The organism is Micromonospora sp. DT46 (assembly GCF_049841735.1).
GTDB classification, from domain to species: Bacteria; Actinomycetota; Actinomycetes; order Mycobacteriales; family Micromonosporaceae; genus Micromonospora; species Micromonospora reichwaldensis.
In genome coordinates this window covers 606,264-787,496 of the sequence record NZ_JBNCKW010000003.1, presented here as the reverse complement: position 1 = coordinate 787,496, position 181,233 = coordinate 606,264, and the positions used below count along the sequence as shown (strand labels likewise).

Sequence of the window (181,233 nt, the reverse complement as noted above, 5' to 3'; positions counted from 1 at the left end):
CGAAGTTGGAGAACCTGGGTCATCTGGGTGACCGCAACGACCACGACTCGCAGGGCCTGTTCCAGCAGCGCCCGTCCAGTGGGTGGGGCACGATCGAGCAGATCACCGACCCGGAGTACTCGACGACGGCGTTCCTGAAGGGTCTGAAGCAGGTCGACGGGTGGCAGGACAAGCCCCTGACCAAGGCCGCGCAGACGGTGCAGGTGTCGGCGTACCCGGACCACTACGCCCAGTGGGAGCAGCAGGCCGCCGACCTCGTCACCGAGCACTGGAACAGCTGACACGCAGACTTTCCACCACAAGGGGGATCGCTGGCCGGCACCCGAACACGGGGTGCCGGCCAGCGGCACATCCACCGCCGGTGGAACATCGCAGCCCGTCGGCTGGTTGAATGAGGTGTCGGTGTGTCCAGTGTCCCCGGGCCTCACCTAAATTGCCTTCGCGGAATACCGTCCGGCTGGAGCCGCGTCGCGCCACTCGCCGAGAGGCGACCTGCACACCGACACCGGCGCCGCCCCCGAGCCTCCGGGCCCGGGGGCGGCGCTGTCTTCGCCGGCCCCGCAGCCGACATCGAGCGGACCGCCGCCGGGACACCGGTCGCGTACGGCCATGGGCGACGCCGTGGGAAGCGGGCGGTGACCGTCGGGGGGTGATCCCGCGGCACGGGTCGCGGTCCCGGACGGCCTGGCCTATGTTCATGGTGGCTGTGTCGGACGGGCCGGGAGGGGGTGTCGCGCGTGGGCCTGCGGACTTTCATCCAGGGCTGGCCGGTGTACCGGCAGCTCACCGGGACCGACCCGTTGGGCCGGGGCGCCGCGGCGCAGTCGGGCCGCTCGGCGGAGCTGACCGCCCGCACCGAGACCGCCGACAGCGTGGCGCGGTCGGTCTGCCCCTACTGCGCGGTCGGCTGCGGCCAGCGCGTCTTCGTCACCGACGGAGCGGTCACCCAGATCGAGGGCGACCCGGACAGCCCGATCTCCCGGGGGCGGCTGTGCCCGAAGGGGTCGGCCAGCAAGAGCCTCGTCACCAGCCCCCTGCGGCAGACGAAGGTTCGCTACCGGCGGCCATACGCCACCGAGTGGGAGGATCTGGAGCTCGACGTCGCGCTCGACATGATCGCCGACCGGATCCTCGCCGCGCGGGCGGAGACCTGGGAGGACGTCGACGCGCAGGGCCGGCCGCTCAACCGCACGCTGGGCATCTCCAGTCTGGGTGGGGCGACGCTGGACAACGAGGAAAATTACCTCATCAAGAAGCTTTTCACGGCGATGGGGGCGCTCCAGATCGAGAACCAGGCGCGCATTTGACACTCCGCCACCGTCCCCGGTCTGGGGGCCAGCTTCGGTCGCGGCGGCGCGACGGACTTCCAGCAGGACGTCGCCAACGCTGACGTCATCGTCATCCAGGGCTCGAACATGGCCGAGGCCCATCCGGTGGGCTTCCAGTGGGTGATGGAGGCCAAGCGGCGCGGCGCCAAGGTGTTCCACGTCGATCCGCGGTTCACCCGCACCAGCGCGGTGGCTGACACGTACCTGCCGATCCGCGCGGGCTCCGACATCGCGCTGCTCGGTGGCGTGGTGCGCCACATCCTGGAGAACGGGCTGGACTTCCGGGAGTACGTGCTGGCCTACACCAACGCCGCGACGATCGTCAGCGAGCGCTTCGTCGACACCGAGGACGGCGACGGCTTCTTCTCGGGGTTCGATCCGGAGACGGGCAGCTACGTGCAGGACTCCTGGCAGTACGCGGGCCACGAGTCCGACTCCGGCAGCGGGCACACCGCGAAGGAGCGGGACACCGCCGCCGGGCTGCGCCACGAGTCGCACGGCGCCGACGTGGGCGGGCAGGTGGAGCGGGACGAGACGTTGCAGCACCCGCGCTGCGTCTACCAGATCCTCAGGCGGCACTTCGCCCGCTACACCCCGGAGATGGTGGAGCGGGTCTGCGGCATCCCGCGCGAGAAGTTCCTGGAGTTGGCCGAGGCGTGGACGGCCAACTCGGGCCGGGAGCGCACCGGCGTGCTGATCTACTCGGTGGGGTGGACGCAGCACAGCGTCGGCGTGCAGTACATCCGTACCGGCGCGATCATCCAGCTGTTGCTGGGCAACATGGGCCGCCCCGGCGGGGGCATCCTGGCCCTGCGCGGGCACGCCAGCATCCAGGGCTCCACCGACATCCCGACGCTGTTCAACCTGCTCCCCGGCTATCTGCCGATGCCGCACCACGCCGACCACCCCACCTTCGACGAGTGGGTGGACAGCATCCGCCATCCGGGCCAGAAGGGCTTCTGGGGCAACGCCCGCGCCTACGCGGCGAGCCTGCTCAAGGCGTACTGGGGCGACGCGGCGACGCCCGAGAACGACTTCTGCTACGGGTACATGCCCCGGATGACCGGCGACCACGGGACGTACCAGCAGGTGCTGAACATGATCGACGGGAAGGTGCGGGGCTACTTCCTGCTCGGTCAGAACCCGGCGGTCGGCTCGGCGCACGGCCGGGCGCAGCGCCTCGGCATGGCGAACCTGGACTGGCTGGTGGTCCGCGACCTGTTCATGATCGAGAGCGCCACGTTCTGGCGCAACAGTCCCGAGGTCGCCACTGGCGAGATCGTGCCGGAGCAGTGCAAGACGGAGGTGTTCTTCCTGCCGGCCGCCTCGCACGTGGAGAAGGAGGGCACCTTCACCCAGACCCAGCGGCTGCTGCAGTGGCGGGAGAAGGCCGTCGACCCGCCGGGCGACGCCCGCTCCGAGCTGTGGTTCTTCTACCACCTCGGGCGTCGGCTGCGGGAGAAGCTGGCCGGCTCCGACCTGCCGCGCGACCGGGCGCTGCTCGACCTGGCCTGGGACTATCCCACGCACGGTCCGCACGCCGAGCCGAACGCCGAGACGGTGCTGCGCGAGATCAACGGGTACGAGGTGGCGACCGGCCGCCCGCTGTCCGCGTTCGCCGAGGCCCGCGACGACGGTTCCACCGCCGTGGGCTGCTGGATCTACTCCGGGGTGTACGCCGACGGCGTCAACCAGGCGGCGCGGCGCCGGTCCCGTCACGAGCAGGACTGGGTGGCCGCCGAGTGGGGCTGGGCGTGGCCGGCGAACCGGCGCACCCTCTACAACCGGGCCTCGGCGGACCCGCAGGGCCGGCCGTGGAGCGAGCGCAAGCGCTACGTGTGGTGGGACCCGGACGCCGGGGAGTGGACCGGCTACGACGTGCCGGACTTCGAGCGGACCAAGCCGCCGACGTACCGGCCGCCGGAGGGCGCGTCCGGCCCGGAGGGGATCGCCGGCGACGACCCGTTCGTCATGCAGGGCGACGGCAAGGGCTGGCTGTACGCGCCCAGCGGCGTGCTGGACGGCCCGCTGCCGACGCACTACGAGCCGGCCGAGTCGCCGGTGCGCAACCCGTTCTACCGGCAGCAGGCCAACCCCACCCGCAAGGTGTACGCGCACCCGGTGAACTCGGTGAACCCGAGCCCGCCGCAGGAGTACAGCCAGGTCTTCCCGTACGTGTTCACGGTCAGCCGGCTCACCGAGCACCACACGGCAGGCGGGATGAGCCGTACGGTGCGGCCCCTGGCGGAGCTGCAACCGGAGATGTTCGTCGAGGTGTCCCCGGAGTTGGCCGCGGAGGTGGGCCTGGCGCACCTGGGCTGGGCGCACCTGGTCAGCGGGCGGGCGGTCATCGAGGCGAAGGTGCTGGTCACCGACCGGCTTAGCCCACTGCGCGTGGACGGCCGGGTGATCCACCAGGTGTGGCTGCCGTACCACTTCGGGTTCGAGGGCCTGGTGACGGGCGACTCGGCCAACGACCTGTTCGGGATCACCCTGGACCCGAACGTGCTGATCCAGGAGAGCAAGATCGGTACCTGTGACGTACGGCCCGGTCGGCGGCCCACCGGCCCGGCCCTGCTGGACCTGGTGGCCGACTACCAGCGGCGGGCGGGCATCGTCCCCGGCCAGCCGGCCCCGACGCTCACCCCGGGGGCGCTCGCCCCGCCGGACGCCGACGGCGCCGGGGAGGGCCGCGATGCTTCCTGACCCGCACAGCCTGTCCGGGCCGCTGGACCCGGCTCCGGAGGCCGGCTGGACCGACGCCCCGCCCCGGATGGGCTTCTTCACCGACACGAGCGTCTGCATCGGCTGCAAGGCGTGCGAGGTGGCGTGCAAGGAGTGGAACGACGTCCCCGGCTCGGGGCTGGACCTGCTCGGCATGTCGTACGACAACACCGGCGCGCTGACCGCGAACTCGTGGCGGCACGTCGCGTTCGTCGAGCAGCCCCGCCCGGCGGGGCACCGCAGCCCGCCGTTCGCCGGCACGCCGACGGGCGGCTCGGTCAGCGCCTCGTCGGCGGCCGTGGCCGCCGGCGTCGGCAACCCGACCGGCACCGAGCCGGGGGTGCCGCCGGGCGCGGCGGACGCGGCCGCGCGGATGGCCGCCGGCACCGGTGCCGGCCCGGGGACCGACGCCGGCGCGACCAGCACCGGCACGAGCACGGGCCCCGCCGGCGGGCCGGAGTTCCTGGGGATGCCCGGGGCGCAGCCGCCGGGGCGCGCGGGGGGCGCGGAGGGGCGCACCGACTTCCGCTGGCTGATGATGTCCGACGTCTGCAAGCACTGCACCCACGCGGCCTGCCTCGACGTCTGCCCCACCGGCTCGCTGTTCCGCACCGAGTTCGGCACGGTGGTGGTGCAGGAGGACATCTGCAACGGCTGCGGCTACTGCATCTCCGCCTGCCCCTACGGCGTCATCGACCAGCGCAAGGGCGACGGCCGGGCGTGGAAGTGCACGCTGTGCTATGACCGGATCGGCGCGGGCAACACTCCGGCCTGCGCCCAGGCGTGCCCGACCGAGTCCATCCAGTACGGCCCCCTCGACGAGCTGCGGGAGCGGGCCGCGGCCCGGGTGGCGACGCTGCACGAGCGGGGCGTGCCCGAGGCGCGGCTCTACGGGCACGACCCGGGCGACGGGGTCGGCGGTGACGGCGCGTTCTTCCTGTTGCTCGACGAGCCCGAGGTGTACGGGCTGCCGCCGGACCCGGTGGTCACCACCCGGGACCTGCCGAAGATGTGGAAGCGCGCCGGCCTGGCCGCGCTGGCGATGGCGGCGGCGGCTGTGGCCGCGTTCGTGGGAGGTTCCTCATGAGTCCGGAGCGCGGTGGGCGCAGGCGGCGCGGCGGCGAGGAGCTGAGGGTCCCGGAGGCCGAGTTCACCTCCTACTACGGCCGGCCGATCCTCAAGGCGCCGGTCTGGAAGTGGGACATCGCCGCGTACCTGTTCACCGGCGGGCTGGCAGCCGGTTCGTCGCTGCTCGCGGCGGGCGGGCAGCTCACCGGCCGGCCCGCGTTGCGCCGCGCCGGCCGGGTCGCCTCGCTGGCGGCGGTCACGGCCAGCACCGTCTTCCTGATCAAGGACCTGGGGCGGCCCGCCCGGTTCCACCACATGCTCCGGGTGGCCAAGCCCACCTCGCCCATGTCCGTGGGCACCTGGATCCTCGGCGCCTTCGGCCCGGCCGCCGGGCTCGCGGCGGTCGCCGAGGGCGCGGCATGGCTGCCCGGGCGCGGCCTGCCGGGGCTCGTCCGCCGGGCGCTGCCGCCGGTCGGGCACGCCGCCGGGCTGGCCGCCGCGGCGACCGCGCCGGCGCTGGCGACGTACACGGGGGTGCTGCTGGCCGACACGGCCGTGCCGTCCTGGCACGAGGCGTACCCGGAACTGCCGGTCATCTTCGCGGGCAGCGCCCTGGCCAGCGGCGCCGGCGTCGGGCTGATCGCCGCGCCCTGCGCGCAGGCCGGGCCCGCCCGGCGGATGGCGGTGGCGGGCGCGGCCCTGGAGCTGTACGGCGCGCACCGGGTGGAGACCCGGCTCGGGCTGCTCAGCGAGCCCTACCGCACCGGCCGGCCCGGTCGCCTGCTGCGCGCGGGGAGGGCCCTGACCGCCGTGGGGGTGGCCGGCGCGTTGCTGGGTCGGCGCAGCCGCACGCTCTCCGCGCTGTCCGGGGTCGCGCTGCTGGGCGCCTCGGTGGCGACCCGGTTCGGCATCTTCGAGGGCGGCGTGGCCTCGGCGAAGGATCCGAAGTACACGGTGGTGCCGCAGCGGGAGCGCCTCGAGCGGCGGCGCGCCGCCGAGGGCTGACGCCCTCCCGCACACGCCCGCCGGGCCTGTGGTTCACTGCTGCGTGGAGGCGTTCAGGCGGCTGGTGCCCCTCCCGGTCTTCAAAACCGGTGTGGTCCGGGATCCGGGCCAGGCGGGTTCGATTCCCGTCCGTCTCCGCCATGCTGCGGAAGTGGGGATCATGGGGGACGTCGCGGCCGATCCGCGCCGGCGGGTGCCGCGCACCGACGCGCTGCTCGCCGACCCCCGGCTGGCCGCCGCGGCGGGCACCCTGGGCCGGGAGCGGGTCAAGGCCGCCGTCCACCGCGCCCAGGAGCGCGCCCGCCGGGGCGAGATCACCCCCGAGGCGGTACGCGACGCCGCGCTGGCCGCCCTGCCCGCGCCGGCCCCCCGGGCGGTGCTCAACGCCACCGGCGTGGTGCTGCACACCAACCTGGGTCGCGCCGCGCTGTCGCCCGCCGCCGTCGCGGCGGTCGCCGCCGCCGGCGGGCACACCGACGTCGAGTTGGACCTGCGCACCGGGCGGCGGGCCCGGCGCGGACGCGACGCCCTCGACGCCCTCGCGGCGGCGGTGCCCGACGCGGGCGCGGTGCACGTGGTCAACAACGGCGCCGCCGCGCTGGTGCTCGCCGCGACCGCGCTGGCCGCCGACGCCGAGATCGTCGTCAGCCGGGGCGAGCTGGTGGAGATCGGCGACGGGTTCCGCCTGCCCGACCTGCTGGAGAGCACCGGCGCCCGGCTGCGCGAGGTCGGCACCACCAACCGCAGCACGCTGGACGACTACGCCGCCGCCATCGGTCCCCGGACCGGCTTCGTGCTCAAGGTGCACCCGTCGAACTTCCAGGTCACCGGCTTCACCTCCGCGGTGCCCGTACGGGCGCTGGCCACCCTCGGCGTCCCCGTGGTCGCCGACATCGGCTCCGGGCTGCTGGCGCCCGATCCGCTGCTGCCCGCCGAGCCGGACGCCGCCAGCACCCTGCGGGCCGGGGCGGCGCTGGTCACCGCCAGCGGCGACAAGCTGCTCGGCGGGCCGCAGGCCGGGCTGCTGCTCGGTGCCGCCGACCTCGTCGAACGGCTGCGCCGGCACCCCCTCGCCCGGGCGTTGCGGGTCGACAAGCTGACCCTCGCCGCGCTCGCCGCCACCCTTGCCGATCCGGCGACCCCCACCCGGGCCGCGCTGCACGCCGACCCGGGCGCGTTGCGGGCGCGCACCGAGCGGCTGTGCGCCGCGCTCGCCGCCGACGGGTGCGAAGCACGGGTGGTGCCCGCCGGGGCGGTCGTCGGCGGCGGTGGCGCCCCCGGCGTCGAGCTGCCCTCCTGGGCGCTCGCCCTGCCCGAGCGGTACGCGTCTCCGCTGCGCCTCGGCGACCCGCCGGTGCTGGGCCGGGTGGTACGCGGGCGGCTGCTGCTGGACCTGCGCTGCGTGCCCGCCGACGCCGACGCGGCGCTGCGCGCCGCCGTGCTGCGCGTGCCCGGGGAGGGCTGAGGGCGTGTTCGTGGTGGCCACCGCCGGGCACGTCGACCACGGCAAGTCGACACTGGTCCGGGCGCTGACCGGGATGGAACCCGACCGGTGGGCCGAGGAACGCCGCCGGGGCATGACCATCGACCTCGGCTTCGCCTGGAGCACCCTGCCCTCGGGCGCGACGGTGGCGTTCGTCGACGTGCCGGGGCACGAGCGGTTCGTGCCGAACATGCTCGCCGGCGTCGGCCCGGTGCCCGCCGCGCTGGTCGTCGTCGCCGCCGACGAGGGCTGGATGCCGCAGTCGGCCGAGCACCTGGCGGCACTGGACGCGCTCGGGGTGGCGTACGGCCTGCTGGTGGTGACCCGCGCGGACCTGGCGGATCCGGGGCCGGCGACGACCCGGGCCCGGGCGGAGCTGGCCGCCACCTCCCTCGGCGCGGTGGACGCGGTGGCGGTGAGCGCGGTGACCGGCGCCGGGCTGCCGCAGCTGCGCGCGGCGCTGGACCGGCTCGCCGCCCGGCTGCCCGCCCCGCGGGCCGACGCCCCGGTGCGGCTGTGGGTGGACCGCGCCTTCACCGTCCGCGGCGCCGGCACGGTGGTGACCGGCACGCTCGGCGCCGGTCGGCTCCGGGTGGGCGACGAGTTGGAGCTGGCCGGCAGCGCGGAGACGGTGCGGGTACGCGGCCTGCACTCCCTCGGCGTGGCCCGGCCCGAGGTCGCCCCGGTCGCCCGGGTGGCGGTGAACCTGCGCGGCACGCCCCGGGACCGCCTGGGGCGCGGCGACGCGCTGCTCACCCCCGGCCGGTTCCACCGCACGGACCTGCTGGACGTGCGGCTGGCCGGCGACCCGGCCGGGGAGCTGCCGGCCACCCTGACCCTGCACATCGGCGCGGCGGCGGTGCCGGCCCGGGTCCGGCCGCTCGGCCCGGACACGGCCCGGCTGCGGCTGGCCCGGCCGCTGCCGCTGCTGGTCGGGGACCGGGCGCTGCTGCGCGACCCGGGCCGGCACCACGTCGCGGGCGGGGTGACCGTGCTGGACGTGGCTCCGCCGCCGCTGACCCGTCGGGGCGCGGCCGTCGCCCGCGCGGCGGTGCTGGCGACGGTGGACGGCCGCCCCGAGCTGGCCGGCGAGCTGCGCCGGCGGCGGCTGGCCCGGGCCGCCGACCTGATCCGCATGGGCGTCGAGGCCACCGGCCGGCCGGTCGCCGGCGACTGGCTGGCCGACCCGGAGCACTGGCGGGGCCTCGGCACCCGGCTGGTCGAGGAGGTCGCCCGGCACGCCCGGGAGCACCCGCTGGAGGCGGGCGCGCCGGTCGAGCTGCTGCGCCAGCGCCTGGACCTGCCCGAGCGGGCGCTGGTCGAGGCGCTGGTCCGGCCGCCGCTGCGGCTGCGCGCCGGCCGGGTCACCGCGTCGGCGGTCGACGCGCTGCCGGAACCGGTGGCCCGGGCCGTGGCCCGGGTCCGCGCCGAGTACGCCGACCGCCCGTTCCGCGCCCCCGAGGTCGAGCACCTCGCCGACCTGGGGCTGGGTCCCCGGGAGATCGGCGCGGCCGTACGCGCGGGGGCGCTGCTGCGCCTCGCCGAGAACGTGGTGCTGCTGCCCGGCGCGGCCGACGACGCCGTGCGGGTGCTGGCCGGGCTGCCCCAGCCGTTCACGCTCAGCGCCGCGCGGCGGGCGCTGGACACCACCCGCCGGGTCGCGGTGCCGCTGCTGGAGCTGCTGGACCGTCGCGGCGCCACCCGCCGGCTGCCCGACGACGCGCGGGTCGTGGTGACGGCCCGGTCCTGAAGCCGCCCCGGCGAGGTCGGCGGTCGCCTAGCGTGGCGCCATGGACCCTTCCGCGGTCTGGCGGGACAGGCAGCACAAGTGGCGGATCGAGGCGTACCGGGCGCCGGACCTGCGTTTCGCGATCTTCGCCACCAACGGCACCACCGAGTCCGCGCCGCTGTGGCTGTTCGGGATGTCGGCGCTGGCCCGGTGGCTGATGACGCACAAGATCTCCCTCGACGACCTGGAGGTCGACTGACATGGGGGCGCAGCTCGGTCAGCTCGCGCTGGTGGCGGTGCTGGTGCTGGTCAACGCGGCCCTGTCGGGCAGCGAGATGGCGCTGGTGACGCTGCGCGAGGGGCAGGTGCGGCAGTTGGGCCGGCGCAGCCGGTCGGGGGAGCGGCTGGCCCGGCTGGTCCGCGACCCCAACCGGTACCTGGCGACCATCCAGCTCGGCATCACCCTGGCCGGGTTCCTCGCCTCCGCCGCCGCCGCGGTGTCCCTGTCCGAGCCACTGGTCGGGCCGCTGGGCTTCCTGGGCGGGGCCGCGCGCGGGGCGGCGGTCGTCCTGGTCACCGTGCTGCTGACGTTCGTCACCCTGGTCGTCGGCGAACTGGCCCCCAAGCGGCTGGCGATGCAGCGCGCGGAACGCTGGGGGCTGGTCAGCGCCGGGCCGCTGGACCTGCTGGCCCGGCTGTCGCGGCCGGCGGTCTGGCTGCTCAGCAAGGCCACCGACGTGGTGGTGCGGCTCGCCGGCGGGGACCCCCGCGCCAGCCGTACGGAGATGACCGAGGACGAGCTGCGGGAGATCCTGGTCAGCCAGCGGGGCCTGTCGGCACAGCAGCGGGAGATCCTCACCGGCGCGTTCGACATCGCCGGCCGGACGCTGCGGGACATCCTGGTGCCCCGGCTGGACGTGACGGTGCTCCCCGAGACGATGCCCGCGGCCGACGGGCTGCGCCGGCTCGCCGCAGCCGGCCGCTCCCGCGCCCCGGTCGTGGGGCCGGGTGGGCTCGACGCGGTGCGGGGCGTGGTGCACATCCGCGAACTCGTCGGGGCGGACGCGGCGACGGTCGCCGACCGGGCCCGTCCGCCGCTGCTGCTGCCCGGCACCCTGCCGGTCTCCGACGCGCTGCGTGAACTGCGGCTGTGCCACCAGCAGCTCGCCCTCGTCGTCGACGAGCACGGCGGGGTCGACGGCATCATCACCATGGAGGACCTGCTGGCGGAGGTCGTCGGGGAGCTGTACGACGAGACCGACCGGGACGTGACCGGGGTGACCCGGGAACCGGACGGCTCGCTGCTGATGCCCGGCGACTTCCCGCTGCACGACCTGGCCGACGTCGGGGTGCGCCTGCATTTCCGGCCGTCGCGGGAGTACACGACGGTGGCCGGGCTGGTGCTGGCCGGGCTGGGGCACCTGCCGAGCGGGCCGGGGGAGACCGTGCACCTGCCGGGGCTGACCGTCGAGGTGGTGGAGGTGGCCGGCCGCACGATCCGCCGGGTCCGGCTGCGCGGCTTCTCCGCGGGCCCCGACCCGGTCGGGTGACGGCGGCGGGAACCGCCACGAATGGCGTGGATCAGGACGTACCGTCCGGTACGTGAAGGACCGAGGGATGCGGACGTTCGTCACCGTGCTGGCCGGGCTCGCGGTGATCTACTTCGGCACCACCGGCCGCAGCGAGGAGGACGGCCGAGGCGTCTCCGGCGGCCTCGTCGTGCTCGCGCTGCTGGCGGCGCTGCTGGTGTGGCACCTGACGAAGCCGGGCGACAAGACGGCCAAGTAGCCCGGTCAGGTGGCGGCGGCGCGGGTGACCTCACCGGCGGACTCCTCGCCGAGGGCCACCCGGACCAGCGCCGAGGCGAGCCGGCCGAAGTCGCCCGGGTCGACCAGCCCGGCCAGCCGGTCCGCCGAGCCGGGCAGGCCGAGGCGTTTCGCGCCGGCCAGGGCCCGCCGGTCGGCGTACGGGCGCAGGTCGGCCCAGGCCACCTGCGCCTCGCGCAAAAAGATGTCGGCGCCGGTGGGGCCGATGCCGGGGAACTCGGTCAGCAGCCGGCGCAGCCCGGCCGGTTCACCGCCGCCGTCGCGGTGCAGCCGGCGCAGGTCGCCCCGCCAGCGGTCCAGGCACAGCCGGGCGCCGGTGCCGAGCATCGTCGAGGTCCGCTCGTCGTAGCGGCGGTAGTGGCCCCGGCCCAGCGCGTCGACCCGGTCCTGCCAGCTCGCCGCCTCCATCGCCTGCGGGGTCCGGTAGCCGGCGGCGAAGAGTTCCCGGGCGGCCGCCACGGCCACCCGGGCCCGGATCCGGGTGCTCAGCAGCGTGGCGAGCACCAGCAGCTGGTAGAGCGGGGCGGGCCGGTCGGCGAGCGTGATGCCCGCCTCCTCGGCGTACGTGCGGCCCCGCCGCTCCAGCAGGACCCGCGCCACCTTCCGGTCGTCGCCCATCCTCGGGGTGTACCCGCCCTGCGCCCGGCCACCCCTGCGACCGTCCGCCCCGGCGGGTATGCCGCCGGGGCGGACGGGTAACCGACGTCGGACACGGCCGGACCCCGGAAGGAGAAACCCGTGGTGAATCCGCAGCAGGAGGAATTCCGCCGCAACAACAAGGGCGCCACCAGCCAGGACAGCAAGGGCCCCAACCCCGCGGGGCACCCGCGCAACCGCGGCTCGTCGCACGGCGACGAGGGCCGCCCGGTGCCCCGGGGGCAGGTGTCGCCGTACGGCCCGGCCACCGAGCCGGTCGCCGACGACGAGAGCTAACAGCCCCGACCCGAGACGGGCGGCCGCAGCCGGTTCCAGGTGGCTGCGGCCGCCACGCCGTACGCGAGGTGCGGCACGATGTCGGCCAGCCAGTCCGACCGACGCCACGTGCGCGGATCGGTCACGCCCAGCACGGTCATCGACCCGTCGGACATCGTCATCACGGCACCGCCGAGGACCCCGGCGGCCAGCGGCAGCGGCATCCGGCGGCCCCGGGTGAGCAGGGCGTACCCGACGCCCGCCGCCACGCCGATCCCGTAGCCGAGCAGGGGCCCGAGGCCCGAGCGGCGGTTCGCCGCCCGGTCCTCGGGCCCCAGGTCCACGTGCGCCACCTGGGCGACCCGCCCGGCACTCTCCTCCGGGGTGCTGCTCGCCGGCCGCGCCCTCAGCACCATGTCGAGGTAGCTGACCATGTTCAGGGCGGCGCTGCCGACCGCGCCGGCGATCGCCCCGTCGGCCAGGTTCGCGGCCCTCACCTCGGGTCGCCTGGTTCGCGCTCGCCCTTGGGGCCGTAGACCCGCTCGCCGCGGACGACCCCCCGCTGCCCCCGGTCGGACTGCAGGATCCGGTTGGCCACGTCGTTGGCCTTGTCGTCCGGCACCCGTCGTCCCGAATCGTCGATCGCGTTTCGGATGCGCGCCCGCTGCTTGTCGTACGCGTTGCTGCCCGGCCGTGGTCCTGGCATCACTGCCTCCTCCGGTCGTCGTCGCCGTTGGCGTACCGCGCTCGTCTACCCGCCTGCGCGGGGACCAACCCCGCGACCGGTCCGGCGCGGTGCCCGGCTCAGCGCGGCGCGCGGATCACCGCGACCGGGCATTCGGCGTGGTGCAGCAGCGACTGGCTCACCGAGCCCAGCAGCAGCCCGGTCAGCTCGCCGCGTCCCTGCCGGCCGACCACTAGCAGCTGGGCCCGCCGGGACGCCTCGGCGAGCACGGTGGTGGGGCGGCCGCGCGTGGTCTCCCGGCTGACCGGCACGTCCGGCCACCGCTCCGTGAGCCCTGCCAGCGACTCGGCGACCACCCGCTCCTCCTCGGAACGCAGTTCGGTGTCGTCGTACACCAGTGGTCGCATGTCCCCGGGCCCGGTGGAGGTCGGATGCCGGTAGGCGTGCAACGCGACCAGCGCCGCGCCGCGCACCGACGCCTCCTCCATGGCGAACTCCGCGGCGAGCCGGGCCGTCTCGGAGCCGTCCACGCCGACGACGACGGCCCCGTCGGGGTGGTCGGTGCCCCGGGCGACCAGCACGGGACAGTCGGCGTACGCGGCGACCTGCACCGCGACGGACCCCACCACCAGGGCGGAGAAGCCGCCGAGCCCCCGGTCGCCGAGCACGATCATCGCGGCGGCCGGCGACTCGCCGAGCAGCACCGCGGCGGCCTCGCCGTCGATGATCTCGCCGGAGATCCGCAACCCGGGCACCGCCGCCTCGGCCTCGTCCGTGGCGGCGGCGACGACCTGCTCCGCCTGGTGCCGCAGGCCGGCGCCGGGTGGGCCGGCGGCGGGGGCGTCGACCGGCACGCGCAGCAGGGGCCAGATGAAGGCGTGCACGATCCGCAGTGGCCGGTGCCGGCGGGCCGCCTCGACGGCGGCGAGCCGCACGGCGCGCAGCGACGAGTCCGAGCCGTCCGCGCCGACGACCACCGCCGCGCCGTTCGCCGAGTTCACCGCCCACCTCCCGCCGCTTCCCGGCCAGTATCGCGGCCGGGAACCCGTCGGCGGGCCGATACCGCGCAGGCCGGCCGGTGGGTACGCTGTCCACGCCCACCGGGGAGGGAGCGTCGTCGATGGTTGAGCCGGACCAGCCGAGCACCGCGCGGATGATCGATTTCTGGCTCGGCGGGGAGCACCACTTCCCGGTCGACGTGGCGGCCGCCCGAGACTTCGAGCAGGCGTACGGGCCGTGCGAGCCGGTCTTCCGCGAGCTGCGCGCGTTTCTCGGCCGGGCGGTCCGGGCGATGGCCGCGCGGGGGGTCGACAGCTTCCTCGTCTTCGGCGCCGGGGTGCCCACCATGGGCAACGTGCATGAGGTCGCCCCGGACGCCACCGTCCTCTACACCGACGTCGACCCGGTCACCATCCGCCTCGGCCAGCGCCTGCTGGCCGGCAGCGACCGGGCCGGCTACGGCTACGGCGACGCCACCGACATCGGCACCGTCGACCGCGCCCAGCTGCACCGGTTCGTGCCGGGGTGGGGGAGGAGACCGGTCGGCGTGGTCTTCCTCGGTCTGGCCGCGTTCCTCGACGACGAGACGCTGGCCCGCACCCTCGACGAGCTCTACGGTGCCACCGCGCCGGGCAGCCTGCTCGCCGTCGACTTCGACACGGAGGAGCTGGCCGGCTTCCCGGCGGCCCTCGCGATGATGGGCCCGGCGTTCCGGATGCGCCCGCCGGCCGCGTTCGTGCCGCTGCTGGGCCGCTGGACGCCCACCGAGGACGGCATCGTCCCGATCGCCCGGTGGCGGCCGGACGGCCCGCCCGCGCAGGTGCCCGACGCCTTCCACGGCGGGGTCGCCGTCCACCCGCCGGCGTGCTGACGCCTCCGGACGGCGAGGTACGCGTGTGCGGCCTGCCGTCCTGACCGGCCGTCACCGCGGCACCCGGGTCGCCACCTGACCACCGGTCGTCTCAACACCAGTCGCCGCCTGAGCGCCCGCTGCTGCCGCAGCAACCTGGCCTGACCTGTGCACCCCGCTGCCCCGCAGCACCCCCAACTGCCGCCGGCGCCGGCCGAGGCGACGTGGGCGCCGCGCGCCGGGCCCCGAGCCGGGTGCGAGGCCACGGCGGCTGGCACCCGCCGTGTGCCCGCCCGCCCGGAGGGTGGGGGAGGGGGCTCCGTATGATGCTTGCCCTACGGCAAGCTTCCGGAGGATGATCATGTTGGAGGCACCGGGCCAGGTCTCGCGTGCGCTTCGTGCGGCCCCGCCCGACCAGGTGGTGGAGGCGGCGGACCAGGCTATCCGGTCCGCCCTGGGCGCCTCGCGAACGGACGTGTTCATCGCCGACTACCGGATCACCGGGCTCTGGCCGGTGCTCGACGCGGACCTCTCCGGCGGCGGCTTCCTCGCCTGCCACGACGCGGCGCAGCGCTGCTTCAGCAGCCAGCAGCCGATGACCGACACCGACGACGAGGGCCGGTGCCGGCTCTACCTGCCGCTGTCGGTGTGGGGGGAGCGGCTGGGCGTGCTCCTGGTCGAGCTGCCCGACCAGCCCGAACCGGACGTCGTCGAGCGGGCCGCGGACATCGCCGGCGAGCTGGCCGTCGTGCTGCGCGCGGCGGACCGGGAGACCGACCGGTACCGCCGGGTCCGCCGACGGGAGCGACTCAGCATGGCCGCCGAGATGCAGTGGGAACTGCTGCCGGGACGCGGCGTGAGCCACGCGGCGTTCGACCTCGCCGGCCAGCTGGAACCGGCGTACACGGTCGGCGGAGACCACTTCGACTGGTCCGTGGACGACGACCGGCTCACCGTGACGGTGCTCAACGGCGCCGGCATCGGGCTGTCTGCGGCGCTGCTGACCGCCGTCACCGTGAACGCGCTGCGCAACGCCCGGCGCTCCGGAGGCAGCCTCGTCGAGCAGGCCGAGTTGGCCTCCGACACGGTCTTCTACCAGCACCGCGGTCGCCGGTACGTGGCCACGCTGCTCCTCGAACTGGACACCGTCACCGGCCGGGTGCGGGCGGTGGACGCCGGCTCCCCGCACCTGCTGCGGGTGCGCGGCGGCACGGTGACGCCCATCGACCTGGAGCAGCAGCTGCCGCTGGGCATGTTCGCCGAGGCCCGCTACGACGTCCAGGAGTTCGCGCTGGAACCGGGGGACCGGCTGTTCGTGGTCAGCGACGGGGTGTGGGCCGCCGATCCCGGTGACCGCGGCGCGTACGGCGAACGGACGATGGCGCGGGCGATGCGGTCCACGCGGCTGCAACCGCCGGCGGAAGCAGTTGGTACGGTGATGCGCGAACTGCACGCCTGGCACGCGGACGCCGATTTGCGCGACGACGCGGTCGTCGTCTGCCTGGACTGGCGTGGTTCCGCCGGGCGGGGCGACGGGTGAGAGCCGTCGTCGCACCGGCAGGGCACGAGCGGGACGATCGCAGGGGACACCGGGTGGAGCGACCTCCGAATCTCGCCGCGGCGATCGACGCCGCCGCCGAGGCACTCGTCGGTGTGCTCGACTCGGCGGTGCCCCGGCACCAGATGGCCGTCTCCCCGACGCAGCTGCGGGTGCTGTCGCTGATCAGCGGCCGGCCGGAGACCAACGTCAACGGCCTGGCCGAGTTGCTGGACGTCGTGCCGTCCTCGGCGAGCCGGCTCTGCGACCGGTTGGAGGCCACCGGGCTGCTGCGCCGGGTGCCCGATCCCCGCGACCGGCGGGAGGTGCGGCTGATGCCGACGGCCGCCGCCGAGGCGCTGCTGCGCGAGCTGCAGGAGCACCGGCACCGGGCGGTGCAGGCCGTGCTGGACCGGATGCCCGGTCGGGCGCAGCACGAGCTGCTGCTGGCGTTGATGGCCTTCGAACGCGCGGCCACCGCCGCCCCGACCGAGTCGCCGGCGGACTCCCAGGCCCGCACCGCCTGACGGGTCGTCTCCCGCCGTACGCGCCTTCCCCCCTGCTCCACTAGTGTCCTAGGATGCCTTACGGGGGATGACGCACCCCACCCGACGACACCGTCGTCGACGGGCCCGGACGCCTGAGGCCGGAGGAGGCGCCGAGGGCCCGATATAGTGGCAGCGCAACCGGCCCGTGATCGTCACGATCGCGGGCCGATGTCAGGCGAAGGTCCCGTATACGGGGGACCGCAGGGGACGCCGGCGGCAGCCGGCCCGACAGCGCCCACGTTCTCCGCGCCGCCGGTCCTCGGCCGGGCGGCGGAGCGTGTCGCGGAGGAGGTTCGGTGTCGCGTCCGCCGGCTCGGGAAGAGCACCCGGGGGCCACCGACGGCACGAGCGGATCGGCCGTCGGCGACCGGATCCTCACGCTGCCGAACGTCATCAGCTTCGTCCGGTTGCTCGGCGTCCCGCTCTTCCTCTACCTGCTGCTCGTCGCGCACGCCGACGTGGCCGCGCTCGTGGTCCTGGCCATCGGCGGCACCACGGACTGGGTGGACGGCTGGGTCGCACGCCGGATGCGCCAGGTCAGCCGGCTGGGGGAGCTGCTCGACCCGCTCGCCGACCGGCTCTACATCCTCGCCACCCTGCTCGGGTTCACCGCCCGCGACGTGGTTCCCTGGCAGTTCACCGCGGCGCTGCTGGCCCGGGAGTTGCTCCTGCTCGGTTCGCTGGCGGTGCTGCGCCGGCACGGGTACGGCCCGCCGCCGGTGCACTACGTGGGCAAGACCGCGACCTTCCTGTTGCTGGCCGCCTTCCCGGTCCTGCTGCTCGCCGCGGCGGTGCCGGGTGCGGCGACCGTCGCCGGGGCGATCGGCTGGGGCCTGGCCTGGTGGGGCCTGGTGCTCTACTGGGTGGCCGGCGCGCTCTACGTCGTGCAGGCCGGCCGGCTGGTCAGGGCGGTTCGGGCCGGGGGAGCGCCGGCATGACGGGCACGCCGGGCGACGGCCGGGGCCGCGGCGACCGGGTGTACGCCCCGGACTTCCTCACCGAGCTGTTCCGCAATCCGCTGGATCCCGGCTACGCCGACGCGGCGGCCCGGCGTCGGGAGCGGCAGACGCCCTCGCCGAGGTGGCGGCGGTGGTCGGCGCGTTCCGTCACCGTGGTGGTGGCGCTGCTGCTGGGTTTCCTGTTCGCAGTGGCGTACCGGCAGACGCTGGAGGCCGAGCCGGGGCGCAGCCAGGCCCGGTCCGGCCTGGTCGAGCAGATCAAGCAGCGGGAGACCGAGACGGACCGGTTGTCGGTGCGGGCCGACGAGCTGCGGGCGGAGGTAGCGCGGCAGCGGGCGGCGGCGCTGGGTGGCTCGGAGGCGGCGCGGCTGCACAACCTGGAGGCGGGCACCGGCCTGGGGCGGGTGCGCGGTGACGGCGTGGTGGTGCGCCTGGCGGACGCGCCGCAGAACCAGGACGCGGTGACGGGCGCGGACGTGGGGCCGTCCCGGGTGATCTACAGCGATCTGCAGGGTGTGGCCAACGACCTGTGGGCGGCGGGGGCTGAGGCGATCGCGATCAACGGTCAGCGGTTGACGGCGATGTCGACGATCCGTTCGGCGGGGCAGGCGATCCTGGTGGACTTCCGGCCGGTGACGGGGCCGTACGAGGTGTCGGCGATCGGTCCGGGGTCGATGCGGGACCGGTACGAGGACAGCCGCAGCGCGTTGACGATGCGGAAGGTGGCCGAGGACACCGGGTTGTCGTTCGGGGTGCGTGAGGCGGAGGACCTCACCCTGCCGGCCGCTCCGGACCCGCGGCTACGCTACGCGCAGCCCTCGGTGAGCCCGACGCCGTCGCCGTCGGGGGCCGACCGTTCCGTCAGTCCTGGGCCGACCGGTTCGAGGACGTCTCCCAGCCCCTCCGGAGGTGGTCGATGATCGCGGTGCTGGCGTTGTTCGCCGGTGTGGTCCTCGGCGTGTGGCTCGACCCCACGGTTCCCACGGCGTTGCAGCCGTACCTGCCGATCGCGGTGGTGGCCGCGTTGGACGCGGTGTTCGGCGGGGTGCGGGCGAAGCTCGACCGGATCTTCGACGACAAGCAGTTCGTGGTGTCGTTCATTTCGAACGTGCTGGTGGCGGGTCTGATCGTGTATCTGGGTGACCAGTTGGGGGTGGGCGGTCAGCTCTCCACCGGCGTGGTGGTCGTGCTCGGGGTGCGGATCTTCGGGAACGTGGCGGCGATCCGTCGGCACCTGTTCCGGGCGTAGGTTGGTGGCGATGAGCAGCGACGAGCACACCGAGACGGGCACGGGTTGGCCGCAGCCGGCGGGTCCGGGGCGGCCGTCGGGTCCGGCGGGGGAGCCCGATCCGCGGCCGGACGCGCCGGATCCGGACGAGTTGAGCCCGTTGGCGCCGGAGCGGTCCGCGCCGCCGGTGGAGCCGCCCGTGCAGGAGCCGGCGGTGGTGGAGCCCGACGACGGCGTGACGGTGGAGCTGAGCCGGGCCGCCGCCGGTGCCACCTCACCCGCGCCGGCAGCGGCCGGGGGTGGCGGGACGCCGCGGCGGCGGGTGAGTTCGGCCGGGGTGATGATCGCGGCGCTGTTGGCGTTGCTGGGGTTCACCCTGGTGGTGCAGTTCAAGTCGACGTCGACGGATCCGACGGTGGCGGCGACGCGGCAGGAGGATCTGGTGCGGATCCTGTACGACCTGAACTCGCGGGAGGTCCGGCTGCGGCAGGACATCGCGACGCTGGAGGAGAGTCAGCGGCAGTTGCGTTCGGGTCAGCAGGGGCGGCAGGCGGCGTTGGAGGAGGCGACGCGGCGGGCCGACGAGTTGGGGATCCTGGCGGGGACGTTGCCGGCGACGGGGCCGGGGTTGTCGGTGCGGTTCGAGGCGGGTGAGAAGCCGATCTCGGCGTCGCGGGTGTTGGACGCGGTGCAGGAGTTGCGGGGCGCGGGCGCGGAGGCGATGCAGATCTCCGGTGGTGACCGGGCGACGGTGCGGATCATCGCGTCGACGTTCTTCCTGGACGGGGAGGGCGGGTCGTTGGTGGTGGACGGGCGTCGGTTGACGGGTCCGTTCACGATCACGGTGATCGGTGATCCGGCGACGATGCGCACGGCCTTGAACATTCCCGGCGGGGTGGTGGCGTCGGTGACGGGTGACGGCGGTAAGTTGATCGTCGAGGATCGTGAGGCTGCCGAGGTTTCGGCGCTGCACGCGCCGATCAAGCTGGAACACGCCCGTCCGGTCTCCTGACCGGCGCGGCCCGCACCGGGGTTCCGGTGCGCCAATGGATGAAGGACGCGTCTGGTGATTCCTGAGGATCTGCGGTATACCGCCGAGCACGAGTGGGTGGCGGGTGACGGCGGCGGCACTGTCCGGGTCGGCATCACGCACTTCGCGCAGGACGCCCTGGGTGACATCGTGTATGTCCAGCTGCCCGATGCGGGTGTGGTGGTGGCGGCCGGTGAGTCGTTGGGTGAGATCGAGTCGACGAAGAGCGTGTCGGAGATCTACGCCCCGCTCAGCGGTACGGTGGCGGCGCGCAACGAGGCGCTCGGCGACACCCCTGAGGTGATCAACACTGATCCGTACGGTGCGGGTTGGTTGCTGGAGATCACCCCGGACGATCCGGCGGCGGTCGATGGTCTGCTGTCCGCGGACGCGTATCGTGAGCTCACCGAGAGCTGAGTGCGTCCCCTTCGGGCGTGGCGGGTGTTCCGCGCGTCCGGTTGCCCTGCATTTCGGCGCTGGCTAGGCTCGCCCAGTCGACCGAGAACCAAATAGTTCAGCGTTGCGGAATTGCCTTTCCGGGCACGGGGAGCCAGCCGCCGGGTGTTGCACTGCCCGGCGGCCAGACCCGCCATTACCCGACGCCGACCGAACAGATCCGTGAGGTGGTCCCATGACGCGCCCAGACGACGAGTTCCCCCCACTCGACGTCACTTCGACGCTCAATCTCGGTTCGCTCGACGAAGTGCTGGAGGGGCCGGACACCGATGTGGTGCCGAGCCGGATGTCCGGTTCGTTGCCGCCGGGTATGGCGCTGCTGGTGGTTCGCCGGGGTCCGAATGCGGGTGCCCGGTTCCTGTTGGATCACGATGTGACGACCAGTGGCCGTCACCCGGACAGTGACATCTTCCTCGACGACGTGACGGTGTCGCGGCGGCACGCCGAGTTCCACCGTGACGGTGGGACGTTCACGGTGCGGGACGTGGGGAGCCTGAACGGCACGTACGTGAACCGGGAGCGGGTCGAGGCGGCCACGTTGAGCAATGGTGACGAGGTGCAGATCGGCAAGTTCCGGGTGGTGTTCATCGCCGGTCCGCGTCCCGAGGAGGGGGCCGGCCGGGGGTGAACGAGCCTGCGGCCTCCACGCCGCCCGAGGCGGCCCGTGCGCGCCCGCTGATGAGTATCGGTGAGGTGCTGGGTCAGCTGCGGGTCGATTTCCCGGACGTGACCATCTCGAAGTTGCGGTTCCTCGAGGCCGAGGGCCTGGTGGAGCCGCAGCGGACGGCGGCGGGTTACCGGAAGTACAGCTGGGACGATGTGGCGCGGTTGCGGTTCGTGCTGACCGCGCAGCGGGACCAGTATCTGCCGTTGCGGGTGATCCGTGATCAGTTGGCGCAGTGGGACGCGTCCGGGGAGTCGCCGGGTCGGCAGCGGCCGACGTTGGTGGCGGTGGGTCCGGACGGTGAGGTTCCGGGGCGGGTGCCGGAGGAGCCGGTCGGGTCGCCGCAGGTGCGGCTCGGCCGGTTGGACCTGGTGGCGCGCAGCGGGATCGACGAGTCGACGCTGGGCGAGTTGGAGCGCCTCGGTGTGGTGGTGTCGGATCCGCCGGGTTGGTACGACGACGACGCGTTGATCATCGCGCGGGCGGTGGCGGGTCTGGCGGCGTACGGGTTGGAGCCGCGGCATCTGCGGGCGTTCCGTACGGCGGCGGATCGGGAGGCCGGTCTGTTCGCGCAGTTGTTGACGCCGTTGGCGCGGCAGAGTGATCCGGCGGCGCGGGCGCGGGCGGCGGAGACGGCGCGGGAGTTGGTGGCGCTGTCGCAGCAGTTGCATGCGGCGTTGGTGCGGGTGGGGTTGCGGTCGACGTTGGGTCGGTGATCCGGCGGGGGCCGTGCGGAAAGATCTTCCCCGGGAAGCGTGTCGTAGGCTTGCCGGGGTAACCCCTTTCTGGCGCGGGCGTGTGCGGGTAGCGCATGGGACGGCCGTGTCGCGGTCCGTGTACCGTGCAGGGAAGGGCGCGGTGCGGCGTAGGTGACAACGACACGGAGGCGGCGGTGCGCGAGCTGAGCGTGGTCGGAGTTCGGGTGGAGCTGCCCAGCAACCAGCCGATCGTCCTGCTCAGGGAGGTCGAGGGGGACCGCTATCTGCCGATCTGGATCGGTGCGGTCGAGGCGACGGCGATCGCCTACGAGCAGCAGGGGGTCAAGCCGGCCCGGCCGCTGACCCACGATCTTCTGCGGGACGTGTTGACGGCGTTGAAGGCGCCCTTGCAGGCGGTGGAGATCACCGAGTTGAAGGAGAACGTCTTCTACGCCGATCTGTTGCTCGGGGACGGGGTGCGGGTGTCGGCCCGGCCGAGCGATTCCATCGCCCTGGCGTTGCGGGTCGGTGCGCCGATTCGTTGTGCGGAGGAGGTCCTCAGCGAGGCGGGGATCGTGATCCCGGACGAGCAGGAGGACGAGGTGGAGAAGTTCCGCGAGTTCCTGGACCAGGTGCGTCCGGAGGACTTCGCCGGCTGAGTCCGGTCTTCCTCGGGATGTCACGTTCGGTGATGTCCCGGTGCTGTGGGTGATCTTCGTTGTCGTGTCGCGGCGTGTCGCGGCGGCTTCTGCGGGGCAATTCCTGAAGGCGGCTATAGGGTTGCCGTGTCGAGGGGTGCACGTCCCGGAAACGACGTGTCACCGCACTGGCGGGGAGGTTGTCCGGATGCACGAGCCGCGAGATCCCGATCCGGGTACGGAGCTGGACGAGCCGGGTGTGGCGCCGCCGGGGTGGGCGACCGAGGGTGACGGTGCTGTGGGCTACCGGGGCGTGACGGCCTGCCATGCGGTGGGGATCAGCTACCGGCAGTTGGACTACTGGGCCCGCACCGGGTTGGTGGTGCCGAGTGTGCGTGACGCTTCGGGTTCGGGCACGCAGCGGTTGTATTCGTTCCGGGACCTGGTGGTCCTGAAGGTGGTGAAGCGGCTGCTGGACGCCGGGGTGTCGTTGCAGAACATCCGGAAGGCGATCGAGGCGCTGCGTTCCCGTGGGGTGGCGGACCTGGCGGGCATCACGTTGATCTCCGATGGCACGACCGTGTATGAGTGCCGGTCGCCGGAGGAGGTGGTCGACCTGTTGCAGGGTGGCCAGGGCGTGTTCGGTATCGCGATCGGTGGGGCGTTCAAGGAGATCCAGGGTTCCCTGTCGCACCTGCCGTCTGAGCCGGCGACGTCGGTGGAGCCGCAGGTGGCGGCGGAGCCGGTGGGTGACGAGTTGGCGGCGCGTCGGGCGCGGCGCCGGGCCGGCTGAGGGGTCGGCGGCTCGGCTGATCCGCCCCGCGCGCTCCGGGTTCGCCGGGGTCGCTCCGCCCGGTCCGGGCCGGGTTCGCTGCACGTCGTTGGTTCGCGTCACCAGCGCTGCCCGGCAATCGTCGTCCACGACCGAACCGTCCGATCGGCTGGTGGCGTGGGGGCCTGCGGCGGTGTGGCGTGCGCCACGTCCTGACCTGTCGGCTTGTTGACACTTCTGACGATCATGGCAATCCTGTCTGCGTCGTTGCGCCTGTTTCGCACGTGGGTCGCTGTTCCGTCGGGGTACGGGCAGTTGCGGGCCGGTGTCACGCGACGACGCAGGCAGCGGGCGGCGACGCTTGCCCGACGATCGGATTGAGTGCGAAGTGCAGACCGACGTGGATGCCGGCGCGATGTCGGCGCGCGCCGGCGTGCGGGCCGGGGACGCGGGCGGCTGTCCCGTGTCGCACGCGTCCGACTCGCCGGTGGACGTGACGGCGGAAGCGGTGGAGTTCCTGCACCTGTACCACGAGGAGCGACGGCTGCCGGGGGTGGCGGACCGGGTCGCGCGGGTACGGGAGGAGATCGCGGTGACCGGCACGTACCGGCACACCGGCGACGAGTTGGTGCACGGCGCGAAGGTGGCGTGGCGGCAGTCGGCGCGCTGCGTGGGGCGGGTCCGGTGGGCGGGGTTGAGGGTCCGCGACCGCCGTGGGGTGACGACGGTCGCGGGCATCGCGGAGGAGTTGGCGCGGCATCTGGCGGTGGCGGACAACGGCGGGCGGATCCAGTCGGTGATGACGGTGTTCGCGCCGGACCGGCCGGGGGTGGGTCCGCGGGCGCGGCTCTGGAACGACCAGCTGATCCGCTACTGCGGACACCGGATGGATGACGGGTCGATCCTGGGTGATCCGGCGCAGGTGGCGATGACGGACGCGGTGCGGGCGTTGGGCTGGCATCCGCCGCCGGTGCCGGGCCGGTTCGATCTGCTGCCGTGGGTGCTCGAGACGGCGTACGAGGATCCGACGTTGGTGGAGGCGCCGCGGGAGCTCGTGCGTGAGGTCGCCCTGACGCATCCGTCGTACCCGTGGTTCGAGGAGTTGAGGTTGCGCTGGCACGCGCTGCCGGTGATCAGCAACATGCGGTTGCGGGTGGGTGGGGTGGACTACAGCTGCGCCCCGTTCAACGGTCACTACCTGGGCGACGAGGTCGGCACCCGGAACATGGGTGACGGGGACCGGTACGACCAGTTGCTGCCGGTGGCGCGGGGGTTGGGGTTGGACACCTCGCGGGAGGACACCCTGTGGCGGGAGCACGCGGCTCTGGTCATCAACCAGGCGGTGCTGCACTCGTTCCGTGCGGCGGGGGTGCGAGTGTCGGATCCGCACACGGAGTCGGAGCTGTTCATGCGGTTCTGCGCGCAGGAGGAGCGGGCGGGCCGGCCGGTGCACGGCGACTGGTCGTGGCTCAACGGCAGTGTGGGGTGGGCGGCGTTGCACGCGGTGCACCACCGGTACTACGACACCCGGGTGCCGAACCCGAACCTGTGGCAGACCGATCGTGCGTACGGTCCGGCGGGCGTCGAGGCGCTGTCCCTGCGGCAGCGGCACGACGTGGCCCGTCGGCGGGAGGGCTGAGGCATGGACGTGGTGGCGCTGCGTCAGAGTTGGGCCCAGCTTTCGGTGGCCGGGCCGGAGGCGGCGAAGTACTTCTACGCGACGTTGTTCCTGATCGCGCCGGAGACGCGTGCGATGTTCCCGACGAACATGCAGTACCAGCAGGACAAGTTGCTGGCGGCGTTGGGGCACATCGTCACCCATGTGGACGACGAGCGGGAGGTGACGGCGTTCGCGCAGCGGTTGGGCGCCGATCACCGGCGGTTCCAGGGCGAGGACCGGCAGGGCCGGCCGGTGCCGTTGGCGGAGTGGCACTACATCCGGGTCGGGCAGGCGTTGCTGGCGACGTTGGAGCGGTTCCTGGGTCCACGATGGACGCCGCAGCTGCACGCCGAGTGGGCCGCGGCGTACGAGTTGGTGGCGCGGTTGATGCTGGCCGGGGCGGTGGAGGCGGAGCGGACGTCGCCGCCGTACTGGGAGGCGGAGGTCCTGGCGGTGCAGCGGCGGCGGGCCGACGTGTGTGTGTTCACGGTCCGTCCGAACTACCTGTGTGAGTACCTGCCGGGGCAGTCGCTGCCGGTGCAGGTGCCGCAGCTGCGGACGTGGCGGTATCTGTCGCCGGCGAACGCGCCGCGTCCGGACGGGACGATCGAGTTCCACGTGCGGGCGGCGGGCCGGTTCTCCACGCATCTGGTGCGCAGGCTGCGGGAGGGTGACCGGGTGCTGCTGGGCTCGCCGGTGGGGACGGCGTTGTCGTCGTACGACCGGTCGCCGGGCCTGCCGTTGCTGCTGGTGGCGGGGGGCACCGGGGTGGCGCCGCTGCGGGCGGTGGTGGAGGCGTTGCGGCTGGGTCCGGGGCGCTCGACGACGTTGGTGGTGGGGGGACGGACCCCGGACGACCTGTACGACGACGTGGCGTTGCGGGAGTTGGCGGCGGCCGCGTCGGCGCAGTCGTGGCAGTCCGGGTGGCTGCGGTACGTGCCGACGGTGGAGTCCGGCTGGCAGTGGCAGGGGGCGGTGGGCACGGCCGGTGAGACCGCGGTGCGGTTGGGTCCGTGGCACGACACCGAGGTGCTGGTGTGCGGCAGCCCGGAGATGACCGGGGCGACGGTTGCCGCGTTGACGGCGTCGGGGGTGCCGCGGGAGCGGATCCTGATGGAGAGTTACGACCATTGCCTGTATCCGCCGCTGGCGGGCGCTGCCGCCGCCGCGCCGGACGACTTCAGTTGGACGGGTGTGCGATGAGCGTCGACCACGGCGACCGGGTGGTCGCCGATCCGCACGGTGAGCTGACCCGGGCCGTGGGCGCGTTGGAGGCGCGCCGGTTCCGGGGTGGCCGGTGGCTGTCCGCCGACGAGGTGTCGGGCCTGGCCCGGTCGGCCGACGAGCGGTTGGCGCTGCTGGGTGGTGAGGTGGACCGGTTGCGGCGGGAGAACGAGGGCCTGGCGCGGCAGGTGGAGATGTTGCGCCACGGCGCGTTGCCCAGCACCGGCGCGCAGGGCCCGGATCCGATGGTGATCGAGTTGGCGGTGCGGGCGCAGGACGAGGCGAACCGGACGATCGGTGAGGCCAGCGCGGAGGGCGCGGAGATCATCGCGGAGGCGCGGCGGCAGGCCGACGAGATCATCGCCGAGGCGCACGTGCTGGCCGGGGGTGTCGCCGGCCCGGCGGGGGCGGGGGGCGAGGAGTTGCGGCGGCAGGTGCGGGAGCTGGAGGGCCGGCAGGCGGCGTTGGTGGCGGCGGTGGCGACGGCGCAGCAGCACCTGAGCCGGTGGCAGGCGTACCTGTCGGAGCAGTCGGAGCAGTTGCGCTCCGACGCGGAGGCGGCCGGGGCGGTCGGCGCGCAACTGCGTGCCGTGCTCGGCGAGTAGCGGCGTCGCCTGCCCGCCGGACGGCGGGTCAGTGCTGGTCGACGGCGGCGACGGCGTCGGCGATGGGGGTGTTGCCGCCGACGAGTTCCAGGATCGCGCCGGCGCTGTGCGGGTGGTGGAGCAGGGCGACGAGGACCCGGGCGACGTCGGTGCGGGTCACGGCGCCCGCGGGGGCGTGTCGGGTGAGGGTGATCCGCCCGGTGGGCGCGTCGTCGGTGAGCCGGCCGGGTCGCAGGATCGTCCAGTCGAGGTCGCGGCCGGTCAGGTCGTCCTCGGCGGCCTTCTTGGCGCGCAGGTACGCCGCGAACACCTCGTCGGTGCCGGCGGGTGGTTCGCCTTCCACTCCCATCGAGGACAGCAGCAGGTAGCGGCGGACGTCGGCGCGTTGCGCGGCGTCGGCGAGCAGGACGGCACCGGCCCGGTCGACGGTGTCCTTGCGGGCGGCGCCGCTGCCGGGGCCGGCGCCGGCGGCGAAGAGGACGGCGTCGGCGCCCTCGAGGTGGGCGGCGAGCTCGTCGGCGCCGACGTGTTCGAGGTCGGCCACGACGGGCTGGGCGCCGGCGGCACGCAGGGCGGCGGAGTGGTCGGGGTTGCGGATCAGCCCGATGGCGGTGTCGCCGCGTCCGGCGAGTTCGCGGTGGGTCAGCTGGGCGATCTTGCCGTGTCCTCCGGCGATGACGACGCGCATACCGCCAACCTAGCCGCCGTCCCGTCACGGCGGGGCCGGTCGGCGGGGCCCGGGTCGGGCGCGGCGGTAGAGATCACCGGCCGGTGGTGATCTTCACGAGCTCCTCCGCGGGGCGGCGGCGGTGCCCGGGTGTTCGCCGCAGGGTGGTTGCCTGAGGCAGCATGGACGGGTGACGGAGACGGTCGACGCGCTGGCCGGCCTGGTGGCCGGCGGTGGTGTCGTGGTGTTGAGCGGGGCGGGCCTGTCCACCGAGTCGGGCATCCCGGACTACCGGGGGCCCAGCGGCGCGGCGCGGCGGCACACCCCGATGACGTACCAGGCGTTCACGCGCGACGCGCAGGCGCGGCGGCGCTACTGGGCGCGCAGCCACCTGGGGTGGCGGGTGATCGCGCGGGCGGCCCCGAACGAGGGGCACCGGGCGGTGGCGCGGCTGCAGGCCGGCGGGTTGGTCGAGGGGATCATCACGCAGAACGTGGACGGGCTGCACACGGCCGCGGGCAGCCCGCGGGTGGTGGAGTTGCACGGCCGCCTCGACGAGGTGGTGTGCCTGGGCTGCGGTAACCGGACGTCGCGGGAGGAGTTGGACCGGCGGCTGCGGGAGGCGAACCCGGGCTTCGACGCGCGGGCCGCGGCGGTCAACCCGGACGGTGACGTGGATCTCGCCGACGACGAGGTGGCCCGGTTCCGTACGGTCGACTGCACGTTCTGCCGGGTCGGCATGCTGAAGCCGGACGTGGTGTTCTTCGGGGAGACGGTGCCGGCGGCCCGGGTGTCGCGCTGTTTCGAGCTGGTGGCGCGGGCGCGGCTGCTGCTGGTGCTGGGTTCGTCGTTGACGGTGATGTCGGGTCGCCGGTTCGTGGTGCGCGCGGCGAAGCTGGGCATTCCGGTGGTGATCGTCAACCAGGGCCCGACCCGGGGCGACGGGTATGCGGCGTTGACCGTCGACGCGCCGCTGGGGCGGCTGCTGCCGGCGTTGGCCGACCGGACGGCCGGCGACGCCGCGGCGGGGCTGGCGGGCGTCGGCCGGTAGCGGTCCGCCGGGGGTGCGGGGCCGGCCGGTCATCGACTGTCGTCGCCGGCGGGGGTACGACCTCCGGTGGGCGGTGCGGCGCTGGTAGCGTTGACCATGCCGGCAGCACCCACGTGGGAGAGACCGCCCAGCAGCATCCCGGGCGGCGCCGAAGGGGCAAATCCTCCCCGGAACCTCTCAGGCAAAAGGACCTCGTGGGCAGGCACTGTGGAGCGCCTCGCGGGCGCGACAGAGGGGGAGGCCGACCTGTCGACCTCGCCCCCGGGAGCGCCGCCCATGACCGCAGAGCAGTTCGCCGCCCGCCACATCGGCCCGGATCCGGACGACGAGCGCCGGATGTTGGAGGCCGTCGGCTACGGCTCGGTCGAAGAGCTGATGGACGCGGCGATTCCCGAGGTGATCCGCTGGCACGGCACCCTGGACCTGCCGGAGCCGGCCAGCGAGCACGACGCCCTCGCGGAGCTGCGGGCCCTGGCGGCCCGCAACACGGTGGCCGTGTCGATGATCGGTCTGGGCTACCACGGCACGCACACCCCGGCGGTGATCCGCCGCAACGTGCTGGAGGACCCGGCCTGGTACACGGCGTACACGCCGTACCAGCCGGAGATCAGCCAGGGGCGGCTGGAGGCGCTGCTGAACTTCCAGACCATGGTCACGGACCTGACGGGGCTGGCCACCGCGAACGCGTCGATGCTCGACGAGGGCACCGCCGCGGCGGAGGCGATGACGCTCGCGCGCCGCGCGTCGAAGAGCAGGAGCGCGGTGTACGTGGTCGACGCCGACACCCTGCCGCAGACCATCGCGGTGATCACCAGCCGGGCCGAGCCTCTCGGCATCGACGTGCGGATCGTCGACACCGGGCGCGACGAGTTGCCGGCGGAGTTCTTCGGCCTGCACCTGCAGTACCCGGGGGCGTCGGGGGCGGTGCGTGACCAGGCGGCTCTGGTCGAGGCGGCGCACGCGGTCGGGGCGTTGGTGACCGTGGCGGCGGACCTGCTGGCCCTGACGCTGCTGCGCGCGCCGGGGGAGATCGGCGCCGACATCGCGGCCGGCACCACCCAGCGTTTCGGCGTGCCGATGGGCTTCGGCGGGCCGCACGCCGGCTACCTGGCGGTACGGGCGGGGCTGGAGCGGATGCTGCCGGGCCGGCTGGTGGGGGTGTCGCGTGACGCGGACGGCAACCCGGCGTACCGGCTGGCGTTGCAGACCCGGGAGCAGCACATCCGGCGGGAGAAGGCGACCAGCAACATCTGCACCGCGCAGGTGCTGCTGGCGGTGATGGCCGGCATGTACGCCGTCTACCACGGCCCGGACGGGCTGCGGCGCATCGCCCGCCGTACCCATGGCATGGCGGTGCGGTTGGCGGCGTCGCTGCGGGGTGTCGACGGCGTCGAGGTGGTGCACGAGGCGTTCTTCGACACCGTCCTGGTGCGGGTGCCCGGCGGCGCCGAGGCGGTGGTCGCCGACGCCGCGGCCCGGGGGGTCAACCTGCGGCTGGTCGACGCCGACCACGTGGGGGTGTCCTGCGACGAGACGACCACCCCCGCGCACCTGCGGAAGGTGTGCGACGCGTTCGGGGCCACCGTGGCCGGGCGGTCGGTGGCCGTGGCGGACGCTCCGGTCGAGGGCGCGTTGCCGGCGGCGCTGGCCCGTACGTCGGACTTCCTCACCCACGCGGTGTTCCGCAGTCACCACTCGGAGACGGCGATGCTGCGCTACCTGCGGCGGCTGTCGGACTTCGACTACGCCCTGGACCGGGGGATGATCCCACTCGGGTCGTGCACGATGAAGCTCAACGCCACCACCGAGATGGAGCCGGTGAGCTGGCCGGAGTTCGCGCACGTGCACCCGTTGGCGCCGGACGCGCAGACCACCGGCTACCGGGAGATGATCTCCCAGTTGGAGGGGTGGCTGGCGGAGGTGACCGGCTACGACGCGGTCAGCGTGCAGCCCAACGCCGGTTCGCAGGGTGAGCTGGCGGGTCTGCTGGCGATCCGGTCGTACCACCGCCAGCGGGGCGAGGCCCACCGGGACGTGTGTCTGATCCCGTCGTCGGCGCACGGCACCAACGCCGCCAGCGCGGTGATGGCGGGCATGCGGGTCGTCGTGGTGGGCTGCGACGACGGCGGCAACATCGACCTGGTGGACCTCGACGCGAAGATCGACAAGCATCGGGACGCCCTCGCGGCGATCATGGTGACGTATCCGTCGACGCACGGGGTGTACGAGACGGGCATCGCGTCGCTGTGCGCGAAGGTCCACGACGCCGGCGGTCAGGTGTACGTCGACGGGGCGAACCTCAACGCGCTGGTCGGGTTCGCCAAGCCGGGGAAGTTCGGGGCGGACGTGTCGCACCTGAACCTGCACAAGACGTTCTGCATCCCGCACGGCGGCGGCGGTCCCGGGGTGGGACCGGTGGCGGTGCGGGCGCACCTGGCGCCGTTCCTGCCGGGCGATCCGTTGGGCGTGCACGTCGACGGCCGGCCGGCGATCTCGGCGGCGCGGTACGGGTCGGCGGGGATCCTGCCGATCCCGTGGGCGTACCTGCGGATGATGGGCGCGGCGGGGCTGGTGCGGGCCACCGGCGTGGCGGTGCTGGCGGCGAACTACGTGGCGGCGCGGCTGCGCGGGCACTTCCCGGTGCTGTACGCGGGCAACAAGGGCCTGGTGGCGCACGAGTGCATCCTGGACCTGCGGCCGCTGACGAAGGCGACCGGGGTGAGCGTGGACGACGTGGCGAAGCGGCTGATCGACTACGGGTTCCACGCGCCGACGATGTCGTTCCCGGTGGCGGGGACGCTGATGGTGGAGCCCACCGAGAGCGAGGACCTGGCCGAGCTGGACCGGTTCTGCGACGCGATGATCGCCATCCGGGCGGAGATCGACCGGGTGGCCTCGGGGGAGTGGCCGGCCGGCGACAATCCTCTCGCCAATGCCCCGCACACCGCGGCGATGGTGTCGGGCGACGAGTGGTCGCACCCGTACCCGCGGTCGGTGGGCGCGTACCCGGCCGGGGTGGAGCGGGCCGGGAAGTACTGGCCGCCGGTGCGGCGCATCGACGGCGCGTACGGCGACCGGAACCTGGTGTGTTCCTGCCCGGCGCCGGAGGCGTTCGAGGGCTGACCTCGCGTGACGCCGGGGCGGTCGTGGTGCCGCCCCGGCGGGTGCGTCGACCTGGGCGGGGGGTGTCCCGACCGGGGGACCAGCCCGGATCGACGAGTGTAAAAGGCGTGACTCAGCGTGACAGGGGTCAGGCGACGAGGGCGTGTCGGGCGGGGCCGCGGTGGGGGGCGATGCTGCTGCCGTCGGGGAGGAGTTCGCCGGTGTCCTCGAAGACGATGACACCGTTGCAGAGCAGGCTCCAGCCCTGCTCAGGGAAGCAGGCGAGGACTCGGGCGGCGTCCCGGTCGGTCGCTTCGGCGGAGGGGCAGGTGGGTTGGTGCTGGCACATCGGGTTCTCCGGACTGTGGGGGCACTGTGTCATGGTTCACATGACCAGTGACGCACAGTACCAAGCGAAAGTGGCCGGCATCGAGCAGGTATGCGCGTCGTTTTTCCGAAATCCACTGAACGGATGAGGCAAGATGGGCCGGACGGCGTGGACACGCTCCCAGGGCTGACGGTCGGTGCGCCGGGAGCGCCGGCCGGCTGCCGCCGTACCCTCGTCGAGCGGGCCCGCTGGCAGTGGCGGCCCGCCGACGGCGGCGACCCGGCGGCGCGGGCCGAGGAGTTCCTCGCCGCGCACGGCCTGCCGCTGCACGACCTGGCCCGCCCCGCCGGCCGCCACGACGCGGCCGGGGTGTGCGGGGCCGCTCTCTACGTCTCCGCGGCCGCCGGCGCCGCCCTGGTCGGCGCGCCGGCCGGCGCCGCCAACCCCGTGACCGGGCTGCCCGAGGTCGCCGTGGTCGTCTACGGCCACGGCCCGGGCACGCCGCCCGGCGCAGGCGCCGCCAGCCCCGCCACCCCCTGGTGGCGTGGCACCTTCGCGGAGAGCTGGACGCCCCGCCAGCACGCCGACGCCGTGACCGCGGTCCGCGCGGCGATCGGCCGCGGCGACGTCTACCAGGTCAACGTCGTCGGCCACGCCGCCGCCCGCTACACCGGCGACCCCCTGCCGGCCCTGAGCCGGCTGGCCGCGCTGCCCGGCGCACGCTACGGCGGCACCCTCGCCGGGGCGGGCTGGGCGATCGGCTGCGCCAGCCCCGAGACCCTGGTGGAGCTGACCGGCGGGCGGTTGATCACCAGGCCGATCAAGGGCACCCGGCCGGCCACCGCCGCCGGCCGCGCCGAGCTGCTCGCCTCGGCCAAGGAACGCGCCGAGCACGTGATGATCGTCGACCTGGAACGCAACGACCTGGCCCGCGTCGCCCGCACCGGCAGCGTGCGCGTCGACGAGCTGTTCGCCGTACGCCGGTGGTGCGACCTGTGGCAGGCGGAATCGACGGTCTCCGCGGCGGTCGCCGACGGGCTCGGCCTGGCGGACCTGCTGCGCGCGGTCTGCCCCGGCGGCTCGGTCACCGGCGCTCCGAAGCTCGCCGCCCTCGACCGCATCGCCGCGCTGGAGCCGGTCGGCCGGGGCGCCAGCATGGGCGCGCTCGGCTGGGTCGCCCCGGGCCGCATCGACCTGGGCCTGACCATCCGCACCGCCGCCGTGGACGTCGAGCGCGTGCACGTGTGGGCGGGTGGGGGCATCACGTGGGGCAGCGATCCCGACGCCGAGGTCGCCGAGGCCGCCGCGAAGGCCGCCCCGGTGCGCGCCGCGCTCGCCGGCGGCTGACCGGCGCGGCCCCACCGGCCGGTCGGCGCATCCGCCGGGCTGCGCACGTTGGAAGAGGCGCGCGCCGGCCGCGTCCGGTGAGATGGGCCGTACTCCACGCCACCCGGGCCAGGGGGGTGCGCAGCCAAGGCGGTCCCGATGTACCAGCAACCCCTGCAACCCGTCGGTGGGTCGCTCGCGCTGAGCGCCGCCTGCGCCGCGCTGCCCCTGCTCACCCTGTTCGTGCTGCTCGGAGTCGTGCGTACGCGGGCCTGGGTGGCGGCGTTCGGCGCGCTAGGCGTGGCGGTCGTGCTGGCCTGGTGGCTGTGGGGGATGCCGCTGCCGCAGACGCTGCTGGCCGCCGGTCAGGGCGCCACCTTCGCCCTCTTCCCGCTCGTCTGGACGTTCGGCACGGCGATCTGGATCCACCGACTGACCGTGCACACGGGGCACTTCGACACGCTGCGGCAGGGCTTCGCCCGGATCAGCGACGACCGCCGCGTGCAGGCCCTGGTGATCGCGTTCTGCTTCGGGTCGCTGCTCGAGGCCCTGGCCGGGCAGGGCACGCCGGTCGCCGTGACCACGGTCATGCTGCTGGCCCTCGGCTTCACCCCGCTGCGGGCGGCCGCCGTGGCGCTGGTCGGCAACACGGTGCCGGCCGCCTTCGGACCCCTCGGCCTGCCGATCACCACCCTCGCCGGCGTGACCGGGCTGCCCGCCACGGAACTGGGCATGATGGCCGGCCGGCAGGTCCCGGTGGTCGCGGTCGTCGTCCCGCTGGTCCTGCTCGTCGTCGCCGACGGCCGCCGGGGCGTACGCGAGCTGTGGCGTCCGGCGCTGGCGTGCGGCGGCGCGTTCGCGGTGGCCCAGTTCGTCACGGCGAACTGGCTGACGGCCGCCCTCGCCGACATCACCGCCGCGTTCGCGGGGGCGGGCGTCCTGCTGCTCGTCGTCCGCCGTGGCGCGGCGCGGCGGACGGTTGCCGTGCCGGTCGGCGGCGGGCCGCCGGAGCGCGCCGCCGGCGGGCTGTCGGAGCCTGACGCCGCAGGACTGTCGGAGCCCGACGCGCTGGCGCCGGCGGGATCGCGCTGGCGGGCGTACGCGCCGTACGCGACGATCGTGGCGGTCTTCGCCGTCTCCCAGGTGCCGGCCGTCAAGCGGCTGCTCGACGCCGGCACGCTCGCGTTCTCCTGGCCCGGACTGCACGTCGTCACCGCCTCCGGTGACCCGTCACCGCTGACGACGTTCCGGTTCGCCTGGCTCGCGGCCCCCGGGTCGCTGCTGCTGGTGGCCGGCCTGATCACGGTGGCGCTGCTGCGGGTGCCGCCGCGCGAGGCCGTCGGGCTCTACGGGCGCACCCTGTTCGAGCTGCGGTGGGCCGTGCTGACGGTGGTCGGGCTGCTGGCGCTGTCGTTCACCATGAACGCCTCCGGGCAGGTCGCCACGCTGGGCGTCTGGATGGCCGGCGCGGGCGGACTCTTCGCCGTGCTGGCGCCGGTGCTCGGCTGGCTCGGCGTCGCCCTGACCGGCTCGGACACGTCGTCCAACTCGCTGTTCGGCGCGCTCCAGGTGGCCGCGGCGCAGCGGGCCGGCCTCGATCCGGTCCTGCTGGCCGCGGCCAACGCCTCCGGCGGCACCCTCGGCAAGATGATCAGCCTGCAGAACCTCACGATCGCCGCCGCGGCGGTCGGACTCACCGGCCGCGAGGGCGACCTGTTCCGGCGGATGTTCGGCCCGAGCGTGCTGCTGCTCGCCCTGATGTGTGTGCTCATCGGGCTGCAGGCGACGCCTCTGCTGTCCTGGATGGTGCCGTAGCCGGCGCCGTACCCCCGGGTGGCTAGCGGCGCTCGGCGAAGTCGTCCAGCGCCGCCACGACCCGCTCCGCCATGCCGTTGGCGGATCCGTGCCCGGCGGTCTCCAGCAGTTCCAGCCGGGCGTCGGGCCAGGCCTGGGCCAGCTGCCACGCCACCTCCGGCGGGCTGCTGATGTCGAGCCTGCCGTGCAGCAGCACGCCGGGGATGCCGGCCAGCCGCCCCGCCTCGCGCAGCAGTTGCCCCTCCGGCAGGAAGCATCCGTTACGCCAGTAGTGGGTGACCAGCCGGGCCTGCAGCATCCGGAACACCGGGTCGTCGTAGCGGGGGTCGGGCCGGTGACCGGGGGCGGTGGCGACGTGGGTGTCCTCCCAGTCGCACCACTGCCGCGCCGCCCGTTCGCGCACCGCCGGGTCCGGGTCGGCCAGCAGTCGGGCGTACGCGTCGGCCAGGTCGCCGTCGCGCTCGGCCGGCGGCACGCCGTCACGGAAACGCGCCCACTCGGCCGGGAAGATCCGCCCCATCTCCCGGGTGAGCCACTCGATCTCCCGTCGGGTGCCGGCGGTCACGCTGAACAGCACCAGCTCGCTGACCTGCCGCGGGTGCCGCTGCGCGTACGCCAGGGCGAGGGAGGCGCCCCAGGAGGCGCCGAGCACCAGCCAGCGGTCCACGCCGAGGTGTTCACGCAGCAGTTCGATGTCGGCGACCAGGTGGTCGGTGGTGTTGGTGGACAGGCCCACGTCCGGGTCGGCGGCGTGCGGGGTGCTGCGGCCGCAGCCCCGCTGGTCGAACAGGACCACCCGGTAGCGGGCCGGGTCGAACAGGGTCCGCCAGCCGGGCGTGCAGCCGGAGCCGGGCCCGCCGTGCAGCACCACGGCGGGTTTGCCGTCCGGGTTGCCGCAGGTTTCCCAGTGCACGAGCTGCCCGTCGCCGACGTCGAGCATCCCGTGCGCGTACGGCTCGATCGGGGGGTACCGCTGCGCCATCGTCGTCCCCTTCGTGATCATCGATACAACAGCGCTGTTACATTAGCGGAGTGACAGCCGTACCTGAACGTGAGGCCCTGGGCACGCTGCTTCGGCACGTGCTCGACGTGCTCGACGGCGACGTCGCCACGGTCTACGCCGAACGGGGCCTGCCCGACTACCGGCCCCGGTTCTCGCCACCGCTGCGGGTGCTGGTCGCCGACGGCCCACTGCCCATCCGCGACCTGGCCCGCCGGGTCGGGGTCACCCACTCGGCGGCCAGCCAGACCGTCGCGCAGATGGCCCGCGCCGGCCTGGTCGAGCTGACCGCGGGGGCGGACGCCCGGCAGCGCATCGTGCACCTCAGCGACCGGACCCGCGAACTGCTGCCACTGATCGAGGCGGAGTGGGCGGCGACGACCGCCGCGATACGCGAACTGGACACGGAACTGACGGTGCCGCTGGCCGACGTGCTGCACGAGGTCCTCGCCGCGATGCGCCGACGGCCGCTGCGCCAACGCATCGCCGACGCGGGCCTGCCACCCGCCCCGGACCCCGGCCCGCCGCCGGCCGCGCCACAGCGACGGCGGCAGACCCACCCGCAGGCCCCGCGTGCCGGCTCCGCACCCGATGTCGGCAATCTGTCCTGACGTGCACCGGCCAACGGTTGCAGACTGTGCCGGTGGCCATCACCCTCACCGTCCGCGTGGTCGACGCCAACCTCGGCGCGGTGCCCGGCGCGCTCGTCGTGCTCGACGGGGGACAGGGGACCACGGACGCAGCCGGGCGCTGGAGCACCGTCGTGTCCCACCAGCCGACGGTGCCGCAGATCCGGGTCAGCCATCCGGCGTACGTCGCCGAGCGGGTGACCTTCACCGGAGACCTGCGCTCCGCCACATGGGACAACTCCCTCGCCCGCCGCGTCGTCTCCGGCGACGACGTGACGATGACCGTGACGCTCGGGCGGATGGATCCGTCGCCCGTCGTCACGCTCTCCGACGCCGACGTCACGCGGATCATGGCCAGCAGGGGGCGCGACCCGAGGGCCGCACGGGTCGTGGGCTGGCCCAACAACCCGAGGATCCACACCTACGCGGGGCACTACAACAACACGCTGACGTTCCGTCAGGCCAACCGGGAGCTGTTGAAGCCCGCAGCCGCCGCCGAGAGCGACGCGGGCTGGGACCGGTTCGGCGAGAAACGCGAGGTCACGGTCAACATCGCGGCGTTGAGCCGGTTCCACTTCCTGGAGTACGCCGCGACGCAGTCCGATCCGAAGTTCGTCGTCGCAGTGGTGTCGCCGAACCTGCCGGACCCCAAGCCCGTGACGAGTCTGGACTTCGTCGTCTACTGCAGCCCCAGCACCGGCGACTACACCGCCCGGTACCCGTACGGGCTGGTCAACGCGGCGGCGCCACTGCAGGAGTACCTGAACCTGGCCCGGAAGTACCTTCTCGACGAGGCCTTCTTCGCCTTCCAGTCGCTGGGCTGGGGCAACCGCTCGGTGCTGGTGATGCCGCTGTTCCCGCAGGGGCAGTGGGGCCCGTTCGCGACCGGCGAGGGGCTGCTGCGGATGTTGCGTGAGGTCGCGGTGTTCCTGCACCGGCAGTGCCGCACCAGCAGCCTCGGGCTGCGCAAGCCCGACGCCACCGCGCACGAGCTGGCCGGGCCGAACCTGCGGACAATCTTCCCGCCGCTCTACTCCGGTGACTTCGGCACGGTGCCCGGCGTCGGGCAGGTGGCGGTCGCCGGCTTCAGCCAGGGCATCGGTGCGGTCAAGGCCCTCATGTCCGACCTCACCTTCCCGGTGGGGCTCAACTCCACGCTCTGGGGCGTGCCGATGGGTGGCGGCACCGACGGCCGGCGGGAGTGGGCCCGCGCGTTTCGCGAGGTGTGGGACCTCGACGGCCACCACAGCGGCACCGGCGGTTGGCGCGCCTACCTCGACCTGCTGCGGGTGTGGTTCAACCACGACCCGGGCCGGGTCGTACGCAGTTACCACTCGGGGGACACCGGCCCGCCCGACCCGCTGACGGACCCCCATCCGGTATGGACGGACCTGCGCGGCGGCGGCCTCGACCTCGACCGTCCGACGCCACCGGCACGGGGCGCGTTCTGGGCGCGGCTGCTGCAGAACGCGCGCTGGACGGACCTGCGGGTGTCGAACCCGTACGTGGACGGCAGTTCGGGACCGCAGTTGCCGGTGTTCCTCGACCCGCACCACACCATGCCCCGGATCGGGTTCTCGCACGCCCTGTCGATGACCACACTCGGCCGGGCGGCCGCGACGCGTCCCTAGGCCGCCTGCGGCGGGACCAGGACAGACGGACATCCGATTACGGCAGGATGCGAGCCCGTCACCGATCGTACGATCCTGGCGTCACCCCCCGCGCATCGGCCGAAGGGGCATCATGGCGATCACCGTCACGTTCAGCGGCAAGGCTTCCCTCGCCGGGGCCGACCCCGGCTACCGGATCTGGTCCTACACGATCGAGCCCAACCCGCCCGGGGAGATCCCGGCCAACCAACGGATCGCCCTCGGTCTGCCACGCGACATGGACGTCCGGGACCCCAGCGAATTCCCGAACACCCCCGCGCTGGCCAACATGTTCCTGGTCCGCGAGGCCGGCTCGTCGCGTCAGTACGCCGGCCGGGTCACCAGCTCGGCGGGCACGCAGACCATCTCGTTCGTCGCTCCGGCCGCCGACGGCACCGCCGAGACGCTGCTGGTCAAGCTGGTGACCGGCCAGTCGCCGACTCCGCTGCCCTTCGCCACCGTCCCCGGCGGCACACCGGCTCCGGCGCAGGTGCTGACCGCGCCCGTCAACGGCCCGCCGGTGCACACCGGCCGGCCCCTGACCGCCTTCGCCGGCACCCTGCCGTACGCCAGCGAACTGTTCGGCATCTACCAGCCGCTGGCGGGCTGGTTCGGCATGCAGAGCGCCCTGCGCGTCGCCCACGGCGCCACCGACCGCGCCCTGGTGGACCTGAGCCACGAGTCGTTCTCCAGGGCCGCGGCCGCGAGCACGCTCGACGACGCGGCGCTCACCGCCCTGGCGGAGCACTTCGACGCCCCGATCCGTGGGGTGCTCTCGCCGGTCGGGCTGGTGAACCTCTTCCGGCAGTACTTCTTCGAGTTCGACACTTTCCTGGGTCCGCCCGCCGGGCACCTGTGGCTCAGCCCCGGCGGCACCGTGGAACTCGTCGAGACCAGCACGCGGCGCACCCTGGTCGAGAAGACCGCCGAGCAGTTCGAGGAGACCACCCGCAAGGTCGAGGAGAGCCTGACGGATCAGGAGGACATCGCCAACGCGGTCAAGGAGGACAACGCCAACGACACGAAGCTGGGCATCAGCGCCTCCGGTGGCGCCAACGTCGGCGTCTACCACGCGGACGCCAGCGCCAGCTTCAGCCTGAACGCCACCGTGAAGCGGTCCTCGGAGGAGACCCACAAGCACTCCCGTACGCAGAGCGCGAAGGTCACCAGCGAGATCAAGAGGAACTACAAGACGACGTTCAAGACGGTGACCGAGAGCACCGACCTGTCGAGCCGCCGCTACCTCGTGCAGAACACCACGGGCAAGCTGGTGAACTACGAGCTGCGGCGCAAGATGCGCAAGGTCGGTGTGCAGGTGCAGCACATCGGCGGGCGGCTGTGCTGGCAGGTGTACCTCCCCGGGCCGGGCCGCAACCTGGGCCTGGGGGATCTGGTGCACATCGTCGCGGCGCCGGACCTCACCGCCCTGCGGAAGCCGGAGCCGCCACCGCCGCTCGTGGCCAGGACGACCGCGTTCACCGGGACGTTCCCCATCCGGAAGGTGCGGGCCACCCAGGACCCGCCGGAAGCGAACATGGAATTCGTGCACCACACCGCCCCGGACGCCGAGGGGATCACCGACCACGACAACGCCATCCACGCGGTGGCCCGCATCGACTTCACTCCGTCGCCGCCCGAGCGGGGCTACAAGCTGAAGGACGCGCGACTCGTCTCTGTCGCACCGGGTCGCGCGTTCGTGCCCGACCTGATCCGCACCAACCAGGAGCAGACCGGCTTCGCGGTCTTCGCGAAGTTCTTCCACTCGGGCGACCTCAGCCCGATCAGCCTGACCTTCGACGTCACGTGGGACCCACCGCAGACCAACGACGCCCACGACCGGTACAACGAGGAGTTGAAGGCCTACCAGGCGCAGGTGGCGGAGCTGCAACGCACCGCGTACGCCTCGGCCGTGCGGGACCGGCTCGGTCTGCTCAGCGCCATGCGCCCACGGCCGTCGCAGGACCTGCGCACCGAGGAACGCCAGGCGATCTACGGGAGCCTGATCCAGAAGCTGAAGCCGTTCGACCTGTTCGCGGACCTGTATCTGGGCTCGGAGCTGCTCCGGCAGATCTTCGACGTCGACGAGATGCTGTACTTCGTGGCACCGGACTACTGGCGGCCCCGCGAGGTCACCCCGCCGCCCACCACTGCGCCGGCGCCTGCCCCGCCCACCCACACCAGCCTCGGCAAGTACCCGGTGCGGGACCCGAGCGTCCTCGCGGACCGGACCGTGGTCACCTGGTACTCCCACACCGACAAGACGAACGCGATGAATCCGGACGGCACGGTCTCCGACGAGTGGCGGGTGAACTACCTCATCACCGAGCAGACCCAGCCGGCACCCTCGGGGAGCTCGCTGGGCTGGTTGATCCAGGCCGACGGCGACGCGCGCCGCAACGAGTTCCTCAACGCCGCGTGGGCCAAGGCGGTCCTGCCCGTACGACCCGGGCGCGAACAGGCGGCGCTGGAGTGGCTCAAGCAGGCCAACGTGGAGGGGCAGGCGGCGCTGGGGCTTCCCTACCCGTTCCAGGACGGCGATCCCGAGGAGTACCGGAACAAGACGGTCGGGCAGGTCCTGAACATCCTCGCGCTCAAGTTGCAGAAGGACAACACGCAGATCGCCAACACCCTCGTCGCCGAGAAGGTCTTCGAGACCGGGTTCGACCCGCTCGACGGCGGCTTCCGCCCGGCGGCCCCGTACGAGGTCTTCGACCAGTGGATCGAGGTGCTGCCCACCGACCAGGTGGTGGCGGTGGAGGTGAGCTACGACCCCAGGACCGGCCAGCAGCTCTGACGCCACCGGCTCGGGCCTCCGTCACCGGCCGAGCCCGCGGTACCGACGTACCGCCAGGGGCCCGAACACGGCGGTCAGCAGCAGCGGCCAGGCCACGGCGAGCCCGACGGCGTGCTGCGCGGCGAACGACTCGCCGCCCCAGCCGGGGTTGCCGAACAGTTCCCGGCAGGCCGCGACGGTCGCCGACAGCGGGTTGTACCCGGCGACGGCGGCGAGCCAGCCGGGCATGGTGTCGGGGGAGACGAACGCGTTGGAGGTGAACCCGACCGGCCAGACCAGGATCTGCAGCACCACCACCGACCCGGGTGCGCGCAGCACCAGCGCCAGATGGATGCCGACCCAGATCAGGGCGAAACGCAGCAGCAGGAGCAGCCCGACGGCGGCCAGCGCCGCCGGTGCCCCGGCCCGCCACTGCCAGCCGACGGCGACCCCGCAGGCGAGCATGACGACCAGAGCGGCGGCGCAGTGCAGCAGGTCCGCGGCGGCCCGGCCGGTGAGCACCGCCGAGGGCGTCATCGGCAGGGACCGCAACCGGTCGGTGACGCCGCGCGCGGTGTCGGTGGCCACGGCCGCGTACGTCGGCTCGACGCCGAAGAGCACCGTCATGGCGAACATGCCGGGCAGCAGGAACTCCCGGTAGTCGCCGCCGCCGGGCACGCTCATCGCGCCGCCGAACAGGTAGCCGAACATCAGCACCATCAGCACCGGGAAGAGCAGCCCGACGACGAACTGCCCGGGTTGGCGCCGCCAGTGCGCCAGCGCCCGACCGGTGAGGGTGACGGTGTCGGCGACGGCCCAGCGCAGGCGCTGCGGCACGGGGTGCACGCCGGTCGTGCTCATGCGCCCACCCTGTCCTCGTCGGGGCGGGTGGTGGGGGAGTGGCCGTCGGTGAGCCGCAGGAACACCTCGTCGAGGGTGGGGCGGCGCACCGCGACGTCGGCGGCGGTGAGGCCGGCGTCGTCGAGGACCCGCAGCACGGCGGCCAGCGCGGCCACCCGCCCGGTGACGGCGACGCTGAGGCGCAGGCCCGCCGCGTCGACGAGCGGGGTCGCGGCGACGGCGGCGCCGACGACGCGTACCGCCCGGTCCAGGTCGTCGGCGCGGGTCAGCACGACGTCGACGCGGTCGCCGCCGAGCGCGGTCTTCAGCTGCTCGGGGGTGCCGTCGGCGACGACCCGTCCGGCGTCGACGACCCGGACGGTGTGGGCGAGCTGGTCGGCCTCCTCCAGGTACTGGGTGGTCAGCAGCACGGTGGTGCCGCCGGCGACGAGCCGGCGCACCGCGTCCCACACCTGGGCCCGGGCGCGCGGGTCGAGGCCGGTGGTGGGCTCGTCGAGGAAGAGCACCGGCGGGTTGAGGATCAGGCTCGCCGCGAGGTCGAGGCGGCGGCGCATCCCACCGGAGTATGTGCCGACCGGCCGGTCGGCGGCGTCGGTCAGGTCGAAGCGGGCGAGCAGGTCGGTGGCCCGGGCGCGGGCCCGCGCGCCGCCGAGGTGGTGCAGCCGGCCGAACAGGACCAGGTTCTGCCGGCCGCTGAGCACCTCGTCGAGCGCGGCGTGCTGGCCGACCAGGCCGATGCGGGCCCGGACCCGCTCGGGGTGGCGCAGCACGTCGGCGCCGGCCACCCGCGCCGCGCCGGCGTCGGGCCGCAGCAGGGTGCTCAGCACCCGTACCGCCGTGGTCTTGCCCGCCCCGTTCGGGCCGAGCAGGCCGCACACGGTGCCGGCGGGCACCGTCAGGTCGAGGCCGGCGAGGGCCTGCGTGCCGCCGTAGCGCTTGCGCAGTCCCTCCGCCTCGACAGCCGGTCCGTCGTGGTGCATCAGCGCCCCTCCACCCACTCGACTCGTACGCCGTACCGTACGGCATACGGTACGGCGGACGATACAGTGCCGGGATGACGACCGAGTACAGCGGCACCGGCGACCCCGCGCGCAGCCTCGCCCTGCTCTGGCGTACCCGCGAACGCACCAGCCGCAAGGGCCGGCCCGACCTGTCGGTGGACCGCATCGTGCGCGCCGCCATCGAGGTGGCCGACGCCGAGGGCCTCGCCGCCCTGTCCATGCGCCGCGTCGCCGAACGCCTCGGCGTCGGCACCATGTCCCTCTACACCTACGTCCCCGGCAAGGGCGAACTGCTCGACGTCATGCTCGACACCGTCTACGGCGAGACCGCCCGCCCCGACGACGTGCCCGGCGGCTGGCGGGAGCGGCTCACCCACGTCGCCCGCGAGACCTGGGCGCTCTACCTGCGCCACCCCTGGCTGCTGCAGGTCGCCACCACCCGCCCCCCGCTGGGCCCCAACGTCATCGCCCGCTACGAGTACGAACTGCGCGCCGTCGACGGCATCGGCCTGACCGACCTGGAGATGGACGCCGTCGTCACCCTCGTCTCCGGCTACGTCCACGGCGCCGTGCGCAGCGCCGTGGAGGCCGCCCAGGCCGCTGTGCGCACCGGCATGACCGAGCAGCAGTGGTGGCAGGCCCACGCCCCCTACCTGGAGAAGGCCCTCGACCCGCGCCGCTACCCCCTCGCCGCCCGCGTCGGCACCGCCGCCGGCCAGGAGTACCAGGCCGCCGCCAACCCCCACGGCGCCTTCGAGTTCGGCCTGGCTCGCATCCTCGACGGCATCGAGGTCCTCGTCGCCACCCGCCCGGACGCCGCCGCCACGACCGGCGAGCGATAACCTGGCCGACATGACGATGCGCCCCATCAGGATCATCGGTGACCCCGTGCTGCGCACCCCCAGCGAGCCCGTCACCAGCTTCGACGCCGAACTGCGCGCCCTGGTCACCGACCTGATGGACACCCTGCTCGGCGCCCCCGGCCGCGCCGGCGTCGCCGCTCCCCAGATCGGCGTCAACGCCCAGGTGTTCGTCTACGACGCCGACGGCCACCGCGGCCACCTGGTCAACCCGACGCTCGAGCTGTCGGAGGAACTGCAGGACGACGACGAGGGCTGCCTGTCCATCCCGGGGCTCTACTTCCCGACCACGCGCGCCCTGCACGCCACCGCCCACGGCTTCGACCAGCACGGCGAGCCGCTGACCATCTCCGGCAGCGGTTTCCTCGCCCGGGCCCTGCAACACGAGACCGACCACCTCGCCGGCCGCCTCTACGTCGACACCCTGCGCGGCGACACCCGCCGCAAGGCACTGCGGGAGATCCGCGCCGGCCGCTTCGACTCACCCAGCCGCCGCGGCTGACCCGCCCGCACCCTGCACGCCCCCGACGCCCTGGTCGTCGGGGGCGTGACTCACCTGTCGTGGGCGCGCAGCGCGTACTCGCCGTAGTCGGCCACCCGGGTGAAGCCCAGCCGCCCGTAGAGCCGCAACGCCGCCGCGTTGTCCGCCTTCACGTTGAGCGTGACGTGCGTGACGTGCTCGCGCAGCCGCCGGCACAGCGCGGCCACCACCGCACCGGCCAGCCCCCGCCCGCGCAGCCGGGGATGGGTGGTCACGTTGCCCAGCGCCGCCACCCGGTACGCGGGGGAGAACACGTGCACCCCGGCGACCGCCACCAGCTCACCGCCGTCGCGCACGCCCACGTACTGGCCGGTGTCGAGCATCCGCGGGTCGAACCAGTTGCCCGGGTAGGCCACGTCGTACAGCCGGCGCAGCGCCGGCAGGTCGTCGGCGTCCAGCACCGATCCCGCCGGGGTCACCGTGTCCAGCCGCGCCGCGTCGGTCAGGGCCATCCGGTGGTGCGGGCCGGCCGCGTCCATCCGGAACATCCCGGCCAGGGCCGGCTCCAGGCCGGGGGACAGGTGCGCCCACAGGCGGACCGGCAGCACCGGCGCCAACTGGCGCAGCAGCGCCGCCAGCCGGTGCACCCGTGGCGGGGCCGCGAACGCCAGCAACGTGGGCGGGTCCGCGCCGTGGTAGAGCAACGCCACCTCCTCGTCGTGGCGGAACCAGGAGGTGTACGGCCAGAAGAAGTCGTCCAGGTCACCGAGCTGGTACGCGTGCAGCACCGGGTCCCGCCCGAGCAGCGCGGCCAGGACGGTCCGGTCGTGTTCGGCGCGTACCGGCATCCGCCGATGATCACACATCCGGCGCGGGGCGCTCCGCCCGACGCCGGCGTGCTCAGCAGCCCGACGGGGTGGCCGCCTCCGGCTCGGCGGGAAGGTTCTCGTGCGCCCACCGGCCCAACGCGTCGAGCACCGGCAGCAGTGCCGCGCCCGGCCCGGTGAGCTCGTAGCTCACCCCCACCGGGGGACCCTGCCGGACGCTGCGGCTGACCAGCCCGATCCGCACAAGCTCGCCCAGCCGGTCGGAGAGCACGGACTCGCTGATCCCGGGCAGGGCGCGGGTCAGCTCGGCGAAGCCGGCCGGCCCGTCGGCGAGGGTGCTCAGGAGCATGCCGTTCCACCGCTTGCCGAGAAACGCGAAGGCCCGGGCGACGCCCCCGTCACACGTGCGGGGCGTGTCGCCCACCTGTGGCCTGACCGTCATGACCCCAGGATACGGCGGACATCCCCCGAACAAGGGACTAGTAAAAAGCTAGCTGCTACCGTAGCCGAAGCAAGTCCGCCGATTCGATGGAGACACCCCGATGACCGACGTCCACTCGCCCCTGATCAACCTGGACCCCGAGGCCCAGGCGCTGCTGTTCACCGACGCCCGCACCGCCAACACCTTCACCGACGAGCCGGTCACCGACGAACAACTCCAGGCGATCTTCGAACTCGCCAAGTTCCCACCCACCGCCGCCAACACCCAGCCCCTGCGCATCCTCTACGTGCGCCCCGGCGACGCCCGCACCCGCCTGGTCGCCCACATGAGCGAAGGCAACAAGGCCAAGACCGCCAGCGCCCCCATGGTCGCCGTACTCGCCGCCGACACCGACTTCCACGAGTTCATCCCGCAGGTCTTCCCCATCCGGCCCCAGATGCGCGACGACCTCGCCGACAAGCCCGAGGCGCGCGAGCGCATGGCCCGCTTCAACGCCACCCTCCAGATCGGCTACTTCCTGCTCGCCGTCCGCGCCGCCGGCCTCGCCGCCGGCCCCATGGCCGGCTTCGACGCCGCCGCCATCGACCGCGAGTTCTTCGCCGACAACACCTGGAAGACCCTGCTCGTGGTCAACATCGGCCGCCCCGGCGAGAACGCCTGGTTCCCCCGCCTGCCCCGCCTCGACTACACCGACGTCGTCCGACACGCCTGACCCGGCGACCACCGGGGGACCGACGAGCAGTGGGTGGCGACCGTCAGGCCGCCACCCACTGGTCGAAGCCCAACTTGCCGACCAACGCCAGCACCACCACCAACAGCACCACCCGCACGAAACCCGAGCCACGCCGCAACGCCATCCGCGCCCCCAACGCCGCCCCGGCGATGTTGCACACCGCCATCGCCGCCCCCAGCAGCCACCACACGTGCCCCGTCGCCGCGAACACCGCCAACGCCCCCAGGTTCGTGCCCACGTTCACGACCTTCGCCATCGCCGAGCCGTGCACGAAGTCCGCCCCCACCAGCGCCGTGAACGCCACCACCAGGAACGTCCCCGTACCCGGACCCACCAGCCCGTCGTACAGGGCGATACCCACCCCCGCCACCGCGACCGCCACACCCACCCGCACCCGGGTACGCCGATGCGGCTGCGCCACCACCCCCAACCGCGGACGCAACACCACGAACGCCGCCACCGACACCAGCACCACCAGCACCACCGGCCGGTACGCCGACGCCGGCACCGCCCCCGCCAACGCCGCACCCACCCCGGCGCAACACATCGCCAGCACCGCCGACGGCCCCGCCACCGCCCAGTCGATCTTCGTACGGCGCGCGTACGTCACCGCCGCCGTCGTCGTACCCGCGATCGCCGTCAACTTGTTCGTGGCCAACGCCGACGCCACCGGCATCCCCGGCGCCGCCACCATCAACACCGGCAACAACAGCAGACCACCACCACCCACCACGGCGTCGATCCAACCGGCCATCGCGGCCGCGGCGAGCAGGGTCGTCAACGACAGGGGATCCACATCCACGGGCCGCCATTCTGCCCACCACCACCCACCCCACGACGCCGCCTGTGGCCAGCCTCACCGGAACCGCAGGTCACCGACCCCGCGCCCGACGCAGCCACACACCCACCGCCGACAACGCCACGAACAACAGCACCGAGCACAACAACACCTTCAACACCCGGCAACCCTCCCACGGCCACGTAGGGTGCAAGCGTGCGCCTGGCCACCTTCAACCTGCTGCACGGCCGATCCCTCGCCGACGGACTCGTCGACCCCGACCGGCTCACCGCCGCCGTCACCGCCCTCGACGCCGACGTCCTCGCCCTACAGGAAGTCGACCGCGACCAGAGCCGCAGCGGCAAACTCGACCTCACCGCCATCGCCGCCCGCGCCCTCGACGCCAGCGAACACCGCTTCGCCGCCGCCGTCGTCGGCACCCCCGGCGAACAGTTCCGCCCCCTCACCCACGACGACGACGGACACGGCGAACCCTGCTACGGCGTCGGCCTCGTCACCCGCCACCGCGTCCACACCTGGCAGGTCACCCGACTGCGCCCCGCCCCCGTACGCTCACCCGTCTACGTCCCCGGCCCCCGCGGCGGACTCATCCTCCTGCGCGACGAACCCCGCGTCGTCCTCGCCGCCGTCCTCGACACCCCACACGGACGGCTCACCGTCGCCGCCACCCACCTGTCCTTCGTCCCCGGCTGGAACGCCCACCAACTCCGCCAGACCGTCCGCGCACTGCGCACCCTGCCCGCCCCACGGATCCTCCTCGGCGACCTCAACCTGCCCGCCGGCGCCGCCCGACTCCTCACCGGCTGGCACCCCCTCGGCCGCCGCCCCACCTACCCCGCCGGGCAACCCCGCGTCCAACTCGACCACATCCTCGCCGACCGCCACAGCCTCGACCAGCTGCCACCCGTCACCGCCGTACACACCCCCCTGTCCACCATCTCCGACCACCGCCCCCTCCTGGTCGACCTCGGCTGACCGCGCACACCGCAGGGGAGGCGACACCACTCACCAGCGGTCGCGTCACCGTCACCCCACCCAGCGTTGACACCAACCCGCCACATCGGCGAAGGTCTCTGGCGTGACGGCACCCACCCCAGGCCCGACGAGCCACCACGACCCCACCACCGAACACCACCGGTACGTCATCATCGGAGCCGGACCAGCCGGCATCCAACTCAGCTACTACCTCCAACAGGCCGGCTGCGACTACGTCACCCTCGAACGCGCCCCCGCACCCGCCGAATTCTTCCGCCACTTCCCCCGCCACCGCCGGCTCATCTCCCTCAACAAGGTCCACACCACCAGCACCGACCCCGAGATCCGCCTGCGCTGGGACTGGAACTCACTGCTGCACGAACCCGCCGACCTGCCCTTCGCCAAGTACAGCAGCGAATACTTCCCCCACGCCGACGACATGGTGCGCTACCTCACCGACTTCCAGCGCTACCACCAACTCGCCGTACGCTTCGACACCCCCGCCAACCGGATCGAACGCCTCGACGACGGCTTCCTCGTCCACACCCCCGACCGCGTCCTGCACTGCCACTGCCTCATCGTCGCCACCGGCTGGGGCCGACCCAACATCCCCGACATCCGCGGCATCGAACACGCCACCGGCTACGAGGACATGCACACCGACCCCGCCGCCTACGCCGGCCAACGCGTCCTCATCCTCGGCAAGGGCAACTCCGCGTTCGAAACCGCCTCCGCGATCCTCGGCCACGCCGCCATGATCCACCTCGCCAGCCCCCGCCCACTACGCCTGGCCTGGAACACCAAACACCCCGGAGACGTCCGCGGCCACCACGGCGCCGTCCTCGACAGCTACCAGTTCAAGACCCTGCACTCCGTACTCGACTGCGTCATCGACGAGATCCGCCCCCTCGACAACCGCTACCAGGTGCACCTCACCTACACCCACGCCGACGGCGAAACCGCCGTCATGGACTACGAAACCGTCCTGCGCTGCACCGGCTTCACCATGGACACCAGCCCCTTCGACCCCACCTGCCGACCCGACATGGTCCCCAGCGGCCGCATGCCCACCACCACCGGCGACTGGCAGTCCACCAACATCGACGGCCTCTACTTCGCCGGCACCCTCGCCCAGGACCGCGACCTCAAGAAGGCCTCCTCCGCCTTCATCGACGGATTCCGCTACAACCTGCGCACCCTCACCGCCCTGCTACGCGAACGCTACGACGGCGTACCCCTGCCACACACCCTCGTCGACCCCGACCCCGACACCCTCACCACCCTCGTCCTCGACCGGGTCAACTGGAGCTCCGCCCTCTGGACCCAGTTCGAATTCCTCTGCGACGCCCTCGTCGTCGACCCCCACGGCCAGCTACGCCACTACACCGACCTGCCCGAAGACCACGTCCGCGCCCGCTTCCACGACCACCCGCACTACTACACCGTCAGCCTCCGCTGGGGCCGCGACGACTACGGCGACGTCTTCGCCATCGAACGCCACCCCCAACCCGACCGCGCCGCCGAAAGCGCCTTCATCCACCCCGTCATCCGCCGCTACCACGGCGACACCCTCGTCGACGAACTCCACCTGCTCGAAGACCTGCTCGCCGAATGGCGCCGCCCCGACCGCCACGTGGCACCGCTGCGCGCCTGGTTCGCCCGGGAACTACACCGCGAGCGCTGACCCCACCATGGCCCCAGGATCCCCGCCACCACGACGGTGAACTCGTCGGTGGTGGCCGGGTCGCGCACGGCGATTCGCAGGGGCATCCGCCACCACGACGCGGCTACGCCGGCTGCCGCGCGTCCACCGCCGTCTCCGCGACCAGGAAATCCACCACGTCCGTGAGCCGACCCCGACGAGCTGCCGCCTCCCGCTGCCGCACCGCACCACTGCCCACCGCCAGCAACCGCCCCAACCACCCCCGCACCAGCTCCTCGTCCCCACCCGCCCGCAACACCGGCGCCAACCAGGCGACCATCTCACCCAACACCTCCCGCGCCGGGCGCAACCGGCCCGTACCGACCTCCAGCAGCGCACCTTCCAGACCGTCCCGCGCCGCCCGCCAGTACGCCGCCCGCAACCACTCACCGGCAACCTCCGGACCGTGATCACCCCGATCCACCGCCTCCAACCCCCGCACCACCAACGCCCGCACCAACGCCGCCACCAACGCCGACTCCTGCGCCGACACCGGCACGTCCGATACCCGCACCTCCAACGTCGGATGCGTCACCGACGGCCGGATGTCCCAGAACAACGTCCCCGGATCCACCACCGCCCCCGCCGCCGACAACATCTCCACCACCCGCTCGTAGTGAGCCACCGACGTGAACCGCGGCGGCGGCCCCGCCACCGGCCACCGCGACCAGATCATCGACCGCCAACCCGCATAACCCGAATCCCGCCCCTCCCAGAACGGCGAATTCGCCGTCAACGCGATCAACAACGGCAGATACGCCCGCAGATGATTGCTCACCAGCAACGCCCGCTCCCGATCCGGCAACTCCACGTGCACGTGCAACGCACAGATCGCCAACTCGTCGTGCAACCCCCGGAACGTCGCCGTACCCCGATCCTGCCGCGGCCCCCGCGTCACCGGCGGCGCCGTCGCACCCGGCAACACCGGCGTACCGGTCGCCACGATCCGCAACCCGTCGACCGCCGCGCACTCCGCCACCACCCGACGAGCCTCCACCAACTGCTCCAACAACCCCCGCACCGACGCCGTCGGATCCGTCCTTGTCTCCACGTGCAACGTCGTGATCTCACCCGACACCCGCGAACCCAACCGCGCCACGGCCCGATCCACCACCGCCCCCGCACCCGGCACCACACCCCGACTCACCGGATCGACCAGCAGGAACTCCTCCTCCACCCCCAACCGCGGACCCGACACCACACCATCCCCGCCGACCTGCACCGGCACCACGGCCTCCACTCACGACACCCGGGCGAGCGCCCGACACGGACAGGCCGACAGGGTAGCCCGAACCAGTGACCAACGGGACACCCACAGTCAGTACGCCGACGCGGCAGCCACCACCGGGACACGCCACACCCGACCCCCTGTGGCAAGCTGACCCCAGACGCAACTGGCGGCCAGAGGATGGGCACCAAACCATCGGGGAGCTCCACGCGCGGAGGTCGACCGCCTGGGCCCCGCCGGCAGAGGAGCACCATGCCCACCGCCCGACTCCTGCCCGGCACCCCCGTCGCCGACCACATCCTCACCGACGTCGCCGCCGGCGTCACCGCACTGCGCGCCGCAGGCACCACCCCCGGCCTCGCCACCATCCTCGTCGGCGACGACGACGCCAGCGCCGGCTACATCCGCATCAAGCAACGCCAGGCCAGCGAACTCGGCTTCGCCTCACCCCACGTACACCTGCCCGCCACCGCCACCCAGGCCGACCTGCACCACGCAATCGCCGACTTCAACACCGCACCCGACGTGCACGGACTGCTCATCCAGCACCCCATCCCCGCACACCTCGACTACGACCGCGCCCTGCAGACCATGGACCCCGACCTCGACGTCGACGGCATGCACCCCCTCAACATGGGACGCCTCGCCCTCGGCCTGCCCGGACCCCTGCCCTGCACACCCGCCGGCATCGAAGCCCTGCTCGCCTTCCACGACATCCCCGTCGCCGGCCGCAACGTCGTCATCCTCGGCCGCGGCGCCACCCTCGGCCGCCCCCTCGCCCTGCTGCTCACCCAGAAACGACCCACCGCCAACGCCGCCGTCACCGTCGTGCACACCGGCGTCCCCGACTGGGCCACCCACACCCGACGCGCCGACATCCTCATCGCCGCCGCCGGCGTCCCCGGAATCATCCAACCCGAACACGTCCGCCCCGGCGCCGTCGTCATCGGCGGCGGCGTCCGCTACGAAGGCCGACGCCTCCTACCCGACGTCGCCGAAACCTGCGCCGACGTCGCCGGCGCCATCACCCCCCGCGTCGGCGGCGTCGGCCCCACCACCGTCGCCATGCTCTTCCGCAACGCCCTCGACGCCGCCCGCCGCGCCACCGGCCACGCCTGACCGTCCCCGGCCCGGCGTCGGGGTCCCCGACGCCGGGCCGACCGCCCCTCGGCGGCCACGCCCGACACCCGCACGGGCCATGGGCGCGCGCTCCGACGAGCCCGCCGGCCGGGCACCGCGCTCCGCGACGCCCGCCGCGTACCGCCTCACGACCGCGCGTCGCCCTCCGCCGCCACCAACCCCGCCAACGCCCGATTGGTACGGTTGGACCGCACCGCGGCGCGCTGCTGCCCGGCCGTCACCTCGATGTACGTCTGCGACGACGCCAACGACGCGTGACCCAGCAACCGCATGATCTCCGCCGCGCTCGCTCCGTCCTCCGCCAACCGCGTCGCGAAGGTGTGCCGCAACGCGTGCAATCGCGCCCCCCGCGGCACCCGGTCGGTGATGCCCGCCCGCCGGTAGCAGGACTCCACCAGATACTGCAGCCCGCCCCGGCGCAGCGGCTCACCCTGCCGGTCCACCAGCAGCGGCGCGTCCGGCCGCACCGTACGCGACCCGAACCGCCGCACCCGGCTGTCCAGGTAGCCCGCCAGGACCCCGTCCAGCTCCGGCTCGATCGGCACCACCCTCGGCCGCCCGCCCTTGCCGGCCACGTCGACCCGCCGCTCGCCCGCACGGCCCGTCAACGATCCCACCCGCAGCGCCAGCAGCTCCGACAGCCGCAACCCCGCGCAGAGCGCCAACGCCAGCACCGCCAGGTCGCGCTCCGGCCACGGGTCGCGCTGCCGGCCCTCCTGCCGGGCCACCGAGGCGAGCAGCTGCTCGGGGGTGTCCGCGCCGCGCAGCGGCTTGGGCTGGGGGAGAGGTGCCCGGGGACGACCGACCGCCGGCATCGGGTTGCCGGCGACCACCCCGTCGGCGACCAGGAAGGAGAAGAAACTGTTCCAGGTGGACCACGCCCGGTGCACCGACGCGGCCGCGCGGGGAGTGGCGAACCGGGCGAATGCCGCGCGCATGACGCGGGCGGTGAGGGCGGCGACGGGCAGCGAGTCGAGGGGGAGGGGAGGGGTGCTCTCCTCGGCCGCCAGTTCGGCGACGGCGCGCAGGTCCCGCCGGTACGCCTCCAGTGTGTGGGGGGAGGGCTTGCGGGTCGCGCGGGCTGTCAGGAACTCCTCGACGAGCTGCCGTACCGATTCGTCCTGTTTGTCATGCATAAGGGATATTATGCAGCATTTTCGGGTTCGCCGGCAACGGCGGGAGAGGGGGAGAGCATGCGGCGGTACGTACTGACGGGTGCGCCGGGGGCGGGCAAGACGACACTCGCCGACGCGCTGCGTCGGCGCGGGTGGGACGTCGTCGCCGAGGCGGCCACCGACGTCATCGCGGCCCAGCAGGGGCGGGGCGTCGCCGAACCGTGGCGGGAGGCCGGGTTCGTCGACGCCGTCGCGCGGCTCCAGCGGGAGCGCCGCGAGGCGCCCGGGGCGTACGGGTCGGTGCAGGTCCACGACCGGTCGCCGCTGTGCACGTTGGCCCTCGCGCAATATCTGGGACGCCCGCCGGGGCGCTTGCTCACCGAGGAGGTGCGGCGGGTGCTGCGCGACGGCGCCTACCAGCGGCAGGTGTTCCTGGTCGAGCCGCTGGGCTTCGTGACACCGAGTGCCACCCGCCGGATCGGCTACGCCGAGTCGCTGGCGTTCGCCCGCGTGCACGAGAAGGTCTACCGGGCGCACGGGCACCACCTGATCGCGGTGCCGCCCGCGCCGGTGCAGGTGCGTGTGGCGCTGGTGGAGGCGCACCTGTGGCGCCTCGCCGACCTGCCGTCGGACCGAGCCGAGGGAGGGCCCGATCCGGCTTACTTGACATAATGTACATTATCGAATCGGTGAGAACAGGCGCTCGGACGCCTGCGCAACCGCGCGCACGTTGGCAGCGCGGGCTGCACGCCAACGGCCGTGACCGGTTGGCGCGGCTTCGACCGGCGATGTCGTCCTCAACCGGTGCGGTCACCCTGACGTTCAGCCAGACCTAAGCCGCTGTCGCGGGTCGGCCGCACCGTCACCGGCCTGTGCGGGCCGCCACCCCGGGCGCCAGGCGACACGTCGGTGACCGGCCCTGGGGTTCCCTCTCGGTCCGCGATGATCACGGCGGGGCGCGCCACCGGAGGTGCTTCGTCGTCGTGGCTGTTCGGCCCTGCCCGGGCACGCTCCCCCGCGATGACGAAGGCGAGAGGCCTTCACGGCCGGCGCGGATGGTGGGCCGGCCGCGGCGCACTTGGGGTGCCGGCAAGAAACGTGTCACCAGCCGCAAACGGCGGCGATCTAGCGTGGCGTCGAGCGGACACGGTATTTCGGCTCGGGCCGGTCGGTGTCGCGGCCGGATTGCTTCTCCGCCCTGGGCGTTTCGCCGAACGCTCGTCAGCGGGTGTCCGTGGCTGCTTCCTGCGGGCTCCAACCGGCAAGGAAGGTGAGGGCCTGCTCGGTGGGGCTGGCGGGCTCGAAGGTGTACGTGATGATCGTCAAGCCCGAGTCCCCCGGCAGGTGCAGGGCCTCGCCGGTGAGTTCCAGGTCCCCTGCGACCGGGTGGTGCATCATCTTGGTCGCCGTGTGATGCAGTTTCACGTTGTGAGTGGCCCACCACGTGCGGAATTGCTCGCTGCGGGTGCTGAGTTCGCCGACCAGGTCGGTGAGGCCTCGGTCGTAGGGGTTGCGGCCAGCTTCGGTGCGTAAGGCGGCGGCGCAGTCTCGGGCGACCGTGGGCCAGTCGCGGTAGAAGCCCTGCGAGCGTGTATCGAGGAACAGGTAGCGGGCCAGGTTGAAGCCGGCGCCGTAGGCGCCGGCAAACAGAGCTCGACCGAGCCGGTTGACGGCCAGGATGTCCATCCGCCCATTGCGGGCATAGGCCGGGGCGTTGATGGTGTCTAGAATGCGCTGCACCCCAACACGGACACCGGTACGGTTCAGCGCGCGCCTCGGCCGGCCGGCGGCGCGGTCGGAGGTGTTCGCCGCGTCGGCCAGGTCGAGCAGGTGCGCGCGTTCGGCCTCGTCGAGGTGCAGAGCGCGGGCGAGAGACTCAAGCACCGACGCGCTGACGCCGGTCAGGTTGCCGCGTTCCAGGCGGGTGTAGTAGTCGGTGCTCATCCCGGCGAGCATCGCAACCTCCTCGCGGCGCAGCCCTTTCACCCGTCGCTTGCCACCGAACAATGGCACGCCGGCCTGCTCGGGAGTGAGTCGCTCACGGCGGGTGGTGAGGAAGTCGCGTACCTCGTTGCGGTTGTCCACGCCTCGACCGTAGGGCCGTGGTCGCGGGCTGAGGGAGGGTCTGGCGTTACCGGTCATGACAGTCACTGCCTCGCGCGCAGAAAAGCGGGTTTCGTGGGCTCAGCGAACGGAATTCACTGAGACTGGCACCGGCCGTTCAGGCGGTCGGCCCCTCCCACAGCGAAGGATCGTGATCGTGTCCGTACAGAATCGCGTCGTCATGCTCAACAACGGCGTCGAGATGCCGATCCTCGGCTTCGGCGTCTACCAGGTGCCCGACGAGCAGACCGAACAGGTCGTCACCGACGCCCTCGTCGCCGGCTACCGGTTGATCGACACCGCCGCCTCCTACGGCAACGAGGAAGCCGTCGGCCGGGCCATTGCCAGGAGCGGTATCCCCCGCGACGAGCTGTTCATCACCACGAAGATGTGGATCCAGCACACCGGCAAGGACACCGCCAAGCGCGAGTTCGACAAGTCTCTGCGGAATCTCGGGCTGGATTACCTGGACCTGTACCTGATCCACCAGCCGCTCGGTGACTACTACAGCTCCTGGCACGCCATGCAGGATCTGTACGGCGAGGGGCTGATCAAGGCGATCGGCGTCTCGAACTTCCACCCCGACCGGCTTGTCGACCTGATCGTCCACAACGATGTCGTACCGGCGGTCGATCAGATCGAGACGCACCCGTTCCACCAGCGCGTCGCCGACCAACAGCTCATGCGCGAGCACGGGGTGCAGATCGAGTCCTGGGGTCCGTTCGCCGAGGGCAAGAACGACCTGTTCACCAACCCGGTCCTCACCGAGATCGGGGTCGCGCATGGCAAGTCCGTCGCCCAGGTCGTCCTGCGTTGGCTGATCCAGCGCGACGTCGTCGTCATCCCGAAGTCCGTGCGCCCGGAGCGGATGGCGCAGAACCTCGACGTCTTCGACTTCGACCTGACCGACGACGAGATGACCCGGATCGCCGCCCTGGACACCGGCGCCTCGATGTTCTTCGACCACCGGGACCCGGCGATGGTCAGCTGGCTCGGCAGCCGCCGTGTCGACTGATGGCATGCGTGACCGGCCCGGCCGAATCTCCCGCCGTACCGTCATCGCGGGTGCTGCTGGCGCCGCGATCGCCACAATGAGTGGCTGCGTCCCTTCCGGCCCGGCCGGCAACGAGCCGGCCGCCGCCCCCAGCCGGCCCGTATCCGACGGCAGGGCCGTTCTGCTGGCGTACTTCTCCCGCGCCGGAGAGAACTACTTCAACGGCGGCCGGCGACGCCTCACGGTCGGCAACACCCAGGTCGTCGCCGAGACGATCGGCCGGCTGATCGGTTGCGACGTGCACCGCATCGAGGCTGCCGACCCCTACCCCGACGACTACGACCCGACGGTCGCTCGCAACGTGCGGGAACAGCGGTCTAACGCCCGCCCGGCCATCACCAACCCGCTGGCCTCGATCAGCCGGTACGACACGGTGCTGCTGGGCAGCCCGATCTGGAACGTCCGTGCACCCATGATCATGACGACGTTCGCCGAAAGCGTCGACTTCACCGGTAAGACGATCCACCCGCTGACCACGCACGCGATGAGCGGCCTCGGCACCACCGAACGCGACTACGCCGTCTCCTGTCCAGGAGCGACCCTCGGCGAAGGACTCGCCGTGCGCGGAGAGGACGTTGCCGACGCGAGCCCGGCCGTCGAGGCATGGCTACGCCGCATCGGCCTGCTGTGACGCCCAGCCACCACAATTTCCAGGGAGAACCCATGGATCAGCGCACCCTTGGCAGCAGCGGACTCACGGTCTCTGCGATCGGTCTCGGCTGCATGGGCCTGAGCCACGGCTACGGCCCGGCTGTCGGCCGCGAGGATGGCATCGCTCTCATCCGTGCCGCCGTCGACCAAGGTGTCACCTTCTTCGACACCGCCCAGATCTACGGCCCGTTCACCAACGAGGTACTTGCAGGCGAGGCTCTGGCACCCGTGCGCGAGCAGGTCGTCATCGCCACCAAGTTCGGCTTCGCCTTCGACGGCGACCGGTCCACCGGCCTGAACAGCCGCCCCGACCACATCCGAGCGACCGTCGAGGACTCGTTGCGCCGGCTCGGCACCGACTGCATCGACCTGCTGTATCAGCACCGCGTCGACCCCGACGTGCCGATCGAGGACGTCGCCGGCACGGTGAAGGATCTCATCGCTGCCGGCAAGGTGAAGCACTTCGGCTTGTCCGAGGCCGGTGTGGAGGTGATCCGCCGCGCCCACGTCGTGCAGCCGGTCGCGGCACTGCAGAGCGAGTACTCCCTGTGGTGGCGCGAGCCCGAGGAGCAGATCCTGCCCACCCTGATCGAGTTGGGCGTCGGCTTCGTGCCGTTCAGTCCTCTGGGGAAGGGCTTCCTCACCGGCGCGATCACCACCAGCACGTCGTTCAGCGACTCCGACCTGCGCAACACCCTGCCCCGGTTCACCGAGCAGGCCCGCGCCGCTAACCAGGCCCTCGTGGACCTGCTGACGGCGATCGCCGCACGCAAGGGCGCCACCAACGCGCAGGTCGCCGTTGCGTGGCTGCTCGCCCAGCACCCCACGATCGTCCCCATCCCCGGCACCACGAAGATCCACCGCCTGCGCGAGAACACCGCCGCCGCAGACGTGGAACTCACCTCCGCAGACCTCAGCGAGATCTCCGCCGCCGCCGACCAGGTGGTCGTTCAAGGTGAGCGCTACCCTCAGCACATGCAGCGGTGGATCAACCGCTGACGCGTCGGCGAGGACGTCCTGGGCCATGGGGGTGTCGACGTGGACGAGGGCGGCCTGCAGCGCCCGCAGGCATAGCACGGACAGTTCCTGCTCGTCGTGGCGATGTCGCCGCCCTTGCCGAAGAGATCGCGCAGCTCAAGCAGCTCGTCGCCCGTGTCGAGGTCACCCATCCCCCGGAGGTCCGCTGACCCGGGCGCCGGCCCGTCGGCGTTTGGGCGACGGTCCGGCGCCGGCCTTTTCCGGATGTGCGGTTCGCCTTCTCGGGGTGACTACGGGTACTCCCCCGGCGCGCGCCACGCGTCCGGCGGACACCGTGGCGGGCGCCGACGCCGCCACGGTGTCCGCATCGGCGCTGGTCAGGTGCCGACGTAGGTGGCGAGGTGTTCGCCGGTGAGGGTGGACCGCTTGGCGACGAGGTCGGCGGGGGTGCCCTCGAAGACGATCCGGCCGCCGTCGTGGCCGGCGCCGGGGCCGAGGTCGATGATCCAGTCGGCGTGTGCCATGACCGCCTGGTGGTGCTCGATGACGATGACCGACTTGCCGGATTCGACGAGCCGGTCGAGCAGGGCGAGCAGTTGTTCGACGTCGGCGAGGTGCAGGCCGGTGGTCGGCTCGTCGAGGACGTAGACGCCGCCCTTCTCGGCCATGTGGGTGGCGAGCTTGAGGCGTTGCCGCTCGCCGCCGGAGAGGGTGGTGAGGGGTTGGCCGAGGCTGAGGTAGCCCAGTCCGACGTCGGCGAGCCGGTTCAGGATGGCGTGGGCGGCGGGGATACGCGCCTCGCCGGTGCCGAAGAACTCCTCGGCCTCGGCGACGGGCATGGCGAGCACCTCGGCGATGTTCCGGCCGCCCAGCGTGTACTCCAGGACGGCCGCCTGGAACCGCTTGCCGCCGCATTCCTCGCAGGTGGTCTCGACGGTCGCCATGACGCCCAGGTCGGTGTAGATGACGCCGGCGCCGTTGCAGGTGGGGCAGGCGCCTTCGGAGTTGGCGCTGAACAGTGCCGGTTTGACGCCGTTGGCCTTGGCGAACGCCTTGCGGATGGGGTCGAGCAGGCCGGTGTACGTCGCCGGGTTGCTGCGTCGGGAGCCGCGGATCGCGCCCTGGTCGATGACGACAACGCCGTCGCGGCCGGCGACGGAACCGTGGATCAGCGAGCTCTTGCCGGAGCCGGCGACGCCGGTGACGGCGCACAGGACGCCGAGTGGGATGTCGACGTCGACGTCACGCAGGTTGTGCGCGGTCGCGCCGCGGATCTCGAGGGTGGCGGTGGGCGTGCGTACGGTCTTCTTGACGGCGGCCCGGTCGTCGAGGTGGCGGCCGGTGACGGTGTCGCTGCCCCGCAGTCCTTCGACGGTGCCTTCGAAGCAGACCGTGCCGCCGTGGGTGCCGGCGCCGGGGCCGAGGTCGACGACGTGGTCGGCGATCATGATGGTCTCGGGTTTGTGTTCGACGACGAGCACGGTGTTGCCCTTGTTGCGCAGTTGCCGCAGCAGGTTGTTCATCCGCTCGATGTCGTGCGGGTGCAGGCCGATGGTGGGTTCGTCGAAGACGTAGGTGACGTCGGTGAGGGACGAGCCGAGGTGGCGGATCATCTTGGTGCGTTGTGCCTCTCCCCCGGACAGGGTGCCGGAGGGTCGGTCGAGCGAGAGGTAGCCCAGGCCGATCTGCGTGAACGAGTCGAGGAGGTGTTGCAGCCCCTTGAGCAGGGGGGCCACCGAGGGTTCGTCGAGGTCGCGGATCCACTCGGCCAGGTCGCTGATCTGCATGGCGCAGACGTCGGCGATGCTCCTGCCGTTGATCTTCGATGCGCGGGCTTCGGGGCTGAGTCGGGTTCCGTCGCAGCTCGGGCAGGTCTGGAAGGTGACGGCGCGCTCGACGAAGGCCCGGATGTGGGGCTGGAGGGCGTCGACGTCCTTGGCGAGGAAGGACTTCTGGATCTGCGGGATGATGCCGACGTACGTCAGGTTGATGCCGTCGACCTTGATCTTGGTGGGTTCCCGGTGGAGCAGGTCGTGCAGTTCCTTCTTGGTGAACTTGCTGATCGGCTTGTCGGGGTCGAAGTAGCCGCAGCCGCAGAAGATGCGCCCGTACCAGCCGTCCATGCTGTAGCCGGGGATGGTGAGGGCGCCCTCGTTGAGTGACTTGCCGGCGTCGTAGAGGGCGGTCAGGTCGATGTCGTTGACGGTGCCCATGCCCTCGCAGCGGGGGCACATGCCGCCGAGGCGGTGGAACGTCGCCTTCTCGGCCTTGGTCTTGTTGCCGCGTTCGACGGTGATCGCGCCGCTGGCGCGGACGGTGGGGATGTTGAAGGAGTACGCGTTGGGCGAGCCGATGTGGGGTTGGCCGAGGCGGCTGAACAGGATGCGCAGCATGGCGTTGGCGTCGGTGGCGGTGCCGACGGTGGAGCGGGGGTTGGCGCCCATCCGTTCCTGGTCGACGATGATCGCCGTGGTCAGGCCGTCGAGCAGGTCGACGTCCGGTCGGGTGAGCGACGGCATGAAGCCCTGCAGGAATGCGCTGTAGGTTTCGTTGATCATCCGCTGTGACTCGGCGGCGATGGTGCCGAACACGAGTGAGCTCTTGCCCGAGCCGGAGACGCCGGTGAAGACCGTGAGGCGGCGTTTCGGGATGTCGACGCTGACGTCCTTGAGGTTGTTCACGCGCGCGCCCTGCACGCGGATCAGGTCGTGGCTGTCGGCGATGTGGGCGGATGCCTGGGTGTCCGTCCCCGTGGCGGTGCTCATCGTGTCTCCATCTGCTGCGCGGGGCCGCCGTCGCGGTCCCCGCGTCGAGGGTTTCCTAGGTGTCTGGGTGCGCCCGAGGGTTCAGTGCAGCTCGTTGATGCGGATCAGGTTGCCCGTGGGGTCGCGGAAGGCGCAGTCGCGGACGCCGTAGGGCTGGGCGGTGGGTTCCTGCACGACGTCGGCGCCGCTGGCCTGTAGCCGCTCGAAGAGGCCGTCGAGGTCGTCGGTGGCCAGGGTGATCGCGCCGTAGCTGCCCTTGGCGATGAGTTCGAGGATGGTGCGGCGTTCGTCGTCGGTGATGCCGGGTTCGGCGGCCGGCGGGTGCAGGACGATGGACGTGCCGGGCTGGTTGGCGGGGCCGACGGTGAGCCAGCGCATGCCGTCGTATCCGACGTCGTTGCGGACCTCGAAGCCGAGGGTGTCGCGGTAGAAGGTCAGGGCGGCGTCGGCGTCGGTGTGCGGGAGGAAGGCGTAGTGAATGGTGATGTCCATGCCGGTCAGGCTAGTTGCGGCTGCCTGGCGCGTGCTTCTCGATTCCTGATCGGTCTGGTCACCTGTTTCGCGATGCACGCTGGCATCTCCGCCGCCGCGTGAGCCGTCCGGGCGCGGTAGGTGCTCGGCGGCACACCGACCAGTTCGGTGAAGCGGGTGCTGAAGGTGCCCAGCGAAGAGCAGCCGACGGCGAAACAGACTTCGGTGACGCTGAGGTCGCCACGGCGCAGCAGCGCCATGGCGCGTTCGATGCGCCGGGTCATGAGGTAGGCGTACGGCGACTCGCCGTACGCCTGGCGGAACTGGCGGCTGAGGTGTCCGGCTGACATGTTCGCGCCGCGGGCGAGCGCCTCGACGTCCAGGGGCTGTGCGTACTCGCGGTCGATGCGGTCGCGGACGCGGCGCAGCCGGGCGAGGTCGCGTAGGTGCTGGTCGGCGGCGTCTCTGCTGGTCACCTGCGAGATCGTGCCACGTGTCGTCGGGGTTGCCCAGCAGGGTCGGCGGCCTGTCGCCGCCAGTGTGCCGGGTCATACCGTGTCGAGTGCGCGGTGCAGGCGTCGGGCCTCGGTGACGAGGCGGCCGGATCCGCCCCGGCCGGCGACGTCGGCCAGGCCGGGCACGTCGATGCGGGTGCCGGTCGTGCTGGCCGTCTCGGCCGCGAGGCTCAGCAGGTCCGGCAGGCCGCGCGGGGGCTGGGGCGCGGCGAGTGCCGACGGCAGTGCGGCGGCGATCAGTCGCCACACGGTCAGCGGTGCTCCGGCCTGGGCGGCGTCGCGTAGTGGTTCGAGTGCCCTGGACAGCTTCACCAGTTGCCCGGCGACGAGTCGGCCGAGGTGTCCGCCCGTCGCGGTGGCGTCGAACTGCCCGGCCGCGGCGAGGGCGAGCAGGGCGTCCAGGGCGGCGATCCGGTCGGTGCCGTGGCGGGCCGCGAGGCCGTAGGACAGGGCGAGGTCGAGGGCCGGTCCGCCGGGGCCGGTGGTTTCGGCGAGCAGCGGCAGCATGGTCGTGCCGCCGCGTTGGTCCATGTCCGCGGTGGCGGCCACGATCGGCAGGGCGTACGCGGCGACGACTGCCCGGTGTCCCGGCAGGGTCGACGGCAGCAGGTTCGCCCAGGCGGAGTGCTCGACACCGATCGGTGCGGGGTCGACGGTCAGCAGCCCGTACGGGTCGTCGTATCCGTCGGGTGGGCGCAGCTCGACGAGGATGCGCTTGGGCGGTAGCTGGTCGTACTCCCAGTCGTAGCCGTTGCGGCGGGGGCGGCGGGTGCGGGTGACGGCGCGCGTGACGGGTTGTGGCAGTCCGCCGGCGCGCAGCCAGGTGGCGAGCCGCTCCCCCGCCGGGGTGCCCAGTGCCGCGGCCTTGCCGGCGACCGTCTCGTCGGTGTCGGCGGGTAGGCGCAGCAGGGCCTGGGTGAGGTCCCAGTGCCAGGCTGGGCGGTCGCCGAGGGCCGCGAGGCGCTCGATCAGGGCGAGCGGGTCGAGGGTGCCGTTGGCGTGGGTGGGGGTGGCGAGCAGGCCGGGGTGTCCCGGCTCGGCGAGGTGCGCGCCGATCTCGGCGAGGCGGGCTCGGAGCAGCCGGTGGGGTGGGGGCACCCGGGGGTCGGTGGTGACCAGTTCCGGCTGCGGTGTCTGCCGGTCGGTGCGGCGCAGCGCGGTGAGCAGTGTCTCCCACCGGCTGCGTCGGCGGGCCTGCTGGTCGGTGGTCGGGGCGGTGGTGAGGACGTCGACGACCACCTCGGACAGGGAGAGGGGGTCGTGGCGGTGTTCGTTGCCCCAGGACCAGTGGCAGCGTTCGACGACGGGGGCGAGGGCGGCGTGCACCCGGGCGCCGTCGGTGGCGGAGAGCCGGACCAGCGCGTCGAGGATGCGGTCCAGCGGTGTGCCCTGTGACGGGGTGCCGAGCAGGGCGGCGACCTCCTCGGCGAGTTCGTCGACGTCGGTGATGGGGGCGGGCGCCGGTGCGGGTGGGGCGGGCGGGGGCAGGTCGTCGCCGCGGGGCCGGGCCTTCGCTGGGCCGATGCCGCCCGCCGTCGGGTCGTGTCCGTGGCGGGTGGCGAGGGTGTTGGCGCGGTCGCGTAGCTCGACGGCGGGGTGTTCGGCGGCGACGGCGATGACCTCGGCGACCTGGGCCGCCCGGTCGCGGTGGTGGCGGGCCAGGCGGTCGAGCCAGGTGAGTTGGGCCTTGACGAGTGCCTTGTCCGGTCGCAGCAGCACGTCGCGGGAGGTGTCGAGGACGGTGTCGATCTCGAGGTCGGGCAGGTCTCGTAGGGCCTTCTGCGCCATGGTGGCGGCCGGCGCCGGCGCGTCGGCGAGCAGGCGGAGGTAGTCGGTGGCGCGGGTGGCGACCTCGGTGGTGGTGGGTTCGAGTTCGGTGAGCAGGATGGTGAAGGCGCGCAGGGCCGACGCCCGGTCGCCGCGCAGCAGCCGGCCGATCGCGCCGTCGATCAGGATCGTCCGGTCGATGGTCCCTTCGGTGGCGAGCTGAGCCAGCGCGGTCGGCAGGACGTGGCGTCGTCGTTCGTCCCAGGTCGTGGTGACCTCGTCGAACGTCATGCGCAGGCCGAGGCCGTCGATCTCGAACAGCCGGGGCAGCATGGCGTCGAGGAACGGGTCGTCGCGGAGCCGTTCGATCAGGGTTGCCGGTCGGCCGGCGCGTCGCCGGTCGGGCAGTTGCACCGAGTCCAGCCACAGTTCGACGAACCGGTCGTTGGCCGGTGCTGTCGTCCCGGTGACGCGCAGCAGCGCGGCGGCGAACCGCCAGTGTTCGAGCCCGGTCTGCTGGTTGATCTTCGTGGCCAGCCGGTGCGCCAGGTCGCCGAGCCAGGTGATGCCACGTTCCTCGGCGACCGTGGACATCAGGGCGGCGGCGCGTTCGCCGTCGGGGTTGACCGTGTTGCGGGCGAGGATCGTCGCGGCCTGCGCGGCGGTGGGTAGGCAGCCGACCACGGCGACGGCCAGGGCGGTGCCGGAGCCGGCCGTCCACCAGGTGGTGCGTTGCCGCTGCTTGAACCAGGTCGTCACCTCGGCGCCGATCTCCCGGCGGCGCTGCTCCGGCAGCCCGGCCAGGGCCGCCACGATCTGGCTGGCGGAGGCGTTCTGGATGAGGTCGAACAGGTCGCTGGTGCCGCCGGCGGCCAGTTCCCGTCGCCGCCGTACGGCGCTGTTGATGAACGCCTGCTGTGCGTTTCTCACACCCGTTCCTCCGCCCGCGCGGCGGTCGACATGCGGGTGGCCAGCGCGTGCCGGCACGGCCCTCGTTGGCCGCGATGCTTGGCCCACCAGGGGCAGGTGCAGGTGAAGTCGCCGTCGGGCAGTTGGCGGACCCGGTAGACCTGGTCGCCGCTGTGGACGGTGGCGGTGGTGGCGGTGTCGAGGTGGACGGCGCCGGCGTCGCGCAGTGCCCGGGCGCCGACGAGGCGGGGGTTGTCGCGTTCGGCGCGGCCCGCGTCGTAGGGCATGACCCGGTGGAAGTACGCGGCCTCGGAGACGTCGTAGCCGACGCGGCCGGCGGTGCCGAGCTGGGCGAGCGCGGCGCGGACGCGGGCCGGGTCGAGGCCGGTGTCGGTGGCCAGCCGGTCGACGTCGATGGTGGGATCCCAGGAGAGTACGGCGGCGACGAGGTTGGCGTCGTCGGCGACATCGTCGCTGGCGAGGGCGGTGAGGGCGGCGCCTTCGCCGGAGAATCCGCGGTACGGCTCGGGTGAGAGGGTGAGGGAGAGGCGCAGGGCGCCGGTGTCCAGTTCCCAGGTGCTCGGTGTGGGTGCCGAGCCGGTGGCGACGGTTGGTCCGTACACGCGCAGGGTCTGGGCGAAGCGCAGCATGGCGCGGAGGGCGGTGAGTCGGCTCGCTCCGGCCAGGCAGACGGCGCCGGGGACGGGTCGGGAGGTCAGTCGCAGGGATCGGCCGGCGGGCACCGCCCAGAGGACCGAGCGGTCGCTGGTGGTGGGGAGTCGGCGCAGGAACGTGGCCGCCTCGGTGGCGGGGATCTCGGCGCGGGGTTCGAAGGTGGCCGACAGGATCTGCACCTCGGCGAAGCCGCGCAGCCAGCGCGCCGGGAGGGGGACCTTCTTCTCCACGATGGGGCCGTTCATGGTGGCGACGGTCAGGTCGTCGGGGCCGACGGACAGGTGCAGTGGGTCGAGGCCGCCGACGCGGGCCAGTGCCTCGCGAAGTGGGTTGTTGACGTCGACGTTGGTGGTGCCGTGCTCGATCACGTCGCCGTCGAGGCCGGCGGGCAGGGTGTCGAGGCGGGCGTAGACGCCGCAGCAGCCGGAGAAGGATTCGAACCGGAGCCGGTCGCGGCTGCCGGTGACCACCGGGTCGAGGCTGGCGGGGCTGACGGGCCGGTGGTAGCGGGTGCGGGCGACCTCGGCGACGGCGAGCAGGCCGGCGGCCGCCGCCTGGGGGGTGGTGAGGAACCCGGTGAAGAATCGGGGGTGGGGTGCGGGTCCGCCGCTGGTCTGCAGGCCGAGGCCGTCGCTGGCGAGGGTGGAGGATCCGAGGTACCGGTACGTCTGCGTTGCGCTCACGTCGGCGGACGGTAGTGCAGACCACCGACAGGAAGCAGCGGGTCAGAGGCCGCCAGCGACGCGCAGGACGGTGCCGGTGGTGTAGGTGGCGTCGGGGCCGAGCAGCCAGGCGATGGCGCCGGCGACCTCGTCGGGTTCGCCGGGGCGGCCCAGTGGGATGCGGGCGGCGGCCCGCTCGGGTCGGTCGGGTTGGCCGGAGAGGGCGTGGATGTCGGTGCGGATGATGCCGGGGGCGACGGCGTTGACGCGGATGCCGCGGGGGGCGAGTTCCTTGGCGAGGCCGGTGGTGAGGGTGTCGGTGGCGGCCTTCACGGCGGCGTAGTGCACGTACTCGCCGGGGCTGCCGAGGGTGGCGGCGGCGGAGGAGACGTTGACGATGGCGGCGCCGTCGCCCATCCGGCGGGCGGCCTGCTGGGCGCAGAGGACGTAGCCGATGAGGTTGACGTCGACGACGTGGCGCAGGTCGGTGGGGTCGAGGTCGACGAACGCGCCGATGGGGCTGGTGACGCCGGCGTTGTTGACCAGGCCGGTGATCGGGCCGAGGTCGGCGGCGGCGTCGAACAGGGCGGTGACCTGCTCGGGGTCGCGGGTGTCGGCGGGCACGGCGAGGCCGCGTACGCCGGTGGCTTCGATGTCGGCGAGCACGGCGGTGGCGGCGGTGTGGTCGCGGCGGTAGCTGAAGGCGACGTGGTGCCCGGCGTGGGCGAGGCGGCGGGCGGTGGCGGCGCCGATGCCGCGGCTGCCGCCGGTGATGACGGTGACCGGTCGCATGTGCCTCTCCCCTGTCCTGGCTGCGGGGCCGACGCTACCGGCGGGCGGCACGGGGCGGGCCGGTGGGTGGGCGCATAGGCTCGGGCACGTCGGTGGACGGTGACGTGGAGGTGTGCGGTGGCGGGTGTGGGTGTCGGCGACGTGGTGCGGGACTTCGAGTTGCCCGACGAGACGGGCACGCCGCGGCGGCTGTCGGAGTTCCTGGCCACCGGTCCGGTGGTGTTGTTCTTCTATCCGGCGGCGTTGACGCGGGGGTGCACGGCGGAGAGCTGCCACTTCCGGGACCTGGCGGCGGAGTTCGCGGCGGTGGGCGCGACGCGGGTGGGCATCAGCCGCGACCCGGTGGAGAAGCAGGCCGAGTTCTCCCGCCGGCACGGGTTCGACTATCCCCTGCTGTCGGACGTCGACGGCACGGTCGCCGACCTGTTCGGGGTGCGGCGGCGACTGCCGTTGGGTGCGCTGAGCACGCGGCGGATGACGTTCGTGATCGGCACCGACCGGCGGATCGTCGAGGTGGTCCACAGTGAGCTGAACATGAACGACCACGCGGACGCGGCGTTGCGGGCGCTGGGGGGTTGATCTTCCGCTTGTCGGCGTGGGCTGGTATCAAGGCAGTCATCTGAACAGGTGTACGAGGGGAAGAGGTTGCTGATGGGTGCTGCTGGCCAGGGTTTGTCCACTGACGAGGTGCAGAGCATCCGGGAGGCGCTGGCGGCGGGCCGCAAGCCGAAGGTGGTGTTCACCGCCTCGGCGGGTCAGATCGCCGGGCAGGTGGGTCAGGTGGTGGAGCTGACCGACCCGGCCGGGTCGGACGAGTTCGTGGTGGTCCGGTTCGGTCGCGACGAGTTGCCCTTCTCCCCCGCCGACGTGGCGGTGGCGCCGCGCGGCGCCGGGCGCAAGGCGGCGGAGCCGCAGCCGGAGACGCCGGAGCCCGAGCCGGCGGCGCCTGCGGAGCCGGAGTTCGTGTTGGACCGGGCGCAGGTGCCGCAGCAGCGGCGGGAGGAGCCGAAGGTGGAGACGACGGAGGCGAAGCCCGCCCCGGCGCGCAAGGCGGTGAAGGCCGTGAAGCCGAAGGGGCCGGCGGGGCTGACGGTGACGTTGGCGTACGCCGACGGTGAGTGGACGGTCGCGGCGCAGCAGGGCAGCAAGTCCCTGGCGAAGCCGTACGTGGTGAAGCCTGCGGAGGCGCTGCGGATGGTGGCGCTGGTGGACGTGCCGGGCGTGCAGGAGGCGGTGGAGCAGATCATGGCCGCGGAGCGGGCCGAGGCGGAGCAGCAGGCGGAGAAGCTGCGCGCGGAGCTGGCGGAGATCGAGGCGCGCCTGGCGGAGCTGCGCGAGGCGCACTGACGCGGACGGCCGGCGGGGTGGGTGGCGGTGCCGCTCGCCCCGCCGGCGCTGGCGGGTGTGGTGGTCGACGAGCCTGCCGACGCGCCCGGTGGCGGTGAGTGGGGCGAGGTCGGGCTGGCTGGCGGGCGCCTTTGGGTGGTCAGGCGCGCGGGCCCAGGAACAGGCCGCCACTGGCGTCGATGACCTGCCCGGTGACCCAGCGTGCGGCGTCGGAGGCGAGGAACGCGACCACGTCGGCGACGTCGCCGGGCTCGCCCAGGCGGTCGAGTGCCGTCGTTGCGGTGATCAGCTCGGCCAGGCCCGGTGTCTCGAAGACCGGGCCGTTGGTCGCGGTCCGGGTGGCGCCGGGCGCGACCGCGTTCACCGTGATGCCCCTGGCGCCGAGCTGGTTGGCCAACGTCAGGGTCATCGTCTCGACCGCGCCCTTGGTCATGGCGAACGACGTCTGGGTCGCGTTGGCCATCCGGGTCGCCGCGGACGAGATCGTGATGATCCGGCCGCCGTCGCACAGCAGGGGCAACGCTCGTTCGATGATGAAGTACGGCGCCCGTACGTTGACCGCGAACAGATGGTCGAAGGCTGCTCGTGTCGTGGCGCCGAGCGGGCCTGCGGGTGGCGCTGCCGCGTTGTTGACGAGGATGTCGAGTGGTCGTCCGGCGAGGCTGGCCTCGACCCCCGCGAACAGCGTCTCGACATCTGCGTCCACGCCCAGTTCCGCGCCGACGGCGTACGCCGTTCCACCGTCCCGCACGATCTGGTCGACCGTCGCCGTCGCGCCCTGCCTGTCCGTGCCGAAGTGCGCGATGACGACCGCTCCCCGCGCTGCGAGCCGGATCGCGATCGCCTGGCCGATGCCGCGCGACGCGCCGGTCACCAGGGCTGTCCTGCCGATCAGATCACCCATGATGTTAGCTACTCCCAACTTGTTAGTCACTACCAGTGCGGTAGTGTCTACCACATGAGCGAGCGGCACTCGACACTGCGGGAGCAACGACGGGCCGAGACGCAGCGCGTCATCCAGGCGCACGCGGTGCGGTTGTTCGTCGAGCGCGGGTACGACGGCACGACCGTGAACGACGTCGCAGCGGCCGCGGGCGTGTCTGCGATGACGGTGTACCGGCACTTCCCGACGAAGGAGGACCTCGTACTGGTCGATCAGAACGGCCCGCTGGTCGCCGAACGGATCGCCGCGACGCCGGCCGGGCAGCCCCTCGTGCGCCGCATCGGCAGCGCGCTCGTCGACTCGGCACGGACGCTGACCGCCGGCGACGACCGGCTCCTGCTGGCCCGCCTGCGGCTGATGATCTCGACGCCCGCGCTGCGCGCCCGGCACCTGGACAACCACTACGTGCTTCAACAAGCCATCGTGGAGGGCCTCGGGGACGAGGCCGCCGATCCGGAGACGGCCTTCCACGCCGCGGCGGCGGCCAGCGCCTGCCTGGCCGCCATGCACACCGCGCTGGTGCGGTGGGCGAAGGACGACGGGCGTACCGATCTGCCCGACCTGATCGCGGAGGCGTTCGCGGCAGCCTTCGGCGACATCACGCTCCGGCCGGAGTAACGACGCGGGAGGAGGGGCGCGTCGACCCCGCGGCCCACGGCGGGTGGCGGCGGCGGGACCCCGCGGCCACCCGCCGTGGGCGGGTCAGTGCCGCGGGATGTGGGCCACCCCGATGCGCTTGCGGAACACCCAGTACGTCCAGCCCTGGTAGGCCAGCACGATGGGGGTGAACACCACCGCCACCCAGGTCATGATCTTCAGGGTGTAGGGGGTGGAGGCGGCGTTGGTGGCGGTAAGCGTCCCGGCCGCGTCGAGCGTGGAGGGCAGCACGTTCGGGAAGAGCGCCGCGAAGAGCGTCGCCACGGCCAGCGCGATGGCCACGGCGGTGCCGGTGAACGCCCAGCCCTCGCGGCGGGCGCGGGCGGCGGTGAGGCCGCCGAGCAGGGCGAGGGCCGCGCCGACGGCGAGCACGACGGCGGCGGTGCTGGAGCGGATGTTCAGCGTCCAGGTCAGGAACGCCACCGCGAGCACGGCGGCGGCCGCGCCCACGCGTACCGCGAGGGCGGCGGCGCGCTCGCGGACCTCGCCGACGGTCTTCAGGGCGATGAACACGGCGCCGTGGGTGAGGAACAGGGCCGCGGTGGTCGCGCCGCCGAGGAGGGCGTACGGGTTGAGCAGGTCGACCAGGCCGCCGACGTACTCGTGGTCGGCGTCGAGCGGCACGCCGCGCAGGATGTTGGCGAACGCCACGCCCCACAGGATCGCCGGCACCACCGAGCCGACGAAGATGGCGGTGTCCCAGCGGCGTTTCCAGGACGCCTCGGGGCGCTTGTGGCGGTATTCGAAGGCGACGCCGCGGATGATCAGGGCGAGCAGGATCAGCAGCAGCGGCAGGTAGAAGCCGGAGAACAGGGTGGCGTACCACTCGGGGAACGCGGCGAACATGGCGCCGCCGGCGGTGATGAGCCAGACCTCGTTGCCGTCCCAGACGGGGCCGATGGTGTTGATCAGGACGCGGCGTTCCCGGTCGTCGCGGCCGAGTACGGGCAGCAGCATGCCGACGCCGAAGTCGAAGCCCTCGAGGATGAAGTACCCGGTGAACAGGACCGCGACGAGCAGGAACCAGATGGTGGTGAGTTCCACGGTTGTCTCCGGTGATCAGTAGGCGAACGCGAGCGGGCGCTCGGCGTCGTCGTGGGTGTCGTCGATGTCGGGGTCGGGGGTCAGGTCGGGTACGCCGGCCTTGGCGTAGCGCAGCAGCAGTTTGACCTCGACGACGGCGAGGGTGGCGTAGATGAGGGTGAAGGCGGTGAAGGAGGTGAGCACCTCGGTGAGCGAGACGCTGCGGGAGACGCCGTCGCGGGTGAGCATCTCGCCGAAGACGATCCAGGGCTGGCGGCCCATCTCCGTGAAGATCCAGCCGAAGGAGTTCGCGGCGAGGGGCAGCAGGGGCATGACCAGGCCGGCGCGCAGCAGCCACTTGCTGGTGGGGGTGCGGCCCTTGCGTTGGCTCCAGAGCACCAGCAGGGCGATGGCGGCGGCGGCCATCCCGAAGCCGATCATGAAGCGGAAGCTCCAGTAGGTGACCGGGATGATCGGGGTGTAGCTGCCGGCGCCGTACTGGGCGGCGTACTGGGCCTGCAGGTCGTTGATGCCCTGCACGGTGCCGTTGGGGTCGCCGGTGCCCAGCCAGGACAGCAGGTGCGGGATCTTGAGGGCGAACAGTTCGCGGCTGCCGTCGAGGCTGCCGACGGTGAGTACGGAGAACGAGGCGGGGCTCTCGGTGGTGTAGAGGCCCTCGGCGGCGGCCATCTTCATCGGCTGCACCTGGGTCATGATCTTGCCCTGGATGTCGCCGGTGATGGCGACGGCGGCGGCGGAGACCAGGGTGACCCAGGAGCCGAACTTCGCGGCGAAGCGGTAGGCGGGGGTGTCGGCGGAGTCGCGGTTGCGTACCAGGTGCCACATGGCGACGGCGACCAGCAGCGAGCCGGCCACCAGGAACGCGCCGGCGATGGTGTGCGGGAAGGTGATCATGGCGACCTTGTTGGTCAGTACGGCCACGAAGTCGGTGAGTTCGGCGCGGCCGGTGTCGGGGTTGATCCGGTAGCCGACCGGGTTCTGCATGAACGAGTTCGCCGCGAGGATGAAGTACGCGCTGAGGTTGCTGCCGATGGCGGCGGCCCAGATGCTGGCCAGGTGCAGCCGCTTGGGCAGCCGGTCCCAGCCGAAGATCCACAGGCCGATGAAGGTGGACTCCAGGAAGAACGCGACAAGCGCCTCGATCGCCAGGGGGGCGCCGAAGATGTCGCCGACGAAGCGGGAGTAGTCGCTCCAGTTCATGCCGAACTGGAACTCCTGCACGATGCCGGTCACCACGCCCATCGCGAAGTTGATCAGGAAGAGCTTGCCGTAGAACTTGGTGAGCTTCAGGTACTTCTCGTCGCCGGTGCGGTGCCACATCGTCTGGAGGATCGCCACCAGCACGGACAGGCCGATGGTCAGCGGCACGAAGAGAAAGTGGTAGACGGTGGTGACACCGAACTGCCAGCGGGCGACGTCCAACGCGTCCACCAGTAACCCCCAGGCTGTGCATACTACGGGACGTAGTAAATACTACTGCGCGTCGTAGACGAATCGGCAGGGGCGGGGGTCCCGAAGCGACCCGGGACCAATGACCCTGATCACCTCTGCCGGACGGCCCCGGCACTCCGCGGGGTGGCCGGCGCGTGCGACCATGCGCGCTGATGGACACCACCCGCCCGGCCTGGCAGCCACCGCTGATCTGGCGTGCCGCGCAGCTGCTCGCCCGCGTCGTCGTCGCGCTCCTGGCCCGCCTGGAGGTCAGCGGCGACGTGCCCGAGGCGCTGCGCCGGGGCCCGCTGATCCTGGCCGCCAACCACATCAGCCCATGCGACCCCGTCGTGCTCGCCGCCGCCTGCCGCGCCCGGGGCGTCGCCCCCCGGATCATGGCCACCGGCGGGCTGTTCCGCACCCCCGTCATCGGCGCCCTGATGCGCCACGCCGGGCACCTGCGGGTCGACCGGGGCACCGCCGCCGTCGGCCGCGCCCTCGACGACGCCGCCGCGGCGGTCTCCGGCGGCTCGGTGATCCTGGTCTACCCGGAGGGCCGCATCGGCCTCGACCCCGGCTTGTGGCCCGAACGCGGTAAGACCGGCACCGCCCGCCTCGCCCTGGCCTGCGGGGCGCCGGTCATCCCGGTCGCCCAGTGGGGCTCCCACGAGGTGGTGCCCTACCGCGCCCCGAAGGGGCTGCTGCGCGGCATCGCCCGCGCGGTGTGGCGCCGCCCGTTGCTGCGCGTGCACTTCGGCGAGCCCGTCGACCTGACCGACCTCGCCCACGGCGCGCCCGGCGTCGCCCGGCAGGCCACCGACCGGATCATCGACGCCATCACCGACGCCCTCCTGCCGCTGCGCCCCGACGAACCGGAGCGCCCCCGCCACGTCGACCCCGGCCGCCCGAGCGACACCAGCCGCGCGCACCGCCGGCACCGCTCGCCCGACTGACCCGCCGGACCGCCGGTCACCGCGCGCGCCGTCAGAGCGCCTGCGCCAGCCGCAGCAGCTCGCCGACCGCCGTCGCGACCGGCGTCACCGGAGCCGCCACCACCGCCAGCCGCTGCAACAACCCGGTGACCCGGCCCGGTTCGGCGTCCGGGCGGGTCAGCTCCGCACGCAACTGCGCGGCCGTCACCCGGGCCGGCTCCGACAGCTCGCCCCGGTGCCGGTCGAGCACCTCGAGCAACTGCCGGACCAGCGCCGTGGTGTCGACACCGGCGGGCGCGGTGGCCCACAGGCTGCCGCCGCTGGCGTACGCGCCCGGACCCACCGCCTGGTTGCCCACCTGGCTCACCCCGCCGGACTGCTGGATGCCGTAGTTGGTCGCCTCGGGCATGCCATTCCTCCCCTGCGATTCAGTCGTCACGCGGCCGGCGGCTGCGCGGCGGCGCCCCCTCGGTCTGCTGCTCGGCCCGGGCGCCCTGGCCCACCGCCTGGTTGCCGACCACACTCAGGCCGCCGGTCTGGATGACGCCCTGGTTGAGGATCGTCGTCTGCCGGTTGCGGAACTCGGCCGTGTCCACCCCACGGGCGTCCAGGAAGTCCATGATGGCGGCCAGCACGTGCCGCTCGACGACCTTCAGGTGCTTGGCGGCGTCGAGCACCTGGAAGTAGTTGTGGTACTCGGCGCCGGAGGCGACCTCCCGCACGCCGACCTGGGCACCGTAGTCGTAGCCCAGGTCCTCGCGGGCCAGTTGCCGCAGCCGCGCCTGACGCCGCCCGCGCGCGGCACCCCGCACCAGGTCCCGCAGCAGCCGCAGCGGCGCGCCCAGCGCGGTGGGCAGCAACCGCTCGGTGCCGGTGGCCAGCACCTGCGCGAGCTGACTCACCGGCAGCCACTCGGTCAGCCGGTCCACGTCGTGGTAGCCCTGCCGCGGCGGCTCCAGCACCGTGCGGGCGCACTCCAGATAGAGCACCTGGCCGTCGGTGGAGAAGTGCAGGAACGTGGAGGCGACGACCTCCCCGCCCCAGGACGGCACCAGGGCGCACAGGTAGTGCCGCGCCGCGCCCTGCGGTCGGCCGGCGACCTCGCGTACCTCGTCGTCGGACCACCGCTGGCGCGGCATCCGCTCCCGGTGCGGCAGCAACCGCGCGTCGCCGGTGAGCCGGTCGCCGCAGACGAACACCCGGTCCTCGAGCAGCAACCCCGCGAGCCGCTCCGGGGTGGGATCGCCGGCCTGGCCCAGCCGGACCGCCGCCAGCCGGGCCCGCACGTGGTCGATGAGCTCCACGACGGTGAACGGCGCGGGGGCGGACACGTCGCCCGTGGGGACGGTCCCGACCGGCCCGTGGGCGTCCGCCAGGATCGGCAGGGCGAACGACCACCCCGCCACCGGCGTGCCGTGCCCGACGAACGGGGTGTAGCCGCCGTAGACCGTCACGTTGCCGCCCTGGGCGCGGTCGACGGCGGCCAGCCGCTCGGCGTCGCGCGCCGGCAGCGATGCCACGTCGGGCGGCCCGGGCCGGAACCGGGCCCGGCGCAACCGGGTCACCAGCAGCCGCCGGGTGCCCAGCAGGTGCCCCACGAGCACCAGGTAGGCGACCAGGCCGGCCGGCAACGCCAGCCACGGCCGGCCGACGACCCAACCGGGCAGGCCCGCAGGGTCGTCGTCCGGCGTGGCCGCGCCGAGCTGGAAGACCAGCACGAGCGAGACCGTCGCGATCGCGATCATCGACAGGAACGGGCCCACCGGGCCGTTGCGGCCGGGCCGCAGCGGGGCCAGTGAGCTGCCCACCGCCATCGTGACCCCGACCAGCACCGTCGCCAGCGGGGCGAGCAGCACCGCCAGGCCGCCGACGACCAGCAGCCCGACGTCACGCAGACGACGCCGCCGGCGGGCGGACAGGCAGTGCCGCAGCACCGTGCCCAGGTCGAAGCCCACCGACGGGGCGACCGCGCGCAGGTCGTCGTCGAACACCTCGGCCAGCACCCGTTCGGTGAACGCGTCGTCGGTGTGGGCGGCCGCGCACAGGTAGCGGGTGGCCTCGCTGCCGGCGTCCGGGTGCGAGCGTGCCGACGGCGCCTCGTCGCGTGGGCCGCTGTGCTGCCGTACCACCATGTCAGCCACCTCCGTGCCGGGTCGCCGGGAATCTCCCACGGCGCGGCCCCGGCCCCCGTACCGCCGCCCAGGCCAGCAGGGCACCCACGACGAATCCGCAGTACAGCGCCCCGGAGATCGCGCCGAGCACCGTCGAGGTCAGGTCCACGCCGCGCAGCATGCCGCTGTCGGTGAGGACGTGCATCGTCACGCCGCCCACCGCCGCGAGCACCGCCGCCGTCACGCTCGCGCCGATCACCGCGAGCACCCGGTGCGTACGCCGCGGCGAGAACGCCGGGGTGGCCAGCCGACGCAGCAGCGCCACCGCGACCACGACGAACAGCACGGTGCGGGCGTTCTCCGCCAGCCACCAGGCGACATGGTCGGCCCGCAGCGGCCGCACGTCCCACCTCGGCCAGCCCAGCCCCGCCAGGGTCGCCTCGCCCAGCGCCCCCACCAGCCCCGGCAGCCCGTCGCCCCGGGGCAGTCGGTAGCGCCACTCGATGATCAGCCGGGCGGCCCACGGGTTACCGACCAGCAGGACCAGCCAGAGCAGTGGCCGGGCCTCCGGCGGGACGCGCCGGTGCGGGCGCTCCGGCGACGGCAGCGCGATACGGGCCGGCAGCGGGTCCAACGCCCGGGCCGCCACCCCGGGCGCGGGCGCCGGCGGCTGCTCGGCCCCTCCCGGCCGGGGAGGAGGCATCCATGGCATCACCCGGACATCTTCACCGCACCGCAGCGCGACACCGTCGTCACTGTCCGACATCCGCCAGCCGCGCGTCGGTGCGGCGGGCGACGCGGTGGCAACCGGGCGGCCACCCGGCGGCCAACGGGGCCGGGCATACTCCCCGCGTGACCCACGCCTACCTCGACGGCCCCGCACCGCTGGCCTTCGCCCACCGGGGCGGCGCCGCCGAGGGCGACGAGAACACCGCCGCGGCGTTCGCCCGGGCGATCGGGCTCGGCTACCGGTACGTCGAGACCGACGTGCACGGCACCGCCGACGGCGTCGCGGTGGTCTTCCACGACGCCACGCTGACCCGGGTCACGGGCGAGCCGGGGCGCATCGCCGACCTGCGCTGGGCCGACCTGGCCTCGGTACGCGTCGGCGGCGCCGCCGTGGTCCCCCGCCTCGACGAGGTCCTCGACGCCTGGCCACAGGTGCGGTTCAACATCGACGTCAAGGCCGACGGCGGCGTCGAGCCGACCGTGGCCACCGTCGCGCGCGTCGGGGCCGGCGACCGGGTGCTGCTGGCCTCGTTCAGCGACGCCCGGCTGGCCCGGCTGCGCGCCCTGACGCAGGGGCGCGTCGCCAGCAGCCTCGGCATGCGCGGGGTGGCCCGGCTGCGGATGGCGTCGCTGACCGGGCGGGCGCTGCGACTGCCCCCGTCGGTGGTTGCCGCGCAGGTGCCGGTGCGCTACGGGCGGGTGCCCGTGGTGGACCGCCGGTTCCTGCGCCACGCCCACCGACTCGGACTGCACGTGCATGTCTGGACGATCGACGAACCTGCCGAGATGCACGAGTTACTCGACCTCGGAGTGGATGGCATCATGACCGATCACGTCGGCGTGCTGCGCGACGTGTATCACAGCCGCGGTCACTGGGCCGCCTGAACCGTTCGAAGGACCCCGATGGCCGAGACCGTCACCCCCGCCGTGGGCGACACCCCCGCCCCGGCGAGCACCCGCCGCGAACGCAGCGGCTGGTACTTCTACGACTGGGCGATGTCCGCCTTCTCCACGACCGTCATCACCGTCTTCCTCGGCCCGTTCCTGACCACCGTCACCGAACTCGCGGCCGGCTGCGAACTCGGCGCCGACACCTGCGGCGGCTACGTGTACCCGCTGGGCATCAAGGTCGCCGCCGGCTCGTACTTCCCGTACCTGGTGTCGTTGTCGGTGTTCCTCACCGTGTTCGCGCTGCCGATCGTCGGCGCGATCGCCGACCGCTCGGCGCACAAGAAGCGGCTGCTCGCCGCCGCCGCCTTCATCGGCGCCGGCGCGACCGTCGGCATGCTCTTCGTCACCGGCGACCGGTACCTGCTCGGCGGGGCGCTGTTCATGGTCGCCAACATCGCCTTCGGCGCCGGTGTCGTGGTCTACAACTCGTTCCTGCCGCAGCTCGGCGGCCCCGACGACCGCGACGGCATCTCCAGCCGCGGCTGGGCGCTCGGCTACCTGGGCGGCGGCCTGCTGCTGGCGCTCAACCTCGTCGCGGTCAGCATGCTCGGCGAGGAGGGCAACCACCAGCGCACCCTCGACCTGGCCCGCTGGTCGATCGTGTCCGCCGGTGTGTGGTGGGCGGTGTTCACCCTGATCCCGCTGCGCTGGCTGCGCGAGCACCCCACGGCCGCCGCGCGGGCCGGCGGCAACCCGGTCACCGACGGGTTCCGGCAGCTCGGCCGCACCCTGCGCGAGATCAAGGCGTACCCGCTGACGCTGTTCTTCCTGCTGGCGTTCCTCGTCTACAACGACGGCATACAGACCGTCATCGCCCTGGCCAGCCAGTACGGCACCGAGGAGCTGAAGCTCGGGCAGAGCACCCTGATCGTCACCATCCTGCTGGTGCAGTTCCTGGCCTTCGGCGGCGCGCTGCTGCTCGGCGCCCTCGCCAAGCGCATCGGCGCCTGGAAGACCGTGCTGATCAGCCTGGTGCTGTGGACCGGGGTGATCCTCGGCGCGTTCCGGCTGCCCGCCGAGGCGCCGGTGCCGTTCATGGTTCTCGGCGCCGCCATCGGCCTGGTGCTCGGCGGCAGCCAGGCCCTGAGCCGGTCGCTGTTCAGCCAGCTCATCCCCGCCGGCAAGGAGGGCGAGTACTACGGCTTCTACGAGATCAGTGACAAGGGCACCAGCTGGCTCGGCCCGCTGGCCTTCGGCATCGTGTTCCAGCTCACCAACTCCTACCGGGTGGGCCTGGTCTCCCTGCTGATCTTCTTCGTCGTCGGGTTCCTGCTGCTGCTGGCCGTGCCGATCCGCCGGGCGATCGTCGCCGCCGGCAACACCCCGCCCCGGGTGCTCTGAGGAACGCGGGCCCGTCCGCACGGGCCGGATCAGCGGGCGTCGATCGGCTAGGCTGCCCGACCGTGACCGTCCACGCCACCGCCCCGACCTGCCTGGCGCGCCCGCCGCTGGGCCCCGACGACTCCCCCGCCGGGTGTGCCGCGGCGCGGGGCGTGGACGGGCGTCCGCTGCACGCGGCGGCGTTGAAGTTCTTCTGGGGGCCGATGGACTGCGGCAAGTCCACGATGGCGTTGCAGATGAACTACAACCACTCCCGGCAGGGCCGCCGCGGCCTCGTCACCACCCGCATCGACCGCTCGCTCGGCCCGCAGGTGACCACGCGCATCGGTCTGGCGCACGAGGCCGTCGAGGTCACCGACACGCTGGACCTGCGCACCCTGGTGCGCGACACCTGGGCCGAGGGCGTCCGCGTCGACTACCTGATCTGCGACGAGGCGTCGTTCTACAACCTGGAGCACGTCGAGCAGATGGCGGAGCTGGTCGACAGCTACGACGTCGACGTGTACGCGTTCGGGCTGGCCACCGACTTCCGCTCGTGCCTGTTCCCGGCCGCGCAGCGGCTGTTCGAACTGGCCGACGAGGTGGCCCGCATCCAGGTCGAGGTGCTCTGCTGGTGCGGCCGGGAGGGGCTGCTCAACGCCCGGGTGGTCGACGGCCGGGTGGTCCGCGAGGGCCTGCAGGTGGTCATCGGGGACACCGTGGACAGCGCCGAGGTGCGCTACCAGGTGCTCTGCCGCCGGCACTACCGCGCGGGCGAGCTCGGCCCCCGCCGCTGAGGAGTCAGTACGGGTCGCCGCACACCCGCCAGCCGCCGTCCTCGCGCACCACCGACAGCTTCCGCTCCTCGGTGAGGCCGCTGTCGCGGGTCAGCCGCACCGCCACCGTGCCGCGCGGGCTGCCGCCCCGGGTCGCCACCGACACGTCGACGATCTCGTAGCCGTTGACCAGCGGCGGGGTGCGCAGCCAGCTCGTGAACCCGATCGGGCTCCACCGGCTGCGCGCGTCGGCGCAGAGCCGGTCGTACGCGCCGTCGGTGTCGCCCGCCGCCACCGACCGCAGGAACCCGTCCGCGGTCTCCCGCACCGGGCCGCTGGCCTGCGTGACCACCTGCACGTTCCAGGCGCCCAGCCCGGCGACCCCGATGCAGCACAGCAGCACGGTCACGCCCGCGAACACCAACCCGGTACGCACCGGGCGGCTCCGACGGGCCGGCCGGCTCCACGGCTGCTCAGCGCCCACCCGTCGACCGTAGAGAACCGGTGGGCCCGCCCGCAGGAAAGTCGGCTCTGTCGTTCCCGTACCGGCCGGTCGGGTCGTGGTCGCCGTCGCCGCCGAGCACTGCCGGGGCCGGCTCCGCCGCGCGCGGTCACGGCTCGATGAGCCCGGCCCGGATGGCGTAGCGGGTCAGTTCCAGCCGGTCCCGGAGGCCGAGCTTCTGCAGCAGGTTGGCCCGGTGCCGCTCGACGGTCTTGACGCTGATGAACAGCAGGCGGGCGATCTCCTTGGAGGAGTGGCCCTCGGCGACGAGCTTGAGGATCTCCTCCTCGCGTTCGGTGATGGCCCTGGCCGGCACGCTCTCGCCCCGCGCGCTGCGTTCCAGGTAGGTGCGGATGAGGGCGTTGATGGCACCGGGATAGAGGAACGGTTCGTCGCGTACGGCGGCGCGGCAGGCCTCCACCAGGTCGCGGTCGGCGACGGACTTGAGCACGTAGCCGTTGGCGCCGACCTTGAGGGCCTCGAAGAAGTACTGCTCGTTGTCGTACATGGTCAGGATGAGGATGCGCAGGCCCGGTTGCTGCCGGGACAGCTCCCGGGCCGCCTGGAGGCCGGTCAGCCGCGGCATGGCGATGTCGAGGATGGCCAGGTCGGGACGCTCGGTCTGGGCCAGGGCGATGGCCTCCGCGCCGTCGCCGGCCTCCGCCACGACGGTCAGGTCCGGTTCGCTGTCGAGGATGAGGCGCACGCCACGGCGGACGAGGGCGTGGTCGTCGGCGAGCAGGATGCGGGTGGTCACGGCCGGCCCTCCCGGTCGCCGACCGGCACCCGCAGCCGCACCTCGGTGCCGCCGCCCGGGCCGGGTCCCACGCTGAGCTGGGCGCCGATGAGCAGGGCCCGCTCCCGCATGCCGCGTACGCCGGCGCCCTCGGCGGCGTCGCCGATGCCCCGGCCGTCGTCGCGGATCCGCAGCTGCACGTGGCCCGGTCGACGGGTCAGCGACAGCTCGACGGCGGCGGCCCGCGCGTGCCGGACGGTGTTGGTGAGCGCCTCCTGCGCCACCCGGTAGATCACCAGTTCGGCCTCGCCGTCGAGGGCGGGCAGGTCGGCGTCGAGGTGCTGGCGCACGGACAGGTCCGTGTGCCCGGTGACCTCCGTGACGAGCGCCTTGAGGGCACTGGTCAGGCCGAGCTCCTCCAGTACGCCGGGGCGCAGCCGGCGCGCGATGCGACGGATCTCGTCGAGGCTGTCGCGGGTGGTCTCCTGCACCTGGGCGAGTTGGGCGCGGACCGGTTCGGGCGCGTGCCGGGCAACCTGCTTGAGTTCGAGCAGGACCGCGGTCAGGGTCTGGCCGACCTCGTCGTGCAGTTCTTGGGCGACGCGCCGACGCTCGGCCTCCTGGGCGGACAGGGCGCTGGCCGCGCTGGTGGCCCGCTCCGCCTCCAGCCGGTCGATCATGGCGTTGAAGGCGCGGATCAGGTCCGCGATGCCGGCCTGCCCGGCCGGGACCGGGCGGGGCTCCGGCTGCAACAGGTCGATGGTGGTCATGGCCCGGGTCAGCCGGTGCAGCGGCGCGAGGCCGACGCGCAGCAGCGCGGCGTTGGCGACCAACATCGCGGCGAGGCCCACGGTCAGCACGAGGGCCTCGGTGAGCAGCACGGGGGTGGACACCGTGACCGGGCCGAGCAGCAGCAGCGTGGCGGCGACGAGTACGGCGGCGTTGAGCAGGAAGATCCGCCAGAACAGCGACACGACGGCACCTCCCCTCGCGGCCCGGCTCCGCCCGGCGCCGGCAGTTCCTTGCGGCCCGCCAGGGGCCAGGCCAGCCCGTCCCGCGGCGGTGATCACCCTCATCATGGTCAGCCTGTCGGCCCGGGTGCGTCCTGTAAATGCGTGCGCGCACCCATTATCCGCCGCGCCCGCGCCCGCGGCCGGGGTGGGACGCGGGCGCACCGCGCCGGGCAGCCGGCGCAGAGCCCTGCGGCAGCGCCGGCGGCAAATGGGTGTCAGCCCCGATGTCGACCCGGCCCGCTCCGATGACCATGGAGGCGAGCCGGGAGCCGCTGCGGCTCCGCTTCCTGCTGCCCGGCTCCACCTGTCGCCGCCCGCGCGGACGGCGCCCGTCACGCCGAGACCCCGGAGGATCTTGTGAACCGTCACCTGATGGTGGTCGAGCCCACACCACCGGAGACCGACACGCCCGCCTGCGCCTACCGGCCCACCAACGCCGAGAACGGCCCGCCGGGCGGATGCCTGTGAGCGCGCGGCCCGCCCCCGCCGCGATCGTCATCTCGCCGGTCGCCGTCGCCTTCACGATGTTCGTGACCACGGTGAACGCCCGGGTGTACGTGTGGCCGCGCTCCGTCGCGGCGTAGCCGGAACCCGCGGGCCAGGGGGCCGCCGTGGATCTCGGTGAGCTGTACGTGACGCTGGCCGTCGGCGCCGGCGTGGTCCTGGCCAGCGTCGGCGCGGCCCGGCTGGCCACCCGGCTGGGCATGCCGGTGTTGCTGGCGTACCTGGCCGTCGGCCTGCTGCTGGGCCAGGACCTGGCCGGCTTCCCGTTCGACGACGCGGCCCTGGCCCAGGCCCTGGGCCTGGCCGCGCTGGCGGTCATCCTGGTCGAGGGCGGCCTGACCACCAGGTTCAGCGACGTACGCGAGGTGCTGGCACCCGCGTCGGTGCTGGCCACCGTCGGCGTGTTCGTCAGCGTCGCCGTCACCGCCGCGGCGGCGTACCTGCTGCTAGACATCGGCTGGCAGATGGCGCTGCTGCTGGGAGCCGTCGTGTCGTCCACCGACGCCGCGGCGGTGTTCTCCGTGCTGCGGGCGGTGCCGCTGCCCCGGCGGCTGACGAGCCTGGTGGAGGCCGAGTCCGGACTCAACGACGCTCCCACGTTGATCCTGGTGCTCACCTTCAGCGCCGCCACCCTCGACGCGGTCGCGCCCCTGCCGCTGGTCGCCACGATGGCCTACCAGTTGGTCGCCGGGGGCGCGATCGGCGTGGTGACCGGCGCTACCGGCGTGTGGCTGCTGCGGCGGCTGACCCTGCCCACCTCCGGCCTGTACCCCATCGCGACGGTCGCCTGCGGGGTGCTGGCGTTCGCCGCCGCCGGCCTGGCCCAGACCAGCGGATTCCTGGCCGCGTACCTGGCCGGACTGGTGCTCGGCAACGCCGGCCTGCCGCACCGCCGGGCCACCCACTCGGTCGCCGAAGGGCTGGGCTGGATCGCTCAGATCGGCCTGTTCGTCATGCTCGGTCTGCTGGCCACGCCCAGCGAACTGCCCGCCGCGATCGTTCCCGCGATCGTGGTCGGTACGGCACTGCTGCTGCTCGCCCGGCCCGCCTCCGTGCTGGTGGCGCTGGCCGCGTTCCGGATTCCACTGCGCGAACAGGCGTTCCTGTCGTGGGCCGGACTGCGCGGTGCCGTGCCGATCGTGCTGGCCACCATCCCGGTCGTCGCCGGGGCGCCGGGCAGCGAACAGGTCTTCAACATCGTCTTCGTGCTCGTCGTGGTGTTCACCCTCATCCAGGCCCCGACCCTGCCCTGGCTGGCACGGCGGCTACGCCTCGACTCGCACGACCTGGGACCCGACCTGCAGATCGAGCTGGCGCCGCTGGACGCCATGGACGCCGACCTCATCCACGTCACCGTCGAACCCGGTTCCCGCCTGCACGGGGTCTACCTGCCCGAGCTGCGGCTGCCGCCGCCGGCGGCGACCACCCTCGTCGTGCGTGGCGACGACTCGTTCGTGCCCGATGAGCACACCCGGCTGCGCGTCGGCGACCAACTGGTCGTGCTCACCACCCCACCCGTACGCGACGCCACCGAACGGCGCCTGCGGGCCGTTTCCCGCGCCGGGCGGCTGGCCACCTGGTTCGGCGAGGCCGGCCATTTCGCTCCACCTGACAACAGGAGGCAATGATGCAGATAGAACGCATGCCGCTGCCCGGCATCGGGGTCGGATACACCCTGCACACCGGGGAAGGACAGATGATCGGGGTCGTCTGCCATCGCGGCGGCCGGCGCGACGTCGTCGTCTACGCCCCCGGCGACCCGGACACCGTGGAACGGTCCGTGACCCTCAGCCCGACCGAGGCGCAGGAGGTGGCCGAACTGCTGCACCCCATCGCCACCATCGACCACGTCACGCACCTGGAACGCCACCGGGAGGCGATCAGCGTCGTCGAGCTGCCGGTGACGGCCGCCTCGCCCTACGACGGCCGGACCCTGGCCGAGGCCGTCGCGCGCATCCACGGGGTGAGCGTCGTCGCCGTCGTCCGCGACGGGCGGACGGTCACCGCACCGGGGCTTGGGCACGTCCTCGCCCACGGCGACGTCCTGATCGTCGCCGGGGGCCAGCAGAGCATCGAGGCGCTGAGCCGGGCGCTGATCCACACGGACCCGTAGGCCGCTCCACACGCTCCCGCAGGCCGCGAGCACCGGCCGGTGGATGCCACATGGGCGCGGCATCCACCGGCCACCGGCAGCTCAGCCGCGGCGGCGGGCCCGGGCCGCCCAGATGGCGTACGCGGGATCGCGGTCGAGGTTGTGCCGGTCCCGGTCGTAGCGGCGGGTGGTGCGCGGATCGGCGTGGCCCATCGCGTCCTGCACGTCCTCCAGGGGCACGCCCTCGGCGCGGGCGGTGGTGGCGAACGCGTGCCGCAACGAGTGCGGCGAGAGCCTCGCCCAGGCCGGGATGCCGGCCGTGCGGGCCAGCCGGCGCACCAGCCGGAACATCGCGTGCCGGTCCAGCCTGGCCCCGCTGGCGGTGACCAGCAGCGGGCCGGTCAGCTCGTGCACCGCCACGCCCTGGGCGGCGGCCCGCTGGGCCAGGTACGCGTCGACGGCGTACGCGGTGCCGGGGGTCAGGGCGCGGCGGCGGGACCTGCCGCCCTTGCCGACGAACCGCACGCTGCGGTGGCCCCGTTCGGCGCCGAGGTCGGCCAGGTCGAGTGAGACCAGTTCCCCCACGCGCAGGCCGAGGTCGGCCAGCAACGCGATCGCGGCCCGGTTGCGGGCGGCGGTCGGTCCGGTGTCGGCCTCGGCGGCGGCGAGCAGCGCGTCGACCTCCTCGGGGGTGAGCCCGACGGTCGCGGAGTGGTCCCGGTCGATGCGGGGGCGGTCGGCGCCGGCGACCGGGTTGGCCTCGACCGCGCGCAGCTTGACCAGGAAGTCGTACCAGCTGGACAGGGCGGAGAGCCGGCGGGCGACGGTGGCGGGGGTCAGCGGCTTGCCGGTGCGCGCGCCGAGGGTGGCCTCCAGTGCCCGGCCGTACTCGTTGACGTGCAGGAAGTTGGCCTGCAACGGGTCCAGTTCGCGGGCCGCGCACCACGCGAGCCAGCCGGCGACGTCCCGCCGGTACGCGTCGCGGGTGTGCTCGGACAGCCGCCGGTTGCGCAGCCACGCCTCGGTGAAGTCGACGGGCCCCCCGGGCAGGGCCAGCGGGGTGGGCCGGCTTGGCCGCGCCGGAGCGTTCGGGGAGAACATGTGAAAAAGGTTCTCAGCTTCGGGTCGGGAACGGGAGGAGGCGCGCCCTACGCGATCGTGTTGGGCCGCCCGGTGGCGATGGCGCGGGCGGCCGGTGACGACAAAGGCGAGGGGCGGGCGGCCGCGCCGGCCGTCCCGCCCCTACCCGCCTGGATCAGGCGTTGATCTCCTTGCGCCCGTTGGCGGTGGCCGTGACGGTGACCCGGCGGGGCTTGGCCCGCTCCGCGACGGGGATCCGCAGGGTCAGCACGCCGTTGTCGTAGCCGGCCTCGAGCTTGTCGGTGTCGAGGGTGTCGCCGAGGAAGAGCCGCCGGGTGAAGGTGCCCATCGGGCGTTCGGCGGCGACGAGTTCGACGTGCTCGCCGGCGGGCCGCCGGCGCTCGGCGCGCACGGTCAGCACGTTGCGCTCGACGGTGCAGTCGATGCTGTCCGGGTCGACGCCCGGCAGGTCGAACGCCGCGTAGAACCAGTCGCCGTCGCGGTAGGCGTCCAGGGGCATGACCGCGGGGCGCGCGGCGGTGCCGAAGAACTGCTCGGTGATCCGGTCGATCTCACGGAACGGGTCGGTGCGCATCAACATGGCCTGCCTCCTCGGTTCTCCTGGCCGAAGGTCCTTGAGTTGAGCCGATGAGACTCAACTTCCTGTTCTTTATTTAGCGCGTTCCGGCCACGACGTCAACTCAGGACCTTCTCGAACCAGTGTTCGGCGTAGGCGCCGTCGTTGTACGCCGGGATCTCCCGGTAGCCGTGCCGGGCGTACAGGGCGCGGGCCTCCACCAGGTCGCCGCGGGTGTCCAGCCGGATCCGGTCGGCGCCGGCGGCCCGGGCCCGCTGCGCCACGGCGGCGAGCAGGGCCGCCCCGCCGCCGTGGCCGCGATGAGCGGGGCGCACGTACACCCGGGTCAGCTCCGCCCAGCCCGGCCGGTACCGCAGCCCCGCGCAGCCGGCCGGACGAGCGTCGCGGTACGCGAGCAGGAGGACCCCGGTGGGCGCGGCCAGGTCATCGCTCGGGTCGTCGGCCATCGCCGCCGCGACCTCACCCGGCCGGACCGGGCGAGCGTGGTAGCGGCGCACCATCTCCTCGAAGTACTCCTCGAGCAGGGTCGTCGCCTCGGGCCGGTCGGGACGGGTCGGCACCGTCGTCCAGTCTGTCGCGCTCACCCGTCGATCCTCGCCCTCGGGTCAACGGGATATCGCCGGCCGCGACGAGGGCGGGCTCGACGCCGGCGGTCAGTCGCCGACGCGCCAGTAGACGCCCTGCTCCCGGGCCAGCAACTGCTCGTCGACCAGGTAGCGGCGCAGCGCCACGTGGTCGGAGCCGCCGTCCTCGCACCAGCGCCGCAACACCTCGTCGACCGCCCGCTCCGGATAGCGCACCCCCGGCTCGAAGGACCTCGCCACGTGCGCCAGCACCACCCGCCGCCGGCCGCGCTGCGCCGGCAGGCCGGTCAGCCTGTCGTCGCGCACGAAGGTGCGCAGCACGCGGTCCGTGGAGTCGCCGGCCGGCCGGGGCGCCGCCGGCGTACGGGCCGCCTCCCGCAGCCGCCCGGCGTCGACCCGCAGGCCACCGTCGCCGCCGGCCACCAGGCCCGCGTCGACGAGCCGGCGGATCGCGGTGAGCACCTGCCGCGCCGACAGGCCCGTCCGGTCGGCCACCGCCGGGGCGTCGGCGCCGCCCAGCACGATCGCCGCGAAGACCTGCCGCCGTACGTCGTCGGCGAGTGCCCCCGCCAGAGCCTGCGCTGTCATGCCGGCCACCCTGCCAGCCGGCGTACGCGCACCGCACGTCAATTCCGCCCGCGTGGCTCGGTCACCGACGGATCAGCCCGCGGGCCCGGGCGACGGCGACGGCGGCGGTACGCGAGTCGACGTCGAGCTTGCCGTAGACGTGCACCAGGTGCGTCTTGACCGTGGCCTGGCTCAGGTGCAGCCGCCGGCTGATCTGCTGGTTGGACAGGCCGTCGGCGACGAGCTGCAGGACCTCTGTCTCGCGGCGACTCAACGCGGTGCCCGGGGCACGCACCCGACCCATGAGGCGACGGGCGACGGCCGGGGCGAGGGCGGAACGGCCGGCGGCGGCGGCGCGCACGGCCGCCGCGAGTTCCTCGGGCGGGGCGTCCTTGAGCAGGTAACCGATCGCACCGGCCTCCACGGCGGCGAGGATGTCGGCATCGGTGTCGTAGGTGGTCAGCACCAGCACGGCGGGGCCGCCGGGGCGGGCGGTGATGGCGGCGGTCGCCTCGGCGCCGTCCATCCCCGCGCCGAAGCGCAGATCCATGAGCACCACGTCGACCCGCTCCCCCTCGGCGAGGGCGACGGCCCGCTGCGCGGTCGCGGCCTCGGCGACCACCTCGAAGTCCGGCTCGGTGGCCAGGACGGCGCGCAGCCCGGCCCGTACGACCGGATGGTCGTCGGCCAGCAACAGGCGGATCGGACCGCTCACGCGCCCGCCTCCTCGGTGCCCGGGCGCGCGAAGCCGACGGCCAGCCGGGCGCCGCGCCCGGGCGCCGACTCCACGATCAGGTTGCCGCCCAGTTCCTCGGCCCGGGCCCGCATGGCGGCCAGCCCGAACCCGCCGTCGTCGTCCGGCCGGTCGCCGGCCGCGCTCACGTCGAAGCCACACCCGTCGTCGACCACGTCGAGGCCGACGTCGCGCGCGCCGTACCGCAGCGTCACGTCGGCGTGCTTCGCCCCGGCATGGCGCGCGGTGTTGGCCAACGCGGACTGCGCGATCCGCAGCAGCGCCACCTCCTGGCGGGTCGGCAGACGCACCGCCGTCCCGTCGACCCACAGGCGTACGGTCAGCCCGGACGCGGCGGCGGTCGCGTCACACAGCCGCCGCAGCGCCGCCGGCAGCGAAGCGCCGTCGAGGCCCGGCGGTGTCAGGGCGCGTACGAACCGGCGCGCCTCGACGAGGTTGTCCTGCGCGGTGCGGCGGGCCTGCTCGACGTGGCCCGCCGCCACGTCGAGCCGGTCGGGGAACCCACGCTGGGCGGCACGCAGCAGCAGTTGGATGCTCGACAACCCCTGGGCGAGGGTGTCGTGGATCTCGCGGGCCAGGCGTTCCCGCTCGGCGAGGACCCCGGCGGCGTGCTCGGCGGCGGCCAGTTCGGCACGGGTGGCGGTCAGCTGCTCGATCAACCGCCGGCGGCGCTCGCTCTCCCGGTACAGAGCCTGGTAGCCGAGGACCGTGCCCACCGACACCGCGGCGCCGATGGCGGGACCGATCACCGCGCCCGGCGTGAGCGCCCCCTGGTGGCCGGCGACACCGGCGACCGCCGCCACGGTCGTCGCCGCCACCGCCACGATCCCCCAGCGCACGGGCAGCAGGTGCAGATGCAGCAGGAACAGCGGAAACGCGAACCACACCCCGTCCGGGGTCAGGGCGAGCAGCACCAGCCACCCGCCGGTCAGCACCGCCAGCCAGGCCAGCGCGGCAGGTCGATGCCGGCGCACCAGCGGCAGCGCCGCCCCGACGGCGTAGACGACGGCCAGCGCCACGGCCGCGGCGAGCACGGCGGCACGCCGCGGGCCCGGCCCGGTGACGGCACGAATGGCCGCCACCGCGAGGAGGAGCCCGACCAGCAGGTGCAGGCAGACGCGCAGCACCCGCAGCGGACGAGCGAGCGATTCCGCGTTCACGATGCCTCCAGGCTAGGACGCCGACGGCCGCCGCCATCAACCAAAAGGTTGATCCCGACGTACGTAGTGCGACGCCCCGAAACCGATCGGCGGCGCGATGGCACCGGCCGCCATCCGGACGACGGTTGGTGCCGGGCCGCCGCCGCGGCTTCGGGCACCTACCGGAAGGCTGATGCGATCGTGTTCGTCGCGTGGAGAGATCTACGGTTCGCCAAGGGCCGCTTCGCCCTGATGGGAACGGTCGTGACGCTGATGACGCTGCTGGTGGTCCTGCTGTCCGGGCTGACCGCCGGCCTGGGACGCGGCAGCACCTCGGCGATCAGCGACCTGCCCGCCGACCACCTGGTGTTCTCCGCCCCGGCCGACGGGCAGAAGCTCTCGTTCACCGAATCCACCGTCAGCCGCGAGCAGTGGCTGCGCTGGCAGGACATCCCGGGGGTGAGCGCCGCCGCGCCGCTGGGAATCGCCACCGCCCGCGTCGACGCGGGCGAGCGCAGCGCCGCGCTGTCCGTGTTCGGCGTCCCGCCCGGCTCGGGCCTGGCACCCGCCACCCTCGCGACCGGACGGGCCGTGCTGTCGCGGGGCGCGGCCGACGCGCTGCACGCCCGGCCCGGACAGACCGTGTCCGTCGGCACACACCGCCTCACCGTCGACGCGGTGGCTGGCGACGCCTCCCACAGCCACACCCCGGTGATCTGGACCGACCTGCACGACTGGCAGGCCCTGGCCCCCGGCGCCAACGGTGACGCCGCGACGGTCGTCGCGCTGCGCACCACCCGCGACGCCGACCTGGCCGCCGCCGACCGACACCTGCGCACCCGTACGGTCACCCGCACGCAGGCGCTGTCCGCGATCGGCTCCTACACCGCCGAGAACGGGTCGCTGCAACTGATGCGCGGGATGCTGTTCGGGATCTCCGCCCTGGTCGTCGGCGCGTTCTTCACCGTGTGGACCATCCAGCGCGCCCCCGACGTCGCCGTGCTGAAGGCGCTCGGCGCCACCACCGGCCACCTGCTGCGCGACGCTCTCGGGCAGGCCCTGGTGCTGCTGCTCGCCGGCACCGCCGCCGGCACCGCGCTCGCGGTCGCGCTCGGCGCCGCGGCGGCCGGCACGGTGCCGTTCGCGCTCACCGCCGAATCGGTGCTGTTCCCGGCCGCCGTGACGATCGCGCTCGGTGCGGCCGGCGGCGCCCTGTCCATCCGCCGCATCACCTCCGTCGACCCGCTGATCGCCCTGGGGAGCGCCCGATGAGCCTCGCACTCGCCGACGTCACGCTGACCTACCCCGACGGCGACGCCCGGCTGACCGCGCTCGACCGGGTCAGCCTGTGCGTGCCGGCGGGCAGCACCACCGCCGTCATCGGCCCCTCCGGCTCCGGCAAGTCGAGCCTGCTGGCGGTGGCCGCCACCCTGATCACCCCCGACTCGGGAACGGTGCTCGTCGCCGGCACCGACACCTCGGGGCTCGGCCGCGCGGGCACTGCCGCGCTGCGGCGGGAGAAGATCGGAATCGTCTTCCAGCAACCCAACCTCATCGCCTCGCTGACCGCCGCCGAACAGTTGCAGGTGATCGCCCATCTCGCTGGCGGTTCCCGCCGCGCCGGCCGCGCCCGCGCCGCCGAACTGCTGGCGGCGGTGGGGCTCACCGGTCAGGCCGCCCGTCGCCCGCACCAGCTCTCCGGCGGGCAGCGCCAGCGGGTCAACATCGCCCGCGCCCTCATGAACGATCCCGCGGTGCTGCTGGTCGACGAACCCACCAGCGCGCTGGACCACGAGCGCGGCGCCGCGATCGTCGAGCTGGTCACCGACCTCACCCGCCAGCGCGGCACCGCCACCGTCCTGGTCACCCACGACCGGGAGCACCTGCACCGCGTCGACGCGGTCGCCGAGATGATCGACGGCCGGCTGCGCCTGCCGACCCCGGCCTGAGCGCCCGCTCCGCAGGTCCGGCGCTGCGCGGCGGCCCCCGGTGCGGCAGAGTGACACCGTTGGCCGGCGAGCGAGGAAGGGCGGTTGCGCGTGGAGGGTCCGACCGGGGTGGTGTTCCCGAAGACCGACGCGGGACGCAGTACGTCCGCGCTCGGGCGGGCGGTCGTCGCCGACGCCCTGCGCGCCGTCGATCCGGTCGGCGCGCGCTCGGCGGAACACGAGACGAACTGGCGCCACGGTTACCTCGGGCACTTCCGGCGGCTCGTCGAGGCCGGACTGCTCTCCCGCGAGGCCGCGGTGACGATCGCCCGGGACGGGCTCGCCTCGCTGCACCGCCGGATGGCCGTGGTGCGCGCCGACGGCACCGAGACCGGCCTCGGCGAGGTGTTCGACGCGCCCACCGAGGTCGCGCCGCTGCACACGGCGACGGTCGCCGGCACCGGCGAGGTCGACCGCGAGTTCTTCCTGCCGTACCGGGGCCGGCGGCTGCGCGGCGACGAGCTGCGCCGCCGGCTCGACGCGTGGGTGACCGCCGGCGTCGTCGAGCCCTCCTGCGCCGAGGCGGTACGCGCCGTCATGGCCAACCCGGACTGGCTCGACCTGCGCGACCAGCGCATCGTGGTGCTCGGCGCGGGCGCGGAGATGGGCCCGCTGCCGTCCGTGCTGCGCTGGGGCGGCGACGTCGTCGCGGTCGACCTGCCGCGCCCGGAGATCTGGCGGCGTCTGCTGGACACGACGCGCCGTGGCGGCGGCCGGCTGCACCTGCCCGTCCCGGCCGGCACCGACCCCGACGACGGCGCGTTGGCCGCCCGGGCCGGCGCCGACCTGCTGCACAACCTTCCGCAGGTGGCCGACTGGCTGCTCGGCGTCGACGGCCGGCTCGTGCTGGGCAACTACGTCTACGCCGACGGCGCGACCAACGTCCGGGTCGCCACGGCGGTCGACGCGCTCACCCTCCGGTTGCAGGACCGCCGCGACGACGTGGCGCTCGCGTTCCTGGCCACCCCCACCGACGTCTTCGCCGTCCCCGGCGACGCGGTGCACCACGCCGAACGCGGCTACGCGGCGCGCGGCGTCGTCCGCCGGTCGTTGCGGGTCGCCTCCGGCGGCAGGCTCCTGCACCGCAACTACCCGCCGGGCGTCGACCCGGGCGTCAACGACAGCCTTGTCCCCCAGCAAGGGCCCAACTACGCGCTGGCGAAACGCCTGCAACGGTGGCGGGCCACGGTGGCCCGCGACGGCGGGGCGACCGTGTCGTTCACCGTCGCCCCGCCCACCCGCACCCGCTCGGTGCTGCGCAATCGGGCGCTGGCCGCCGCGTACGCCGGTGCGCACCGCTTCGGCATCGAGGTGTTCGACCCGGCCACCAGCAACACACTGATGGCCGCGCTCCTGGTGCACCACCTGCGTACGGGCGCTCCGGCGCTGCCGCACCCGTGGCAGGACGAGGCGTACGGCGCCGCGCACGGCGGACTGTGGCGGGTGCCGTACGCCCCGCGCAGCGCCCTGGGCCTCGCCGTCCTGCTCGGACTCGGCGGCGCGCGGACCTGACCTGCCCCGACCGCCGACGGCTCCCCGGCGGCCGCTGAGCTCAGCCGAGCTGGAGACGGTCGGCCAGGTCGGCCCGGGTGAACGCGGCGACCACGTCGTCGCGCCCCTCGGTGAAGTGGGCCCAGCTGTCCACGTGCACCGGCACGACCCGCCGCGCGCCCAGGATGCGGGCGGCCTCGGCGGCCTGGGCGCTGTCGAGGGTGAGCAGCGCGCCGTCGAACATGGGGGTACGCACGGCCCCGGCGAACAGCACGGCGGTGTCGACCGGCCCGAAGCGCTCGGCGATCTGCCGGACCAGGTCCAGCGAGGCGTTGTCGCCGCTAACGTAGACCGTGGGCAGGTCGGCGGCGGTCAGGACGAACCCGACGACCTCGCCGGTGAGCGGCTCGCAGCCCTCCGGACCGTGCCGGGCGGGCACGCCCGTCACGGTCACGGTGCCCCCGCCGGGGCGCTCCAGCTCGACGGACTCCCACGGCGCCAGGCCCCGGGCGGTGCCGCCGAGACGACCCGCGCCGCTGGGAGTCGTCACGGTCAGGGCGACGTCGGCCAGCAGGGCTCGACCGGCGTGGTCGAGGTTGTCGGGGTGCTGGTCGTGGGAGAGCAGCACCGCGTCGACGGGGCCGAGGTCGGCCGCGCCGGCGGCGGCGGGGGCCGTCTTGGTCAGGACCATGCCGGGACCCAGCGGGTAGTCGCCGGGGGCGTCGAAGGTCGGGTCGGTCAGGAACCTGAGGCCGCCGTACTCGATGAGGGCGGTCGGGCCGCCGAAGACGCGGACGGGGACGGTCGTCGTGCTGGTGTCGGTCACCACGGTTCCTCACGGTCGGGGGATGGCTCTGCCGTGAGGAACCGTAATCGACCGTTCATCGCAGGGTGAGCGGGGTCTCCGACCCGATGCGAGTCAGCTTCTGCGGGTTGCGGACATAGTAGAGGCCGGTGATCCGTGCGTCCTCGACACGCAGCGCCAGCACGCCGTCGATCTCGCCGTCGAGGCGTACGAGCAGTGCCGGGTTGCCGTTGACCACGGTCGGCCCGCCGGTGAGCACGCCGTCGAGCCTGCTCAGACCACCGAAGAACATCCGGGCCACCTTCTCCGCGCCCGTGACCGGCCGCAACGCGGCCTGCATGACACCGCCGCCGTCGCTGACCAGGACGACCTCGGGGGCGAGCACGTCGAGCAGGCCCCGCAGGTCCCTGGTCTCGATCGCGTGTCGGAACGACTCCAGCGCCGCCCGGGCCTCGCTCGGCGAGACCACCCGACGGGGGCGGCGGGCGTCGACGTGCTCGCGGGCGCGGTGCGCGATCTGCCGGACGGCGGCGGGGCTCCTGCCGACGGCGGCGGCGATCTCGTCGTAGCCGACCTCGAACGCCTCCCGCAGCACGAACACGGCGCGCTCGGTCGGCGACAGCGTCTCCAGGACGAGCATCAACGCCATCGACACGCTCTCGGCGAGCTCGACGTCCAGGGCCACGTCCGGCGCGGTGAGCAGCGGCTCGGGCAGCCACGGGCCGACGTACGCCTCCCTGCGGCGCTTCATCGCGCGCAGCCGGTTGAGCGACTGCCGGGTCGTGATCCGGACCAGGTAGGCGCGCCGGTCGCGTACCCGGTCCATGTCGACCCTGACCCACCGCAGCCAGGTCTCCTGCAGGACGTCCTCGGCGTCGGCCGCCGATCCGAGCATCTCGTACGCGACGGTGAAGAGCAGGTTGCGGTGGGCGACGAAGGTCTCCGTCGCCGCGTCGGTGCCGTGGTCGCTCATGTCCCCCCTGCGCTCCTTCGCGGTCGGCCCCCGGTGGTCGAGGGCTCTCATGACGGCCGGGCCGCCCGTGCGGTGGTGGCCGTCGCCTCGACGCGCCTGGCCCGCAGCAACTGCTGGCGCGTGTCGTCCTTGATCCGCAGGGCGAGCGAACCGGGTCTGCGTGCCTCGTACGCCAACTGCCAGATGATGCTCCTGCAGACGAGTTCCTTGAGCTTCGCGGCCGGGCGGCCGCCGAGGTGCAGTCGCACCGCGGTGTCGTTCCGGCGGGAGAACTGGAACAGGCCGGCGCGACGCCCCAGGCTGACGCACTGGCCGGCGAACCCCACGTGGACCGGCGCGGGCTGCTCACCCGCGAGCCGGCTGAGCACCGTCTCGGCGGCCTGCGGGCCGAGCTGCATCGCGGCCTGGCAACTCATCCGGAACGGCAGGTCCGACGGCGCCGCCGAGTCCCCGGCCGCCACGATGCGCACGTCGTCCACGCTCGTCAACGTCTCGTCCGTGAGCAGCCGGCCCGACGCGTCGGTGCTCAGCCCGCTGCGGCCGGCCAGGTCCGGCACGCCGAATCCGGCGGTCCAGATGGTCACCGCGCTCGGCAGCCGGCGACCGCCACCGAGCCGCACGGCATCGCCGGCGACGGCCGTCACCGTCGCGTCGGGTCCGTCGAGCACGGTCACTCCGAGCCGGGCGAGCCTCGCGGCCACCGAGCGCCGGACCCGCGGATGCAGGTACGGACCGAGCACCTCACCGCAGACCAGGGTCACGGCGCGCCCCGCCTCCGCCAGCTCGGCGGCGGTCTCGATGCCGGTCGGGCCCCCGCCGACCACCGTCACCGGGGCCCCGGCGGGAGCGGCGGCGAGGACGGGCCGCAACCGCTGGGCCTCCTCCAGGCTCGCCACCGGGTAGGCGAACTCGGCCGCCCCGGGCACGTCCGGGGCGGCGCTGCCGCTGCCCACCGCGTAGACCAGGTAGTCGTAGCCGACCGTGCCGCCCGTCGCCAGCGTCACGCGGCGCTCCGCAGCGTCGATCCGGGTCACGCTGTCGACGACCAGCCGCACGCGCCCGGCCAGGACGTCCCGGTAGTCGACGACCGCGTCGTCGGTCCCACCCACCAACTGGTGCAGGCGGATCCGCTCGACGAAGGTCGGCCGCGGGTTGATCAGGGTCACTGTCACGTCGTCGCGCCGGGTCAGGCGATTGGCCGCCATGACGCCCGCGTACCCGCCGCCGATCACGATCACATCGGTGTTCCCGTTCATGGTGTCTCCTCCGTTTCCTGGGCCTTCGGTCTCAAGACACCGCGTGACCGACCGTTGTGACATGCGTGGGCCAGATCACTGCCCGGGCCCCGGGCGCGAAAAAGGAAGGTGGCGCGCCGCGATGTCGCCTAGCCTCGCGAGGACACCCACCGACACGAAGCGGAGATCGATCATGAGGACGTCCGGCGGTTTCCCCGGTTCCCTGTCCGTCTCCACCGCCGGAAAGGCACTTCGTGTTCGGTCTGTTCGAAAACCCTGTTGATCCCTTCCCGACCGGCGACGACCGCACCCCGGCCGCCGGCGCCCGGCGGTTCCTCCTGGAGGAGTTCCGACCGCTACGACCGGTCGTGACGGCGGCCGTCGCCACCACCGTGCTGGCCGCCGCGATCGAGGTGTGGCTCATCGGGTACGCCGGACGCCTCGTCGACACGCTCGCCGCCGCGAGCCCGGACCGGCTCTGGGCCGACCACGGCACCGGGTTGCTCACCGTCGCCGTGTTCGTGCTGCTGGTCAGGCCGCTGATCCACGTCATCGGCGAGGCGCTGGACGACATCGCGTTCCGCGCCAACGCCCGCCCGCTAGCCCGCTGGCGGGCACACCGGCACGTGTCCCGGCAGTCCGTCGGCTGGTTCCGCGCCGATCTCGCCGGACGCATCGCCACCCTGGTACGCGACGGCGGCGATGCCGCCAGCACCGCCGCGTACTCGGTCGTCCACACGCTGGTGTTCGTGATCGCCTACATCGCCGGCTCGGTGTGGCTGATGTCCACGATCGACGTGCGCCTGCTGCTCCCACTGGGGGCCTGGATACTGGCGTACGCGCTGCTCATGCGGTGGATCGTGCCGCGCTACCGGCGCGCGTCGGAGCGCCTGCAGGACGCGGAGTCCGCGCTGACCGGCCTGCTCGTCGACTCGTACGGCAACGTCGACACGCTCGCGCTGCTCGGCGGCCAGGACAGCCGCACCGCACACGACCGCCGGGTGTTCGCGCTGTCCAGGCGCGCACACCTGGACCTGCAGCGGGTCGAGGTGACGATCAACGGCACCATGATGGCGCTGAGCAGCGCGCTGCTCGTCGGACTGGTCGGATACGGGATCGCGCTCTGGCGTACCGATGCCGCGCCCCTGGGTCTCGTCGCGGCCGCGCTGGCGCTCAGTTTCCGGATCACCGCGATGGCGGAGTGGCTCCTGGACGCGGTGTCGTCGCTGTTCAGGTCGGTCGGCGCGCTCCGGCGGGCCCTGCGGACCGTCGCGCAACCGCTCGCGGTCGCGGACAAACCCCAGGCGACCCATCTACGGGTACGGGGTGGAGCCATCACCTTCACGCAGGTCAGCCACCACTACGGCCGTGGCGGGGGCGGGCTCGACCGGCTCAGCCTCGACGTCGCCGCCGGTGAGCGCGTCGGCATCGTCGGCAGGTCGGGTGCGGGCAAGTCCACGCTGGTCGGACTGCTGCTGCGGTTCCACGACGCGGAGTCCGGCACGATCATGATCGACGGCACCGACATCACGGACGTGACGCAGGAGAGCCTGCGCGGCCAGATCGCCATGGTCGCCCAGGAGGCCACCCTGCTGCACCGCTCGGTCCGGGAGAACATCGCCGGCCCCGACGCCGAGGACGCACGGGTCGAAGCAGCGGTACGCCGGGCGTCCGCCGACCGGTTCGTCGCCACGCTGAGGGACCCGGACGGTCGGACCGGCCTGGACGCGCATGTCGGCGAACGGGGCGTGCGCCTGTCCGGTGGCCAGCGGCAGCGGATCGCGCTGGCCCGCGCGTTCTACCGGGACGCGCCGATCCTGGTCCTGGACGAGGCCACGTCCGCGCTCGACTCCGAGGCGGAGGCCGCCATCCACGGCACGCTCAGCGAGGTGATGACCGGCCGTACGGTGATCGCGATCGCCCACCGACTCTCCACCATCGCCCGCATGGACCGGATCGTGGTCCTCGACGCCGGCCGGATCGCCGAGCAGGGCACCCACGCGCAGCTGCTGGAACGCGGCGGGCTCTACGCGGACCTGTGGTCGCGGCAGTCCGGCGGATTCCTCGGCACGGCCGCGGTCAGTGCCGCAGCGGTCCGGTGACCTCGATCGGCTCCACGTGCCCGGTCAGCGGCGCCCGGCGGTGCAACTCGAGCCCGACGTCGATGACGACGGACCGCTCCAGGGCACCCACCCGCGGCATCGGGATCCACCGCGCCAGGTCGGTCGAACCGCCCGTCTCGTCACGAAGCTCGCCGCCGGTGACGCGTACGTCATAGAAGACGCCCACGCTGTGCAGCTCCGCGCCGTCGGGGCCGCCCCACTCGACGTACCTCGCCCGCGAGTCCACACCGAGCAACCGCTCGACCTGGACCTCGTAGCCCGTCTCCTCGGCCGCCTCGCGGACGACCGCGTCGAACGGATCCTCGCCGTGCTCGACCCTCCCACCCGGCAGCGTCCAGTGTCGCTGGGACCCGTCGGGCGACACGTACCGGGCAAGCAGCAGATGTCCGTCCCGCAGACACACGCCGTACGCGGCGACCCGCAGCCGTTGCGCGACCACTTAGCTCCCCTTCCGAAACGACGACGCCCATCCCCGACCCACGGCCAGAGCATCGTCAGATCAACCTCGATCACCCTCGCGCCAGATCACGCTTCTGTCGCAGGCCTCGATTGCGGCACGAGCGGTGCGTCCTCCCGTGCCAGGAGGTAGCGGGCCGCCGCCATCAGCGCCTCGGGCGAGTCCTGGAACGCGCCGAGGCCGATATTGCACTCACCGCAGAGTAGACCGCGTACTTGCCGGGAGTTGTGGCAGTGGTCCACGACGAGGCGAAACGGCTCGGAGTTCGGTGTCCCGTCAAGCCGTGGCCGGCCTCTGGACCTGACCTTCAGTTCGCTCTCATGGCGACCGCAGATGGCGCACCGGTAGTCCTGAGCCACACGCCGCGCGTCGTACTCCTGCGGCCTGATCCGGTAGAAGGACCAGAGGTTGTCGGCTCGGATCTTGTCCGGATTGGCTCTGCGGTTCTTGTGGTTGTTGGCGCGGGCGTACTCGCGGCACGAGGCGCACGCGACCAACTCTCGGCCGGCCTTCATGAAGCTCTCGAGCGGTCGGGTCTTCTCGCACCGATTACACACCTTGGACACGTAACAACAATACTCCATATTCTTGTTACCCAAGAACAGTCATTATGATGTGCGTCCGATTTGCCCCCTTCGCGACGACTCTTTACTGGTTTATCGTTACCGATAATCCGATAATCCACGAGGAGGGGTGCCCGTCCCGTTCCAGCTGAGTTGAGGCAGGGCGTTCAGACGGGTCGGCTCACGCAGCGCAACTGGAACCGAGCGCCCGGACCGCGGTCAAACCCCGCTGACCAGTGTCATGAGTCATTCCCCGCAGCAACAACGCTCTGACAGACTCCGATCGTGACCGCCACCTTCTGGAACCGACCAGCGACGTGGAAGGCGTTCCTGCTGGTCGGGGCCTACCTCGTCTTCTTCCTTGCCGTCGGACAGCTGGTCGGCGTGGTGGCCGGTGACGACATCGACAAGGACAACGTGCTCGCCGACCCGGCCAGCATCTTCCTCGCCCTGGTGCTGCCCATCGCGATCGGCGCGGCCGCCCTCATCGCCTTCGCCTGGCGGGTGGGCTGGCTCCGGGCCATCTTCGGACCTCAACCGATCCGCGGCCGTGGCTGGATGTGGATCGGGCCGGTGCTGGCGCTCCTCGCGGTCGTCGGCCATGTCGGGGCCACCAACTGGAGCAACTGGAGCGGTCAGCAGATCGCGCTGGTCGCTCTTCTCGGTCTGTGCGTCGGCGTCGCGGAAGAGCTGGCCACCCGCGGACTCGCCGTCAAGATGTTGCGCGACGCCGGACACGGCGAACGGTTCGTCGCGATCGTGTCGTCTCTGCTGTTCGCCCTCATGCACTCGGTCAACCTGCTCTCCGGCATGCGGCTCTCGACCGTCGCGAGCACGATCGTCTACACCTTCGGCTTCGGCATCTGCATGTACCTGGTCATGCGCGTGACCGGCACGATCTGGGCCGCCATCATCCTGCACGGCATCACCGACCCGACGACGATCCTGTCCAGCGGTGGCATCGACCAGGCCGTCAACGCCGGCGGAACGGACGGCTGGTCGGCGCTCACGGGTCTCGCCACGATCGGGTTCATGCTGTTCGCCGTCGTCGCGATGTTCTTCATCCGCGGCAACGCGACCGCCAAGCCGACGATCAACGCCTGAACAGGCACCACGCGGTGTGGGACGCCGCCCCTGAAGCACGCCGCCACGCCTGGTCGACGTACCCCCTGGCTACCATGCTGCCATGATCGAGGAACTGGTCCGGGCGGCCGGAGCCGGCGACGACGCCGCGCTCGAGGAACTGATCGAGATCGCCGCCGCCGAGCCGGCACGCCTCGCCGGACACCTGAGCCTGCTGCTCGACGCGGGCGTACTGTGGCCGCCGACCTTGTATCGCGGCGCGACCGGAGACGTGGTTGGCCGGATCGTCGACGACGTCGACGCTGGCCAGTCCCCCCTCCGGCTCAACCATCTGCTGCTCATCCTCGCGCACTCCGGCGACCCACGCGCCGAGCAGGCCCTGCGGCGATGGCAGGAGCAGCCGCCGGCCGGTTTCGACAAACTGCACGTCGGGGCGCTGGCCTACGCCCACCAGGCCGGTTGGACGGTCGCTCCCGACGGCAGCCGCCGGGAGCTGTGCGCACCCTCGGCGTACCGATTGGTCATGAACGAGGTGCCACGGCCCGCCGGCGACCCCACCTGTCCGTGGTGCGCCTCCCCGCTGTGGACCATCGCCGACCTCGACACCGACGCCCCCGAGGTGGGCGATGTCCTGGCCCACACCGGCTGGGCCGGCCGGCTGAGAATCGTGACCTGCCACCTCTGCGCCTGCTACACCACGCTGTACTGCCAGGTCACGACCGACGGCGACGCCGTCTGGTGGACGGGCAACAGCCGCCCGGATTGGGCGCCGGCCACCACCGAGCCGGCGGACCCGCCGGCCGTGCTTCCCGCCGTCGGCCCCCGCCGGGCCACGCCGTTCGAGGCCAGCGCGTGGCACGAGGGCGGCTCCACCCTGGGCGGCCATCCCGACTGGATCCAGGACGCCGAGCACATCGACTGCCCCGCCTGCCGCCAGCCGATGGACTATCTCGGCCTGGTCGGCGGAGCCGACGTGGACTTCGGCGAGGGCGCCTACTACCTGCACCTGCACGCGCCCTGCGGCGTCGCGGCGGTGAACTACCAGCAGAGCTGACCGCAGCGCGCTCGCGGTGCCCCCTGCGGCCCGATCGGCGTCGGTACGGTGAGGTGATGACGACGGAACCCACGGTGCTGATCTCGGCCGACATGGAGGGAATCTCGGGGATCGTCCACCCGACCGAGACGAATCCGGGCGGCTACGACTACGAGCGTTCCCGCAGGCTGATGACGGCCGAGGTGAACGCGGCCATCCTTGGTGTGCTCGACGCGGAGCCTGACGCGGACGTGCTGGTGGCGGACGCGCACGGGCCCTTCCGCAACGTCCTGCCCGAGGAACTCGACCGCCGGGCGCGACTCGTCCGCGGCAGGCCCCGCCCCCTGAGCATGGTCGCCGGCCTCGAGATGGGCGCCGACGCGCTGCTGCTCGTGGGGTACCACGCGCGCGCCGGTGCGGGACCGGCGGTGCTGGCCCACACCATGAGCGACGCGGTGCTCGACGTACGCCTCAACGGGCGGCCGGCGGGCGAGATCGGCCTCAACACCGCCGTCGCGGGGCACTTCGGCGTGCCCGTGGTGCTGCTCAGCGGTGACGACGTCGCGTGCGCCGAGCTGCGCGACCTGGTCCCCGACGCGGTGACCGTCGAGGTGAAGTGCGCGCTGGGCCAGGCAGCGGCGGTGACGCTGCACCCCGGTGAGGCCCAGGAGCGCCTTCGGCGGGCAGCCGCCACGGCGGTGGCACGGCGTGCCGAGGTGCCGCCGCTGACCCTCGCCGGGCCCGTCGACGTCGAGGTCGACCTGTACAGCCCGACGACCGTGGACCAGGCGACGCTGGTGCCCGGTTTCGCCCGCGCTCCCGGCGCGCGTACGGTGACGTTCACCGGCCAGGACATGGTCGAGGTGTACCGGGGGGTGCAGCTGCTGGTGCAGCTCGGCCAGATCAAGCCCGGCTGACCTCTCGCCCGTCAGCGGTGGTCGTTCTCCTTCAGCTCGATGACCCACGCGCGGCGCTCGGCGATCTTGCCGTCGCGCATGACGAACACCTCCGCCATCGACATGCGCATCTCCTCGCCGGTGTCGCGCCGCACCGAGCCGACCAGCTCCGCCATCACGGTGTCGCCCTGCTCCACCATGCGTACGACCTCCAACCGGGGCGGCGGCACGAAGCCCGGCCCCTCGATCGCGGCGTCGTACGCCTCCTTGCCCTTCAGGTGGAAGGCGCCGTAGACCGTCCACTCGATGTCGTCGGTGAGGCAGGACAGGATCTGCGCGTGGTCGTTCTTCCGGAAGCCGTCCAGGTAGGTCTCGACGGTCTGCGTGTTACGCGACATCGCGCGGTGTCCCCTCGTCTCGGCGAGCCTGCCCGACGGCAGACCTGCCGAAACTAACCCCCGGGTGTGACGGCCGGTGCGTGGGACGCGCCGGCCGCCACGAAACTCAGGACGAGCCCCGCCGGGACCGGTGGTTGGCGTGCTTGCGGGCTGCGAAGTCGTACGCCTCGGCCAGCAGTTGCCGCACCGTGTCCACGCTCGCCTCGCCGGGGTTCACGACACACACCCAGTGCTGCGGGGCGTAGACCGGATGCGGCAGCACGGTGTCCGGCACCGAGTGGTCGACGTCCGGCCCGTGCCCCTGCGGAAACAGCGCCCCGTACGCCGAGCGGGCCAGCCCGACGTTGAGCCGCCACGCACCCGGTCGGCCCAGGTCGGAGGCGTCGTCGTAGTGGTCACCGGTCACGATCGTCGCGAACGGCATCTGTCGCTCGGCGGGCAGGTCCCGCCCGGGGTCGTAGATGTAGAAGGTGTCCCCGTTCGCCTCCAGGGCGTTCACCCCGTCGAAGGTCTCGCAGATGTACCGCTTCATGTCCCCCACGTCCATGCCTCGATTTTTTCATTGAAATGCTTGTTGAGGCTTACGCCGGTTTTCGGCCGCCAGTGGGCGGCGAACCCTCAAATCCGGGCACAACCGGGTCGCGCACGGCAACCCACGACGATCGGAGCGGACTCCGTCCCGCGACCCGGACCGGTCGCGGGACGGAGTCGCCTGCCGTCAGCCGGTGCCGTCGAGGACGGGAATGAGCTGCTCCTCCTCGTACGTCAGATGGGCCTCCAGCTCGGTGCTGAGACGCTCGACCTCCCGGCGGGCCTCGTCGGGGTCGGCGTCGGGGTCGCCGACCACCTGCTGGAGGCGTTCGACGAGGGCCGCGATGCGCTGGTGCTCCTCGCGCAGCCGGGCCAGCGCCGGGGCGAGGTCCGGCCGTTGCCCCTCCAGGCCGGCGAACATGCCGTCGTCCTCGTTGCGGTGGTGGTGGTGCAGGCCGTGGCAGAAGGTCAGGCAGTTCACCCGCAGCTGCGCGCCCAGGCCCGGGCCTGAGCGGGCGACCTCGTCGCGGATCAGCGCCAGCTCCCGGCGGAACGCGTCGTGGACGAGTTTGAGCGCCGCACCCCAGGACGCCGCCTCCGGCGGCCCGCCCGCCACCTGGTGCAACGCCACCACGGGAATGATCCGCGCGGTCTTCGCCTGGTACGCGGCCCAACCGGGGTCGGCCTCCACGGCCCGGGCGAAGATCTCGTCGCGTTCGGCGCCGGCCAGCACGACCGCGCGGGCCTGGTAGGTGAAGACCCCGTCCTCGACGGTGGCGAGCGGGTCGGCGAGGAGGTTGTGGTACCAGTCCGGGTGTCTCGGGCCGCCCCCGGCCGAGGCGATGACGAGGATGCGTTCGCCGTCGGGCAGGTAGCCGACCGGAGTGGTGTGCGGGGCGCCGGTGCGGGCCCCGGTGGTGGTGAGCAGGATCAGCCGGCCCCCCTCGAAGGGACCCCCGACCCGGCCGTGGTTGGCGCGGAACTCGTCGATGATCTGCTGGTTGAAGTCGTTGGGCAATGCTCTGCTCTCTGCTCGGGCAGGGATGTGCGGCCACGATGGATCGCCCGCCCGGCGACCGGTGGCGGCGAGGATGCGGATACGCCGGACGACCGGCGTGGACGGTGGAAGCGCGCTGCGGTGGACGTGGCGTCGACACCGGCAATCGCGGGAACGGCGGGCCACGGGCCCGCCCCCGGCTCACCTGACGGCCGGGTGCCCTGTCCGCTCGTGGCCCATGGCCGACCCGGCAGTCACGGATCCGACCGTAGTGCGGGTGACGACGGCTGGCAAGCGTCATCTGGTTGCGGCAGCGGTGGCGCGGTGGCACGGTCGGGAGATGCCCGAGCTGACCGGCGTCGACGTGGACCGCGCCGTGACCGAGATGACGGCCGTCCTCGGCCCGCACACCGGGCGGGACTGGGGCGTGCCGGCGGGCGGGCTGGACTGGAACTGCTGGACCACCGCCGCGCACGTCGCGCACGACCTGCTGGCGTACGCCGGCCAGGTGAGCGGGCGACCCGACGACGGCTACCTGCCGTTCGACCTGGCCGTCTCCCCCGCCGCCGGCCCGGCCGAGGTGCTACGGGTCGTCGTCGCCTGCGGCGGCCTGCTGCGGGCGGCCGTCGACGCTGCCCCGCCGGAGACGCGGGCCTGGCACTACGGGCCCTGCGACCCGGCGGGCTTCGCGGCGATGGGGGTGGCGGAGACGCTGCTGCACACCGACGACATCGCCCGCGGCCTCGGGGTGTCCTGGCAGCCGCCGCAGCCACTGAGCGCCGCCGTGGTGCGGCGCCTCTTTCCGGACGCGCCCGCCGGGCCCGCGCCGCAGGTGCTGCGGTGGCTGACCGGCCGTGGTGAACTGCCCGGCCGCCCCCGGCGCACGTCCTGGTCGTGGCGGGCGGCGGTGGACTGACCGAGGGCTACGCCACCCGGCGGCGCCAGGGCGGTCGCCAGCCCCGCCGGCGCGGCGCAGCCGCCGGGGCCGGGACCGGGATCGCGGCGGCGGTGGTCTGCCGCTCGTCCCGCCAGCGGCGGACCACCTCGTCGGCGTTGACCGGGCGCACCGCGACCCGGGGCCCGGTGGGCGTACGCAGCCACGAGAGGATCTGGGCGTTGAGGTCGGCGACGAACGCGCGCACGGACTCCTCGGTCGGCAGGTCACGCACCTCGTCGGGCACCTGTTCGATGCGGCGGCGCAGTTGCAGCGGCGTCGGCAGCAGCAGGTCGGTGGGGAGCTTCTCCCGCTCCAGGAAGCTCTTGATCCACCACGACTCGTCGTACGGCTGGCCGCGACCGGGGATCGGCTTGCCCATGCCCGGCAGGTCGTCGAACTCCCCCTGCTTCTGCGCCGCGCGGATGCGCGCCTCGACCGTCGCTTCCCAGCTGTCCACCTGCCGACACCTCCCCCGGACCCCACGGTAACGCGGCCACCGCGTCGGGGCCGACGGAAGACGTCAGCGCCCCGACCCGGCTGGGCATTCCCGGTCTGACCGGGCCCAGTGGGCGTGCCGGTGACCGTCGCGGGGGAACGGCGGGCGGGCCGGCAGCACCTCCTGGAAGACGTAGCCGGCCTTCTCCGCGACGCGGCAGGACGCGGGGTTGTCGATCTGGTGCAGCAGGTCCAACCGCCGCAGGCCGGCGAACCGGGCGAACGCCCAGTCGGTGACCGCGCTCAGGGCGTGCGGGGCGACGCCCCTGCCCCGCGCGGGCGCGGCGGTCCAGTAGCCGACCTCGGCGTCCCCGCCGCCTTCGGTGACGTTCTTGAGGACCACCTGCGCCACCAGGGTCTCGCCGACCGGGTGCTGCTCCAGCACGGCGAAGCAGAACCGGTGGCCGTCGTCCCAGTCCCGGTGTGCCGCGGCCAGGAACCGGCGCGCCTCGGCGGTCGTGGTCACCGGCGCCCGGGTCCAGCGCAGCAGCACCGGGTCGCGGTACGCAGCGATCAGGGCGTCGGCGTCGTCGTCGCGCCAGGGACGCAGCAGGAGCTCCGGCAGGGTCGCAGTGGCGGGGGCGTGCAGCATCGGCCCAGTGTGCCCAACGTCGTGTCGACCGTGGGGGCGCGCGGCACGCCGGCACGGGTCGGCGGCGCGGCGGCGTACGGCGTAGGGTCGGCGCGAGCATCGGCAACGGGGGGAACCATGGTCGGTACGGGTGCACTGGTGGGCATCGCGCTGGTGGCGCTGGGGATGGTGTTGACCCCCGGGCCGAACATGGTCTACCTGGTGTCCCGGTCGGTGACGCAGGGCCGGCGGGCGGGGCTGGTGTCGCTGCTGGGCGTCGCCGCCGGGTTCGGCATCTACCTGGCCGCTGCGGTCGCCGGCATCGCCACGGTGTTCGTGCTGGTCCCGGCCCTCTACACGGCGGTCAAGCTGGCCGGCGCGGCGTACCTGCTGTGGCTGGCCTGGCAGGCGCTGCGACCGGGCGGGCAGTCACCGTTCGCCCCGGCGCCGCTGCCGCCGGACCCGGCCCGGCGGCTGTTCACCATGGGCCTGGTCACCAACCTGCTGAACCCCAAGATCGCGATTCTCTACGTGTCGCTGCTGCCGCAGTTCATCGACCCGGCCCGTGGCCACGTGGCGGCGCAGAGCCTGCTGCTGGGGCTGACCCAGATCGCGGTGGCGCTGACGGTGAACGCGCTGATCGTGCTCAGCGCCGGCGCGCTCGCCGGGTTCTTCGCCCGCCGGCCGCTGTGGCTGCGGGTGCAGCGACTCGTGATGGGCACGGTGCTGGCGGGGCTGGCGGTGCGGATCGCCGCCGACCGTTCCCGCGCCGCCGTCGCCATGCCCTGACCGCGAGACCCGCCCCTGACCAGCGAGCCCGGCCCGACAGCGCGGCGGGCGGCGACGGGAGGTTCGCGAGGACGGGTCAGCCGCCCTGGCGACCCGGGTCGCCAGGGCGGCCGGCGCCGGTCTCCCGGAGCACAGCCGCGCCCCCGGCGGGCAGGTGCACCTCCGTGTCGGCCGTCGCGCCGGTGAGCAGGTCGACCCCGGCCGCCGGGACCCGCTGCGGCCGGTCGGTGTGGTTGAGCAGGAACAGCCAGCTCGCCCCGACGGTGCGGCGGCGGACCGCCTCGACCCCGGCCGGCGCCGCCGGGCAGACGGGTGTCGCGCCGGCCGCCCGCGCCGCCTGCGTCACCAGTCGACGGTAGGTGGCGTCGTCGGGTCGGGTGGACAGGTACCAGGCCGTGCCGGCGCCGCTGCGGTGGCGGGTGACCGCCGGCAGCCCCGCGAGCGGGCCACCCGCGTACGAGGCCACCGGCTCCGCGCCGGCGAGGCGTACCGTCTCGGCCCAGAGGCGACCGGTCCCGGCGTCGGACAGCGGTACCGTCTCGCCGTCGGCGAGGGGGTGGAACTCCTCGACCCGTACGCCCAGCACCTCGCGGAACGCCCCGGGGTGACCGCCGAGCCGGACGCGGGCGTGCTCGTCGGCGACCCCGCTGAGCCACGTCACCAGCAGGTGACCGCCGCCGTCGACGTACGCGCGCACCCAGTCGGCGGTGGCGTCGGAGGCCAGGTAGAGGGCTGGCAGCACCAGCAGGCGGTACCCGTCGAGCCGGTCGCCGGGCAGCACGATGTCGGTGCCGAATCCGGCACGCCACAGCGCCCGGTGCGCCGCCGACACCTCGTCGCGGTGGTCGAGTCGCGGCGACGGCATCCCCGGGTGGCCCAGGGCCCAGCCGCTCGCGGCGTCCCAGGCGATCGCGACGGCGGCGTCGACCAAGCCGTCGACCTCCGAGATCCGCTCCAGCGTCGCGCCGAGGTCGACGGCCTCCCGGAACACGCGGGTATCGGGGCCGGCGTGCGGCACCAGCGCGGAGTGGAAACGTTCCGCCCCGCCGGCCGGGGCCCGCCACTGGAAGAACATCGCCCCCCGTGAGCCGCGCGCGACGTGGGAGAGGCTGTGCCGGGCCATTCGGCCGGGCTCCTTGGTGTGCATCCGGCCGCCGCTGTGGATCTGGTTGGGGGCGCTCTCCATCAGCAGCCACCGCGCCGGGCGGCCGACGTCGCCGGCGCCGTGCCGCGCCCAGCCCCGGGCCAGGTCGGCGGCGAGGGCGGTCTGCTCCTCCGCGCCGCCGTCGGTGGCGTCCGGGTAGTGGTCGATCGCCACCAGGTCCACCTCGGCGGCCCAGCGGGCGTGGTCGACCGGCACCCAGTCGCCGAGGACGTGGTTGGTGGTGATTGGGATCGCCGGGTTGGCCGCCCGCAGCAGGTCGCGCTGCTCGGCGTACGCGGCGAGCAGGGTGTCCGACCAGAAGCGCCGGAAGTCCAGCAGGTGCCCCGGGTTGGCCAGGTACTGCGTGGCGCGGGGCGTGTCGACCTGCGCCCAGTCGGTGTAGTGCTGGCTCCAGAAGCTGGTGGCCCAGGCGGCGTTGAGCGCGTCGAGGTCGCCGTGCCGGTCGGCCAGCCAGCGCCGGAACTCCCGGGCGGTGTGCGCGCAGTGGCAGGTGGTGCCGTACTCGTTGTGCACGTGCCACAGCGCGAGGGCCGGGTGGTGGGCGTAGCGGTCGGCGAGGGCGGCGGCGATGCGCCGGGCGGCGGCCCGGTAGGCGGGCGCGGCGGCGCAGTAGGTGTCCCGGCTGCCGTGGTGCAGGCGTACGCCCTCGGCGGTCACCGGCAGGGCGTCGGGATGGGCCAGCGAGAACCAGGGCGGGGGCGACGCGGTCGGGGTGGCGAGGGCGACGGAGATGCTGTTGTCGTGCAGCAGGTCCAGCACCTGGTCCAGCCAGTCGAAGGTGTACCGGCCGGGCTCCGGTTCGAGTCGCGACCAGGCGAACACGCCGACGGTGACCAGGTTGACCCGGGCGCGGCGCATGAGGGCGACGTCCTCGCGCCATACCTCGGCCGGCCACTGTTCGGGGTTGTAGTCGCCGCCGTAGCGCAGCCCCGCACCGTCACCCCACATCGCTCACCGCCAGTTTGTTGGGGAAGCGTCCAAAATATTGACGACGTTTGCGCCTGTCAACGCCGATGCTTCGCCGATCCGGTGCAGGTTGTCGTTGACAGTTAGTTGAGGAGCCAAAGAAACTGACGGGACCGCCGGAACCATCCTGGAGGAGACGCCGATGCCCTACCGACCGCCGTTGGTCCCGTACGAGACCTTCGTGGCCGACCCACCCGACCTGCCGGTGCGCGGCCCCGGCGAGGACGCGGCCGCCGTCGTCGGTCGGGCCGAGGTCGTCGCGACCGACGCGCACGGGGTGACGTTCAAGGCCGCCCTCTCCGACGGCGCGAGCATGGTGGTGCGCGTCGACGCCGCCGGCGAGGGGGTGATCCGGGTACGCCTGTCCGACGATCCGCAGGCCCGCAGCCGCTCCGCGCGGGCGCTGCCGCTGGTGCACCCCGGCACCCACCCGGCCACCGTCACCGTCGACGAGGCCCGCGTCCGGGTCGACACCGGCGCCGTGGTCGCCGAGATCGGCCTGGATCCGTGGCACCTGCGCTTCCTCGGCGCCGACGGGCGGCTGCTGCTCGAGCAGGACCCGGGCACCCGCGACATCAGCGGCCGGCGGCGCACCCTGCCGTTCGGCCGCTCCACCGTCGACGGCGCGCCCGTCGCCTGGCACGAGAGCTTCGTCGCGCCCGGCGACGAACGCTTCGTCGGCTTCGGCGAGAAGTTCACCCCCCTGGACAAGCGGGGCCAGCGGCCGCTGATGTGGAACTTCGACGCCTTCGGCGGCGAGTCGGACCGCTCCCACAAGAACGTGCCGTTCTACCTGTCGGACCGGGGCTACGGGGTGCTGGTCGACAGCGGGCTGCCGGTGCAGTTCGACGTCTGCCAGTCCACCCACAGCAGCGTGCAGATCCTGGTCCCCGACGACCTGCTCGACTACTACGTGCTGGCCGGCCCGACCCCGACGCAGGTGCTCGACCGCTTCGACCGGCTCACCGGCCGGCCGTACCTGCCGCCGAAGTGGGCGTTCGGCGCCTGGGTCTCCTCGGGCTTCTTCCCCGACTCGCAGGAGCGGGTACTCGGGCGCGCCCGCCTGCTGCGCGAACGCGGCATCCCCTGCGACGTGCTGCACCTGGACTGCTACTGGCAGGTCGCCGGCCGCTGGTCGGACCTGCAGTGGGACGCCGAGGCGTTCCCCGACCCGACGGCGATGCTGCGGAGCCTCGCGCGGCAGGGCTTCCGGGTCTGCCTCTGGATGAACCCGTACCTGATGACCGACAGCCCGCTCTACGCCGCGGCGGCCGAGGCCGGCTACTTCCTGCGCCACGCCGACGGCAGCCCGTACGTCGCCGACGTCTGGCACGGCAGCCACCCGGCGAGCGCCATCGTGGACCTCACCAACCCGGCCGCCGCCGAATGGTTCACCGGGCTGCTGCGGCCCCTGCTGGAGCAGGGGGTGGCGGTCTTCAAGACCGACTTCGCCGAGGGCGTGCCCGTCGACGCCGTCGCCCACAACGGGATGACCGGCGTCGAACTGCACAACGTGTACGCGCTGCTGTTCAACGACGTGGTCGCGCAGGTGACCGAGGAGGTGACCGGGCACCGCACGGTGTGGGCCCGCTCGTCGTACCTGGGCGGGCAGCGGCACAGCGCACAGTGGAGCGGCGACGTCAACGCCACCTGGCCGGGGCTGGCCAGCACCCTGCGCGGCGGGCTGTCGCACGGGCTCTCCGGCGTGCCGTTCTGGAGTCACGACACCGGCGGCTTCCACGGCACCCCGACGCCCGAGCTGTACGTCCGGTGGACCCAGTTCGGCGCGTTGTCGCCGCTGGTCCGCCTGCACGGCACCACCAGCCGGCTGCCGTGGGACTTCCCCGCCGAGACCGAACGCGACGCGGTGGCCGCCCTGCGGCTGCGCTACCGGCTGATGCCCTACCTGTGGTCGGCGGCGGTACGGTCGGCCGCCGACGGCACGCCGATGATGCGCGCGCTGCTGGTGGACACCCCCGACGACCCGACCGCGTGGACGACGGACCTGCAGTACCGCCTCGGCACCGACCTGCTGGTCGCCCCCGTCACGGACCCGTCCGGGCGGCGCGACGTCTACCTGCCCGTCGGCGACGACTGGGTCGACGCCGCCACCGGCGAGCGGCACCGCGGCGGGCAACGCCTACGGGTCACCGTGCCGCTGCACCGGTCGCCGCTCTACGTCCGGCACGGCGCGCTCGTCCCGGTCGTGGCGCCGGGCGACACGGTCGGCGACGGGCCGTTCGCCGACGTCACGCTGGTGAGCTGGGGCGCGGTCGACGCCCGTACGGTGCTGCACGACGTCGACGGCGACACGGTCGTGACGGCCGTACGCGACGGCGACACCCTGCGCGTGGACACCGACGGCCCGCTGCGGGTGGCGCACGTCAGCGTCGCCGGTGCGGACCTGCCGGCCCGGCTGCTGCTCAACGGCGAGCCGGTCACCCCGGCGCCCTTCGACGGATGGTTCCCCGACCCGGCGTGACGGCGAGCGGCGCCCGACCCGTCAGGGGTCGGGCGCCGCGCGGGCCCGGTCAGCCCTTCACCGCGCCGGTGATCACACCCTTGGTGAAGTGCCGCTGCACGAACGGGTAGACGATCACCGCCGGCACGACGGTCACCATCACCACCGCCATCTTCACCGCCAGGGTCGGCGGGTACGCGCTGATGCCCGGCAGGCTCACCGCGGCCCCGGACACGTTCGGCGACTGGCCGGCGAGGATGTAGCTCTGCAACACCCGCTGGATCGGGAACTTGTCGTTGTCGTCGATGTAGAGCACCGCGTTGAAGTAGGCGTTCCAGTAGCCGACGGCGTAGAAGAGACCGACGACGGCGATCACCGCCCTGGACAGCGGCAGCACGATGCGCCACAGGATGCGGAACTCCCCCGCGCCGTCGATGCGGGCGCTGTCGAGCAGCTCACCGGGGACGTTCATGAAGAACGCCCGGATCACCACCAGGTTGAACACGCTGATCGCGCTGGGCAGGATCAGCGACCAGATGCTGTCCTTGAGCCCCAGGCCGGTGACCACGAGGTAGCTGGGCACCAGGCCGGGAAAGATCAGGAAGGTCAGCAGGAAGAAGAAGAGCAACCCCCGGTGCCCCACCGACCCGGGCCGGGACAGCCCGTACGCGGCGAGGACGGTGAGCACCAGGCTCACGGTCGTACCGAGGACGGTGACCAGCGTACTGATCCACACGGCCTGGGTGATCTGCCCGCCGCTGAAGATGGTGATGTACGCCGACGGGTCGATCTCGCGGGGCACCATCACCATCCCGCCGGCCTCGTCGATCGTGCTGCGCGAGGCGAGGCTGGTCACCAGCACCGCCCACATGGGCACGAGCACGGCCGCGACGAGCGCCGTGAGCACCGCTCCCTTGGCCAGCGTGCCCAGCGGCGTGGGCGGTTCCTCCCAGGCGGGTCGCTGGGACCGCCGCCGCCTGGGCAGGGGATCGGGTGTCGGGCGCGCCGACACGGGGCCGACGCCACTGAGCTGTGCGGTCATGATCTTGCGTACACCCCCTGCTCGCCGAAGCGGTGCGCCACCTTGTTGGCGGCGAGGATGAGGACCAGCCCCACCACTGCCTTGAACAGGCCGGCGGCGGCGCCGAGACCCCACTGCTGGGTGCTGATGGCCTGGTAGTAGACGAACGTGTCCAGCACCTCGGCGGCCTCCCGACCGACCGCCTCGCGTTGCAGGATGAACTGCTCGAAGCCGACCGACAGCGCGTCGCCCAGCCGCATGATGAGCAGCAGCACGATCACCGGACGCAGGCCCGGCAGGGTGATGTGCCACAGCCGCCGCCACCGGCCGGCCCCGTCGGCCGCCGCCGCCTCGTAGAGGTTGGGGTCGATCGCGGACAGCGCGGCCAGGAAGACGATCGCGCCCCAGCCGACGTCCTTCCACACCGACTCGGCGGTGACCAGGACGATGAAGGTGTCCGGGTTGGTCATCACGTCCCAGGGCTGCATGCCGGCCTCGCGCATCTCCTGGGCCAGCAGGCCCGCGCCGCCGAGCATCTGCACGAAGAACGTGACCACCAGCACCCAGCTGAAGAAGTGCGGCAGGTAGACGACGCTCTGCACGAAGCCCCGCACCCGGCCGGAGACCAGGCTGTTGAGCAGGATCGCCAACATGATCGGCAGCGGGAAGAAGAAGACGAGCTGGAACGCGGTGATGGTCAGGGTGTTGCGGACCGCGTCCCAGAACAGCGGGTCGACGAACAGCGCCTCGAAGTTGCCGAAGCCGATCCACTCGCTGTAGAGGAACGCCTCGAGCGGGTCGTCGCCGACGAACGGGTTGTAGTCCTGGAAGGCGATGACGTTGCCCAGCGTCGGCAGGTAGTGGAAGACCAGCAACAGGCACGCGGCGGGCGCTGTCATGGCCAGCAGCGGCCAGTCCCGGCGCAGCCGGTCCCGCAGGGTACGCCGGGGCCGGACGGGCGGCGTACGACCGGCGGCCCGGCCCCGACGGCCGGGCCGGGCCGGGCGGTGGTCCGCTGGCGCGTCGACCGCGCCGGCGGTGCCCGGGCCGCTCATCGGCCGTTGTCGGCGAGCGCCTTCTCGTGGAACGCGCGCCCCTCCTCACCGCCGGAGGCGAGGAACTCCTTCGTCACCTGGTCGAGGTCGCTGATCGGGCGACGGCCGCGCAGGATGTCGCGGATCTTGTCCTCCGTCGGCTGGATGATCTTCGACCAGTTGGCCGGCAGCTCCAGCTTGATCCCGGCGAACAGGTCCTTCTCCAGCAGGCCGATGTTCTTCTTGTAGTAGTCCAGGTACTGCTGGACGTAGTTCGGCGTGTCGCTGCTCTTCACCTTCACCGGCACCCGGCAGAAGTTGTACTGGCCGCCCAACTCCTTGCGGCCGAGGTCGCTGGGCAGCGGACTGCCGTCGGGGCCCCGGGTGAAGTGCTTGCCCTCCACGCCGTACTCGCGCAGCTCGAACTCGCGGCTGCCGAACGGCGCGGCGCACCAGTTGAGCACCCGCAGCAGCTCGTCGACGCGCTCCGCGCCGACGCCCTTCTTCACGAAGGTGAAGAAGATCGGCTTCTCGCTGCCCCAGATGACCGGCTGAGCGCCGGCCGCGCCGAACACCGGCAGCGGCTGCATGTCGAAGCTCGGCAGGATCTTGGACTGCTCGCCCTGCAGGCCCTGCCACGCGCCGAGCCCGTCCTGGAACATCATGATCTTGCCGGCCTTGAAGAGCTGCTTCTCGTCGGCGCCCTTGCTGGCCACCGTGTCGGGGTGCACCAGCCCCTCGGCGAAGAGCTTCGCGGTGAACTCCAGGGCCGCGCGGAAGCCCGGGTTCTCGAACTTGTGCTCCAGGCCGCCGTCGGCCTTCTTGCGCCAGGTCTGCTGGCAGCCGAAGAACTGCTGCACCATGTCGAAGATGCTGCCGAACGCCCACACCCCCTTGCCCGGGTCGGTGAGCTTCCTGCCCAGCTCGTGCAGCTCCTCCGGCGAGGTGGGCGCGGTCAGGCCGGCCTTGTCGAGCAGGTCCTTGCGGTGGAACAGCGCCCACGCGAACACCCCGTCGGTGGGGTACGGCACGGCGTAGAGCCGGCCGGCCCAGACCGAGTACTCCCACGCGCCGGTGGGCAGCGCGGCGAGGTACGGGTACTTCGCGGCGCTGTCGCCCTTGAGGTGGTCGGTGAGGTCCTCGAACAGCGCCTTGACGGCGTCGGAGAACCGGGCGACCTTGTCGACCTCCCAGTTGGGGACCATGAGCAGGTCGGGCACGTCGCGGGCGCCGAGCATCGCGTTGAGCTTGTCGGCGTAGGTCGTGCCGTCCTGCAGGCTCGGGTCCAGGTCCACGCCCAGCTTGGCGTTGACCGCTGCCAGGTAGGAGTTGCGGCCCAGCGTCGGCGGGGTGGGCCCCCACCACGGGCTCATGCTGCGGATCGCCGGGCCGCCCCGGCCGGGCTGCTCGGTGACGGCGTCGACCAGGCTGCGGGGGTAGCTGAGGTAGCCGTCGGGGATCGGCCCTTCCCCGACGATGTCGGGCTTGAGCAACTCGGCCGGCTTGTGGGCGGGCAGCACCGACCGGATGGCGTCGCCCTTCGTGGCGCTGCCCTTGCTCCCGGCCTCCTTGCTGCAACCGGCCAGGGTGGCGCCGCCCATCGTCGTGGCGGCGCCGAGGCCGAGCAGGCGCAGCAGGGACCGTCGGTCGGTGGATACGCCCGGCAGGGACGGCTTCACGGCGCACTCCCTTCGTCATCGGATAACGGTTTCGCGGACCGTTCGTGTCCGGCTAGAATTAGTTGGGGTTCTAGCCAAACAAACTAATCGACGGTGATCCGTCCCACAAGACAGCGGCACCCGCCACGTACGCGATGATGGGGCGCGCGGCACCACCGGGATCGCGCACCGTCGCCCAGGGAGCGGACAGATCGTGATCAGCAGCCACAGCGAACCGCGGCCGAGCGACCTCGGCGACGTCCGTACGGCCAACCGGGCCGTCGTGCTGCGGCACGTCCGCCGCCACGCCCCCTGCTCCCGGGCTGACATCGCGGCGCACACCGGCCTGAACAAGGCCACTGTGTCCAGCCTGGTCGGCGAGCTGATCGAACGGCGGCTGCTGCGCGAGACCGGGCTGACCGAGAACCGGGTCGGACGCCCCGCGACCATGCTCGTCCTCGACGGCGCCCCGTACGCGGCCCTGGGCATGCAGATCGCCGCCGACGAACTGGTGGTGGTGGCCGTCGACCTGGCCGGCGCCCGGCTGCTCACCTGGCGGCGTGCCTTCGCCGCGCCGACGTCCTCCCCCGCCGAGACGGTCCGCGCGCTGGCGGCCCTGGCCCGGCGGGCGATCACCCGGCTGACCGGGCAGGACCGCCGCGTGCTCGGCCTGACCGTGGGCGTGCCCGGCCTCGTCGACGCCGACGGCGCCGTTCCCCGGGCCACCGCGCTCGGCTGGCGGGACGTGCCCCTCGCCGCCGACCTGCGCGCCGCACTGCGCGAGCCCGGTCTCACCATCGACGTCGACACCGACGCCAACCTCGCCGTCCTCGCCGAGCACCGCCACGGCGCGTACGCCGGGGCCGCCCACCTGGTCCACCTCACCGGCGGGGCCTCCGTCGGCGCGGGGATCGTCGCCGGCGGCCGGCTGCTGCGCGGCGGACGGGGATTCGCGGGCGAGATCGGGCACCTGACGCTCGACCCGGCCGGTCCCGCCTGCGGGTGCGGGCGGCGCGGCTGCCTGGCCGCGTACGCCGGGCTGCCGGCGGTGGTCGGCCGCCTGCTGCCCGACACCCAGCAGGACGGGCCGGTCACCGACTTCCTGCCGGAGATCGAACGGATCCAGGCGCTGGCCCGCCAGGGCGACCCCGGCGTCCTGGCCGGACTGGCCGACGTCGGCTGCCGGCTCGGGCACGCCGCTTCCGTCCTGGCCAACCTGCTCAACCCGCAGGCCGTGGTGGTCGGCGGACACCTCGCGACCCTGGCCCCGTGGCTGCTGCCGGCGGCCCGCACGGAGTTCGCCGCGCGGACCCACGCTCCGCAGGCCGGCGGCTGCCTGCTGGACGCCTCCACCCTGGACTCGGCGGCCACCGCGCTCGGTGGCGCCACCGCCTCGCTCGCCGCCGTCGAGTCGGGTCGGCTCCCCGCGGCGTGACCCCCGGGGCCAGCGGGCCTTGACCGGACCGGCGCGGGGTGCCAACCTCGAACCGCCGCCCTGTGGCTCGGGCACCCGGGGCGGCATGTCTCGCGCAGTCGTCGAAGCGCTTCAACGCTTCCGGGCCGGCGGCCGCCACCCCCACCGCGACGCCGCTCGCGCCACCGTTCGTCGAAGCGCTTCGACACGGTCGTGACGCGGACCCACGGAAGGCGACCCGACCATGACCGACCACCCCGCCCCCTCCCCGCAGGCCATCGTCGACGACCTGCTGGACCGGCTCACCCTGCCGGAGAAGCTCGGCCTGCTGCACCAGTGGCAGGCGCCCGTGCCCCGCCTCGGCCTACCCCCCTTCCGCACCGGCACCGAGGCGCTGCACGGGGTGGCCTGGCTCGGCAAGGCCACCGTCTTCCCGCAGGCGGTCGGGCTTGCCAGCAGCTGGAACCCCGAGCTGGTCCGGGCCGTCGGCGCCGCCGTCGGCGACGAGGTGCGCGCCAAGCACCACGCCGACCCCGAGCGGGTCGGCCTCAACGTCTGGGCGCCGGTGGTCAACCCGCTGCGCGACCCCCGCTGGGGACGCAACGAGGAAGGCTGGTCCGAGGACCCGTGGCTGACCGGGCGGCTCGCCACCGCGTACGCCCAGGGACTGCGCGGCGACCACCCGCAGCGGCTGCGTACGGCGCCGACGGTCAAGCACTTCCTCGCCTACAACAACGAGACCGACCGGGCCACCACCTCCAGCGACCTCTCCCCCCGGGTGCTGCACGAGTACGAGCTGCCCGCCTTCCGCGCCCCCCTCGCCGCCGGCGCGGCCGTCGCCGTGATGGCCTCCTACAACCTGGTCAACGGCGTGCCCGCGCACCTGAGCCCGCTCATCGAGAACGAACTGCGCCGCTGGACGCCCGAGGAACTGCTGATCGTCGGGGACGCCGGCGCGGTGACCAACATCGCCGGGGTGCAGGGCCACCTGCCCGACCACGTCAGCGGCTTCGCCGCCACCCTGCGCGCCGGGATCGACAGCTTCACCGAGGACGACGCCGACAGCGCCCCGACCGTCGCGCGACTGACCGAGGCGCTGGACCGGGGGCTGATCACCGGGTCCGACGTGGACCGCGCCGTCCGGCGGATCCTCGCCGTCCGGGTCCGCCTCGGCGACCTGGACCCGCCGCGCGACGACCCCTTCGCCGGCGTCGCGCTGGACGCCGTCGACCGCCCCGCGCACCGGGACCTGGCCCGCGAGGCCGCCCGCCAGTCGATCGTGCTCCTGCGCAACGACGGGCTGCTCCCGCTGACCGACGCGGGCCTGCGGGTGGCCGTGCTCGGCCCGCTGGCCGACGCCGTATACGAGGACTGGTACAGCGGCACCCTGCCGTACGCGGTGACCGCGTACCAGGGCCTGGCCGAGCGACTGTCCACTGTCACCACCCACCCCGGCACCGACCGGATCGCGCTGCTCGTCGGCGGGCGCTACGTCGGCTGCCCGGACAGCCCTGACGGCGGCCCGCTGACCGTCGGCGCCGACGCCACCGGGTTCGACGTCTTCGACTGGGGACGCGACGTGGTGGCGCTGCGCGCCGCGGGCAACGGTCGGCACGTCGGAGCCGACGAGGCCGGCGCACTCGCCAACGACCGCCCGGGACCGGGCGGCTGGGTGGTACGCGAGACGTTCCGCTTCCACGACGGCCCCGACGGCACGGTGCTGCTGCACCACCTCGCCACCGACCGGTACGTCGCCGTCGACGCGGACGGGCGGCTGCGCGCCGACGCCCCGACCCCGGGCGACGCGACCCGCTTCACGGTGGAGCTGCTGGCCGACGGGGCCGCCGAGGCCGCCGCCCTGGCCGCCGAAGCCGACGTGGCGGTGGTGGCGCTGGGCAACCACCCGATGGTCAACGGCCGGGAGACCGAGGACCGCGTCGACCTGGCCCTGCCCACCGGCCAGGAGACGCTGCTGCGGGCGGTGCACGCCGCCAACCCGCGCACGGTGCTGGTGGTGACCAGCAGCTACCCGTACGCCGTCGGGTGGGCCGAGAGGCACCTGCCGGCGGTGCTCTGGTCGGCGCACGGCGGCCAGGAGCACGGCACCGCCCTGGGCGACGTGCTGCTGGGCGACGCCGAGCCCGGCGGCCGGCTCACCCAGACCTGGTACGCCGACGCCGCCGAACTGCCCGACCTGCTCGACTACGACGTGATCGGCTCCGACGCCACCTACCTGTACCACCGGGGCGACCCGCTGTACCCGTTCGGCCACGGGCTCAGCTACACCCGCTTCGAGTACGCCGGCCTGCGGTTGAGCGTCGACGAGGCCACCGCCGGCGAGGAGGTCGAGGTGAGCGTCGAGGTCACCAACGCCGGCGACCGCCCCGGCGAGGAGGTCGTGCAGCTCTACACGCGCCAGCGCCGCTCCCGCGTCAAGCAGCCGCTGCGCCAGCTGCGGGACTTCGCCCGGATCAGCCTCGCGCCGGGGCAGCGGCAGGTGGTCCGGCTGCGGCTGCGAACCGCCGAGCTGAGCTGGTGGGACGAGACCCGGGGCCGGCGGGTGGTGGAGGACGCCACCCACACCGTCCTCGTCGGGCGCTCCGCGCGCGACGTGCGGCTGGTCGGCACCCTCGCCGTACGCGGCGACGAGGCGGCGGGCGACGGCCGGGCGGCCGTGCCGGCGTCGGGGCGGGCGCGGTGAGCGGGGCGCGGGGGCGCCCGTCGCCCGGGCAGCCCACCATCGCCGACGTCGCCCGGCACGCCGGGGTCGCGGTGAGCACCGTGTCGTACGTGCTCAGCGGCAAGCGCGTCATCTCCGAGGTCACCCGCAACCGGGTGCTGGCCAGCATCCGGTCGCTCGGCTACCACCCGCACGCCGGGGCGCGGGCCCTGGCCAGCCGGCGGGCCAACGTGATCGCGCTGGTCCTGCCGCTGCGCGCGGGGATGCAGGTGCCCGTGGTGATGCAGTTCGCCATGGCCGTGGTCACCACCGCCCGCCGCTTCGACCACGACGTGCTGCTGGTCACCTCCGACGAGGGGCCCGCCGGCCTGCGGCGCGTCGCCGCCACCGCCCTGGTCGACGGCGTCCTGGTGATGGACGTGGAGCTGGACGACCCGCGGGTGCCGCTGCTGCGGGCGCTGGCCCGGCCCAGCGTGCTCATCGGCCTGCCCGCCGACGCCACCGGCCTGACCTGCGTGGACCTGGACTTCCACCGGGCCGGGTGGGCCTGCGTCGCGCACCTGGCCGGGCTGGGGCACCGGCGCGTGGCGCTGCTCGGCGCGCCCGCCGCCGTCTACGACCGGGGCACGGGCTTCGCGCACCGCACCCGCGCCGGCGTCGTCGAGGCCGCCGCCGAGCACGGCGTCGACGCGGTGGCGCTGCCCTGCGAGGAGGGGGCGGCAGCCGTGCGCCGCACCCTCACCGACCTGCTGGAACGCCACCCCGACGTGTCGGGGCTGATCGTACAGAACGAGGCCGCCGTGGACCCGGTGCTGGCCACGTTGCCCGCGCTGGGCCGGCGGGTGCCGCAGGACGTGTCGGTGGTCGCCGTCTGCCCCGACCGCTTCGCCGAGCAGGCCAGCCCGATGCTCACCGCCGTGCCCGTCCCCGCCGAGGAGATCGGCATGCAGGCCGTGTCGCTGCTGATGCGCAAGCTCGACGGCGAGGCGGTGCCGGAGGTCACCCTGCTGCCGCCCCGGCTGACGGTACGCGGCAGCACCGCCGCCCCCGCCCCGGCGGCGAGGGCCGGCCGGTGACGGCCGGACCGTCCCCCGCCGCGCACCGCATCGTCGACACCGCCCCCGCCGAGCGCTGGGAGGACGCGTTCCTCTCCGGCAACGGCGAGGCCGGGATCATGGTGTACGGCCGGCCGCACGCCGAACGCATCATCGTCAACCACCACCGCTTCGTCCTGCCCAACGGCACCCGCCACGCCCGGCCGCCCGAGCTGGCCGCCCTGCTGCCCCGCGTCCGTGAGCTGATCCTCGCCGACCGGCGCGCCGAGGCCAGCCGGCTGCTCGCCGGCGACGGCGTGCTGCGCTGGACGCAGTCGTTCCATCCCGGCTTCGCCCTCACCGTCGACGCCGTGGCGCCCGGCCCCGTCGACGACTACCGGCGCCGCACCGAGTTCACCACCGGGGAGGTCGTCGTCGAGTGGGCCGGCGGCCGGCGACGCTCGTTCGTCTCCCGGGCCGACGCGCTGGTGGTCACCCACGTCGACGCGGGCACCTGCGAGGTGGGCGTCACGGGGGACCTGCCGGGCCGGCCGGATCCGGTGCGCTACACCGTCGCCGCGTACCGCCGGGGGGAGCTGGTCTTCCTGCGGGTGCGGGGCCGCTACCCCGACGCGGGCGGCGCGTACGGCTTCGAGGGGCTCACCCTGCTGCGCGGCGACGTGACGGTCCTCGGCGACGACCGGGTGGCGATGCGCGGCCCGGCGCTGCTGACCACGGCGCTCGACCGCCCCGACACGCCGCCGTGGCGCACCGGCGAGCTGGAGGAGCGGCTGGCGGCCCACACCGGCGACGACTACGAGACCCTGCTGGCCCGGCACGTCGCGCTGCACGGCCGCGCCTACGGACGGGTGAGCCTGGACCTGCGGGTGCCGGACGCACAGCGGGAACTGCCCGTGGGCGAGTTGCTCGCGGCGCAGGACGCCGACGCGGGCACGCTGCGGCCGGCCCTGCTGGAGCGGCTGTTCCACGCCGGCCGGTACCTGCTGCTCAGCTCCAGCGGTGTCCTGCCGCCCCGGCTGACCGGGCTGTGGCTCGGCTCGTGGGACGCCGCCTGGGCGGGCGACTTCACCACCGACGCCAACCTGAACCTGCAACTGGCCGGCGCGAACGTCGGCGCCCTGCCGGAGGTGACCGAGGCCCACGCCAACCTGGTACGCGGCCAGGTCGACGACTGGCGGCGCAACGCGCGGGCGATCTACGGGGCCCGGGGACTGCTGGCGCCCAGCCGCACCGACGGCGAGCACGGCCACCTGTTCCACCTGCACGAGGACTGGCCCTTCGCCGCGTGGCTGCCCGGCGCGGACTGGCTGCTGCACCCGCTGCACGAGCAGCACCTGGTGACCGGTGCGCCCCTCGGGGAACTGGCCGGCTGGCTGGCGGAGGTGGCGGACTTCTTCGCGGACCTGCTCACCGTCACCGACGAGGCGGGCACGGTGGTCGTGGTGCCGTCGTACTCGGCGGAGACCGGCCCGCACGACGAGCGGGGGCGGGCGGTGCACGTGGCGGTGAACGCCACGATGGACATCGCCGCCGCCCGGCACGCCCTGCGTACCGCCGCCGAGGTGACCGGCTCGGACCGGTGGGCGGGGCTGCTGGGGCGGCTGCCCGCGTACCGGGTGGACGGGCGCGGGGCGCTGGCCGAGTGGGCGTGGCCCGGCTACCACGGCGACGACGACCACCGTCACGTCAGCCACCTCTACCCGGTGTGGCCGCTGGACGAGATCAACCCGGACGACACCCCCGAGCTGGCCCGGGCCGCGCACCGGGCGCTGACGCTGCGCGGCGACGAGAACCTCTCCGCGCACGGCAGCCTGCACCGGGCGCTGGCCGCCGCCCGGCTGCACGACGGGGCGCTGACCGCCGCGAACCTGCTGAAGATCGTCGGCAACGACATGTTCTTCCGGTCCCTGATGAGCGCGCACAACCCGGGCCTGGTGACGTACAACGCCGACGCCGCGCACGCCCTGCCGGCGGTGCTGATCGAGTCGCTGGTGCAGTCCCGCCCGGGGCTGCTGCGGCTGCTGCCGGCCGCACTGCCGGGCCTGGACGCGGGGGTGCTGCGCGGGGTGGTTTGCCGGGGCCGCGTCGGCGTCGAGGAGTTGGTCTGGTCGGCCGGCCGGGTCCGGGCCCGGCTGTGCTCCGCCGTGGCCCAGCGGGTGACCGTGCGCAGCCCGTACGGCGAGCGGGACGTGGACCTGGCCGCGGCGACGCCGGTCGAGGTGGCCTTCGACGCCCCCGGATGAGCGGCGCTCGGCGTCGAGATCCGGGGGCCGCCTCCGCACGCCCTGCGCCGACGGGCGGTCAGAGCGCGTCGGGCCGGTCGAGCGCCGGATGCCGCTCGCCGGGAGCGGCGTGCCAGACGGGGGCGTCCTCGCGCAGCGCCGTGTCGACGCGCAGCCGCGCCCACTCGTTGATCTCCGGCAGGTCGGCAGGGTCGAACCAGGCCACCTCGGTGGACTCGTCGTCGTTGACGCGCGGCTCGCCGCCCACCGCCCGGCACCGGAACCACACGTTCAGGTACTCGCAGACGTCGCCGTTGGGGTAGACGACGGGGTGGGTGGCGACGCCGGCGACCCCGTCGACGCGCACGTGCACGCCGGTCTCCTCGTACACCTCCCGCACTACCGCGTCGGCGGGTTGCTCACCGGGGTCGATGAGGCCGGCGGGCACCGACCAGCGGCCGTTGTCGGCGCGCCGGGCCAGCAGCACCCGTCCGGCGTCGTCGCGCACGACCGCGCTGATCCCGGGCAGCAGGAGCAGGTCGTGACCGACGTGGGCGCGCAGCCGGGCGACGTACGGGGAGATGGCCACGCCGGCCACGTTAGCCGGTGGCGTCGCGGTGCCGGCGCAGCATCCCGGCGGCCAGCGGCGCGGCGTCCAGGTCGCCGGCGGCGACCCGGGCGGCGACGGTACGGCGCACGAGCCGGTCGGCCAGCGTCGGCGCGTGCCGGGCGAGGGCCAGTTCGAGGCGCCCGCGCCGGGTGGTGGCCACGTCCCGGGGCGACCGCCGGGCGGTGGCGGCGCGCAGGATCGCGGCGACGACCCCCGCCACCGGTTCCGGGCGGGACACCCCGTTCAGGGACAGGCCGGCGTCGGCGGTGCTGTCGTGGATCGGTGAGGCGACCATGCTCGGGTAGACGACGCTCACCCCGACGTGGGTGCCCACCTCGTGGCGCAGCGCGTCGGCGTAGGCGACCAGGGCCCGCTTGCTGACCCCGTACGCGGCGGCCAGCGGCAACGGCAGCAGGGCCATCCGGCTGGCGACGAACACCACCCGGCCGCGGGCGGCCTCCAGGGCGGGCAGCGCGGCGGCGGTGGTGCGCCAGGCGGCGAGCAGGTTCACCTCCAGCTGCTGGCGCACCACCTCGTCGGGCGGCAGCTCGGCCGGGGCGGGTCCGCCGACGCCGGCGTTGTTGACCAGCAGGTCCAGCCCGCCGAGGCGGTCCACGGCGGCGGCGACCGTGGGTGCCACGGCGGCCGGGTCGGTCAGGTCGCAGCCGAGCACCGGCACGCCCTCGCCCTCGCCCGGGTCGTGGTCGACGGCGACGGTGCCCGGTTGGCGGTCGATGCCGACGACGCGTGCCCCGGCGGCGGTGAACGCGGCGCACAGGTGCCGGCCGAAGGTGCCGCTGGCCCCGGTGACCAGTACCCGACGACCCGCCAGCCCGCTCATGCCGCGGCTCCGCGGGCGCGGCGGGTGCCGGCGGCCAGTTCCCGCCTCAGCTCGGCCAGGTAAGCGTCGAAGTCCACCCGCATGGCGGGCCGGCGCTGCCCCCACCGGGCGGTGGCGGCGCGCAGTTCGGCCCGGCAGGCGGCGCGCTGTCGGTGCGGCTCGGGCAGCTCGTAGCGGCCGGACAGCTGCGCCGCGACCAGCTTGGCCTGCGCCTCGACCAGCGGGAACGCCGCACCGGTGGACTGCATCAGCCCGACGAACGCCAGCCCGGGCGCGTCGAGGTGGAACACGTGCCGGTACAGCGGCAGGGTGTCCGCCCCGTCGCCAAGCAGCGCCGGGTCGAGAAACGGGATCTCGACCCGGTAGCCGGTGCACCAGATGACCAGGTCGACCTCGTCGACGCGGCCGTCGGTGAAGGTGACCCGGTCGCCGTCGAAGCCGGCGATGCCGGGGCGGGGCTCGATCTCGCCGTGGGTCAGCCGGGACAGCAGCCCGTCCGACAGCGTCGGGTGGTCCTGGAGGAAGCCGTGCGCGGGGGCGGGCAGGCCGTAGCGGGTGGGCGCGCCGACGGTCGCGGCGAGCATCCGTTCGGTGATGCGCTGGCGCAGCCGCCACGGCAACCTGCGGGCCAGGGCGCCGTTGAGGGTGTCCGACGGGCGGCCGAGCAGGTGTTTCGGCACCACCCAGACGCCCCGGCGCAACGACAGCAGGGTGCGCCGGGCCGCGTACGAGGCGTCCACGGCGATGTCCATGGCGGAGTTGCCGCCGCCGACGACCAGGACCCGCCGGCCGGCGAGCTGGTCGGGGCCCCGGTAGGCGTGGCTGTGCAGCTGCTCGGCGGTGCAGTCGCCCGGGTGGGCGGGGGTGGGCGGTTTCGGCACCCGGTTGTGGCCGTTGGCGACGACGACGGCGTCGACGGTGACCTCGACACCGCCGTCGGGTCCGTCGGCGTGCACCGTCCACCGGCCGTCGCCGCCCCGCTCGACCCGGTCGACGGTGTGCCGCAGCCGCACCGCGTCGTGCAGCCCGAACCGGTCGGCGTAGTCGGTGAGCCAGCCGGCGACCCGGGCGTGGTCGGGGTAGTCCGGCCAGTGCGCCGGCATGGGGTGGTCGGCGAACTCGGTGCGGACCTTGCTGGTGTTCAGGTGCAGGGTCCGGTACGCGGGCGAGCCGGGTGTCCCGTACACCCAGAGGCCACCGACGCGGTCGGCCGACTCGAAGCAGACGGCGGGCACGCCGACGTCGGCGAGCGCCTTGAGGGTGGCCAGTCCGGCAGCCCCCGCGCCGATGACCGCCACCCGGGGCTGTGCACCCATCGCCGGCTCCTCCCCTTTAATCCAACGTGCGTTGGATAATGGCCCGGTGCGGGCCGGCACGTCAAGGCGTCGCCGGCCCGTACAGCCCGTCGAGGAAGCGGTGCACGAAGGCGCGGAACTCCCGCCGCTCGCGCGCCTGCGACCCCCCGCCGGCGGCCAGGGCCACCACGTGCCCGTGCACCGCCCACACCAGGCTGCGCACCGTCACGTGCGGCGCCGGCTCGACCAGCGCCCCGGCCGCCGCGGCGGCGGTGAGCAGGTCGGCGACGAGCCGGTACAGCGGCGCCGCGTAGCGCTCGTCGAGTTCGGCGTGCCGCTGCGGCTCCAGCCAGCGGCGCAGCCACAACGCGGTGGTCTCGGGCCGGTCCTCCAGGAAGTCCACGAACACGTCCACCAGGTCGTGCAGCGCGCGCCGGACCTCGCCCGGCCCGCTGTGCAGGGCCTGCCGGGCGCGCCCGGCCGCCGCCTCGAGCGCCTCCCGCTCGGCGGCGAAGACCCGCGCGAAGCAGGCGTCGTAGAGTTGCGCCTTCGTACCCGTGTGGTGCGAGACCGTGGCGACGTCGACGCCGGCGGCCGCCGCGACCTCCCGCAGCCCGACGGCGTCGAAGCCCCGCCGGGCGAACAGCGCGGTCGCGGCGGTGAGCACCACCTCCCGGGTCGGTCGGGTCTCCTCGCGGCGGGGCCGCCCGGGTCGACGGCGGGGCATGGTCATGGCCGCCATTCTGCCCCTACAATCCAGCATCCGTTGGATTGCGGGCGGCGTGCCCGCCGAGGAGGCCGCCATGACCGGGCTCGACCAGCAGCCGGCCGGTACGGACACCACCACCGCCCTGCCCCGCGGGCCGTTGCTCGGCTTCGCCGCCGGTTCCCTCGGCATGGGCGTCTGGGTGACGGTCCCCGGCCTGCTGCTGCTCTACTTCCTCACCGACGTGCTGGCCGTCGCCCCCTGGCTGGCCGGCCTGGCACTGCTGCTGCCGAAGATCGCCGACGTGCTGCTGCACCCCTGGATCGGGCACCGCTGCGACGTCGAACAGGCCCGCCGGGGCGACCGGCGCCGGCTGCTGCTGCTCGGCTGCGCCCTGCCGCTGGCCTTCGCCACGCTGTTCGCCGTGCCCGGCGGGCTCACCGGCGCGCCGGCCGCCGCCTGGGTGGCGCTCGCCTTCGTCGCCGGCAACCTGCTCTTCGCCGCCTACCAGGTCCCCTACCTGGCCACCCCCGCCGACCTGCGGATCGGCTACCACGAGCGCACCCGGCTGATGGCCTTCCGGATGGTGGTGCTGACCCTCGGCATCCTCGTCTCCGGGCTGCTGGCGCCCCTGCTGACCGGCGGCGAGGACGCCACCCGGGCCGGCTACCAGCGGATGGGCGTGCTGCTGGCCGTCGGGATGCTGGCCGCCATGCTGGTCGGCGTGGCCGGCATCGCCCGGCTGCGCCGGGCCGCCGCCGCGACACCCGCACCGCACGGCGGCGGCTGGCGGGCGCTCGTCGTGGCGCTGCGCGACCGACAGTTCCGTTGGCTGGTCGCCGCGTACCTGGCCATGTCCACCACCACCCACCTGGTCCTGGCCGCGGTGCCCTACTACGCCGAGTACGAGCTGGGCCGCCCCGCCCTGACCACCGTGCTGGTGGCCGCGTTCGTCGCCCCGGCGCTGCTGGTCACCCCGGCGTGGCTGGTGCTGGCCCGCCGCGTCGGCAAGCAGCGGGCGCTGCTGGGCGCCCAGGGCGCCTTCGCGGCCGGCTCGCTGGTCCTCGCCGTCGGCCGTCCCGCCGGGTTGCCCCTGCTGGTGGCCGCCGTCGCGGTGCTCGGAGTCGCCTTCGCCGGCATGCAACTGCTGCCGTTCTCGATGGTGCCCGACGTCATCCGCGCGGGCGGCGGCGCCGCCGGCACCTACACCGGGGTCTGGACGGCCACCGAGGCCACCGGCGCGGCGCTGGGCCCGTGGGCGTACTCGCTGTGCCTGGCCGCGGGCGGGTTCGTCGCCTCCACCGCCGGCGAGGGCGTCACGCAGCCCGACGGCGCGCTGACCGCGATCCGCTGGGGCTTCGGGCTGCTGCCCGCGGCGGCGATGCTCGTCGCGCTGCTGCTGCAACGCCGCTACACCCTGGACCGCACGGCCCGCACGGCCGGCTGAGCGGCCGACCGCCGCCGCCCGTCACAGGTCCGCCGCCGTCGCGCACCCGTCTTCGTCACGGGTCGGGCGGGCCGGGATCGCGGCGACCCGGGGGCGGCGGGCGCACCGCTGGTGGCCACCGGACCCGGCAGTAGACTCCGCCCTCGATGGACGCCGAGCCCACCCCCGCCGAGACCCGCCCCTGCGCCCACTGCGGACGCCAGGTGCCGCAGCGCGTCGGCGCCGGCCGGCCGTTCCGCTACTGCCGCGACAACGACGGCGCCTGCCAGCGCGCCTCGCGCAACAGCCGGATGCGGCACCGCAACGCCCCCGGCCTGCCCGGTCAGGTGGCCCGCACCTGGGAGGCGGTCGACCGGCTGGAGCAGGTCGCGGAGACCCTCGCCGACGCCCTGCACGCCGAGTTGTCCCCGGTCGGGGTGGAACGCCAGCTCGCGCAGGCCCGCGCCGACGCCGCGACGCAGGTCGCGGCGGCCCAGACCGAACGCGACGAGGCCCGCCGCGACGCCGAGGACGCCGCCGCGGCCGCCGTCCGGGCCCGCGAGGAGGTCCGGTCCGCCGCCGCCGAACGCGACGCCGCCCACGACGAGGCCCGGCGCGCCGGCGAGCGGGCCACGGCCGCCGTCGAACGCGCCGACCGGGCGGAGGCCGCCCGCGACGACGCCCGTCAGCAGGCCAGCGCCGCGGAGGCCCTGCGCACCCAGGCCGAACGCGACCGCGACACGGCCCGCCACGAGCTGCGCGCGCTACGCGTCGAGATCGACGCCGAACGCCGCCGCGGCACCGAACTCACCGGCGAACGCGACGCCGCCCGCGCCGACGCCGACCGGGCGACCCGCGCCGCAACCGAGGCCCTCGACCGCGCGCAGCGCCTGCACGCCGAGGCCGAGCAGGCCCGCGAGCGCGCCGGTCAGGCCCGCGCCGAGGCCGACGCCGCCCGCACGGCCGCCGCCGAGGCCGACGCGGCCCGGCAACGCGCCGAAGCCACGCACCGGGACGCCGAGGCCGCCAGGCGGCGCGCCGAGGCCACCGCCGAGCAGGCCCGCACGGAACTGGCCGCGCTCACCGGCCGGCACGACACGCTGCGCGCCGACCTGGCCGCCGCCCGCGAGGCCGCGAGCGCCGCCGAGGGCCGCGCTGCCGAGTTGACCGTACGGCTGCGTGCCGCCGAGACCGACCGCGACGAGGCGCAGCGGCGGGCGGCCCAGCTCGCCGAGCAGGTCAGCCACCTCGCCGCCGCCCTGGCCCACCTGGGCCCCCGCGCGACCGGCTGAGCTATCTCCGGTCACCCACGGGCGGTGGCGGTGTAGCGGCGGGCCAGCCGCGCGAAGGCGTCCCTGAGCTCGGCCGGGCCGACGACCTCGATGTCGACGTCGAAGCGGCCGATGGAGGCGGCCAGCCCCACCCACGACCACGAACCCAGGACGAGCCGGCAGCGGTGCGGGCCGAGTTCCTCGACGAGCGCGTCGTGCAGGTACCCGGACACCACAGCGGCCGGCAGGTCGAGGATCACCTCCCCGCGGCAGGGCCAGCCGTCGGCGCCCCCGGAGCCCTGGAAGCGGCTGGTCACGAAGGTCGCCACGTCACCCCCGGGCAGCTCACGTGGGGTGAACCGGGGCCCGGTGGGGGTACGCGGGCTGATCCGGTCGGCGCGGAAGGTGCGCCAGTCCCCGCGGTCGAGGTCCCACGCCACCAGGTACCAGCGGCCGCCCCACGTGACGAGGTGGTGCGGCTGCACCCGGCGCGGCGCGGGCAGCCCACCGTCGCCGTCGGCCTCCGGCGGGGTCACGGGGGTGTAGTCGAAGCGCAGCACCTCGCGGGCGTGCACGGCGGCGCCGAGCGCCATGAGCACGCCGCTGTCGACCTGCCGGGCCGCCCGGGTCGGGGACCGCTCGACGGCGGTGACCTGGAGGATGTCGATGCGGTGGCGCAGCCGGGCGGGCATGACCTGCCGGACCGTGTGCAGTGCGCGCGCCGCAGCTTCCTCGATGCCGGCACCGGCGGTCGTGGCGCTCTGCAACGCGATGGCCAGGGCCACGGCCTGCTCGTCGTCGAACAGCAGCGGCGGCAGCTGCGCGCCGGCGGCGAGGCGGTAGCCACCGTCGGGTCCCTTGACGGCCGCGATGGGGTAGCCGAGCTCGCGCAGCCGCTCGACGTCGCGCCGTACGGTGCGCGCGCTCACGTCCAGCCGCGCGGCCAGCAGCCCTCCCGGCCAGTCCCGGCGTGCCTGCAGCAGCGACAGCAACGCCAGCAGGCGTGCGGAAGTTTTCGGCATTCCCCCATGGTGCCCGCAGAAGCGGACACATCCTGTCCGCTTCGGCTGCGAACGTGGTCCACGTGCCCACCGATGACGACACGAAGGACCCGAACGCCGTGACCGACACCGCCACCGCCACGCCCCCGACGACCCTCGACCCCGAGCGGGCCGACCTGCTCGCCGCGCTCTCGACCGCCCGATCCGCCCTGACCGGCACCGTCCGCGGCCTCACCGACGAGCAGCTCGGCCAGCGCCCGACGGCCAGCGCGCTGTGCCTGGGCGGGCTGGTCAAGCACGTCGCGGCCATGGAGCGATCGTGGCTGCGCTTCGTGGTCGAGGGGCCCTCGGCCATGTCCTTCGCCCTGCCCGACGGGGTCACCTGGGCCGACATCACGGCCGGCACGGCCCGCGAGGTACCGCAGTGGCTCGTCGAGCACGAGGCCGGCTTCCGGATGCTGCCCGGCGACACCCTGGCCGGGATCCTCGACCACTACGCGCAGGTCGCCGCCCGCACCGAGGAGACCGTCGCCGCCGTCGCCGACCTGTCGGCGACCCACCCGCTGCCGTCGGCGCCGTGGCACGAGGTGACGGGGGTGCTCAGCGTACGGGGGGTGCTGATGCACGTCATCGCCGAGACCGCCCAGCACGCCGGGCACGCCGACATCCTGCGCGAGAGCCTCGACGGGCAGCGGGCCACCTGAGCGCCCGGCGGGTTCCGGCCACCTGACCGGGACCCGCCCGACCCCGCCTCCGCCGCCCCGCAGGGAAGACGTGCACCGATGACCGTTCTGGACGCCCGGGCGCTCAACCGCGCCACGCTGGCCCGGCAGCTGCTGCTCGACCGCGCCGACGTGCCGGTCCTCGACGCCGTCGCGCACCTGTGCGGCCTGCAGGCGCAGGAACCACAGGAGCCGTTCGTCGGGCTCTGGTCCCGGGTGCGCGGGTTCGACCCGACGGCGCTGTCGGACCTGCTGACCGGCCGGCGCGTGGTGCGGATGCACCTCATGCGCCGCACCGTGCACCTCGTCACCGCCGACGACGCGCTGGCGTGGCGGGCCCGCCACGACGGCATGCTGCGCCAGCGGGTACTCGGGGTCTACCGTCGCGAACTCGCCGGCGTGGACCTCGACGAGCTCGCCACGGCGGGCCGGGAGGTGCTGGCCGACGGCGAGCCCCGCTCGATGACCGGGCTCACGCGGGCGCTCGCCGACCGGTGGCCGGCACCGGGACCGAGGGCGCTGGGCGAGATGCTGCTCGCCGCCCTCGTCCCGGTGGTGCAGCTGCCGCCGCGCGGGCTGTGGCGCACGACGGCGGGCGTACGCAACGGGCTGCTCTCCTCCTGGCTGGGCCGCGAGATCGACCCGCCGGCCCCGCCGGGCTGCGACCCGGTCGGTGAGGCGCTCGTGCGGCGCTACCTGGCCGCCTTCGGTCCGGCCTCGACGGCCGACCTGCGCGCCTGGTCCGGCCTCGCCGGCCTGCCGGCGGCGGTGGCCGCGATCCGCGAGGAGCTGGTCGTCCTGCGCGACGAGCGCGGGCGGCGGCTGTGGGACCTGCCCGACGCGCCGCGCCCCGACGCCGACACGCCCGCGCCGGTGCGGTTCCTGCCGGCGTTCGACAACGCGCTGCTCGGCTACGACGACCGCAGCCGCATCGTCGACGACGCCCACCGTGGCCTGTCGGTCGCCGGCGAGCGCGTCGTCCTGGTCGACGGCCGGGTCGCCGCCACCTGGGGCGTCGCGGCCGACACCGTGACCGTCGCCCCGCTGCGGCGCCTCTCCCGCGCCGAACGCGCCGCCGTGGCCGAGCAGGGTCAGGCGGTGGCGTCGTTCCTCTCCGACGACGACCGCGTACGCATCGCCGCGTCCACGCCCTGAGCACCGCACCGCCCGGGGCAGCGCAGGGACCGTCACCAGGCCATGATGCCGGGGTGGGAAAGACATACGAGCGCATCGACGGCCGGCTGCGCAGCTTCATCGAGGACCAGCCCCTGTTCTTCACCGCCACGGCGCCGCTGTCGGGCGACGGCACCATCAACCTGTCCCCGAAGGGGCTGCGTGGCTCGTGGGCGGTCGTCGACGCGCACACCGTGGCCTACCTGGACTTCGCCGGCAGCAACGCCGAGACAATCGCGCACCTGCGGGAGAACGGGCGGATCACGCTCATGTGGTGCGCGTTCGACGGGCCGCCGAACATCGTGCGGGTGCACGGGCGCGGCGAGCCGGTGTTTCGCGACGACCCCCGCTGGGCGGAGCTGACGGGCCACTTCCCGGACATCGACACCAGCGTCCACGGCCTGCGGGCGATCATCGTCGTACGCGCCGAACTGATCCGCGACACCTGCGGCTACGCGGTGCCGTTCATGTCCTACGACGCCGACCGCGACCTGCACGCCCGGCGGTTCGCCCGGGAGGACGACGCGTCGCTGAGCGACTACTTCGCCGGCAAGGACCACGTGGCCCGCAGCATCGACGGGCTGCCGGGCCTGCCGCTGCCGCTGCCACCGACCCCGGCGACCTGAGCCGGCCGCCGGCGTTCCCGGCGCGGGCTCACGGGCGAGCGGGGCGACGGCGAGGGGCGCGACCGGCGCGTCACCGGCCGTGGCGACCTGCGCGGCTTCGGGGCGGCTACCATCGCCGGTGGCACAGCGAAACCCTCCACCCGCCCGACCCGGCCCGGGGCGACCCCGCCGGGCGGCTGGCGTGGCCGGCTACCCTTGTGCAGGCTCGCCCGGTGGTCCGGGCGGGAATGGCCCGGCGGGAACGGACCGTTACACCGAGAAGACCAGCACCACGAACGAGGGGAAGTCGATCATGGGCGAGCGTATGCTGCGTGGCAGCCGTCTGGGCGCGGTCAGCTACGAATCCGACCGCAACACGGAGCTCGCGCCGCGTCAGACCCGCGAGTACCTCTGTGCCAAGGGCCACCAGTTCGAGGTTCCGTTCGCCGTCGACGCCGAGGTCCCCACGACCTGGGAATGCAAGTTCGACGGCAGCGTGGCCCGGCTGGTCGACGGCAACGAGCCGGAGCAGAAGAAGGCCAAGCCGCCGCGTACCCACTGGGACATGCTGCTGGAGCGGCGTTCCATCGCCGAGCTGGAGGACATCCTCGCCGAGCGGCTGCAGGAGGTCCGCACCCGCCGCGGCCGCGCCTGAGCCGCACCGTCAACGCCACGGCGCCCCGGGAGCATCGCTCCCGGGGCGCCGTCGTGTCCAGGTCAGCTTCGGCCGGGCTCCACGATCTCCCCCTCGATGGCGCGGCCCCCGTCGACGACGGTGGGCTCGGCAGCCGGCTGCGGCTGCGGCGGCTGCTGCGGCGCGCCCCGGCGCACCCGCACCCGGCGCGGCCCGAACAGGTCACCGGCGACCATCGACGACACCCGCCGCTCCGCGGCCCGCTGCACCCCGTTGCGGGCCAGCCGACGCACCGGCGGCACCAGCAACGACACCCCCACCAGGCCACTGAGCAGGCCCGGCATCGCCAGCAGCAGCGCCCCGAGCAGCCCCACGAGACCGTCGGTGACCTGCCGGCCCGGCGGCTGACCGGCCTGCGCGGAGGCCTTGAAGCCCCGCCAGGCGCGCATCCCCTCCCGACGCAGCAGCACCAGCCCCAGCAGCGACACCGCGAACACCACCAGCAGCGCCGAGCCGAACCCGATCGCCCGCCCCACCACGACGAACACCGCCAGCTCCAGCAGCGTCGCCACCAACAGGGCCAACGGCACAAACCTCAGTCCTCGGCGCATCTCACCCCATTCGCCATCAGCGGCGCCTACGGCGGGGCCACCCCGCGCGGGCGCCGGCGCCCCATCCAGCATGACACGCCGCCGCTCAGGGCCACCGCACCTGACCTGTGGGGGTGCCGTGCAGGCCCCGCCGTACCGCCTGCCGCCGGTCCTGCACCCCCCACGTCGTGATCCGCCACAACGCCTCCGCCACGATCAGCGGGCTCATCTTGCTGCTGCCGCGCTCCCGCTCGGCGAACGTGATCGGCACCTCCACGATGCGCGCCCCGGACCGGTGCGCCAGCCGGGACAACTCCACCTGGAACGAATACCCCTGCGAACAGACCGACGCCAGGTCGAATGCGTCCAGGGCCGCCAGCCGGTACACCCGGTAGCCGCCGGTGGCGTCGGACAGCGGCATGCCCAACACCAGCCGCGCGTACAGGTTGCCGCAGCGCGACAGCAGCAGCCGCCGCAGCGGCCAGTTCACCACCCGCGCCCCGGCGGTCCACCGGGAGCCGATCACCACGTCGGCGTCGCGGGCGGCGGACAGCAACGCGGGCAGGTCCTCCGGGGCGTGCGAACCGTCGGCGTCCATCTCCACCACCGCGTCGAAGCCGCGCTCGCGGGCCCACGCGAACCCCGCCAGGTAGGCCGCGCCGAGGCCCTGCTTGCCCTCGCGGTGCAGCACGTGCACCCGGCGGTCGGCGCCGGCCAGGGCGTCGGCGAGCCCACCGGTGCCGTCGGGGCTGTCGTCGTCGGCGACCAGGATCTCCACCGCCGGCGCGGCGCGACGCACCCGCGCCACGATCCCCGCCACGTTGTCGGCCTCGTTGTAGGTCGGGATCACCACGAGCACCCGACCCACCCCCGGATGACCGGTGTCGGCCCGGGTGCCGGTCGTCTCGCCCACCGTCGCTCCCCCTTCGCCGGCGTACCGGCTGGTGTCACCCGGCGCGCGGCCGGCGGCGCAGCACGCCCGCGCCGACCAGGGCCGCCACGGCCAGGGTGGCCAGCGCCACCTCCGGCCACAACCCGACCCGGGTGGCCAGGGTGCGCCCGTCGTCCAGCCGCAGCTGCCGCACCACGACCGCTCGGGTATTGAACCCGGTGGCGTCGCTTACCCGCCCGTCCGGGGCAACGAACCCGGACACCCCGACCGTGGAGGCCATCAACGCCGGCCGGCCGTGCTCGACCGCCCGCAGCCGCACCATCGCCAACTGCTGGCGCGCCTCGGCCACGTCGAACGTGGCGTTGTTGGTCTGCACCACCAGCAGCTGCGCGCCGCCGACGACGGTGTCACGCACCACCTCGTCGTAGGCGACCTCGAAGCAGATCACGTCGCCGAGCACCGCCGCCCCGGTCCGCAGCACCCCCGGCTCGCTGCCCGGCACGAAGTCGGCGCGTACCCGGTCGACCTGCTTGCTGACCATCCGGGCGAGATCACGCATCGGCACGTACTCGGCGAACGGCACCGGGTGCCGCTTCGTGTACCGCTGCTCCAGGTCCGGGCCGCTGCCGGGCCGCCACAGGATCCCCGCGTTGCGCACCTGCCCCTCCCCGGGGCCGCGCAGGACCGCACCGACGAGGATCGGGGCGCCGACCGCGTCGGCGGCCTGCGAGATGCGCGCCCCGGCGTCGGTGTCGCGCAGCGGGTCGATGTCGCTGGAGTTCTCCGGCCACACCACCAGGTCGGGGCGGGGCCGCACGCCCGCGGACACCTGCCCGGCCAGCTCGATCGTGGCGTCGACGTGGTTGTTCAGCACCGCCTGCCGCTGGGCGTTGAAGTCCAGCCCGAGCCGCGGCACGTTGCCCTGCACGATCGCCACCGTGACCGCGGCGCCGCCCCCCGCGCCCGACACCGGCACCAGCAGCCCCACGACGGGCACCGCGACCGCCGCGGCGGCCAGCCCGGCCACCGGCACCCACCAGCGCCGCCGCCCGCCCCACGGCCGCCACAGCGCCGCGACCAGCAGCCCGCCCGTCAGCGCCACCGCGAACGTCACCAGCGGCGCGCCACCCCACGCGGCCAGCCGCAGCAGCGGCGAGCCGTCCTGGCTGAACGCCAGGCGCCCCCACGGGAACCCGCCGAACGGGGTGCGGTCGCGCAGCGCCTCCTGCCCCACCCACAACAGGCCGGTCACCAACGGCCAACTCCACCGCGCCCGCTCGACCAGCGGCGACACGTACGCGCCCGCCGCGCCCAGCAGCGCCAGGTAGCCGGCCTGCAACAGCGACAGCAACACCCACGGCAGGTAGCCGGTGTGCAGGTTCGTCCAGCTCAGCAGCGGCGCGAACAACGCCACCCCGGTCAGGAAACCCAGCCCGGCGCCAGCGCGTACCCGACGCCGGTGCGTCGCCGCGGCCAGCAACGCCACGCCCAGCGGCGCGAGCGGCCACAGCCCGTACGGCGGGAACGCCGCCAGCAACGCCAACCCGGCGATCACCGCCATCGGCACGGCCACCCGCAGCGGCAGCGGCCGCGCCACCTCGGGCGTCCCCGCCCCCACGGCGCCCGGCTGGCTGCTGTCCCCGGCCGGCGCCGGCACGTTGCCCACGATCACGGGCCGAAGGCTACCCGCCCACGGGTTCCCGCCCCGCCCGGCGCCGCATCCGACGCCCCGTCGCGGCGCGTAAGGGCGGTTCCTCCCGGCAGGGGGCCGCAGACACAAATCGGGGCGCGGCTCGCGCCGCGCCCCGATGCTCCCAGGCCCTTCCCGGCCGGTGGGGCGAGAATGAGCTGCGCCGACCTTCGGACCGACCCGACGTGGACTGGCTGCCCCCGCCTGGCCGTTGTCTACTGGCCGTGCACCTCACCCTGCCCGTACACCGGTAACCGCGGCCGGTTCGCGCCGCCCCGCCGACCCCCGCCCGCTGGACCTGGCCGCCGCGACGCACTGCTCACATGTCGCTCGGCCAGCGGACGAAGGGACGAAGCGAACAACAGCCGCTTCCCGTAGTAGGACTCAAAGACGGTACGGCGTGGACCCCCGCCGCTGTCAACCCACCCGGGCCTGTCGTGTGATGCACCACGGCGTGTCGCGTCGGCGAGTCTCAATCCGTCGCGAGGTGCCGGCGCAGCAACGTCCCCGCCGCCGCCGGATGCTCGGCGGCCAGCAGCCCACCGGCGGCCAGCACGTAGTCGACGTCGACGACCGGCCGCGCCGCACGCGGCAACGGCCACCCACCGGCGTGGTCGGCCAGCACCGCACCCAGCACACCCGCCGCATCCGCCGGCGCGGCGTGCCGCAGCACCCCACCGGAACCCACCAGCAGCCGCACGTCGCGCAGGTCCCGCCCGGCCCGCTCACCCGTGGCCGCGCCCCGGGCGTGCCGACGCAACGCCACCGTCGCCGCCAGGGCCGCGATCCGGGCGTCCACCGCACGCTCCGCGTCCCCCACCGGCAGGAACCCCGGATCGCCCGCGCGCACCGCCGCCCCCGCCGCCAGGTCGTCGCCCTGCGCGTCGGTCAGCAGCCGCTCCTCGACTGCCGCCCGCACCACCCCCGGCGCGCTCCACCGCATGCCCAGGTCCCCCTCGACGGTACGGGCCCGCCACAGCGACCCCGCCACCTCCCGCCCCGGCCCGGTGGCCCGCTCGTCCGGCGTGAGCACCGAATACACGTCCGTGGTGGCGCCACCCACGTCCACCACCACCAGATCACCACCCAGGGTGTCGGCCAGCACCTCCACGCCGGTCAGCACCGCGTCGGGGGTGGCCGCCCGCACCAGCCGCGCGAACCGCGACCCGCGCGACAGCCGCTTGCCCCCGATCACGTGCCGCAGGAACACCTCCCGGATGGCCGAGCGCGCCGACGCCGGCGCCAGCACCCCGATGCGCGGCAGCACGTTGTCGGCCACCGTCACCGGCACCCCCGCCGCAGCCAGCACGGCGTGCAGGTCGTCGCGGACGTCGACGTTGCCGGCCAACACCACCGGCACCCGCCAGCGGGCCCGCGCCAGTCGCGTCGCGTTGTGCGTCAACGTCTCGGCGTCACCACCGTCGGTGCCACCTACCAGCAGCACCACGTCCGGGCGGGCCGCCCGCAGCCCCGTCAGGTCCGCCGCACCGAGCCGACCCGCGGCCACGTGCACCACGTTCGCGCCCGCCGACAGACCCACCCGCCGGCCCGCCTGCGCGGTCACCAGCCGCTCGTAGCCGACGACCGCCAGCCGCAACCCACCACCGGCCGACGAACACACGTACCAGGGCGCCTGACCCGCCGCCAGGCCGGCGGTGGCCGCCGCCACCGCCGCGTCCAGGCCGTGCAGCACGTCCGTGCCCACCGTCGTCGGCGCCGACGCCCCCGCCACCAACGCGCCCGCGTCGAGGTCCACCACCGCCACCTTCGTGTACGTGGACCCGACGTCGGCGCAGACCGCGTACCTCACGCCACCGGCGGCACGACCACCGTGCCGGTCGCGGTGACCGCCACGATCGGCTCGCCGAGCACCTCCGCCGCCGACTCACCCCGATCCGGACGCCCCCGGCACACCACGGCCGCGACGAAGTCGATCGTGCGGCTACGCGTACCCACCCGGGTCACCGTCGCCGTCACCTCCAACACGTCACCCGCCCGCATCGCCGCCCGGAACTGCACGTCCGAGTACGACGCGAACAACCCCTCGTCACCGTCGGTGCGGATACACACCTCCGTGGCCACGTCCCCGAACAACCCCAGCGCGTACGCCCCGTCGACCAGGTTGCCGGCGTAGTGGGCGTGCGAATACGGCACGTACCGCCGGTGCACGACCGTCAGACCCACCCGGGAATCACTCATGCCTTCGCCTTCTTCTCCGTGACCAACGCGTGCACCAGGAAACTCGCCACCTCACCCGGGGTGGTCCCCCGACCGAAGATCCGGTCCACGCCCAACTCGCCGGCCATCGACTCGTCGAAACGCGGCCCACCCACGATCAGCAACGGCCGACGCCCCGCCGGCATCGCCTCCCGGAACGCCGCCGACATCTCCCGCGTGTTGTGCAGATGCGCGTCGCGCTGCGTCACCACCTGCGACACCAGCACCGCGTCCGCGCGCTCCACCCGCGCCGCCTCCACCAACTCCGGCACGCTCACCTGCGCACCCAGGTTCGTGACCTTCAACTCCCGGTAGTACTCCAGGCCCTTCTCCCCCGCGATGCCCTTCACGTTGAGGATCGCGTCGATGCCGACGGTGTGCGCGTCCGTGCCGATGCACGCCCCCACCACCGACAACTTGCGCCGCAACCGCCGCTTCACCACCGCGTTGACCTCCTTGGCGCTCAGCAGCGGGAAGTCACGCTCCACCACCTGCACCGCCGACAGGTCCACCAGATGGTTCACCCGCCCGTACACCACGAAGAACGTGAAGCCGTCACTCATCGGCTTGGCGTGCACCAGCATCGCCGGATCGATGCCCATCTTGTTCGCCAACTGCACCGCCGCGCCCTCGGCCCGCTTGTCGTGCGGCACCGGCAACGTGAACGACACCTGCACCATGCCATCGCCCGTGGTGTCCCCGTACGGCCGGACGATCTTCTTCCCGGCGTCCCCGCCGGCCTCGACGGCGCTCACGCCCGTGCCACCTCTCCACCCGCCACCGACGCCTCCAGGATCTCCGTGGCCGGATTGAAGTAGCCGGCCTCGTGCGCGGCCACCCCCGCCAACCCCTTGCCCCGGTCCGCCGGCCGCTTCATGATCCCGAACGTGCCCTCGGCGATCGCCGTCAACAGCGACTGATCACCGATGCGCTCCAGCAGGTCGACCGCCTCACCCAGCACCCGGTTCGCCCGCTGCTGGATGAACCCGCCCGACGCCGGCACGAAGTCCTCGTGCAACCCACCGGCCGCACCCAGCACGTACCGCACGTTCTGCAGGGCGATGTCCCGGTCCGACAACCACGGCGTCACCACCGCCTCGGTCATCATCCCCACCAGCAGGATCCCCTGACCGGTCATCGTGCCCACCAGGTTGAAGAACCCGTCCAGCAGATTGCCCCGGAACACGTCGCCCGTCATGTGCTTCGTCGGCGGCATCCACTTCAACGGCGCGTCCGGGAACAACTCCCGCGCCAGCAACGCGTGCGCCAACTCCAGCCGCAACGACTCCGGTACGTCCGGGTTGATCTCGAACGCGTGCCCCAACCCCAACTGCCAGTCCGCCAACCCCGCCTCGTGCGCGAAGAACTCGTTGAGCAGCTGCGACACCGTCACCGTGTGCGCCTCGTCCACCGCGTCCGCCGTGGTCAGGTAGTTGTCCTCACCGGTGTTGATGATGATCCCCGCCCGCGCGTGCACCTGCCGCGAGAACCGCTGGTCCACGAACGTGCGAATCGGGTTGATGTCCCGGAACAGGATCCCGTACATCGAGTCGTTCAACATCATGTCGAGCCGCTCCAGGCCCGCCAGGGTCGCCATCTCCGGCATGCACAGACCCGACGCGTAGTTCGTCAACCGCACGTAGCGGCCCAACTCCCGCGACGACTCGTCCAACGCCGCCCGCATCAACCGGAAGTTCTCCTGCGTCGCGTACGTGCCCGCGAAGCCCTCCCGCGTCGCCCCCTCCGGCACGTAGTCCAGCAGCGACTGCCCCGTCGACCGGATCACCGCGATGACGTCCGCGCCCGCCCGCGCCGCCGCCTGCGCCTGCGGAATGTCCTCGTAGATGTCGCCCGTCGCCACGATCAGATAGATCCACGGCCGCTGCGCCGGATCCCCGAACCGCTTCACCAGCCGGTCGCGCTCCGCACGCCGCCGGTCGATCGCCCGGATCCCCGCACCCACCGCCCGCCGCGCCGCCTTCCGCGCCGCCGTGGCCGCCTTCCCCGTCGGCACCTCGAACCGCACCGACCCCGCCGCCGCCTTCTGCGCCAGCAACGTCACGTCCCCGAGCTGCTCCCGGGCGAGCGCGTCGAACACCGGCAACGCCACCCCGTGCCCCAACCCCACGTCCGCGACCACCGCGTCCACGAGCCGGTTCACCCACGGAATACCGTCCGGATCCGCGCCGGCCACCCCGGCCAGCCGCAGCACCGCCCGCTCCACCGACACCGTCGTGTGGCTGCGCGCCAGATCCACCACCGGCTGCCCGGCGCGACGCGCCAACTCCCGCGCCCGCGCCACCAGCCGCGGATCAAGGTCAAGCTTGCCCGTCACACCGTCACCCGACCCTGCCCCGCGACGGCGCCACACGCCGTACCGATGGTTCGCTCGCTCACGAAGACCCTTCCTCGTAGATCACGTCACCGCGCAACACCGTGCGCCGACACACCGGCAGCGGCGTCGGGTCCTGCGGACCACGCGCCTCCGGGTCCGCGGCCAACAACACCGGCAACCCCCGGTCCACCCCCGCCGGCGTCGACCACACCGCGAACGTCGCCGGTGCCCCCAACGCCAGCACACCCTCGTTGTCCAGCCGCACCGCACGCCACCCGCCACGGGTGTGCGCCGCGAACGCCGACCGCACACTCATCCGCTGCGTCGGACTGTGGTGCCACACCGCCGCCCGCACCGAACCCCACGGATCCAGCGGCGTCACCGGCGAATCCGACCCGAACGCCAACGCCACCCCGACACCGTGCATCGCACCCATCGGATTCGACTCCAACGACCGCTCCAGGCCCAGCCGCGACTCGTACATCCGCCCCGCGCCACCCCACAACCGGTCGAACGCCGGCTGCATGCTCGCCACGATCCCGTACTCCACGAACCCGGCGATCAACCGCTTGTTCATGATCTCCGCGTGCTCGATGCGGTGCCGACCCGCCCGCACCCGGTCCGTGCCCAACCTCTCCGCCGCCCCCGCGAAGCCCTCCAGCACCGTCGAGATCGCCGCGTCACCGATCGCGTGGAACCCACCCTGCACACCGTGCGCCGCACAGTCCAACAGATGCTCACGCACCTGCTCCGCACTCAGGTAACCGTGCCCGCAACCCCCCTCACCATCCAGGTAGTCACGCGACACGTGCGCCGTACGTGACCCCAACGCCCCGTCGGCGAACAGATCACCCCCCGCACCCACCGCACCCAACTCCCGGGCCCGCGCCGCACCCAGCAGCTCACCCCAGTACCCGTACACCTCCGCCACGCCGTCACCCGACAACGCCAACAGACCCGTGAAGTCCTCCTCGTCGGAGATCTCCGGACCACCGCACTCGTGCACCGCCGCGATACCCAGCGACGCCGCGTGCGCCAACGCCGCCCGCTGCGCCGCCACCCGCTGCGCCCCCGTCACCGACGCGAACGCCGCCGCCCGCACCACGTGGTGCGCGTCCCGCCGCAACCACCCCGACGCGTCGTACCCCGCCGCCGACACCACCTGCGGACACGCCGCCAGCAACGCCGCCGACACCAACGCCGAATGGATCGACGCCTGCGACAGATACAGCCGCCGACCCCCGGCCGCCCGGTCCAACATCGCCGCGTCCGGCAACCGCGGCACCAACCAACTCGACTCGTCCCAGCCGTGCCCCAACACCACCGCGTCCGACGGCAACCCCGCCGAGAACCCCGCCACCGCGTCCAGCAACTCCGCCGCCGAACGCACCGCCGACAGATCCAGCCCCGACAACGCCAACCCCGTGTCCGTGGCGTGCACGTGCGCGTCCACGAACGCCGGCGTCACCAACGCCCCGTCCAGATCCACCACCCGCTCGGCGACCGGCGCGTCCGCGTCCACCCCCAACCAGGAGATCCGGCCATCGGTCACCAGCAGAGCCGTCGCGCTCGGATCGGCCGGGCAGTGCAGCGTCCCGCCGCGGTACAGAGTCGAGGGGTTCGTCATGACCATCAGTCTGCCGCCAGACGCGCCTCGAACAACGCCCGCACCCCCGACTCCGAGCGCAACAGACCCAACGCGAACTCGGCGTGCCCCGGCACGTACCCGTTGCCGACCAGCATCGTCACGTCCGCCGCCAGGCCCTCCGCCCCCAACGCCGCCGCCGCGAAACTCGTCGCCATCGAGAAGAACACCACCGTGCCGCCGTCCTCCGTCGCCAGCACCGCACCGTGCTCACACCCCGGCACGTCCACGCAGACCACCGTCACGTCCGCCGGCGCCCCCAACGCCGTCGTCACCGCCGACGACAACGCCACCGGATCCCGAGCGTCGGCCAACGCCACCACGTCCGCCAGACCCACCGCCGCCAGCGCGTCACGCTCCGCCACGACCGGCACCACCCCGACCGTACGGGCGGCACCCGCCCGCCGCGCCGCGGCCAGAGACAGCGACCCGCTCTTGCCCGCGCCACCGATCACCGCCACCCGCACCGGCGTCGGATCCTCCGCCCGCTCCCGCTCCGCCACGTACCGCGACACCACCCGCGCCGTCAGCGCCGGCGCCCCGCACACGTCCAGCACCGCCAGGGACAACTGCGGATCGAGATCCGCCGGCAGCACCGCCGCGATCGACCGGGCGAACAGGATCGCGTACCCGTCGCACGGCACCTGCTCGCTGCGCCCGTCCCAGCGGGCCAGCCCGTCGAGGATCGTCAGCGGCGTCAGCGTCAGCGACACCAGGGTCGCCACCCGCTGTCCCGCCCGCAGCCCCAGCGGGGACCGCCGTCCCGCCTCCTCCACGGTGCCGATCAGCATCCCGCCCGAGCCGGTCACCGGGTTCTGCATCTTGCCGCGCGTCGACACGATCTGGAGCACCTCGGCGCGGACCGCGTCGCCGTCCCCGCCGTGCTTCTCCCACAGCTGCCGGAAGCTCGCCGCGTCCAGGTTCAGCCGCTCCACCCGGATCCGCACCTCGTTCGGCGCGATCTCCGGACTCGCGTCCAGCCGCCACGCGGCCTGCGGCAGCACCCCCGCCGGTTCGACAACGCGGTGCAGACCCACCGGTGACGTCACGCCGACCTCCCCTGTCACGCCGCTCGAAGCCCCGACCAGGGCTCGCGTAGCGGGAAAACTTACGGCAGACTAATTTCTTCACCGAATATTTTCCAGTAGCCTTCGGGGTCGCTGATCAACCGCACCACATCGAGGAGGGGCCGTGACCCAGACCCAACCGGTAGAGACCCCGCCTGCGCCCCGCCCCGCGCCGGTCGCCGTCCCCACCGCCGGACAGCCCTACGAGTACCGCCGCGCGCCCCTCGTCGAACCCGACTGGACCCGCTTCCCCGGCTGGCGCCACGTCACCCGCGACCAGTGGGAGAACGCCCAGTGGCAGCGCGTCAACTGCGTCAAGAACATCAAGCAGCTGCGCACCGTCCTCGGCGACACGGTCGACGAGACCTTCTACGCCGACCTCGAGGCCGACCAGAAGGCCCTGGCCACCATGTCCATGCTGGTGCCGCCACAGATGATGAACACCATGGTCCCGTTCGCGCCGATGACCACCGAGGCGTTCCTCGCCGACCCCATCCGGCGCTACATGATCCCCGTCGCCTCCGACCGGCGCACCGACTGGCCCTCCCACCCGTACGCCAGCCGCGACTCCCTGCACGAACACGACATGTGGGTCGCCGAGGGCCTCACCCACCGCTACCCCACCAAGGTCCTCGCCGAGCTGCTCTCCACCTGCCCCCAGTACTGCGGGCACTGCACCCGCATGGACCTCGTCGGCAACTCCACGCCTGCCGTCGACAAGCTCAAGCTCACCCTCAAGCCCGTCGACCGCTACGACGCCCACATCGGCTACCTCAAGGCCCACCCCGGCGTCCGTGACGTCGTCGTCTCCGGCGGCGACGTGGCCAACGTCCCGTGGAAGAACCTCGAGTCCTACCTGATGCGGCTGCTGGAGATCGAGACCATCCGCGACATCCGGCTCGCCACCAAGGCCCTCATGGGCCTGCCCCAGCACTGGCTCCAGCCCGACGTCGTCGAGGGCCTCGAACGGGTCGCCCGCACCGCCGCCCGCCGCGGCGTCAACCTCGCCATCCACACCCACGTCAACCACGCCCAGTCGCTCACCCCGCTGGTCGCCAGGGCCGCCCAGACCGCCCTCGACGTCGGCGTACGCGACGTCCGCAACCAGGGCGTGCTCATGCGCGGCGTCAACGCCACCGCCCCCGACCTGCTCGACCTCTGCTTCGCCCTCCAGGGCGAGGCGGGCATCCTGCCGTACTACTTCTACATGTGCGACATGATCCCCAACGCCGAGCACTGGCGGGTCCCGGTCTGGCACGCCCAGCAGCTCCAGCACGACATCATGGGCTACCTGCCCGGCTACGCCACCCCGCGCATCGTGTGCGACGTGCCCTTCGTCGGCAAGCGCTGGGTGCACATGCTCACCGAGTACGACCGCGACCGCGGCATCTCGTACTGGACGAAGAACTACCGCACCTCCATCGAGTCCGCCGACGCCGAGGCGCTCAACAAGCGCCACGCCTACTACGACCCGATCGACACCCTGCCCGAGACCGGGCAGCAGTGGTGGGCCGAGCACCGCAACGACTGACCAACCCGCGACACCCGCACCCCCGGAGCCGACACCGGCCCGGGGGTGCCGCGTCTCCGACCCACGACGGCACCGCCGCTCCTCGCTCGAGCGACCGTGAGGGTACAGCGCACGCTTTACCTTGAACAGGAACACCATGCTGCACGGGTGAGGCCCCACCCTTCTTAGTACATCGCCGAATGTACTATCGGCGATGTGGAGACGTTGACGCACGGGCAGGTGCTGGCCCGCTTCGGTCATGCCCTGTCCGACCCGACCCGGGCGCGACTGCTGCTGGCGCTGCGCGACGGACCGGGATACCCGGCGGAGCTGGCCGAACTACTGAGCACGACCCGGCAGAACCTGTCGAACCACCTGTCGTGTCTGCGCGGCTGCGGCCTGGTGGTCGCCGTGCCCCAGGGCCGCCGCACCCGGTACGAGCTGGCCGACGCCCGGCTGGCACACGCCCTCGCAGATCTGCTCGGCCTCGTCCTGACGGTAGACCCGGCCGCGTGTCCGGATTCCGGCGAAAAGGGCTGCTGCTGATGACCCTCCCCCTCATCGACCTGACACCGGCGGAACCGTCGCCGGCGCGCCGCGCGGTGCTCGCCCGCCGGGTGCGGCTGCTGGTCGCCGCGACGATCACCTACAACGTCGTCGAGGCGGTCGTCGCGATCACCGCCGGCACGATCGCGTCGTCGACCGCCCTGCTCGGCTTCGGCTTGGACTCCGTGATCGAGGTATCGTCGGCAGCCGCGGTGGCGTGGCAGTTCGCCGGTCGCGATCCGGAAGCTCGGGAGAAGGCGGCGCTGCGGATCATCGCGGTCTCGTTCTTCGCTCTCGCCGCCTATGTGACGGTGGAGTCGGTGCGTGCCCTGCTCGGCGGCGCCGACGCCGAGCACTCCAGCATCGGTCTCGTGCTGGCGGCACTGTCGTTGGCGATCATGCCGGGCCTGTCGTACGCGCAGCGCCGCGCCGGCCGGGAACTCGGTTCGCGGTCGGCGGTCGCGGACTCCAAACAGACCCTGCTGTGCACCTACCTGTCCGCCGTCCTCCTCGTGGGCCTGGGTCTGAACAGCCTGTTCGGCTGGTCCTGGGCCGACCCGGTCGCCGCGCTGGTCATCGCCGTGGTGGCGGTCAAGGAGGGCCGTGAAGCGTGGCGCGGTGACGCCTGCTGCACACCCGGGCTCCCCCCGGCCGGGCCGGCGACAGGCAGCACGGACGGTTGCGTGGACAGTTGCTGCGCTGACGAGGGTTCGCGGTGACGGCCGGCCTGGCACTCGCCCTGTAGCTGCTGGGCCTGGTGCTGGCGTTCGGGTGTCGCACCCTGGCGCGGTGGCGGGTTACCGGCGACACCGGGCTGCGGCTGGACGCCGGATCGGCGTCGACCCCCGCGAGCGCACCAGGCTGGTCACCACCGGCGCGTTCGCGTTGGCGCGCAACCCCATCTTCACCGCGATGGCCGTCACCAGCCTCGGCCTGGCCGCGATGGTGCCCAACCCGATCAGTCTTGCCGCGGACCGCGGTCCTCGTCGCGTCGGTACAGGTGCAGGTCCGCGCGGTCGAGGAGCCCTACCTCATCCGCACCCACGGCGCCACCTACCTCATGTACGCCGCCCGGACCGGACGGTTCTGGCCCGGCCTCGGCCGCCGCACGACCCCGGTCAACGGACCGGTCATGCGGTAAGCCCCCCAGCCGAGCCCGTCCCGGCCATCGGCCGCCACCAGGCGAGCAGCGGGACGGGCACGCACAGATCGAAGCCCTCCCTGATTCCCCGACGTTCTCGCCGCGCAAAGCCGCAGCCGCGGGCCAGGACGTCCGGCGGCCCCCGGCGAGGGTGCCGGGAGCCGCCGCCGTACTCGGGTCACCTGGTGAAGGCGTCCTTCACGTCCCGGCCGGCGTCCGTGAGGTGCTCCCCGGCCTGTCGGGCACGCGCGTCGCTCTGCTGCGCGGCCCCCTCGTCGCGCATCCGCTCGCTGTGCGTGGCGCCGCCGAGTCGCTTCCTGGCGGCACCCGCCACCTGTTGGACCTTGTTCTTCGCCTTGCCGGTGAAGCCCATGTCGCCTCCTCAGCACGGGCCGGGCCTCCCCCGGCCCTCGTCTGGTCGGGTGCCCTCATCAGCCCGTGGGAAACCCGGCGGTGATGTTGTGGCGGGTGCCACACCCGCTAAGGCGTCCTAGGACACTAGGTGAACGGTGGGAAGAGGCCGTCTGGTTGACTGGGCGGATGGGAGAGCTTCTGCTGATCCGGCACGGCGAGACCACCTGGAGCGCCAGCCGCCGGCACACCTCGTACACCGACCTCCAGCTCACCCCCGACGGCGAGCGGCAGGCCCGCGCCCTCGGCCGATTCCTCGCCGGCCGCCGCTGCGCCGCGGTCCTGACCAGCCCCCGCGCCCGGGCGCTGCACACCGCGCGGCTCGCCGGCCTCACGGTCACCGACACGCTCGACGACCTGGCCGAGTGGAACTACGGGGAGTACGAGGGGCGCACCACCGCCGACATCCGCGACGACCACCCGAACTGGTCCATCTGGGCCGACGGCTGCCCCGGCGGGGAGTCCCCGAACCAGGTCGGCGAGCGCCTCGACCGGGTGCTCGCCCGGGTCCATTCGCTGCTAGACCGGGGCACCGTCGCCCTCGTCGGGCACGCCCACAGCCTGCGCGTGCTCGGCGCCCGCTGGGTCGGCCTGCCCCCGTCCGCCGGCGGGCTGCTGCGCCTGGACACCGCCACGGTCAGCGTGCTCGGCCACGAGCACGGCCGGCGGGTCATCCTGCGCTGGAACCAGCCGGTTCCCCCGACCCCCGCGAGCGCACCCGAAGCTGGGGCTCGGCACTGATCTTCGGCGACCGGTTCTCGTACGGCGTCGACAGCACCACCGTCGTACGGGTGGTCACGTTCGCCGCCGTCCGGATCTCCTGGAGCAGCCGCTCCAGGTCGGCCGGGCTGGCCACGCGCACCAGCAGGAGATAGAAGTCCTCCCCCGCCACCGAGTAGCACGAGTCGATCTCGGGCAGGTGGGCCAGCCGCTCCGGCGCGTCGTCGGGCTGCGACGGGTCGAAGGGCCGGATCGCCACGAACGCGGTCAGCGGCAGGTCCAGGGCCTCGAAGGAGACCCGGGCGGCGTACCCCTTGATCACGCCGCGCTGCTCCAGGCGGCGCACCCGTTGGTGCACGGCGGAGACCGACAGGCCCACCCGCTCCGCCAGATCGGTGTACGACAGCCGACCGTCAGCGGTCAGCGCGGCGATGATGGCGCGGTCGATCTCCTCCACGGCGTGCAACCTACCGGGAAAACGGCGTCGCGGCGACGAGGCGGCCCGCCGGCGCGACGCGGCGCCGGCGGGGCGACGCCCGTCAGCCCTTCGCCAGCGCCCGGGAGATGACCAGCCGCTGGATCTGGTTGGTGCCCTCGACGATCTGGAGCACCTTGGCCTCGCGCATGTAGCGCTCCACCGGGTGGTCGGCCACGTAGCCGGCCCCGCCGAGCACCTGCACCGCGTCGGTGGTCACCCGCATCGCCACGTCGGTGGCGAAGAGCTTCGCCTTCGCCGCCTCGATCGAGTACGGCCGGCCGGCGTCGCGCAGCCGGGCCGCGGCCAGCATCAACGCCCGGGCCGCGGAGATCTGGGTGGCCAGGTCGGCGAGCGTGAAGCCCAGTCCCTGGAAGTCGATGATCGCCTTGCCGAACTGCTGGCGCTCCCGGGCGTAGCCGACCGCGTAGTCCAGCGCCGCCTGGGCCAGCCCGACCGCGCAGGCGGCGATGCCGAGGCGTCCCGAGTCGAGGGCGGACATGGCGATGGTGAAGCCCGCCCCCTCCCCGCCGATCAGCCGCTCGGCCGGTACCCGGGCCGAGTCGAAGGCGATCTGCGCCACCGGTGAGGCGCGCAGCCCCATCGTGCGCTCGGCCGCCTGCGGCGCGATGCCTGCCGTCGCGCGGTCGGCCAGCAGGCAGGAGATGCCCTTCGGGCCGGGCCCGCCGGTGCGGCAGAAGATGTTGTAGAAGTCCGCCACCTGCGCGTGGGTGATCCACGCCTTGGTGCCGTCGACCACGTAGTCGTCGCCGTCGCGCACGGCCTTCGTGGTCAGCGCGGCGGCGTCCGACCCGCCCTGCGGCTCCGACAGGCAGTACGCCCCGAGCAGCTCCCCGCCGATCATGTCGGGCAGCAGCTTGCGCTGCTCGTTCGTCCCGAACTGCGCCAGGGGGTAGCAGGACAGCGTGTGCACGCTGACCGCCTCGGCGACCGCCAGCCAGCGGCTGGCCAGGATCTCCAGCACCTGGAGGTAGACCTCGTAGGGCTGGGCGGCGCCGCCGTGCTCCTCGGCGTAGGGCAGGCCGAGCAGGCCGGCCCGCCCGAGGGTGCGCAGCACCTCGCGGGGGAACTCCGCGCGCTCCTCGAACCCGGCGGCCCGCGGCGCGAGCTCCCGGTCGGCGAGTTCGGTGGCGAGGTCGAGCAGGTCGTGAGCCTCGTCGGTGGGGAGGATCCGGTCGACAGTCATAGCGCGATGAGCTCCGTGGGGGTGGTGTTGAGCCGTTGCACGCCGTCCGTGGCGCAGACGACGATGTCCTCGATGCGGGCGCCGTGGCGGCCCGCCAGATAGATGCCCGGTTCGACGGAGAACGCCATCCCCGGCTCCAGGGGGCGGGCGTTGCCGGCCACCACGTAGGGCTCCTCGTGGCCGTCCAGGCCGATGCCGTGGCCGGTCCGGTGCAGGAACGCCGCGCCGAAGCCGGCGGCCGCGATCGGCTCCCGGGCCGCCGCGTCGACGTCCCCGGCGGTGATCCCGGGGCGGACCGCGGCCACCGCGGCCCGCTGGGCGGCGTGCAGGACCGCGTAGTAGTCGACGAACTCGGCCGGCGCCGGGGCGCCCGCGACGTAGGTGCGGGTGCAGTCCGAGCGGTAGCCCGACGGCATCGTCCCGCCGATGTCCACGACGACCGGCTCGCCGGCACCGATGGGGCGGTCGGAGGTGCCGTGGTGCGGGCTGGCGGCGTTCGGGCCGGCGGCGACGATCACGAAGTCCACGCTCACGTGGCCGGTGGCCCGGATCGCCGCGGCGATGTCGGCGCCCACCTCCGCCTCGGTGCGTCCCGGCCGCAGCCACTGGCCCATCCGCGCGTGCACGGCGTCGATCGCCGCGCCCGCCTCGGCCAGCGCCGCGACCTCGGCCGGGGACTTGCGCAGGCGCATCTCGCACAGCACCTCGGAGGCCAGCCGCTGGGTGGCGCCGGGCAGCGCCGCGCGCAGGGCCAGGACCTGCTCGGCCCACATCCGGTCGGCCAGGCCGACCGTCGCCACCGGTCCGCCGAGCGCGGCGACGAGCAGCGGGTACGGGTCGGTGCCGTCGGCGTGGTCGACGATGCGTACGCCGGTGGCCGGGGCGGGGGACGCCTCGGCGGCCGGCCGTTCCAGGGTGGGCACGATCAGCGTCGGCTCGCCCTGCGCGGGCAGCACGAGGCAGGTGAGCCGCTCCCCCTCGTGGGCGTCGTAGCCGGTCAGGTAGCGCAGGTCGGAGCCGGGGGTCAGCAGTAGCGCGTCCAGGCCCGCGGCGGCGGTGGCGCGCCGGGCATCGTCCAGCCGCCGTGGCGGATACAGCTCGTCGGATCCCACGCGCTCAGCTTAACGGTCGTTCGGGGCCGGACCCAGCCCACCCGAGGTCGTGGGCAGCGCCCGCATCCATCGAACATCATCGTTGACGTGACAGTTAACAATCCTTAGGATTTGGCTGCCTCGAGGATGTGCACCCCGTCCCCCACCCGTACGCCCGCACCCGGCGCCCCGCCGCCGACGCGGGCGGCACGGCCGCCACGACCCGCCCACGGGAAGGCCCCCGATGCCCTCATCGCTCTCCCGCCTCAGGTCGGCCCTCGCCGCCGGCCTGCTCACCCTGGCCACCGCCGCCACCACCCTCACCCTGGCCCCCGCCCCCGCGCAGGCCGCCGTGCTCCCCAACGGCTTCCGCAGCGTCGGCTACCTGCCGTCCTGGACCGGCGACGTCAACGCGGTGCAGTACGCCAAGCTGACCCACGTCAACTACGCGTTCGTGCTGCCCAACGGCGACGGCAGCCTCCGCCCGGTGGAGAACCCCGCCAAGCTCTCCCAGCTGGTGTCCCGCGGCCACGCCAGCAACGTCAAGGTGTCGATCGCGATCGGCGGCTGGAACAACGGCGACGACTCCGCCTTCGAGGCGCTCGCCGCCAACGCCGGCAGCCGCACGACGTTCGTCAACAACGTCGTCAACTTCGTCAACCAGTACAACCTCGACGGCGTCGACATGGACTGGGAGTACCCGGACCCGGGCGCCTCGGCCACCAACTACACGGCGCTGATGCAGCAGCTGGCCGGCGCCCTGCACAGCCGGGGCAAGCTGCTCACCGCCGCCGTCGTCTCCGAGGGCTGGTACGCCGAGGGCGTGCAGCCGGCCGTGTTCGGCCACGTGGACTGGCTCAACATCATGGCGTACGACGGCGGCAGCCCGCACGCCAACTACGACTGGTCGATCAACGCCGTCAACTACTGGAAGTCCCGGGGCCTGCCCGCCCGCAAGGCGGTACTCGGCGTGCCGTTCTACAGCCGACCCGGCTACCACACGTACGCCGCACTGGTCGCCATGGACCCGGCCAACGCCAACCGCGACTGCACCACGGTCGGCGGGACCCAGCAGTGCTACAACGGCATCCCGACGGTCAAGCGCAAGACCCAGTGGGCCATGGCCAACGCCGGCGGCATGATGAACTGGGAACTGAGCCAGGACACCACCGGCGCCACCTCCCTGGTCAGCGCCATCTACGACACCGCCACCGGCGGCACCACCCCGCCGCCCGTCGGGCGCACCGGCCCGATCACCGGCATCGGCGGCAAGTGCGTCGACGTGGCCGCCGCCGGCACCGCCAACGGCACCGCCGTGCAGCTCTACGCGTGTAACGGCACCAACGCCCAGAGCTGGACGGTGGGCACCGACGGCACGCTGCGCGCCCTCGGCAAGTGCGCCGACGTGACCAGCGCCTCCACCGCCAACGGCGCCAAGGTGCAGCTGTGGGACTGCAACGGCACCGGCGCGCAGGTCTGGCAGGCCCAGGCCAACGGCACGCTGCGCAACCCGGCGTCCAACAGGTGCCTCGACGCCACCGGCAACAGCTCCGCCGACGGCACCCGGCTGCAGATCTGGGACTGCTTCGGCGGCGCCAACCAGGTCTGGCGGCTGCCCGCCTGAGCGGCACGGGCCCCGTCACCGCCTCGGCGGGGCGGGGCCCCACCGCGCCGGCACCGCCCGCCATCGGCTGGCCCTCGGCACCACCCGCACGTCGGCCCGGCCCCGTGCGCCGCCGATCCGCAGCGACAGCCGCCATCTCCCCCTCGGCCCGGCCCGCGTCAGCCCGGTCGGTCCGCCGCGACCGGCAGCGCGGCGGCGAGCCGGCGGACCCGGTGCGCGTGGGTCAACACGTCGACGTTGTCGACGTACTGGTCGACCGCGCCGAGAGGCGGGCGCCCGCGCAGCACCGGGTCGGTGATGGCGGCCCGTAGCGCGCCGGCGATCCGACCGGCGTCCAGGACCAGGAACGGCCGCCGGTGGAAGGGCCGGGACCGGGCGCGCACCGGGGCCGCCAGGCCGGTGTCGTCGGTCCGGGCGGCGAGGTCCTCCAGCGCCCGGACCAGCCCGTCCTCCCGCCTGCGCCAGTCGCCCGGGCCCAGCGCGTCGGCCAGGGCCGCGACCAGGGGCGCCGCGTCGGGCAGCCGGGCGAACAACGTGCCCAGCCACTTGTCGTACGGGGGCCAGCGGCGGTGCAACAGCAGGCCGAGCCGCATCAGGTCCCGGGCCAGCCCGGCGGTGACCACCCGGCTGCCGAGCTCGTCGCCGGTCTCGGCGCAGCGGCCGGGCAGGTGCTCGGCCTGGGCGACGCGGGTCCACGCGGCGGCGAGCACGTGCCGCCACACGTCGTCCGGGTACCACGCCAGCGCCGCCCGGGCCCCGGTCAGCGCGCCGTCGAGACCGTCGTGGAACACCTCGCCGCCGGTCACCTCGGCCAGCCGCTGCGTCGGCGTGGCCAGCCAGTCCGCCGTGGTGACGCCGGCAGCGGGGTCGAAGCCCAGCCGCTCGCGCCACCAGCCGCCCGGCTCGTCGATCGTGACGCCGTGGCGGCTGCCCGCCCGGTCGGCGACCCCCAGCCGGCCCTCCCCGGTGAAGCGGGTGGGCCAGCCGAGGAACTCCGCCGGCAGGTCGGCGTCCAGCGCCGCGCGCAGCTGCGGGATCCGCGCCGCGTCGGCCGCGCCGACGAAGAGCTGCCCGCGCGGCCCCCAGTCGTGGTCGGTGGAGCGCGGGGTGTCCAGGCCGAGCAGCTCCGAGCCGCCGTCGAGCAGCCCGGCCGCGTACCGCAGGTCGGGGAAGCGTCGACGCAGGATCGGGGCGAGCACCTCGTCGTGGAACCGGCGGCCGAGCGTCAGGCCCGCAACGAACGTCACACCGGCAAGTCTGCGCGCGGAGCGGCGGGCCCGCAGCCCGGTTCCGCCGCCGGCGGCCGTACGCGCCGATAGGCTGGGCGCGGACGGGTCGCCGACGGAGAGGACCGACCGCCGTGGCAGCGACGGACCGGGAGCGCGCCGCGACCCGACGCCGCCGGCTGCTCTGGGCGGGCCTCCTCGCCGTCGCGGGCCTGGTGCTGCTGACCGTCGCCGACGGCACGGCGGCCTGGCTCGAGGTGTCGGTCGCGATCGTGCTGCTGCTCGCCAGCTACGGCCTGCAGTACGTGGCCCGCCGCGAGACGCTGTACCGCGACCACGAACGTCCCTGACCCGCCGCGCCGCGCCCCCTGATCGTCGGTGGGGTGTGCCAGGCTGTCGAACGTGGCACAGCGACCCCCGATCCTGCTCATCGACGCGCCCAGTCTCTACTTCCGGGCCTACTTCGGCATTCCCGAGTCGGCGGCCCGGGCCGCCGACGGCAGCCCCGTCAACGCGGTGCGCGGCTTCCTCGACATGCTGGCGAGCCTGATCCGCACCCGCCGGCCCGACCGGATGGTCTGCGCGATGGACCACGACTGGCGGCCCGACTGGCGGGTGGCGCTGCTGCCGTCCTACAAGGCCCACCGGGTGGCCCCCGAGGGCGGCGAGGTGGTGCCCGACACGCTGAGCCCGCAGGTCCCCCTGATCCTGGAGGTGCTCGACGCCGTCGGGATCGCCCACGTCGGCGCCACCGGCTACGAGGCCGACGACGTGCTCGGCACCCTCTCGGTGACCCAGCCGGCGCCGGTCGAGGTGGTCTCCGGCGACCGGGACCTGTTCCAACTCGTCGACGACGCACGCCCCGTGCGGCTGCTCTACGTCGGGCGGGGCGTGGCCAAGCTGGACGACTGCGACGACGCGGCGGTGCGCGCCCGCTACGGGGTGCCGGCCGACCGCTACGCCGACTTCGCCGCCCTGCGGGGCGACCCCAGCGACGGGCTGCCCGGGGTGGCGGGCGTGGGCGAGAAGACGGCCGCCCGGCTCGTCGAGCGCTACGGCGACATCGCGGGCATTCTGGCCGCCCTGGACGAGCCCAACTCCGGCTTCGCCCCCGGGCTGCGCACCAAGCTCGCCGCCGCGCGTGACTACCTGGCCGTCGCGCCGCAGGTGGTCCGGGTCGCCCTCGACGTGCCGCTGCCCGAGCTGGCCACCGAACTGCCGACCGAGCCGGCCGACCCCGACCGGCTGCTGGAGCTGGCCGGCGAGTGGAACCTGGCCGGCTCGGCACGCCGCCTGGTCGACGCCCTCGCGCAGCGCGCCTGACCCACGTCCGCGCGGCCACGGGGCAGGCCCGTGGCCCCGGTGCGGGCGCCGGAGCTGTCCCGGCACACCGTCTCGACGCCGGGTGCTCGCGCGGCCACGCCTGCAAGGTGTCGGCCCGACGGTCGGGCGACACGTCGATGCGCTCACCCGTCATCGCGCGATCAGGGCGGTGGCGCAGCGCTGCCGGTGTCGCCAATCCGTCGGTCTCCGCACGGGGTGTGCCACGTAGCGTCGTAGCGACCGATCAGTTGCGTGGAAGGAGCCCTCATGACTGAGCTCGCCGCACCGCAGCTCGTGGTGAACAGCCGGATGATCTATTTCGGCTGGGTTCCGGCCGACCCCGACGCGGTTGCCGCGTTGGTGCCGCAGGGCCTCGAGCCGGCCCCGAACCGGCAGGTCTTCATGAACCAGTACGTCGTTGACGACGCCGTGCAGACCTCCGGCTTCGGCGCCTACTCGCTGACGTATCTCGGTCCGGACCTGTCCGGGGTCGACGCCCCGGACGGGGTGACCCCCGGCCGCTGGTGGACGCACTACGTCAACTCCAGCCCGGTGGTCCGCGACTACGCCGTCGCGCGGGGCGCCCCGGCGAGCGCCGGTACCACCACGATCGAGGTGAAGGGGCATCGGCTGGTCGCCACCACCGAGGCGGACGGCGTACCGGTGATCCGCACGACGGCCCGGGTCGGACGCACCGGTGACGCCGTGAACCGTGGACAGCTCCGCTACCTGACCCGGCTCGACGGCAGGCTGCTGAGCGGGAACTACCCCTTCGTCGCGGAGCCGGTCGATCCCTTCGGGATCGAGTCGGTGGAGTTCCTGGCACCCGACCACCCGGTCCACGCCCTGCGTCCCGCCGAGCCGCTCGAAATCGTGTGGGGCTTCTATTCACCGCGCTCGTCCTTCGCCTACCCCGGCGGTGAGTCGGCGCTCGACTGAGCGGGGGCATCCTCGACCACAGCCCCAAAGCCAAGATCCTCACCGCCGCGCACCGCGGCCACTGGCGCGACGCCCCGGAGAACTCCCCGGTCCGCCCCTGAGCCAACAGGCTCCGCTACCGGCGGCGGGGCAGGGCGAGCCTCGATAGCCTGGTGGAATCCCCTGCGGCGGCTCGGGTACGGGCTGCACGGCGGCGGAGACGACGGGCGGAGGAAGCATGCCGGGAGACGGGCCGGCTCCGGACGGCATCGGCCCGGACAGCGAGCGACGGAGCCGGCGCTACCTGGCGGCGGTGCTGTTGGGCGCGGCCGGGGGGATCGACTTCCTCACCGGGCTCGCCATCGTTCCGCTCGAGCCGTACGTCGACATCGCCAGCGCGGAGATGTTCCACCTCGACATCACCAGCTGGGGCTGGGTCCGACTGGTCGGCGGGGTGGCGACCGCCGTGGCCGGGCTGGCGGTGCTCGTCGACCGGCGCGCCACCACCGTCGCGGCGATCGTCACCGCAACGGTGGGCATCGGGCTCGGCATCCTGCTGCTGCCGTACCGTCCGCTGGCGGTCTGGATGACGGCGGCGCTCGCCGCCGTGGCCCTCTGGTTGCTCGCCGGGCAGCTGCGCGCGGCGAGCCGGACCCCCGCTTCGCGGGTCTGAACTGGTTGTCAGTCTGGTTGCCGCAGCGGACGGCAGTAGAGTGCCGTCGAGAAGGCCGGCGTGCCGGACGGCACGGTGGGTTCCCAGACCGGGTTGATGCGCAGCGCCAGGTTGGGTGCGTGCCAGGCCGCACCCAGCCGCTCCAGGAGGCCGTACTCCCGGCGCCGGACGTTGACCTCCTCGCCGGCGAGAAAGTCGATCAACTGGTCCTCGATGACCGGGCGACCGATGAGCCCCCCGTGGAAGGACGGTGCCTCGACCGTCGGGATGCGGATGTACGGGTCCGGTGGCGCCTCGGACGCGGTGACCGTCGGCAGGAAGGCGATCGCCCGGACCCCCGGGACGGGACACATCATGTGCAGGCGGAAAAAGGGCCCGTCTTCGTCCATCAGTGAACGGATGAACGGCTCGTCCGGCGTGGTGGCGGCTGTCCTGCCGACCTGCGTGACAGCGAACATCCCCCGCAGCAGCCAGCCGGCGGCCAGACCCCAGCCGGTGCTGACGTCCGGGGGTGGGTAGTACGCGCGTCCGGCGCGGACCAGCGGGCTGAACATCGCCAGTGCCTGCACCCGCGGGTCCGGCCGATCGCCGAGGTAGCGCCGGGCCACCATCGCCCCCTCACTTCGGCCGACCAGGGCGATGGGCCTGCCGGTCCGCCCATGCAGCGCGTCCACCTGCGCGGCGAGCAGTTCCGCGCTGGAGTCCAGCGACCGGTGGGTGTCATACCGCCGGTACGGCAGCGGGCGGCCACCCGCGTCCAGGCCAGCGTATGAGAACCACTCGGCCGCCGGGTCCCCCAACGGGCGGCCGTCGTACGCGGATTCGTGCCCGGCCAGCAGGATCACCGCGTAGCGCACCCTCGCGGGCAGCGGCCGGTCGAAGACGGGCGGGACGAAGGTGCTCCGTTCGTGGCGGGGCGAGGTGATCACCTGCGACACCAGCGGAGTGGCCAGCGCGAGCACCACAGCGATCGGCACCACCGGCACCCGCCGCCACCGTACCCGCGGCTGCAGCACGGCCGCCCGCACCGTCCGGTTCCACAGCAGGCCGTTGGCCGCGCCCGCGCCCGCGGCGACGAGCGGCGTCATCAACGCGGGAACCTGCCACACCGCGCCACCGGCCACCGAGATCACCACGAAGTCGAGCAGCGACCAGCCGACGAGCTCGGCCGAAGGCAGTCCCCGCCACAGGCCCCGGCCCACGGCCATCCGCTGCAGGAAGGGGGCGAGGAGGATCATGGGAATCAGCGAGGCGAACAGGAACCAGGACAGCGACACCACCGACGCGGCGACCGCATACGCGGCGAACGGTAGGACGAGGACCGCCGTGAACGCCGCGACTTCGAGGTTGCGCCGCGCCAACGCCCGGAACGACGGTCGCCGTACGCCTGCCGGCCAGGCCAGGCCGACCAGGGCCGCGGAGTAGAGCCCTCGCAGCACGATCGCGCCCAGCAAGAGGAGCCCGAACATCAACCAGGAGTTGTGGTAGACCAGCAGCCAGCGCATGTCGTGGTACGAGTCGTACGGCCATACCGCAGAGCTCTGTGGTATCAGACCCTGCGCATTGCGGAACGGTATCCAGACAAGGATGACGGCCGCGACCAGGGGCATCGCCGCAGCGAGCCCGAGCAGCGCCAGTAGCCGGCGGGTGGGTCGCACGAGTCCTCCTTCGACACGCGGGCCTCTGCGCCGACTCTCCCTGGTACCGGCTGGCCGCTGAGCCGTATGCCCGAAAATCAACCGCTCCCACGACCTCGATCCGGCCGACACCACCTCGTGGTCGGCGGCGGTGCGCTCATCGTGGTGGCAGCCCGCGCCATCGACCAGCAAGCGCCGCCCGCCGTGCCGCGGCACGGCGGGCGGCGTCGACCCGCTGGACGGGTCAGCGCGGCGGGTTGCCCCGGCGGGACGGAAACGGGGTGCCCGGCTGGCCGAGTGTGGACCGGGCCCGCAGCCCCACCGGGTCCGGCGCCGGCGGCGGCGACGCCTCGGCCGGCTCCTGGCCCCGCAGGTCGTCGAAGTACGCGGTGGCGGCCCGGTCCTCGGCGGTAGGGGCGGCCAGCAGCGCGTAGACCAGCCCGACCACGCCGAACACCACCGCGAGGATGATCGGCACGAGCAGGGTGCTGACGCCGGCGCCGGACACCTCGCCCTGCCCGGCGTGCCGATGCACCGACATGGCGCTCATCCCGGTGAAGTGCATGCCGTTGACGGCGACGCCCATCAGCAGCGCCGAGCCGACGATCGCCAGCCCCCGGCGGACGGTCATCGCGAGCCAGAGCGCCACCGTGGCCGCGACCACCGCGATCACGACCGACAGCACGACCCGGGTGGTGTCGTAGTCGATCCGGCCGTTGAGCCGCATGGCCGCCATGCCGGTGTAGTGCATCGCGGCGACCCCCGCGCCCGTGAACAGGCCCCCGGCGAGCAGCCGCACGGCGGAGAACCGCCCGGTGCCCACGATGGCCAGGCCGATGCCGACCGCGATCACCGCGATCATCGCGCTGGCCACGGTGATGGGCACGTCGTACCGGATCCGGGTGCCCTCGACGGCGAAGCCGAGCATCGCCATGAAGTGCATGGTCCAGATGGCGGTGCCACCGATGGCCCAGGCCGCCAGGGTTCCCCACCAGGCACGCTGGCCCGCGCTGCCCGCCGTGCGGATCCGGCCCGCGCAGATCAGCCCCAGGGCCGAGCCCAGCACCGACAGCGCGTAGCTGAGCGCGGGGGTGATCCATCCGTACTCGAAGTGATTGATCTCCGCCACGGCGGCCTTCTCCCAGATCGTTCCACCGACGCGCGATCCCGCGCCGCAGCAATGATCAGGGATGCCGTGACCAGGCACGACGGCACCCCCCGGACAATTCGGGGGGTGCCGTCGCGGTGACTAAGCGATGCGTCGATTTCGATATCTGGTAACGGACAGTGACGGTCAGGCGGGGGCGTGGTAGGCCAGCACACCCCGGTTCACGGCGCCGATCGCCTGCCGGGCGGTGGACCTGAGCTCCGCCGGGGCGCCGCCGGAGTCGGCGAGCTGGCCGAGCAGGTCGACCACCTGCCGCGCCCAGCGGACGAAGTCGCCGGCCGGCATCTCGCCGTCGATCTCGTGGCCGCTGCCGAGGACCTTCGCGAGCGCCTCGCCCCGCGCCCAGCGGTAGACCGGCCAGGCGAAGCCGAGGTCGGGCTCCCGGGTGACGGTGAGGCCCCGGGCCGCCTCGTCGGCCTCGATCTCGCTCCACAGCTTGAGCGTCTCGTCGACCGCCTCGGCCACGGGGCCGCGCGGCAGCGACGCCCGCTCGTCGACGTCGCGGCGCGCCTCGAAGACCACCACGGAGACCGCCGCCGCCAGTTCGGCCGGGGAGAGCCCGTCCCACACCCCGCGCCGCAGGCACTCGGCGACCAGCAGGTCCGCCTCGGTCCAGATCCGGCCGAGCATCCGGCCGGCGTCGGTCACCGCGCCGTCGGGCGCCAGGTAGCCCCGGGCGGTGAGCAGCGCCACGATCCGGTCGAACGTGCGCGCCAGCGAGCCGGTCCGGCCGGCCACCCGCTGCCGCAGCTCCTCGGTGTCGTTCTCCAGGCGGCGGCGCCGCTCCGCCCAGCGGGCGTGCTCCTCGCGGTCGGGGCAGGCGTGGCAGGGATGCCGGCGCAGCTCGGTGCGGAGCTGGCTGAGCCGGTGGTCCTCGCCGACGGCCTGCCGGGACCGGCCGCCGCGGCGGCCGCCGTGCCGGTCCAGCCCGGTGCCGCTGACCTCGGCGGCCAGATCGCGCCGGGCCGCCGGGGACCGGTGGTTGAAGTGCTTCGGCACCCGGATCCGCGCCAGCACCTCGGCCGGGGTGGTGAAGTCCCCCGGGCTGACCCGGCCCGCCCAGCGGTCCTGGGTCAGCACCAGCGGCCGGGGCTCGCCGAAGCCGCCGGTGGCCGGGTCGAGCACGACGGCCAGGCCGGCCCGCCGGCCCGACGGCACCCGGATCACGTCGCCGATCCGCAGCCGCTCCAGCGAGGCCACCGCGGCGGCCTTGCGCTGGCTCTGCCCCTGCCGGGCGATGGCCCGCTCCCGCTCGCCGATCGCCACCCGCAGCGCGAAGTACTCGTCGAAGTCGCCGTGGTGGCAGGCCGCCTCCGCGCCGTACGCCTCGATGGTCTCGGTGTTGCGCTGCACCTGCCGGGCCAGGCCGACCACCGAGCGGTCCGCCTGGAACTGGGCGAACGAGGACTCCAGCAGCGCGCGGGCCGGCTCGGCGCCGACCGTGCCGACCAGGTTGACCGCCATGTTGTACGACGGTCGGAAGCTGGACCGCAGCGGGTACGTGCGGGTGGAGGCCAGACCGGCCACGTGCCGGGGGTCGGTCTCCGGGGACCAGACGACGACGGCGTGCCCCTCGACGTCGATGCCCCGCCGGCCGGCGCGGCCCGTGAGCTGGGTGTACTCCCCCGGCGTCAGGTCGACGTGCGCCTCGCCGTTGTATTTCACCAGGCGTTCCAGCACGACGCAGCGGGCCGGCATGTTGATGCCCAGGGCGAGCGTCTCGGTGGCGAAGACCGCCTTGACCAGGCCCCGGACGAAGAGCTCCTCGACGACCTCCTTGAACACCGGCAGCATGCCGGCGTGGTGGGCGGCCAGGCCGCGTTCGAGGCCGTCGAGCCACTCCCAGTAGCCGAGGACGGTCAGGTCCTCGCCGGGGATGGCGGTGACCCGCGACTCGACGACGCGGCGGATCTCGGCCCGCTCCTCGGGGGAGGTGAGCCGCAGGCCCGCGGCGAGGCACTGCTGCACGGCGGCGGCGCAGCCGGCGCGGCTGAAGATGAACAGGATCGCCGGCAGCAGCCCCTCCCGGTCGAGCCGGTCGACGATGTCGGGGCGCATCGGGCCGCGCCAGCGGGGCCCGCGCCGGCCGCCGCCGGGACCGGCGCTGCGCCCCTCGCCGAGCTCGAGGCGGCGCATGGTGTCGCGGGTGTAGCGCAGCAGCTCGGGGTGCACGTCGTGCTTGCGGGCGGCGTCGGCGTCGTGGAACAGGTCGAACATCCGCTTGCCGACCAGCATGTGCTGCCACAGCGGCACCGGGCGGTGCTCGCTGACCACCACGGCCGTCTCGCCGCGCACGGTGACCAGCCAGTCGGCGAACTCCTCGGCGTTGGACACGGTGGCCGACAGGGAGACCAGGGTGACCGAGGCGGGCAGATGGATGATCACCTCTTCCCACACCCCGCCACGGAACCGGTCGGCGAGGTAGTGCACCTCGTCCATCACCACGTAGGCCAGGCCGTCGAGGGTGGCCGAGCCGGCGTAGAGCATGTTGCGCAGCACCTCGGTGGTCATCACCACCACCGGGGCGTCGCCGTTGATGGCGTTGTCGCCGGTGAGCAGCCCGACCTGCTCGGCGCCGTAGCGGTCGACCAGGTCGTGGTACTTCTGGTTCGACAGCGCCTTGATCGGGGTGGTGTAGAAGCACTTGCGCCGGCGGGGCGGGGCGGCCCCGTCGCCGGCCGGGGGCGCCGGCGTGCCGCGCAGGGCCAGGTGTACGGCGAACTCGCCGACCACCGTCTTGCCGGCGCCGGTCGGGGCGCAGACCAGGACGCCGCTGCCCCGTTCCAGCGCCTGGCACGCCTCCCGCTGAAAGTCGTCGAGGTCGAACCCCAGATCGAGGGCGAACTCGTCAAGTGCCGGGAACTGTGAGGCCTGCGCGGCCCGGCGGCGCGCCGCTGCGTACCGCTCGGCGGGGCTCGACATGCCTCCAAGATTAATGCGTGCCGCCGACAGCCACCGGACAAGGCCGACCGGCAGGGGGGTCGGAGGCGGTCGGTAGGGTGCACGACGTGCCGGATCATGCCGAACCGCCCCACGCCTCGCGCGGCGCCGACGACGCCGTCCGCCCGGGTCCGTCCCGCCGGCCGGTGGAGGCGGTCCTGCTCGACTTCCACGGCACCCTGGCCCAGGTGGAGGAGCCCCGGGACTGGGTGCTCGCGGCCGCCGCCGCCTGCGGGGTGACCCTGGAGCGGATGCGGGCCACCGCGCTGGCCGACCGGCTGCTGACCGCCGGCCGGGCGGGCGGGCCGCTGCCCACCCGGGTGCCGCCCCGGCTGGCCGAGCTCTGGGCCGACCGGGACCTCTACCCGTACGCCCACCGCGGCGCCTACACGGGGCTGGCCGAGACCGTGGACGCGGGCATCGAGGGCTTCGCGGAGGCGCTCTACGAGCGGGTGCTGGTGCCCGAGGGCTGGGTGCCCTACCCGGACACCGCGGCGACGCTGGACGCGCTGCGGGCCGGGGGCGTCCGGGTGGCCGTCGTCAGCAACATCGGCTTCGACATCCGGCCGCACTTCGAGGCCTGGGGGCTGGCCGGGCTGGTCGACGCGTTCGTGCTCTCGTACGAGGTGGGGCGCTGCAAGCCGGACCCGGGGATCTTCCTGCGCGCCTGCGGGATGCTCGGCGTCGATCCGGAGCGGACGCTGATGGTGGGCGACACCCCGGCCGACGCGGGGGCCGTCGCGGCCGGGTGCGCGGTGCTGGTGCTGCCGGCCGCCGAGGCGGGTCGGGCCAACGGGCTCGGCGCCGTGCTGGACCTGGCCGGCGTCGAGCAACAGCGCTAACGACATGCCGACAGCACCGTTAACACCTGGCGCTAACGTGAAGGCGTTATCGTCGCTGCCATGATCACCGAGACGTCGCCCCGGGACCGGATCGTCCGGGCCGCCGCCGCGCTGCTCGCCGAGGGCGGCCGGGAGGCCGTCTCCACCCGCGCGGTCAGCCGGGCGGCGGGGGTGCAGGCGCCCACCCTCTACCGTCAGTTCGGCGACATGCGCGGCCTGCTGGATGCGGCGGCCAGCTACGGGTTCGCCGCGTACCTGCACGCCCAAGCGGCCGGGGACCTCGCCGACGACCCGGTCGACGAGCTGCGCCGGGGCTGGGACCTGCACGTCGGCTTCGGCGTGGCCAACCCGGCCTTCCACGCCCTCATGTACGGCGACCCGCGCCCCGGCGAGACCCCGACCGCGGCCCGGGTCGCGGCCGACATCCTGCGCCAGCTCGTGCACCGGGTGGCCGAGGCGGGTCGACTGCGCACGAGCGTCGACCAGGCGACCGAGATGCTGCACGCCACCGCGTGCGGGGTCACCCTCACCCTGATCCGGACGCAGCCGCCAGGGCGCGACCCGGCCCTGTCGACCCGGACCCGGGAGGCGGTGCTCGCCGCCCTGGTCACCGACTCCCCCGCCGCCCGGGCGACCTCCCGGGCCGACCGTCCGGTCCGGCACGCGGTGGCGCTGCGCGCCGCCCTCGACACCCTCACCACGGACCTCACCGCCGCCGAACGCACCCTGCTGGCCGAATGGCTAGACCGCATCACCCGCACAACCCCCTGACCACGCCCTCGACGCCCTCGACTGGTCGATCATGCACTTCTGGTGCCGGTTTTGCGGGCATACGCGGCTTGTGCGGGGCACCACGACTGCATGATCGGCGCCGGAAGGGAAGGAGGGAGGAGGGAGGGGAGGGCGGGTGGGAGGGCTCAGCGGAGGAGGTGGAGGGCGGCGGGGGCGGCCGTGACGGTCAGGGGGAGGGCCAGGGCACGCTCGCCGTCGGCGTACGTGGTGATGCCCTCGGCGCTCAGCTCGACCGTACGGGCGCGGTAGCTGCGCACCAGCGGGTGGGTCACGTGGGTGCCCCGGTAGATGCGCGGCTTGACTCGCATCAGGGTGCGCCGGTGGAACCGGCCGCCCACCACCACGTCGAGCAGGCCGTCGGTCGGGTCCGCGTCCGGGCAGATCCGCATGCCGCCGCCGTAGCTGGCGCAGTTGCCCACCGCCACCAGCACGGCGTCCACCTCGTGCGGCACCCCGTCGAGGCGCAGGGTGTAGCGGCGCGGGCGCAGCCGGGCCAGTTCCACCAGGATCGCCAGGTCGTAGCGGCGCGGGCCGCTCGGCCAGCGCATCCGGTTGGCGCGTTCGTTGACGATCGCGTCGAAGCCGGCCGCGAGCACGGCCCCGTACCACCGGTCCGTACCGTCGGCCCCCGCCATCCGGGCCAGGTCCACCGGGCGGGTGCGGCCGTCGCGCAGCGCCGCCGCGATCACATCGACGGCGGCGAGCGGGTCGGCCGGGAAGCCGGTGTCGGCGGCGAAGTCGTTGCCGGTCCCGGCGGGCACCGGGCCGAACGGAACCCCTGTCCCGGCGACCGCCTGCACCGCGCGGTGCACGGTCCCGTCGCCGCCGACCGCGACCAGGGCCGACGCCCCGTCGCGCACCGCCGCCCGGCAGGCCGCCTCGGCCTCGTCGGCGGTACGCGCGCGCAGCGGGCGTACCGGCCGGCCGGCAGCCGCGAGCCGGTGCAGGACCTGCGGCAGCAGCCCTCGGTGCCGACCCCGGCCAGCGGTCGGGTTGGCCAGCACGGCGACAGGCCCGGCGCCGGCGACGGAGGAGTGATCGTCTGCGGTCACGGCGAGCACCGTACCGCCCCGGGACGGGCGGGGGCACCGCCCACCGTGCGGTCGGCGACCCGCCGGCGGGGCACCGCGCACCTCGGGCGCAACTGACTTTTGTCACGGCCGACCCGTGCGGCACGCATTCGTCGTCATGACTGAACGCACTGGAACCGCCATGGCCCGAACGGACAGACTCAGATCCGTCAGCAGGGCGATGACATCGGCCGAACGACGCAGGCACCGACCGAACAGCGGAGGGAGTGGTCAGGGTGGACGAACGCTACGACAGCTACTGCGCCGCCGACCGGCTCTTCTACGACTCCCTCGGCAGCGCGGTCGAGCAGCCCACCTTCGCGGCGGCGAAGCGGCCCGTCCCCGACGGCTGGCGCTCCGAGCCGCTCGACGACTGGCTGATCTACGCCCCCGAGGGCGGCGCGCTGCCCCAGCAGGGCTGGAAGATCCACGTGTCGGCGACGCTGGACAACGCCGAGCGGGTGCTGGACGCCGTCTGGGACTACTGCGTCCCGCGCGGACTGTCCTTCAAGTTCCTCCGCGGCCCGCGCACCCTGCTGCTGCGCAACTCCAAGTACGCCTCCCGGGCGGCCAGCGGCAAGTTCGTCACCGTGTACCCCCGCGACGACGCGGAGCTGGAGCTGGTCTGCAAGGAGCTCGACGAGCTGCTAGCCGGCGAGCCCGGCCCGTACATCCTCAGCGACCTGCGCCACGGCGCCGGCCCGGTGCACGTACGCTACGGCGGCTTCGCCGCGCGCTACTGCCACTCCCCCGACGGCCAGGTGGTCCCGGCGATCGAGGACGACACGGGCACGCTGGTGCCCGACCGCCGCGACCCGGTGTTCCACGTGCCGTCCTGGGTGACGCTGCCCGACTTCCTCGGCCCGCACCTGGCCGCTCGCAACGCCACCAGCACGAACGAGGTGCCGTACCGGATCGAGAAGGTCATCCACTTCTCCAACGGCGGCGGCCTCTACGTCGGCCGGGACGTGCGGACCGACACCCAGCTGGTGCTGAAGGAGGCCCGGCCGCACGCCGGTCTCGACGCCGACGGCGCCGACGCGGTCGCCCGCCTGGCCCGGGAGGCCGACGCGCTGCGCCGGCTGGCCGACCTGCCGCAGGTGCCCCGGGTGCACGACGAGTTCGCCCTCGGCGAGCACCGGTTCCTCGCGCTGGAGTTCATCGAGGGCCGCCCGCTCAACAAGGTCCTGGTCGACCGGTACCCGCTGATCGACGCCGACGCCACGGACGCCGACCGCGCCGACTACACCCGCTGGGCGCTGGACGTGCACCGGCAGGTCGAGGAGGTCGTCACGGCGATCCACGACCGCGGCCTGGTCTACGGCGACCTGCACCTGTTCAACATCATGGTCCGCCCGGACGACCGGATCGCACTTGTCGACTTCGAGGTCGCCGCGCCGATCGACGGCCACCGCCGGCCGGGACTGCGCAACCAGGGCTTCGCCGCGCCCCGGGACCGCACCGGTCCCGCCGTCGACCGGTACGCCCTGGCCTGCCTGCGGCTGGCGCTGTTCCTGCCGCTGACCCAGCTCGTCCGGCTCGGGCCGGACAAGGCCGCGCACCTCGCCGACGTGATCGCCGCGCACTTCCCGGTGCCGAGGGAACTCCTCGACGACGCCGTACGGGAGATCACCGGCCCCGCCCCGGCGGACGCCGGAGCGGCACCCGACCTCACCGTCGACGTCGGGCCGACCCACCGGGACCGGCTCGCCCGGGCGATCCTGGCCAGCGCGACACCCGACCGGGACGACCGGCTCTTCCCCGGCGACATCGAGCAGTTCCGCAGCGGCGGGCTCAACCTCGCCCACGGTGCCGCCGGCGTCCTGTACGCCCTGCACGTCAGCGGCGCCGGACGGTGGCCGGAACACGAAAAGTGGCTGGTGCGCCACGCCACGGCACCCCCCTCCGGCACCCGGTGCGGCTTCTACGACGGCCTGCACGGCGTCGCGTACGCCCTGGAGGCGCTCGGCCGCCGGCAGGACGCCCTCGACGTGCTCGACATCTGCCTGCGCCAGCCGCTGGACGGCCTGGACCACAGCCTCTCGGGCGGCCTCGCCGGCATCGCGCTCAACCTGGCCGAGCTGGCCGGACGCACCGGCGAGACGGTCCTGCGCGACGCGGCCTGGCGGGTTGCCGAGCGGGTGGTCGACCAGCTCGCCGACGACCCGGGGCCGGACATCAGCGGCGGGCGCAACCCGTACGCCGGGCTGCTGCGCGGCCGCACCGGGCCGGCGCTGCTGCTGGTGCGGCTGCACGAGCTGACCGGCGACGAGGCCCTGCTGGACCACGCCGCCACTGCCCTGCGCCAGGACCTGCGCCGCTGCGTGGTACGCCCCGACGGCGCGCTGGAGGTCAACGAGGGCTGGCGCACCATGCCCTACCTCGGGCAGGGCAGCGTCGGCATCGGGCTGGTGCTCGACGAGTACCTGCGGCACCGCGCCGACGAGCGGTTCGCCGAGGCCAGCGCCGGCGTACGCCGCGCCGCCCGGTCACCGTTCTACGCGCAGTCCGGCCTCTTCGCCGGACGAGCCGGCATCATCGCCTACCTGGCGGCGTACCCCGACGATCCGGGGCTCTGCCGCGAACGCGACGCCCAGGTGTCCCGGCTGGCCTGGCACGCCCTGCCCTACCGCGACGGCACCGCCTTCCCGGGCGAGCAGTTGCTGCGGCTGTCCATGGACCTCGGCACCGGCACCGCCGGCGTGCTGCTGGCGTTGGCCGCCGCGCGGCCCGACGCCCCGGTGCGCCTGCCGTTCCTCGCGCCCCTGGCGGGCGCCCACGACTCCCTCGCCTCGGCGAGGGCGACCGACCCGACCGACCAACACGGAAGGAGGTGACACGACATGGCGCTTCTGGACCTCCAGGGCCTCGAGATGGCCCCCGCCGACCGCACGGGCGGTGGCAGCCGGGCGAGCCTGCTGCTCTGCGGCGACAGCTCGCTGTCCGTCACGACCTGCAACTGAGCCGGACGCCCTCACGGGCGACATCCAGCGCAGGACCATCCGACCGACCAGTACAGAAGGAGATGATCGACATGGCGCTTCTCGACCTTCAGGGCATGGAGATGGCCCCCGCCGACCGCACCGGCGGTGGCAGCCGCGCGAGCCTGCTGCTCTGCGGCGACAGCTCGCTGTCCGTCACGACCTGCAACTGACCAGGTCATCACGCGAGGCCCTGGGCGGACGCCGTGTCCGCCCAGGGCCGCACGTCTTTCGCGGGAGAAGCCATGGGGACGCCGACCGGCACCGACCGGCTGCTGCGGCGGGTGGTCCGCGACGGCGGCGGGTGGACGGTCCTGCTCGGCGCGGTCGCGCTCACCGGCGCCGTGGCCGAACTCGCCCTGCCCGCCGCGCTCGGGCTCGCGGTCGACTCCGCCGTCGGCGGCGACGGCGGCGTCCGGTGGCCGGCCGCCGCCTGCGGCCTGATCGCCGTCCTCATGGTCACCGACATCCTCGCCGACGTGGCCAGCGGGTACGGCGCGGCCCGGGCCACGGCACGGCTGCGCCGGCGCCTGCTGCGGCACCTGTTCGCCTGCGACGTACGCACCGTCCGCCGCCACCCGGTGGGCGACCTGGTCGGTCGGCTCGTCGGGCAGGCCGCCGAGGCCGGGCAGGCCGGCACCGCCGTGGTGCTCGGCGTCGTCGCGCTGCTCCCCCCGGTCGGCAGCGTCGTGGCGCTCACCCTGCTCGAACCGCTGCTCGGCGTCACCCTCCTCGGCGGGCTGGCCCTGCTCACGCTGCTCATGCGCGCCTTCGTCACCGACGCCTCCGCCGCCGTCGCCGGCTACCAGCGGGTGCTGGGGAACATCGCCGGGCGCCTGCTGGAGGCCCTCGGCGGCGCCCGCACCATCGCCGCCGCCGCGACCGTCGACCGGGAACGCGACCGGGTGCTCGCGGCCCTGCCGGAACTGCGCGGGTACGGACTGCTCAGCTGGCGGCTGCTGGCCAGGGCGAGCGCCCGCACCGCCGCCGTGGGGCCGCTGCTCCAGGTGGCCGTCGTGGCCGTCGGCGGGTACGCGCTGACCGTCGGCTGGCTCTCGCCCGGCCAACTCGTCGCCGCCGTGCAGTACGCGGCCCTCGGCGCCGGACTGGGCGCGGTGCTGGCCACCCTGAACCGCCTCGTCCGCGCCCGCGCGGCGGCCGGCCGGATCGCCGAGCCGCTGGCCCACCCGGTACGCCCCGACGGCACCGAGCCGCTGCCGCCCGGTCGGGGGGAACTGCGGCTGCGCGGGGTGGGCGTACGCACCGAGGACGGGCGGGTGGTCCTCGACGGGATCGACCTGACCGTCCCGGCGGGCGCCACGGTGGCCGTCGTCGGCCGCTCCGGCGCCGGCAAGTCGACCCTCGCCGCGGTGGCCGGCCGCCTGCACGACCCGGAGACCGGCGAGGTGCTGCTGGACGGGGTGCCGCTGCGCCGGCTCGACCCGTCCGCGCTGCGCCGGGCCGTCGGCCACGCCTTCGACCGGCCCGTGCTGGTCGGCGAGACGGTGCACGACGCGATCGGGCTCGGGCTGCCCGCCGGCTCGGCACGACCGCCCGCCGGAACCGCCCCGGCCACCCCGGCGGTGCTGGCCGCGGCGCGGGCGGCGCAGGTCGCCGACGTCGTCGCCCGGCTGCCCGAGGGCTTCCGCACCCGGTTGACGGACGCGCCGCTCTCCGGCGGCGAGGCGCAGCGCCTCGGGCTGGCCCGCGCGTTCCCCGCCGAGCGGCTGCTCGTCCTCGACGACGCCACGTCCAGCCTGGACACCGCGACCGAACACCGGATCGCCCGGGCGGTGGCGGCCGGCGCCGGCGGGCGTACCCGACTCGTGGTGACCCACCGCGCGACGACGGCGGCGGCGGCCGACCTGGTGGCGTGGCTCGACGGCGGGCGGCTGCGGGCCGTGGCGCCGCACCGGCAGCTCTGGGCCGACCCGGCCTACCGGTCGGTCTTCACGCCCGGCGGAGACGCCTGATGAGCGGCCCCGGCGTACGCCGCAGCACCTGGGCGGCACTGCGGGCCCGCCGGCGGGCCCTGGGCCGGCTGGCTGCCTGGTCGGCGGTGGAGGCCCTGCCGGCGCTGCTGGGCGGGGTGTTCGTGGCCCGCGCCGTCGACCGGGGTTTCCTGGCCGGTGAGTTCGGCACCGGCCTGGCCTGGCTGGCCGGGCTCGCCGCGGCCGTGCTGGTGGGAGCGGCGGCCACCGGGCAGGTGTACCGCAGCCTCGGGGCCGTGGTGGAACCGTTCCGCGACGAGTTGGCCGCCCGGGTGGTGCGGGGGGCCCTGCACGACGCCACCCGGGCCGGCGGCCGAGCGGACAGCGCCACCGTGGCCCGGCTGACCCACCAGGTCGAGGTGGTCCGGGACACCTTCGGCGGGCTGCTGCTGGTGGTCCGCGGGTTCCTGTTCACCGCCGGGGCGGCGCTGCTCGGCCTGCTCGCCCTGGCCCCGCCGCTGGCCGGTGCGGTGGCGGCCCCGCTGGTGGTGGGGCTGGCCGTGTTCGGGGCGTCACTGCCGGCCATGGTGGCGCACCAGCGGGCCCAGGTGACCGCCGGCGAGCGGCTCGGCCGCTCGGCGGCGTCGGCGCTGGCCGGGCACCGCGACGTCGTCGCCTGCGGCGCGCAGGAGCGCGTGGTGTCCGACGTGGACCGGCGGGTCACGGCGCAGGCCGACGCGGAGCGGACGCTGGCCCGGATGGCGGCGCTGCGCAGCCTCAGCCTCGGCGTGGGCGGCTGGCTGCCCGTGGTGGTGCTGGTGCTGGCCGCGCCGTGGCTGGTCCGGCAGGGGCTGAGCGCCGGCGCCGTGCTGGGCGCGCTGGTCTACGTCACCACCGGGCTGCAACCCGCCCTGCACGCGGTCGTGCAGGGCGTCGGTGGCGGCGGCCTGCGCTACGCCGTCACCCTGGGCCGCATCCTGCGCACCAGCCCGCCCCCGGGGCCGGACCTCCCGCCGCCCACCGCCCCGCCGTCCCGCCCCGCCGCCGTCCCGTCGCCCCCGGTCGCCGCCGTCCCGGCCGGTCCTTCACCGGCCGCCGCCGGCCCGGCGCCGTGGGCCGCCGCCGTCGGCGACCCGCCGGCGGTCGCGCTTCGGGGGCTGACCTTCCGGTACGGCCCGCACGCCCGCCCCGTCCTGGCGGACCTCACCCTGACGGTGGCGGCGGGCGACCATCTGGCCGTGGTGGGGCCGAGCGGCGCCGGCAAGTCCACCCTGGCCGCGCTGGTCGCAGGGCTGGCGTCACCGGAGTCGGGCACGGTCCACCTGGCCGGCGTACCCGTCGACGGCACACCGCCGGAGGCGCTGGCCCGGCTGCGGGTGCTGGTGCCGCAGGAGGCGTACGTGCGCACCGGTTCCGTCGGCGACAACCTCCGCTACCTGCACGCCGACGCCGACGACGCGACGGTCCTGGCCGCCGTGCGCACCCTCGGCGCCGGTCCCCTGGTGGCCCGCCTCGGTGGCCTGGACGCCGAACTGGACCCCGCCGCCCTCTCCGCCGGGGAGCGTCAGCTCGTCGCGGCGGTCCGGGCCTACCTCGCCCCGGCACCGCTGGTGATCCTCGACGAGGCGACGTGTCACCTGGACCCGACCCTGGAGGCGACCGTCGAGCACGCCTTCGCCCGCCGGGGCGGCACCCTGGTGGTCATCGCGCACCGGATCAGCTCGGCGACCCGGGCCCGGCGGGTGCTGGTGTTCGACGGCGACCGGCCGCTCGTCGGCAGCCACGACGACCTGCTGACCCGCTCGACCACCTACCGCGAGCTGGTCGGGCACTGGGAGGACGTGACGCCGCCGGACCGCGTGCCGCTCGGCCGGCCCTGACGGTCCCGGGGCCGGCCGCCCGTCGTCAGATCCAGCCGGCCTCGCGGGCGACCCGCACCGCCTCCACCCTCGTGCGCGCGCCCGCCTTGCGGGCGATCCGGCCGAGGTGGTTGCGCACGGTTCCCGGGGCGAGCCCGAGCGCCCGGGCGACCTCCACGACCGGCGCCCCGGCTGCGGTCAGGTCGAGGATCTCCGTCTCCCGCGAGGTGAGCGGGCTGTCCCGGCTCAGTGCCGCCATCACCAGGTCGGCGTCGACCACCGACTCGCGGCGGGCCAGCCGCCGAATGCCGTCCAGCACCCGGTGCGGGGAGACGTCGGCGCCGAGGATCCCGACCGTGCGCCCCGGCACGAAGACCCGGTGCAGGCTGCGCGCCCGGCGACGGTCGGCGAGCACCAGCAACGGGCAGTGCCCCGCCACGCCCGTGTCGCCGATGAGGTCGAGGTCCACGACCGCCACGTCGGGACGCTGCGTCCGGACCGCCGGTGGCAGGGCGTCGCCCCGGTCCAGTTCCGCCACCACGCTGATGTCCGCCTCGGCGGCGAGCACGAGCGACAGGGCGCCACGGACCAGGGCGCCGTCGAGAGCGAGCAGGGTACGGATCACCGTTGACCCTCCGGAGCGTCGTCAGACAGATCACGGACCGTCAGAATTCAAACACGTCCCGCCAGATTCCGCTCGGCGGGCGACCCGCCACCGTCCAGGCCGTATTCGGCGGGCGACCCGCCACCGTCCAGGCCGGACGAGGGGCGGGACGGCGCTGGCACGGCCCGGCCCGGGCGGGCGGGGGCCGCCCGCTACATCCAGCCGTCGCGGCGGGCGCGCCACACCGCCTCCATCCGGTTGCGGGCACCGGTCTTGCGCATGATCGCCGACAGGTGGTTGCGTACGGTCCCGTGCGCCAGGTAGAGCCGGCGGGCGATCTCCTTCAGCGGCAGGCCCTCCGCAGCCACCCGCAGCACCTCCACCTCCCGGCGCGTCAGCGGGCTCGACGCGGGGCGCAGCGCCGTCACGGCGGCGGCGGCGTCGATGACCTTCCCCCCGGCGGCGAGCTCCCGGACGGCGTCGACGAGCGCCTCCAGGGACGCGTCCTTGCCCACCAGGCCCCGTACGCCGGCGGCCAGCAGGTCCCCGACGATCCGCTGGCTCCACCGGCGGCCCATGGCCAGCACGGCGGTGTCGGGCATCGCCCCGGTGATCTCGGCGACGACCTCGACCGGATGCGGGGCGTCCGGCGCCAGGTCCACCAGCACCACGTCCGGCCGGAGCCGGCGCACCAGGGCGGGCAGCTCCGCCACCCCGGTCACCTCGGCGACGACCTCGATTTCCTCCTCGCTCGACAGTGCCGCGCACAGCGCGGTGCGTAGCAGGCCCATCTCCTCGACAACGACGACGCGGATCAACGGGTAGCTCCGATCTTGGGGGGTGCGGGGGCGGCGGGCGGTCCCGTTGACGGGACTACGCAGGCCGGCCGGACGGAACGACTGGATCATCAAGCGCGACAACGACGACCGACGGTCAGGGGCATCCGGGTGGCCCGACGCGGCGCGGAACGGCCGGAGGGACCGGACGAGCGCGCGGGCGGGCCCGCCGGGACTCAGCCGGGACGGGCACTCACCCCGGGGGACCGGTCACCCGGGGCGGACGGCGCGGGAGGCGGCCCGCCGTCGGCTCCCGCCGGAAGGGCCGGGACGGCGTGGTGCCCGGGCGGCGCCGGGGCGCGGCCGTGCGTGGCGGCCGGGACGGCGGCTCCCCGCCGCACGACGAGCCGGGCGACGGGCACCCTCGGCCGCCGCAGCGGGGAGGCGGCCTCCGGCCCGGGGACGGGTGGACGACCAAACGTCGGGCGACGCACTGGACAGCGACCTCCCTCGTCGGACACGTCGACACATCGTAAAGATCTGCTTACCCGATTGCAGCTCGTGGATGCCTCGTGACGGATTGCCGACTGGGTGCTGACGGCTGACGCGCCGTGCGTTAGAGAGCCCGCCCGTGGTGCCGTACGCACCGGGGCGGCAACGGACACAAGCCCCCCGTGAAGGAGGGCTTGTGTCCGTTCGTCGTCGGGGACGACCGGCCGGTCAGGTCATGTCGTCGTAGCGGCGCTCGATCGGCGCCGGCGCGGCGACCGGCTCGGGGGCCGTGATCGGCGCGCTGGCGTCCACCCGCTGCCCGGCCTCCACCGGCTCGGGGTCGAACTCCAGCGGCGACACCTCGTCGTCGCCGACGCCCGCGTAGACCTCCTTGCCACGTCCCCTGCGCTTGTCGTTGAGGAACGCCACGCCGACCGCCGCGAAGTAGAGCGCGCAGAGACAGAGCGCCAACGCGGTCATCCCGAACGGGTCGGGGGTCGGCGTGACCACAGCGGAGAACGCGAAGAACACAAAGACCGCGATCCGCCACCAACTGAGCAGCCGCTTCGCGCTGGCGATGCCGACGAAGTTCAGCATCAACACCAGCAGCGGGAACTCGAACGCCACTCCGAACAGCAGGATCAGGTTGGTGACGAACGAGATGTAGCGGGTGACCTCGAGGTTCGTGGCGATGTCGTCGCCGGAGATGTTGAGCAGGAACTCCAGGCCCTTGGTCGTGACGAAGAACGCCAGCAGGGCACCCGCCGCGAACAGCGGCGCGGCTAGCGCGGCGAAGACGTAGGCGTAGCGCCGCTCTTTCCGGTGCAGGCCGGGCGCGATGAACGCCCAGAGCTGGTAGAGCCAGATCGGGGCCGCGATGATCAACCCCACCCAGAGCCCGATCTTCAGGTTGAGCAGGAAGACGTCCGCGACACCGAGCTGCACGAACTTGCACTTGCCGCTAGCGACATCGATCGACGCCGGCAGGTCGCAGTACGGCTTCGAGAGCAGAATCCGGACCGGACCGGCGAGCCAGATGCCGAATCCGAAGCCGACCAGGATCGCCAGGGACGCCTTGAACAGCCGGTTGCGCAGCTCGCGGATGTGCTCGATGAGCGTCATCGAGCCGTCGGCGGCCCGCTCGAAGTTGCTCGGACCGCGCTTCTTGAGGGCGAAGGCCACGGGTCTCGGGCCCTTCGGTCAGTTGTCGCGGACGCGCTGCACCGGGTCGTTGACCGGGGGTGCGTACGGCTGCTGCTGCGGGGCGACGTGCGGCTGCTGCCCGGCGGGCGGCGGCGCGTACGGCTGACCCTGGACGGTCTGCGGCGGGAGCGGCTGGTAGCCGGACTGCGCGTCGGCCTTCTCGGCGAGGTCCCGGTCGTCGTCGTGCAGGCTCTTGGTCTCGGCCTTGATGATCCGCAGCGAACGGCCCAGCGAACGGGCCGCGTCAGGGAGCCGCTTCGCGCCGAAGAGCAGGATCAGCACGACCACGAGTACGGCGATGTGCCACGGCTTGAGGGCACCCATGGGAAGCTCCAGTCGCTCTGTGTCGTCGTGAGGGGTGTACCGCAGCCCATCGTACGTCCGTCGACGGCCGCTGCCACCCGCCGGGTGGTGGTGGTTCGTCCCGGCCGGTGAAGTCTTGACCAACGCGGGACGTCCCGTCAACCATCTGCCGCAGGATCGTTCCTGCGTGAACCGGAGCGGTACGCGCAGGAACCGGGCACCGATCGATCAGCCGCCGCGTTTCGCCTTGATCACGGCCAGCCGCCGCTGGGTGGTGTCGAGCTGCTCCTGGAGAGCCTCTGCCCGTGCCTGGAGGGTCTCGGCGGTCTCCCGCAGCGACTCCGCCTCGGTCGCCCGGCGTTGCAGGGCAACGGCCGCGCGACGCAGCCGGGGCAGCCGCGCCAGCACCGGCCGCAGGGCCAGGGCGAACACGACGAGCGCGAACAGCACCACCGCGAGCACGATCCACTTCACCACGGCGGTCAGCCTACTGCGTGCCCGCGGTGACCGCCGGGTCGGCCGGGGAGACCGCCCGCGCCGGGTCCGGCCCGCCGACGGGCACGGGTGGCGCGGCCGGCACCGGCGACGCGTACGCGTCGAGGGCGGCGACCGCCGCGGCCCGTACCTGCTCGGCCAGCTCGACCGGGGCGACCACCGCCACGTCCGGGCCCAGGCCCAGCACGAACCGGCGGGCCCAGCCCAGGTCGGTGACCCGCAGCGACACCAGCCACTGGTCGCCGCCGCCGGCCTCGACCCGCTCGCACGGGTAGTACTCGGTCAGCCACCGCTCGCCCCGACCGATCCGCAGGGTGATCAGCGGCAGATCCGGCGACGGGCGGAACACGCCCTCCGTGAGGTCGTGCGGGCGGGCCTGCGGCGGCACCACCGCCCGCTCCTCCAACTCGGCGACGGCGTCGATGCGGTCGGCCCGGAACAGCCGCACCGCCTCCGCCCGGCGGCACCACGCCTCCACGTAGGCCCGCCCGCCGACCATCAGCATCCGCAGCGGGTCGACGACGCGGTCGGTGGTCTCGTCCCGGGCGGCCGTGTAGTAGGTGATGCGCAGCGCCCGGCCGCTCTCGACGGCCGTCCGCAGCTCCGCCACCCGCCGGGTGTCGGCGGGCAGCCGGACCTCGACCGGTGCCGCCACCAGGTCACCGGCAGCATTCTCGATCTTCGCGAGGGCCCGCTCGACGGCCTCCCGGTTGGTCACGCCGGGCGTCTCGGCGAGCATCCGCAGCGCCACCACCAACGCGAGGGCCTCGTCCGGGGTGAGCCGCAGGGGCCGGTCGATGCCGGCGTCGTAGGTGATCGTCACCCGGTCGCCGTCGAAGGCCATGTCGATCAGGTCACCGGGGCCGTAACCGGGCAACCCGCACACCCACAGCAGCTCCAGGTCCTCGCGCAGCTGCCGCTCGGTGACGCCCAGGTCCCCGGCCGCCTCGGCAAGCTCGATGCCGGGTCGGGCCAGCAGGTAGGGCACCAGGTTCAGCAGCCGGGCCAGCCGATCGGCCGACGCGCGGGAGCCGCCCCGGGCGGCCGGCCGGGTCACCGGACACCCCCGGCGACCGCGAGGTCGTCGTGCCGGGCGGCGATCTCCTTGAGCCGCTGGATCACCGCGTCGCGCACCTCCGGCGGATCGAGCACCCGCACGTCCGGGCCGTAGCCGACGAGCTGGCCCGCGAGGACGTCCGCGTCGGCGTAGGGCAGGACGAGCCGGTCGCCCTCCGGGCAGGCGGTGACGTCGACGGCCCAGCGGCGCAGCCCGGCGGCGCGGCCGGCGGCGACCAGCACGGTGGCCCGCCCGGTGCGTTCCGCCGGCCCCGACCAGCGGGCCACGTGGCTGATCAGGTCGACCCCGGCCGGTGGCTCGTAGCCTCCGGGAGCGCCGGTCGCCCGGACCGTGCCGACCACCCGGGACAGCCGGAAGCAGCGGGTCGCCTCGCGGTCGAGGTCGTGCCCGACCACGTACCAGCGGCCCCGCCAGCAGACCACGCCCCACGGCTGGAGGCGGCGGCGGGTCGAGTCGTCGCGGTCAGGCACCCGGTAGTCGAAGCTGACCTCGCGCCGGTCCCGGGCCGCGGCGGTGAGCGGCGCGAACGCCGGGTCCACCGTGACCATCGGCTCCAGGCCCAGCGTGGCCTGCGGGTCCACGTCGACGCCGGCGGCGCGCAGCTTCGCCAGCCCGGAGGAGGCGGCGGCGGCCAGGCCCGCGTGCTGCCACAGCCGGGCGGCGATGCCGACCGCGGCGGCCTCGTCCGGTTCGAGCGGGATGTCGGGCAGCGCGTACTCCCGGTGGGCGATCCGGTAGCCGGGCTCCGCGTCGAAGACGCTCGCCGTCCCGGTCTCCAGCGGCACGCCCAGCTCGCGCAGCTCGGCCTTGTCCCGCTCGAACTTGCGCTGGAAGGCCTCGTGGTCACGCGCGTCGTCCGGATCGTGCTCGTAGCCGGGCACGGTCGCGGCGATCTGCGCGGCGGTCAGGAACCGCCGCGTGGACAGCAGGCAGATAACCAGGTTGACCAGGCGTTCGGTGCGGGTCCGCGACACGCGGTAGACGCTAGCAGCCCACCCGCCGCGCCCGTGCACCCACGCGGGCAGGACGTGCCCCGCGTCGCGCCCGGCCGGTTCACCGGTCGCCGGGCGGCCGGCCACCGACGACCCTACAGTGACGTGGTGGCCCAGCCGGAGGTCAGGACCGAGAGCGTCGCCACCGTCGTGGTGGCGGGGGCCGCCAACCTCGCCATCGCGGTGGCCAAGCTCATCGCCGGGGTGATCTCCGGGTCGGCGGCGATGCTCTCCGAGGCCGTGCACTCCGTCGCCGACACCACCACCGAGGTGCTGCTGTACCTCGCGTTGCGCCGCGGGGCGCGGCCCGCGGACGCCCGGCACCCCTTCGGGTACGGCAAGGAGAGCTACGTCTGGGCGTTCCTCGCGGCGCTGTTCACCTTCGTCGCCGGCGCCGGATTCGCGATCACCCACGGCGTCACCACCATCCTGGTGCACAAGCACAGCGGCGAGTACCTGGTCACCTACATAGTGCTGGCGGTGTCGTTCGCCATCGAGTCGGTCTCGCTGGCCCGCGCCGTGCACCAGGTCCGCGCCGAGTCCCGGCGCTGGCGCACCACGCCGCGCCGGTTCCTGCACCTGACCTCCGACACCCCCCTGAAGGCGGTGTTCCTGGAGGACAGCGCCGCTCTGATCGGGCTGGTGCTGGCCGCCGCCGGGGTGGCCCTGTCCCAGCTCACCGGCGACGAGTTCTGGGACGGCGCCGCCTCCATCCTGATCGGCGTGCTGCTGCTCGTGGTGGCCGCCGTCCTGGCGCACAGCAACATCTCGCTGTTGGTCGGCCGCTCCGTACCGGAACGACTGCGCGGCGAGATCACCGAGGAACTGGCCGGCCTGCCCGCCGTGCGGCGCATCGACACGCTGCTGACGATGCAGCTCGGCCCGAGCGACGTCCTGGTCGCCGCGAAGGTGGACTTCGACGACGACGCGAGCGGCGCCACCATCGAGGACGCCGCCGACCAGGCCGAGCGGCGGCTCACCGCCCGTTACCCACAGATCCGGTACGTCTTCCTCGACCCCACCCGCACCGGCGACGCCCCGGAACCCGACGGCCCCGGCGGCTGACCGCCGACCGGCCGCACCGCCCCGGGCGCGCCCGCTGCGGGTGGCGACGCTAGCGTGCCGGGCATGGTGCGATGGCGGTCGGGAACGGTGACGGCGCTGCGGCGGCAGTGGACCGGGGCGGTGGAACTGGACGTCGAGCTGCCCGACGGCGGCACCGTACGCGCCCTGGCCTACCCCGCGCTCGTCGGGCGGCCCGAGCCCGGCGACCGGGTGCTGCTCAACGCCGGCGCGCTGCTGATGGGCCTCGGCACCGGCGGATACGCCCTGGTCGTGGCGCTGCCCGACCGGCTGCCCCCGGACCCGCCGCAGGCCCTCGACAGCCGCGACGCCGGGCACCTCGTCAAGGCCCGCTACACCCCGCTGCAGCCGATCCTGCTCGGTGTCGACGAGGATGCGTCCCCGCACCGGGAGGTCATGGAGGCCGCCGACGACCTGGCCGGCCTGCCCGTCGTCACCGCCGACCTGCACTCCGCGCTGCCGGCCGTCCTGGCCGGCATCCACGCCGACGCCCCCGCCGCCCGGGTCGCCTACCTGCTGACCGACGGCGGGGCGCTGCCGGCCTGGTTCTCCCGCACCCTCGCCGCGCTGGGCGACCACCTCGTCGGCACGGTCACCGTCGGCCAGGCGTTCGGCGGGGACCTGGAGGCGAGCACCGTGCACAGCGGGTTGCTGGCCGCCCGACACGTGCTGCGCGCCGACGTGGCGATCGTCGCCCAGGGACCGGGCAACCTGGGCACCGGCACCCGGTGGGGCTTCTCCGGGGTGGCCGTCGGGGAGGCCGTCAACGCCGTCGCCACGCTGGGCGGGCGTCCGATCGGGTCGCTGCGGATCTCCGACGCCGACCCCCGGCCCCGCCACCGGGGCGTGTCGCACCACAGCCTGACCGCGTACGGCCGGGTGGCCCTCGCCCCCGCCGAGCTGGTCGTGCCCGACGGACTGGCCCCGGCGCTGGCCGGCGAGGTCGACGCGGCGCTGGCACCCCTCACGGCGCGGCACACCGTCGTCCGGGTCCCGACCGACGGGCTGGACGCCGCGCTGCGGGACACCCCGGTGACGCTGTCCACCATGGGTCGTGGCCTCGACGCCGACCACGCCTACTTCCTGGCCGCCGCCGCGGCCGGCCGGCACGCCGCGCGCCTGCTGTCCTGACCCGCGGCCACCACCGGGCCCCGGTGCCTGCGGGTGCGGCGGTCGCCCGCCCCCGAGCGGCAGGTGCCGGGACCCGGTGGTGATCGGTCAGCTCGCCCCGTAGCCGTACCGCACGATGCGCTCGGCGGCCATCTCGTACACCGCCGGGTCCTCCGGGGCCAGCGTGCCCAGCCCGTCCACGTACCGGTTGAACATGCAGAACGCCGCCGCGATCAGGACCGTGTCGTGGATCTCCAGATCCGTCGCGCCAGCGCCCCGGGCGACCTTGACCAGGTCCGCCGTCACCTCCCGGCCACTGCGCTGCACGGCACCGGCGATGTCCAGCAACGCCCGCAGCTTCTCGCTGACCTCGGCGGCCGCCGGATCGGCACGGACCTGCTCCACCAGCCGCATGCCCGAGGGCAGCTGCGCCGCCGCGAACGCCGAGTGCGAGGCACAGCAGAAGTTGCAGTCGTTGAGCCCCGACACGTACGCCGCGATCAGCTCCCGCTCCCCCGCCGTCAGCGTGGGGTGCGGGGCGCGCAGCAGCGCCTCCGCCAGCTCGCCGAGCGGCTTGGCCGTCTCGGGACGGAACCGCAGCGGGCCGTTGATGCCCGGATGCTCCCGCTCGTCGAGGCCGAGGTCGATGTGTGCCATACGGTCACCCTCCCTGCCGCGACCACGCAGCGCGCGTGGCCCGTCACCGACAATGCCGAACGGGCACGACGGTTCCAGCTCAGCCGGGAGCGGCACAACTTCCAGAATGCGGCGTCGCCCCGGCCGGGATGCCGTGTCGGACCGGCGGCCTGGCGCTCCACTTCGCGGCCGCCGGGGAGACCTGGTTCGGCGTCCAGCGTGGAAGCCGACCCGGCCCATGGCGCCCGTCCGCGCCGCCGGCCGGGTCAGACCAGGAAGATGAGGGCGAGCCAGGCGCCCACGATCAGCACCAGCGCGAGCGCCAGCACCCAGGTGGGCACCGTGTACTCGCCGCGCCGGTTGCGCTCGATCTCGGCGCGGATCTTCTCGCGGCGGCGCTCGGCCCAGTTCTGTCGCTGCTGGCCGCGCTCGGGGGGTTCGGAAGTCGTCATGGCGCGGTCAGCCTACCGGCCCGGCCGGCCCGGACGGTGATCGCCACCGCACCGGGCCGGCCCGCCGCCGTCACATGCTGGCGATCAGCCGTTCCACCCGCTCGTCGTACGCCCGGAACGGGTCCTTGCAGAGCACCGTGCGCTGCGCCTGGTCATTGAGCTTGAGGTGCACCCAGTCGACGGTGAAGTCGCGCCGCTTCTCCTGGGCGTGCCGGATGAACTCCCCGCGCAGCCGGGCCCGGGTCGTCTGCGGCGGGGTCTCCTTGGCCTCGAAGATCTCCGGATCGGTCGCCACCCGGTCCACCTCGCCGCGCCGCTCCAGCAGCCCGTAGAGGCCACGGCCCCGGCGCAGGTCGTGGTAGGCCAGATCCATCTGGGCCACCCGCGGGTGCGACAGCGGCAGGTCGTGCTTGCGCTGGTAGCGCTCGATCAACCGCAGCTTGGTCACCCAGTCGATCTCCCGCGACACCGGTTCCAGGTCGCCGGTCTCCACCGCGCTCAGCACCCGGCCCCACAGCTCCACCACCCGCTTCGCGGTCTGGTCTCCGCCGCGCCGCTCCACGAACTCGGTCGCCTTGGCCAGGTATTCCTGCTGGATCTCCAGCGCGCTGACCTCCTTGCCGGAGGAGAGCCGGACCTTGCGGCGGCCGGTGATGTCGTGCGACACCTCGCGGATCGCCCGGATCGGGTTCTCCAGCGTCAGGTCACGCATCACCACCCCGGCCTCGATCATCCGCAGCACGATGTCGGCGGTGCCGACCTTCAGCAGCGTGGTGACCTCGTTCATGTTCGAGTCGCCGACGATGACGTGCAGCCGCCGGTAGCGCTCCGCGTCCGCGTGCGGCTCGTCGCGGGTGTTGATGATCGGCCGGCTCCGGGTCGTCGCCGACGAGACGCCCTCCCAGATGTGCTCGGCCCGCTGCGAGAGGCAGTAGACCGCCCCACGCGGCGTCTGCAGCACCTTGCCCGCCCCGCAGATCAACTGCCGGGTGACCAGGAACGGGATCAGCACGTCGGCCAGCCGGCCGAACTCCCCGTGCCGCGACACCAGGTAGTTCTCGTGGCAGCCGTACGAGTTGCCGGCCGAGTCGGTGTTGTTCTTGAACAGGTAGATCTCGCCCGCGATGCCCTCGTCGTGCAGCCGCTTCTCCGCGTCGACGAGCAGACCCTCCAGGATCCGCTCGCCGGCCCGGTCGTGCGCGACCAGGTCCACCACCGAGTCGCACTCCGGGGTGGCGTACTCCGGGTGCGAGCCGACGTCCAGGTAGAGCCGGGCGCCGTTGCGCAGGAAAACGTTGCTCGACCGGCCCCACGACACCACCCGGCGGAAGAGGTACCGGGCGACCTCGTCAGGGGACAGCCGCCGCTGCCCGCGATAGGTGCAGGTGACGCCGTACTCGGTCTCGAGGCCGAAGATTCGCCGCTCCATGATGAGACATTAGCCGCCCGAGGCCCCAGATGGGCAGCGCACACCGTGCCGGTCTCACACGGGATCGGTGACGGTCGACCCCGGGCACCCCAGCGCCGGTCCCGGCGGGCGCACGGCGGCCACGGCCGCTCGTCCGTACGCCGCCGGCGGGGTGCGGTGCGTCGCTGCCTCCGCCCTTCCGCCCGGGCGTCCCGGTTGGACGCTCCGGGCTGCGGAGCCGCGACGGGCGGGCGGGTCCCGGACGGCGGCGTCGGAGGGCCCCTGAGCCGGCCGGCACGGCGCGGGGTGACCCTTGAACGCGCGGGAACGGCGGGCGACCCGTGAGACGGCCGGGAACAGCGGGCGGCGGGCGCGGTGGGGTTGCACGACGGCGCGCGGGCCGCGCTCGACCCGCGCGCCACACCGGGTGGCCGGGGGGGGGGGGGGGCCCCCCCCCCCCCCCCCCCCGGC

General features: G+C 73.8%; 171 protein-coding genes, 1 tRNA gene, 2 pseudogenes and 1 riboswitch. Of the genes and pseudogenes, 91 read left to right on the top strand and 83 right to left on the bottom strand.

The window, feature by feature from the left end:
- The 10 genes and pseudogenes from ACLQ20_RS11450 to ACLQ20_RS11405 form a co-directional block, all read left to right on the top strand.
- Positions 1 to 281, top strand: a pseudogene (locus ACLQ20_RS11450) (hypothetical protein); the annotation flags it as partial.
- A gap of 456 nt (positions 282 to 737) precedes the next feature.
- Positions 738 to 4,034, top strand: a complete 3,297-nt coding sequence (gene fdh / locus ACLQ20_RS11445) for a formate dehydrogenase (RefSeq protein WP_327028381.1) — start codon at positions 738 to 740, stop codon at positions 4,032 to 4,034.
- Positions 4,024 to 5,139 (top strand): 4Fe-4S dicluster domain-containing protein, encoded by a 1,116-nt coding sequence (locus tag ACLQ20_RS11440; protein WP_327028380.1) that lies wholly within the window; start codon positions 4,024 to 4,026, stop codon positions 5,137 to 5,139. The genes fdh and ACLQ20_RS11440 overlap by 11 nt, the downstream gene beginning before the upstream one ends.
- Positions 5,136 to 6,125 carry an NrfD/PsrC family molybdoenzyme membrane anchor subunit gene (nrfD, locus tag ACLQ20_RS11435; protein WP_327028379.1) on the top strand — a complete coding sequence of 330 codons (990 nt, stop codon included), beginning with the start codon at positions 5,136 to 5,138 and terminating at the stop codon, positions 6,123 to 6,125. Before ACLQ20_RS11440 ends, nrfD begins: the two co-directional genes overlap by 4 nt.
- A 45-nt stretch (positions 6,126 to 6,170) precedes the next feature.
- A tRNA-Sec gene (locus tag ACLQ20_RS11430) sits at positions 6,171 to 6,266 on the top strand.
- Positions 6,267 to 6,285: 19 nt separating this feature from the next.
- A complete protein-coding gene (gene selA / locus ACLQ20_RS11425; protein ID WP_327028378.1) occupies positions 6,286 to 7,590 on the top strand; it encodes an L-seryl-tRNA(Sec) selenium transferase in 1,305 nt (434 codons plus the stop codon).
- Between the two features lie 4 nt (positions 7,591 to 7,594).
- Positions 7,595 to 9,358 (top strand): selenocysteine-specific translation elongation factor, encoded by a 1,764-nt coding sequence (selB, locus tag ACLQ20_RS11420; RefSeq protein WP_327028377.1) that lies wholly within the window; start codon positions 7,595 to 7,597, stop codon positions 9,356 to 9,358.
- Positions 9,359 to 9,398: 40 nt separating this feature from the next.
- Positions 9,399 to 9,596, top strand: coding sequence for a hypothetical protein (locus ACLQ20_RS11415; RefSeq protein WP_089000292.1), 198 nt, complete (start codon positions 9,399 to 9,401; stop codon positions 9,594 to 9,596).
- Position 9,597: 1 nt separating this feature from the next.
- Complete coding sequence (locus tag ACLQ20_RS11410; protein ID WP_327028376.1) at positions 9,598 to 10,887, top strand: hemolysin family protein; 1,290 nt, start codon at positions 9,598 to 9,600, stop codon at positions 10,885 to 10,887.
- Positions 10,888 to 10,954: 67 nt separating this feature from the next.
- Positions 10,955 to 11,125: a hypothetical protein gene (locus ACLQ20_RS11405; protein ID WP_165947846.1), complete on the top strand. Its 171-nt coding sequence runs from the start codon at positions 10,955 to 10,957 to the stop codon at positions 11,123 to 11,125.
- Positions 11,126 to 11,130: 5 nt separating this feature from the next.
- On the opposite strand, the gene ACLQ20_RS11400 is transcribed toward ACLQ20_RS11405, so the two are convergent.
- Positions 11,131 to 11,781 (bottom strand): hypothetical protein, encoded by a 651-nt coding sequence (locus tag ACLQ20_RS11400; RefSeq protein WP_327028375.1) that lies wholly within the window; start codon positions 11,779 to 11,781, stop codon positions 11,131 to 11,133.
- 120 nt (positions 11,782 to 11,901) lie between these two features.
- Between ACLQ20_RS11400 and ACLQ20_RS11395 the strand changes: the two genes are divergently transcribed.
- Complete coding sequence (locus tag ACLQ20_RS11395; RefSeq protein ID WP_358118198.1) at positions 11,902 to 12,096, top strand: hypothetical protein; 195 nt, start codon at positions 11,902 to 11,904, stop codon at positions 12,094 to 12,096.
- On the opposite strand, the gene ACLQ20_RS11390 is transcribed toward ACLQ20_RS11395, so the two are convergent.
- From ACLQ20_RS11390 to ACLQ20_RS11380, 3 genes are all read right to left on the bottom strand, one after another.
- Positions 12,093 to 12,572: a hypothetical protein gene (locus tag ACLQ20_RS11390; protein ID WP_358118196.1), complete on the bottom strand. Its 480-nt coding sequence runs from the start codon at positions 12,570 to 12,572 to the stop codon at positions 12,093 to 12,095. The genes ACLQ20_RS11395 and ACLQ20_RS11390 overlap by 4 nt on opposite strands.
- Positions 12,569 to 12,781 carry a phosphatidylethanolamine-binding protein gene (locus ACLQ20_RS11385; RefSeq protein ID WP_132237733.1) on the bottom strand — a complete coding sequence of 71 codons (213 nt, stop codon included), beginning with the start codon at positions 12,779 to 12,781 and terminating at the stop codon, positions 12,569 to 12,571. The genes ACLQ20_RS11390 and ACLQ20_RS11385 overlap by 4 nt, the downstream gene beginning before the upstream one ends.
- Before the next feature lie 98 nt (positions 12,782 to 12,879).
- Positions 12,880 to 13,761, bottom strand: a complete 882-nt coding sequence (locus tag ACLQ20_RS11380) for a universal stress protein (protein ID WP_358118194.1) — start codon at positions 13,759 to 13,761, stop codon at positions 12,880 to 12,882.
- A 119-nt stretch (positions 13,762 to 13,880) separates the two neighbouring features.
- Between ACLQ20_RS11380 and ACLQ20_RS11375 the strand changes: the two genes are divergently transcribed.
- From ACLQ20_RS11375 to ACLQ20_RS11305, 15 genes are all read left to right on the top strand, one after another.
- Positions 13,881 to 14,630 carry an SAM-dependent methyltransferase gene (locus ACLQ20_RS11375; RefSeq protein WP_358118192.1) on the top strand — a complete coding sequence of 250 codons (750 nt, stop codon included), beginning with the start codon at positions 13,881 to 13,883 and terminating at the stop codon, positions 14,628 to 14,630.
- A 340-nt stretch (positions 14,631 to 14,970) separates the two neighbouring features.
- Entirely contained in the window at positions 14,971 to 16,149 is a 1,179-nt protein-coding gene (locus ACLQ20_RS11370; protein ID WP_151454628.1) for a PP2C family protein-serine/threonine phosphatase, read from the top strand.
- Positions 16,150 to 16,202: 53 nt separating this feature from the next.
- On the top strand, positions 16,203 to 16,673 hold the full coding sequence (locus tag ACLQ20_RS11365) for a MarR family transcriptional regulator (protein WP_151454627.1): 471 nt from the start codon (positions 16,203 to 16,205) through the stop codon (positions 16,671 to 16,673).
- Between the two features lie 317 nt (positions 16,674 to 16,990).
- A complete protein-coding gene (locus ACLQ20_RS11360) occupies positions 16,991 to 17,632 on the top strand; it encodes a CDP-alcohol phosphatidyltransferase family protein (RefSeq protein ID WP_151454626.1) in 642 nt (213 codons plus the stop codon).
- Positions 17,629 to 18,573 carry a DUF881 domain-containing protein gene (locus ACLQ20_RS11355; protein WP_151454625.1) on the top strand — a complete coding sequence of 315 codons (945 nt, stop codon included), beginning with the start codon at positions 17,629 to 17,631 and terminating at the stop codon, positions 18,571 to 18,573. The genes ACLQ20_RS11360 and ACLQ20_RS11355 overlap by 4 nt, the downstream gene beginning before the upstream one ends.
- Positions 18,570 to 18,902: a small basic family protein gene (locus ACLQ20_RS11350; RefSeq protein WP_151454624.1), complete on the top strand. Its 333-nt coding sequence runs from the start codon at positions 18,570 to 18,572 to the stop codon at positions 18,900 to 18,902. Before ACLQ20_RS11355 ends, ACLQ20_RS11350 begins: the two co-directional genes overlap by 4 nt.
- Positions 18,903 to 18,912: 10 nt before the next feature.
- Positions 18,913 to 19,893, top strand: a complete 981-nt coding sequence (locus ACLQ20_RS11345) for a DUF881 domain-containing protein (RefSeq protein WP_151454623.1) — start codon at positions 18,913 to 18,915, stop codon at positions 19,891 to 19,893.
- Positions 19,894 to 19,947: 54 nt separating this feature from the next.
- The gene (gene gcvH, locus ACLQ20_RS11340) at positions 19,948 to 20,328 is read left to right on the top strand and encodes a glycine cleavage system protein GcvH (RefSeq protein ID WP_151454622.1); all 381 of its coding nucleotides are present in this window, start codon (positions 19,948 to 19,950) and stop codon (positions 20,326 to 20,328) included.
- A 214-nt stretch (positions 20,329 to 20,542) separates the two neighbouring features.
- Positions 20,543 to 20,995 carry an oxoglutarate dehydrogenase inhibitor Odhl gene (gene odhI / locus ACLQ20_RS11335; RefSeq protein ID WP_089000305.1) on the top strand — a complete coding sequence of 151 codons (453 nt, stop codon included), beginning with the start codon at positions 20,543 to 20,545 and terminating at the stop codon, positions 20,993 to 20,995.
- A 50-nt stretch (positions 20,996 to 21,045) separates the two neighbouring features.
- Positions 21,046 to 21,747 carry a MerR family transcriptional regulator gene (locus ACLQ20_RS11330; RefSeq protein ID WP_192581391.1) on the top strand — a complete coding sequence of 234 codons (702 nt, stop codon included), beginning with the start codon at positions 21,046 to 21,048 and terminating at the stop codon, positions 21,745 to 21,747.
- A 176-nt stretch (positions 21,748 to 21,923) separates the two neighbouring features.
- A complete protein-coding gene (locus ACLQ20_RS11325; protein WP_151454621.1) occupies positions 21,924 to 22,388 on the top strand; it encodes a bifunctional nuclease family protein in 465 nt (154 codons plus the stop codon).
- Between the two features lie 187 nt (positions 22,389 to 22,575).
- Positions 22,576 to 23,160 carry a MerR family transcriptional regulator gene (locus ACLQ20_RS11320; protein ID WP_151454620.1) on the top strand — a complete coding sequence of 195 codons (585 nt, stop codon included), beginning with the start codon at positions 22,576 to 22,578 and terminating at the stop codon, positions 23,158 to 23,160.
- 367 nt (positions 23,161 to 23,527) lie between these two features.
- On the top strand, positions 23,528 to 24,778 hold the full coding sequence (locus tag ACLQ20_RS11315; RefSeq protein ID WP_425855343.1) for a nitric oxide synthase oxygenase: 1,251 nt from the start codon (positions 23,528 to 23,530) through the stop codon (positions 24,776 to 24,778).
- Positions 24,779 to 24,781: 3 nt separating this feature from the next.
- Positions 24,782 to 26,002 (top strand): globin domain-containing protein, encoded by a 1,221-nt coding sequence (locus ACLQ20_RS11310; RefSeq protein ID WP_425855340.1) that lies wholly within the window; start codon positions 24,782 to 24,784, stop codon positions 26,000 to 26,002.
- Positions 25,999 to 26,628, top strand: coding sequence for a DivIVA domain-containing protein (locus ACLQ20_RS11305; protein ID WP_425855339.1), 630 nt, complete (start codon positions 25,999 to 26,001; stop codon positions 26,626 to 26,628). Before ACLQ20_RS11310 ends, ACLQ20_RS11305 begins: the two co-directional genes overlap by 4 nt.
- Before the next feature lie 28 nt (positions 26,629 to 26,656).
- On the opposite strand, the gene ACLQ20_RS11300 is transcribed toward ACLQ20_RS11305, so the two are convergent.
- On the bottom strand, positions 26,657 to 27,316 hold the full coding sequence (locus tag ACLQ20_RS11300) for an SDR family oxidoreductase (protein WP_151457351.1): 660 nt from the start codon (positions 27,314 to 27,316) through the stop codon (positions 26,657 to 26,659).
- Between the two features lie 169 nt (positions 27,317 to 27,485).
- On the opposite strand from ACLQ20_RS11300, the gene ACLQ20_RS11295 reads away from it, so the two are divergent.
- The gene (locus tag ACLQ20_RS11295; protein ID WP_151457352.1) at positions 27,486 to 28,346 is read left to right on the top strand and encodes an NAD-dependent protein deacetylase; all 861 of its coding nucleotides are present in this window, start codon (positions 27,486 to 27,488) and stop codon (positions 28,344 to 28,346) included.
- A gap of 104 nt (positions 28,347 to 28,450) precedes the next feature.
- Positions 28,451 to 28,549, top strand: a riboswitch (glycine riboswitch).
- Between the two features lie 73 nt (positions 28,550 to 28,622).
- The gene (gene gcvP, locus ACLQ20_RS11290; protein WP_151457353.1) at positions 28,623 to 31,469 is read left to right on the top strand and encodes an aminomethyl-transferring glycine dehydrogenase; all 2,847 of its coding nucleotides are present in this window, start codon (positions 28,623 to 28,625) and stop codon (positions 31,467 to 31,469) included.
- A gap of 127 nt (positions 31,470 to 31,596) precedes the next feature.
- On the opposite strand, the gene ACLQ20_RS11285 is transcribed toward gcvP, so the two are convergent.
- The gene (locus tag ACLQ20_RS11285; RefSeq protein WP_151456036.1) at positions 31,597 to 31,797 is read right to left on the bottom strand and encodes a DUF5999 family protein; all 201 of its coding nucleotides are present in this window, start codon (positions 31,795 to 31,797) and stop codon (positions 31,597 to 31,599) included.
- A gap of 123 nt (positions 31,798 to 31,920) precedes the next feature.
- Between ACLQ20_RS11285 and ACLQ20_RS11280 the strand changes: the two genes are divergently transcribed.
- Both ACLQ20_RS11280 and ACLQ20_RS11275 read left to right on the top strand, forming a co-directional pair.
- Positions 31,921 to 33,123 (top strand): chorismate-binding protein, encoded by a 1,203-nt coding sequence (locus tag ACLQ20_RS11280; RefSeq protein WP_425855336.1) that lies wholly within the window; start codon positions 31,921 to 31,923, stop codon positions 33,121 to 33,123.
- Between the two features lie 138 nt (positions 33,124 to 33,261).
- Positions 33,262 to 34,917, top strand: coding sequence for an L-lactate permease (locus tag ACLQ20_RS11275; RefSeq protein WP_425855334.1), 1,656 nt, complete (start codon positions 33,262 to 33,264; stop codon positions 34,915 to 34,917).
- Positions 34,918 to 34,939: 22 nt separating this feature from the next.
- On the opposite strand, the gene pip is transcribed toward ACLQ20_RS11275, so the two are convergent.
- A complete protein-coding gene (gene pip / locus ACLQ20_RS11270) occupies positions 34,940 to 35,899 on the bottom strand; it encodes a prolyl aminopeptidase (RefSeq protein ID WP_425855333.1) in 960 nt (319 codons plus the stop codon).
- A gap of 50 nt (positions 35,900 to 35,949) precedes the next feature.
- On the opposite strand from pip, the gene ACLQ20_RS11265 reads away from it, so the two are divergent.
- From ACLQ20_RS11265 to ACLQ20_RS11255, 3 genes are all read left to right on the top strand, one after another.
- Positions 35,950 to 36,528 (top strand): MarR family winged helix-turn-helix transcriptional regulator, encoded by a 579-nt coding sequence (locus ACLQ20_RS11265; RefSeq protein WP_425855331.1) that lies wholly within the window; start codon positions 35,950 to 35,952, stop codon positions 36,526 to 36,528.
- Between the two features lie 32 nt (positions 36,529 to 36,560).
- A complete protein-coding gene (locus tag ACLQ20_RS11260; protein ID WP_425855329.1) occupies positions 36,561 to 38,177 on the top strand; it encodes a hypothetical protein in 1,617 nt (538 codons plus the stop codon).
- A gap of 112 nt (positions 38,178 to 38,289) precedes the next feature.
- Positions 38,290 to 40,989 (top strand): hypothetical protein, encoded by a 2,700-nt coding sequence (locus ACLQ20_RS11255; protein ID WP_425855327.1) that lies wholly within the window; start codon positions 38,290 to 38,292, stop codon positions 40,987 to 40,989.
- Positions 40,990 to 41,010: 21 nt separating this feature from the next.
- On the opposite strand, the gene ACLQ20_RS11250 is transcribed toward ACLQ20_RS11255, so the two are convergent.
- Together ACLQ20_RS11250 and ACLQ20_RS11245 are read right to left on the bottom strand one after the other, a co-directional pair.
- The gene (locus tag ACLQ20_RS11250; protein WP_425855325.1) at positions 41,011 to 41,829 is read right to left on the bottom strand and encodes an ABC transporter permease; all 819 of its coding nucleotides are present in this window, start codon (positions 41,827 to 41,829) and stop codon (positions 41,011 to 41,013) included.
- Entirely contained in the window at positions 41,826 to 42,809 is a 984-nt protein-coding gene (locus ACLQ20_RS11245) for an ATP-binding cassette domain-containing protein (RefSeq protein ID WP_425855324.1), read from the bottom strand. Before ACLQ20_RS11245 ends, ACLQ20_RS11250 begins: the two co-directional genes overlap by 4 nt.
- Positions 42,810 to 42,883: 74 nt before the next feature.
- Here ACLQ20_RS11245 and ACLQ20_RS11240 point away from each other — a divergent pair, with 74 nt between their 5' ends.
- Positions 42,884 to 43,672: a TetR/AcrR family transcriptional regulator gene (locus ACLQ20_RS11240; RefSeq protein WP_425855322.1), complete on the top strand. Its 789-nt coding sequence runs from the start codon at positions 42,884 to 42,886 to the stop codon at positions 43,670 to 43,672.
- 10 nt (positions 43,673 to 43,682) lie between these two features.
- Complete coding sequence (def, locus tag ACLQ20_RS11235; protein ID WP_311413282.1) at positions 43,683 to 44,192, top strand: peptide deformylase; 510 nt, start codon at positions 43,683 to 43,685, stop codon at positions 44,190 to 44,192.
- A gap of 50 nt (positions 44,193 to 44,242) precedes the next feature.
- Here the strand turns inward: def and ACLQ20_RS11230 are convergent, their stop codons facing one another.
- Together ACLQ20_RS11230 and ACLQ20_RS11225 are read right to left on the bottom strand one after the other, a co-directional pair.
- The gene (locus tag ACLQ20_RS11230) at positions 44,243 to 45,019 is read right to left on the bottom strand and encodes a GNAT family N-acetyltransferase (protein WP_425855320.1); all 777 of its coding nucleotides are present in this window, start codon (positions 45,017 to 45,019) and stop codon (positions 44,243 to 44,245) included.
- A 52-nt stretch (positions 45,020 to 45,071) separates the two neighbouring features.
- On the bottom strand, positions 45,072 to 45,440 hold the full coding sequence (locus ACLQ20_RS11225; protein ID WP_151456047.1) for a winged helix-turn-helix transcriptional regulator: 369 nt from the start codon (positions 45,438 to 45,440) through the stop codon (positions 45,072 to 45,074).
- 100 nt (positions 45,441 to 45,540) lie between these two features.
- Here ACLQ20_RS11225 and ACLQ20_RS11220 point away from each other — a divergent pair, with 100 nt between their 5' ends.
- Entirely contained in the window at positions 45,541 to 46,152 is a 612-nt protein-coding gene (locus ACLQ20_RS11220) for a malonic semialdehyde reductase (protein WP_151456048.1), read from the top strand.
- Between the two features lie 43 nt (positions 46,153 to 46,195).
- On the opposite strand, the gene ACLQ20_RS11215 is transcribed toward ACLQ20_RS11220, so the two are convergent.
- Positions 46,196 to 46,969, bottom strand: coding sequence for a sulfite exporter TauE/SafE family protein (locus ACLQ20_RS11215; RefSeq protein ID WP_393168629.1), 774 nt, complete (start codon positions 46,967 to 46,969; stop codon positions 46,196 to 46,198).
- Positions 46,970 to 47,167: 198 nt separating this feature from the next.
- Between ACLQ20_RS11215 and ACLQ20_RS11210 the strand changes: the two genes are divergently transcribed.
- Both ACLQ20_RS11210 and ACLQ20_RS11205 read left to right on the top strand, forming a co-directional pair.
- Positions 47,168 to 47,947 carry an endonuclease/exonuclease/phosphatase family protein gene (locus ACLQ20_RS11210; protein WP_327028354.1) on the top strand — a complete coding sequence of 260 codons (780 nt, stop codon included), beginning with the start codon at positions 47,168 to 47,170 and terminating at the stop codon, positions 47,945 to 47,947.
- Between the two features lie 103 nt (positions 47,948 to 48,050).
- Positions 48,051 to 49,631, top strand: a complete 1,581-nt coding sequence (locus ACLQ20_RS11205) for an NAD(P)-binding domain-containing protein (RefSeq protein WP_425855318.1) — start codon at positions 48,051 to 48,053, stop codon at positions 49,629 to 49,631.
- Positions 49,632 to 49,734: 103 nt separating this feature from the next.
- Here ACLQ20_RS11205 and ACLQ20_RS11200 read toward each other — a convergent pair whose 3' ends face one another.
- Entirely contained in the window at positions 49,735 to 50,889 is a 1,155-nt protein-coding gene (locus ACLQ20_RS11200) for a carboxylate-amine ligase (RefSeq protein WP_425855316.1), read from the bottom strand.
- Positions 50,890 to 51,129: 240 nt separating this feature from the next.
- On the opposite strand from ACLQ20_RS11200, the gene ACLQ20_RS11195 reads away from it, so the two are divergent.
- Entirely contained in the window at positions 51,130 to 51,996 is an 867-nt protein-coding gene (locus ACLQ20_RS11195; RefSeq protein WP_425855314.1) for a bifunctional 5,10-methylenetetrahydrofolate dehydrogenase/5,10-methenyltetrahydrofolate cyclohydrolase, read from the top strand.
- 146 nt (positions 51,997 to 52,142) lie between these two features.
- Here ACLQ20_RS11195 and ACLQ20_RS11190 read toward each other — a convergent pair whose 3' ends face one another.
- The gene (locus ACLQ20_RS11190) at positions 52,143 to 53,153 is read right to left on the bottom strand and encodes a tyrosine-type recombinase/integrase (RefSeq protein WP_425855312.1); all 1,011 of its coding nucleotides are present in this window, start codon (positions 53,151 to 53,153) and stop codon (positions 52,143 to 52,145) included.
- 57 nt (positions 53,154 to 53,210) lie between these two features.
- On the opposite strand from ACLQ20_RS11190, the gene ACLQ20_RS11185 reads away from it, so the two are divergent.
- Positions 53,211 to 53,804 (top strand): AAA family ATPase, encoded by a 594-nt coding sequence (locus tag ACLQ20_RS11185; protein ID WP_425855310.1) that lies wholly within the window; start codon positions 53,211 to 53,213, stop codon positions 53,802 to 53,804.
- A 549-nt stretch (positions 53,805 to 54,353) separates the two neighbouring features.
- Here the strand turns inward: ACLQ20_RS11185 and ACLQ20_RS11180 are convergent.
- Positions 54,354 to 55,217, bottom strand: a complete 864-nt coding sequence (locus ACLQ20_RS11180) for a helix-turn-helix transcriptional regulator (RefSeq protein ID WP_151456724.1) — start codon at positions 55,215 to 55,217, stop codon at positions 54,354 to 54,356.
- A 175-nt stretch (positions 55,218 to 55,392) separates the two neighbouring features.
- Between ACLQ20_RS11180 and ACLQ20_RS11175 the strand changes: the two genes are divergently transcribed.
- The 3 genes from ACLQ20_RS11175 to ACLQ20_RS11165 all read left to right on the top strand — a co-directional run bounded on the left by ACLQ20_RS11175 (position 55,393) and on the right by ACLQ20_RS11165 (position 57,939).
- The gene (locus tag ACLQ20_RS11175; RefSeq protein ID WP_225852430.1) at positions 55,393 to 56,250 is read left to right on the top strand and encodes an aldo/keto reductase; all 858 of its coding nucleotides are present in this window, start codon (positions 55,393 to 55,395) and stop codon (positions 56,248 to 56,250) included.
- A 76-nt stretch (positions 56,251 to 56,326) separates the two neighbouring features.
- Complete coding sequence (locus ACLQ20_RS11170; RefSeq protein ID WP_151456725.1) at positions 56,327 to 56,920, top strand: flavodoxin; 594 nt, start codon at positions 56,327 to 56,329, stop codon at positions 56,918 to 56,920.
- Positions 56,917 to 57,939 (top strand): aldo/keto reductase, encoded by a 1,023-nt coding sequence (locus tag ACLQ20_RS11165; RefSeq protein WP_425855307.1) that lies wholly within the window; start codon positions 56,917 to 56,919, stop codon positions 57,937 to 57,939. The genes ACLQ20_RS11170 and ACLQ20_RS11165 overlap by 4 nt, the downstream gene beginning before the upstream one ends.
- Positions 57,940 to 58,295: 356 nt before the next feature.
- Here the strand turns inward: ACLQ20_RS11165 and ACLQ20_RS11160 are convergent, their stop codons facing one another.
- From ACLQ20_RS11160 to ACLQ20_RS11135, 6 genes are all read right to left on the bottom strand, one after another.
- Entirely contained in the window at positions 58,296 to 60,683 is a 2,388-nt protein-coding gene (locus tag ACLQ20_RS11160) for an ATP-binding cassette domain-containing protein (RefSeq protein WP_425855305.1), read from the bottom strand.
- Between the two features lie 81 nt (positions 60,684 to 60,764).
- Positions 60,765 to 61,175: a VOC family protein gene (locus tag ACLQ20_RS11155; protein ID WP_151456728.1), complete on the bottom strand. Its 411-nt coding sequence runs from the start codon at positions 61,173 to 61,175 to the stop codon at positions 60,765 to 60,767.
- 5 nt (positions 61,176 to 61,180) lie between these two features.
- Positions 61,181 to 61,630 (bottom strand): helix-turn-helix transcriptional regulator, encoded by a 450-nt coding sequence (locus ACLQ20_RS11150; protein WP_358118150.1) that lies wholly within the window; start codon positions 61,628 to 61,630, stop codon positions 61,181 to 61,183.
- A 72-nt stretch (positions 61,631 to 61,702) separates the two neighbouring features.
- Positions 61,703 to 64,366 carry a DUF6493 family protein gene (locus ACLQ20_RS11145; protein WP_425855303.1) on the bottom strand — a complete coding sequence of 888 codons (2,664 nt, stop codon included), beginning with the start codon at positions 64,364 to 64,366 and terminating at the stop codon, positions 61,703 to 61,705.
- Complete coding sequence (locus ACLQ20_RS11140; protein WP_425855301.1) at positions 64,363 to 65,703, bottom strand: SWIM zinc finger family protein; 1,341 nt, start codon at positions 65,701 to 65,703, stop codon at positions 64,363 to 64,365. Before ACLQ20_RS11140 ends, ACLQ20_RS11145 begins: the two co-directional genes overlap by 4 nt.
- Positions 65,704 to 65,745: 42 nt before the next feature.
- Positions 65,746 to 66,474, bottom strand: a complete 729-nt coding sequence (locus ACLQ20_RS11135; protein WP_358118144.1) for an SDR family oxidoreductase — start codon at positions 66,472 to 66,474, stop codon at positions 65,746 to 65,748.
- Between the two features lie 117 nt (positions 66,475 to 66,591).
- On the opposite strand from ACLQ20_RS11135, the gene ACLQ20_RS11130 reads away from it, so the two are divergent.
- Positions 66,592 to 67,053, top strand: coding sequence for a peroxiredoxin (locus ACLQ20_RS11130; protein ID WP_327028342.1), 462 nt, complete (start codon positions 66,592 to 66,594; stop codon positions 67,051 to 67,053).
- Between the two features lie 72 nt (positions 67,054 to 67,125).
- On the top strand, positions 67,126 to 67,821 hold the full coding sequence (locus ACLQ20_RS11125) for a hypothetical protein (protein WP_151453206.1): 696 nt from the start codon (positions 67,126 to 67,128) through the stop codon (positions 67,819 to 67,821).
- A gap of 139 nt (positions 67,822 to 67,960) precedes the next feature.
- Here ACLQ20_RS11125 and ACLQ20_RS11120 read toward each other — a convergent pair whose 3' ends face one another.
- Positions 67,961 to 68,725 (bottom strand): SDR family oxidoreductase, encoded by a 765-nt coding sequence (locus ACLQ20_RS11120; RefSeq protein WP_358118142.1) that lies wholly within the window; start codon positions 68,723 to 68,725, stop codon positions 67,961 to 67,963.
- A 54-nt stretch (positions 68,726 to 68,779) separates the two neighbouring features.
- On the opposite strand from ACLQ20_RS11120, the gene ACLQ20_RS11115 reads away from it, so the two are divergent.
- Complete coding sequence (locus ACLQ20_RS11115) at positions 68,780 to 69,382, top strand: TetR/AcrR family transcriptional regulator (RefSeq protein WP_358118140.1); 603 nt, start codon at positions 68,780 to 68,782, stop codon at positions 69,380 to 69,382.
- Between the two features lie 84 nt (positions 69,383 to 69,466).
- Here ACLQ20_RS11115 and cydB read toward each other — a convergent pair whose 3' ends face one another.
- Both cydB and ACLQ20_RS11105 read right to left on the bottom strand, forming a co-directional pair.
- The gene (gene cydB / locus ACLQ20_RS11110) at positions 69,467 to 70,465 is read right to left on the bottom strand and encodes a cytochrome d ubiquinol oxidase subunit II (protein ID WP_358118138.1); all 999 of its coding nucleotides are present in this window, start codon (positions 70,463 to 70,465) and stop codon (positions 69,467 to 69,469) included.
- Between the two features lie 15 nt (positions 70,466 to 70,480).
- A complete protein-coding gene (locus tag ACLQ20_RS11105; protein WP_358118136.1) occupies positions 70,481 to 71,896 on the bottom strand; it encodes a cytochrome ubiquinol oxidase subunit I in 1,416 nt (471 codons plus the stop codon).
- 173 nt (positions 71,897 to 72,069) lie between these two features.
- On the opposite strand from ACLQ20_RS11105, the gene ACLQ20_RS11100 reads away from it, so the two are divergent.
- A complete protein-coding gene (locus ACLQ20_RS11100) occupies positions 72,070 to 72,849 on the top strand; it encodes a lysophospholipid acyltransferase family protein (RefSeq protein WP_358118134.1) in 780 nt (259 codons plus the stop codon).
- A gap of 31 nt (positions 72,850 to 72,880) precedes the next feature.
- On the opposite strand, the gene ACLQ20_RS11095 is transcribed toward ACLQ20_RS11100, so the two are convergent.
- The 3 genes from ACLQ20_RS11095 to ACLQ20_RS11085 are packed head-to-tail and all read right to left on the bottom strand — an operon-like array spanning position 72,881 to position 75,642.
- Positions 72,881 to 73,237 (bottom strand): hypothetical protein, encoded by a 357-nt coding sequence (locus tag ACLQ20_RS11095; RefSeq protein WP_358118132.1) that lies wholly within the window; start codon positions 73,235 to 73,237, stop codon positions 72,881 to 72,883.
- A gap of 19 nt (positions 73,238 to 73,256) precedes the next feature.
- On the bottom strand, positions 73,257 to 74,960 hold the full coding sequence (locus ACLQ20_RS11090; RefSeq protein WP_358118130.1) for a hypothetical protein: 1,704 nt from the start codon (positions 74,958 to 74,960) through the stop codon (positions 73,257 to 73,259).
- Position 74,961: 1 nt separating this feature from the next.
- Positions 74,962 to 75,642 carry a hypothetical protein gene (locus ACLQ20_RS11085; protein ID WP_358118128.1) on the bottom strand — a complete coding sequence of 227 codons (681 nt, stop codon included), beginning with the start codon at positions 75,640 to 75,642 and terminating at the stop codon, positions 74,962 to 74,964.
- A gap of 149 nt (positions 75,643 to 75,791) precedes the next feature.
- On the opposite strand from ACLQ20_RS11085, the gene ACLQ20_RS11080 reads away from it, so the two are divergent.
- From ACLQ20_RS11080 to ACLQ20_RS11070, 3 genes are all read left to right on the top strand, one after another.
- A complete protein-coding gene (locus tag ACLQ20_RS11080; protein WP_357579352.1) occupies positions 75,792 to 76,553 on the top strand; it encodes a glycerophosphodiester phosphodiesterase in 762 nt (253 codons plus the stop codon).
- An 18-nt stretch (positions 76,554 to 76,571) separates the two neighbouring features.
- Positions 76,572 to 77,960: an MFS transporter gene (locus tag ACLQ20_RS11075; protein ID WP_151453196.1), complete on the top strand. Its 1,389-nt coding sequence runs from the start codon at positions 76,572 to 76,574 to the stop codon at positions 77,958 to 77,960.
- A gap of 62 nt (positions 77,961 to 78,022) precedes the next feature.
- Positions 78,023 to 78,736 carry a thymidine kinase gene (locus ACLQ20_RS11070; protein ID WP_151453195.1) on the top strand — a complete coding sequence of 238 codons (714 nt, stop codon included), beginning with the start codon at positions 78,023 to 78,025 and terminating at the stop codon, positions 78,734 to 78,736.
- A 4-nt stretch (positions 78,737 to 78,740) separates the two neighbouring features.
- Here the strand turns inward: ACLQ20_RS11070 and ACLQ20_RS11065 are convergent, their stop codons facing one another.
- The 3 genes from ACLQ20_RS11065 to ACLQ20_RS11055 all read right to left on the bottom strand — a co-directional run bounded on the left by ACLQ20_RS11065 (position 78,741) and on the right by ACLQ20_RS11055 (position 80,927).
- A complete protein-coding gene (locus tag ACLQ20_RS11065) occupies positions 78,741 to 79,199 on the bottom strand; it encodes a hypothetical protein (protein ID WP_151453194.1) in 459 nt (152 codons plus the stop codon).
- Positions 79,200 to 79,326: 127 nt separating this feature from the next.
- Positions 79,327 to 79,974 carry a response regulator gene (locus ACLQ20_RS11060; RefSeq protein WP_132237626.1) on the bottom strand — a complete coding sequence of 216 codons (648 nt, stop codon included), beginning with the start codon at positions 79,972 to 79,974 and terminating at the stop codon, positions 79,327 to 79,329.
- A complete protein-coding gene (locus tag ACLQ20_RS11055) occupies positions 79,971 to 80,927 on the bottom strand; it encodes a HAMP domain-containing sensor histidine kinase (protein ID WP_327028333.1) in 957 nt (318 codons plus the stop codon). The genes ACLQ20_RS11060 and ACLQ20_RS11055 overlap by 4 nt, the downstream gene beginning before the upstream one ends.
- 650 nt (positions 80,928 to 81,577) lie before the next feature.
- On the opposite strand from ACLQ20_RS11055, the gene ACLQ20_RS11050 reads away from it, so the two are divergent.
- Positions 81,578 to 83,098: a potassium/proton antiporter gene (locus ACLQ20_RS11050; RefSeq protein WP_151453192.1), complete on the top strand. Its 1,521-nt coding sequence runs from the start codon at positions 81,578 to 81,580 to the stop codon at positions 83,096 to 83,098.
- Positions 83,098 to 83,583, top strand: coding sequence for a cation:proton antiporter regulatory subunit (locus ACLQ20_RS11045; protein WP_327028332.1), 486 nt, complete (start codon positions 83,098 to 83,100; stop codon positions 83,581 to 83,583). The genes ACLQ20_RS11050 and ACLQ20_RS11045 overlap by 1 nt, the downstream gene beginning before the upstream one ends.
- Positions 83,584 to 83,664: 81 nt before the next feature.
- Here the strand turns inward: ACLQ20_RS11045 and ACLQ20_RS11040 are convergent, their stop codons facing one another.
- The 6 genes from ACLQ20_RS11040 to ACLQ20_RS11015 form a co-directional block, all read right to left on the bottom strand.
- A complete protein-coding gene (locus ACLQ20_RS11040; protein WP_151453190.1) occupies positions 83,665 to 84,663 on the bottom strand; it encodes a tyrosine-type recombinase/integrase in 999 nt (332 codons plus the stop codon).
- A gap of 154 nt (positions 84,664 to 84,817) precedes the next feature.
- Positions 84,818 to 85,243, bottom strand: coding sequence for an Hsp20/alpha crystallin family protein (locus tag ACLQ20_RS11035; protein ID WP_151453189.1), 426 nt, complete (start codon positions 85,241 to 85,243; stop codon positions 84,818 to 84,820).
- A gap of 95 nt (positions 85,244 to 85,338) precedes the next feature.
- On the bottom strand, positions 85,339 to 85,824 hold the full coding sequence (locus ACLQ20_RS11030; protein ID WP_225851998.1) for a GNAT family N-acetyltransferase: 486 nt from the start codon (positions 85,822 to 85,824) through the stop codon (positions 85,339 to 85,341).
- Between the two features lie 69 nt (positions 85,825 to 85,893).
- Positions 85,894 to 86,412: a DUF2087 domain-containing protein gene (locus ACLQ20_RS11025; RefSeq protein WP_151453188.1), complete on the bottom strand. Its 519-nt coding sequence runs from the start codon at positions 86,410 to 86,412 to the stop codon at positions 85,894 to 85,896.
- Positions 86,413 to 86,473: 61 nt separating this feature from the next.
- On the bottom strand, positions 86,474 to 87,106 hold the full coding sequence (locus ACLQ20_RS11020) for a response regulator transcription factor (RefSeq protein ID WP_151453187.1): 633 nt from the start codon (positions 87,104 to 87,106) through the stop codon (positions 86,474 to 86,476).
- Positions 87,103 to 88,305: a sensor histidine kinase gene (locus ACLQ20_RS11015; RefSeq protein WP_425855292.1), complete on the bottom strand. Its 1,203-nt coding sequence runs from the start codon at positions 88,303 to 88,305 to the stop codon at positions 87,103 to 87,105. Before ACLQ20_RS11015 ends, ACLQ20_RS11020 begins: the two co-directional genes overlap by 4 nt.
- A gap of 180 nt (positions 88,306 to 88,485) precedes the next feature.
- Between ACLQ20_RS11015 and ACLQ20_RS11010 the strand changes: the two genes are divergently transcribed.
- The 3 genes from ACLQ20_RS11010 (at position 88,486) to ACLQ20_RS11000 (ending at position 91,784) form a co-directional block, all read left to right on the top strand.
- Positions 88,486 to 89,556 carry an ABC transporter permease gene (locus ACLQ20_RS11010; RefSeq protein ID WP_425855291.1) on the top strand — a complete coding sequence of 357 codons (1,071 nt, stop codon included), beginning with the start codon at positions 88,486 to 88,488 and terminating at the stop codon, positions 89,554 to 89,556.
- A complete protein-coding gene (locus ACLQ20_RS11005; protein ID WP_425855290.1) occupies positions 89,553 to 90,233 on the top strand; it encodes an ABC transporter ATP-binding protein in 681 nt (226 codons plus the stop codon). Before ACLQ20_RS11010 ends, ACLQ20_RS11005 begins: the two co-directional genes overlap by 4 nt.
- A gap of 90 nt (positions 90,234 to 90,323) precedes the next feature.
- Complete coding sequence (locus ACLQ20_RS11000; protein WP_425855288.1) at positions 90,324 to 91,784, top strand: hypothetical protein; 1,461 nt, start codon at positions 90,324 to 90,326, stop codon at positions 91,782 to 91,784.
- Between the two features lie 40 nt (positions 91,785 to 91,824).
- On the opposite strand, the gene ACLQ20_RS10995 is transcribed toward ACLQ20_RS11000, so the two are convergent.
- From ACLQ20_RS10995 to ACLQ20_RS10985, 3 genes are read right to left on the bottom strand one after another with little or no spacing between them, the layout of a single operon-like run.
- Entirely contained in the window at positions 91,825 to 92,592 is a 768-nt protein-coding gene (locus ACLQ20_RS10995) for an MBL fold metallo-hydrolase (protein ID WP_425855286.1), read from the bottom strand.
- Positions 92,593 to 92,644: 52 nt separating this feature from the next.
- Entirely contained in the window at positions 92,645 to 93,541 is an 897-nt protein-coding gene (locus tag ACLQ20_RS10990; protein ID WP_358118115.1) for an RNA polymerase sigma-70 factor, read from the bottom strand.
- A gap of 47 nt (positions 93,542 to 93,588) precedes the next feature.
- The gene (locus ACLQ20_RS10985) at positions 93,589 to 94,797 is read right to left on the bottom strand and encodes an NAD(P)/FAD-dependent oxidoreductase (protein ID WP_358118113.1); all 1,209 of its coding nucleotides are present in this window, start codon (positions 94,795 to 94,797) and stop codon (positions 93,589 to 93,591) included.
- Positions 94,798 to 95,030: 233 nt separating this feature from the next.
- Between ACLQ20_RS10985 and ACLQ20_RS10980 the strand changes: the two genes are divergently transcribed.
- A complete protein-coding gene (locus ACLQ20_RS10980) occupies positions 95,031 to 96,878 on the top strand; it encodes an ABC transporter ATP-binding protein (protein WP_425855284.1) in 1,848 nt (615 codons plus the stop codon).
- Here the strand turns inward: ACLQ20_RS10980 and ACLQ20_RS10975 are convergent.
- Positions 96,856 to 97,338, bottom strand: a complete 483-nt coding sequence (locus ACLQ20_RS10975) for an NUDIX domain-containing protein (protein WP_358118109.1) — start codon at positions 97,336 to 97,338, stop codon at positions 96,856 to 96,858. The two genes, ACLQ20_RS10980 and ACLQ20_RS10975, sit on opposite strands and share 23 nt — an antisense overlap.
- An 86-nt stretch (positions 97,339 to 97,424) precedes the next feature.
- Positions 97,425 to 97,922, bottom strand: coding sequence for an endonuclease domain-containing protein (locus ACLQ20_RS10970; protein ID WP_425855282.1), 498 nt, complete (start codon positions 97,920 to 97,922; stop codon positions 97,425 to 97,427).
- A gap of 282 nt (positions 97,923 to 98,204) precedes the next feature.
- Between ACLQ20_RS10970 and ACLQ20_RS10965 the strand changes: the two genes are divergently transcribed.
- From ACLQ20_RS10965 to ACLQ20_RS10955, 3 genes are all read left to right on the top strand, one after another.
- Entirely contained in the window at positions 98,205 to 99,023 is an 819-nt protein-coding gene (locus ACLQ20_RS10965) for a CPBP family intramembrane glutamic endopeptidase (protein ID WP_425855281.1), read from the top strand.
- Between the two features lie 82 nt (positions 99,024 to 99,105).
- Positions 99,106 to 100,056 carry a hypothetical protein gene (locus tag ACLQ20_RS10960; RefSeq protein ID WP_425855279.1) on the top strand — a complete coding sequence of 317 codons (951 nt, stop codon included), beginning with the start codon at positions 99,106 to 99,108 and terminating at the stop codon, positions 100,054 to 100,056.
- A gap of 56 nt (positions 100,057 to 100,112) precedes the next feature.
- On the top strand, positions 100,113 to 100,952 hold the full coding sequence (locus ACLQ20_RS10955) for a M55 family metallopeptidase (RefSeq protein WP_425855277.1): 840 nt from the start codon (positions 100,113 to 100,115) through the stop codon (positions 100,950 to 100,952).
- Between the two features lie 11 nt (positions 100,953 to 100,963).
- On the opposite strand, the gene ACLQ20_RS10950 is transcribed toward ACLQ20_RS10955, so the two are convergent.
- The 3 genes from ACLQ20_RS10950 to ACLQ20_RS10940 all read right to left on the bottom strand — a co-directional run bounded on the left by ACLQ20_RS10950 (position 100,964) and on the right by ACLQ20_RS10940 (position 102,878).
- Positions 100,964 to 101,329, bottom strand: coding sequence for a nuclear transport factor 2 family protein (locus ACLQ20_RS10950; protein WP_151453168.1), 366 nt, complete (start codon positions 101,327 to 101,329; stop codon positions 100,964 to 100,966).
- 106 nt (positions 101,330 to 101,435) lie between these two features.
- On the bottom strand, positions 101,436 to 101,876 hold the full coding sequence (locus ACLQ20_RS10945; protein ID WP_425855275.1) for a DUF6194 family protein: 441 nt from the start codon (positions 101,874 to 101,876) through the stop codon (positions 101,436 to 101,438).
- 171 nt (positions 101,877 to 102,047) lie between these two features.
- Positions 102,048 to 102,878 (bottom strand): nitroreductase/quinone reductase family protein, encoded by an 831-nt coding sequence (locus tag ACLQ20_RS10940; RefSeq protein ID WP_425855274.1) that lies wholly within the window; start codon positions 102,876 to 102,878, stop codon positions 102,048 to 102,050.
- A 319-nt stretch (positions 102,879 to 103,197) separates the two neighbouring features.
- Here ACLQ20_RS10940 and ACLQ20_RS10935 point away from each other — a divergent pair, with 319 nt between their 5' ends.
- A complete protein-coding gene (locus tag ACLQ20_RS10935) occupies positions 103,198 to 103,773 on the top strand; it encodes a maleylpyruvate isomerase N-terminal domain-containing protein (RefSeq protein WP_425855271.1) in 576 nt (191 codons plus the stop codon).
- 7 nt (positions 103,774 to 103,780) lie between these two features.
- Here the strand turns inward: ACLQ20_RS10935 and ACLQ20_RS10930 are convergent, their stop codons facing one another.
- Complete coding sequence (locus tag ACLQ20_RS10930) at positions 103,781 to 104,251, bottom strand: DUF1992 domain-containing protein (RefSeq protein WP_151453164.1); 471 nt, start codon at positions 104,249 to 104,251, stop codon at positions 103,781 to 103,783.
- Between the two features lie 63 nt (positions 104,252 to 104,314).
- Entirely contained in the window at positions 104,315 to 104,881 is a 567-nt protein-coding gene (locus ACLQ20_RS10925) for a GNAT family N-acetyltransferase (protein WP_151453163.1), read from the bottom strand.
- A gap of 117 nt (positions 104,882 to 104,998) precedes the next feature.
- On the opposite strand from ACLQ20_RS10925, the gene ACLQ20_RS10920 reads away from it, so the two are divergent.
- Positions 104,999 to 105,649 carry a LysE family translocator gene (locus ACLQ20_RS10920; protein ID WP_151453162.1) on the top strand — a complete coding sequence of 217 codons (651 nt, stop codon included), beginning with the start codon at positions 104,999 to 105,001 and terminating at the stop codon, positions 105,647 to 105,649.
- Between the two features lie 76 nt (positions 105,650 to 105,725).
- Here ACLQ20_RS10920 and ACLQ20_RS10915 read toward each other — a convergent pair whose 3' ends face one another.
- Positions 105,726 to 107,762, bottom strand: a complete 2,037-nt coding sequence (locus ACLQ20_RS10915; protein WP_425855267.1) for a beta-galactosidase — start codon at positions 107,760 to 107,762, stop codon at positions 105,726 to 105,728.
- Between the two features lie 160 nt (positions 107,763 to 107,922).
- On the opposite strand from ACLQ20_RS10915, the gene ACLQ20_RS10910 reads away from it, so the two are divergent.
- The gene (locus ACLQ20_RS10910; RefSeq protein ID WP_425855266.1) at positions 107,923 to 110,262 is read left to right on the top strand and encodes a TIM-barrel domain-containing protein; all 2,340 of its coding nucleotides are present in this window, start codon (positions 107,923 to 107,925) and stop codon (positions 110,260 to 110,262) included.
- Between the two features lie 49 nt (positions 110,263 to 110,311).
- On the opposite strand, the gene ACLQ20_RS10905 is transcribed toward ACLQ20_RS10910, so the two are convergent.
- The 3 genes from ACLQ20_RS10905 to ACLQ20_RS10895 are packed head-to-tail and all read right to left on the bottom strand — an operon-like array spanning position 110,312 to position 113,975.
- Positions 110,312 to 111,283, bottom strand: a complete 972-nt coding sequence (locus ACLQ20_RS10905; RefSeq protein WP_151456472.1) for a carbohydrate ABC transporter permease — start codon at positions 111,281 to 111,283, stop codon at positions 110,312 to 110,314.
- A complete protein-coding gene (locus ACLQ20_RS10900) occupies positions 111,280 to 112,317 on the bottom strand; it encodes an ABC transporter permease (RefSeq protein ID WP_151456473.1) in 1,038 nt (345 codons plus the stop codon). Before ACLQ20_RS10900 ends, ACLQ20_RS10905 begins: the two co-directional genes overlap by 4 nt.
- The gene (locus ACLQ20_RS10895) at positions 112,314 to 113,975 is read right to left on the bottom strand and encodes an extracellular solute-binding protein (protein WP_425855264.1); all 1,662 of its coding nucleotides are present in this window, start codon (positions 113,973 to 113,975) and stop codon (positions 112,314 to 112,316) included. The genes ACLQ20_RS10900 and ACLQ20_RS10895 overlap by 4 nt, the downstream gene beginning before the upstream one ends.
- Before the next feature lie 193 nt (positions 113,976 to 114,168).
- Between ACLQ20_RS10895 and ACLQ20_RS10890 the strand changes: the two genes are divergently transcribed.
- From ACLQ20_RS10890 to ACLQ20_RS10875, 4 genes are all read left to right on the top strand, one after another.
- Positions 114,169 to 115,389, top strand: a complete 1,221-nt coding sequence (locus tag ACLQ20_RS10890; RefSeq protein WP_151456475.1) for an ROK family transcriptional regulator — start codon at positions 114,169 to 114,171, stop codon at positions 115,387 to 115,389.
- A 223-nt stretch (positions 115,390 to 115,612) separates the two neighbouring features.
- The gene (locus tag ACLQ20_RS10885; protein WP_425855261.1) at positions 115,613 to 118,069 is read left to right on the top strand and encodes a glycoside hydrolase family 3 C-terminal domain-containing protein; all 2,457 of its coding nucleotides are present in this window, start codon (positions 115,613 to 115,615) and stop codon (positions 118,067 to 118,069) included.
- Positions 118,066 to 119,124, top strand: a complete 1,059-nt coding sequence (locus ACLQ20_RS10880) for a LacI family DNA-binding transcriptional regulator (RefSeq protein ID WP_425855259.1) — start codon at positions 118,066 to 118,068, stop codon at positions 119,122 to 119,124. Before ACLQ20_RS10885 ends, ACLQ20_RS10880 begins: the two co-directional genes overlap by 4 nt.
- Complete coding sequence (locus ACLQ20_RS10875) at positions 119,121 to 121,346, top strand: glycosyl hydrolase family 95 catalytic domain-containing protein (protein WP_425855258.1); 2,226 nt, start codon at positions 119,121 to 119,123, stop codon at positions 121,344 to 121,346. Before ACLQ20_RS10880 ends, ACLQ20_RS10875 begins: the two co-directional genes overlap by 4 nt.
- A 58-nt stretch (positions 121,347 to 121,404) precedes the next feature.
- Here ACLQ20_RS10875 and ACLQ20_RS10870 read toward each other — a convergent pair whose 3' ends face one another.
- The 4 genes from ACLQ20_RS10870 to ACLQ20_RS10855 all read right to left on the bottom strand — a co-directional run bounded on the left by ACLQ20_RS10870 (position 121,405) and on the right by ACLQ20_RS10855 (position 124,804).
- Positions 121,405 to 121,914, bottom strand: a complete 510-nt coding sequence (locus ACLQ20_RS10870) for an NUDIX hydrolase (RefSeq protein WP_425855256.1) — start codon at positions 121,912 to 121,914, stop codon at positions 121,405 to 121,407.
- A gap of 10 nt (positions 121,915 to 121,924) precedes the next feature.
- Complete coding sequence (locus ACLQ20_RS10865; protein WP_425855254.1) at positions 121,925 to 122,776, bottom strand: SDR family NAD(P)-dependent oxidoreductase; 852 nt, start codon at positions 122,774 to 122,776, stop codon at positions 121,925 to 121,927.
- Positions 122,773 to 124,092, bottom strand: a complete 1,320-nt coding sequence (locus ACLQ20_RS10860) for a flavin-containing monooxygenase (RefSeq protein ID WP_425855253.1) — start codon at positions 124,090 to 124,092, stop codon at positions 122,773 to 122,775. Before ACLQ20_RS10860 ends, ACLQ20_RS10865 begins: the two co-directional genes overlap by 4 nt.
- 61 nt (positions 124,093 to 124,153) lie before the next feature.
- A complete protein-coding gene (locus tag ACLQ20_RS10855; protein ID WP_225852478.1) occupies positions 124,154 to 124,804 on the bottom strand; it encodes a TetR/AcrR family transcriptional regulator in 651 nt (216 codons plus the stop codon).
- A 70-nt stretch (positions 124,805 to 124,874) separates the two neighbouring features.
- Between ACLQ20_RS10855 and ACLQ20_RS10850 the strand changes: the two genes are divergently transcribed.
- Both ACLQ20_RS10850 and ACLQ20_RS10845 read left to right on the top strand, forming a co-directional pair.
- Positions 124,875 to 126,224: an MFS transporter gene (locus ACLQ20_RS10850; RefSeq protein ID WP_425855250.1), complete on the top strand. Its 1,350-nt coding sequence runs from the start codon at positions 124,875 to 124,877 to the stop codon at positions 126,222 to 126,224.
- Between the two features lie 146 nt (positions 126,225 to 126,370).
- Positions 126,371 to 127,495 carry a hypothetical protein gene (locus tag ACLQ20_RS10845; RefSeq protein ID WP_425855247.1) on the top strand — a complete coding sequence of 375 codons (1,125 nt, stop codon included), beginning with the start codon at positions 126,371 to 126,373 and terminating at the stop codon, positions 127,493 to 127,495.
- Between the two features lie 11 nt (positions 127,496 to 127,506).
- Here ACLQ20_RS10845 and ACLQ20_RS10840 read toward each other — a convergent pair whose 3' ends face one another.
- On the bottom strand, positions 127,507 to 128,496 hold the full coding sequence (locus ACLQ20_RS10840; RefSeq protein WP_327028305.1) for a helix-turn-helix transcriptional regulator: 990 nt from the start codon (positions 128,494 to 128,496) through the stop codon (positions 127,507 to 127,509).
- Positions 128,497 to 128,558: 62 nt separating this feature from the next.
- Between ACLQ20_RS10840 and ACLQ20_RS10835 the strand changes: the two genes are divergently transcribed.
- From ACLQ20_RS10835 to ACLQ20_RS10820, 4 genes are all read left to right on the top strand, one after another.
- A complete protein-coding gene (locus ACLQ20_RS10835) occupies positions 128,559 to 129,179 on the top strand; it encodes a DinB family protein (protein ID WP_425855245.1) in 621 nt (206 codons plus the stop codon).
- A gap of 78 nt (positions 129,180 to 129,257) precedes the next feature.
- Positions 129,258 to 130,352 carry a winged helix DNA-binding domain-containing protein gene (locus ACLQ20_RS10830; protein ID WP_425855243.1) on the top strand — a complete coding sequence of 365 codons (1,095 nt, stop codon included), beginning with the start codon at positions 129,258 to 129,260 and terminating at the stop codon, positions 130,350 to 130,352.
- A gap of 53 nt (positions 130,353 to 130,405) precedes the next feature.
- Positions 130,406 to 130,996, top strand: coding sequence for a pyridoxamine 5'-phosphate oxidase family protein (locus tag ACLQ20_RS10825; RefSeq protein WP_425855241.1), 591 nt, complete (start codon positions 130,406 to 130,408; stop codon positions 130,994 to 130,996).
- Between the two features lie 292 nt (positions 130,997 to 131,288).
- A complete protein-coding gene (locus ACLQ20_RS10820) occupies positions 131,289 to 131,630 on the top strand; it encodes an RNA polymerase-binding protein RbpA (RefSeq protein ID WP_007460094.1) in 342 nt (113 codons plus the stop codon).
- A gap of 62 nt (positions 131,631 to 131,692) precedes the next feature.
- Here the strand turns inward: ACLQ20_RS10820 and ACLQ20_RS10815 are convergent, their stop codons facing one another.
- The 9 genes and pseudogenes from ACLQ20_RS10815 to ACLQ20_RS10775 form a co-directional block, all read right to left on the bottom strand.
- Positions 131,693 to 132,220: an FxsA family protein gene (locus tag ACLQ20_RS10815; RefSeq protein ID WP_425855239.1), complete on the bottom strand. Its 528-nt coding sequence runs from the start codon at positions 132,218 to 132,220 to the stop codon at positions 131,693 to 131,695.
- A gap of 85 nt (positions 132,221 to 132,305) precedes the next feature.
- Positions 132,306 to 133,112 carry a polyprenol monophosphomannose synthase gene (locus ACLQ20_RS10810; RefSeq protein WP_425855237.1) on the bottom strand — a complete coding sequence of 269 codons (807 nt, stop codon included), beginning with the start codon at positions 133,110 to 133,112 and terminating at the stop codon, positions 132,306 to 132,308.
- 8 nt (positions 133,113 to 133,120) lie between these two features.
- A pseudogene (lnt, locus tag ACLQ20_RS10805) lies at positions 133,121 to 134,763 on the bottom strand (apolipoprotein N-acyltransferase); the annotation flags it as partial.
- A 490-nt stretch (positions 134,764 to 135,253) separates the two neighbouring features.
- On the bottom strand, positions 135,254 to 136,591 hold the full coding sequence (locus ACLQ20_RS10800) for a glutamate mutase L (RefSeq protein WP_425855235.1): 1,338 nt from the start codon (positions 136,589 to 136,591) through the stop codon (positions 135,254 to 135,256).
- Positions 136,588 to 136,980, bottom strand: coding sequence for a hotdog domain-containing protein (locus ACLQ20_RS10795; protein ID WP_151457592.1), 393 nt, complete (start codon positions 136,978 to 136,980; stop codon positions 136,588 to 136,590). Before ACLQ20_RS10795 ends, ACLQ20_RS10800 begins: the two co-directional genes overlap by 4 nt.
- Positions 136,977 to 137,753 carry an OAM dimerization domain-containing protein gene (locus ACLQ20_RS10790; protein ID WP_132237542.1) on the bottom strand — a complete coding sequence of 259 codons (777 nt, stop codon included), beginning with the start codon at positions 137,751 to 137,753 and terminating at the stop codon, positions 136,977 to 136,979. Before ACLQ20_RS10790 ends, ACLQ20_RS10795 begins: the two co-directional genes overlap by 4 nt.
- On the bottom strand, positions 137,750 to 139,333 hold the full coding sequence (locus ACLQ20_RS10785) for a lysine 5,6-aminomutase subunit alpha (RefSeq protein ID WP_425855232.1): 1,584 nt from the start codon (positions 139,331 to 139,333) through the stop codon (positions 137,750 to 137,752). Before ACLQ20_RS10785 ends, ACLQ20_RS10790 begins: the two co-directional genes overlap by 4 nt.
- Before the next feature lie 58 nt (positions 139,334 to 139,391).
- Entirely contained in the window at positions 139,392 to 140,960 is a 1,569-nt protein-coding gene (locus tag ACLQ20_RS10780) for an amidohydrolase (protein WP_425855230.1), read from the bottom strand.
- Between the two features lie 5 nt (positions 140,961 to 140,965).
- Positions 140,966 to 142,015 carry a zinc-binding alcohol dehydrogenase gene (locus ACLQ20_RS10775; protein WP_192581549.1) on the bottom strand — a complete coding sequence of 350 codons (1,050 nt, stop codon included), beginning with the start codon at positions 142,013 to 142,015 and terminating at the stop codon, positions 140,966 to 140,968.
- A 154-nt stretch (positions 142,016 to 142,169) separates the two neighbouring features.
- Between ACLQ20_RS10775 and ACLQ20_RS10770 the strand changes: the two genes are divergently transcribed.
- The 4 genes from ACLQ20_RS10770 (at position 142,170) to ACLQ20_RS10755 (ending at position 145,242) form a co-directional block, all read left to right on the top strand.
- Complete coding sequence (locus tag ACLQ20_RS10770; RefSeq protein ID WP_151456843.1) at positions 142,170 to 143,576, top strand: KamA family radical SAM protein; 1,407 nt, start codon at positions 142,170 to 142,172, stop codon at positions 143,574 to 143,576.
- A gap of 195 nt (positions 143,577 to 143,771) precedes the next feature.
- On the top strand, positions 143,772 to 144,101 hold the full coding sequence (locus ACLQ20_RS10765; RefSeq protein ID WP_151456844.1) for an ArsR/SmtB family transcription factor: 330 nt from the start codon (positions 143,772 to 143,774) through the stop codon (positions 144,099 to 144,101).
- Positions 144,101 to 144,820 (top strand): cation transporter, encoded by a 720-nt coding sequence (locus ACLQ20_RS10760; RefSeq protein ID WP_151456845.1) that lies wholly within the window; start codon positions 144,101 to 144,103, stop codon positions 144,818 to 144,820. The genes ACLQ20_RS10765 and ACLQ20_RS10760 overlap by 1 nt, the downstream gene beginning before the upstream one ends.
- Positions 144,821 to 145,101: 281 nt before the next feature.
- Entirely contained in the window at positions 145,102 to 145,242 is a 141-nt protein-coding gene (locus tag ACLQ20_RS10755; protein WP_425855228.1) for a hypothetical protein, read from the top strand.
- Between the two features lie 178 nt (positions 145,243 to 145,420).
- On the opposite strand, the gene ACLQ20_RS10750 is transcribed toward ACLQ20_RS10755, so the two are convergent.
- Positions 145,421 to 145,615, bottom strand: a complete 195-nt coding sequence (locus ACLQ20_RS10750) for a CsbD family protein (RefSeq protein WP_327028297.1) — start codon at positions 145,613 to 145,615, stop codon at positions 145,421 to 145,423.
- Between the two features lie 167 nt (positions 145,616 to 145,782).
- On the opposite strand from ACLQ20_RS10750, the gene ACLQ20_RS10745 reads away from it, so the two are divergent.
- Complete coding sequence (locus ACLQ20_RS10745; protein WP_425855227.1) at positions 145,783 to 146,394, top strand: histidine phosphatase family protein; 612 nt, start codon at positions 145,783 to 145,785, stop codon at positions 146,392 to 146,394.
- Here the strand turns inward: ACLQ20_RS10745 and ACLQ20_RS10740 are convergent.
- The 3 genes from ACLQ20_RS10740 to ACLQ20_RS10730 all read right to left on the bottom strand — a co-directional run bounded on the left by ACLQ20_RS10740 (position 146,324) and on the right by ACLQ20_RS10730 (position 149,167).
- On the bottom strand, positions 146,324 to 146,830 hold the full coding sequence (locus ACLQ20_RS10740) for an Lrp/AsnC family transcriptional regulator (protein ID WP_151456848.1): 507 nt from the start codon (positions 146,828 to 146,830) through the stop codon (positions 146,324 to 146,326). The two genes, ACLQ20_RS10745 and ACLQ20_RS10740, sit on opposite strands and share 71 nt — an antisense overlap.
- 82 nt (positions 146,831 to 146,912) lie before the next feature.
- Positions 146,913 to 148,055, bottom strand: a complete 1,143-nt coding sequence (locus ACLQ20_RS10735) for an acyl-CoA dehydrogenase family protein (RefSeq protein WP_151456849.1) — start codon at positions 148,053 to 148,055, stop codon at positions 146,913 to 146,915.
- Entirely contained in the window at positions 148,052 to 149,167 is a 1,116-nt protein-coding gene (locus ACLQ20_RS10730; RefSeq protein ID WP_327028294.1) for a M24 family metallopeptidase, read from the bottom strand. Before ACLQ20_RS10730 ends, ACLQ20_RS10735 begins: the two co-directional genes overlap by 4 nt.
- Positions 149,168 to 149,390: 223 nt before the next feature.
- Here ACLQ20_RS10730 and ACLQ20_RS10725 point away from each other — a divergent pair, with 223 nt between their 5' ends.
- Positions 149,391 to 150,770 carry a glycosyl hydrolase family 18 protein gene (locus ACLQ20_RS10725; RefSeq protein WP_425855223.1) on the top strand — a complete coding sequence of 460 codons (1,380 nt, stop codon included), beginning with the start codon at positions 149,391 to 149,393 and terminating at the stop codon, positions 150,768 to 150,770.
- Positions 150,771 to 150,928: 158 nt separating this feature from the next.
- Here the strand turns inward: ACLQ20_RS10725 and ACLQ20_RS10720 are convergent, their stop codons facing one another.
- Complete coding sequence (locus ACLQ20_RS10720; protein WP_425855221.1) at positions 150,929 to 152,017, bottom strand: DUF4037 domain-containing protein; 1,089 nt, start codon at positions 152,015 to 152,017, stop codon at positions 150,929 to 150,931.
- A 113-nt stretch (positions 152,018 to 152,130) separates the two neighbouring features.
- On the opposite strand from ACLQ20_RS10720, the gene ACLQ20_RS10715 reads away from it, so the two are divergent.
- From ACLQ20_RS10715 to ACLQ20_RS10700, 4 genes are all read left to right on the top strand, one after another.
- The gene (locus tag ACLQ20_RS10715; RefSeq protein ID WP_425855219.1) at positions 152,131 to 152,346 is read left to right on the top strand and encodes a hypothetical protein; all 216 of its coding nucleotides are present in this window, start codon (positions 152,131 to 152,133) and stop codon (positions 152,344 to 152,346) included.
- A gap of 52 nt (positions 152,347 to 152,398) precedes the next feature.
- Positions 152,399 to 153,319, top strand: a complete 921-nt coding sequence (locus ACLQ20_RS10710; RefSeq protein WP_151456256.1) for a 5'-3' exonuclease — start codon at positions 152,399 to 152,401, stop codon at positions 153,317 to 153,319.
- 267 nt (positions 153,320 to 153,586) lie between these two features.
- Entirely contained in the window at positions 153,587 to 154,258 is a 672-nt protein-coding gene (locus ACLQ20_RS10705; RefSeq protein ID WP_151456255.1) for a hypothetical protein, read from the top strand.
- A gap of 217 nt (positions 154,259 to 154,475) precedes the next feature.
- Entirely contained in the window at positions 154,476 to 154,910 is a 435-nt protein-coding gene (locus ACLQ20_RS10700; protein WP_151456254.1) for a DUF7144 family membrane protein, read from the top strand.
- Positions 154,911 to 154,918: 8 nt separating this feature from the next.
- Here the strand turns inward: ACLQ20_RS10700 and ACLQ20_RS10695 are convergent, their stop codons facing one another.
- From ACLQ20_RS10695 to ACLQ20_RS10685, 3 genes are all read right to left on the bottom strand, one after another.
- A complete protein-coding gene (locus ACLQ20_RS10695) occupies positions 154,919 to 156,568 on the bottom strand; it encodes an esterase/lipase family protein (RefSeq protein WP_425855217.1) in 1,650 nt (549 codons plus the stop codon).
- A gap of 223 nt (positions 156,569 to 156,791) precedes the next feature.
- Positions 156,792 to 157,676 (bottom strand): MHYT domain-containing protein, encoded by an 885-nt coding sequence (locus ACLQ20_RS10690; protein ID WP_151456253.1) that lies wholly within the window; start codon positions 157,674 to 157,676, stop codon positions 156,792 to 156,794.
- Positions 157,677 to 157,841: 165 nt separating this feature from the next.
- Complete coding sequence (locus tag ACLQ20_RS10685) at positions 157,842 to 160,637, bottom strand: DEAD/DEAH box helicase (protein ID WP_151456252.1); 2,796 nt, start codon at positions 160,635 to 160,637, stop codon at positions 157,842 to 157,844.
- A gap of 86 nt (positions 160,638 to 160,723) precedes the next feature.
- On the opposite strand from ACLQ20_RS10685, the gene ACLQ20_RS10680 reads away from it, so the two are divergent.
- On the top strand, positions 160,724 to 161,497 hold the full coding sequence (locus ACLQ20_RS10680; RefSeq protein ID WP_151456251.1) for an HAD family hydrolase: 774 nt from the start codon (positions 160,724 to 160,726) through the stop codon (positions 161,495 to 161,497).
- Between the two features lie 60 nt (positions 161,498 to 161,557).
- Positions 161,558 to 162,268 carry a TetR/AcrR family transcriptional regulator gene (locus ACLQ20_RS10675; RefSeq protein WP_425855214.1) on the top strand — a complete coding sequence of 237 codons (711 nt, stop codon included), beginning with the start codon at positions 161,558 to 161,560 and terminating at the stop codon, positions 162,266 to 162,268.
- A gap of 146 nt (positions 162,269 to 162,414) precedes the next feature.
- On the opposite strand, the gene ACLQ20_RS10670 is transcribed toward ACLQ20_RS10675, so the two are convergent.
- On the bottom strand, positions 162,415 to 163,350 hold the full coding sequence (locus ACLQ20_RS10670; protein WP_425855213.1) for a diacylglycerol kinase: 936 nt from the start codon (positions 163,348 to 163,350) through the stop codon (positions 162,415 to 162,417).
- Between the two features lie 245 nt (positions 163,351 to 163,595).
- Between ACLQ20_RS10670 and lanKC the strand changes: the two genes are divergently transcribed.
- The 5 genes from lanKC (at position 163,596) to ACLQ20_RS10645 (ending at position 170,151) form a co-directional block, all read left to right on the top strand.
- Positions 163,596 to 166,196 (top strand): class III lanthionine synthetase LanKC, encoded by a 2,601-nt coding sequence (gene lanKC, locus ACLQ20_RS10665; protein WP_425855210.1) that lies wholly within the window; start codon positions 163,596 to 163,598, stop codon positions 166,194 to 166,196.
- Between the two features lie 6 nt (positions 166,197 to 166,202).
- A complete protein-coding gene (locus ACLQ20_RS10660; RefSeq protein WP_013734295.1) occupies positions 166,203 to 166,322 on the top strand; it encodes a SapB/AmfS family lanthipeptide in 120 nt (39 codons plus the stop codon).
- A gap of 71 nt (positions 166,323 to 166,393) precedes the next feature.
- Positions 166,394 to 166,513 carry a SapB/AmfS family lanthipeptide gene (locus tag ACLQ20_RS10655; protein WP_089003486.1) on the top strand — a complete coding sequence of 40 codons (120 nt, stop codon included), beginning with the start codon at positions 166,394 to 166,396 and terminating at the stop codon, positions 166,511 to 166,513.
- A gap of 72 nt (positions 166,514 to 166,585) precedes the next feature.
- A complete protein-coding gene (locus ACLQ20_RS10650; protein ID WP_425855207.1) occupies positions 166,586 to 168,313 on the top strand; it encodes an ATP-binding cassette domain-containing protein in 1,728 nt (575 codons plus the stop codon).
- Complete coding sequence (locus tag ACLQ20_RS10645; RefSeq protein WP_425855206.1) at positions 168,313 to 170,151, top strand: ATP-binding cassette domain-containing protein; 1,839 nt, start codon at positions 168,313 to 168,315, stop codon at positions 170,149 to 170,151. Before ACLQ20_RS10650 ends, ACLQ20_RS10645 begins: the two co-directional genes overlap by 1 nt.
- Before the next feature lie 25 nt (positions 170,152 to 170,176).
- On the opposite strand, the gene ACLQ20_RS10640 is transcribed toward ACLQ20_RS10645, so the two are convergent.
- The 7 genes from ACLQ20_RS10640 to ACLQ20_RS10610 form a co-directional block, all read right to left on the bottom strand.
- Positions 170,177 to 170,755 carry a response regulator transcription factor gene (locus ACLQ20_RS10640; protein WP_151455839.1) on the bottom strand — a complete coding sequence of 193 codons (579 nt, stop codon included), beginning with the start codon at positions 170,753 to 170,755 and terminating at the stop codon, positions 170,177 to 170,179.
- Between the two features lie 191 nt (positions 170,756 to 170,946).
- A complete protein-coding gene (locus ACLQ20_RS10635; protein ID WP_225852331.1) occupies positions 170,947 to 171,552 on the bottom strand; it encodes a response regulator transcription factor in 606 nt (201 codons plus the stop codon).
- Positions 171,553 to 172,230: 678 nt separating this feature from the next.
- On the bottom strand, positions 172,231 to 173,184 hold the full coding sequence (gene tatC, locus ACLQ20_RS10630; RefSeq protein WP_327028281.1) for a twin-arginine translocase subunit TatC: 954 nt from the start codon (positions 173,182 to 173,184) through the stop codon (positions 172,231 to 172,233).
- A gap of 18 nt (positions 173,185 to 173,202) precedes the next feature.
- A complete protein-coding gene (tatA, locus tag ACLQ20_RS10625; RefSeq protein WP_121398247.1) occupies positions 173,203 to 173,529 on the bottom strand; it encodes a Sec-independent protein translocase subunit TatA in 327 nt (108 codons plus the stop codon).
- Between the two features lie 207 nt (positions 173,530 to 173,736).
- Complete coding sequence (locus ACLQ20_RS10620; RefSeq protein ID WP_151455842.1) at positions 173,737 to 173,985, bottom strand: DUF5320 domain-containing protein; 249 nt, start codon at positions 173,983 to 173,985, stop codon at positions 173,737 to 173,739.
- Positions 173,986 to 173,995: 10 nt separating this feature from the next.
- Positions 173,996 to 175,060, bottom strand: a complete 1,065-nt coding sequence (locus ACLQ20_RS10615) for a helix-turn-helix transcriptional regulator (protein WP_311412750.1) — start codon at positions 175,058 to 175,060, stop codon at positions 173,996 to 173,998.
- A complete protein-coding gene (locus ACLQ20_RS10610) occupies positions 175,057 to 176,055 on the bottom strand; it encodes a helix-turn-helix transcriptional regulator (protein WP_151455844.1) in 999 nt (332 codons plus the stop codon). The genes ACLQ20_RS10615 and ACLQ20_RS10610 overlap by 4 nt, the downstream gene beginning before the upstream one ends.
- Before the next feature lie 126 nt (positions 176,056 to 176,181).
- Between ACLQ20_RS10610 and ACLQ20_RS10605 the strand changes: the two genes are divergently transcribed.
- Positions 176,182 to 177,138, top strand: coding sequence for a cation diffusion facilitator family transporter (locus tag ACLQ20_RS10605; RefSeq protein WP_425855203.1), 957 nt, complete (start codon positions 176,182 to 176,184; stop codon positions 177,136 to 177,138).
- Between the two features lie 63 nt (positions 177,139 to 177,201).
- Positions 177,202 to 178,287, top strand: a complete 1,086-nt coding sequence (locus ACLQ20_RS10600) for a DUF3866 family protein (RefSeq protein ID WP_358118000.1) — start codon at positions 177,202 to 177,204, stop codon at positions 178,285 to 178,287.
- Positions 178,288 to 178,374: 87 nt separating this feature from the next.
- Here ACLQ20_RS10600 and ACLQ20_RS10595 read toward each other — a convergent pair whose 3' ends face one another.
- The 3 genes from ACLQ20_RS10595 to pafA all read right to left on the bottom strand — a co-directional run bounded on the left by ACLQ20_RS10595 (position 178,375) and on the right by pafA (position 180,783).
- A complete protein-coding gene (locus tag ACLQ20_RS10595) occupies positions 178,375 to 178,923 on the bottom strand; it encodes a carboxymuconolactone decarboxylase family protein (protein WP_327028278.1) in 549 nt (182 codons plus the stop codon).
- 245 nt (positions 178,924 to 179,168) lie between these two features.
- Complete coding sequence (locus ACLQ20_RS10590; RefSeq protein WP_151455848.1) at positions 179,169 to 179,354, bottom strand: hypothetical protein; 186 nt, start codon at positions 179,352 to 179,354, stop codon at positions 179,169 to 179,171.
- A 70-nt stretch (positions 179,355 to 179,424) separates the two neighbouring features.
- The gene (gene pafA / locus ACLQ20_RS10585; RefSeq protein ID WP_151455849.1) at positions 179,425 to 180,783 is read right to left on the bottom strand and encodes a Pup--protein ligase; all 1,359 of its coding nucleotides are present in this window, start codon (positions 180,781 to 180,783) and stop codon (positions 179,425 to 179,427) included.
- Positions 180,784 to 181,233 lie beyond the last annotated feature (450 nt).

Excerpts from the sequence above, each read along its gene's own strand:
- ACLQ20_RS11440 (WP_327028380.1), top strand. The coding sequence starts at position 4,024 with ATGCTTCCTGACCCGCACAGCCTGTCCGGGCCGCTGGACCCGGCTCCG.
- nrfD (WP_327028379.1), top strand. The coding sequence starts at position 5,136 with ATGAGTCCGGAGCGCGGTGGGCGCAGGCGGCGCGGCGGCGAGGAGCTG.
- selA (WP_327028378.1), top strand. The coding sequence starts at position 6,286 with ATGGGGGACGTCGCGGCCGATCCGCGCCGGCGGGTGCCGCGCACCGAC.
- ACLQ20_RS11415 (WP_089000292.1), top strand. The coding sequence starts at position 9,399 with ATGGACCCTTCCGCGGTCTGGCGGGACAGGCAGCACAAGTGGCGGATC.
- ACLQ20_RS11410 (WP_327028376.1), top strand. The coding sequence starts at position 9,598 with ATGGGGGCGCAGCTCGGTCAGCTCGCGCTGGTGGCGGTGCTGGTGCTG.
- ACLQ20_RS11405 (WP_165947846.1), top strand. The coding sequence starts at position 10,955 with ATGCGGACGTTCGTCACCGTGCTGGCCGGGCTCGCGGTGATCTACTTC.
- ACLQ20_RS11400 (WP_327028375.1), bottom strand. The coding sequence starts at position 11,781 with ATGGGCGACGACCGGAAGGTGGCGCGGGTCCTGCTGGAGCGGCGGGGC.
- ACLQ20_RS11385 (WP_132237733.1), bottom strand. The coding sequence starts at position 12,781 with ATGCCAGGACCACGGCCGGGCAGCAACGCGTACGACAAGCAGCGGGCG.
- ACLQ20_RS11375 (WP_358118192.1), top strand. The coding sequence starts at position 13,881 with ATGGTTGAGCCGGACCAGCCGAGCACCGCGCGGATGATCGATTTCTGG.
- ACLQ20_RS11370 (WP_151454628.1), top strand. The coding sequence starts at position 14,971 with ATGTTGGAGGCACCGGGCCAGGTCTCGCGTGCGCTTCGTGCGGCCCCG.
- ACLQ20_RS11355 (WP_151454625.1), top strand. The coding sequence starts at position 17,629 with ATGACGGGCACGCCGGGCGACGGCCGGGGCCGCGGCGACCGGGTGTAC.
- ACLQ20_RS11350 (WP_151454624.1), top strand. The coding sequence starts at position 18,570 with ATGATCGCGGTGCTGGCGTTGTTCGCCGGTGTGGTCCTCGGCGTGTGG.
- ACLQ20_RS11345 (WP_151454623.1), top strand. The coding sequence starts at position 18,913 with ATGAGCAGCGACGAGCACACCGAGACGGGCACGGGTTGGCCGCAGCCG.
- odhI (WP_089000305.1), top strand. The coding sequence starts at position 20,543 with ATGACGCGCCCAGACGACGAGTTCCCCCCACTCGACGTCACTTCGACG.
- ACLQ20_RS11330 (WP_192581391.1), top strand. The coding sequence starts at position 21,046 with ATGAGTATCGGTGAGGTGCTGGGTCAGCTGCGGGTCGATTTCCCGGAC.
- ACLQ20_RS11320 (WP_151454620.1), top strand. The coding sequence starts at position 22,576 with ATGCACGAGCCGCGAGATCCCGATCCGGGTACGGAGCTGGACGAGCCG.
- ACLQ20_RS11310 (WP_425855340.1), top strand. The coding sequence starts at position 24,782 with ATGGACGTGGTGGCGCTGCGTCAGAGTTGGGCCCAGCTTTCGGTGGCC.
- ACLQ20_RS11305 (WP_425855339.1), top strand. The coding sequence starts at position 25,999 with ATGAGCGTCGACCACGGCGACCGGGTGGTCGCCGATCCGCACGGTGAG.
- ACLQ20_RS11300 (WP_151457351.1), bottom strand. The coding sequence starts at position 27,316 with ATGCGCGTCGTCATCGCCGGAGGACACGGCAAGATCGCCCAGCTGACC.
- gcvP (WP_151457353.1), top strand. The coding sequence starts at position 28,623 with ATGACCGCAGAGCAGTTCGCCGCCCGCCACATCGGCCCGGATCCGGAC.
- ACLQ20_RS11285 (WP_151456036.1), bottom strand. The coding sequence starts at position 31,797 with ATGTGCCAGCACCAACCCACCTGCCCCTCCGCCGAAGCGACCGACCGG.
- ACLQ20_RS11280 (WP_425855336.1), top strand. The coding sequence starts at position 31,921 with ATGAGGCAAGATGGGCCGGACGGCGTGGACACGCTCCCAGGGCTGACG.
- ACLQ20_RS11275 (WP_425855334.1), top strand. The coding sequence starts at position 33,262 with ATGTACCAGCAACCCCTGCAACCCGTCGGTGGGTCGCTCGCGCTGAGC.
- pip (WP_425855333.1), bottom strand. The coding sequence starts at position 35,899 with ATGGCGCAGCGGTACCCCCCGATCGAGCCGTACGCGCACGGGATGCTC.
- ACLQ20_RS11255 (WP_425855327.1), top strand. The coding sequence starts at position 38,290 with ATGGCGATCACCGTCACGTTCAGCGGCAAGGCTTCCCTCGCCGGGGCC.
- ACLQ20_RS11250 (WP_425855325.1), bottom strand. The coding sequence starts at position 41,829 with ATGAGCACGACCGGCGTGCACCCCGTGCCGCAGCGCCTGCGCTGGGCC.
- ACLQ20_RS11245 (WP_425855324.1), bottom strand. The coding sequence starts at position 42,809 with ATGCACCACGACGGACCGGCTGTCGAGGCGGAGGGACTGCGCAAGCGC.
- ACLQ20_RS11240 (WP_425855322.1), top strand. The coding sequence starts at position 42,884 with ATGACGACCGAGTACAGCGGCACCGGCGACCCCGCGCGCAGCCTCGCC.
- def (WP_311413282.1), top strand. The coding sequence starts at position 43,683 with ATGACGATGCGCCCCATCAGGATCATCGGTGACCCCGTGCTGCGCACC.
- ACLQ20_RS11230 (WP_425855320.1), bottom strand. The coding sequence starts at position 45,019 with ATGCCGGTACGCGCCGAACACGACCGGACCGTCCTGGCCGCGCTGCTC.
- ACLQ20_RS11225 (WP_151456047.1), bottom strand. The coding sequence starts at position 45,440 with ATGACGGTCAGGCCACAGGTGGGCGACACGCCCCGCACGTGTGACGGG.
- ACLQ20_RS11220 (WP_151456048.1), top strand. The coding sequence starts at position 45,541 with ATGACCGACGTCCACTCGCCCCTGATCAACCTGGACCCCGAGGCCCAG.
- ACLQ20_RS11195 (WP_425855314.1), top strand. The coding sequence starts at position 51,130 with ATGCCCACCGCCCGACTCCTGCCCGGCACCCCCGTCGCCGACCACATC.
- ACLQ20_RS11190 (WP_425855312.1), bottom strand. The coding sequence starts at position 53,153 with ATGCATGACAAACAGGACGAATCGGTACGGCAGCTCGTCGAGGAGTTC.
- ACLQ20_RS11185 (WP_425855310.1), top strand. The coding sequence starts at position 53,211 with ATGCGGCGGTACGTACTGACGGGTGCGCCGGGGGCGGGCAAGACGACA.
- ACLQ20_RS11170 (WP_151456725.1), top strand. The coding sequence starts at position 56,327 with ATGAGTGGCTGCGTCCCTTCCGGCCCGGCCGGCAACGAGCCGGCCGCC.
- ACLQ20_RS11160 (WP_425855305.1), bottom strand. The coding sequence starts at position 60,683 with ATGAGCACCGCCACGGGGACGGACACCCAGGCATCCGCCCACATCGCC.
- ACLQ20_RS11155 (WP_151456728.1), bottom strand. The coding sequence starts at position 61,175 with ATGGACATCACCATTCACTACGCCTTCCTCCCGCACACCGACGCCGAC.
- ACLQ20_RS11135 (WP_358118144.1), bottom strand. The coding sequence starts at position 66,474 with ATGCGACCGGTCACCGTCATCACCGGCGGCAGCCGCGGCATCGGCGCC.
- ACLQ20_RS11125 (WP_151453206.1), top strand. The coding sequence starts at position 67,126 with ATGGGTGCTGCTGGCCAGGGTTTGTCCACTGACGAGGTGCAGAGCATC.
- ACLQ20_RS11120 (WP_358118142.1), bottom strand. The coding sequence starts at position 68,725 with ATGGGTGATCTGATCGGCAGGACAGCCCTGGTGACCGGCGCGTCGCGC.
- ACLQ20_RS11115 (WP_358118140.1), top strand. The coding sequence starts at position 68,780 with ATGAGCGAGCGGCACTCGACACTGCGGGAGCAACGACGGGCCGAGACG.
- ACLQ20_RS11100 (WP_358118134.1), top strand. The coding sequence starts at position 72,070 with ATGGACACCACCCGCCCGGCCTGGCAGCCACCGCTGATCTGGCGTGCC.
- ACLQ20_RS11095 (WP_358118132.1), bottom strand. The coding sequence starts at position 73,237 with ATGCCCGAGGCGACCAACTACGGCATCCAGCAGTCCGGCGGGGTGAGC.
- ACLQ20_RS11090 (WP_358118130.1), bottom strand. The coding sequence starts at position 74,960 with ATGGTGGTACGGCAGCACAGCGGCCCACGCGACGAGGCGCCGTCGGCA.
- ACLQ20_RS11085 (WP_358118128.1), bottom strand. The coding sequence starts at position 75,642 with ATGCCTCCTCCCCGGCCGGGAGGGGCCGAGCAGCCGCCGGCGCCCGCG.
- ACLQ20_RS11075 (WP_151453196.1), top strand. The coding sequence starts at position 76,572 with ATGGCCGAGACCGTCACCCCCGCCGTGGGCGACACCCCCGCCCCGGCG.
- ACLQ20_RS11045 (WP_327028332.1), top strand. The coding sequence starts at position 83,098 with ATGCAGATAGAACGCATGCCGCTGCCCGGCATCGGGGTCGGATACACC.
- ACLQ20_RS11040 (WP_151453190.1), bottom strand. The coding sequence starts at position 84,663 with ATGTTCTCCCCGAACGCTCCGGCGCGGCCAAGCCGGCCCACCCCGCTG.
- ACLQ20_RS11035 (WP_151453189.1), bottom strand. The coding sequence starts at position 85,243 with ATGTTGATGCGCACCGACCCGTTCCGTGAGATCGACCGGATCACCGAG.
- ACLQ20_RS11025 (WP_151453188.1), bottom strand. The coding sequence starts at position 86,412 with ATGACAGCGCAGGCTCTGGCGGGGGCACTCGCCGACGACGTACGGCGG.
- ACLQ20_RS11005 (WP_425855290.1), top strand. The coding sequence starts at position 89,553 with ATGAGCCTCGCACTCGCCGACGTCACGCTGACCTACCCCGACGGCGAC.
- ACLQ20_RS10990 (WP_358118115.1), bottom strand. The coding sequence starts at position 93,541 with ATGAGCGACCACGGCACCGACGCGGCGACGGAGACCTTCGTCGCCCAC.
- ACLQ20_RS10985 (WP_358118113.1), bottom strand. The coding sequence starts at position 94,797 with ATGAACGGGAACACCGATGTGATCGTGATCGGCGGCGGGTACGCGGGC.
- ACLQ20_RS10960 (WP_425855279.1), top strand. The coding sequence starts at position 99,106 with ATGATCGAGGAACTGGTCCGGGCGGCCGGAGCCGGCGACGACGCCGCG.
- ACLQ20_RS10955 (WP_425855277.1), top strand. The coding sequence starts at position 100,113 with ATGACGACGGAACCCACGGTGCTGATCTCGGCCGACATGGAGGGAATC.
- ACLQ20_RS10950 (WP_151453168.1), bottom strand. The coding sequence starts at position 101,329 with ATGTCGCGTAACACGCAGACCGTCGAGACCTACCTGGACGGCTTCCGG.
- ACLQ20_RS10945 (WP_425855275.1), bottom strand. The coding sequence starts at position 101,876 with ATGGACGTGGGGGACATGAAGCGGTACATCTGCGAGACCTTCGACGGG.
- ACLQ20_RS10935 (WP_425855271.1), top strand. The coding sequence starts at position 103,198 with ATGCCCGAGCTGACCGGCGTCGACGTGGACCGCGCCGTGACCGAGATG.
- ACLQ20_RS10925 (WP_151453163.1), bottom strand. The coding sequence starts at position 104,881 with ATGCTGCACGCCCCCGCCACTGCGACCCTGCCGGAGCTCCTGCTGCGT.
- ACLQ20_RS10920 (WP_151453162.1), top strand. The coding sequence starts at position 104,999 with ATGGTCGGTACGGGTGCACTGGTGGGCATCGCGCTGGTGGCGCTGGGG.
- ACLQ20_RS10915 (WP_425855267.1), bottom strand. The coding sequence starts at position 107,762 with ATGTGGGGTGACGGTGCGGGGCTGCGCTACGGCGGCGACTACAACCCC.
- ACLQ20_RS10910 (WP_425855266.1), top strand. The coding sequence starts at position 107,923 with ATGCCCTACCGACCGCCGTTGGTCCCGTACGAGACCTTCGTGGCCGAC.
- ACLQ20_RS10905 (WP_151456472.1), bottom strand. The coding sequence starts at position 111,283 with ATGACCGCACAGCTCAGTGGCGTCGGCCCCGTGTCGGCGCGCCCGACA.
- ACLQ20_RS10900 (WP_151456473.1), bottom strand. The coding sequence starts at position 112,317 with ATGAGCGGCCCGGGCACCGCCGGCGCGGTCGACGCGCCAGCGGACCAC.
- ACLQ20_RS10885 (WP_425855261.1), top strand. The coding sequence starts at position 115,613 with ATGACCGACCACCCCGCCCCCTCCCCGCAGGCCATCGTCGACGACCTG.
- ACLQ20_RS10865 (WP_425855254.1), bottom strand. The coding sequence starts at position 122,776 with ATGAGCGGGCTGGCGGGTCGTCGGGTACTGGTCACCGGGGCCAGCGGC.
- ACLQ20_RS10860 (WP_425855253.1), bottom strand. The coding sequence starts at position 124,092 with ATGGGTGCACAGCCCCGGGTGGCGGTCATCGGCGCGGGGGCTGCCGGA.
- ACLQ20_RS10855 (WP_225852478.1), bottom strand. The coding sequence starts at position 124,804 with ATGACCATGCCCCGCCGTCGACCCGGGCGGCCCCGCCGCGAGGAGACC.
- ACLQ20_RS10850 (WP_425855250.1), top strand. The coding sequence starts at position 124,875 with ATGACCGGGCTCGACCAGCAGCCGGCCGGTACGGACACCACCACCGCC.
- ACLQ20_RS10845 (WP_425855247.1), top strand. The coding sequence starts at position 126,371 with ATGGACGCCGAGCCCACCCCCGCCGAGACCCGCCCCTGCGCCCACTGC.
- ACLQ20_RS10840 (WP_327028305.1), bottom strand. The coding sequence starts at position 128,496 with ATGCCGAAAACTTCCGCACGCCTGCTGGCGTTGCTGTCGCTGCTGCAG.
- ACLQ20_RS10830 (WP_425855243.1), top strand. The coding sequence starts at position 129,258 with ATGACCGTTCTGGACGCCCGGGCGCTCAACCGCGCCACGCTGGCCCGG.
- ACLQ20_RS10820 (WP_007460094.1), top strand. The coding sequence starts at position 131,289 with ATGGGCGAGCGTATGCTGCGTGGCAGCCGTCTGGGCGCGGTCAGCTAC.
- ACLQ20_RS10815 (WP_425855239.1), bottom strand. The coding sequence starts at position 132,220 with ATGCGCCGAGGACTGAGGTTTGTGCCGTTGGCCCTGTTGGTGGCGACG.
- ACLQ20_RS10795 (WP_151457592.1), bottom strand. The coding sequence starts at position 136,980 with ATGAGTGATTCCCGGGTGGGTCTGACGGTCGTGCACCGGCGGTACGTG.
- ACLQ20_RS10780 (WP_425855230.1), bottom strand. The coding sequence starts at position 140,960 with ATGACGAACCCCTCGACTCTGTACCGCGGCGGGACGCTGCACTGCCCG.
- ACLQ20_RS10760 (WP_151456845.1), top strand. The coding sequence starts at position 144,101 with ATGACCCTCCCCCTCATCGACCTGACACCGGCGGAACCGTCGCCGGCG.
- ACLQ20_RS10750 (WP_327028297.1), bottom strand. The coding sequence starts at position 145,615 with ATGGGCTTCACCGGCAAGGCGAAGAACAAGGTCCAACAGGTGGCGGGT.
- ACLQ20_RS10745 (WP_425855227.1), top strand. The coding sequence starts at position 145,783 with ATGGGAGAGCTTCTGCTGATCCGGCACGGCGAGACCACCTGGAGCGCC.
- ACLQ20_RS10735 (WP_151456849.1), bottom strand. The coding sequence starts at position 148,055 with ATGACTGTCGACCGGATCCTCCCCACCGACGAGGCTCACGACCTGCTC.
- ACLQ20_RS10725 (WP_425855223.1), top strand. The coding sequence starts at position 149,391 with ATGCCCTCATCGCTCTCCCGCCTCAGGTCGGCCCTCGCCGCCGGCCTG.
- ACLQ20_RS10705 (WP_151456255.1), top strand. The coding sequence starts at position 153,587 with ATGACTGAGCTCGCCGCACCGCAGCTCGTGGTGAACAGCCGGATGATC.
- ACLQ20_RS10700 (WP_151456254.1), top strand. The coding sequence starts at position 154,476 with ATGCCGGGAGACGGGCCGGCTCCGGACGGCATCGGCCCGGACAGCGAG.
- ACLQ20_RS10685 (WP_151456252.1), bottom strand. The coding sequence starts at position 160,637 with ATGTCGAGCCCCGCCGAGCGGTACGCAGCGGCGCGCCGCCGGGCCGCG.
- ACLQ20_RS10675 (WP_425855214.1), top strand. The coding sequence starts at position 161,558 with ATGATCACCGAGACGTCGCCCCGGGACCGGATCGTCCGGGCCGCCGCC.
- ACLQ20_RS10660 (WP_013734295.1), top strand. The coding sequence starts at position 166,203 with ATGGCGCTTCTGGACCTCCAGGGCCTCGAGATGGCCCCCGCCGACCGC.
- ACLQ20_RS10655 (WP_089003486.1), top strand. The coding sequence starts at position 166,394 with ATGGCGCTTCTCGACCTTCAGGGCATGGAGATGGCCCCCGCCGACCGC.
- ACLQ20_RS10650 (WP_425855207.1), top strand. The coding sequence starts at position 166,586 with ATGGGGACGCCGACCGGCACCGACCGGCTGCTGCGGCGGGTGGTCCGC.
- ACLQ20_RS10645 (WP_425855206.1), top strand. The coding sequence starts at position 168,313 with ATGAGCGGCCCCGGCGTACGCCGCAGCACCTGGGCGGCACTGCGGGCC.
- tatA (WP_121398247.1), bottom strand. The coding sequence starts at position 173,529 with ATGGGTGCCCTCAAGCCGTGGCACATCGCCGTACTCGTGGTCGTGCTG.
- ACLQ20_RS10600 (WP_358118000.1), top strand. The coding sequence starts at position 177,202 with ATGGTGCGATGGCGGTCGGGAACGGTGACGGCGCTGCGGCGGCAGTGG.
- ACLQ20_RS10595 (WP_327028278.1), bottom strand. The coding sequence starts at position 178,923 with ATGGCACACATCGACCTCGGCCTCGACGAGCGGGAGCATCCGGGCATC.
- ACLQ20_RS10590 (WP_151455848.1), bottom strand. The coding sequence starts at position 179,354 with ATGACGACTTCCGAACCCCCCGAGCGCGGCCAGCAGCGACAGAACTGG.
- pafA (WP_151455849.1), bottom strand. The coding sequence starts at position 180,783 with ATGGAGCGGCGAATCTTCGGCCTCGAGACCGAGTACGGCGTCACCTGC.